The organism is Parapedobacter pyrenivorans (genome assembly GCF_014636865.1).
GTDB lineage: Bacteria > Bacteroidota > Bacteroidia > Sphingobacteriales > Sphingobacteriaceae > Parapedobacter > Parapedobacter pyrenivorans.
The window spans coordinates 184292-414977 of the sequence record NZ_BMER01000002.1 but is presented as its reverse complement, the minus strand read 5'-3'; the positions used below and the strand labels follow the sequence as shown (position 1 = coordinate 414977).

Genomic DNA, 230686 nt, shown 5'->3' with positions numbered 1-230686 from the left:
TCCTCGTATGCCCAATCGAAGGTGCCGTGTATGATGCGGTCGTTACCGTCGTTGGTGAGCGGCGAAATAGCTCCCGAACTGAGCTCCTCGACGTAGAGGTTATGACCACTGACGTAAGCGGCCTTTTTGCCATCCGGTGATAGTTTGGCATACATAAGCGATGATTCGGGTAGATTCTTACCCAGTTGCCTGAGCGACTTGTCCCGCCTGTCGAATACCCAATAATCGCCCCGTGTATCGTAGCGCCATACCCGTTGCGTATTGGTATTGATGAGGATTTTATTGCCATCACCGGCCATCGTAAAACGCCGGATTGCCAGAGGTGCACTGCCTGCCATAGGTGATAAGTCAGCCTTTGAAGCCAAAACGGTCCGTTGCTGGGGGTCGGCTATCGCTTCCTGGACAATTTCGCCCCCCACTACCTTCACGATGGAATTGCCGTCTTCGGACCACTGTACCTGCTGCCCGAATTGGGCATTGGAAACACCAAAAGCGGTAAGTAACACGGCCAGCAGCATGGCGTATCGTCCTAATTGGACACGAAACGTAAGTCTGTTCATATTCAATGGTTTCAATTAAAATGCTTCCGATCTGATGTGTTCGATCTCCGCCACGGTTTTCGCTAAGGGCTGGCCTAAGATGCGATGACCGGTATCGGTAATCACGATATCGTCTTCTATGCGGATGCCTCCAAAGCCTTTGAACGCTTCGATGCGTTCATAATTGATGAAGCGGGCGAGTTTTTTTTCGGCTTTCCAGCGGTCTATCAACTCCGGGATAAAATATAAGCCCGGCTCTACCGTCAGTACGTAACCAGCTTGCAGTTCTTTGCCCAACCGTAATGATTTAAGCCCAAAAGTGACTGTATCCTTCGGAAGTGTGTCGGTATAGCCTACATATTGCTCGCCGAGGTCTTCCATATCATGTACGTCTAGCCCCATCATGTGGCCCGTGCCGCATTGGAAAAATAAGGTGTGCGCACCAGCAGCTACGGCTTCTTCGGGGTCGCCTTGCATAAGCCCCAATTGGTTGAGGCCTTCCACCAGCATGCGGCACGATAGGAAGTGGATGTCGAGGTAACGGGTGCCGGGTTTGAGTGCCTGTGTGGCGGTTTGAAGGGCATGGAGCACCACTTCGTATGCTTCTCCTTGTAAGGAGGTAAACGTTTTGCCAGCAGGGAAGGTACGCGTAAGATCACTGGCATAGCCCATAGCCGTTTCGGCGCCCGAATCGTTGAGCACCAAATGCCCTTCCTGCAATACATTGCCGTGGTGGTGGTTATGCAGTACCTCGCCCCGGACGGTCAGTATGGTTGGGTAGGCGAGGGTGCTTCCTGCCAGTTGTGCCACGTGGTGTACCTCGGTGGCTACTCGTTGTTCGGTCTTTCCCGGCATTGCCAGGCGCATGGCGGCCAGGTGCATATCCACACTGATGTTTACAGCTCGTTCGATTTCCACGAGCTCTTCAGCAGATTTGATGGACCGTTGTGCAACCACGGCCTTAATCAGCTCCACAGAAGCCGATGAGGCGAGTTGCGCGACGGGTATGCCGGTCAGCTGGGACAGTCTTATCGCATTGGCTGGTCGGTAGGGGGGGAGAAAATGGACAGGGCGCTGCCGTTGCAGCGCTTCCTGCATCATTGCGGGTAATGCATTTGCGGGTAAAGTCTCTGTGACGCCTACTTTGCCGGCTTTTTCCGCTAGGGTTTCGAGGCGTCCCATCCAGATGATATCATCCATGGTCAATTCATCGCCAAAGATGACGGTACGGTCGGCGTCGACATCGATGACGGCTGCTAGCTGTGGGGCGTTGATGCCGAAGTAATAAAGGAATGTGCTGTCCTGCCGGAAAGGGTAGGTGTTGTCCCTGAAATTAATGGGTGCTTCGCCGTTGCCCAATAGTAGGACAACCCCTTTCGATACCTGCTTTTTTAGCGATTCTCTTCGTTTAAGATAGGTTTGTGTGCTAAACATCATGGCATAAAGGTAATAAAAAGATCTAACCGTATCTTGTTAAGCTATTTCCAAAAATTGACACGAAATGACTTTTTGCCTGGTTTTTCTCGCTTTTCTTTAATCAAAGCGCATCACATATACATTGGTTTCTTTGCGTAAAAAGCCGACATTGGGGTATAGCTGGTTTGCTGCAATCCGTGCCGGATTGGACGTCAAGGAGAGCAGCTTTACCTGCTGTAGCCGGGCAAATGCAATGGCATGTTGGGTAAGCTGCTTGCCTACACCCCGACCGCGATAAGCTTCATCAACAACCACATCTTCAATCCAGGCCTTTTTGCCGGTGGGTGACCGATAGATCCCGACGGTGATCATACCGGCATAACGGCCTTGCTCGTCTATCGCGACAAATAGGTGGCTATTTCGCGATGCGATCAATGCTGCCAGATCAGATTCGGTGATCAGATGCCCTGTGCTGGTGAGCAAACTTAGGAACCGATTAATGGCATCTGTCAACCCCGTTGTATTTGCTGTAACTTCTTCAATGCGCATGGTCATTCGCTTACTTACCTGTCAATGACTTTTTTTTCTTTGCTTGAAATATTCTGCAATCGCGTCCACCGAAAAACTATTCAGACAGCTTTCGGCTGTAACGCCGCCTTTTCGTGCCACATTGACCCCATACTGCATGTCGTGGAAGCCACTGTTGCGGTGCGCATCCGGATTGATGGACAGCAAGACACCTTTTTCCACCGCGTAGCGGTGCCAGCGCCAATCGAGATCCAGCCGAAGCGGATTGGCGTTGATTTCGATAACTACACCGTGGGCCGCACAGGCATCGATGATGCGCTGGTAGTCTATGGAATAACCCGACCGGCTAAGGAGCAGGCGTCCCGTGGGGTGGCCCAAAATGGTCGTATAGGGATTTTCAATAGCTTTGACCAATCGTGTGGTCGCCTTTTCGGCATCCATCTTGAGGTTGGAATGGATGGACGCTACAACTAAATCAAAGCCGGCGAGGATTTCGTCGGGGTAATCCAGCGAACCGTCGCCAAGGATATCCGATTCAATCCCCTTGAAGATACGGAAGGGTGCGAGCCGCGCGTTCAACGCGTCGATTTCAGCCCATTGTTGATGTACGCGCTCGATCGTGAGCCCTTTGGCATAGACCGCTGCTTTTGAATGATCGCATATGCCCAGGTATTCCATGCGCAGCTCATCCCGGCAATACTGGGCCATTTCTTCCAGTGTATTTACGCCATCGCTGTAGGTGCTGTGGTTATGCAGGGTGCCGCGGAGGTCAGCATAGCTGATAAGCTTGGGCAGTGAATCCCGGCTCGCCAGGGTAATCTCGTTGGTGCCTTCGCGCAGTTCGGGTTCGATATACTGTAACCCAAGCGACCCGTAAATAGCTGCTTCAGAGTCGAAGTCGGGCAAACGGTGTGCTGCCAGTAACTCATCCAATTGTCGGAGATGATTGTCCGAGCCGGTGGTGACCAGCAACTGATGGGAGAATGAATTGGGGTCGACCGGAAAAAAGCGGAATGTAAGTCCGGCGTCGTTTTTCGCCAACAGTGGCAAGGCGTCGCTCAACGTTTCGATGGCGAGGGTGCCAATTCGGGCGACAGCCGCCGTCAATTCGCTTATGGATGCCTCGGCAATGAGATCCACCGATTCCAAGACCTCACATTTCCGGCGGAAATCGCCTGTATAAGCTATCTTACGGCCACTGGGTAACCATTCTCGCAGTGATACCATTACGTCCTCAGCAAGCTTTTCCGCATTGGCATATAAAAACCATCCTTTATTCGCAATCGAAAACTCGATGGCTCGTTTGATTTCTTCCTGCGTCTTCAATCCGAACCCTTTGGCTTCGATCAAACGATTTTCATTGCATGCATAATACAGTTCACCAGTCGATTCGATACCCAGGGAACGCCAGATGACGGCTATTTTTTTCGGGCCGAGGCCTTTGATGGAAAGCATTTCCAGGATGCCTTCAGGCGTGGCGGCCAAGAGTGTATCCAATTCAGGAAACGAACCGGTGGCTAATAACGAGGCTACTTTCTGGGCGGTACTTTGGCCAATTCCCGGTACTTCGCTAAGCTCACCAATAGCCTGCGAAGTAATGACGAATGGCAATTTATCCAACTTGAAGGCAGTTGCCGCGATGGCCTTGGTGCGGAATGGGTTTTCCCCATGCAGCTCCATCAGTTGTGCGTACAGCTTGATGGTTTTCGCAATAGTCTTGTTATCCATTGCTGCAAATTACGCATTTCTCAACGCGATTATCAAGGTTCAATTGATCTTCATGTCATCAAGCTCTTCGATTCTGTTTGGGCGTCGGTACTTGTGGATAATCAACCGTATGCCGGCGTTGAATGTAAGGTAGCTGATGGTCCAATTAATAAAGGTGACGACCCTGTTACGGAAACCCACCAATGACATGAGGTGAACAAACATCCACACCCACCAAGCGAAAAAGCCCTGAAAGCGTATTTTTCCAATATCTACCACCGCTTTGTTGCGGCCGATGGTAGCCATCGAGCCTTTGTCGAAATACTTGAATTGCTCGGTAGGCTGGCCATTGATGATCCGGATGATGTTCTTCGCCAGGAGACGCCCCTGTTGCTGGGCTACGGGAGCTACTCCCGGATGGCCGCGGGGTAGGTCGTCGGTAACCATAGCGGCGACATCGCCGATGGCGAAGATATCTTTGGTGCCGACTACGCGGCATTCCTCATCGATTCGTATCCGATTTCCCCTTTCAATGGTCCCTTTACTGATGCCCTCGGGAAATTGGCCCGCGACGCCTGCTGACCAAAGTACGGTTTTGGTTTTGATACGTTTGCCATCGGCGAAAGTGATTTCTTCGCCATCATATCCCGTTACCTGTACATTTAGCATTACTTTTACGCCCAGTTCATTGAGGTATAGTTCCGCCTTTTCTGAAGCCTGTGGGGATAGGTTGGCCAATATTTTGGGTAGCCCCTCAACAAGGTAGACGTTCATGTCTTCCTTTTTGAGCTCGGGATAGTCCTTCGCCAGGATGTGGTTGCGGATTTCCGCAATAGCACCCGAAAGCTCAACTCCCGTAGGGCCACCGCCCACCACAACGAAATTAAGGTAAGGTGCCCGTTCAGCAGGGTCGGTTTTCAACAACGATTCCTCGATGTTTTGGAGTAGGTAGCTACGGATGCCGACGGCTTCTTTTACGTTTTTCATGGGCATCGCATAGTATTCCATGTCTTTGTTGCCAAAGAAGTTGGTAGTCGCGCCGGTGGCAATGACGAGGTAGTCGTATGGAATGGTGCCGATATCGGTATCAAGCACCTTGTTGGCTTCGTCGATACGTTGTACGTCAGCGATGCGGAAGGTGAAGTTTTCCTGCTTTCTGAACATTTTTCGGAATGGAAAGGCGATAGATGGGGCATCCAGCGTACCGGTTGCGACCTGATAAAGCAGGGGCTGGAACGTGTGGTGGTTATTGCGGTCGAGCAATACGACTTCCACTTCCTTGTTTTTGAGCCCCTTGGCTATTTCTATTCCACCGAAGCCACCGCCTATGATCACCACTCTTGGGTATCTATTATCAGTATATTGCGTTTTCATGGTATATAACGTATTTAATCCTATTTAAAGGCCAGTCCTTATGAAGAACGGATGGCGCTGTCAATTGTTTCCAAACACCCGTATTTTCAACCCATCCAATGACGGATTTAGGCGGATTTGGCAAGCCAGTCTGCTTTGATCATTGGCATCCGGCAAGGTGTCGAGCATGTCCAACTCGGCGTCGGAAAGCGGCTCGAGGGCGTCCATGCCTTCCAGCACCTGGATGTGGCAGGTAGCACATAGCGCCATACCTCCGCAGGTAGCCAGGATATCGTATTCAGACGCCTTGAGCACCTCCATTAAACTGAGGTTGATGCCATCGGGGATTTCCAGCTGGTTGATTTCACCATGCTGGTTTTCGATTGTGATGTGAATTGTTTCGGTCATCGTATGTCCTTTTTAGAATGCGTTTACCCCATTTACGGTCGTATATTTAAAACTAAGTTTCTCCGCTGGGTGAACGTGCCTGAATGCACTTTGGGCCATCAATGCAGCCTCATGAAAGCCACAGAGAATGAGCTTGAGCTTGCCGGGATACGTATTGATGTCGCCGATGGCATAAATCCGTTCCACCCCCGTTGAATAATCGGTCGTGTCAACGGTAATAGCGGATTTATCCACGTTGAGTCCCCACGCTGCTATCGGTCCTAGTTTTGGGCTCAGCCCAAATAATGGAATCAGTGCGTCGGTTTCCAAAACGGTTTCTGTTTTCTCCTTGCCGAGGATGCTTACGTGGCTTAATACGCCGTTTCCATGTACGCTACTCAGGTTGCTTTGCAGTAACAGCCTGATTTTTCCGCGTTCGGCGAGGCTGAATACCTTCTCCGCAGAGTCGGGTGCACCGCGGAAACTATCGCTGCGGTGTACCAGGGTAACTTCACGGGCAATGTCGCTGAGGAATACAGTCCAGTCGAGCGCTGAATCGCCGCCACCGGCAATGACCACGCGCCTGTCGCGGTAATGCTCCGGGTTTTTAACCATGTAGGAGACACCCCTTCCCTCGAAATCGGTAAGGCCAGGAATTTCCGGTTTACGTGGCTCAAACGAGCCAAGGCCACCGGCGATGACGACAACTTGTGCATGCACCACGGTGCCCTCGTTGCTTACGAGGCAGTAGGAGCCGTCGGCTTGCCGTTCCATGGTTTCCACGCGCTCACCCAACGTAAACGAGGGATGGAATGGTTTGATTTGCTCCATGAGGTTATCTACGAGCTCCTGCGCATTGATGGCCGGGTATCCGGGGATGTCGTAGATTGGCTTATGGGGGTAAATTTCGGATAATTGTCCGCCTACCTGCGGTAGGGCATCGATGAGGTGGCAGCGCATCTTTAGTAAACCGGCTTCAAATACGGCAAATAGCCCAACAGGGCCCGCCCCTATAATACAGATGTCTGTTGTATGTTGTACGTTCATGGTTTTATGATTTACCGCCTATATCCAAATTATCATATATCGTATTCAGAATCCGTTTCAAGTGCTCGAAATCGGCTTCATCCAGATTTTGCCACGCATGCATGCGAATTTCATTGATATTAACCGTCAGGGTATCGATTTTTCGTTCGCCTTCCGGTGTGAGGTGCACAACAAAACTGCGCCTATCCGTGGGGTTTGCCCTGCGTTCCACCAGGTTTTTGCCAACCAGTAAATCCACGATGCGTGTGAGCGTGGGCTGGTCCTTTCCGCAATACTCAGCTAATTCTTTTTGAGAGAGGTCTGCATGTTGCCTGAGGCTTTTTAGTATTGACCATTGGTCTACCGTAATGCCGAAATCCCCGCAATTAAACTGGTATTGCGCGTATTGTTTTATCCGACGTGCCGTGCGTTCCAAGAGGAACGAATAAGCATTGTATTGCTCCGTTAGCATAATAATAATTAGTGTGACAAATATATGGGTAATAGTTGATATTGGCAAACTAATGTGCTATGACTAGGTGCCTACCTTATTATTCTACAGCCCGTCCAGCTTTCTCTTCTGTATATTGGATATACGCCGCTGCGGTGATGTCACCGTTCACATTGAGTGTGGTGCGCGACATGTCTAAGATGCGATCTACCCCATAAATAAGCGCGATAGCTTCACCCGGTACGCCGATGGAAATGAGGATGGTCACAATGACAGGCAACGATCCACCGGGTACGCCGGCGGTACCGACTCCGGCTAGGATACAGAGCAGCACCACGGTGATCTGGGATCCGACAGTCAATTCCACATTAAATACCTGAGCGAGGAATAGTACGGTAATGCCTTCGAAAAGTGCAGTTCCATTTTGATTGCCCGTGCTACCGATGGTCAGGACAAAATGAGCGATGGGCTTGGGGATTTTAAGTTTTTCGATACTTACGCGTATTGCCGTAGGTAGGGTGGCATTACTTGAGCTTGTGGAGAACGCAGTCAGCGTCACCTCGCCCATGTCTTTCATGAACTGGACAGGGTTACGTTTTGCGAAGTATTTCAGGATAATCGAGTACACCACAAATTGGTGTATTGCCAGCGCGCCCAATACAACAAGTACGTACCAAAGCAGGGATATCAGGAAGTCTGCCCCGACATTCAGTACCATATTGAACAGCAAAGCAGCAACGCCGTAAGGTGCCAATGCCATGGCATAACCGATTACTTTGATGACCACTTCGTAGAGGCCTTCGAGAAAACTTTTCAACGTGGCGGTTTTCTCCTCACCGACGGCAGCCATCGCGATTCCGAAAATCAGGGCAAAGAACATGACGGAAAGCAAGCCTCCGCCCGTATGACTTGAATTGAATGCGTTGGCCATTTCATCAAATGGATTGCGCGGAATGATCTGGGCCAACACATCGCCGACCGTACGTTCGTCGGCTTCGATGGATTGCGCTTGGGCTTCTGCTTTTGCTGCTTCTGCCCCGAATTCATTAACGAGGTATTCCCGGGTTTCTTCGGATATCGCTTTTCCGGGATTGAATACATTGACCATGGTGATGCCGATCAATACGGCTATGAAACTCACGATGACCGTGTAAATCAAGAGTTTGCCACCCATTCTGCCCAACTTTTTCACATCGCCGATTTCGGCGATGCCCAGGATCAACGCCGAAAGGATAAGCGGGATGACCATCATGAAAATAAGGTTCATGAATATTTTGCCGACCGGTTCGACCCATTTGACGATGGCAGTGAGCGTTTCCTCTGATAGTCCGAGGTTCTTGATGATTAATCCGGCTACGATGCCGAATACCATTCCTATGAAAATCTTCGTGTGTAACTTCATCTCGGTTAAATTCACTTTTTAGGTAGTGCCGCAGTTCCGATGCAGGGGTACTATATCGGACGACAGCGGTACAAAATTAATATTATAATTGGAAACCGGCACGTTGTGCAGAATTAAATAGACAGGCACCGTCATAAAAAAGAAAGAGGCTGCTGTCTTTGCCAGCAACCTCTTTTGATATCTCATTTTATATATCAAACCCGCTTATGCTTTTACGGGGTTGAGTGTGGTCTTGTTTTTCGTATCCGTTGCTAGGGATTCCGCGGGCTTTTTCTTCTCCAGATCCGTAATCATTGGTGCAGCAAGGAAGATCGAAGAATAAGTCGCTACTACAATTCCAATCAAGATCGCAAATGAAAATCCACGGATGACTTCGCCGCCAAAAACGAAGAGTACGGCTAGCACAAATATCACCGTCAGTGAAGTAATAACCGTCCGGCTAAGTGTCCGATTGATGGCTAAATTTATGGTTTCGCCCGTCGCTACGTTTTTATATTTCGACATTCCCAAATACTCTCGCAATCGATCAAATACGACCACGGTATCATTGATGGAATAACCGACAACCGTCAATACTGCCGCTACGAAATGCTGATCAATGTCTAGTGAAAATGGAACAATGCCATCAAGTAAGGAAAATATAACAAATATCACCAGCGCATCGTGTGCAGTCGTGATTGCGGCGGCGACGCTAAATTGCCATTTACGGAAACGTAATAAGATATATAATGCGATAACGATAACGGATGCAAGGCCAGCATAGATTGCCCTTGTCTTCATGTCATTGGCAATGGTAGGCCCGACCTTTTGCGAACTGACAATTTCGTGTTCAATGCCGCTGATCTTCGATAGCCCGGTATTGAGTTTATCCAACACAGCCTTATCAGCATCGTCGCTGGTTTCTTCGATTTGATAGGCAGTCGTCACCCGTATTTGGCTGTCACCACCAAATGTTTTGACTTCGGTATTCATGCCGAAGGTCTCATTAAGGTTCCCGCGGACTTCTTCCAGATCTATCGGCCTATCAAATTGTACAGTATACGTTCTACCGCCTTTGAAATCCACGCCCAGCGTAAAGCCTTTGGTGAAAATTGAAATCATACCAATCAACAATACAACCGTCGAAATGATGTAGAACCGCTTGCGATGTTGAACAAAACCATAGTTAGCATTCTGCAAGGTGTTTTCACTCCAGCGATGGGATACGGTAATCGGCCAGCTTTTGGTTAACATCCATTCGAATATCACCCGTGATATAAAAATAGAAGTAAACAGCGAAGTGATGATACCAATCATCAATGTGGTTGCAAAGCCGAGTATGGGACCGCTTCCAAAGAAGAATAAGATCATACCGGTTAGAAACGTGGTAATCTGGGAGTCGAGAATGGATGACATGGCATGTTTGTAGCCATCCGATATCGCTTGTCTGATGGACTTGCCTAATCGCAACTCCTCGCGTATACGCTCATAAATCAATACGTTGGCGTCTACGGCGGTACCCATGGTCAATACGATACCCGCAATACCCGGAAGCGTCAATACCGCATTGAGTGAGGCCAAGACGCCCATGATGAAGAATACGTTGAATAGTACGGCGATATTGGCGACCCATCCGGCCCGGTTATAGTAAACGATCATGAAGATCAACACGATAACCAAACCGAGGACCGACGAATTGATGCCGGCATCAATGGCTGCCTGCCCTAATGACGGGCCAACTACGGCTTCTTCAACGATTTTTGCGGTAGTCGGTAATCGACCGGCCTTCAATACGTTGGCCAAATCTTTGGTGTCTTCAATGGTGAAATTACCGGTAATCTGCGATACGCCATTGGGAATCTCGCCTTGTACAGTAGGGGCCGAATAGACGACACCATCCAACACGATGGCAATGGCCCGTTTATTGTTCGGGTCGGCTGAAGCCGAGGCTGTTATCCTCCGCCATTCCCGTGCACCTTCACTATTCATGTACATGGTGACCATTGGGCTGTTGGACTGGGGGTCGAAGTCGTCCTTAGCATCGGTAATCACGTTGCCTGCTAATATTGGACCTGCATCCACGCCACTTGGTTTGACGGCATAAAGCTCCAGTTGTTCGGGGGTACGTGGACTCGGTTTGACACCCCACAGCAGCTTAACGTTTGCAGGAATGATCTGCTTCACGACCTGATTCTCGAGGTAACGGTTTACCTTTGCGGTGTCGCGGAGCTGGGCGTAGCCTACGATCGGTCCCGGAGCCAGCATGGGTTGATTGTTGGGGCCTAAGCCGGTAGCCGGACGCAGCAAGTTAAACAATGGATTTTGTTGCGCAAGTTGATTGTCGGATGAGTCGGTATCCAACGAATCCTGACCTGCTCCGAGTGTGGCCAACAAGCCCGTCTCTGTACTATCGGCAACGGCGCTGCCTGCGCTGTTTTTCGTGTCTTTTTCGGTCTCGTTTAGGGTTGATGCCAACGCAGTGTTGACGTTTTCCAGCATGGGATAGATTTCCATGTTGTCATACGTCTCCCAGAATTCTAGCTTAGCAGAGCCTTGTAGCAGCTTGCGTACGCGGTCTTCATCGTTTACACCGGGCAATTCGATGAGGATTCGGTTGGTTCCCTGCTGCAATTGGATGTTGGGCGAAGTAACCCCGAATTTATCGATACGGGTGCGGAGCACCTTAAACGAATTGTCGATCGCACTGCTTGCCTCGCGTTGGAGGAAGCTTTCCACTTGAGCATCGGTACTGTTTGGTTTTACGTGGGCGGTATTGTCTTTTGTGGCGAAGAAACTGGCCAGCGATGCATTGGGGCTAAGCTTTTTGAACTCTTCTACAAACAGGCTTACATATCCACTTTGGCTACTCTTGCTCCGAACGTTGGCATTTTCTAAAGCCCGGTTGAAGTTTTCATCCTTGGGGTTATTCGCTAAGTTGCGTACCAGCTCCTGCAACGATACTTCCATCGTTACGTTCATGCCACCCTTCAAATCCAATCCCAACGCGATTTCATTTCCTTTAGCTTCACGATAGGTATACTGAGCGATGCCCAGGTTGTACACCACTTCTCCGGCCATGGAATCCAAATACGCCTTCTCTTTCGTCATATCGCCTTTGGCATAAGCCGCGGCATCCCGTTCCACCTTGCGGGTCACGAATGTGAACGATAGGGAATAGAGGCACGCGATGGCGACCACTACTACCAAAAATTTAATCAACCCTTTACCTTGCATGTTCTTACCTTAGCTTAGTATTAATCTATTCTATTTCTTACAAAATTTAGTTAAGACGGCAAAGGTATAAATTTTTTGTATAAATCAACTTGTCGTATGCCTGATTTTTGTCGTCAGGATGACGATGAACACACCCATGGAAGCGATTAAGGCATAGGCAGTACGGAGTCCCGTAAACTCGGCAATGAGACCGATGGCCGGCGGCCCGATCAGAAAACCGCAGAAGCCGATGGTGGTGACCGCAGCAAGTGCGGCACCCGGCGAAAGCCGGCCAGACCGCCCGGCGAGACTATATACCAGGGGGATAATGGCCGATGAACCGATGCCCACCAGCAAAAAGGCCACGATGACCATCCCGAAATGCGGGTAAATAACCGAAAGCAGGAGACCAATTGAACTGAGTACGCCGCTGAATATCAATGTCGTTTTGGCGCCAAACCGCCGTACCGTCCAGTCCGACAGGAATCGGCCAGCGGCCATGCTGAACAGAAAGGCACTCAAGCCATAGCCGACGAGGTGTTTCTCCACCTGTACCACCTCTTCCATGTAAATGCCGCACCAATCGTACAATGCTCCTTCGCCGATCATCGCACAAAAGGCGATGGCGCCTAAGATGGCTAATGGCTTGTCGGGTATCGCGAAGAGGGACTCTTTTTTCTGTTGCTGTGGCTGATCATTGGAAATCAGGTAAGTGGCAATACCGAAAATGCCTAACAACGCTGCCGATGAGATGATCATGAAATGGTGGATTGGCACGATAAAACTATTGATCATCAACGCACCAATGCCTGCACCTACGAATCCGGCGATGCTCCACATCCCGTGGAATGCGCCCATGATTGGCTTTTCGTAGTGTTTGCCCAAGGCGACCGCCTGGGTATTTACGGAAATGTTGAGTAGGTTGCCCGCCGCACCAAAAAGTACGAGATTCGCGATCAAGCCGTAGCTGTGATCCCAATAGCCGATGCCCACCAGCAGCAATGCATATAATGCTGCGGTGATGACGACAATGCGTTTGCTCCCCACCCGGCCGATTACCCATCCAGCAAGGGGTAAAGAGATAAGTGTGCCGATCGGTAATGCAAACAATACCATGCCCAATTGGCCTTCCGATAGTTGTAAGGTGTTTTTGATGTCGGGGATCCGGGAAGCCCAAGAGGCAAAGCACAACCCATAGCTGAAAAAAGCCGCGCCAATGGCAATGCGGTGTAAAGAAGGGGCTGAACTGAGCATTGGCCGATCCATCGTGTCCGTATTCGAAATCGGTGCAAAGATACACCCGGCCCATCATTTTGGCAAACTATTTGCTAAAACAAGGTAAGATGATGGAACCTGCACGGATGCAGGGTTCTTTGTCATTAAACAATAAATTGTATCTAATGAAAAAAGTACTATTACCTTTATTGGCTGCTTCAATCTTGGCATTGGGCACACAAGAATCCGATGCACAGAGCCGTTACCGGACGGCTTTGGGCTTGGGAATTGATTTGGGTGATGGCCCAACGTTGGTTGGACCGCAAATTAAGCATTTCTTTGATGGCACCAATGCCGGAAACGCTCAAGTACTGTTTGGCGATGACGTCACCGTATTGGGTGTGGATTATTCGTACAACCAGCCCATCAGCGGAGCGAACGGTCTGAGTTGGTATGTAGGCATAGGTCCGCAATTGGCCTTTATAGACCGTGGCCGCTGGTGGTTCGGTGACGACGATTGGGATGGGAACGAAACGTTTGTTGCGCTCCGCCCTGCGGTAGGTCTGGAGTTCAAGATTCCGTCGGCACCTTTTGCCTTTCATTTCGATTGGAAACCGTGGTGGAACTTGAGCAATAATAGCCATTTTGAACCCGCACGTTTCACGTTAGGATTCAAGTTTACATTAAAATAAGGCTGTTTAAATCGGGGAATTTACCCCAACACCGAACCATAAACTGGTATCATGAAAAGAAAAACACTTATCTTGGTGGTTGCAATGATTGTGGCTACGCAATTGTATGCACAAAAAAAGGTTTCACCGGGCATACGGGCCGGGGTCAATGTGGCAACATTAAGCAATATCAACGCTGATTTCAAAACGGATTTCTATGCAGGGGGTATCCTAAGCCTCAATCTCGGGCAACGGTATACCTTGCAACCGGAGTTAATATATACACGGCAGGGGGCAAACAATGTCGTCTTTGTGGATGACGAAACCGGAGCAGCCAATGGGCAGGAGAACGTGACCATCCAATACCTTTCTTTGGGTGTAATCAACAAGTTCTATTTTGTGGAAGGATTTCATGGGCTGGTCGGCCCCTCGATTGATATGAAAATAGGCAAGAATTTTCCGCGCATCGATTTCGATGACGATGACTATGGTGGCGTTGACTTGGGGATTGCGCTTGGACTTGGTTACACGTTACCCATAGGGCTGACGTTTGAGGGCCGCTTTAAGACGGGCATGCTGGATGCATTCAACAATGACTATTTCCTTGGTCTCTTCGACGACCCGGATAAAATTTCCCTCAACAGGGTGTTTCAGATCGGACTGAGCTATTCCTTTTAGCGCTCTGCCGCAAAATCTCTTTCCTGGCTCCGCTGCATGGGCGACACCACGTCTATGTAGCGGGGCTTTCTTTTTTTCTTGTATAAGATGTAAAAAATCAGTAAATTTGCCCGGCAAATAGTAACCCCATTATATATTTGCCATGCAGTTAGACCCCGAAAAATTCGTAGCTGAAGGACTCACCTACGACGATGTGCTTTTAATTCCTGCTTATTCCGAAGTGTTGCCCCGCGAGGTGGACACCACCACTTACCTGACCCGAAATACGCGCTTGAATATTCCGCTGGTGTCGGCAGCAATGGACACCGTGACGGGTGCCGATTTGGCTATTGCCATTGCCCAGGCTGGCGGATTGGGGATGTTGCATAAGAACATGAGTGTCGCCGATCAGGCAGCGGAAGTACGGAAGGTAAAGCGGTCGGAGAGTGGCATGATACAGGACCCGGTGACGCTTGGCAAAGGCGCAACGGTAGGGGACGCGTTTCAGATCATGAAGGAACACAGAATTGGTGGTATCCCCATTATTGATGAGGATAATAAATTGGTGGGGATCGTGACCAACCGCGACCTGCGTTTCCAAAAAGATATGAATCGCCCCATTACGGAGATGATGACCAAAGAGGGGTTGGTGGTGGCGCCAGTAGGTACAGACCTGTTGAAAGCGGAAGCCATCCTGCAAAATCACAAGATCGAAAAGTTACCTGTCGTGGATGATGACCATATCTTAGTGGGGCTCATTACATTTAAGGACATACAAAAATATCGGCATTTCCCGAATGCGGCCAAGGATAGCCATGGCAGGCTGCTTGTAGGGGCAGCCGTCGGCGTAACGGCGGATACCATGGAGCGGGTAACGGCTTTGGTGGGCGCAGGCGTGGACGTAGTTACGATTGATACCGCGCACGGACATTCCAAGGGTGTTCTCGATAAACTGCGAGAGGTGAAGGCTGCGTTTCCTGATCTCCAGGTTATCGTTGGCAACATTGCCACCGCGGAGGCGGCCATCGCATTGGCGGATGCAGGAGCTGATGCCGTGAAGGTCGGCATTGGTCCTGGGTCTATCTGTACCACACGCATCATCGCCGGAGTAGGGGTGCCCCAACTTTATGCGGTTTACGAAGTGGCAAAAGCGCTTCGGGGTACAGGTGTACCGGTTATTGCTGATGGTGGAATCAAACAGACCGGCGATATCGCCAAGGCCATTGCTGCTGGGGCGGATACGGTCATGGCCGGGTCGCTCTTTGCCGGTGTGGAGGAAGCCCCCGGTGAGACGATTATTTACGAAGGCCGTAAATTCAAGTCATACCGCGGGATGGGTTCCGTAGAGGCGATGGAACAGGGGTCGAAAGATCGTTATTTCCAGGATGTAGAGGATGATATCAAGAAGCTGGTGCCCGAAGGCATTGTAGGCCGTGTTGCTTACAAAGGTACACTAGCAGAAGTGGTGTATCAATATGTAGGCGGCCTAAGGGCAAGTATGGGCTACTGCGGTGCGCCGACCATCAAGGCCTTACAGGGCGCTCGTTTTGTAAAAATCACTGGAGCGGGATTGCGGGAAAGCCATCCTCATAACATTACCATCACCAAGGAAGCACCCAACTACCATAGCCGGCCATAAACGCACACTAGGAAAGATTGTCCATCACGTGGTGGGCAATCGCCATACCGGCTTCAATCGCTGAGGGTTGGATGATCAATGCCGGGCGGAACCGGACAGATCGGTTACCGCAGCCAAGGAAAAATGCGCCTCGCTCCATGCTCTTTTTCAAGAAAGCATCGCGCAATTGCTGATCGGGAAAGTCAAAAGCACAAAATAGCCCCTTACCACGTACATTGGACAGGGTATGGTGGGTATCTGCGATGGCGTGTAAGCCTTGCTGGAGGTGGCCGCCCATGGCTTCTACGTGTGCTAATAGACCATCCTCTTCGATGATTTCCAATATTTTGGTGGCGCGTACCATGTCCACCAGGCTGCCACCCCATGTGGAGTTGATGCGGGAGGGGACACGGAAGACATTGGTTTCGATTTCATTCAAGCGCTGGCCTGCCAGTATGCCGCACACCTGCATCTTTTTACCAAAGGCTACGATGTCGGGCCGGGCTCGTTCGCCGAAATGCTCGTGACACCAGAATTTCCCGGTAAGACCAACTCCGGTTTGTACCTCATCGTAAATCAGCAACGCCTCATTTTCATCCGCCAGTATACGCAGCTGTTCCATAAATTCAACGCGGAAGTGATTGTCGCCGCCCTCGGCTTGAATAGGCTCAATGATGATGGCACAGATGTCGTCGTTATTATCCGCAAATGCCTGCTTGAGTTGTTCGATCGCCTGTTGTTCGCGTTTGATGGTGTCGTCGACGTTAGCGCTCGTCAATGGGAATACCTGCATCGGACTGCTTACACGGGGCCAGTCGAACCTGGCAAACCACTTCGTTTTGTTGGGCTGGGTATTGGTGAGGCTGAGCGTGTAACCTGAGCGGCCATGAAATGCCCGCTCGAAATGCAAGACCTTGGTGCCTTTTTCGTCGTTATAGCCTTTTTGGAAGTTTTTCTGCACTTTCCAGTCCATCGCCGCTTTAAGCGCATTCTCGACGGCTAGCGCACCACCTGAAACGAAGAACGCGTGCGGAAGGTAAGCAGGCATAGCCACGCGGGCAAATGTTTCGACAAATTGCGCGTACTCCACCGTATAGACGTCAGAGTTGGACGGGTTGGTCAGTGCCGCGCGGAGGAGACTTTGGGTGAATGCCGGGTCACCCGTCATCTTGGGGTGATTGTATCCAAGGGGGACGGACGCAAAACAGGTGAAGAAATCAAGGAGCTCGCGGTCGTGCTTGGAATCGTAGATGGTGACCCCATGACTGCGCTCCATATCAAAGGTGATGTCATAACCATCAGCAAGGATGTACTTGGCCAATGTTTGGTGGACTTCCCGCGGTGTAACGGCTAAATGATACATAATTATACGGGTTGGTTATGTCCAAATATATGTTTTTGGCGTTTAGGAAGCAAACTTTTCTGCGGGTGTCTGCTTGTTTTTGCGGCTTTTCGAGGTTTAAATCGTTTAAACCCCGAAATCGTTGAGCTTGCCGAGAATGCCCATTAAACCACCCGTGTGAACGACCAATATCCGGTCTTTTGGTTTGAAATAGTCGTGCTTAGCCAAATCGAAGACGCCGTAAAGTAGTTTTCCGGTGTATACCGGCTCGATGAGGATGCCGGTTTCTGCACAGAAGTGTTTAATGAATGTGTTGAGCGCGGGCGTGGTTTTGGCATAACCACCGAAGTGGTATTCGGTATGAAGGGTAATATTGGCGGGCTCTTTGCCCGTATATAATTTAGCAATGGCCTCGCGGATGAAGTCGCCGCCTGCCAATACTGGAATGCCATGCAGGTGCGTATGGAGTCCGGCTTCCATGCAACCCCGGTATAGCCCCGCCAGTGTTGTACCGGTGCCACAGGCGCAGAAGATGTGATCGTAGGCAGTTGCCAATTCGTCGATGATTTCAGAACAACCTATTGTGCCTTCCGTAGAATAGCCCCCTTCATCGACGAAGTACGCCTGTTCATCTCCCTGTGCATAGTGTTCGAATAGTGCAGGTTTATTCCGGTAGGATGTGCGGTCCACGAACTGTAATTCCATACCAAATAGCTTGCATAAGGAGAGGTTAGGATTCGATACGGATTCGCCCCTTACGAACCCCGTTGTTTTAAACCCGAATTTAGCGCCTGCGCAAGCTGTGGCAAGCAGGTGGTTGGACCACGCTCCCCCAAAGGTAACGAGGTGCATTTTGCCTGCGGCGCGGGCCGATTGCAGGATGTACTTGAGTTTGCGCCATTTGTTGCCCGAGATGAAGGGGTGAATCTGGTCGTCGCGTTTGATGTGGAGCGTCAGTCCTTTGTCATTGAACAACTGAAAATCTAGCGATTCAACAGGGCTATGGAAATCGAATGAAGACACGTTGTTTTTCTGCAAACTTAGACAAAAAGGGTGATTAAGGGGTTGTTTTTTTAGCTAAGTTTGCGCCATGGCAGATGAGTTGGAATTGCTGGAATCAGACGAGCAGGATTTATACGAGCATCTACGTATTGTCGTGGATAAGGGGCAAGCGTTGCTTCGAATCGATAAGTTCTTGATGAACAGGGTAGAAAACGCATCCCGCAACCGTATCCAAAATGCTGTAGCCGCCGGGACGGTACTGGTGAATGGGCAGCTGATAAAGGCGAGCTATAAGGTGAAGCCTTTGGATACGATCTCGGTGGTGCTGCCCCATCCGCCCCGTGATACCGAAATTTATCCGGAGAATATCCCGTTGGACATCCCGTATGAAGATGATGTGCTACTTGTTGTGAATAAGCCGGCAGGTATGGTGGTGCACCCAGGCTACAATAACTATACGGCCACCTTGGTGAATGCATTGGCGTACCACTTCGCCAATTTGCCTCAACTGCCGGGCAATGACGGCCGGCCGGGACTGGTGCATCGGATAGATAAGGATACTAGCGGTCTGTTGGTGGTCGGTAAAAGCGAATGGGCACTAACCTACTTGGCTAAGCAGTTTTTTGACCACAGCATATTGCGCAAGTATATAGCATTGGTTTGGGGCGACATTGCCGAAGCGGAGGGCACTGTTACCGGATATATCGGCCGTAGTGTGAAGGACCGCAGGGTGATGGCCGTCTACGACGATCCGGAGAAGGGGAAATGGTCGGTGACACACTACCGGGTATTGGAACGGTTGGGTTACGTAACCTTGGTCGAATGCCAATTGGAGACCGGTCGTACCCACCAGATCCGCGCCCACATGCAGTCGATCGGCCATCCGTTATTCAGCGACTCGGTATACGGCGGAGACCGTATCTTAAAGGGTACGGTATTCAGCAAATACAAGCAGTTTGTCGAAAATTGCTTCGCGTTGCTGCCAAGGCAGGCCCTTCATGCCCAAAACCTCGGGTTTGTGCATCCGACGACGAAGAAAAAAATGGAGTTCAGTACACCATTACCGGATGATTTCCGTTTATGTTTAGAAAAATGGCGGGGGTATACGTCCGAAAAATGACAGGGGATATGCTGGACGGAGTGACGGAAGAAAAATAGAAGGATTAATGTGTTGGAAATCCTGAGTGGTTCCAATTTAAAAGATGGAGTGAATGCCGGTACATTTTATTGATTTTAATAGTGATTTTATACCTGAACAGGAAACCGTACTGACCGTAGATAATAGGGGGTTTCGGTATGGCGATGGGCTGTTTGAGACGATGAGGTGGATGGATGGGGACATCCGGTTTTTGCCGCATCACGTGGCGCGGCTCCAGGAAGGGATGCGGATGTTACAATTGGAAAATGCAGCTGCCTTCGACGAGCAATTTATCCGCTCCCGTGCCACGGCACTGATCAGCAGGAATGGGTTGGAAAACCAGCACGTACGCATACGGCTACAGGTCTACCGGAAGGGCGGCGGGTTATACAGTCCGCAACAGAACAAAGCGGGCTACGTGATGAGTGTATCCAAGCTTGATCCCGATGAGGTGAAGCACCGGAAAATCGGGTTGATCGTGGATGTGTATACGGAATTCCGGAAGCCCTACAGCGAGCTGTCAAAATTGAAGTCGGGAAATGCGCTGGTCTATGTAATGGCCGGATTATACCGTACAAAAAGGGGATTGGATGATGTATTGATCTTGAACCAGGAGGGGTTCCTTTGCGAATCGCTTACGTCGAATGTGTTTGTTTGGTACGGAAAAAAGCTCTATACGCCAGCTATCAGCGAGGGGTGTATAGATGGGGTGATGCGCAAAATGGCGATTGAAGTGGCCTTGGATAACGGGCTCGAGGTCATCGAGGCACAGATCAGTCCGGATATCCTAAACGAAGCGGACGAAATATTCCATACGAATGCGATCCATGGCGTGCAATGGGTGATGGGCTATAAGCAAAAGCGTTATTTTAATCGGATATCGCGTATGCTGCAGGAGAAGCTGGCATTGGTTAATTGTTGATTTCCGTATAGCCCACTAACTCATCCCATGTTGTGCCCTGGCGTCGGTTATACACCAGGATTTGATAGGTGTTGTTCGTTTCGAAATGATTGCCGCTGGAAAACGAAACGTCTACCGTGTTTGATGGATCAACATGGACATACTCATAATCATATAATCCCTGTTTCAAGAGGATGGTGCATTGCCACCTTTTCTGGGCGGCATCGTAAGCCATTTGGCTGGCTTTTCCGCGGACGTAATCATTAAAACGGCCGACTACATACACCGATCCATCTGTTTTGGCATCGCTTTGCAGGGAAAACGTGACCCATACATAGTCTGATTCGGTGTCGGCATCGGCCTTATCCTGATTGCGAACAAAGAAGTTTCCGTTTTCGTCAAATACCGAGGCGTAAGACGCATCCTTATAATTCTTGTCTGGAATCAGATCTACCCATGCCGCACTGTCCAAACGGATGTTGGCTACCCGTTCCGACGCCAAGCGCAGACTACGCAAGTCGATGTACCGAAACTCGTTGCCGCCACCGAAATCGAGGGTTTTGTTGTCGTTATAAGTCAGTTCGTTGTCGTTTACGAACAGTGGCGTAGTGAGCCATTGCTGGATGTCGGGCCGCTGGTTTTGCATCACCAGCACACTGACATCCTGGTAGGGGTTGCTGACGGTGAGTCCGCCGGTGTTGACTTTGAGGTTCAACTTTTGGTTGCTGCCTCGCTTTGCAACATCAACTGAAGGCACGAGTTGCGGCGAGACCATCATCAGCGGAGCAAGCACGTAGAAGCGTCTACTGATTACCAAGCGGTTTTTATCTGCATCCTCGTAGACTTTTAATAAGTAATTTCCAGCGAGCTTGGGCCGTACATTGTTGGTGGGAAAGGTCACTTTATAATGGGTGTAGGGTTGCAAGGTGTTTACCGATGTACGGTAATCCATCATGCGGTCTTCGTTAAACCCTTCGGCATATTCCAGGGGCGAGAGCCTGCTCGGTTCCCAATGAGCATCGCAATGTTCAATATTAAAGTAAAAGTTGCGTACATCGCCCCGCAGATCGTCGAATGCGAGCAAGAGCTGGTCATCGCTATGCAGCTCGATGACAGGTAACGCATTTTCCAGGTCGACCGGGTAAAACTGGACTGTCTTGATGACAGGTAGGTAATTCAGGTTATCGTACACCAATTCCTGTTGCGGGCTGCGTTCCCGAACAACTCGTTTCCGTTTCTGCTTCTGCGCCATCAGGCCAAGCCCGAAGTGAACGAATAATACGAGTATGATGGTTTTCTTGATCATACTTACGCTTCCAGGGTCATGATTTCCTCCGCCAAGTTTTCCCACTGATTCTGCAATACCTGAAGTTCTTTTTTCAGTGTCTCGTAGTGACGAGACGCCTCGTCCAGTTTAGTCTTGTCCGCATAGGTGCTTTCCAAGGCCATCAGTAATTCTGCGTCTTTCATCGCCTGTTCTACTGTCGCGATACGTTGTTCGATGCCTTCTAGCTCCTTGTTGAGTTTTTTTGTCTGGCGCTCTTTGTCGTCCGTCTTTTTCGGGGCGGCCTGCTTTGGTTCTTGCTTGGCAGATTTTGTTTCCTTGGCCTTGGCCGGAGCCGTCACGACTCGCTTGGCTTGCCACTCTTCGTATTCTTGATAGGTGCCAGGATACTGTTTGATTTTCTGGTCTTCGATATACCAAATCTTATTGGCCACATTATCCAGCAAGTAGCGGTCGTGGGAAACGACAATGAAAGTGCCCTCAAACTGCGTAAGCGCTTGGATGAGGATATTGACCGACTGGATATCGAGGTGGTTGGTGGGCTCATCCAATACCAGAAAATTGGCATCGGCGGTGAGGGCTTTTGCCAAAGCTACCCGCGATTTCTCGCCACCCGACAGTACCCGTATTTTTTTGAAGGCGTCGTCGCCGGTGAAGAGGAAGCACCCCAGGATGGAACGCAATTCCGTTTCCGTGTGCTTGGGTGCAAAAAGCTGTAACTCGCGTATGATTTCGTTGTCTAGATGCAATGCCTCCAATTGGTGTTGGGCAAAGAAGGTCTGCGTTACGTTATGACCGGTCTCGCATTCGCCTGTGAATCCGCTATCGGCTTGGGCAACAATGCGCAATAAGGTTGATTTGCCTTTTCCATTGGCACCGATGAGCGCTATTTTGTCACCTTTTTCGATGATGGCATCCGTGCTATCCAGGATAGGGATACCGGGGTACGATTTGCTTACATTTTCCAGGCGAACCACATGGCGGCCCGACTGCTTGCTGAACTTGAAGCGGAAGTTAACCGAGGGGTTGTAGTCATCCACGTCGTCCACCTTCTCCATACGCTCCAGGGCCTTTATCCGCGATTGGACCATCTTGGCCTTGCTCGCTTTCGCACGGAAGCGCTCGATGAGTCGCTCTTCCTGTTTGATCTTCGCTTGCTGGTTTTTAAATTGATTGCCCTGTATTTCCTCGCGCAGGGTCTTTTCCTCTAAGTAAAAACTGTAGTTTCCTGCATATTGTACCAATTTACCGCGCTTGGACTCGACAATGCTGGTAACCACACGATCGAGGAAATACCGGTCGTGCGATACGATGATAATGGCCCCTTCGAACGCTTGCAAATAGCTTTCCAACCATTTGATGGAAGGCAGGTCAAGATGGTTGGTGGGCTCATCGAGCAGCAGGATGTCGGGTGCCTGTAGGAGTATACGGGCTAACATCACGCGCATCCGCCACCCGCCTGAAAACTCGGATAACTGTCGTTTTTGGTCATTGTCACTAAAGCCTAATCCTGCAAGGATTTCATGCGCTCGATATTCAATGCTGTATCCATCCAACGCCTCGAATTCTGTCTGTTTATCGCTTAGTTTCTGGATGATATCGTCTGAATAATCCGTTTCCAGCTTCTTTAGTAGCTGTTCGATTTCGGTATGCAGTTGGTTTTGGCGCTCAAACGCCTCCATAGCCACATGCAAAATACTCTTATTGGACTGATAGGAAAGCAGATCCTGGTTCAGGTAACCGATTTTGAGGTCCTTTGCCATCGAAATGGTACCGGATGTCGGTGAATAATCACCAACGATCAGTTTCAATAGCGTCGTTTTTCCGGTTCCATTGGCCCCGATCAACCCAGTTTTATCGCCCGGCTTAATATGCCAATTAGCTTCGTCGTACAGTGCACGCGATCCTATCTCAAATGTCAGGTTATTTATTGCAATCATTCCGGATGCAAAGGTAGTAAAATAGTACTTAGTACTTAGTAGGTAGCACTTCAAATCTAACAACTCAAATCTATAGTCAAAAAAGCTACCTTTGTGCCATGTATAAATTGGTAAAGCCTTTACTGTTTTCCCTCGATCCGGAGACCGCCCACGGTATCGTATCAGGCGGATTGAAATCATGTTGTAAACTATGGGGTGGCAAACGGCTACTTAGATCCGTGTATGGTTATGACCACACCAATCTCGAACGCGAAGTGTTCGGATTGAAATTCAGGAATCCGGTAGGATTGGCCGCCGGCTTCGATAAAAATGCTGACTATGTGGAAGAAATGGCCGCTTTGGGGTTTGGTTTCATCGAAATTGGCACCGTGACACCACGGCCGCAGCCGGGGAATGATCGACCGCGTCTGTTCCGGTTGGTGGATGACCACGCATTGATCAATCGGATGGGATTCAATAATCAAGGTGTCGATGTCGCGGCGACACGGCTGCGCCAACTGAAAGACCGCCACCAGTTTCTCATCGGGGGGAATATCGGAAAGAATAAATCAACGCCCAACGAAGATGCGGTAAGCGATTACATCAAGTGTTTCGATGCGTTGTTTGATGTCGTGGATTATTTTGTGGTTAATGTGAGCTCCCCAAACACACCGGGGCTACGTGCGCTACAGGAAAGAGAGCCGTTAACACATATCCTGAACACCTTGCAGCAGCGTAATAGGAAGGGGGGGATTTCCAGACCCATTCTCTTGAAAATCGCTCCCGATCTGACGGACAGTCAATTGGACGATATTATTGCGATTGTCAGTGACACCAACATTGCTGGGGTAATCGCGACCAATACGACGATAAGCCGGGAGGGGCTGCAGAGTAACCAGCGATGCGCTTCGGAGGCTGGCGGGCTAAGTGGAAAGCCGCTGGCCAAACGTGCTACCGAAGTGATCCGGTATCTGACAACGAAATCGAATCGAGCATTTCCAATTATCGGCGTGGGAGGGATTCATTCCCCAGAGGATGCCCTAGAAAAGCTCGATGCCGGGGCTGCACTGGTGCAGCTGTATACCGGCTTTATTTACGAAGGACCAGGCTTGGTGAAGCGCATTTGCAAAAAAATAGCCCACCGTTGATTTCCAATCGGTGGGCTACGTGTATATTCAAGCTAAGCGAGCCTATTGCAGTGCATCTATGCGGGCCTGCAATTCTTTTATTTTAGCGTCGTCTTCCTTAATTTCATAATATTTCTTAAGGTTACTTAGAGCCAAAAAGGAACTTCCATCCGCTTCTACCGCTTTTTCCAGATACGGCAATGCGGAATCGAATATGCCATAGGCTTTCTGAATTTCCTTATCGTATTCCGCCTGGGGCAGGTTTGCATTGTTCGTCTTATTAAACAGGTCTATCCCTTTATTCAAAATCAGCCCCCCGAGATTAATGTTGGCATCCAGGTAATTCGGGTCAATCTCCAGTGCTTTTTTATAGGCTGCTTCGGCTTTCTCCAAATCGCCGGTTTCGCTGTATGCGATTCCCAGATAATAGTGCAGGTTCTTGTTGTCGGGTTCTTTCGCCACTTGCTCGGTAATGGTCGTGATGATCTTGTCTTCGTTACCAGCCATGAGATTCAATTCGATGTTTTGGGTGGCCAGCTCACCGTCTTCCGGGTATTTGTTTGCTCCCAACTCGGCATACTTGATGGCATTGGTCGTGTCGCCTTGCATCAGATAAAGACGCGATACGTCCAATATGATTTGCTTGTTATTGGAGAAGCTATCGATGGGCACGAGCTCCACATATTTAGCCAACGCTTTATCGTAATGCTGCGAGTTTACAGCCGCCAGACCCGAATAATACAATAGCGTCGTATCCCCAGGAAGGTAAGTCAGTCCCTTGTCAAAAGCGCTGTAAGCCGTCTCGAAATCTTGGCTATCCCACGCTTTTACACCTTTGTTCAGTTCGTGCTGTGCTAAAATAGAATTGAGAATGCTTAGGTTTTGTTCGTTTTCCTTTTCTTTATCGAGGCTTATCGCCTTTTCCCGAGCTTCGATCGCTTTTTGGATGTAACCTTCCGAAGCCTCTGTGGAATCGACCAGCGCCAGATCGGCATTTACCAATGCATAGTACGTCCAGGTCTCAGCCAGCTCCATCGTTTTCTCGTGTTCGATGGCTTTTTCCAGCGCTTCCTTTGCGGTATTCAAATCGCTGATACCTAAGGTTGCATTCCCTATGGATTTTACCTCATTGAATTTATCGTAACTGGCTTTTGCCTTCCTCAGGTTACTGGTTTGAGAAATTGCGGCTGATGAGGTAAGAACCAGCACACCTAATAAAATGGATTTCACTTTCATCATCTTAGTTTATTGTGAGTTGATTTAATATGTTATTTACTCGTTCCAATTGGATAACGTCGCCAGATTGACTATACAGTACCGCGAGGGATTTCAATGTGTTTACCTCGGAGGGTTGGATCTGATTTGCTTTCAACAAATATTCTTGCGCTTTGTTTTGCCTTTCTTCGTCGGCTGGGTTGGCTATGTATGCCTTTAAATGCAAGAGGCCAAGCTCTAAATTGCCTTCGAAGTTGTTTGCATCGAGACTGATCACTTTTTCATAGAATCGCTTCGCCGCGCTATCGTTGCCTTCCATCTCATTGGCATAGCCAGCAATGTAGTTCAAGCCTACATTCTCAGGTTCATGGCCAATCGCCTCATCCGCCAGCGGTACAATGGCCGAATAGGTTTCATTGGCCATGTAGGTATTGATTAACGTAAACAGGATTTCCTTGCTTTCGGGGAACTGCTCCCTTCCGGCTAGTAACGTGTTAAGCATTTCCCTATTATCTCCCTTTTTCCGGTAAAGTTCGGCGAGCTCGAGGATATAAATGGGGGAGGAGGTCTCTTGTTGGCGGGTAAAAGCCTGATAGCGCTTAATGGCCTCTTCGTCGCTGCCGATTTTCGTGCTTAACACCGCGAGGTTGTGTTTGACGTCGATGGCAGAGCCGCTGATAGAATCCACCTTATGGTATTGATGAAATGCTTCTTCATAATTCGCTTTGGCGACCGCCCTGTTGGCCTTGATTAAGTAAGCATTTGCCAACGACCGCTTGATGTAATCGATCTGAGGCTGATCTTCGTAGTTCACCGGCCTGTTGGTCAATCGCTTAAGTGCGGACAATGCGATACTGGTAGGATCCATGGCATAGGCTTGCGTACGATTAGAGTCGACCACCGCTAGGGTACTATAAACGAGACCTCGTAGGAGAATGTTCCTGAAGTTCGTCGAGTCCCTTTTCGTTTTGAACGCCTCATCGGCAAACTTCCGTGCAGCCTCCAGGTGTTTGAAATCCTTCGATTTCGTGTATAGCGCAAAATTATTGTTACCCTCCTTGAGATTGGATTGGGCAAGTACGGGCGACGTGCCTATTACTAGCATTACCGCCATTAAAATTGCCGCTTTCAGGCTATTCTTCCGACTGGGTCGATTCATTCGTTGCATCGTTGCTTTCATCGGTATTCTCACTGCTTTCTTGGTTTTCTTCAATGACCTCGTCTTCTTCATGCTCCACCTTGGCTATCGATGCGATTTCATCGTCGCCTTTCAGGTTAATCAGCCGCACTCCCTGGGTAGCTCTTCCCATTACCCGCAATTCACTCGTAGCAATCCGGATCACGATACCGGATTTATTGATGATCATCAGGTCGTCATTATCGGTTACGTCCTTAATGGCCACTAATTTACCGGTCTTATCCGTGACATTGATGGTTTTGACTCCCTTGCCACCGCGGTTGGTTACCCGGTAATCCTCAATATCCGTTCGCTTTCCATAGCCTTTTTCGGAGACGACCAGCACTGTGGTTTCGTAATTATTAACACTAATCATGCCAACTACCTCGTCATCGGGGCCGGCCAGTGTAACCCCGCGGACACCCGTGGCGGTACGTCCCATTGGGCGTACCGTAGATTCATTGAATCGGATAGCCCTTCCTGACCTTAACGCCATAACGATTTCGCTGTTTCCATCGGTAAGGCATGCTTCCAGCAGTTGATCGCCGTCATTGATGTTGATGGCATTGATGCCGTTGGCCCGTGGGCGGGAATAAGCCTCCAATGACGTCTTTTTGATGGTGCCCCGTTTTGTACACATGATGATGAAATTATTCTCAAGGTATTCCTGGTCCTTGAGGTTCTTCACCTTGATATACGCCTTGATTTTCTCTTCCTTGGGGATATTGATGATATTTTGTATCGCCCGGCCCCGCGAGGTACGGCTGCCTTCAGGGATTTCAAATGCCCGAAGCCAGAAACAGCGCCCCGCTTCAGTGAAGAATAACATGTAATTATGGGCCGACGCCGTAATGATATGTTCGGTGAAGTCTTCCTCACGGGTATTGCTGCCCAATGCACCTTTTCCGCCGCGGCCCTGTCGCCGGTATTCACTTAGGGGGGTGCGTTTTACATAGCTTTCGTGTGAAATCGTAATGACAATTTCTTCGTCCTCGATGAAATCTTCCATTCGCATATCTTCTGCAGAATGCACGATGGATGAGCGGCGTTCATCGCCATATTTTTCCTTTACTTCCAACAATTCATCTTTGATGATTTTCATCCGGAGGCTTTCATCTGCGAGTACAGATTTCAAATAGTCGATGGTTTTCATCAGTTCGGCATATTCCTCTTTGATTTTGTCGCGTTCGAGTCCGGTGAGGCGACGCAAGGTCATATCAAGGATAGCCCGGGCTTGGATATCGGAAAGTCCGAATTTTTCCATCAATCCCACGCGTGCGTCATCCGGTGTCTGAGACGCCCGGATAAGTCGGATCACTTCATCAAGATGGTCGAGTGCTATGAGTAATCCTTCCAGGATATGCGCTCTTTTCTCGGCTTCCGCCAGTTCGAATTTGGTGCGGCGTATGACCACTTCGTGGCGGTGTTCCACGAAATGGTAAATCATGTCCTTGAGGTTGAGCATCATGGGCCGACCATGAACCAAGGCAATATTGTTTACGCTGAATGAGGTCTGTAGCGCTGTATACTTATACAGATTATTGAGTATGATCGATGCGTTGCCGTCCCGTTTAATATCATACACAATGCGCATTCCGTGCCGATCGGACTCGTCGCGTATTTCGGAAATTCCTTCCAGTTTTTTATCGTTGACCAAATCGGCTGTCCGTTTGATCATTTCTGATTTATTGACTTGGTAGGGGATTTCAGTGACGATAATTTGCTCCCGGCCACTCTTTGTGGTTTCGATTTCAGCTTTTGCGCGCATAACGATACGGCCACGGCCGGTATGGAAGGCTTCCTGAACGCCCGCATAACCATAGATAATGGCGCCTGTAGGGAAGTCGGGTGCTTTGATATGCTGCATCAACTCGGTAATTTCGATATCGCGGTTGTCGATGTAAGCAACGATGCCATCCACCACTTCCGATAGGTTATGGGGCGCCATATTGGTAGCCATACCGACAGCGATACCCGACGAGCCGTTGACAAGCAAGTTGGGGATACGGGTGGGAAGCACTGTGGGCTCTTCGAGCGAGTCGTCGAAGTTCAGTTGGTAGTCAATCGTGTCTTTATTGATGTCCGATAGCAGTTCCTCGGCAATTTTTTTCAACCGTGCCTCCGTATACCGCATGGCTGCTGGAGGGTCCCCGTCAACAGAGCCGTAGTTTCCCTGTCCGTCCACCAGGGGGTATCGCAAACTCCATTCCTGCGCCATACGCACCATGGTGTCGTATACCGATGAATCGCCATGGGGGTGGTATTTCCCCAACACATCGCCCACGATACGTGCCGATTTCTTGTAGGGTTTTCCGCTGGTTACACCCAAATCAAGCATGCCGTACAAAACACGGCGATGAACGGGTTTCAACCCATCCCGTACATCTGGTAATGCGCGGGATACGATGACAGACATTGAGTAGTCAATGTATGCCGATTTCATTTGGTCTTCGATGTTGATGGGAATGATCCGGTCGTTCGCCGGAACGAGGTTGTTGCCGTTTTCTGTTTCTTCAGCCATTATACGTTTTCAGTTCTTAATCAAAAAAGCACAACAAGAATATTGCAGAGCAGCTTATTGCGCATGCGAAATTACGAAATTTTTAAGTCATTCTATAATGTTTTTTGGGCGTCGGTAATTGATGATCAGCGGCCGGTGATCACCAATCACCGACCTGTCGGATTTTGAAATCTCTTGAGAATACCTACCTTTGTAGCCCACTTATTTCGTCTTTTTTGCAATCCGATAATTTATTTAGCCGATCATGAATATACGTACGATTACCGATTCATCAAGCCCGATTTACCAATGGACCTATGATAAACTTATTGAATGGGGAGTGTCTGCTGAGCAGGCGAACCTGATTAATCTATTTGTACTTTTGGGCCTATTGCTGATTTTGCTAGGACTTGTTGATTTTATCGTCCGTAAGGTGCTGGTCAATATCCTAACTTCCGTTGCCAGCAAATCTACCATTAAGTTTGATGATTACCTGGTGAGCAATAAAGCGTTGGTTCATTTTGCTCGCCTCATTCCGCTAATTATTTCCATCTATTTCATTCCAATTGTTTTTTCAGGATTTCCAACGTGGATCGCTCCGGTACGGAAGTTTGTCGACATCCTATTGGTCTTTGGATGGATTATGCTAATCCGTGCGCTTTTCAGGTCGGTGCGCGATCACCTTCGCACGAAACGCGGATTTCAAGACAAGCCGTTGGATAGCTACTTGCAAGTAATCAACATTTTCATGTTTTTTATCGCGGGTGTTATCGTCTTTTCGATGGTCACGGGTAAATCGCCCTGGGCATTCTTGGGAGCGCTTGGCGCTGCGTCTGCAATCCTGCTCTTAGTGTTCAAAGATACGATCATGGGGTTCGTAGCGAGTATACAGGTGTCTACCAACGACATGGTACGTGTGGGTGATTGGATTGAGATGCCCAAATATGGCGCCGATGGCGATGTCATCGAGATCAATCTCAACACCGTTAAGATTCAGAATTGGGACAAGACAATCACTACGGTGCCAACTTATCTCCTCATCAGCGATTCCTTCAAAAATTGGAGGGGTATGCAAAACGCTGGGGGGCGCAGAATAAAGCGGTCAATCAACATCAAGATTTCATCCGCCCGATACCTGACCTCGGAGGAAATCGAGCAATTGAAGAAAATCCAATTGCTTGCTCCTTATATTGTTGAACGGCAGGCAGAAATCGATAAGTACAATATGGAGACGCAAGCCGACCGGTCGATGCCGGTAAATGGGCGCAATATGACGAATCTAGGATTGTTCCGGCAATATATTAACCGGTATACCCAACACCATCCCAAAATAAGAAAGGATATGACTATGCTTGTGCGGCAGTTGCAGCCTACGGAGCATGGATTGCCAATCGAGCTGTACATGTTTACATCGGATACCCGATGGGCTGTATATGAAGATATCATGTCGGACATCTTTGATCACCTCCTTTCGGCGATTAAGTACTTTAAATTGGAAGTATTCGAAGCTCCTGCATCTGATGATATCCGCAGTTTGGGCCTATCTTCCGGGAATTCAAAAGGAGGTGTTGGCTTACAGGTGCGGCAAAGCGAGGGTTAGCATGGCGATTATTGGCGGTCGCGCGCGTCGCTTATGACCCGCATCGCTTCATCCATGATCGATTTGGCGGCATCGCGCATCTTGGTGTTTCCGTTGAAGTCGGCGTCGAGCGTGACTTCCTTGCTTTTTTCCTTGTAGTTATACCGGAGGTAGAAACGAGCTGCTTGACGTTTTTCGGTGGTGTCATCCGAGGTCATGTCATCAGGGAGGTTCCAGAAGCCCAGCTGGGTCGCCTTACCATGGAGGTATTGGAAATCGTCCTTGCGGAGCCGGATGGTATCCACCACAAGTGAATCCTGCATGTTCAAAAATTGATAACGCCCTGTTTTGGAATCGAATTGATTGACCAAGCTATCGCCCTCACCGTATTTAAGTACAATCGATTCGAAGTCCGCAAATCGGAAGGGTGCGTTTTTGAACATTTGGCTGTAATAGTAAAAGCAATACAACAGAAAAGGTACGATGATACAGATGGCAAGGAAAATCCGCTTGGTGCGTTCGTTCATGATTTCAATTCGAATACGGCGGCAAAAGTACAGAAAAAACCCGAAATAATCTCCTCAGGATTCCTGCCACGGTCCCAACTGCCCCGATCTACGCACTTTTACTGCGGGCCAAAGCGTGTCCTGACGGCTTGTAAACTGCTCTTAATCCAGGTAAAAAAGCTGAGGGTTTATCCTTATCCGATCAAACCCGCTCGTTTCAACAGCGCCTCCGGTTCGGGTTTGCGGCCCCTGAATTGGATATAAAGTTCCATGGGGTCCACGGTGCCGCCGCTGGCCAGCAATATCTTGAATTTCGCCGCTGTATCCGGATTGAATATGCCGGTTTCCTTGAAATAGGAAAATGCGTCCGCATCCAGCACTTCGGCCCATTTGTAGGAATAGTATCCCGCCGAGTATCCGCCAGCGAAAATATGCGAAAACGATGGCGTTTGTGCGGTTCCCTGCACATCGGGATAAAGCTGGGTTTCGTGAACGATGTCTTTCTCGAAGCGCTCGATTGCCGTGCCTGCATCCAATTTGCCGGTGTGATAGGCCATGTCCAGCAGGCCGAAGCTCAGTTGGCGCATGGTTTGATAACCTTCCATAAAGTTGGAAGCCGCCACGATTTTATCGATTTCCGTTTCCGGCAGGGCTTCGCCCGTTTGGTAGTGCCGTGCGAAGGCGCGTAAAAATTCCTTTTCGTAGCAGTAGTTTTCCATGAACTGCGATGGAAGTTCCACGAAATCCCAATAGACGTTGGTACCGGACAGGCTTTCGTAGATGGTCTCGGCAAGCATACCATGCAATGCATGGCCAAACTCGTGGAAGAGCGTGGTCACCTCATTGAAGGTGAGCAGGGAAGGAATATCCCCTGCCGGTCTGGAAAAGTTGCATACGATGGAGATATGCGGCCGTACTTGCCCGCTATCTTCCGTCCACTGACCACGATAGGAGGTCATCCAAGCGCCGGCGCGCTTTCCTTCGCGGGGATGCCAGTCCGTATACAGCAATGCCTTATGCCGACCGTTTTCCAACACCTCATACACGGCTACCTCGTCGTGGTATTTGGGGATATCCTTACGTAGTTCAAAAACCAGTCCGTATAGGCGGCTTGCGGCATCAAATGCGGCCTCTAGCACCTGTGGCAAGGGGAAATAGGGCTTCAGGGCTTCTTCAGATAGGTCAAACGTCGCTTCGCGCAGTTTTTCGGCATAGTATGCATGGTCGTAAGGCATCACTTCGCTGACGCCGTCTTTTGCAGCCAATGCTTTCAACTGCACTATTTCCTGTTGCGCATGTGGCTTGGCTTTGACAAGCAGATTCTTCAAGAAATCCAATACGATGGTGGGAGAGGAGGCCATCCGTTCCTGCAAAACAAAGTCAGCATGTGTGCCATATCCTAGCAATTTTGCACGGCTGTGGCGTAATTCAACGATATCCCGCACGATACCTTCGTTGTTATATTCATTATCTTTCAGTGCGCGTGTGGCCGAGGCCAGATAAAGCTCCTTGCGCAGTTCGCGGTTTGCGGCATACTTCATGAAGGGAACGAAGCTGGGAAAATGGAGGGTGAACACCCATCCTTCCAGGTAGCGCTGTTGAGCTGCAGTCTTTGCCGCCGCAAGGATTGATTCGGGAAGACCTGCCAGCTGCTCTTCCGTTTTGATATGCAGTTGGTAGGCATTGGTTTCCTGCAATACGTTCTGGGAAAACTTCATCGTAAGCGTAGCCAATTGCTTGTCGATTTCACGTAGTTTATCTTTGTTTTCTACGGACAACAGCGCCCCATTCCGGGCAAAGCCTTTGTAGGTTTTGTCTAACAGCCGAGTTTCCTCTGGGCTCAGTGAGGCCGTGTCCACTTCATCATGGACCTGTTTGACGCGTTGGAATAGCCTTTCATTGAGCATGATGTCATTGCTGTATTCCGCCAGTATGGGAGATAGCTCCTGGGCAAGTTGCTGGATTTCATCGGTAGTCTCTGCTGCATCAAGGTTGAAGAATGTTGCCGATGCGATACTGAGCTGTCTTCCAGCACGGTCCATTGCGGCAATGGTGTTGACGAAATCCGCGGGATCCGGATTGTCGGCGATGGTGTCAATCTCCTGCTTTGCCGCTGCTATTAATTGCAGGATGGCGGGTTTGAAATGCTCGGTTTTTATCAGTTCGAAAGGTACACAATCGAATGGGGTGGTAAATGGCTTTAAGAAGGGGTTGTCCATGGATCTGAAATAGTTAGGCCGTCAATCGAACGGACGGCGGTTAAAAACGGACCAAATTTACTAAAAATACACTGGATCTTACCGTTATCCACAACATTCAAAGCAGTATGCAGCGACCGGTCGAATTTGAAGACGAACGTCATTATAGTAGCAAATTATTTACCTCTCCTGACTGCACCTCTTACTGCCTGGGCATCTAACGGATCATCAGGCCAGGCATGTTTGGGATACCTCCGTTTGAGCTCGTTGCGGACCTCGAAGTAGGTGGTTTGCCAGAAGCTGCGAAGGTCTTTGGTAACCTGTACTGGCTTGAACCCCGGCGAAAGTAGGTGCAATACTACCGGTATTTGGTTATCATTTATCCGCGGGGTATCCAGCAGACCGAAAACTTCCTGTAAACGGACGGCTAATGTTGGCAACTCGCCAAGGGGAGAGTAGCGAAGTTTGATGCTAGACCCACTCGGTACGGGTAGGGTAGCGGGTGCCAGGCGACTTAACGTAAGTTGTTGTTCGTAGGGCAGGCTGTGCGTGAGCATATGCAATATATCGAGTTTCTTTAGCTCGTCAACTTTGCGGATGCCTTGTAGGTAGGGGGCTAACCACTGCTCGGGCTGCTGTAGAAGAGTGGATGTCGATACGTCGGGCCAGTGTTCGTCGGGCCGCCATTGGCGGAGGCTAAGCACGCGGTTTTGCCACTGTTCTACCGCTTCGGTGAAGTGGAGCAGTTGCAGCCCTTCCGAACGTATCGCACCACAGAGCACGTTGATGACGACGGTTTCGTCAGGTGCGGGGAGGGGAGACGATTCCAGGATGATGCTGCCAATCCGGCGGTCGCGGGTGGCTACTACAGCCCCTTTTTGAGCATTCCATATTATGCGTTGTGTTTCCTGGATAAAGGAAGAGAGGTCGGCAGGGTCAACCGCCGCAGCGAGGAACACCTTGCCTAGTCCGTTTCGTGCATCCAGCAGCGCAATGGCCAGCCAGGATTCGTTGGCGAGTTCATCATCGAGTGGTACCGCGGCGCGTTTTCCATTGGCCAGTTGGTAGCTTCCCCTACCATCGTCTTTGGCTTTACCAAGTCGCTCCGGATAAGCGTACGCCAATAAGCGACCGGCGGAATAGGCGGGTAACATGCCGTTGTCTTCGGCTGTGCCAAGCAATTTGCGATACGATCGTGCAATCTTCTCGATGTTGTCCAATCGCTTGCCAGATCTGCCATATTTTCGGTGGTTGCGCAGCATTTCGATGCGGAGGGTGATGTCTGTGCCTGCCTCACGGCCCAGCGGATCGCGTTCTTCTAATAAAGCGGCAACGTCTGCAGCCAGGCCGGATATGCCTAAACTCTTGCTAGCAAGAAGCATGTGAGCGATACGGGGATGACAGGGCAAGGCGTGGATCGCTCTACCATGCGGTGTAATTTTCTGCTGTATCAATGCGCCGAGGTCATGCAGTACATTACTGGCTTGGGCAATTGCAGTGGTCGGAGGTGGTGTGAGCCAATCCAATTGCGATGGATCCGCTATTCCCCACTTGGCCGCATCCAACACGAGCGGAGTAAGATCGGATTCCAGGATTTCGGGTGTCCGATAGGCAGCCATGCGGTGTTCCGTGGCTGTTGTCCACATCCGGTAGCAGGTGCCCGGTCCAAGCCGGCCCGCGCGGCCGGTACGCTGGTCGGCCGCATCTCCCGAGATGCGCACTGTTTTGAGGCGCGACAGGCCAGAGGGTGGGTCGAATAGCATGGTGCGAGTATAGCCGCTGTCGACCACGATGGCGATGCCTTCAATGGTAAGACTCGTTTCGGCAATGGAAGTGGCCAGCACAATTTTACGCCGCCCGTGGCTGTCGGGCTGGATGGCCGCATGCTGTTCAGCGAGCGATAATTGTCCGTAGAGGGGGTGTATGGCCGCACCCGTCGGATTCGTACGAAGCAGCTGTACACAAGCCCGTATCTCCGCCTCTCCAGGTAGGAACGCAAGGATATCCCCTTGTTTTTCCCGGGAAGCCCGAATAATGGTGCGGGCGCATTGTCCGGGTAGATCCCGGAGGTGGGGCTCTTCGGTATGGACAATATCGACAGGATACATTCTCCCTTGACTGGCTATAACCGGTGCGTCGAGAAGTGCGGCAAGTGGTGTGGCATCCAAGGTAGCCGACATAACCAGCAGCCGTAGATCCGGGCGCAGTACCTGCTGGCTTTCGCGGCAAAGCACAAGGGAAAGGTCGGTGTGGAGCCGCCGCTCGTGGAACTCATCAAAGATGACGATACCGACATCCTCCTATGCGTTGTCTTGATGGAGCATTCGGGTAAGGATGCCCTCGGTGACCACTTCAATGCGCGTCTGGGAAGACGTTTGGTTTTCGAAGCGGACGCGGTAACCCACGGTCTCACCGGCCTTTTGCCCCAACAGTGACGCCATGCGATGTGCAATGGTGCTGGCAGCCAGCCTGCGTGGTTCAAGCATGATGATTTTTCTACTACCCAACCACGGTTCGTCCAATAAGGCAAGCGGAACGATCGTGCTTTTTCCGGCCCCTGGCGGAGAACTGACAATAGCGTTGGTATGGGCGGCAAGCTGCTTCCTCAATTCAGGTATGACCTCCATGATTGGAAGGTCGATATGCGAAAAATCGACAGGTATAGCCATCAGCGGCAAAGATAAAAAACGTCGTCGAGCTCCCGGTGATTACGTTGGACTTAAGATTGAGGCGGCTGGATGATTTGGATAAAATATAGTCGGTATTGGTTAAAAAACAGGTGTGAAGTGGTTTCGGAGTCATCTATGTGTAATAAAAGACAGGGGTAATGATAAAATAGAGTCAGTATTGGTTAAGCGATAGGTGTGATGCTGTCGAAAAAAATCCGAGCTTAGTCAAAGTAAAAAGCGCTAACCATTTAGTTCAATGATTCCGATTGCCAAGTGGTGTTAGACCTGTGATTTCTTGCAGATTCAAGTTTCACGGTGCGTAAATGTGTTCACCAATTATAACAATTTTTATGAAAAAAACTATGAACAAAATCATCTTGGCTTGCCTGCTCTTCGGTCTCGCTGTTCATTCCAATGCCGCAAGTGGGGCATTACAGGAAAAGCTAGTGCGCGGGGTAATCTCGGCGGCAGGTACGAATGAACCACTGGTCGGCGCCAGTGTTCATGTAAAAGGGAGCACCGTTGGCACGGTTACCAACGATGCTGGGCAATACGAACTGCGAGTTGCTTCTGAAGAAGCCGTATTGGTATTTTCTTACACGGGAAAAAAGCAGGAAGAACGTCCTGTCCGTGGTCAAACCGTGATCAATGTAATGATGGGGGATGATGAGAACATGCTTTCCGAGGTTTACATTGGGTATATGACCCAACGGAAAGCGGACTTGACGGGTTCTATCGCGATAGCGAGCGCGAGTGATATTGCCAAGAATCCTTCGGCAAATGCAATGAAATCCCTCCAGGGGAAGCTCGCCGGCGTGCACATCACCACAAATGGCGGCAATCCGGCGGAAGGGGTGAATATCCAGATCAGGGGACTCTCGTCGCTTTCGGGCGGCGTCAGGCCGTTGATTGTATTGGATGGTATGCCCACGGAAAACCTGAATCTCCGTGATATCAACGCGGGAGATATCGAGTCCATTCAGGTGTTGAAGGATGCTGCATCGGCGAGTATCTACGGTGCCCGAGCTTCCGGCGGTGTGATTTTGGTACAGACCAAGAAGGGGAAGGTAGGCCAAACCAAAGTGGAATACAATGGCAGTGTGGCATTCAGCAATGTGATTAATAAGCCCACGTTGATGAATGCCGAGCAATATGGAATTGCTGCGTTCCGGGCATATGCGTATGATGAAGAAGTGTACGGCATGCCCATGTCGTTGCCCAGTACCTATGATTTTACGTGGCATCGGGATGCGAATGGACGGCCCGTTTTGGAATCGGTGAAGCCAGCCGAATGGCTTAATGCGGAGCAAACCGCGAGAGGCTCTGACACGGACTGGTTGGGTGAGATCCTCCGGCCGGCAGTGATGACCAACCATCAACTGACGGTTTCTAGCGGAACGGAAAAGTCACGGAGTTTGTTTTCTTTGGGTTATTACGATAATCAAGGAACACAGATCCACACCTTTTTCAGGCAATACTCCATCCGTGCGAACAATGAATACAGCCTCCTCAACAACCGGTTAAAAATCGGGGAGAACCTAGCTGTATCTTATTTGCAGTACCGCGATGCAAACGAACTGCGTTGGGCATTGATTAACCCGCCGGCCGGCCCGGTTTATGACATCAACGGTGGATGGGCTGGGGCGCCCGGTTTCGATGATTTTACCAATCCGGTGCGTGTCTTGACCGACAACAAAGATAACATCGCTAACTATGTGAAGGTGATCGGAAATGTCTTTGCTGATTTAAGTATCTGGAATGGGATTTCGGCGCGGACGCAATTCGGTGTGGATTACGGAAATGCGTATAGCCGCAATCTGGAGAAGGAGTGGGCGGAAACTGGAGGCAGGAACAGTGATGGCGAAAATTATGTCCGAAGCGACCAATCCCATCCGTTGAGCTATGTATGGACCAATACCCTGTCCTATAATATGAGTACCGACAAACATAGCCTGGATGCGGTGGCAGGGGTCGAATATACACGGTTTGTCCAAGAAGGGTTTTGGGCAAGGCGGGAAGGCGTCTACTTGGAAGACCGCGATTTTGCGCATATCGGTGTCACTACGGGGACCAAGTATTCGCTTGGGAGTTCAGCAGACGAGTATGTATATTTTTCCCTGTTTGGCAAAGCGAACTACGTGTATGACCAAAAGTATCTGTTCTCTGCCACATTACGCCGCGACGGTTCGTCGCTCTTCGGCGCGAACAACCGATACGCGATATTCCCGGCCTTTTCGGCCGGATGGCGTATCAGTAATGAGGCGTTTATGGAAGGCCACGATTTTATATCAGACCTGAAACTGCGCGCCGGCTGGGGTGAGAATGGAAGTGTGCAAGGGTTGCCACGGGGATACACCTCTACGCCATTTGCAACGGATTATTTCGGAACCTCGTATCCGATTGAGGGAAATGAAACCGGCCCGTTGCTTTCGGGTTACCGGCGAACCTGGTTGGGGAATCCAGATCTGAAATGGGAAACCACCACTCAAACTGACGTCGCCGTGGATTTTGGTTTTCTGAACAATCGGATAACGGGATCGCTGGGCTATTATTTCAAGAAGACGCGTGATATCCTCGTTCAAACGCCTTACATCGCGGCAATGGGCGAGGGTGGCGAACCTTGGATTAACGGTGCAGATATGAACAACCGTGGGATCGAATTCGAGATCGGCTACCGCAATGACCCTCAGCATGCTTTCCAATACGCCATTTCGGCGAATGTGGGCACTTACAAGACCAAGATCGTTAGCCTTCCCGAAAACGTCATCAACAAATATCCGGGTGATGGCGTAAATGATCTCGTATTGGGCAGAACGCCTGGTATCCTTTATGGTCTGGTGGCAGATGGCATCTTCAAAACCCAGGAAGAGGTAGATGCCCATGCTGAACAACCGGGAAAAGCGGTAGGACGCATCCGTTATAAGGACTTGGACGGAAATGGTGTGGTACAAGAGCTGCACGATCGGACATACATCGGAATCACCGACCCGGATTTCTTTGGTGGCGTTACGTTTGACCTTAATTACCGAAATTTTGATTTGAATGTGTTTTTCCAGGGTGTTTTTGGAAATATGGTGAACAATGACTGGAAACGGGAGTCTGATCTGTGGAATATTACCGTGCCGGCGCACAAAAACCACGAAACCCGGATTTTGGGCGGCTGGTCGTTTGATAATCCGAATTCTGATATTCCTGCGATTTCCAATTCGACTCAGAATGCTGAAAACCGCTTTTCGAGCTATTATGTGGAGAACGGTTCTTACCTGAAACTGCGGAATATCGAGCTGGGTTATACCCTGCCGTCGGCAGCGTCGAGTAAGCTGATGATGCAGCATTTGAGGCTATATGCCTCTGCACGAAATGTGTTAACGCTCAAAAAGAGCTGGGGCGATGACCGATTTACCAGCATCGACCCCGAAATGCCCGGCTATGGTTATCTGACGCCTTTCTTTCTAACCTTTGGACTTAACGTTACCTTCTAAGTTTTTGATCATGAAAAAGTTTAAATTCATCATATTTTCCTCAGCGATTGCGCTTACCGCTGCGAGCTGTGCCGACTCGTTGAATGTGGCACCCAAACAGGTATTGGACGAATCACTGCTTTCAAAACCCAGCGATATGGAGGGCTTCGTTACTGCAGCTTATGCTAGGATGACGGATATCCCATCGTGGGATTCCCCGTTCGCCCCGTGGTGGAGCGGCTCACTGCGCTCCGACGACTCGTACAAAGGAGGAGGGGGTACCTGGGACGGAGACGGCTGGCACAACATGGAGATTTTTGTGCAGCTGAATCCAAATGGATGGCCTTTGGATTATCCGTGGTACGTATCCTATCAGGTTATTCAACGGTGCAATACCGCCATACAGCGGCTGCAAACCGTTACAGATGCAGATTTTCCAAATAAAAACTCGCGGCTTGGTGAGGTGACATTTATACGGGCCTTCACGCACTTCAGGCTTAAGCAATTCTTTAAGTATATTCCGTACATCGATGAGCACGTGATTGGTACATCGGCCGAATTTGAAGCTGTTCCCAATAGGGACCTGGCACAGCCCAATGACCAGTACCTGTGGGAGCGGATTTTGGCCGATTTCAAGCAGGCGGAAGAATTGCTGCCGCCGGTACAAGCGGAAAAAGGAAGAATAGACAAAAATGCCGCGACCGCGATGGTGGCCAGGACGTTGATGTTTATGGCGTATGAGCAGGACGACCGGAATACCGTGGTGAACGTTAATAAGGAGCGGCTTACCGAAGCATTGAATTATTTGAATAAGTTGACCGATCAGGAAGGTTCAAAAGTCGGCCTGCAAGCCGATTTCGCTGAAAATTTCGACATCGCATTTGATAATAACACCAAAGAATCGATTTGGGAAATCCAGTATTCGATTGATGACGGCAGCTCTACCGGTGGTAAAATAAACCGAAGTGAGGGCTTGAACCATCCGTTTAATTGGGGTGGGTACCAGTGCTGCGGTTTCCACCAAATTAGCTACAACATGGCCAATGCGTTCAAAACCGGCCCCGACGGCTTGCCGATGTTCGATACGTACAATGTAGGTAGTTATGCGGATGGTGATGAAGTGTTTTTCGGAGAGAACACGTTCGACCCACGTTTCAGTCACACGGTAGCCGCTCCCGGACAGCCATGGAAATATAATCCCAACATGTTGTTTGAAAACGCAGGGATCCGCAACCCCGCCGACTACGGTTACCTGAAATCCATCAAGGAATTGGTGCCTCCTGATTGCGATTGCTTGCTGTATGATGGGTGGCAGTTCAACTCGATGAACAAGCGCATGATCAGGTATGATGAGGTTGTGCTATGGAAGGCCGAGGTGTTGATCCAACTGGACCGGTGGGACGAATCCCTGCCGTTGATCAACAAGATCCGCGAACGGGCTGCCAATAGCACAGACCGCTTAGTGAAAAGCGATGGATCGCCGGTATTGGATTATCACGTCGAAACCTACCAGCCGGGCGTCAATTGTACGTGGAGCAAAGAATTTGCATGGGAAGCGCTGCAATGGGAAAACCGCCTGGAAATGGCAGGCGAAGGACGCAGGTTCTTCGACTTACAGCGTTGGGGTATTTTGGAAGAAACAATGAACAGCTACTTTGCCGTCGAAAAAACAAGATTCCCTTGGATGGGGGTAGCACGCTTTACCGCTGGGCGCGATGAGTATTTCCCGATACCGCAACCGCAGATTAACTGGGCAAAGGGTAATTATACACAAAATGTGGGATATTAATAGACGATTGGTTATGAAGATTTCATTAGTTCATGTATTGGTTGTGGTATTGACCATGGCACTATTTACAGGTTGTTATGATCGGGGTATTGTGGATGAGAAGGATTTTGATTACTCCCTGCCTAAAGTGGAAAATCTTGCTTATACCGAACAAGGTAACCTCGTGAAGTTAACGTGGGGGATCCCTGCTGATATATCCCCGGCTTTTAGGCGGCCATTGGAGGTGAGCATCCAAAAAGTAGAGAATGGTATTTATAGGGAAATCATTATCGTGGGTGTTGAAGGCACATCCCGTGATATCGAAATTGACCCCAGTAAGACGTATAGATTTGTGGTAAAGCTAGCGGGGTATCTGACGGATGAAGCGAGGGAAACCGGAAAGCCGGATCGGGTTTATTCTGAGGGGCAGGTTATTGAGATTGAGTGATAAGCTGAAAGATGATACGCAGACGAGTCATACACGCTAGCATATATACCGCCCTTGCCGGGTACCTGTGGCTGGTGGCTGCCTGCAGTAAGGACGGTGGCAACGAGGTTTATGTTCCGACAGATGAGATTACATCGTCGGACATAAACCTTGTCCCTGATCAGGATACCAAGGCCGTGTCTGCGGTGCTGACATTCGATAACCTGGATGCGATCGCTTACCTAACGGTCAAAAAAAGCGGTGCTGACAACTACTCGCGCAATATAGACCGGCATGAGCTTTCATCGTCTTACGCGCTGACGTACACGATTCAACCTTCCGATCCCGATGCCTTCAAGTTAGTGCTAACGGCACACTACCATGATGGAAACGTATCCAATCCACTTTTCCTGGATGTCGACAACCGTTGGGGTTTTTTCGTCCGCAATGTTAGCCGTATCGCTCGGCTAACCGGAAGGCCGATAGCAGGAGAAGCTTTTCCAAGCCCAAACAATACGGCCACGTCTTGGAACGTAGGCGGAACCGATCTGGGAGTGGTCTGGGAAATGGAACCCGGAAACTATGGTATTTTCTTTGGCGACACGTTTGGGCAGGATTTTGTGCCGAGCACCGCTAATCCAGGCCCCAATGGCGGAAGCTGGCGAAGCAATGTCCTGGCATTTTCGGTAGATCTTAATCTGGATGATGGACTTTCTCTGAGTGATATGGCAACCGATAACAGTGGTAATGCCCGTGAAATTATCTATGGTGGCAAGGACGGCTCCGGCAATGGGGATTGGACCTCAATTCCGACGGCTGCTATTCGTGCTAACGGGGTGGATTATGTGCATTATTTTAATATCAAAAACTGGACAGGGTGGGTTACGAATTACTCAGGAATGTATAAGTCCGTTGATAATGGCCAGATCTGGACGAAATGTGAAGGTGTCGAATTCTCGGCGAACAGCAATTTCGGGCAGGTTGGTTATTTCAAACGGGATGGCTACGTGTATATGATCGGCACTCAAACGGGACGGGATAGTCCCGCTCATTTGGCCCGTTTCCGAGAATCCGATATCGAAAACCAGGCTAATTATGAATACTGGAGTAACACTGCCAATCAGTGGTTAAAAGGAGATGAAAGCAAGGCCACCGTCGTGATAAGCGATAAAGTGGGTGAATTGTCTTTTATCTATAATGATAAGCACCGGAAATGGGTAATTGCTTATTTCAATGCCGACCGGTATAACATCACCATGCGTACGGCAGAGAAGATCACGGGTCCGTGGAGCGAGCCTTATGAATTGGCTACCGGGGCGGAGTATGCCCAGCTGTACGGTTCTTACTTCCATCCATTATCCGTGGAGGGCGATGACCTTTACTTCCTGATGTCGATGTGGATGCCGTACAACGTCTTCTTAATGAAGGCCGAATTGGCAGATATGGGTGCATTTTAGCTAGATATGTACCGTAAACAAAAACCTCGGCATCCGATGACGCCGAGGTTTTTTGCTGTGGGAAATACAGGGCTCGAACCTGTGACCCCTACCTTGTCGAGGTAGTGCTCTAAACCAACTGAGCTAATTTCCCGAACTACGCCGCAAAAATAGTTTTTTTTGCTGACGATGCAAATCATTTTTATCGAAACCCTTGGCGGGTAGTTCAACTATTTGTTTAAATTTGCACATTAACCATCATTTTATACATTGACTTTCCCATCATCCCATATTGCCAAAGAAGATCATTTGGCCGCTTTTATCAAGCGTTTCGAACAAGCGCTCCGTGATGCTTTCTATGAACACGCTGATATCAATCAACTTAGCCTCCAGCGGGGACTGCCTGCATCGGTTTGGACGCGTATTATGGATGTGGTGCCGCTTTCGGTAGCCATACCACGGGAATACGGCGGTCGGGGATGCATCGTAAAAGAATGCTTGGCACTACTCTCTGCTGCATCTTATGAATCACTTCCGCTGTCGCTCACGTTTGGTATCAATATCGCATTGTTTCTTGAGCCCGTTGCTAAATACGCAAATGAAGAAGTAAAAGGTCCGATATTCAACCGCTTTTTGACAGATCAGTGTATGGGCGGCCTGATGATTACCGAGCCAGATTATGGCAGCGATGCCCTCAACATGCGTACCTCATACCAACAGGAGGGAGCAGGCTATCACATCGCCGGCACTAAGCACTGGCAAGGCCTAACCGGGCAAGCTGATTTTTGGTTAGTGGCGGCACGCAGTCAACTTCCCAATGGCGAACTGGCTAGGGACATTGATTTTTTCATCAGCGACAACGCCCTGCCTACCCAGCAAATCAAGGTAGAGCGATTGTATAACAACCTCGGTCTTTACATGATCCCGTATGGGCTTAACACCATTGATATCCACGTGCCGGCACAGCAACGGCTGGAGCCGGAAAGTACGGGGATAAAAATGATGCTGGACATCCTGCATCGGAGCCGGATGCAGTTTCCGGGTATGGGTATGGGTTTCATCAAGCGCATGCTGGATGAAGCGGTTAACCATTGCAGCCAGCGCATGGTGGGAAGCAGCAACCTGCTTGCCCTGGATTCCGTGCAATTCCAGCTATCGCGTATACAATCGGCATATACCATCTGTTCGGCTATGTGTTTTCGCAGCAGCCAGATCAGCGGCATACAACATAATCTTGCCGTTGAGGGTTTGGAGGCCAATGCCATGAAAGCCCTGGTTACCGATTTGATGCAGGAATCCGCACAACTGTGTTTGCAGGTTTCGGGTGCTAACGGTTATAAAATCAGCCACATCGCAGGCAGGGGTATCGTTGATAGCAGGCCATTCCAGATTTTTGAGGGGTCGAATGAAATGCTGTATACCCAGATCGCAGAGATGGTGTTGAAAAAGATGAAAAAAGGCAAGGAGACAAATCTGCTTGCCTATCTTGCGACATTCGACCTCACTCAACATGCTGCGGGGCATTTCAAAAAGCCGCTTGACTTCACCCCGGGTGACGTGCTTACCCAGCGGAAGCTCGTTGATTTAGGGAAGATAATAAGCCGTGTTATTGCCGGAAGCTATGTATTGGCCATTGCGGACCGCGGTTTCCGGGATGATCTGGTGACTGGTTGCATCGAAAATATCCGCATGGACATCGCACACCTGGTATCCAACCTCTATTTAGATAGCCGTTCGCAGGTTATCGACGATTATGTTTCCGGCAGCGATTGGCTTTCCTTTACGTAATTAGGTTAACACGGCCACGGCCGTGCCCTTTATACCGCTGTACGGAAACGTTGTTGGGGGCGTCTGCGTTTTTTATTCTTATTCGGCTTATTGGTCGCAACTGCTTGCGTGGGCTTATGCTCGTAATCGGCGATGTTGGCCGGTGCAAAAGGATGGTTTTCCACCAGCGGTAATTGCTGTTTGATTAACTTGCTTATTTGCCAGAGGTACTCGCGTTCCTCGATGTCGCAGAAGGACAGGGCGGTACCGCTTTCGCCAGCCCTTCCGGTACGGCCGATACGGTGTACGTATGTCTCCGGTTCGTTGGGTAAATCGTAATTAATCACCAATTGCAATCGGTCGATGTCGATTCCCCGGGCAGCAATGTCGGTAGCCACCAGTACGGCTATCGTACCAGCTTTGAATGCCTTCAATGCCTTTTGTCGCGCTTGTTGAGATTTGTTGCCATGGATGGCCTCGGCAGTGATGTTTACTTTTCTCAATTTGCGGACGATTTTATCCGCCCCGTGCTTGGTTCTTGAAAACACCAGTACGTTACCGTTTCCGTCTTGGCGTACAAGGTGGCATAACAGGTCTATCTTATCGGCCTTGGCTACGGGGTAAACCGCTTGCTTAATCGTATCTATCGTAGAAGAAACTGGTGTCACGGCGATGTGCCTTGGGTTTTTAAGAATGGCATTTGCCAAACTTTCTATTTCCTTGGGCATGGTGGCCGAGAAAAGCAGCGTCTGCCGCTCTGCCGGGATGTTGCTTATGATACGCTGGATATCTTTGATGAACCCCATATCGAGCATTCGGTCAGCCTCATCCAATACGAGGAAATTGACCGCTTTCAACGATAGTGCACGCTGATTCAGCAAGTCCAGCAACCTGCCGGGTGTCGCAACGACTATTTCCGGCCGCTTACGCAATTCCGCAATTTGGTTAACCACCGATACGCCACCGAATACCACGGTTTGCTTGATGTGCGTCCGACTGACGTATACGGCAATGTTCTCACCGATCTGTATGGCAAGCTCGCGTGTGGGTGCCAAAATGAGTGCCTTTGGCCCCTGATATGCACCTTCATTTTTTGATGCCAGTAAACGCTCGATGATGGGAAGCGAAAAAGCCGCCGTTTTTCCGGTGCCAGTTTGTGCACACGCCAATACATCGTGGTGCGCTAATATCGTGGGGATTGCCTGTTCTTGTATGGGGGTAGGTGTATGATAACCTGCTGATTCCAATGCCTGTATGATCGGTTTGGAAAGATTTAATGATGTAAATAGCAAAATATAAAAGTTAAAAATGTTGAATAAATAGCAACATCTATATCCAGTCTAATACGGATATTTTGAGCGGACGCCGGCAAAGATAATCATAATTATTGGTAATATGGCTTGTATAAGCGTAGCCCATCGTCATTTGGCTAGCTGTGCGAGTATTTTTTTAAGATTAACCCCGCGGCCCAGCACAGGCTTGAAGATATCGCCCTCAGACCGCATCCGGTCCAATGCGTTGGCTATCGTAAAATCAGCTGTTTTCAGTCCTTTTTTTACCTCCTCCCAATAAAGTGGCATGGAGACGGTAGCACCCGGCTTCGGGCGCACCGAGTAGGGGGCCGCGAGGGTAGCCGACGGCCTGTTCTGCAGGAAGTCGATATACACCTTTCCTTTCCGTTGGCTGGTCATGCGCGCTACGCTGGTAAAGTCGAATAGGGCGTCCACCTGTACCGCTATCCACTTGGCGAACAGTTGGGATTGGTCATAGGTATAATTGGCGCCGAGCGGCAGGTACACATGTAAGCCGGTCGATCCGGATGTCTTGCAGTACGAAGGTATATGCATGTCTTCCAATACGTCATGGATGGCCTGCGCCACTTCGATAACCTGCTCGAATGTGTTTCCCTTATCCGGGTCGAGGTCCAATAGGCACCAAGTGGGATTATCCGGCTTTTTTACGGTGCTGCTCCACGGGTTCATTTCGATGGCGGCCAGATTTGCCATGTATAGCAATGCCGCTTCGTTGTTGCATAGCATAAAGTGCTTGCGCTTCCGTTCTCCTTCCGCCTTATAAGGGTGCTTTTCCACCCAAGCGGGCACTTTTCCAGTCATATCCTTTTGGTAGAAACTTTTGCCCTTGATGCCGTTGGGAAAGCGGTTGAGCGACTGTGGTCGGTCTTTGAGGTAGGGAAGGATGTATTTAGCCGCCTGCCAATAATAATTAAGCAAATCTCCCTTGGTATACTTTTCTTCCGGCCAGAGCACCTTTTTCAGATTCGTGAATTTCAGTTCGTTACCGTTTATTTTCCTTACCTGTGTGTTTTCGGAGGGGTTAACCAAGGTGCGTCTTCCGCTTTTGGCGGGCGCTTTGACGATGCCCTCGTTAGCAGTTTCCGATTGGTCGACTACCGCCTCGATGGGCAATTCCTTTTCCTTTACCACGGTCTTTGCATCCTTATCCTCACGAAGCGCGATGAACGCAGGGTGCCGGAAAACGCCTTCTTCGGTCACCTCGGTGTAGTGGATTTCGCACACCAATTCCGGCCTCAGCCATGTAGCTGCTGCATGTGGGGGAGTGGGCCTGAACCTGGAGGGCTTGTTGTAATCAGGTGTTTCCGCGAATGGACTGGTTTTCCTGACCAACGGCTTGAACAATCGCAGCATCTCGCGTTGTTCCTGGTCTCGAAATCCCGTGCCTACCTTGCCTGCATACTGGAATTTGCTGCCCTCGAAGACGCCGAGTAGCAAGGAGCTGAAAGGTTTTGAGGTGCCTGCATTTCGCGTGTAACCACCGATTACCACTTCCTGGCGCTTCTGTGATTTGATCTTTAGCCAGTCGGTCGACCGATCTCCTGGATGATACGGGCTATCCGAACGCTTGGCAATAATGCCCTCTAACCCCAATTTGCCTGCTGCTGCGAAAAAATCGGTACCCTTGGTGGTAATAGTATAGCCGCTTTTAATCACGCCGCCATCTTGCGGAACTAGGGTTTGGAGTACTGCTTTTCGTTCGGATAGGGAGGAGGTCATCAGGTTCTTTCCTTCATACCATAGCAAATCGAAGACATAATACAACAGTTGCCCGTCTTCCTCGCTGCGCCAGTTCTGCAACTTGTTGAAATTCGAAATCCCGTTATCCGTGACAGCAACGATCTCGCCATCCACCACGGCCTTGATGCCCCACTGCTTTATGGCATCAAAAACCGGATAGAACTTGTCAGCAAATGATTTGTCATTACGGGATTTCAGGGCGGTGGATTTTCCATTCATGAATGCCACGGCGCGGTATCCATCCCACTTTACTTCGTATTCCCAATCCGGATCGTCGAACGGTTCGCTCACGAGCGTCGCCAGCATGGGTGATACGGTTTTAGGGAACGGAACCTTTTTAGCTTTTTTCAGGATGGCATCGACATCCATTTTTGGCTCCGGTACGGTATGGGCTTCGGGATCAATCTGCTTTTTAACCTTCGTTTTCACGGCTTTTTTCCCAGGAGATTCATTTATCATCGTTTGATTTGCCGTTTTCGCCACTTGTTCAATCGTCTTTTGCGAGACTACGGATTTATCCTTCAGCGTGATATCCTCGTTTGCGGCATATCGGTCTTTATGCTTGATGAGCAACCAGGCATTATCTTCTTCACTCTTCATTTTGACCAGTGCAAATTCACCCTTTAGTTTTTTGCCCTTCAGCCTGAATTTCAACGACCCCGCCCGCCATTGTTTCATCAGGTCTTTTTCCATCGCCTTTTTACCGCCTTCGGTATCAAGCGGTTCATACGTGCCCTCGTCCCATACGATTACCGTTCCGGCGCCATAATTCCCTTTCGGTATATTGCCCTCAAAATCCTTGTAATCATAAGGATGATCCTCCACTTCCATCGCCAGCCGCTTGTCTTCGGGATTCAGCGACGGGCCCTTCGGCACCGCCCAGCTTTTCAGGGCACCGCGCATTTCCAGCCGGAAGTCGTAATGGAGTCTAGAGGCTTTATGTTTCTGGACGACGAACCTGAGCGTTTCGTTGGACGGCTTGCCGCCCACTGGCTCAGGGGTTGAGCGGAAACTCCGCTTTTTTTTATAAGATGTAAGGCCCATTTCTTTTCCCTTTGCTTAAGTAGTACAACAATGCCCGTCTTAAAATGTTGTACTCGGGTTCAGCGTTTGAAATCGACTGGTCACCGCAACTGCATATCCACATAATGGTGGATGGCTCGTTGCAGGAAGTTACCGAATGTCTCTGCCGGTACGCCATCTACTTGTGTGTACCTGGGATCGTTGGCATACAAGTCACCGAGGCCCCGGTAGGCTTCTGCTGCATCGTCTGCCTTGCCCCAAAACCGGAGGATGTAGTGATAATGTTGTGCAATCGCTGCTTGCACATCGGAACCAGCGGGATCCAGGTGGCTCATCATGGCCAGTTGCTCGACATTGGCTTTGAAACCGTCTTGCAACGCTTTGAAATCTGCCTTGCTTAATCTCATCAGTTCACGTTCCGCATGTGCCACCTGTTCTGGCCAGTTTTCCTTGGCTTCCATGCGCCAGGCCGCTGCCTGTTCTTTGGGCAGCCCTTCGTATAATTCTTCGGGATTCATCATCGTTTTATTTTTTAAGTGAAGCATTGTTTTATCTAGCGTAGCTACCAGTGTATCCAAGCGTTTCCGCCGTGATAGCAACATCTGTTTTTGACTCTCCAGCGCGCCAACCAGGTCAAAATTGTGGCTGTCCAATAGGTTGCCGATCGCTTTCAACTCGAAATCAAGTTCTCGGTAGAATAGGATCTGCTGTAGGCGCAGTAACTCACGTTCGCCGTACACTCGATACCGGGCGTCGGTTCGGATGGACGGCTTGAGCAATCCGATTTGATCGTAGTGGTGGAGTGTGCGAACACTTACACCTGCCATCTTTGCTAACTTTTTTACGGTATACTCCTTCATTGTTCGCTGTTTTATTTGTTACTGCAAGCAAAGGTAGGGTATGACGTCGCGTTAGCGTCAAGAAAAATTTTCAATTTTTTTGTAATGCGTTGTTAGTCAAATTGTTGTATTTGTAAACAACGCGACGGTATTAATTTTTGGTTGAGTAAGGAATAAAAAGGGCCGAAAGTACTTGGGCATACCACCGGGCAAGGTAGTCGTTTGGATGGTTGATGTTATTTCCAGTCATATCCTGGTAGGATTTGTGGGTAAGCAACCAACGGTGCCAGTAGGTCATATCCGCGATAGCGACGCCCTTGGTCTCCAGTGCGAGTAGCGGCTGCCGATATTCGTATTGGAGCTGGTCCTGGATGGCGTTTGGATTGGCGAGGATAGGCGTGATGACGATGAATTCACAATGGGGCTGCAGGTTCCTTACACGATGTACGATTTGCTTAATCCGGTTGGTAAAGGTGTCCGCCGGTACGCGGAACGTGCCGTCGTTCATGCCGAAGCCAATCACGACCAGATCGGGCTGTTGTTCGATAACCCGATTAATTTCCTGTAATCCCCAATCGGCCGTTTTACCACCAACGGCCAGGTTGGCAAAGGAGACGGGACTATCAAATTGCCGCCGAAGCTGGTAGACAAAGAGTTGCGCCCAATTCGGCATAAACGGTGGGACATGCATGAAGCCGCTGCTATTAGCGCCGGTTTCGATGCTGTTACCCCAAAACACGACCTGCAGCGGTTGCTTGCGTGCTAGCTTTTCGGTGGTTTGGGGCAATTTATCACTAGGATGCAACTGCTTGGGATAACTGCCTTGGGTTCTATCTGGGATATAGGTCACGGCAATCTGCCGTGACCGTATTAATTCCTGTTCGCTGAAAAGCACAAACGTACCAGGCAATTTACCGGGCTGCGAAATGCCCTTCTTTTCTTGCGCATACACTAACTCTTCTTTTCGAAAATAGGGCATGCGGGATGAGTCGGTACGGATTATCCGTTGCCCCGATCTTATCCAGTCTCTGCCTTCTTTATACTGCCTGTCTAAATAAACATCCCGTACCGACAGGATGGCCTTTGCCGGAAACAACAGATTTCCGGTGGGCAGTGCATTTCCCTCCTGGATGAACACGATGGTTTCGTCATGGATGGTATCGGCCACAAGAAAGGGCACCATATAGTCGTCCAGGCTGATGTATGCAGGCCAATGGCGGTCTAGGGTATCTGCTGGCTGCGCTTGGCCGATATGGCAAGCCATGCCGATCAGTGCGAGTGAAAGGAGGGAGGTAGTGCCGTTCATGCTATCGTTATTATTCGGTGATGGCCAGCAGATCGAAATCCTTGAATTCAAAACCGGCATCAAAAGTGCCCGGTACTTCCCACCCGAGATTCATGCCCGAAATCTGGAAGTCGTCGAAAAATGAGCCGGTCAGGTAACCCCTTTTTTTGGCCAGTTCCAGTGCCTCGGTAATCTTCGGATAGATGTCTTTTTCGACCTCGATCCAATTTCCGCCGTGGAATGTGCCGGTCATGTAGTCAGCGGTTGCTAAGCTGTAGATAAACTTGCCGGTGGCATCACCTTTTCCAACGTCCTGTGCTGCATATAGCGGAATCTGTTCATAGCGGTAGTCATAGAACGGTATCCCAAACCAGAGGTAGTCCCCGTAGTAAGCGGAATTTGGATTGAGGTCTTGTATGGTAATAAAAAGTTGGAATTGCGCGGTGTGCAGGCCGGGATTGAACGCGCTTTCGGGCATTTTCATTTCGGCTTTGGTGAGCCTGCCGTTAAACTTGAGGAGCAGACCCTTTAAATCCTTAAGGTAAAGTTTTTCGGGGAAGGCCTGTTCGACCAAAAGATGGGGCCAAGCCTGGTTCTGCTGCCGCGGTGCCTTGTACTCGGTGGAGGTGATCACGTCCATCGACAGGTGCATCCCGTCGGACTGGCGACCAAAGGTAATGGCTTTTCCGTCATTTCGATACACGACACAATCGCCTTCGGTTGTCTTGTCATCGTCGGAAAGCTCAAACTTGCTTCCCCACTCGGCAAGCTCCCAAACGGCTGGTTGGGCACTGTCGCCGAATGGACGTATCGTGCCTGCCGAAGGGCCCTGTGCCCGTTTGAGTGTTAAGCCGCGCTCGAATAGACGATCTCCGATTAAGGATGCCGTATCCTGACTAGGTAGCGGTGCATGTGTTTGTTGTGCGGGAGTTTCGGTTGCGCAGTTCCAGCTGAATAAGGCCAGTAGCAATGTATATCGGTTTGAAACCATTGTCTTCATCATGTTGTTAAAGTTAAAGGACTTCTACAGAAAGATTATCAAAAGAAATGTCTACGGGGTTTGCTAACCCGAAGTAGTAAAATCCGGGCGATCCACCTAAATAGGGTTCAGGGTCTTCGACGGTGCGTTCCACTAATATCCCGCCGGTTGCCGCATCCGAGACTTTAACCGTGATCCGGCCGGGTTGCGATGACGTAACTTCGGCTTGATAGTTTGTGTTGGCGGCAAATCCGTCGAACGTTTCATTGATCATGATGTTGACCCAATGGCCCAATCCATTATTACCGGTCTTTAGGAGTTGCAGCATGTTATTCGTGGTCCGCAATAGGTAAAACCGTTTGTTGTCGCTCTGGGCATTAAAGATAATACCTCCAAAAGATTCTGGCGAGGATTTCATCGTGGCACTCAATTTAAAGTAATTGCCATCGCCCACATTCATCACTAAGTCCGGATCGCGGTAGAGCATGTAGGACTCCGCTCCGCCAGCTTGACTGAATAATGCACCGCCTTTTAATTCGAACGTCCCATTGACAATCTGCCAGTTATTACCAATGGGGTTGGGCGTGGTTTCGCTGCCTACGGGGGGTACGTCCGTCCTATCGAACTCGTCAGTAAAGGTTTTAACCCGCACCAGTGAGAGATTTCGCTTATTGGATATCTTTCCATGACTGCGCACGGATACACCGACGACATTGCCGGGTAGTTCCGGTACGATTACTTGGATGAGGGTATCGGATACGGCGACCACGTCAACGACTTGTTGGTTGAATTTGACTTCATTCTCGTTGGCATTTTCTGAAAAATTGATACCGATGATGGAGAGGCGATCCCCGGCGGCGGCATTGGTGGGTTGCAGTTCAATAATCCGTGGTATAGGCGCGGTATTGACAGGCAATTTTTCTTCTTCGCTGCACGCGTGCAGCATCGCGACCAATATGGCAATGCCGATGGTCCAGCGAATGCCGCAGTTTGCTATCATGCTGTGCTTCATGTCTTTTGTATGTTTCATTAGAAAATAATTACGCTTAATTAGTCCCAACCCGGATTTTGTTCCCAAAGGGGCATCAGTGTTAGCTCACCCAACGGAATGGGGAAAATCAAGTGATTGTCGGTCCAGGATTTACGGCGACCAGTTACGATGCGCCGGCCGGTGAAGCTGTCGCCTGCTTTGGTCCACTCCATGCCTGTTGTCAGTTTATCGGTCATGTTCAGGATTTTCCAACGTCTCACATCCCAGAAACGGTGTTCTTCAAAAGCGAGTTCGACCCGGCGCTCACGGTGTATGCGTTCGCGCATTTCGGCTTTCCCGAGCCCCTCAGGCAGTTGAGGCATGTCTACGCGGTCGCGAATAGCGTTGATTGCCTGGTAGACTTCGGGTGTTGGGCCATAGGCTTCATTGGCCGCTTCGGCGTAATTGAGATAGAGCTCACCGAGGCGGTATTTTTTAAACCTAGCGGTTCCGGTATTGGGATCCAATTGTTTCGGGTCCCTGAATTTGCGGAGATAGTAGCCGTTGCCGGTGCGTTGCATAATGCTGGATATCCCGTCTGCGCCACCCAGGTAGGATTGGATGTGGTAGGGCTGGCCGTTGATTTCTCCATAGTAGGCATTGTTATACCATACCGTGGCATAAAACCGTGGATCCCGATCGGTATATGGATTTGCCTCGTCATAACCCGAAGTGGTATTGATAATCGGATAGAGATGGTCCTCATCATAGTAGCCTGTTATTGCGGGCTCGCCATTGGCCATATCGTAAGCATCCACCAGTTCCTGGGAAGGACTGTTGCCGGCTTTGTCCCCGCCCAATGTCGGAATCGCGTGCATACGGAACATCAGGTGGCTGAATTCATGAGCACGGTAGGGTTTGATCTCGAAGATGGTTTCCTTGTCGGAGGGGTTGACACTAATATCGGTGCGGCCGTAGAAATACGATTCATAGTCCGGATGCAATACGTAGTTGTTTGCTTGCAGTGCTTCCAGCGATTGTTTCGCGGCTTCGGCGGCTTCGACCCAGCGGTTTTGGTCATCGCCTGCATTCCACAAGGGACTGGCTGCAAACAGCAAAGCCTGTGAACGGATGGAATGAGCGACGGCTTTGGTAAAACGGCCCCGCTCCGGCTCTGTGGTAATGCGATAGGGAAAGTATTGCTCGGCAATGGCCTCATCACAGTTTTGTTTGATAAATGCCACACATTCCTGAAATGTTTGGCGGGGCAGCGACTCAAACTGGAAATCAGCAGTGAAGGGTTTGTCGACAACCGGCATCCCTCCATACATCTTGATCAACTCCCAGTACAGGAACGCTCGGAGTACTTTCGCTTCGGCAACCAGCCGGGCCTTTACCTGCGGGTTGGCATACGGCGTGGTGTTGATGTAGGCCAGAAAGATATTGGTTTGGCGTATTCCTGCCCAGTTTTTGCGGTAGTAGTTGCCGTTGGTTTCGGAGTCTGTTGAGCCGGTGGAAAACTGGATATCGAGCGGATTCCAATTCGGCCGTAACTCGCCATTATACCACCGCGATGGCGGGCGACCCATATCTTGGGGAAAGTCATTGTCATGGGCTTCGTCGGAGAAGCCAGCCAACAGTGTAAAGTAATTATATGCCGTGCCGTAAGGATTTACATTGTCGTAGATGGTGTTTAAGTATTCGGATGCCATCAACTCGTCCGCAAATACCTGTTCGAGGGTCAGGCGTCCGTCTGGCATGATGTCCAATGGATTCTTTTGGCAGCTTGTTACCAAAAGTATGGCAAATAAACACCGATAGAATAGCTTGTTATTGCTCATGTCTGAATGATTAATAGCGTTAAAAGGTGACGGTTACTCCGCCGTTAAAAACCTGGTATACGGGGTAGCTCAAAGAATCATTGACCTCGGGGTCAAAATCTTTGGTCCGCATCCGGTCCCAGGTAAATAGGTTCAATCCGTTCGTGTATATACGTACCTCTTTGGCGCCGATCCGTTGGATTAATTTGAGGGGGAGGCGATACCCGATCTCGGCATTTTTCAGCCGGATGAAACTGCGGTCTTCAATGAAAAATGAGTTGAAGTCGCGTTCGCTTAGCGATCCACCGGTGGAAAGCCTGGGATACCTGATGTCTTCCCCTGACGCCGCACGCTCCGGTGTCCACGCGTGTAGATGACGCTCCCGGTAGTCGTATAAACTCATGGTGCCCAATCCTGACAGGGGTTGGGAAACATTGAGAATGCCCTGCAATAGAAATGACACGTCAAAATCACGGTAGGTTATGCTAAAGGCACCGCCAAAGGTATATTCCGGGATAGCGGAATAGCCCATCGGGATCATGTCCCGTTCGTCGATCATTCCATCGCTATTGGTGTCGGTGTATTTAAAGTCGCCCGGTCGAGCGGTGTAACCGACATAGTTTAAGCCTTCGGCCGCGATCTCCTCGTAACTTGAGTAATAACCGTCGCGGAGGGGGTAGCCGAAAACCTGGCCGATACGGTACCCGGTTTGCCTGAATCGGTATGCATAGTCATCAGGATATTGCAATTCGTCTGAGAATACAACGTTATTGCGTGCAAAATTATAGTTGAGCTTCGAAATGATTGACCAGTCGTCATTTAGGCGCTTATTATAGTTCAGCTCGATTTCATAGCCTTTGTTCTCAACTTTTCCCATATTGACGGGGCTCATCCGGTTTGCCTCGATTCCGTAAACGATGGGGACTGTTTGCCTGTTTATCAGGATATTATCCCGATTTTCATTAAACAGATCTACCGTGAGGGTGATGTCGTTTAATAAACCCAGCTCAATCCCGAGATTTGTTTTATTTGCTATTTCCCACTGGATGAGAGGGTTGCCGATATAGTTTTCGCCGATTTTGCCGCCCCGGCCCAACGAGGAGCTGTAACCTCCGCCTGTTTGCCGTTGAATATCATCCAGGTAAAGAAACCGCCTTCCTCCCAACCTGTCACTGCCAACGCGGCCATAGGACGCCCTTACCTTCAGCAAAGTGATCAAATCCTGGCTTGCCATGAAGTCTTCGTTTGAGATCACCCATCCCCCGGAGATGGTCGGAAAAAAGCCGTAGCGCCGGCCTTTGGCAAATTGCTCCGACCCATTGTATCCTGCATTGAACTCGGCGAAGTATTTGTTGTCGTATCCATACATGGCACGCAGTGAAATACCACGAAGGTTAAAGGGTAGCCGGTCATTGGGCATCACACGGGTTTCTTGCTGGGCGAGCAGCATCCCGGTAACGGAATGGCGCTCATCGAACACCCGGTGATAGTTTGTCGTGAACTGGAAGTTGAAAAAGGATTGAAAGTTAGACCCGCTTCCGATGCTTAACGGCGTGTTTTCGATTTCCAGAAACATCCTGCGGTATTCGATGCTATCCATCCCCAAGTGGTTTGAGGTATTCGGATCGATCAACTGTATCCAGCGTTGGTAGTCTTTTGAGGCGGTAAGGTTGTATACGGTTCGCGTATCAAATGATACCATGAACTTGGCAGCTAACCCCTCGGTCAAAAACTTCAAATCTTGATTTAACCCCCAGGAGGCCGTGATGTTATTTCTTGTTTCCCGGCGGTAGCCTGATCTGTTAATCAACGCCCACGGAGACACGTTATAGTTGCCGGGGCCGATCAGCACTTCACCGTCTGGTGTCAGCGGCCCGGGCAATACGACGGGAAAGAAACTGTACGTACGCCTGAATATCTCGTCGGTATTCGCATTGGGCGAATTGACCTGTTCGAAGTACCCTGCGGCATTGAGAAAGGTGCTTAATGATCCGCTTTTGTTTAGTTTGGCGTCGATGTTTGAGCGGAAGTTATAGCGTTTAAGGAAACCCGCAGGGTCGTATTCGGTAACATCCGGACTGATTTTCCATTGACCGCCTTGGTCTAGGTAGCCTACATTGACGAAATACTGCACATAGTCTCCGCCACCACTGATATTGAGGTTGTAGCGCTGTTGGCCCACATAGTCATTAAAAAGGAGTGCTTGCCAGTCGGTGTTTGGATAGGCCTCTGGATAGTCTTGAAACTTGAACCGGTCTAATGCGTATTCCGAATACGGCGGCTGGTTGACCGGGTCCATGGGATCGATACCGGGATTGTCGTTGGCCCATGCTTGGTTGCGTAGGCGGGCCCAATCGTAAGAGTCGATGATGGATGGGGTACGGGTGAATCCTTGAGCACCGTGTTCATAAATGAATCCAATGGCTGGCTGGCCGCTCTTGCCACGTTTGGTGGTGACCAGGATGACACCGTTTGCCCCCCGTACGCCGAAAAGGGCTGTAGAAGAAGCATCCTTTAAAATAGAAACACTTTCCACCTCATTCGGGTCGATGTAGGTCATTTCGCGTTCGACACCATCAACAAGTATAATTGGTGCCGTTGCATTGAGCGTACCCATACCCCGAAGGAAGAGCGCTGTGTGGTCCCGGCCCGGCTCGCCGCTCCGCTGTAGCGCCGTAAGCCCCGGAAGACGCCCGGCAAGTGTGACCGCGAGATTGGCTGCAGGACTTTGCCTGATTTCCTTGGTTTGGATCGAGGCGATAGCTCCTGTAACGGTAAGCTTCTTTTGGGTGCCATATGCGATGACGACTACCTCATCCAGATCTGATGATTGCGATTGAAGGACAATGTTTACCGTGGTCCGGCCGACTGCGATGGTGTGCTCCGTAGCGAGGAATCCCACATTATTAAATGTTAACACCTCGCCGGGCTCGGCTTGTATGCTGAATAGCCCTTTTGCATCGGTGGCGGTTCCTCTGGAGGTGCCTTTTACGAAGACGGATACCCCATCCAATGGCGTACCCAGCGAGTCCGTAACCTGGCCCGATACCTCCTGTTGCTGTTGCCATGTAGGGGTGGCTATCTGCTTTTTCGGGACGATGGTCACTATTTTTCCCTTGATTTGATAGTCGAACGGTTGGCCGGCAAGCAAAAGCGGTAAGACCTCTTCGAGCGATTTATCGCTAACGGTGAGGCTAACCGGCTTGGCCCGGTCTATATATTCGGCTTTGAGCAGGAAATTGTAACCGGTCTGTGCTTGTATGGTTAGCAATACTGATGCTAGCGAGGTTTCTTTTACGGATAGGTCGATGCGTTGCGCATAAGTGTAAGCTGAAACTTGGAAAACGCCAATCAAAAGTAGCAGAGTCGTTAATTTCATAATCAGAATGCGGCGTATGATGGGTGTCGTTAAGCCTCCGGAGACTAACAAACGAAACGTTTGATGCCCAGTGGCATACATCTTTTTATACATGTAATTGGTTGCTTGGATACATCCCCAACGAGCTAGCCGACGGTAGGAAAAATTGCTTTCCTTGCTGCTATTCGCTAAGTTTGTATGTCAGGTTTACAAATTAGTTCCTTTAATCGATGATGCTGGTTTTGCCTGACGATTGTGCCGGATCCTGACTGCAATCGGGATTCGGTTTTTTTGTCAAGCTTCAGTGGTTATGGTTTCATCATGATTTTCCTCCCTTCTCTTTTAAATGTCAGTCCCGTGTTTAGCGTCAGTACGTCCAATAATTCGGATAGCATTACTTCACGCGATAGTGATCCCCAAAAAGGTATGTCTCCAATGGTAGACGATCCGACAAACTCTACATCGTACCAACGTTCTATATGACGCAATACGATAGCTAGTTTTACCCGGTCAAACGTGAATTTGCCTGTACGCCAATTGGTATAATATTCCACATCCACAGGCTTGATGTCGAACTTATTGTTTTTAAATACCGCCTGCTGCCCCGGATATAACCGTTGGGGCCCATCTGCTCCTTGTTTCGTTACCTCGACTGCTCCTTCCACCAATGTGGTTGCTATTTCCCCTTCATCTAAGTAAGCGTTGATGTTAAATGTGGTTCCCAATACCGTAACCCGCTGGCCATGGCTGACAACGATAAACGGCTGTTTGTGATTCTTGTGTACTTCGAAGTAGGCCTCGCCGTCGAGCACCACTTCACGTGAGTCACCTGTAAACGCCAGGGGGTATCGCAATGTAGACGCCGCATTCAACCATACTATTGTCCCGTCGGGAAGCGTGATGGTGTAATTTCCGCCATTTGGTGTTGAGAGCACCGCATATTGCCGGGTTTTCGACGATGTTTCGATAACAGTGCCGTCATTATATTGGACTTGTCCGTCCTCGATTTGTATCCCAGTTTTCGTGCTATCCAGCTCCAAAGGAGTACCACTACCAACCGTAAGAATAGCTCGGTTGTATCCGGGTGGAATGTCGGATAGCTGCGTAAATTCTTCCGATGGCGGGTGGGTGTTTTCCTTTCGCAGGAAAAGCGCTATCCCGGTGGCTAGGACGATCAGGAGGGCGGCTGCGATCGCTATGCGCTTCCATATCCGATAGTTTTGAGCACGCGGTGAGCTTTCCATATCATGGACTATTCCTTGCGACTTGATCTGACAAAGTACCTTGTCATCCAGGGTGGTAAATAGCTCAGTGAGTGCCGCCGACTCGTAACGATCCTCTTTGCAAAGCTCACGATATATAAGCGCGTCGAGCTGTTCGCGGTTTTCTGGACTCCCGAAATAGCGGAAGAGCTCCTTCAGCTCTTGCTGGGTAATCTCATTACGCATGTATTTCAGAAACAACTGTTTCATTTCCATAATCGGTATTCCGGGTGTTCTTCTCTGGTAATACGTCGTTGGCAGAAAAACCACCTGCTCCGACGTGCAGAATAAATGCAGCTGGTTGATTTTCAGTTGGAAAAATGAATGCCGGACTAGCCGACTGCCGATAAAAAGATAAGGATTAGGGAAAGGGCGTGTTGGGTTAACTGTTGCTTAAGAAATACGTTTGCTTTATAGATATGGTCATTGATCGTGCTTAAGCTGATGTTTAATAAGCGGCTAACCTCTTCGTAGCTTTTCGACTCTAATTTGCAGAGCACAAAGACCTCTCTTCGCTTTGGGGGCAGTAGGGCAATGGCAGCCTCTAGTAATCGACGCTCTTCATCGGCGACGATACGCTCTTCGATGTTGGACTCGCTGAGGCGAAGGGCGCCATAAATGCGGTCGAAAAGTAGCCTATCTTTTGATGCCTTTCTGAACGTGTCATAGGCCAAGTTTTGTGCGATGCGGAATAAATAGGCTTGTATGGATAATTCAGGGTCTATTTTTTCTCGATTTTCCCATAGCCGGATAAATAGATCTTGGAGAATGTCGTCTACCAGATCGACAGATTTCAGTAACTTCAGCATCGATGAGGCCAGTCGGACTTTATACCGGTGATAAATAGTTTCGAACGCTTCATAGCTACCATCGCGCAACTGCACCAATAACGCTTTTTCTCCGTCCTTATCTTCGTCCATAGCCAAGAGCATGCACCAAATTATGGCAATAATGTGTAAGAAGCTGAATTTATAATTGATTTACAACAAGAACAAAGGTAGGGAAAAAGGAAATAGAAAACCATCCTGCCCTCTCCTGCATTAAAAATTGAATGGCCCCAGTAACGGGCCTGAAGTGTTAGGCCGTGATTAGCGACCAGGGTTGTCTTCGTAGGTTGGCCCGTAAAGGCCGGGCACTTTATTGCCGGTTGCACGTAAGTAAACGATCATTTCGCCACGGTGATGATAAACGTGGTTAAAGAGAAAACTCCGGGCAACGACACCTCTGGGCAGCGGGCCAAGCACGATACGATCGCCGACTTTCATCGTCCAGTGATGCTGCAGACTTTCTTCAGTTGCCGCTTGCAGTGCGGACCTGGCCATTTCGACATTTTTCTCAAAGAGGTTAAGCGTAGCTTTGATATCTCCCGGTGCTCCCCGCTCAAGCGTATCGGCTGCCAGATCGTACACGTCTTCGGTGAGCGTTCCTACATACCAGTAATATATCGTGGCAATGTGCTGTGCAAGCTCGCCCATCGTCCACGAAATCTCGGCAGGTTTATAGTCAATATCTTTTTCTGGAACAGCCTGTAGTAACTTTCTGGTACTGTCTACTTCGTGTTCAAACTCGGCGATTAAAGATTTCAATATCATAACGCGTGATTTATATACAAAAATAAGTAAATCTGAGACTTCCTATCGATCAATGGTGCGCTTTTTCTTTCTCCAGTACCTGAATAGCCAAACAAGCAATATCGCTAGGAGAATGAGCGGCCAAATGTGTACCAGCCCAACGAGCATCCACATAAAATTGTCCCACCCGGTGGTAATGCCCTGCTTGAATTTCGTGGCAAATTCGACCTGGGGTTTCGTCGACACATAATAGGAAATGGTAAGGGTTGCATATTCAGACTGGTTGCTGAGGTAACGCATACGCCCTTCTGCTGCTTCGATATCAGCGCGTAATTCACCGATCTGTTTTTCGATGTCCAGGATCTCACTGATTTGGTTTGCCTTTTTCAGCAATTCCAAATAACGGCTCTCGAGTTCTTTTTTTGTCCGAACCCTAGCTTGTACATCCACAAATTCCTCGGTGACATCCTGTATCCCGATATCTTTGCTGTCAAACTTACCAACGCCAGCCGTAGCATCGGCCAGGAGTACATCAAAGTGATTGGCCGGCATCCGTACAATCAATGTGTAATTTTGACTGCTTGGTGAAGTATAGGCTTGCTCGCTCGCGATATAGGCGTTATGTTTCTTAACAGCGGCATCGATCTGTTTCTTAGTCTCGGACAGGCTAGATGTTTCGAAAGTAACGCTTCCTGTTTTTACCAACTTCCGTTCCGTATCGCCTACGGTTGCGGGGGCTTCTGCCGTGATCGCTTGCATCGATTCATCCGCTGCCAGTTGGTTTTTTTCGCTGGAGCCACAAGAGGAAAGAAACACAACAAGCAAAAGCAATAGATAAAAACCGGGGAATAAAGGTTTACAAAGACGGGTCATCATCGCTGTGGTTTTTTGAGTTTAATTGGTGAACAGGTACACTTGAAACGTCATTCATGCCGTTTATACACTTGGGGTAGAAAGGTAACCCAAGCGCCCATTCTTCCACTACTTCACGGGCTCCCTCAAAATAGTCCTTAATTTTTCTGGAGCGGTCTTCCTGAAGTCGGACAAATAGATTTCATGGTGCAGGCCGTTTCGTTCCAGCTTTTTGGTTTCCATAAATTCAGCTAACTTAATCAACGACTCCGGCTCCTTCGAAAAGGGGCCTATGTGCAGTATTTGTACGGATTTTCCTGGCGCTATCCGGTAAAGTTCGATATCCGTAACAAGGTCTGACTTCTTTTTAGCACGTATAGATTCAATTCCTTTCCGTACGTCCTCTCCGGTGATATATTCTGGCATGCGGATCAATTGGCGATACTCCCATTGACTCCTTGGAACATCCAGCGGTGTTTCGGACATGGAAGATCTGCCGAAGTGATGCTCGTCATACCACCATAGGCATTCCAGTTTCGGAACGGTGAAATCTCTGCCAGACTTTTTGCACTCAAATTTTATGGCATAGGCGGTGGCATAGAGCGCTTGCAACTTTTCGGAAAACGGCAGTCCGGATGGGTCACCCTTGCCGGTCAGGGCCAGAAATTGTGCCGGTTCGATATCCACCAGTTCGGGGGTTGTTTTGGCGGTGTAATACGTTTTGTACCGTTTCGTCAGGTCTAATTTTTCCATATCTGTTTTCTTTAATGATTTTACAGGCAAATTAAATTCGCCCGAGCGACAGCCCTATGGCAGTCGGGCAATTTGCACTGCGTAAAAAGTGATGCGCTTTTTGTGCAAAGCTGAAAATTGTCCGAAAGCCCCCGCTAACTTGGCAAACTTGGCCATGTAATGCAGAAAGTAAGTCGTTACCTTTGCTAAAGCCCACTTATTTTAATAAGGCAAACAAGATGATATACACGGTACCATGCATATGATCGCTACAGCTTACCATCAGAAGGTTTATCTGTACAGACGAGTTGTACAGGCCAAACTGTTCATTGATAGCAACTACTCAGAAAAAATTGATCTGGATGGCATTGCTGGGGAGGCTTACTTTTCGAAATTTCATTTTATACGCCTTTTTAAATCAATCTACGGCAAAACGCCTCACCACTATTTGAAACACCTCCGGATAGCACAAGCTAAAGTGTTGTTAGCACAAAACCTTTCCATTACGGAAACCTGCTTTGCCGTCGGCTTCGAAAGCCTTTCCTCTTTCAGTACCCTGTTTACTACAATCGTCGGACAATCACCATCAGCTTATTCAAAACGGCACCAGCAAACGAAGCAGCGAATAAGCAAGAACCCACACGCTTATGTGCCCGGCTGTTATGCCTATCAGCATGGTTGGTTTGAAAATAGCAATTTTGAAGAAGTGGGAGATTGATTCAATGTGGAACTTTGCACCATGTATTAATTTAAAAAGAGCAAAATGATTACAAAAATGACTGTTACTAACATACACGTTATAGACCAAGATAGCGCGTATGATTTTTATGTGAACAAATTGGGATTCAGGGTTGTGGACGATATCCCCATGGGACCGGGCACCCGGTGGCTTACCGTTTCGCCACCCGATCAACCGGACCTGCAGCTGGTATTATTTCCAGTTACGGTAAGCAAGATGTTTCCTCAAAAAATCGTCGATACGTTGACCGATCTAATCAAACAAGGCGTGTTCGGATGCGGTGTCTTGACCTGCCATGACGTTTTTGCTACCTATGAAGAGCTAAAAGCAAAAGGTGTTGAATTCATCAAAGCCCCGGCGAAAGAATTTTATGGAACAGAAGCCCTCTTTAAAGACGACTCTGGAAACTATTTTTCACTACAGCCCATAAGCAATTTTGACGATGAAAACGGTATTTGACAAACTGATCCAAGACGAATTAACGAACAGAATCGAATTGCTCAACGAAAGTCATAAGCCCATTTGGGGAAAAATGAATGTTTTCCAGATGGCTAGGCACTGCACGAACTGGGGCGAATGGGTGCAGGGAACCGGCAAGTATACGGATCATATTTACAAACAGGATTTCTTCGGAAAGCTTTTTGGTAAAGCGGCATTAAAGAGTAATACGAAAAACGATAAACCCATGGCAAAGCACATGCCCGCGGGCATCCATGTCATAAAGGAAGCGGAGCTTGGCGATCTGGCTGCCGAGAAGGCACGGTGGGTAGGATTAATTGCCGGATACACCCATTTTTCGAACGATCGATTTATCCATGATTTCTTTGGCAAAATGTCTAAAGAGCAAATAGGTATATTTTCCTATAAACATTTCGACCATCATTTGAGGCAATTCGGGATATCGTGATGGGGCTTTGATGTATTATACGTCGCCGATTATGGCCGGGATTGTGTAGCTTTGCCTAATTGGTAGCAAATCACATGCACATGAAGCAATTTATACACGATGGCAGCGATAGGAAGGTATAATATCTTTCGGGTAGCGGGAAAAAACAGTGACGGCTTAAGCCTGTCTGATGGAGACAGTGAAGTCTTGTTGCCATTCGCTGATGTGCCCCCGCAGACCGAAATCAACGACACGATTACTGCTTTTGTTTTTTTGAACAAAGCGGGGCAGTTGTTGGCGACCACCAAGCAGGCATTTGCGGAGGTCGGTGATTTTGCCTATTTAGCGGTTGTGGATGCCGGAGAAGACGGCGCATTTTTGGATCTTGGCATCAGCAAAGACGTATATGTGCCAATCAAAGAGCAGCGGATACCGATGCGCCGGGGCCAAAGGCATGTCATCTACCTTTATTTGGATAGGCAGAATCAGCGCATGCTGGCATCGTCGCGGTTGCATAAATATATTGAAGAAGACGATTTCGATTTTGAAGTAGGGGATGAAGTACAACTACTTATCAGTGAAAAGACTGACCTCGGCTTCAATGCGATTATCAATAATCGCTATATTGGACTTTTGTATCATAATGAATTATTTGCCGATGTCGCCATTGGTGATATCCGTAAAGGATGGATAAAAAATATCCGTATTGAGGGGAAGATAGATCTCAGCCTGCGCCCTCAGGGTTTCGGGCATGTGCTCGATACCAAAGAAGCGATCCTGCGCGCCCTGAAAGACGAAGGGGGAACGATCGGCTTGGGCGATAAAAGTACGCCCGAAGAAATCCAGATCCGTTTCCAGATCAGCAAGAGCGCGTTTAAGAAAGCAATAGGCGGATTGTATAAAGAGCGACTCATCACGCTTAGTGATTACGAAATCAACCTCTTGGCCGCCTCGGATGCGACGAACTAGTAGGGATTTTCTTTGTCATGTTCCACCCAAATGAGTTTTGACGTGTCATAACCTACCGCTTTTGCTTTTTCGAGGTAGGCCTGCTTGACGTCGGAAGGTATTGTAGTGGTTCTTGATAGTATCCAAAGGTACTTCAGGCTTTCGCCAGCAACTAAAGCATACTGGTAGTCTTTATCGATGGCGATGACATTATAGCCAGAATAGAAGGGGCCGAAAAAGGAAACTTTTAATGCAGCTGTCTGCTTGTCGTTTCTGAATTTTGCTTTTCCTGTTGCAGATTTCCACTCGTTTTTTTTGTAGTCGAAGCCACTGTTCACGACCCGGACCGTTCCATTATCATTGAGGCTGTACTTGGCCGTCACGTTATTCAGGTTTTTTTCAAACCGATAGTCAAAACGGGCGATTTCATACCACTTGCCGAGGTATCGATTGAGCTCGAAATGGTCAATGGGCTTGGCATTGCGGGGAATGCTTCCGCAAGTGGAAAACAGGGCTACACCCAGCAGTCCCGCTCCTAATAACCAATATGTTCTTTCGTGGATTTTCATTTTTTGCCTTTTGAAATAATACGTTATAAAATTGCTTGTATGTTTGGTAACAGTTATAACCGGCGATAGTTTTCGTACGTTAATCCGATTAGTTCTTGGTGCATCAATTAAAATAACAGTATATTCGTTTTTGTTTCTTCAGCTAAAAAAATAGACCAATAATGACAACGTATAATCCAAACCGTAGACAATTCATCCAAGGCGCAGGTGCTGTTTTGGTATTAACGACATTACAGGCTAAGGGTGTAACGCTTACCGGAGCAACCGGCGCCCTACGGGTTGGCCTAATCGGAGCAGGTTGGTACGGGAAGAGCGATCTTTTTAGACTCATCCAGGTCCGCGACGTCGATGTCGTCGCCGTGTGCGATGTAGATCGGAATCATCTGGAAGAAGCCGGAAAGCTGATCAGTGAGCGACAGGCTTCCCGGAAGGTCCCGGCGTTGTATGGGGATTACCGGAAGATGCTGGCCGATCACCGGTTGGATCTCGTGCTTATCGGTACGCCGGATCACTGGCATGCACGCCAGGCCATTGATGCCATGACGTCTGGCGCGCATGTTTATTTGCAGAAGCCCGTCAGCGTTGATGTGCTAGAGGGGGAAGCCATACTTAGTACCGCACGCCAATACAACCGGAAAGTACAGGTTGGTACACAAAGACGAAGCACCCCCCATCTGATTGATGCGAAGGAGCATGTGATCGATAAGGGCTTGCTCGGTAAAATATCGCACGTGGAGCTGTGCTGCTACTATCATATGCGGAAGAATGGAAATCCTCCACTGGAGCCTGTTCCCCATTTCCTTGATTATGAAATGTGGACCGGCCCTGCTCCTTTGCGTCCATATGATGGTTTGCCGCATGGTAGCTGGTGGCGTACCTTTATGGAATATGGGAATGGCATTACGGGCGACATGTGTATTCATATGTTTGATACCGTGCGTTGGTTGCTGCAACTCGGATGGCCGAAGCAAATCAGCGCAACGGGGGGCATCTACGTCCAAAAAGAAGGGAAGTCAAACATTGCCGACACGCAGACTGCAATCTTTGAATACGATGAACTGAATTGTATATGGCAGCATCGTACATGGGGAAACCCTACAGACCCGGAGTATCCATGGGCATTTATTATTTATGGCGACAAAGGAACGCTAAAAGGAAGTACCATGAAATATGAGTTTATTCCAACGGGTAGGGGTGATCGTATGGTGAAAGATGTCGTTTATGAGAAGGAAGAATATCCAGCAGATCTGAATGAGCCTCGAATCGAGCTGAATGCGGCACCGGCGACCCGGCGCCATATGCTGGATCTCCTATCGGCTATTGAACATGATCATTTGCCTGTAGCCGATATCGAAGAGGGACACATATCGACAGCCAGTTGTATCTTGGCCAATCTATCCATGCAATTGAATCGGCCACTTCGGTATGATCCGCAGAAACGGGTATGCATAGATGATCCCGAAGCAACAGCGTTATTGAGGAGGCCCTATCGGAAACCCTGGCAACATCCTTTTAAGAGTTAGTTTTTATATTGTTTTTGCAGACTTGGATGTCAACGATAAGAATAGCACCCCATGGCCGAAATAAAAACCAAACAGAACGATACGGACGTTCACGAGTTTATCAACGTATTCGCAGATAGCGAACAAAAAAAGAAAGATAGCTTCGAAATCCTGAAGTTGATGCAGGAGGTTACGGGTTATACACCCAAAATGTGGGGACCTTCAATCATTGGATTCGGAAGCTATCATTACAAATCCGAACGAAGCCGCCAGGAAGGCGACTGGCCGCTTGTGGGGTTCTCACCACGGAAGGCAGCGATTTCACTTTACGTTTACGCTGGTTGTCCGGAGCAGGATGATTTGCTGAAAGAACTGGGAAAATTCAAAATGGGTAAGGCCTGTATCTATGTCAAGAAATTTGCTGACATCAATGCGGAAACGCTTAAAAAGTTAATGGTGTCAACCATTGATTTCCTTCAATCGAAATACAAGTAAAGCGACAACACATCCTGTAAAATACCTATTTATTGGTATTGCCATTCGGGTTGGAAACAGGTAACTTTAATGTGCTAAGCATGTTAAATCCAGTTAGGACAGCTCGTTGAAAATTAACCATTAAATACGGACCTAAAATGCCCTATTACTCCAACCTTCGGTACGATTTTAAAGATCGAAACCATCGAAAATACGTTGCTCAGAAGATCATTGCTTTGAAGAATCAATTGGAGCGAGACATTCCTCAAAAAAAGAGCGAAGATGCGTTAACCATTGCTACTTGGAATATCCGCGATTTTGGCAAGTCCAATCGGCGCGGTTATGGCCAACGTACGAAAGACAGTTTGTATTACATTGCCGAAATCATTTCTTCTTTTGATCTCGTAGCCGTGCAGGAGGTAAATGAGCTCGATGAGTGGGAAAAAGTCATGGATATCCTTGGTGCTTCATGGGATTATATTGCTACTGATGTGACCCATATCGGCCTGGGTGGCAATGGGGAACGCCTCACATTCGTTTTCGATCGACGCAAGGTGCAGTTTAAAAATATTGCCGGTGAAATCGTGTTGCCGAAGGAGATGCTGATCAGTGACTCCGAAATTACGGAAACCGACGATCCCCTCGCCCATGGTAAACAATTCAGGAGAACACCATTTGTGGTATCTTTCCAGTCCGGCTGGTTTAAGTTCGATATCTGCACCGTTCATATCTATTATGGTGAGGGGCGATCCGGATTGGCACAACGGATTTCCGAAATCAAGACGGTAGCAGACTACCTTAGCAAGCGGGCGGATAAGGTGTTGACCAAAGACAAGAAAGCAACGATATTATTAGGTGATTTTAATATTATCAGGCCTGATCATAAAACAATGCTTGCCTTGGAAGAAAATGGTTTCACGATTCCCAAAAGTATTAAGTCAAAAAAAGCCAACGTTCTTGAAACCATGCATTACGACCAGATTGCATTCAAATGCGAACAGGAAATCATTGACTTCGTGGACAGCAAGGCAAATTCGGGGGTGATTAAGGTTTTCGATTCTGTATTTCAGTTGTTGGATGAAGATTTCCGCTTTTACAAGGATGAACTGTTGAAATCATCCAATGCCAAGCAGAACGATGAATCCGACGAATCATTGCAGACGTACTATAAAGATTGGCGCACCTATCAGATGTCCGACCACAATGTGCTATGGGCAAGGATCAACAATAACAACAGTATCCAATACCTCAATCGGATTCATCTCGGCTGATCAAGCTTTCTTTCCAAATACCGGCAGGCGGTAACGTATACCACAAATGAGGAGAAGCCAAAGTTAATGATGTGATGGTGTTAATCTAGATTCGGCTTTGGCATCCTTTTCAATAGCAGTGCACTTACCAGAGCAACCAGCAATCCGACGGGCAATATCTCTGAATAAGTGATCAGGATGACGAACAATGGATTTTTGTACATCTCCTTGAAGTCCGCTAACTGAGCGGTCTTGGCTTGCAGGTCCTCCGGCGCGCAGGTTGTGAGGACATATTCAGTATAAACGTCGATGAAGTCTGGCACAAACAGGTAGTAATAGAAGAGCCAGACCACGACATATAGGGTAGACCCCACCAGTGCGATCAGGCTTCCCATTTTAAGGGCGTTGCCGAATGAAATATAACCACCTAGCTGTTTGTTTTTGTAATTCCGTACCCCGAAGAAAATAAGCGAGAATAGGATGATCATTGCGGCGTAGCCAACAACATCATTTCCCTTAAAGTCCGTGTTGCTGTACATCATATTGACCATGATGATCATATTAGCACATAGGATGACCCCAATGATTAATCCGAATAATAATACGTTCCTTTTCATTTCTTTTTAATTGATTTCCAGGGCAAATATAGGATTGGAGTTGCGATGAGGGGTCGTACTTTGGGACGAAATGTACACCAAGACCGTAAAATCATACTTTGGTACGAGTGATGCTATGGGATGATTTTCAATTCTTTGGCTTTTCCGATGGCTTGGGTTCTGCTTTTTACGTCGAGCTTCTGAAAAAGGTTCGAAACGTGAGTCTTAACCGTGCTCAGGGAAACAAACAATTCGCTGGCCATATCCGCATTGCTATGTCCTCCCGCCAAGAGCTGGAGTACCTCGTACTCACGTCTGCTGATGCCCAGTCTTTTAATGGCGTTTTCATTGATCGAGAATGTTTTAGAATCAGATATCGAGACTTCCCGCTCTACGATGATCGTCTTCGGCTTGATTAGTTGATTAGCCACCCAGGCACCCAAGGTCAGGAAAAGAATGGCTAGGATGCCAATGTAGATATCGATGGCATTGTCGATGATCAGGAAATTCCATTGCAACCATTTCAGGAAAAAGACCAGTGTGGCTAATACGATTCCATATAAAAGGACACGTTGGAAGCGCTTGCTTAATTTTAGGGATTTCATTCTTCGATTTTCATCATGTTATTCTCACCCCATTTATCCATCAAAACCAAGATGTCCTTGAGCGAATGGCCAAGCTCGGTCAGTTCGTACTCAACTTTTGGCGGAACCTGTTGGTGAACGATCCGATTTACAAGTCCGTCGAGCTCCAGTTCTTTTAATTTTGAAATCATCATTCGCTCGGATATTCCAACCAATCTTTTCTTTAATTCGCTGTATCGTAGTTTTTTATCGTTAAGCAGAAAGGAAAGAATACTTATTTTCCACCTTCCGCCGATAACGGAAAGTGTAAACGCGATACCACAGTTTTCTGTCCAGTAAACCTCGTTGATGCTATTGGTCGAATTCGCTTTTCTTTCCATACTTACTTTTTTGTCAGTATCATACAATTTTGTAGGTTCTATTATAGCTGCAAGTTAATAAAGATATTTGTGCAGAAGAAAAAGAATAAAAAAAATGGAAATTATCAAACCGCTTGTTCATTGGATCAGCTATGCGTATTACCTTTATGTATTCGGGTATGCTTCGTTATTTAAAGTTTTTCAGAAAACCTCGATGATGCAGAGTATGCAGTCGCTGGGCTTCAATAAAACCTGGACTATTCTTATCGGCATCGGCGAATTAATAGGGGTGATACTGATTGTAGTTGGGGTTTTTAAACCACCGTTAAAAACGGTGGGAATATTATTGTTGTTTCCGTTTGCCATTGGGGCATTTGCGGCCCATATGGCCCACCGGGAATACCTTCATTTCTACGATTCACTGATCATGTGCGTCCTGTCGGTTATTTTGCTGGCAACCGATAAGGGCTTCAGGATCGCTTTTTGATATCGCCTAATTTTATTTATTCAATCCAGAATGTGGCACCGTCGACCGCCGGCAGAATATTTTCGCCTTTCGGCTTTATGATAATCACCGCTTCTCCATTATCCATGTTATGGATCTGCCCGTCGTTTGGTATAACGGCGAGGTTCCAGTAAAAGAATGTTGGTCCGATTTTTTTCGCTACCAGCAAGTGTTTTCCGTCGGGAGAGAAATCCGCATGGATTTCTCCGCCGCTGCTCTCCGTTACCTGCCTCAAATTGCTCCCGTCTATGTCCATCACGTAAATGTGGTTGCTGACCATCATGGCGAGCTGTGTACCTTGCCTATTTACCCTTAGGTTGCCCCATTGCGTGTATGGCATATCCTTTACCAACGAGAGGCTAGTATACGGAGGGTCGGATTTGGCGATATACCGGCCGTCCAACGTAAATAAAATGCTGTTGCCGGGAAGCCACAACACTTCATCACTGATTCCAAATGCTACGGCTTCCGATCCCACGTTCACCCCTTCCAAATGGGTCAGTACATTGCCGTCCATATCCGTGATGACGATGCCATTGTCAAACGTTGGGTGGTACATCACTTTCGTGTTATCAGGTGAGAGGAGCGCATTGACGTCGGTATCCCTACCGTATGGCGAGGCATAGTCGAATTCGTCGACGATGGCGCCGTCAGCATTGCGTGCCAACGTAATTTTAGCGACATCAAACACGCCGGCTTCCCGTTCACTGGTCAGTCTAAATTGCTCATCCCAGCTCATGTCCCAATTGTTGAAGCCGTACGTGTTGAATGTGAAATAGATGCTTTGTTGGTTTGTTTGCAAATCCAGCTGATATACATTCCCGGTAAAGGAATAAATGAGTTTCCCGGTTAGACCATTCACACCGTCGTCGCTATCCGGGCCACCATTATCGTTTTTAGCGCATGACAAAAATCCAAAAGCTGCAACAAAAGTAAATGCAATAGTTTTTATTTTCGTGTTCATAATACCTCCAGTTACACGAAAACAAAGGTAGCGGGCAGATTAGTTGCAGTCAATCCCCGAAAACAAGGAAATGAAAGCTAAAAGACGGTGGTGCCGGATCCGAGCATGCTTGTCTTGTTTTATATGGGCTTCGCATTATTTTTTTCGGTACTCGTCGATAATGGCCTGGCGACTTTCTTCTCCCATGCTTTCTGAATCAGAATCGTGATATTCCTGTTTAATATCACCCATGTAACCGGTATATCTTTTGATGTTCGCTATCCGTTGTTTCAGGTTTTGATCAATCGTATTTAAGTATTTTAACACTTCTGCAGCACTTTGTTGGTCATAGTCGCATCCCAATTGATTCATACAAGGCTTGCTAAACCATATCGAACTGGTATACTGCAGCAGGTGAGCTTGCTGATTCTGCTGGCAAAATTTCGCAAAGCACGCCACGCAGGGAACCTTCGTTCCCATTACATCTAGGATTTCCAACTCTTTAATTGCTTTATCCAATAAATTTGATTCGGCGTGTATTTCTGCAAGATTATCCGGAACGGTAATTGTCGCATCTTCCAATCGCCCAACGTCAGGATATTGGGTTCTGAGGCAATTTCTTAACGTGTATAGACGCACCAGTAATCTGGTCTTATACCTATTCCCGATGGCTGATTTCAGCATTTTACTTATTTCCTCATTGCTCTTATTGCTATTTATTGATTCTTCCAGTTTGCCGCCTATCGAACTGTCCGCCTTTAGCACCCTTTTCATTTGTTCGATAGCCCGCGCAACGGTCGTAGCTCGGTACTTTGACTTATGGTAATCCAGTAATTTTCGCTTTTTGTTTGGTGGAGCACCTAGCTCATCTCTCAGCATTTCCTGGGCCTGCTGGGTGTTTCCTCCAAAATGAATATGAAGTGATCCATCCTTTTTTCCTACGATCTGTTGCAGCTCCGGTCCAAACTGTTTTTTCCTTTTCTTCCTTTTTTCCGATCTAATTTTTTTTCCTTATCGTCTTCCTCCCTTTCATCATCTGCAATCGATCCTTCATCTATTACAGCGTTCCTTACAAAATTGGCGAAAAAGTTAAGTGGCTTCTGGGTATCGGTCATCGAGACTTCTGTTGTGGTTTCCATATCTCCAAAATCAGCAATGTTGTTGATGCCAACATTGAACCCATCCTTCCCTTCATCCTTCATTTTTCGTGCCTTAAAAATAATATTGGATCCATCTGTTTTTTGGTGTTGTTCAACGCCCTGGTCAACCTCAGCCATCCACCCCGTCATTTCTCCAACATTTGTCGATGAGGGCTCACTCCGTTTTCTTTTTTTACTTTCCCTTTTCGGTATTTTAGTGATTTTCTTAGTTTCTTTATCGTACGTGTAGTGTTCGTCGGAGTCCATGTAGCCATGTAGCTCCGTACCTCTTCCGTAGCATAGTCGCCAAGTTTAATGGCTTTAATATACACTTGTGAATTTTCTGTTTTACCTCTATGAAGTACCCGTTGAACAACATTTTCTATGTTTTGAACTTCCCCATCAAGTTTAGTCGCATCCCCTTTCAATTGTGCGGTAGGCTTTACTCGTCCCTGCTTCTGTTGTACCACGTGCCAGGCTTCGTGCGGAAGGTATTTTTCTTGCCCGGGTGCGATATGGATAGCTGTGCCTTGGGCAAATGCGTGCGCATGCAATTGGGTGGGCTTGTCCGAATTGTAATGCACGCTCACGTCATCCATGGCGTGACCCGATAGGTTTTCGATACCTGCTTTCAAGTCATTGGGCAATCCGGTATGGTTTGGAGTGCCTTGATCGGCCATCGTTTGCATTTGCGCTATTCCCTTAGCCTTCGGGCCACTGCCTGCCATTTGCTGTAGGTGCTTGTGGGTAGCCGTTTCTAACCTATGATCGGTAAACTGATATAATTGTGATCTGGCTTTTCCAGTGTTGCTGAAATTTTGCCTGATCAAGGCCTGTTCCTTTTGTTTTTCGGTCTGTATTTTCATGGGCGTTTGGGTAGTTGTTTCTTCGGTAGCCACGCATCTCAAAGATACACAATAGATGCTCTCCCCACAATCGAATTTATAATTTTGATATGCTATGATATCTCGTAAAATTAATTGGTATGGGCACGAGGACTTTGTCAACCATTTGCTTGCAGCGTTAAACTACTATGCTTAATTTTCGGAAATATGAGGTGTATGTTTAAAGTCCTCTATATTTACAGATAACGATGAAAAATCTTGTATTAATAACTGTTTTGGTCCTTACTTCCGGTATTATTACTGCCCAGTCGCTTAAGCCCGATTGGGTGATAGAGACCGGGCACGCCGCTTGGCGGGAACGCGATTCACAAGGCGAATTGGTCTACAATGATAAACTATGGATATTTGGTGGATGGTTTAATTCAGACGAAGCTCCGCCGCGTGACGTGTGGAGCTCTGCAGACGGGAGGGACTGGGAGCTGGTGGAGAGCTCGGCCCCCTGGATACACAGCGACCTTCCGATGTCGATTACGTTTAAGGATAAGATGTGGATAATGGGAGGGTGGTATAATGGTCGGTTGCCCGGCCATTCAGCCAGTAATAGGGTATGGTCTTCTACCGATGGCGCCAACTGGAAGCAAGAGACCGCCTCGGCGGGGTGGTCGCCCCGGCTTGCCGCGGCGATTGTGGAGTTTAAGGGGAAAATATGGATACTCGGCGGTATTGAAAATTACTATTTCGGGGATTCGACCAGCTTAAAGAATGACGTATGGTGTTCCGCAGACGGCGTACACTGGCAAGAGGCCACCGGCAATGCCGGATGGAAACCGCGAGCGTATCATCAGGCTGCCGTACTGAACGACAGAATCTACATTTTCGGTGGCGGAAACTACGTGCCGGAGCATTTTACCTATAATGATGTATGGTCTTCAGCCGATGGGGTTCATTGGGTGCAGGAGATTGTCGAAGCTCCCTGGCACGGACGCATTTGGTTCTCGTCGGTCGTATACCGTGGCCATATGTGGCTGATGGGCGGCTGGTCGGGAGACCCGTATACAAATTGGTCGGACGTTTGGTATAGCCGTGACGGAAAAACATGGACGGAGCTGAAAACCGAACATGTCTGGCGGGAACGGCACGAACATTCAGCCTATGTGTTCGAAGATAAAATATGGGTGGCCGGGGGGATGGTTCCTCCGTTGGTAAATGACGTCTGGTCGTTATATCTACCCGAAACATGGGAAACGCTAAATAATGTTCACAGGCGCTAATGCAAATTCAATGTTTTACGGTCATGTTTCCTACTGTCGATTAAGATAAATTCAGTACCTTTAGCCATTCATAATGCACGGGGTGCCCAAAAGGCTGAGATAATACCCGATACCTGATTTGGATAATGCCAACGTAGGGATGCAAGCTGGTTCAATTTCTCCGTGCGGTATGAACATAAAAAGTCATGCAATGGAAAAAGAAAAATCAGCAACCCATGTGATCGCAAAAGCGCAGTCTGGCTTATTGCATCAAGGACTAAAAAACTGGCAAGGTAGGAAAGAATGGTTTTTTAACCGCGAAAACACCGATACCTATGAGCTTTACTACGAAGGCCCTTATAAACGTGCCGAGAAGTGGCAGAAAAAAGTCTTGGAACAACTCGTATCCCAGGATAAGCGCGTCAACACACTGCTCGAATTTGGCTGTGGAACAACGCGTTTCACCCGCTGGTGGGCAGAAATAGGCATTGAGGCCACCGGAGGCGATATTTCGCCATTCATGCTATCGCAGGCAATGCACCGCTTCGGGGGGGATCTAGTCATGGCCGATTCCCACCATATGCCGTTCAAGGACCATAGTTTTGATGCATTGGCATTTGTCACCACCTTTGAGTATTACAAAGACCCGGTAAAAGTCATCAGAGAGGCCGCACGTGTCGGTAAATACGGCATTGTGATGGGGATGATGAATAAGATCACCCCCAAATTCATCCGCCGGCGAACCCAGCAGTTTTTTGGTAAAAATCCATTTTACGAAACAGCCCGTTTTTATACGCCGAAAACACTGATTGCCGTTATCGATGAGGCATTAAAGGGACGAAAATATACCGTCGAATGGACAACCACCGGTTTGCCGAAGTGGTTTCCTGTACAGCAATGGAATTTACCGGTGGGCGATTTTTTCGGTTTGTATGTTCAATTTAAGGATGTGGATTAAATGGACGGACAGCTTGGAAAAATCGCCCATACTTTTTTTGACCAGCTCGTCAAAACTCGGTTGGGAGCATCTCGTCAGGATGTCATAGCCGGTCCGCAATTTGGCGTCGACGTTTCATTAATCGATCTGTCCGAAGGCAATGCGCTGGTGTTAGCCAGCGATCCATTGTCTTTGATCCCCTCGCTGGGACTGGAAGAATCCGCTTGGCTGTCGGTACATTTGCTGGCAAACGATATAGCCACCACAGGTTTTGCACCCCAGTTCGGGCAATTCGTTTTGAATTTGCCTGCGGGCTTTTCTAAAGCAGATTTTGACGTGTATTGGGATTACATCCATCGCTTTTCCCAGGAAATCGGACTGGCCATAACTGGTGGCCATACCGGATTCGTTGAGGGGCAGAACTCCACGATTGCGGGCGGCGCCACGTTTGCCACCATTGCACCAAAAGAAAAGATCAAGCTTTCCAAAAACGCTCAGTTGGGTGATTCCATTTTAGTAACCAAGTCGGCAGCAGTTTCGGCTGTAGCGATCTTGGCGCGGAGTTTCCCTGTAACTGTTAAAAATAAGGCCGGCAACGAAATTTTTCATGCGGCAGCTGGATCTTTCGATCAGCTATCATCTTTAAAGGACGCTTTGCTGGCAGTCGGTTCCCAACAAGCTGCAGCCGATGTCTCAGCCATGCATGACGTGACCGAAGGAGGGATTCTTGGCGCAATCTACGAATTGGTTGTTGCCTCCGGCCTAGGCGCCAAAATTTACAATGAAAAGCTTCCCATCCATGACGTGCAGCAACAGGTTAGTCAGCTATTCGATTTAGACCCCAGGTATATCGTAGGGGCAGGCTCGATGATCATTTCGGTACCTCAAGCAAAGGCTATGTCCGTTATACAGCGGTTAGCAAGCGGAAATATACCTTGTGTCGAGGTAGGCCGCATAGGCAAGAAAGACGAAGGGATTAAATTGATTGAGGGTGGTACAGAAAAGGAGCTGATTTATCACGCGGAAGACCCCTATTGGGCCGCATTTTTTAACGCATTAAAATCCGGTTGGAAATGACAGCACAACGATTAGGATCGGGTCTTTACCTAGTTGTAGACCCATCCATGCCCGAGAAAATTTTACTGGATAAGTTAGGTCGCGTTTTGCATGAAAAGATCGTGGCCATTCAGATTTGGGATCATTTCCCTGAGGAACAGCATGCAACGGAGCTGATCGAAGCGATAAGTGAACGGGTAAAACCCGCTCATATCCCCGTATTTATCAATAACCGATGGGAATATTTGATTGATTCTTCACTGAGTGGCGTCCATTTTGACGAAATTCCGTCAGACTTCGAGTATATCAAAACTTCGATAGACAAGCCATTTTTAACCGGGCTGACCTGTACGAATGACCTATCGCAGATCCGTTGGGCTGCAGAAAAGAACATCGATTACCTATCCTTTTGTTCCATGTTTCCCTCTGCTACGGCAAACAGTTGTGAACTGGTGGATTTCGAGACTGTTCGATTGGGGCGGGCGATTTTTAAGAATCCCATTTTCCTTGCAGGGGGTATAACGCCGGAACATATCGAAGAGCTCAAGGGATTACCATATGATGGCATTGCTGTCATCTCCGGTGTGATGAGCGCGGCTGATCCCGCAGCGGCCATTCAAACATATTACGAAAAGCTATCGTCAAAATTATGAGAATAGAAACCATTGAAAAACTTTGTTGCCCGTTTGATAAAGCGGAATTAAGTCTCACTGTTATTCACCAAGATGACTCCGGAAATGTGACCGAAGGATTTTTGATATGCAGTGAATGTAAGCGGCTATATCCGATCATAACGGGAATTCCGATCATGAATCCCGATGAATACCGCGAATTTAAGTTTGAGCAACCTGTTTTAGACAAATGGCAATCGCACTTATCCGGTAAAACCATTGAAAACTTCAGGGTCGTAGACCCAGAAGATGGCAATGAATTACTACAGTAGGTGTTCAAGTCCGTTACTCATCTATAGCGAGTTGTTCCGCAAGCCCGATGAGCAACCCTTCCGGGCCCCGGATATAACATAGTCGATACGAAGTCTCATACTGAACCAGTTCTCCAACGAGCTGCGCACCGAATTTGCTGAGCCGGCCAAGTGTCTCTTCGATATTCTCCACGGTGAACATGACACGGAGGTAGCCGAGCGCATTTACCGGGGCATTGCGATGATCGGCAACAACGGGCGGGTCGAGAAAACGTGAGATCTCCAACCGGCTATGGCCATCGGGGGTTACCATCATGGCGATTTCGACGCGCTGGTTGCCCAGTCCGGTTACACGGCCCGCCCATTCCCCTTCTACCATGCCTCGCCCCTCGAGCTTCATGCCAAGTTCGGTAAAAAAGGAAATGGCCTCATCGAGGGATTCTACCACGATGCCCATATTATCCATTCGCAGTAATTTACTTTTTGTCATCGTCTGCTCTCCTTACCTTTAAGTTTATCCTATGTTTGAATGCTTATTTTCCTTGTGGCATGTTTGACGATCCATCGTGTATGTGGATTATCCGAAGTCGACCAATCCGTTAGGAGTGCAACTGCCGGGTCTCGATTCACTTTCAGCCAGTCCGTGAGGTGATTGGCCACCGATTTTTTCACGAATTTCACCTCGTCTTCTTTCAGCAATTCCAGGATGCTGAAAACCGGATCGGGATGCTGAATAAACGTATCCAGCTTGGGCGCCCACGGTAGCTTTGGCCGCAGGCCCTCGCTGGCCAATCTCCGCAGGTGAAAATCAGTTGACTGGGCCCATTCCCTGATCATAGCGAGCGATGCGTCCGGATATTTCCGGATATAAGGACGTATCGAATACTCGCCCGTATTGCGTTTTGTGATTTCGGCGATGGCATCCATGGATGCTTGGAAATCATCTATGCCATATTTCTCTACAAATTTCCCAATGGGCAATACCCAATAGTAATGGGTAAACATACCCGTTTCATTCGGATTGGGAGGTCCCAATATACGCAGCAATACGTTTACCGCTTCGATATACAGTTCGGGTAAATAATCGCGGAGTTTGTCTGCGATTACCTCCACGCGCTGCGTATAGCTTTTCCCATTCACTGAAATTTCAACATCCGCTATAAACGCGTCCGATGAAAACTCAGGAAATACCGGCTTAATTTTATCGGCTAGCAATGCGGCCAATTCTTCCCCGAATTTATCGGTGATACTATATGTCGTTCCCATAGCTGTTTAACACCTTTTCACACCGATAATCATACCGGTTGCCCAATGCTGCTTGACAATCCATAAGTCATCGCGGCTTTCCAACTGCTCGATGAATGCGAAGGCTTTCTCTGGATGCCCTTCCGGCCAGTTAGGCTGAGGTAGCATGTCGTCCACGATATACAGGCCACCGGGATGGAGCATCGCCAGCACCTCGTCCAATAGCAGGTATTTACCATGCCATGTATCCGCAAAGATGAAATCAAACGCTTGCCCTTCATTTTCGTGCACCCAATCCGCACCGTCAGACCGCACCAACGATAGTCGTTGATCATGGCCCAAGTATTTTCCGGCGATGGCCAATAACGCGTCATCGTGATCAAACGACACCAATGTGGATGCGTTATCCATACCGTCGAGTATCCATGCCGTGGAAAGCCCGCTGCCCGTACCCAGCTCCAGGAATCTTCCGGCAGGTTTGCTGGCTGCCAGCGTGCGCAGCAACGCACATGTCTGTATATCTGAAGGCATGGTAAATCCAAGCCGCTGCGTTTCTTCAACGATGGCCCCATATGCCTTTGGCAGGGGTTGATTTATTGCGTCATTCATGATACGTCAAACTTACACAAATTGTAGCTACTTTCACTTGTCCAGCCTTATTGCTAACTTAAGACAAACCATTTTACCTAATCAGAAATTATGGGAAACCGTAACACTCAAAACGCCTATTTTCCATCATTATAACCAGAAATGCTGGAAATCAATCGGAAATACCGGAAAGCTATCGGAAACATCGGAATTAACTAATGATTAAGTGTTTATGTGCTTTATGTTTGCATCAGAAATCAGTTCAAGCATGGATTCATAAACGAAGTAAATGTACGAAACGGATTTCAAAAACGAGAAAAAGTCGCGGCAGTCATTAGCCGGTTTGGGAAGCAGTTACTGGCTGCTGCGACAAACGCTCACACTTCCCAAAATTCAGAGGGCCCTCTGAAAACAATTGTAGCAACCTCCGCACGTGGCGTGCGGGGACCTACGGGATATTTACACTTAGCATTTTAATCATGTTACCGATATTTCTGGCTATGCTATTGGGCTTGCTATGCCCATCAGGCAACACTTCGAACAATGGACATCCCCCCGTCCAAATCACCAGCGGGGATCCTCCTCCTAGCGATCCCGGGGGAGATACTGGTCAAAATCCACCCCCTAAACCCCCTTCACCATAGTAGGAAGTATAAGGCAGCGTTGAGCTGCCTTATTTTTTTGATTTAATCAAAAGTTGTTTTCCCGTTTTAATTTTTACTAATTTCGAGTAAAATTATATCCTTTTGAAAACCTTAAGCTTATACATACCAATCATTATTATTGTTGGCTGCGCAAAAGAAAAAGAGCAAGAAGCTAAGCCTCTCAATCATAGCTACCGTGATCAGGCTTATGCCTACCTGTCTGAAAATAAAGCAGACAGCGCGTTCTTTTACTTCAATCTGGCAGCAGACCAATATCAGGATCAGGATTCGAAAGATAGTTTAAACGCCGCCAATTGCTTGATTCAGATGGCCATCATCTTGTCCAATCAGGGGGATTATTTTGGCAGCCAGGAGACCTCACTTCAAGCCACTGCTTTTTTAAATGAAAGCAATCCGGCACACCACTATTACCTGAGTAGCAATTTCAATAACCTTGGCATTTCAGCGCATAGGCTGAAAGATTATCAGCATGCATTACAATTCTACGAATCCGCCATTCGATTTTCAACAGATTCGGCGAGTACTCAAATGTACCTTAATAACAAAGCTAAGACCCTTCAACAAAAAAAGGACTATGCAACGGCATTGGAAATATACAAAAGGATCGTCGATGAAAGCGCCGAAAGCCCACGTGGATACGCCCGTGCACTTACCAACTACGCGATTACCAAATGGGCTCATGAACCTCGTTACGATGCCCGTCCAGACCTTTGGCGTGCCTTACATATCCGTCAGCGCGAAGACGATCTATGGGGCCAAAACTCCAGTTACACACATCTTGCGGATTACTATACCAATAAGCAGCCCGATTCTGCACTTTTTTACGCGCACAGAAGATATGCCGCAGCAAAAAAGCTGAAGAGTGGCGACGATTTAGTTCATGCCTTACAAAAGCTCATTCAACTGGAAAGATCCGACTCCGTTAAACGCTACTTCGAGGCCTACAAACAACTTAATGACAGCATACAGCTCGCCCGCAGTGCCGCCAAAAACCAGTTTGCACTTATTCGGTATGAGGTCGAAAAGAACAAGGCCGACAATTTGAGATTGCAGCATGAAAATGCCGAGAAAGCGTATCAGATCAATAGACAGCGGATCTTAACCACAGCGATTTCCTTATTGGGCCTCATCTTTTCCCTGGGCGGCATTTACTGGTATAAAAAACGGAAGCAGCGAATGGAACTCGAGGCACAGCACCGGCTTAAGGCATACCAGCTCAGCACTTCCAAAAAAATACATGATGTGGTAGCCAATGGAATATACCGGGTGATGGTCGAGCTCGAAAACCAACATACGATCGATAGGGAAGGGGTGTTAGATCGGTTGGAAGACATGTACGAAAAATCCCGCGATATCTCCTACGAGACCATAGACTTACCAATCGTGCAATACGACTTTCACGAGCGGGTAACCCAATTGCTCACCTCTTTCGCTACGGATTCCACGAAAGTAATCATCGCTGGCAACGATCCCGGCGTATGGGAGGGCGTACCACCAAAAGTAAAGCAAGAGTTAGCACATATCCTTCAGGAGCTCATGGTCAACATGCGCAAACACAGCCAAGCCAGTAACGTCGCCGTGCGCTTTGAGCGGTATGCCGACCAATTGCTGGTCCACTATACCGATAATGGTGTCGGCCTACCAGAAGGCATGGCGTATGGCAATGGACTTACAAATACGGGAAACCGTATAGAAAGCCTCCAAGGCGTTATTACCTTTGGCACAGCGGTTGAAAAGGGAATGAAAATCCAAATCTCCTTTCCCGTTTTTTAAATTCTTAGCGGATGTTCAAAAAAGTATTGATTGCCGAGGATCACGAGATCGCCAACATCTCAGTGCAAAAGACACTGGAAGAACTTGGCATTACAGAAAATAAATATGTCTATTACTGCGATCACGCATTATCCTGGATACGAAATGCCCTTCGGAGCGGAGCGCCCTATGAGTTGCTTATCACCGATTTATATTTCGAAGATGACCATAATGAACAACAGCTCTCCGGCGGTGTCGAGCTTATTAAAGCTGTTCGGGAGTTGCAACCCGGTCTCAAAGTGATTGTTTTCTCCGCTGAGAATAGACCAGCCATCATCGATGATCTTTTTAAAACCCTGGCCATCGATGGCTACGTACGCAAAGCCAGGCGCGATGCACAGCATCTCAAGGAAGCGTTGCAGGCGGTTTGTGGCCATAAAACCTACCTTTCTCCCGGTTTGAAACAAACCGGCAAAGGACATAATTCTCATGAGTTCAGTAGCTTTGACGTTACCATTATTTCCCTCTTGTCGCAGGGTATCCTTCAAAAAGATATCCCTTATTATTTACAACAAAAAGGCATTAAGCCGTCAGGGCTCAGCAGTGTCGAAAAGCGCCTCAATCTCATGAAAGAAGTGCTGGGCTTTTCCAAGAATGAGCAACTTATCGCTTATTGCAAAGATATCGGTGTTATTTAGGTTGTTTATCCTATTACGGTTTCCCGTAAGGAAAATAGCGCATAGGTAGCTACTTTTGAGCTGCTGAAACCAATATGAATTATACAAAGCAAAAATATTATGTAAGCGTCGGGATAAACGGCGACTACGAAGTGCACCACGAGCATTGTACAGTTATTCCAGCGCTCGACACTTGTAAGCTGCTGGGTGAGTACTACTCCTGTATCGTGGCAGTGGCAGAGGCCATAAAAATCTATCCAATAGCAAATGGCTGTAAAACATGCTCCCCAAAATGTCATATCGGATAGTGAGGTATGCCGCCGATAATCTATATTTGTGGCTATATCAAAAAAATCCAGATTAATGAGTAAAAGCGAAGTAACACGCCGTGAAATGCTGCATACATCAGGTATAGCGCTTGCGGCTAGCGGACTCATGGCAATGGCACCCATTTTTTCAAAAGGGCAACAGCCAGCTGTTGTTTCGGAAAAAAGAAACCATCCATTCCGGCTGAGCCTCAATACTTCTACTATACGGGGGTATCAACTTCCGGTCGAAGAGCAGGTAGATCTCTGCGCAGCCGCGGGCTTTGATGGGATAGAACTGTGGGTAAGCGATGTAGAGGCATATATAAAGCGGGGAGGAACCGCAGAAGCGTTAGGCCATCGGATCAAACAGCATGGTTTGGTGCTCGAAAATATGATTTCTTTTTCAACGTGGATAGCAGACGACCCTGCTCGAAGAGCAGAAGGAATACAAAAGATGCGTCAGGATATGGAGTTGACCGCTCATTTGGGTGGGGGCCATATAGCGGCCCCGGTTCAGGGGGTGTCAGTCATCGAGAAACACCAATTACCCACATACAGTGAGCGTTATCGCGCCATCCTCGAAGAAGGTGTCCAAATTGGTGTTATTCCTGTTTTGGAATTGTGGGGAGGAGGGGCGCTAAATCAGCTTTCCGATACTATAGCCATCACTACAGGTGCAGCCCATCGCAAGGCATCGATGCTGCTCGATTTTTACCATCTTTACAGAGGCGGTAATTCTTTCGATTCGCTTTGGCAAATCAATGGAGGAATCCTACCGGTGTTCCATATCAATGATTATCCCACATCTATCCCGCGTGAAGAGCTGAAAGACGCAGATCGGGTATTTCCCGGTGATGGCTCTTGTCCATTTGACAAGGTACTGCCGATTTTATATGAAACAGGGTTCCATGGGGCATTTTCCATCGAACTTTTTAACGAAATCTATTGGAATTCCATGGATGTAACAACACTCTTGAAGAAAAGTTGCCAAAAAACTGCCGCTACCTTAACCAACCTATATGATGCTCACGCTTAAGTAAAAATAAAGCGATTACACCACTAAAACCAACGATTGCCAATACGGTTAAACCTGCGATATCGTTGTCCCACTTTTGGTCTGCCCAGTTTTTTAAATTTGGTGCGACAAAGCCGCCCAAATTACCTATAGATCCGATCAAGGCCGTGCCCACTGCAGCTGCACGACCCGATAAATACTGAGTAGGTAAATTCCAAAACAAAGGCTGTACGATAATAAAACCGACAACCGCGAGTGAAATCATGAGCATAAACTGAAAGATGTGTGTCGTTTGTGTTGAAAGACCAATGCCTACAACAGCGCATGACAGCATTAAAATCGCCATGCTATTCCAGTTGGCTTTTTTATCAGCGATTCGGGTAATGACGGGTAATAAAATCACGGTACAGATCCAAGGTATAGCACTGTAATATCCGACCGTTAAGCCGACATGTATATTTAGTAAGTCAGCCAATTTACTTGGTAAGTAAAACAAAACACCATAGACACTCATTTGAATGGTGAAATAAATAAACACGAAACGCCAAACGCGCCAATCGGTAAATACACGTTGATTGTTTGAATTTTCTGTTTGATTTTGTATCGACCGGTCTTTTGCCAAAGCCTGATTTAATAATTGTTTCTCAGGCTGTGTTAACCACTTAGCCTGATCGGGTTTACTGACTAAAACAAAAAACGCGATGATTCCAACCAACACGGTCAGGACCCCCTGTACAATAAACATCCATTGCCAATTCGTAAAACCGAATGAATAACTGGAATCCAGTAACCAACCCGAAAATGGGCCGCCAAGCATCAATGCGATAGGCACACCGAGGTAATACCAACCATAGGCCTGTCCTCGATATGTTTTAGGAAACCAATAAGTTAAGAAAAGAATAACCCCAGGCGAAAAACCAGCTTCTGCCGCACCCAGTAAAAACCGCAAGATATAAAAGCTCATCGGATCGTGCACAAAAATCATGGCAACGGAGACCAAGCCCCACGTCACCATAATACGGCTTAGCCATATACGTGCGCCAACTTTATGCAAAAGCAAATTGCTTGGAACTTCAAACAAGGCGTATCCAATAAAAAATATACCTGCACCAAGCGCATATGCAGAAGCACTGATTCCGGCGTCGACCTCAAGATAATGCTTCACAAAACCAACGTTAGAACGGTCTAGCATTGACAAGGCGAACATCAACACAATTAACGGCAATAAGCGAAACTGTACTTTTCGAATCACATTTGCTAGTTGCGAATGTGCTAAGGGCATCTTTTCCTTCATCGATTGGTAGCTTCTGCAGGTATTAAGACATTTCCCATCCTGGCCTAACCGGCTCCCGGAGGTATTGATCTGCTTCAGGCATTCCCTTCACCTGCATGTTCTCGCTATCCCACTCAATCTTTTTTCCGCCCAATCGGAGCGAAAGCACACCCAAAAGCGTGATTTCGGTGAGGCGTGCCCCGTATTCAAAGTTTGAACTCGCGGCCGGTCCGCCCTTTATTGCGTCAATCCAGTCTCGATAATGCCCATTTGAACGAGGAATGCTGGGCTTGGGCGGGTTATATTTTTCGCGGCGCTTTTCTGGGTAGATCTGAGGATTTGAGCCTCCTGCTCCCGTTACGATAATGCCCTTTTTTCCGATAAAAAGGGATCCGCGGTTAGGTAACTCCACATCATCGGGTAGCAGCTCAGGCCGGGCAGGTTGTAAACCGCCGGAATACCAAACCTGCTTAAATTCAGGCTGATTGCCTTTTTTTGCGAAATGGTAATAACCGATCTCTCCGTAGGGCGCGATATCCGCGTTGCTAAATCCGGCAGGAAGTACTTCAACGCTTTCTGGCGCATGAAGGTTGAATGCCCAAGTAGCGGCATCCAGATCGTGGCAGCCAAAGTCGCCCAGTGCACCGCATCCGAGTGCCCAAAAATCCCTCCATGCCACGGGGGTATACTCCTTATGGCAAGGCATATACGGTGTGGGACCCAGCCACAAATCCCATCCCATCTCCCGTTCATCCAGCGTCGGTCCGGCGGGCAGTCCTTTTAAACCCGGATTCCATCGCGAAGCGGGCACCCACGTATGCGCTTCCTTCACTTTCCCAATTGCACCGTCACGCAGGTACTCCACGGTTTGCCGTATCCCATCGCCACTATGCAAAACGTTTCCCATTTGTGTGGCCAAGCCGGATTCCGATGCAATCTCCCTTACTTTCCGGGCCTCCCAGATGTTATGTGTCAGTGGCTTTTCACAATACACGTGTTTGCCTGCTCGCAATGCTTTTATCGACACATAAGCATGCGTATTGTCGGGGGTGGAGCACATGATGGCGTCGAGCGAAGATTCTTTCTCAAGCATTTCCCTAAAATCGGTGTATTCACTGATTTTAAAGTCAGTATTCCCCGACCTATAATGACTTTCGATCATTTCCTTTACCGGTTCACGACCCGCTATCGACTTATAATAGAAATCTTTTAAATCCCAGTATTTTACAGGGTCCGCAATCGCGGTAATTTGTACATCTTTTAATTTCAAAAGCGCCTCGGCGTTTTGCCGGCCTTTGCCGCCCGCCCCAACGATGCCTACCGTTATTTTATCGCTAGGTGCTATAAAACCTTTTCCGCCCAATACATGCCGAGGAACAATCATAAATCCAGCAGCCGCGATTGCCATTCCTTTTACGAATTCTTTGCGTGAATATTCTTTTTGCTTCATGTCTTTGTTTATAGCTGGTAAAGCGTTATGTATTTTTCAAACTTACGTAAAAGTCAAGAGTTAGCTGCATTTTCGGGAGCGTTAATTTAAAAGTCCAAATCATAAAAGGCCCGATCCATCGGAAACGGGCCTTTTTGTCTATCGTTAATTGCAATAATCTTTAATAAACCTATACGGCAGAAAATTCCGACGCATATGTTATGATTCCGCTCACATGTTCAAGGGCTCCGGCCTGTAATTCCAGTCCCATCAAACAGCTTGCTGGAACATCAAATTGCGTCTTGATACCCCATCTTTCCGTGGGCATGAAACCAAATTTCGGATAATAATGTTCATGGCCGAGAACAATTACTGAACCATAATTCAGCTCAGTTGCCAATGAGAGGCTTGTGCGCATGAGCAAACTGCCGACTCCCGATTTTTGAACATCGGGCCGTACGGAAAGCGGTGCTAGTGCAATGCTCTCGAAGCGTTCTTGTCTTTGGTGAATCTCGATTTTTGTATAAACGATATGGCCGATTATTTCCCCATCCGATTCAGCGACAAGTGCAAGTTCCGGAATAAATCGGTCACTCTTACGCAGGGAATTAACAAGGTTAGCCTCGTCAATACGATCGAAAGCCAGCTCGTGGACCGAAAAAATGTAGGGGAAATCGACGGGTTTTTCCTGACGGATCAGGATATTATTTGTAGTCATGATGTCTAAATTATAGCATTAAAAAATAGTGCTGACCGGTAAAACAAGGTGTAGCACAAAACTGTGGAAAGCGATAACCTCCACATTATTTACCCAGTTGCTATAATTAGACAATATCCATGAAATGCAAAGGTACAAAGAAAAACGCTTCCGTCCTAACGGACTTGGCCATCGCCGGTAACCAACCATTTTTCGGTAACGAGCTTCTCCAGCGCAAACGGCCCCCTTGCGTGGAGCTTTTGGGTGGAAATTCCGATTTCAGCCCCGAGGCCAAACTCGCCGCCGTCCGTAAAGCGGGTAGATGCATTGGCATATACTGCGGCGGCATCCACAGTATGCATAAACGCATTGATATGTGCCGCATTGGTCGAGACAATGCACTCAGAATGCTTGGAGGAGTACGCAGCGATATGGTCCAGCGCTTCGTCCAGCCCCCCAACGACTTTGATCGAACATTTCAGGTCCAGGAACTCCCTGCCAAAGTCATCCGCCGTTGCATGCTTCAGGTGGGCATATCCCACGCCCTCGAGCCATTGGAAGGCTTGCTGATCGGCGTAGACCTCTACCTGATGTGCTGCAAAATAAGGAGCCAGTTTGGTGAGTAACGGGCCAGCAACCTGTCGGTCTACCAATACCGTATCCAACGCATTGCAGACCGACGGACGCGATATCTTGGCGTTGGCAACGATGCGGGCGGCTTTATCGAGGTCGGCGGTTTCATCCACATACGTGTGGCATACGCCAGCACCGGTCTCGATAACCGGCACTTTAGCATGCTCCCTAACGTAATCAATCAGTGCCTGCGACCCGCGCGGAATCAGGATATCCACATCATCCTTGGCAGTGAGGAGTTCGCCCATCAGCTCGCGGGCCGTAGGGAGCAGTTGCACAATATCCGGATTGATACCCGCTGCTTCGATAGCCTTTCGGATCAATGATACGAGGTAGCTGTTGGTAAACCAGGCGTCCGAACCGCCGCGCAGCATGCAAACATTGCCCGACTGGATACATAGGGCGGCCACGTCGACCGTTACGTTGGGCCGCGACTCATATATGACGCCCACCACGCCGAGCGCTACCGACCGTTTCTCGATTTGTAGGCCGTTTTCGAGGGTTTTCTGAAGCAATACCTTACCGGTAGGGTCTTCTAGGTTGGCTACGTCGATTACGCTGCTGGCCAGCGCCTGGATGCGTTCGCCGGTAAGCTTCAGCCGATCATATTTGGCATCCTGCGGATCCATGCGATCCAGGTCCTTTTTATTTTCGTCGATAATGGTGTCCTCATGAGCCACCAATAGTGCGGAAATAGCTTGTAGAAGCTGCTTTTTCTGGGGCAGCGTCAGCATGCCCATCGCTTTCTTTGCCTGGCGTGCCTGTGCCAATTGTTGTGTTATACTATTCATCGGTTGCTGTTATAAAAGGACGATGTCGTCCGCATGCGCGATTTCGATATTCTTTTTGCTGCCGGTGTTTTCAATCGTTGAAGATTCGATCTTGGATTTGGCTACGGCATGTACGAGGCCTTGTTCATCTACGATCTGGAACACCTCGCCGGTCATGAAGCCGCCGATCACTTCCGTTACCCCAACGGCGAGCAGGCTCCGGCGTTTTTTCAACGCCTCCAAAGCCCCCTTGTCTACCATCACCTTGCCGGAGATGAGGCTGCCGGTGGCCATCCACTTGTGGCGGGACGAGACTTTCTTGGGCTGCGCGGGGCAGCGAGTGCCGGTTGTGCCTACCATGGCTTTCAAGATGGCATCTTCGGTTCGCATGCTGAAGATGACCGCTTCGATGCCCATCTGGTTGGCCAGCCTTGCGAAATTGAGCTTGGAAGTCATGCCACCGAGGCCTACCGCAGATTTTTCCTTCCTGGCCAGTGAGAGGACCTGTTTGTCGATCACCGGGATTTCGCGGATCACCTTTCCAGCTGCATCCAGGACACCGGGCACCGATGTGCTGAACAGGATCTTTTCGGCACCGAACCCAACGGCGATGAGTGTAGCGAGCTCATCGTTGTCGGAAAACTTCAGCTCCTTATTGCTCACCACATCGTTTTCATTCGCAATGGGGATGATATGGTTACGCCACAGGGTCTCGTAGGTGTTCTTCAATTGGAGAAACTGGTCGCGGTTGGCAAAATGCTGCCGTTCACAGAGACTCTGCGCCAGGGCTATTTTATACGGCCTGAAATATGTGGCATAGATACCGATCAAGAGGGGGTTGCCTATTGCTGCGGCTGCTTTGCGCTCCGGCAGTGTACCCTTGTACCGCGGGATATAGGCTTTTCCCGCCGCCACGGCACCGGATGATACGAGTACGATGTTGTAATGTTCCTGCAATTTGGCCGTTTGCCGCGCTATTTCTACGATAATCTGTTCGTCGACCGCTCCGTCTGCCGCAGTAATCGATGCAGAGCCAAATTTGATGACGATGATGGGTTTCTTCATGAGCTATGGAAAACGTCTGCTAATTTCGCAAATTTTGGCGTAATCCGAAGGCTGTATCTAATATAAGACCACAACGAAACTGCTAATGTCTTTTCGCAGGCCGTACCGGGTGGGAGTGGCGTAGGCTTTGTAGATTGTTAAGGCAACAACTTTGATGTCTTCCAACCTGATTAGTGCGGTTCTCGTTTTGTGAACTTTTGTCCTTACCTTTGTATAGTATCGGATGCGTAGATCCTGTCGATTTAGCAGGTCTTACAAACGCTAGGTTACGTAGAACGGTCGTTTTAAGAATCTCAGCATGATGAATTTTCCAAAAGAAATTCGGCGCGTCACGATTAATTTATCTTTAACAAAAAAAAAGTAAACATATGAACACAAAGGTGATCATTGGCGTTGTCTTTCTTTTGGTTCTGTCTTTGGCATTTATGGCAAGCAGAATGATTAAAGGCACACCAAACAACGGGCAATCAAAAAAGGAAAATAAATTAGACAAACAAATAGATAATAAGCATATGGTAAACAGTAAAAAAGTATATATCGCCGGCGGGTGTTTCTGGGGGATGGAAGATTTGTTCAGAAAGCGAAAAGGAGTTTTAGACACCGAGGTAGGCTACATTGGTGGCCAAAATGAAAATCCTACCTATGATAACCATCCCGGACATGCCGAAGGGATCGAGATTACGTACGATACGACGGAAACCAATTTCAAGGAAATTCTGGATTATTTTTTCCGCATCCATAACCCCACTACGGTTGATCAACAGGGTAACGACATCGGATCGAGCTACCGATCGGCGATTTTCTACCAAAACGAAGAAGAAAAGCAAACAGCTGAAGAGGTCATAGCCATCGTAAACCAATCGAACCGGTGGGACGGAAAAGTAGTAACTACATTGGAGCCATACACCAAGTTTTGGCCCGCAGAGGAGTACCATCAGGATTACTTGGTTAAAAATCCCAATGGCTATACCTGTCACTTTGAGCGGTTCGGAACATTTTTAGATAAGAAATAGAAAGAAAGCCGCTCAGGCAGTTAGTTCCTGCTTCAGAAACCTGATGGTCAATGGATACCTGTAGGGCTGATCGCCTGTCACCCTTACGGTGTTCACGATGATGACTACCTGGCTGAATATGCCTAACACGATTAAAATCGGATACACGGAAAACAGCGCACAAGGGAGCAGGTAAAGCGACATGCTCAGCTGAAAATTAATAATATCAATCGCGTGTCCGCGGATATGTTTAACCTGGTCGCGCTTCCATATCCAAAGTATGATCGGCGGTATGATCAGCAGTAGCAGGCCGCTTAAATGCAGCAGTGGCAGCCATGTACCACGTTCTTTTTCATCGGTTGCCTTTACTTCCATTTCGCTATCGGCGAAAACTTCAAAATCCACCTCCAATGCGATAGCAATGGATTGAAGGGTATACGCACGAGGGTCTACCTCTCCATTTTCAATGCGTTGTATTGTTCGAACACTGATGTCGGTTTTCGCTGCTAAGGTCTCTTGTGTGATGCCCTTTTTTAACCTCAGTTCCTTTATTAATTGCCCGGTTCGCATACCTATTGTTTTTTGTCAAAAGTACCGAAGATAAGTCAGTCAATCCAACTACAATTACCCGACATTTACCCGACACGATGATGAAATAGGCTGTGAGTTGCTACACCACCTCGATCTCCGGATTCAATTTTATCAGACTGGCAATAAACGCCGCTTTATCTTTTGGTGAGATAATGACGCTATCAAATTTGTTATAAAAGATTTCCAGCCGGTCTAGCGAAGGGGCGGGAGAGCTGATTGGGTTTCTGGTTGCCTTGACTTTCCTGATGGAGCTGATTGCTACCCGCTTCCTGTATAACATGCCCGAGCGGATAATGAGTTGGTCACTGTTAATGATATAATACGTCGATAAAAACAACTGTATACAAAATATCGTAGTGATAAGCATCAACAAGGCAAAGCCCCATTCGGTAACCGCCGCTGCGGAACTTGATTCATTAATAGCCATGAAAACCAGCGGCAGCGTACTGCCAAGCATGATCGCTGCCGTCGGGATAAAGAGTATCAGATCTATTTTTGCTTTATGCTTTTGCATGCGCAACCAAGATACGAAATATTGGTGGTCAAATTTCGCACAATATTCATTGGGAACCATATGGGGTTAAGGCGTCTGTTCAACAATACTGATTGCATATCCACCGCCGGGTGCCGCCTTTTGCTCCAGTGCCGAATCACTGGTCACTTCGATTTTCCGGATGATATAGGCCTGTGGATTCGTCTTGTAATGTGCGTCCACTGCATCGGCATAGACGGTCGCCGTATACGTTTTGCCCGGATCAAGAAAACTAAAATCGATACGCGAAATATGGCCGTCTTCACCGCTGACGTTGCCCACAAACCAGTTGCCACTGTCTTTCCCTTTACGGGCGATGGTCACGTACTGTCCGGGCTCGGCTTCCAGGTATTTACTGTCATCCCAATCGAGCGCTACCTCCTTGATAAATTGAAAGGCATCCCTAAAGCGTTCATAATGTTCGGGGAGATCGGCTGCCATCTGTAGCGGGCTGTACATGGTGACGTAAAGCGCCAATTGGTTGGCCAGCGTGGCGTTCACATGTGACGTGTTATTGGGATTCAACTTGCTGATATCCATCTCGAAGATTCCGGGCGTAAAATCCATCGGCCCGCCAATCAGCCGCGTGAAAGGCAGCACGGTGACGTGGTTGGCTTTGCTGCCGCCAAATGCTTGGTATTCCGTACCGCGTGCGGACTCGGTAGCGATCAGGTTAGGCCAGGTTCGGGATAGTCCCGTAGGCCGTACCGCTTCGTGGGCATTGACCATAATCCGGTACTCAGCGGCTTTTTCCACCGCATACAAGTAATGGTTATTGATCCATTGGCTGTAATGGTATTCGCCACGGGGAATGATGTCACCCACGTAACCGCTTTTTACCGCGTCGTACCCGTGTTCCTTCATGAAGCGATAGGCCGTGTCCAAGTGGCGTTCATAATTTCTAACCGAAGCGGATGTTTCATGGTGCATAATCATTTTTACACCTTTACGTTCGGCATAATCGCGTATACCCGTCAGGTCAAAATCCGGATAAGGCGTTACGAAATCAAAGACATAATCCTTCGCGTTACCAAACCAGTCTTCCCAACCGACGTTCCATCCTTCCACGAGTACGCCATCAAACCCATGTTCCGCGGCAAAGTCGATGTAGCGCTTCACGTTGTCCGTGGTCGCCCCATGCCGCCCATGCGGTTTCACCCTACCATAGTCGGTTATGCCCAGGTGCACGCTGGGTAGCTCGTAGGTATACGACCATTCGCTTTTCCCCGTGATCATCTCCCACCATACGCCCACATATTTAGTCGGCTTAATCCAGGAAGGATCGGCTATTTTCGAGGGTTCGTTGAGGTTCAACGTGATGTTTGAAGCCAGGATGTCGCGCGCATCGTCGCTGACCATGATCGTGCGCCAAGGAGAAGTTGCAGGGGTCTGTAAATTGCCCTTGGTACCATTGGCATCGGGGGTCAACCACGACTGAAAGACGAATGCCGTGTCATCCAGGTTCAAGTGCATGCAAGCATAATTGATCAGTGCCGCCTCGTGGATGTTGATGTACAGTCCGTCGTCGGTTTTCAGCATCAGTGCAGTTTGCACGCCGGTGGGCGAAAATGGCGTTTGCGAAGCGTTTGGGGTAATGGCCTGCTGCATGAGCCCCCTGATTTCGGAGAGTCGCGATTCGGTGTAGTCATATTCCTGGGTATCGTAATCCCCGGGGATCCAAAAGGCGGTATGGTCTCCCGCCATGGCGAACTCCGTTTTTTCCTCGTTGATCACGAGATACGTGAGGTTCCGTTGTTCGGGAAACTCATACCGGAATCCCAGCCCATCGTCAAACAGCCGGAAGCGGATTACCAGCCGACGCGCAGTATGGTTCTGTTCCAGCGTCAGGGCCAGTTCGTTGTAATGGCTGCGGATGTCCTTGGTTTCACCCCAAACAGGCTGCCACGTTTCGTCGAATGCCGACCGTTGCAGATCAACTACCTTAAATTGGTCATACAGGGAATGGACCTCCTGTCGGTTGTTTTGCTCACCCTCCGCGCTGAATTCCACTTTTTGCGTATTCCCGGTCAATTCCAGCCCGAGTTTACTCGGCTTGATGACTTCCCTACCCTTGAATTCCAATCGGTAAGTAGGTTCACCGTTATCCGTCAGTGCAAAATGAGCTTTGAGCTGGCCGGAAGGAGAGACCAGCGCTTGTCCGTCAGCCGAATGCGCAACGACCAAGAAGATAACGATATGCAGTATGTTCTTCATCATCATGTTACTATTGAAGGTGTATTTTTAACGCGTTTCGCTGGTCTTTGGTCTTCACGATACATGTTTGTTGCGCTTCATCCCACAACCAGCCAGCTACCGGACTGGTCGTCGCTACCAGCTCTTGGGCCGTCATTCCGGTTAGCTCGTTCACAGGCTTTCCATCGATTATCACTTGGGTGGGGCGCCGTTCCAGGTGATAATGCAAGAACAGTCCACGTCCGCTAGGGGGCGTATATCCCCGGTCGCTGCATGCGAGCTCGGTTTCCCAGCCCGTCGCGGTTGTCGTACAGGTAAACGTGGTCTTCGCATACACATCCTTCAGGTAGTCCAAACTCTCGCCATCGTCTTCATACAACGTAAAGGTCGCCTGCTCGTCTTCGTAGTTTGGGAAAATATGGATCAGCAGCGGATATGCCGGGTCTTCGTGGATATATTGCATCACGGGCATCATGGGCACAATGCTACCCTTCCGCACAAAAATAGGGATGGTATTCAGCGGTGCCCGGTATGCGAGCTGCTGTCCGCCAAGGTACACCGTCTTTTTGTCGTTGAAATCGATCCATTCGCCGTCGGGGAGGTACACCCGTTTAACCCGCTCGCCTTTTTTGAGTACCGGTGCGACCAGCAGTTCTTCGCCAAACAAGAATTGGTCTTCCACTTGGACGGCTTGTTCATCCTGCGGATATTCCATAAACAGGCCGCGTAGTATCGGTAGCCCCGTATCGTGCGCCGTTCTCCCGTAGGTATAGAGGTAGGGGAAGAGCTGATATTTGAGCTCGATGGCAGCCTTGGCATTCTTTTCGGCTACCTCTCCAAAGCGCCACGGTTCCACGGCATTGTCCCCCTCGTGATGGGAGCGGCTCAGCGGGTTGAAAATCCCAAACTGCATCCACCGCGTAAACAGCTCGGCCATCGCCGGATAATCGGTGATATCGCCGCAATAGCCGGTAATGTCCGTCGTCCAGAAAGGTATCCCGCCCAATCCGGCGGAGATGCCCACCTGCACCTGATTGGCAAACTGTCCCCATCCCTCCAGTACATCGGCCCCATTGCCACTATCCCCGGACCAGCCAAAGGTATAGCGCTGCAATCCCGCATACGCCGCGCGGGTCATTTGGAAAATACGCTTATTCGGGTTCCGTTTTTCAAACTCTTCCTTAACCACTTTGTCCCAGATATGGCCATACACGTTATGGATCTCATCGTGCATACCCGCATGGTGCTGCATAAAGAGGCGATCCGTATCCTCCTCGTTGCTCCAAGCAGGTTCGCCCATGTCCGTCCAAAATCCGTGCGCACCATCATCCAGGGGTTTTTGCTGCAACGCACCCCACCAGTTGGCCACCTCCGGAATGGAGAAATCCACGACGCCGCAATTACCACCCCAGGGCCACGGCATGTCGTATGCCTTTCCGGTTCGGCTATCCTTCACGAAAAAGCCACGTTCATTGGCGTCCTTCCATTGCTTTTCGTTCGCTTGCGACACCACTGGGTCTTGCGAAAGGATTACCTTGAAACCATCCGCCCTGAGTTGCCGCAGCATGCCTTTCGGGTCGGTGTAATTCCCTTGCCGCCACTCAAAATCCTGTAGCCATTGCGTCCATCCGATATCCTGGTAGATGATATCGATCGGGATCCGGCGCTTTCGGAATTCAGCGGCCACTTCAAGGGCCTGGTCCTCCTTGGTATACAGCCCACGGCTTTGTGCAAAGCCAAAAGCCCATTTGGGAGGCATGATCGGCTTGCCCGTCAGCCCGATATATTGTTGTTGGATAGCCTTGTAATCTTTGCCGTAGATGAAGTAATAGATAAATGCACCATCCGGGGCTTCGAACGAATAGTATTCGTCCGATTCCGTGCCGAACTTGAATTCCGTTTTATACGTGTTGTCCAGAAAGATGCCGTAGTTATAGCTGCTCATAAAGAAAGGGATGCTCTTATACAGCGGGTCTTCCTGCGTGCTGTAGCAGGGCTTATCGCTATTCCACATTTTGTAGGCCCGCCCACGCCGGTTGAGAGGGCCCGACTTCTCACCGAGTCCATAGAATTGCTCGTCACCGCGCAATACCTTATGGGCAACCACTTGTGTGCCGTTTGCCACATGGCCCCGGTCTTTGTAATCGCTGAAGATCAGCCGTTGCCATTTGTCATAGATTAGCAGCTGCATGGGGTTTTTATTCAACCGCACCCGCAACTGCGCGGTGTAAATCTCAAAACTGGCGGGTTCGTCGTTGACGTGGATTTCGCCTACCTCTTCCAACACCTCATGGACGACAGCAAAGGAGGGGTTGCGTCGCTGCAACTTGCCAGTAGGATCAAACCAGACCCGAACTACCGTGCTACTGCTAAATTGCAATTGCAACCGGGCACCCGATTCACAGATAAATGTTACCGTATCGCCGGCAACAGCATAATCCAAGCAGTTTTCGGTGGCTTTCTTTTCTTGCGCGAATGCCATGCATGCAGCCAGCAGCAGCAACCACAGTACAGGTAATTTTCTCAGTGTATGTTTCATCATCATTCGTAGTCTATCACGATCATGCTCCAATAGTTGAGGGTGGGCAGCACGACCGTCAAATCATTTCCATGTTGTTGTGTTGAAAGTATTCGGGGAGCGCCTGCCCCCTTATCCGGTGAGGCCGTCCAGACCCGTCGGACGGGCCCGTTCACCGGTATCTTTACGCTTACATCCGTTAGTTTGAGGGGCTCACGCTGCGTTCCGTCGGTATCGTTCCACGCCATGGTGGAAGCGTTACTGAAGTTCACCAAATGGACCACATCCCGGTTTCCAAACCGCCGCCCATACGCAGCGATCTGGCCCTGGATCGCTGACGCGTTTGAAACCGACACCCCCGGGCTTGCGGCGGAAACATGTGGATCAACGATGTCGCCACCGTCGCGCAGCAGGTTTTGGTAAGCCACCATGAAATCATAGTAGCCGATCAGTTTGTCTTTGGTGGTGCCTTTCAGCTGCAGGTTATTGTTAGGGAAGTACTCGTTCGCTAAGTAATGCTCGCCGATTTCCAGGTGAGCGCCTCCGTTGGCAAAGATGACCGCATTGGCTAACAGCACACCGGGCTCATTTACGAAGCCGGTCCTTTTGGAAAGGCCATAGTTTACGTAGGCTGCCAGTACAGTGTTTTTTTGATGCGCGCTATACCGGCTGTTATCGTGGAGTATACCAACGAGATCATCGAACGTATGGTAGGGGTCCCACACTTCCGTATATAGCACGTCAACACCGCTTTTAGCGATGTGATCTTCCTGCCCGTATTGCGTCACGGCGTTCATTACGTGGTATTTGTCCGGAAATGCCTGGACCATGGCCTCGATAAACGATGCGTAAGTCTCATCCAATTGCACCACTTGGCCACGATAATCGTACACCGTACCGCGGTTGCCCAATTGATCAATATGGAAGCCGTCGAAACCAAATACCCCGTATACGTCTTTGTGCCGTTGAATGAGGTAATCTTGCCATGCTGTGCGGCCCGGGTTAGTGAGGTAAATGCTGCTGCGGAACGGTGCCCCCAATACATGAGCATCCTTTTCCTGCCTATCGGGATCCTTATACAGGTACCATTCCTCAGACACCCCATCGGATGCCGCGTTGGATAGGGCACCGAATAGTAGGTTGTAAAACAGGGTTTTCATTCCGTGCCTGTGCATTGCCTCGATGTATCCCGCCACGGTAGCCCGGTAATTTGTCCGGCCGATTAGGTCGGGCCAGCTATCTGCTGGGTTTTCCGGTGTCCCGGCCAGTGGTTTGTGGTGATCGTGCAGCCAGTCGTAAAACTGTACCGCGTTAATGTGGAACCGGCTCAGCTGCGCTACCTGCCGTTCCATGGCTTCCGCCGAGCTATTGCCGTAGTCGGAAACGAAACCATAGCGGGGGAATTTCGTCCAGTCCGTCGATATGTCCACAGCTACACTATAAATCGGCGATTTTTCCATATCGTCCGTCCGGTATAGATAAACCAGGTAGCCCTTAAAATCTTCGGTGGGAGGCGACCAGCTCCATTCGGCGCCCGTTAGGGATTCCTCCCCAATGACGTCACCCAGGTGGGTATAGCGGATGGTAACTCCCCCTTGGATCGGCTTGTCCAAGCTAAACCGTACCGGTTGGCCAGGGCGGTAAACCGCCCGGTCCGTACGCAGGGCAGGCTCAAAGTGCGTCTCGCCGTAGGAAATAGGACCCGGACTTCCGGTTTGTTTATCATCGCAGCCCATCCATAGGAGGGCACCGCAAACCAGCAGTGCCCAGGTTTTTTTCCTCATGCTTTTCCTTTTCGTCTATTGCCGTGCAATCACGACTGTTTCTTTCAATTGGTCTAACGTAATGGTGTACGTCCCCGGGGTAACGACCTTCCATTTGTAATCAGGTCCGGATCCTGGATTATTGAATAGCATCTGCTCTACTGCTCCACTCGGTTCCATGCCGTTTTGCGCGGCCAGGAACCAAGCCCCATTCCAGTCCGTTTGCTTATCGCAGCTAAACTTCAATTCCCCCGCCTTGAGTGTTCCCGTCCATGTAAATTCATAGGTGCCGCTCTTCACCATTGGCGTGGCATTTCCGACATCCCAGCCATTGGGTGTTGCGTCACCCACGAGATACATTACCTCAAAGGGCGTGAAGGGTGCGATGTCTATCAGGTTTTCACGGATGTCCAGCTTGATTTTGTACACCCCGTCATCAATGCGCCATTTAAAATCGTCGCTGTTCATGCTTTCCGACCAGCTGACGACCGGCAGCTCAGTACCCACCCCCTGATTGTTGGTCTCCGGCCGCAGGAACACCACGCTCGGATCAAAATCCGGAACGGTGGCGATCTTGAACTCGTCCGATCCGCCCCCAGACGCTAATACGCCATTGTAATGGAATATAAACGGATTTCCGGCATTGCGGGTCATGGGCTGGAACGACCAACCCGTAAATCCGCCGACGAACCAGAGCTCACTGTAGGCCGGCCCTTCCATTTCCTTGATTTCGATTGTCATGCTGATCAGGTTTACTTTTACCTGGTATCCCCCCGGTTCGGTAATGACAAACGGCACATCATACGGGTCGTCAAACGACTCTCGGTAGTACAGCTTCGCGTCGTCATCCCCGCGATTATACGATGGCGCAAATTGGCCCAGCGTCGTGATGAATTTGAATTCACCGGGCGTCAAGGATCCCTGCCATACAAATACCCCGGCCGCTCCCTGCTCGGCCGTCATCTCGCTGGCCTCGCCTGCATTCCAGCCATTCGGTGTCGCGTTGCCGATCAGGTATAAGGCCGGTGTGAGTGGTTTATAGGTCGTCACCTTCACGGACACCGCCTCAGACACCTTGGGGGCTATACCTTCGGATTGGACGTGGGCAGTCACCCGCGCTTCCAATTCCACATCGGCGTTCGGTTCGGCACCCATCTCGTCAATCAATAACGCGTTGAATGCCCCGTTGCGGTAGCTCACTGAGGTGTTGCCCTTATCGAGCTCAACGGTTATGGCATCTACGAACCCACTGCCCTTTTTCGCCAGCTCGAAGACATAGTGAATCGCCGCGTTTGTTCCGAGGTTGGAGCCCGGCGTCCAGGTGAATACCACGGCATCGCTTTCGGGTGTGGCAACATCCAATTGGACATCCAATTTGCTGGCGCTCAATACCAGCGGCCCGTCGGGATAACGTACGTTTTCAAAACCATCCTCGCATGCGCCAATTAGCAGCGTTAGCAGGAGGCATAGGCCGATGAACGGGTTAAATTTTTTTATCTTCATCTTCATTTAGATTAATAACCTGGATTTTGTGTCAAACTGGGGTTCGCATCGATCTCCACTTGCGGAATCGGCAACAACAGGTGCTTCCGTGATGCATTGGCCTTGCCGATACCATGGAGGAAATCCAGCGCATACTGTCCATCTTCCCAGCGAATCAGGTCAAACCAGCGATGCCCTTCAAACGCCAATTCGATGCGGCGTTCGTGCCTTATTTTCTCGCGCATGGCACCCTGTGAAAGCCCTTCAAGCTCCTGCCGGTTGTCAAGACCTGCCCGTTTGCGCACGGTATAAAGCGGCTCCACGGCAAGCTCCGTGTTTCCCAGTTCGTTGAGCGCCTCGGCCTTCATCAGGAGCACGTCGGCATAGCGGAGTACGACAATGTTAGCCGCATTGGTGTTGTAATCCGGCGATACAGATAAGGGTACCAGGAATTTCCGGACGTTATACCCGGTGGATGACATCTCCGCTTTATACGCGTTGCCGTCAAAGTCGGGCCCACCTTGATAGAGCACGGTTTTGTCTTTGCGTAGGTCGCCCGCTTCATAGGCGCTTACGAACTCCTCGGTCGGCTGGTTCCAACCGTATCCGCCGCCTACCCAACCGGAATTTCGCGGGCCCATGTACGTGCTCAGCCAGTTGGCTTGGTTTTCATCGTCCCAGAAGCCGGCTTTCGTCAGTCCGTAATACTGCACTTCAAACAGCGATTCGGGTGTATTCTTATGGCGCGGCTCCCCGCCAAAGCTGTCGCTGTAATCTGGATTGAGCATGTAGCCCAATTCGGTTACCAGCTCACACATGTCGATGCTCTGTTCATATTGGCCGAGGGTCAGGTACACCTTGGCCAGCATACCTGCTGCGGCACCGCGGCTTGCACGCCCCTTATCGGCGTCACCATATTCTTCACGTCGCGGCAGTAGTTCAATGGCTTCGACCAGGTCTGGAATAATCACTTCGTTGTAGATGATGTCCTTGCTTACGCGTTCTTGGTTGAGGTCGTCACCCGGCTTGGCAGGCACCAAGCTTTTCGGTACGTCACCAAATAGCTGCACAAGGATAAAATAATAGTGCGCCCGCAGGAATTTCGCCTCACCGATCAGCCTGTTTTTCAGGTTGTCGTCGATCTCCATACCCGGCACATTTTCGAGTACCGTGTTGCAGTACAGGATACCCGGGTTGGGACCACGCCATAAGTCTACGGCAGCAAAGTTATCGGGTCCGGTCGAGAAGTTGGCCAGCTGGATCGTTTCAATGCCATCGTCCCCACCGCCGGCGCCCACCACGCTGTTGCCAGCCATGATGTCCAATGTCCAGATGCGCATGTTGTACAATTTGGGTCGTTGCAAGGGTTGGTAAGCTGCATTGACCATCGCAATGGCCGAGGCCGCATCCCGTACCGACTCCGCACTAGGATCTTCAAACGGTTCCTTGTCCAGAAAATCCGAACACGAGCCGAATAGAAGCGGAAAGATTAATAACGCGGTATAATATAACTTATTCATCGTGGTATTGCTTATAGTTAGAACCTTAGGTCTATTCCCAAACTCAAGTTTCTGGTAATCGGATAGTTGCTGTTATCAACACCCCCAATAACCTCCGGGTCGAAACCCGTGTATTTTGTCCAAGTCAGCAGGTTTTGCCCCGATAGATACAGGCGCAAGCTTCCCAGTCCGGCACGGCTGGCAACCGATTCGGGCAGCGTATAACCAATGGTTGCGCTTTTCAGCCGGAGGTAAGACCCATCTTCGATAAACCGGTCGGAGTTGCGGGTATTTTTGTTGGGGTCACTGTATATGGCCCGGGGCATCTCATTGCTCGTACCCTCGCCGGTCCAGCGGTCCAATACCCGTGTAGTCTGGTTGCGGATGGTGTACATCCCTTCCAGGGTTACCCGGTTCGCATGGTAGATCTGGTTGCCAGCCACTCCCTGCAAAAATATTTCCAAATCAATGTTCTTGTACGCGAGCCGATTGCCCATGGCAAATGTCCAGGCGGGGGTCGGGTTGCCAAGGTAGGCACGGTCGTAATCGTTCACCACGCCATCCTTGTTGAGGTCCTTGAACTTGATGTCGCCCGGAGCCGTGCTGTTAGCCAAATCCGCCCCTTGATACTGGTAGGCATAGCTATTCACCTCATCCCAGTTTTGGAAGAGTCCGTTGGTCTGCCAGCCATAGAATGACGATACCGGCTGCCCGGCGGTGTGCGATTGATACCCGAAATAGATGGGCACATCGCCATGCAAGCTCACGATTTTATTCTTGTTGTAAGAGATGTTGAAATCCGTGTTCCACACCAGTTCGCCGCTCAGGTTCCGGCTGTTCACTGCCAGTTCCCAGCCCCGGTTGTCTACCTCTCCGGCATTGATCATGGGCGTATAAACATCCGAGTAGCCGGTGGTAATGGGTACCACCATGCTCACCAGCATATCAGACGTTTTCTTGATGTAAGCATCGAAGGTAACGTTGATGCGGTTGGAAAGGAGGGTAGCATCCACGCCGACGTTGGTTTGCTGTACGGTCTCCCAGCGGATGTTGGGGTTGGGCATCACCAATGGGTAAAGGGTCGATACCGGTACGCCGTTAAATACATACTGCGCGGTGCGCAGCCGTGCGGCGGCGGCATAGTGGTCCAGCACGGCTTGGTTTCCGGTTATACCGAAGCCAGCGCGTAGTTTCAGGTCATTCCATAGCTCGCCCCGGTTGAAGAAGTCCTCTTCCGATATTCGCCACGCTGCCGAAAACGAAGGGAACGTGCCCCAGCGGTTTGCCTGGGCGATGCGAGATGTACCGTCGCGGCGTACGGTCGCCGTCAGCAGGTATTTGTTGGCATAGCTGTAGTTAATCCGGGCAAAGAACGAAAGCAACGACCATTCATTGCGGCTACCGCCCACGGTAGGGTCCAACAGCCCATTGTTCAGCTGGTTGTTGTTGTCAGACAGAAACTCCTTGATGCTACCCGTCATGTAATTGTAGGCATTGTCCTGTGCGCTGGAACCCACCATCGCGTTCAGGTGGTGTGCGCCATCGAAGGTTTTCGTAAAGGTCAATGTGTTGTCCCATAGGTAGGTCACGCTTTTATTGGCGCTCTCACTGCGGTAGGAGTTAGGCACCGGAATCGGCTTCCAGTCATACTTCGGCGAGAAGCTAACGTTGTCCCATGCTTTGTAGTCCAAGCCAAGGGTGGTTTTGAAGGTAACGTATTTCAGCAATGTTGCCTCACCGTATACATTGCCCAAGAGGTTATATCCCTTGGTGGTATTTTGTTCCAGCAGCGCGGTGCCGATGGGGTTGCGCAGGTCGCCATAGAAAATAGGCTCCGCACCCGGGCCCGAGAAGGAACCATCCTCGTTATAAATGGGCTGCGAGGGCAGTGATGCCAGGGTGTTCAGCACATGGAAGTTGCCGTTGTCCTTCATGTCATGGCTCAGGGTAAGGTTATTACCCAGCTTCAGCCATGGAGTTTGCTTGGTTTCGTTGTTGAATTGCATGGCGTAGCGCTTATACGCCGTATTGCGGATAATGCCCGCTTGGTCGAGTACACTACCCGACACGTAGTATGTGCTCTTTTCGCTTCCTCCCGAGTAAGCTAACGCGTAATTAGCCAGCCGGTCATTGCGCAGCAAAGTGTTGATCCAATCCGTTCCGGCACCCAAGGCAGTCGGGTCGGCAAAATCGGGCCGTTGGCGTTGGCTATTGTTCGCCATCATCTCGTTATGGAGGGATGCAAACTGCGTCGCATTCAGCATCTCGGGTAGGCTCGTGGCCCGTTGCGTCGCAAAATTGGCGGTCGCGGTGATGCTTCCCTGCCCACGTTGTCCCTTCTTGGTGGTAATCAGTACCACACCATTCGCGCCGCGCGACCCGTAGATCGCCGTGGCGGAAGCATCTTTCAGGATGTCGATGGCTTCCACATCTTGCGGGTTGAGAGCATTCAGCGGCAAATCCGTCGGCACCCCATCGATGACGAGCAGCGGAGCGCTGTTGTTGATCGATCCGAGGCCCCGAATCTGGATGGAAACGTCGCTGCCCGGCGACCCCGAGTTAACCACCTGCACACCGGACGCCCGGCCCTGCAGGGCTTCCCCGATATTGGCCACGGGACGGTCCTTGATGGCCTCAGCACTCACCGACGCCAGCGACCCCGTGAGATCGCGCTTGCGGACGGTACCATAGCCGACCACCACTACCTCATCCAAGGCGTTATCGGCCCTGTTCAGCACAATCTGATATTCAGAATCCGCGCCGACGGTGAAGTTCTGGTCCTCATACCCAACGTAACTAGCCGTCAACACGTCGCCAGGCGCTGCCCGCATCACAAAGTACCCGTCTTCATCAGTCTTCGTCCCCAGTCCAGTTCCTTTCAATGTGACCGATGCCCCACCAACCGCCTGCATATCGGCGTCCCTGATGTATCCTGTAATTTCCTTCTGCTGGCCATATCCATACAGCGCGACTGCCATCAGCAGTATGGTGACCACGGGATACAACAAAACTAACGTCCTGTTTTTCTTCATAAATATAGCTTTTACTTAGGTTATATAATCTAAAACCAGCCGCTCCGGGCGCCATGCCAGCGTCAATTTGCGACCATCCAAATGTATATACGTAATCGGTCGAAACAAAGGGTGTTTGTTTGGAATATAGAATTTTTAATCATCATAATGCTGATTTACAGTGTATTGTATGATTAAAAATATAGACGTCTTCGCTATCCGATTTTGTTGATCCGGCCAATCTTCATCACCAGATCATCGAATTCATCCCTTGGCACGGCCGCCTTATTGCGGATTTTGGTACGGTAGGTGTAGATCGTGTTGGTCGAATAATGAAGAAAATTGGCGATCTTGGAACTATCGGTAATGCCCAGTCTAATCAGCGCAAAAATCCGGAGTTCGGTACTCAGCACTTCGTTAGGCTTCACGACCAATTGCTCGCCCTCCTGGAGCAGTGAGTTAAAATCCTCTACGAAATTAGGGTAGAGCTGTAGGAAGATATGGTCAAAGGTCGTATACAGCTCCTTGATTTCTCGGTCTATCATTGTTCTGGACTTGAGGGTTTTCGTCAATTCGCCCATCCGCTGGGTCATCACCATCTTTTTGATCGAAAGTTGGAACCCTTCCAATTTGTTGATATATACCGAGCAAAGGTCTAGGAATTGGCCGATGTAGGTTTCCTTGATCTGGTTAGCCTCGGTCAGCCGCACGTTGACGTTCGAAATTTCGGCGTTCGTCAACGCGAGGTCGTCGTTCGATTTCTGGAGGGCGGCATTCAAGCGCTGCAACTCCTTGTTCATTTCCGAAAGCTGTTGCCGTACCCGAGCTATGCGTCGCATCTGAAGGTAAACGTAGATTACCGCCAAAATCAAAAAGAGCGATAAGATACAGACGATCGTCAAGAATGTGGTGAGGACGGATTTGCGCTTCGCTTCGGTCTCTTGGTACGTCGAGTCAATGATTGGAAATATCTTCGAAACCTCGTAGGTACGCAGGCGGGCATTGCCAAACATGGCATCGTCCATCGACGACGTGATGCATTTATAAGCCGCTTCCACCTGCTTCAAGCTATATAACAACGACGCCAGGGCCTGCATGGCGGCATTCTCCTTGATTGCGTTCTTGATGTCGCAGATAGCGGATATGGTATAGTATTTTTTCTGCATCTCGATATTTCCTTCCTGCTGGTAAACGCTGGCTAATGCATAGGCCAGTACTGCCCGCTCGTGGTCTTCGTCCTTAGAGCCGTCGAGCATGGAGATCAACAACTTTTTGGCTTCGCCGTAATCCTGTTGGTCATGCAGCTTTTCGGCGTACACGATCTTGTAATGGTTGCCCAAGGGATCTAATTGGGCAAGCAACGAGTCGCGGTATGCGTTGCTTTTTTCAAGGTACAGCTGGCGGTTGGGGTTGTTGAAGGCATAAAATTTGTAAAATTGCTTCCACGTATCATAAAATTTTATCAACAGATCATTCGGTAATCCCCGGCTGTCAATTTCGTTGAGCAGATGGTAGGAATCGATGTACATGCCACCGGTTAGGTAGAGCGACGCCAATGTCAGCTTGCTTTCCTTTACCCAGGTAGTATTGTTTTGGCGTATTCCCAGCGCCAGATTTTGGTTCGCATAATAGATGGCTGAGTCAGATTTATAAGTCGCATACGCTTGATGGAGGCGCTTGTGCGCAGCATACAAGAGCGAGTCCGGCCCACTCACGGCAGTCAAGGCAGTTTCAAGCTCATTGATGTGACGCTCCTTCATTGCCATATACTTGGCCTTGTGGTCGATGAGGTTCAATAGGTACTCCAGCGAATCGTTACTCACATTTCGATTTGCTTGGAGCAGGGGCAGCGTGAAAATCAGCAGAACAAAAAAGAAGGTTCTATACATCATGAATTCATATCATAGTTAATTGCCAGCTCATTGTCGTTGGCGTAATACATTCTCATGTTGCCAATTTGAACGGAATTTACTCGGACGGTTGTTAATTTAGGAGCATACACCTTTGCCATACTCCAAATGTACGCAATAATCCGCTGCCCTGAGCGTCCGCGGTCATTTGGGATTCGAAGCTCTTATCAAATGAGTCAAACGACATCGACAATTGTAACTACACAATATACTGGTTTTCCTGTATTGCGCCGATAGGCGGGCAGGCCGATCTTTGTCTTATGATTTACAACATCCGATCCCTAGCCAAATTCGTCTGTATACTGTTCCTGATGCTGTCATGCAGCAAGGACGAGGCTCCGGGGCCAGACGGCGACAACGGCACACCGTTGCCAGCAGATCTGGAAGGCTTGCTGCTGTATGATTGGGTAGACGAGGGCGTGCTGGCCGTTGACGTGAAGACTGGCCGAAAAAGCGTGTTCATCACCGATGATGTGCGGGCCAATGGCTTTGACGTAAGCCGCGATGGCAAACTACGCCTGACCTCTGGCGATATTCAGGGAAACTACGACGCTTCCCGCTATACACTCAGCAACACCGCCGATGGCAGCATTGTCAGCCAGTTTACCTTTTACCCGCCCAATGGGGGTACAAAATACAATCATGGTAAATTATCACCTGATAATACCTTAATCATGATTCCACCTACGTTTGAAGAGGGAATTATCGTGCTAGACACCGAGGGCAAACCGGTGGTGCATATCGAAGCCATCAACAACGCACCATTTGACCATAACGATGTCGCTGAATGGTTACCGGGCAATGCCTTACTGTTTACCCACGGCGACTACATCCTCAAAGCTTCGCCCCCTTATACCCAGGCGACCCTCGTCAAGGAAATGAATTATGAAAGCTGGGGCGCCATCAGCCCTAGTCAAGACGGGCAGCGGGTGGCGGTGCGTATCGACAAGCATATTTATTTAATGGATATCGATGGTAGTAACCTCACACAGGTCACCGAAAGCAACTTTCAGGAAAATATGGCTGTATTTTCGCCCAACGGCAAATACTTACTGGTGGGTACCCACTATCGGCGTACGGGTGTTTTCGGTGCCATTTGGGAATTGAAGATCATTCCCGCCGATGGCAAGGCGTACAATGTGGATCCCATCACACCCAATACGGCAGGGGTCATACCGGTCATTCCCATTGGTGAAGATAGGATTGAAACGGGCGATGGCATCATGCTCTGGCGGTGATTGCACCAGAAAACATGCTGACTATTCGTTTACCTGATTGTATAGCCTTACAATTTCATTGACGACTAAATCCGGTTCGTCGTAGAAAACATAGTGATCGGCATTTTCGGCTAAGACGTATTTTCGATTCTTCTTATCCATGGCGAATCTTCTTAGCCCATCTAAAAACAACTGCCGGTCATTCCCTTCAAACGGTGTTTTTCCAGACGCTATAATGGTCAGGGGTGTTTGGATGGATTTTGAGATTTCACGCATTACCTCACTGGTACGCTCATAATTTAAAACAAGGTGGTAGAAACCAATGCTTTCCTTTTTAATCGATACCAAGCTATCTATAAAGAGTTGTTTAGTCTGCGTTGCCCGTTGCGCGGTCATGAAATCAGGGCTCACGATGTCGATAAAAACAGCTCCCTTTACCTTATCCGGGGCATTGGAAATAAATTTCATGGCATAATTTCCTCCCAATGAATGGGCAACCAGAAAGTAATTTCCGTCAAACTGTAATTGTCTGAGGCCCAGTTGCAAATTGTTTGCTTCACTGGTAATGTCGATCTGGTTAGTGTCTATTTCACTTGTGCCAAATCCCGCCCTATCGTAGGTGACGAGTGGCGCATCGATATGTTGCCGGAGCCGCTCACATACATCGTTCCAAACGGAGCCATCATTTCCGGCACCTGATTCAAAAACAATCGGCATGCCCATACCCGAAGTCACACGAAAGTGGAGGTGATGGTTTCCTACGTTGATAAGGGTGTCTGTCGATTGGCTTAGGGCACCTGTACCGAAGAAGGCAACCAGTGATACCGTAAGCATAGCAATAACTTTCATGCTGTTGATTTATTTATTGCATTGAATCTTCATGTGACCGGTTTTCAAATATACTGTTAAATTCCGCTATTCCGATTTTTATGCCCCGTTTCGGAAAATGTCATCCGCCACGACCCGTCGTTAGGTCGAATTCGTCGTAAGCGTTTAGGAATTAACTCAAAGAATCTTATTTTTATGGCGGAAACCATCTATAAGCATTTGTCTACTTTAGTTTAACTACGTACATGACCAAATCACCCGTAAGCCATGCAGACTATTGGCCGCTCTTTCACCGTGTTGCTTTCCGATTTGCCGCTATATTTCTGTTCTTGTATGGGACTAGACTCTGTTGAAATTAGGCTTCGGCAACGCGACTTGGAATCGTTTCGTTTGATAGGCACTCGATTTCGCTGGATACAAGAATACCCGTAGGTGATTACAACGAAATCCTATAAGGGAACGGCTTGTCGGAATGGCCGCCTCTAATTCGAGTATGGTAAGAGTTGCTATAAATAGAACGACGTGTTCGTATACTTTATTTTGCAACCGAAATTATTGTCCAAAACGTTCTTATCTTCAGAACGATGCCCCTAGATTTGTGTTTCACCAAAGAAAAACACATGGAATTCAATCCGAACAATCCCGTTGTGAAACGCTGCCTTGAAGGCATGGACATGGCCGAAAGCGGAAACCCCGAAGAGGCAAGCCGGCTGTTCCTTCAGGCTTGGCACGAAGCCACGGACGATCTTGAAAAATTTATTGCCGCATACTATGTAGCCCGACATCAAGAAAGCAATGCCGATAGGCTACAATGGTATGAAACCGCTTTGCAGTTTGCGTTGGCGATAAACGACGGTTCCGTACACAGTGCTTTTGCTTCGCTATACGCTCATATTGCCAAATGCTATGAAGCCTTGGGCAATCCTGCCCAGGCAAAGAAGTACAACGAACTGGGAGATGCTGTTGCCAGCAAACCGGCAGACAGCGGCCCTTTCTATCATGGAACGCGAGCCGACTTGAAAGCGGGTGATTTGCTTACCGCGGGGCGTCCATCCAATTACCATCCCGGCGTGATCATGAATCATATTTACTTCACCGCCATGGTTAATGGGGCAGGGTTTGCCGCTGCGTTAGCAAATGGTAACGGGCACGAGCGTGTTTACATCGTCGAACCGACGGGGACCTTTGAAAACGACCCGAACGTTACGGACAAAAAGTTCCCCGGCAACCCGACGCGTTCTTACCGGACCAAAGCCCCTATGAAAATCGTTGGCGAAGTAACGGAATGGGTGCGGCAAACGCCAGCGGCCATACAGCAATTCCGGGAAAAATTGGCCAAAAATAAGGGGGAGATCATTAATTGACAGGTGCTATATTTTTAAGTATAATACTTTCTTTTTAACCACAAACTTGCCCTCACCAACAATATCAGTATTGGCACTTCTACAAGTGGGCCGATAACGCCCACAAATGCCTGTGGCGAATGGATGCCGAATACCGCGATCGATACGGCTATCGCCAGTTCGAAATTATTCCCTGTGGCTGTAAATGCAATGGAAGCATTTTTGTCATAGGGAACCTTCAACGATTTGTTGATAAAGAAGCTCACGAAAAACATCAGTACGAAATAAATGATCATCGGTACAGCTACCTTTACGACATCCATTGGCAACTCCAATATCTTGTCGCCCTTCAGGCTGAACATCAATACGATGGTAAACAACAAGGCGTACAAGGTAATGGGCGATATTTTTGGCGCAAATTTTCTATTATACCATTCCATACCTTTTAACTTTACCAGTGCATAACGGCTTGCAAAGCCCGCTAAGAACGGAATACCCAAGTAGATCAGCACGCTTTCGGTTACGTCTTTCATGGATACGTTTACGTTGAAATTGGCTAAGCCCAATTTGTTGGGCAGTACGTTGATGAACAGCCAAACAAAGAAACTGTAGCTTATTATCTGAAAGATACTGTTCAATGCTACCAATAATGCCGTATATTCCCTGTTTCCTTTTGCCAGGTCACTCCATACGATGACCATCGCGATACATCTTGCCAAGCCAATCAGTATCAGGCCGGTCATGTAATCGGGTTCGTTCCGTAAAAATAGTACAGCTAAACCGAACATCAATACCGTACCGATAACCCAGTTCAACAATAACGATATACCGATTACCTTGATGTCTTTAAATGCCTTGGGTAATAGGGAATAATCCACCTTAGCCAATGGGGGGTACATCATCAATATGAGCCCGATTGCCAGGGGGATATTGGTCGTGCCTACGGATAATGCATCTGTCGCATTGGAAATGTTCGGAAAGAAATATCCCAGCCCTATACCCGTCGCCATCGCAAGGAATATCCATAAGGTCAGGTAACGGTCAAGGAATTTTAGTTTCGGCTGCATCGGCTATCGTTTAACCCTAGAAAAAACATGGAACATCTCCTGCGCTATCTGCAGACTGCTTTCGGCATATACCTGTACCTGTTCGGGCGTACCATCTGAAATCTTGGGGTCTTCAAATGTGATGGGTATTCGCTTTTCCGCACCGGCAATGAACGGGCATCCGCCGTCTGCCTGCGAACAGGTCATAATGGCGGCAAATGCCGATACAGGATTGAAAGGGCTATCGTATTTTTTGGAGAACCCGATGATGGGCAACGCATCATCGCTGTATTTGATGGCATATACCGGATTAGCGGTTTCCGCAATCCTGAAAATGTTAAAGCCTTGATCGGTCAATGTTTCCGCTATTTTCGGGAATAGTGCCGTTTCTTCCGTACCACCCGAATAGCAATGTACGTTCGGAATGGTGAAGTAGGCACTCGCCACCTGCGCCCACACCTGTGCCAAGTGGCTTCTACGTGAATTATGGGTACAGATGAAATGGAGGTTTATATCCGCTCCGATGTTCGCTTTTTGCTGTACAAAGTCTACCAGCGGTTGCAGTACGGTTTTGCGTTCTTCGTTTACGGTCTGAACGTCAATAATCCCCTGTATGGTTTCAGCTAAATTTTTATACATTCCGGTTGGTCTTTAGTGTTTAGCAACATCCCGAATCCGCAGTACAGCAATTGCTGTTCAACTCCGATAACTTTACTTTCTGTTTCTCCGAAGGGATACCGCAGGCATCGCCTGCCAAGCAGGCTGTCTGTTTGTTCTTCAGGATGAAATGCCTGCCATCAAAATCCAAGTCAAATTTGCCAATCGTTTCGTTTTGGTATTCTACCTCTATTTCGGCATCCGCCATGCCTAATTTCTCTTCCGAAAGCTTAATGATGTTCAATAGCTTGGTCGGCTTCAGTCTATGCGCGTAGTCATTGGCATCCCACAGTTGGAAGTTCACCACTTTCTCTGTACGGACAACACCACCGCAATCAATAAAATGTTTGGTGATCTGTCCGATTTCCGTCACGTGGAAGTGTTCGGGAACAAATGTTCCGTCCGCTAGCTTAAATTCAACATTGTCTAGTGTTGGCAGGATTTCTTTGATTGTTGATAGTTTCATAAGTGTAAATTTTTATTAAACGACGTATTGTAATATTACGATGATAAGGGTAAAAAAAATATTATGAGCAGCAACCGGTTACCTTTACCTCTTGGTTGAAGAATGCATTAAATGCCGCTTGGATTTGTTTCCACAGTTTCTCATCAATGCAATAGCAAACGGATTTGCCCTCAATCGTTCCCTGGATGATACCGATGTTCTTCAGCTCTTTTAAGTGCTGGGAAATGGTGGCCTGCGCCAATCCCAGTTCATCAACCAAATCATTGCAGATACAGGCTTTCTGATTGATGATATACTGAAGAATGGCAACCCTTGCCGGATGCCCTAAGGCCCTAAACAAACCAGCCAGTTTGTTCTGTTCGTCCGTAAATATTTCTGATTTCGTAAGCCCCATGGTTTTCTATAACATCGCAATATTACGATATAATAATTGATTCTCAAAGATTTTTTGCCTGTTTTTTTCGTTAACGCCGATCTGTGCGAGCGTTGCAGATGTACTGTGTTAAAGAATGTTAATGTGTAACTGATAGTTCTTAAGTCAGTTACGGGTGGCGTATATTTGAGTTTGTTACATCTCCAAACGCGATTATAAATGCTAAAGCAAAATTTCAAAGCCGCATGGCGGAGTATCTTCAGATACAAAACCTACCATTTTATCAATATCGGAGGTCTCGCCATCTCGATGTCCGTGGTCATGCTGATTATGTTTTGGATACAATCTGAGCTAACTTTTGACGCGTACCACAAAGATGCAGCACAGCTCTATTTGCTTAGCGAGTTCGACGAATCGGAAGGCGAATTGGCGGAGTCCAGTCCGTACGCGGCCTACCAAACCCTCAAGGCCGAGGTACCCGAAATAGCGCTCGCTGCAGCAGCCAGTCGGGGTTATTTTCCCATTATAGCTGTCGGTTCTGAACGCTTTTATGAGCACAACGCACTGTATGTCGATTCAAATTGGACCCAGCTGCTTGACTATACACTGCAGGAGGGAACGTTTGATATCTTTAAGCAGCATACCAATCAGATCGCTATCAGCCGTACCAAGGCCCGCCAATACTTCGGCAACAGATCCGCGCTGGGGCAATCCATCCGTATCGATTCCACGGCGGTAACTGTAGGAGCCGTCTTTGCAGATATCCCGTCCAATTCTTCGTTTCGGCAAGATGTTTTGATCCCGCAGCACATCCTTTTTAGCAGTAGTTATTTCCATCAAGACGGCAGTTGGTCGGATAGATCCTCATGGGTGGTACTCAAATTAGCACCTGGAACCAACCCTGCTTCGGCAGCAAAAAAAATAACGGCTATTTACCGGGCGAATCACGCCTACTACGAAGGCAAGTTGGCACACCAGGAGCTGGTGCCGATTACTGATTTGCATCTTCATAAGGGCTTTAGCTACTCCGATCTGCCCAAAGGCAATACGAATACCATCCGTGTGTTTGCATTGTTGGGCGCACTGTTACTTCTCACCGCCTGTGTCAACTTTGTAAATTTATCCGTCTCCCGCGCAAGTTTACGTACCAAAGAAGTGGGAATCCGCAAAGTGGCCGGCGCAAGTAAACGCCAGTTATTCTTCCTGACCATGACCGAGAACATGGTAGCCATTGCGATATCCATGGTGCTGACCATCACCATGGTGATCCTATTCCTTCCCGTTTTCAATGCTCAGTTTGAAACGCACCTTTCTTTCTCATTATTCGATATACAAACAGTGGTCGCGATGCTTCTGGTATTTCTGGTCGTGTTGGTATTGACCAGCGTTTATCCTGCTCTTTTGATCAGCAACATCAGTCCCCTTCAACTGTTTCGGGGGCGCGGCGCCTTGCGCATCGGCAACGTAACATTGAGAAACAGCCTATTGGTCGGTCAGTTGGTGCTCGCCATCGGTATGATCATCAGCGTACTGGTCATTCAAACACAGTTTCGCTATGTTCAGCAACAGGCATCGGGATACCGGATGGATCAGGTGTTCCGGTTTGTCGCAGCCATGCCTGATAACATGTTGTACGGCGGTCAGTTTGAACAGGTAGAAGCATTTCGTCAAAACCTGCAAACCCTCAAATCCGAATTACTTTCCAGCAGCGCCATCAAAGGTGTTACAAAGGTCAATGGCGTTTCCCTTATTGATAATCCGGCCCCTATGGGCCTTGGCTACACGTGGGGCGGCTATCCACCCGTGGACCAGCCCCAACAAGCCGTTCAGCTTTCTATCGACCATGATTACCTTTCGTTGGCCAACCTCCATATTCAGGAGGGGCGGTGGTTTGACCGTGCGAATCCGTCCGATAAAAGGAACATTGTCATCAATGAGACAGCCGTAAAAACATTCGGCTTAAAAGAACCGGTAGTGGGAACGACCTTCGATCAGCAAGGTTTCCGTCAGGGCACTGTTATCGGCGTGGCAAAAGACTTCCATCATGCCAGTCTGCATGTCCCTATACAGCCTGTGATTCTTGAGCTCGACCAGCATGGGATGGGCCTTGTATTTCTTGTGGAGGCGCAGGCCGGCCGCGTCAAAGATGCACTCAACGCAGTTGGGGAGGTGTGGAAGCAATATTATCCCGGCAAACCCTTCGAATACCAATTTGTTGATGAAGAGTTTGATAATTTATATAAAGAAGACCGAAAAGTATTTGTCGTTTTGCTCACCTTCACTTCACTCAGTCTTTTGCTTTCATCGCTCGGGATCTTGAGTATGGCGTTGTTTTCCGCTCAACTGCGCGGAAGTGAAATCGGTATCAGGAAGGTGCTGGGCGCCACGGTGGCAAATATTGTCGCCTTGTTGAGTCTGAATTTTGTGAAGCTAGCACTTGTTGCTTTCGTAATCGCGAGCCCCATCGCTTTATGGGCTGTAAAACGATGGCTGGAAAATTTCGCCTATCGCGTCACCATCCCGTGGTGGGCGTTTGTGATTGCCGGTCTTGCAGGCATTGTTCTGGTACTCCTCTCGGCAAGTTGGCAGGCAATACGAGCAGCGACAGCCAATCCGGTCAAGTCGTTGCGGGATGAGTAATCATTTAGGATGGTGCAAGGCGGTTAAACTGTCGTTTTCTATTTGAAAGCATTGGATAGCTGAACAAGTACATGATCAACTATCCATCGCCAAGTACTTACTATCTTGTCGTATAGCCACCGTTTGCAAAGATGGTTTGTCCGGTAATCCACCACCCGTCGGTCACTAAGAATTCTACCAGCGGTGCGATGTCTTTAATATCGGTCAATCCGCCCAAATCCGAAGCCTGTTTATGATACGCAACGGCATCATCATTTTCCTGGCCGTAGAAAAAAGGTGTATCCATTGGTCCCGGAGCTACTGCGGTTACGGAAATTCCGCGTGGGCCAAACTCTTTAGAGGCCGCTCTGGTAAAATGCTCTACAGGAGCTTTGGCTCCTGCGTAGGTAGAATAATACCCTGTAAAAGCAGCCAGCAACGAGGTCACGATGGTATTGACCTTACCATTATCGTTCAGCTTTTTGCCGGCTTCCTGTATAAAGAAATAAGCCACTTTGGAGTTGATGTCGCTCATGCTGTCGTATTCCTCTTCGGTGGTTGCTACGAAAGGTTTCTTCAATACTTTTCCTACGGTATTGATGGCTATATCAATACCTCCGAATTTCTCGATAGCAGCGTCAAAAAGTTTGGAGATGTTCTCCACCTTGGTCAGGTCGCCCTGGAAGAGTGTTGCTTCCGCTCCAATTGCGTGTACATCTGCCAGTGTTTTTTCGGCATCTGCTTTGGTACTATCGCTGTTGTAGTGAATTACAAGTTTCGCACCATTAGCCGCAAAATTACGGCTCAATAATCCTCCTAAGTTCTTTGCACCGCCTGCAATTAATACTACTTTTCCTTTTAAATCATTCCTTGCCATTGCGTTATGTTTTAATGTTTTACAATTAATACGACAAAGTTGTGAAGGAAAAGTAATTCCATCGTGGTGAACTTTTCGGAAGTTTTTATGCTATTTGTTTTTTCTGAATTGTCCTGCTGTCTGACCAACGAATTTTTTAAAGAATTTAGAGAAATTAGATGGATCGTAAGTCAGTATCCTTGCAATTTCGGAGACGGACTTGTCTGTTTCGGAAAGCATGATCTTTGCCTGCTCAATTATTTTGAGGTCGTAATAGTGGCAGGGATGGTTTCCGGTCTGTTTCTTTATGGTGTCTGTAAGGTGTTGGTGCGAGAGGCATAATTCTCCGGCAATCTGGTTGATTTCCATAAAATCACTTACCCTTCCCGTTATCACATCGGCAATGTGCTTGTCTAAAAGCCGAAAATAATCCCGGGTTATTTCCTCACTTCTATCTGATATGTCTGACGCTTTAAACTCCATTTCTCAATTACTCACCTTACAAAGGTAGCGATTTTGAAAAGCCAAGTATGGTGAACTTTTCGGTAAAAGAGGGCGCATCAGCCGTCCATCAGATGCCGAAGATAGATTTCAGGATTAAAATGAAACGCATGCAACCTCGAGTATCAGGATTCAATTTTTGGGGGGAAATAAAAAAAAGTTTGTATACTTAGAACTTCTATGTATGTTTGTGGCGTTATGAAAGAAGTTGGAAAAGACCTAATAGCCAGTTCTCTTGCGCCGATGGTATTAATGATCCTGAAAAGGCAGGAGAGTTATGGATATGAACTCATTCAACATCTCAAGGAAAAATCCGGCGGACACCTCGATGTAGCAGAGGGTACGTTGTATCCCGTGCTCAAAAAAATGGAAGCCAAGAAGTGGATCGAAGCCGAATGGAAGAAAGCCGACAATGGAAGAGAGCGTAAATATTATAAGATTACAGGCAAAGGAATGAAAGAGTTGGATTCCCAAATAGGCCAATGGACCTTCGTTTATGATTTAATGCAACAATTATGGCAACCTCATTTAACATTGAACAAGCAGTAGAGAAGCACGTCGCAACAATTGCGTCAGCAGGCAGTTTGCTTCCTGATGATGCGAAAGAGCTCGCTAGCCATCTCATCGACTCCGTTATGATGCTCGCTAAACAGGGGCTTACCGAAGAGGAAGCCTTTATGGTTGCCACGAAACGTTTGGGTACCCAGCAGCAATTGGTGAGGGAATACGAGAAAGTAAATCCTTCAGTGAAGGTTAATCGGATTTGGGTTCATTTTATTTTTGGGTTTGTCGCATTGACAGGCTTATGGTGGTTAGGCAAGGCTATTTTAACTTTTGTCTATGGCAGTGCCCTGAGAAGCGGCGATGTAACCCAATTTTCGCTCTCCTTAGTTGCTGCCATACATTTGACGCTTTGTTTTGCGATTGGTTTACTGGTATACCACAAGCGCGCCATCGCTGCCTATCTGCAACGGAAACTCCAACGGCGGCCACTGTTAATGCTGGTTAACGCGGCCCTGCTCATGGTGGTGGCATCATCGGTACAGAACGCTGTACAACTCAACACCAAAAAAGACGTCATTTTCATTGCGCTCTATGAGTTTATAAATCCTTACGTAGAATTTACGTTTTACCTGCTGCTATTCATGCTGTTTATCGGCTTGGTCAGTATGTTTTTCACCGTAAAGAACCCCGAAAATGCTACGTTGAAGCGTGTTTTCAGTCGACCCTCCATCTGGTTTCTATTGGTAGCTGGGTTTGCCACCGAGCTTTTAGCGGCTAGCACCCGTGTTCTTCCACCGCATAATGCAGCGCTGATTGCCGGGTTATATTTCGGAGCAGTTTATTTCGTTGGAGCTTTTGCAATCAGTTATTACAATCGGACAGGTACCATAAAGTACCTTTTCTGGTACGGTATTCTTGGATTAGCTATTGAAATTAGTGTTGGTATTCAAGCCGATTTGTCCAGGCTAAATGACGGATATTCCATCATGACGCCTTATTTTGTTATTGGACTGTTGGTCGGCTTGGCTGGCGGTTATCTAGGCGGGCGCTTTTTTAACTATCGTTTATCCGGCAGGGACCTCCTGAATACCGCGTGAAGTTAATTGGAGACATTTCAACCCATAGCGCATTCCCTTTAAGGCAAGATTAGCTCGTTGGCTGCTTGGGTGAGAAGTCAAATTCGATAAAATTAGGGCCATAAAAGAACATATCAAGGCTGTCAAGGATTTTCGGGATTCGGTTTAAGACCTCCTGTTCAACACGCTGATGGTTAGTTTTTTTACTGTTTCCATCTCTTCCGGTTTGCTCGCTGCAATGAACCGTCTCCGGTTCAGACTTGCGATGACGGTTTCTTTTCGTTTCCGCAACTCAGGGCTAGTCACGCTTTTGTCACAAACAGCGTTTTTGCTTCTGAACTTTTAAACAAAGTAATTTCGGACGTTTAAACAAAGTCATCCATTGATGGCCTATCTACCTTTGTTTCGTTGATAAAAATTAAAATTAAAGAGATGAAACAGCACAATTATCAAGGAGCATTACAACAGCCGATCGGTTCGGGCTTCGACGCAAAATCAACTTCGAGAGAAGTAATTAAGGGCATTGACCTGATGGGAAAAATCGCGATCGTAACAGGCGGTAATACTGGCATCGGGTTGGAGACGGTAAAGACACTGGCAAGTGCAGGAGCCACCGTCATCGTTCCTGCAAGGGACATGGAGAAAGCGGGGAAAAACCTGCAGGGCATTGCACATGTAGAAATAGAACCGATGGACTTAATGGATCCGGCTTCTATTGATACATTCGCCCAAAAGTTCCTGGCTTCAGGAAGACCGCTTCATTTATTGATCAACAATGCAGGAATTATGTGGGTACCACTACGCAGAGACAGCCGTGGTATCGAATCGCAACTGGCGGTAAACCATCTGGCGCAGTTCCAGCTCACGGCGAGGCTATGGTCGGCACTTAAAAATGCCAACGGTGCAAGGGTGATCAACGTGTCTTCTCACGGCCATCATTTCGCGCCTTTCAATTTTTACGACCCGAATTTCGAACATCGGGACTATGAAACCCTGCAAGGCTACGGGCAATCCAAAACCGCTGTCAACCTCTTTACAGTTGAATTGGACAATCGGGCCAGAGCATGTGGCGTGAGCGCCTACTCGGTACATCCGGGTTCTATCGGAGAAACGGAACTGGGCAGGGAAGCGCCACTGGAATTATTTATAAAAATGGGCTTCTGTGATGAACAAGGCAATATGCTTCCCGAAGTAGCCGCCTCGCTTAAAACCATTCCGCAGGGTGCTTCAACTACGGTCTGGTGCGCTACAAGTCCGCAACTGGAAGGTATTGGCGGGGTGTATTGCGAAGACACCGACGTTGCCGTATTAGCTTCGGATTCCGAAATGTCAAATGGTGTAAAAAGCTATTCTCTGGACGAAGCAGATGCAAAACGCCTATGGAGTTTAAGTGAAGAATTAACAGGCATCAAGTTTCAAATTCTATAACAAGTAAAACCTACAACACCGGCCCGGTCGTGACCCGATAAATTGAAGAAACCAATTTTCTAAATTTGTAATATTGTTATTCAATAGCATGGAACACACATCAAAATACCTTGTCCCCGAGATAAAACTATCCTGCTATGAGGATAAGTTTTCCAGAACGGAGATCATGTTTGACCAGCACATGCTCATCTGGTTCATTTCGGGCGAAACCAAGATCGTGCAGTCAGAAGCAACGCATACATTCAAGACAGGCGATATTTTTCTGATTCCGAGAAATAAGCCGGCGACGGTCATCAATTATCCAACGGAAGGGTTGCCCCATAAAACGGTTGTGATGCTCCTGACCGAAAAAATCCTTCGCAATTTTTACAATGGGCTGGAAGTTAATGCAGAAGCTGCTCCCGTGTCGAAGATCCACCACTTCAAAAACCACCCGTTGCTTGAAAGCTGCCTGGCTTCGCTCGTGCCATACTTCGATATGAAAGAACCGTTCCCCGAAAACCTGGCGTTGCTGAAAATCACGGAAGCGATCAGCATTCTGCGGACCATCGATGCGCAGATTGATGGTGTCCTGGCAAATTTTGATGACCCGCATAAAGTGAACCTGATAAGTTTCATGGAAAAGAACTTTATGTTCAACATGCCGTTGGAGAAGTTCAGCTATCTCACGGGCAGGAGCTTAACCACGTTCAAACGTGATTTTGCAAAAGCGTTTAACACCACACCGCAGCGGTGGCTTACTCAAAAGCGGCTGGAACTGGCACATTACCAGCTTACTGAACGAAAGAACAAGCCCGTCGAGGTGTGCTACGAAGTAGGATTTGAAAATCTGTCGCATTTTTCGTTTGCCTTTAAAAAGCAATTCGGCTACGCACCAACGGAATTGGTTATGCAAAGAGCAGGTCGTTAATATTTTTTGAGCAAGATAATCCCCTCAAAAAAGATGATTACAAAATAAAGTGAAATAAAAATTCGTCACTATGTCCTAACTTTGGTTTAACCAAAGTCAATATGAAAGCGTCGTACCAAAAAAACACCGTTAAGTCCAAGCCATTACAATCCTCCACGCAGCAGCGCGGGCGAGCGACTCATCAATCCGCCTGCTTTGCCGATAATCGCCCGCAAGCACTCAACCAGGCCGCTATCCAACAAATGGCCGATACCAGCCCACGTGGAGATGAAATCACACAATTGCAGGTTAAGGCCAAGGGGGAGCGCCCAAACCGTACCGGACTGCCTGACAGCCTCAAAGCAGGTATCGAAAACCTATCCGGTTACTCCCTGGATAATGTGAAGGTGCACTATAACTCCAATAAGCCAGCACAATTGCAAGCACATGCCTATGCGCAGGGTACGGACATCCACCTCGCGCCCGGGCAGGAAAAGCACCTTCCACATGAGGCCTGGCATGTGGTCCAGCAAAAGCAGGGGAGGGTAAGGCCCACTTTGCAGATGAAGGGAGGGGTAAGTGTAAATGACGATAGCAGTTTAGAGAAGGAGGCCGATACGATGGGGCAATTGGCAGGGCAATCTGTACCGCTAAGGCTGCCCGCAAGAAATATTTTGCAAGCCCGCTTCCATTCAAGCCACGTCTTTCAGCTGGTACCGGTATCTCTGGGTGATGTTGGGAAATATTATTCAATCGTACGGGATGATAACGGAGCTAATGACACCGGGCGATTAGCGAGCATAGACGGGGGCGGATGGTATACGTTCGATGACGTATCTGGCGACAACGGCGTCCGCGTCCGCGGGCAAAGCAATATTATACAGGAAGTGTCCAGTCCGTCAACCCCGATGTTTTCTGTTGGTGGTATCAGTTTTCAAAATCCCATCAATTTTGGCTTCACATCTACTTCGGCATTAAACGCTACCAAGCCATTGGCCCACGGCACATGGGGGCAGCTTACCGGACAAAAAGCTAACAGTGGGGTAAGCATAGGCGATTACGGTTCTTATGGAGGTATCCAGTACCTCGAACAGACCGGCGATGGACTTACCGGAGACCATCAGCCATCGGGGGCAGCCATCAAAGAAGCGATACGTTTGGAATTGCATCGCTCGTTAAATCAGGTGCTCACCCGCGGGATGGCGAGGATTGCTTATCAAAAGGCGATAACCGTTGTCGTTACCGAAGTCTGGCATAGAGCTTCATCCCGCACATATGGCGGACGGAATACGCCAAATCAGATTTCAGATGACGCAAAGGATCTGATGCAGGCTGCGATATGGGATTGGGAGAAAACCGTTCCACATTTACAAAGTGAAGGGTTTTCAAATCAAGAAATTTCGGACATCTGGGACGGTCTAAATGAGTTGCGCGAAGAATTTTTCAAAACAGGTGACCCGCAATTTCCAAAATAGCTGTTATCACAATGCAAAAAAGGTACAGCAAATATTCCGTGGTTAAGTACTATAAATGCACTGGATAAAATCGAATAGTTTAATAACAACGCAGTCATTTTAGCCATCCTTTGGGTGGCTTTTTATTCTATCTTCGCGCCATGTTTAGCCGCGTCCTTGTTTTATTTCTTTTTTTAACCAGTACATGCACAACAACCCAATACCTTTCCGGCGAGGTTGTCCGTGTTGCTGATGGCGATACGTTTACGATGTTGGTGGAGGGGCAGCAGCAACGCATCCGGCTGCACGGAATCGACTGTCCGGAAAAGGGGCAGCCATATAGTCGTGTTGCAACACAATTTACCAAAGATATGCTTGCGTTGGGCAAGGTAAAGGTTCAGCAGCTAGATACCGATCGCTACGGGAGGGTTATTGGTATCGTCCTGATCAATGGTACCATCAACCTTAATGAACGCCTTTTGGAGGCGGGTCTAGCCTGGCATTACAAAACCTACGACCCCAGCCCAGAGTGGGCGAGAATGGAAACCATAGCAAAAACATCCAAGCGTGGACTTTGGGTAGAAAAAGATGCGGTAGCCCCGTGGGAATGGCGCAAACGCAAACGAGCTGAGCGTAGTAAATAAGGCGTTCGATCGAAACGTTGGATGCAATCTGTAACGCATTGAATTGCAAGCCGGCTGATATATCTTGCCCTGGCAATATATTGTTGCTTTTGCCTGTGCCATTGTGGATAAGGATCACTTTTTTAGCCAGTGATCGTAATACGTCAATGCAGACCGCCGATGTTTCAAAAACGTAGCCGGCATATTTTCAAAAGGTTCCAAGACAAAAGTAACCGGCTTATCAGCTGGCCAAACCCAATAATTCCCTTGCAAAACAGCATCTGGAGAGCGAAAGTTCCAGTCCGTAAAATTGATCAGCGAAAACTCAGACATGGATAGCGTATCAAGGTTGATTCCGGTTTCACCTAATGTTTTTGGATCGGTGTAATGACCGGTTATTCTAGCATCCAACTGTTGATCATTTTTGCTGAACAGGATATGGTCTACCACTAAACCAATTGCCCCGTTATTTTTAACCTTGTTGTCAAACGCGAGGATACCGTGCAATTCGTCGACTACCGCAAGGCTATCCTCGGGCAGCATAACGATCGAAAAAAGGTCTTCTTGCCTAACGTCAAACGTTTTGTCTACCGGGTTAATAGTCACCGTTACTTTTCGGCTTAATATCCGGCTATCTTCCATTCCAATCATGGAAGCAATTGCAAAAAACAAAATAGTTATTGGATCCATAATCTAATCGTTTTACCAACCAATCATTCGCTGCGGTATACCAACATCTTTTTCCCAACAACAACGAGAATCACCCAAATGGTCACTATCCAAATCAATGTTTATTACTCATCCTAAAGTCGGTATTAATTTAAGGGCCTAGTCCTTTAGGTCTTATAAAAGTAAGTGATTAACCATCAATTTGCAAACACTCATAGCGGAATGAACCGCTAAAATTTTAATAAAACTATATCTTTGCCAGGTAAACCAATTGAAAGCATCAGTACAGAATACAACCACGATGAGGAGGAGTGAAATGAAGAAGCTATCTTAGCGATTGCTTGTCATTATGCTTAATATCACTTTATGATAATGTCGTCAAGAAAAAGTCAATTCGTCTATTGGATGCTAGGCATTCATTTCTTTGCCGTAATCCAAGGTTGCCTTCCATCGGATGAGTCGACAATCAGTGCTAAAAATTTGAACCATTTAAAAGATAAATATAGCGTCGAAACCTTGAATTACTTTTACGAAACGGTTTTTCACGAGGATGGCAACGGTAAAAGAAATATCATTACAAAATGGAATTCTAACCCTGCGATTGCAATTTTAGGCCATGCGACTGAAGTTGAGATCGGATATGTCGAAAGAGCGATTTCGGAAATAAGTGAGTTGAATCTTCCCATCAAGTGTTCGCTTGCCAAAACTAGTGATTCCGCATCAATTAAGCTGTTTTTTGGGGCTTTAAAAGAAGTTCACGCCTTTTTAAAGTTAGACAGCGTTTCCATAAGCGATAATGATTCCGATGAACATTTCGGAATGGGGAGATCAACTGCTTATGATGGCATTATAGAGCACGCTAACGTCGGCATTTATTGCACGGAAAAGGACCTTACCCACTCAACAAGGTACAAGGTCGTGCTAGAGGAAATCTTACAATCGCTTGGTATCGTAGGCGACAGTTATAACTATCCGAGCAGTCTTTTCTTTCAGAATTACAATCCGGCTAAATCGTTAACACCATTAGACGTTAACGTACTGTCATTGCTCTATGAACCTGTAATTCATGCAAACTACACGAGAGAGTCATTTGAAAAGGACTTTGCTGATGAGCTCTACGCAGTTAATACACACCAGAAGATTAAAAATTTACTGGAAAAATACCCGCAAACGTCGTATGAGGATGTTGAAAAATGTTTTTTCGAAGGAGTCTTCCTAAAGCACCCTAAAGAAACAAACCTGTACATGTATGGACCGATAAAAAAGGAAGACTCACTCACCATAGCGCATGCTATTTCGGCCCTCAATAAGCTATCACCCAATATAAACCTCAAGCTAGCTGAGCCACCCGCTATTGAACCCAGTCACGGAATTATTTTAGACTTCCGTCAATCGGACCACCAAAAGGAATCGATAAAAGGCAGTAACGAAATAATCGCTGGAAGAACGTGTATGTTTCCCAAGCTTATTAAGAATAAAGTACTGCTCGCCTTCAACACCAGTGAAAGCGCTCAAGCATTAAGGCAGCGGAGCATAACTGATGCGATCTATTTCAGCTTAATCCAGATGCCACAAGAGCCGTCCCGCACTAACGAGTTGTTTAGAGTTAAGGGGAGTGGAATAGCATTTACCCCGCGATACGCAAACTTGTTGAAGCTGGTCTATTCCAACGAATTTATAGATGGTCTGAAATTAATCGATTTCAAGGAAATTAAATTGAACATGGGCAAATGAACGTTTTAATAGTTTATCAAATTCGGCGCACAAGCTCGGCTTCACCATGTTCATCCGAAAGGTTAAGGAATTCAAGCGGACACAAATAATACATCAACCCTGCACTGGCAAGGCAAGGCGTTAAATTCATCCCTTAAATAATGAAGTTCATCAGAAAAGTAGGAGGCGTTCAACTAAAATCTTATCCGGAAGCTTTAATTTTGAAAGATGATCCAAATGAAAAAAAAGGACATAAAGCGAATACTTATATTTTTTGTTTCTACACTGATCTATGCGTTATGCCAGATGCTTTTCAGCATTATCCTCATGAAGGAGGATCTATGGCATAATTTCCATATCCAGTTATCGGCCCATTATGTCGTGATTTTTAGCATGTGCATAGCCGATTATGGATTGCTGCGTCTCTTGAACAATTATTTACCCTATTCCAAGAATATATTTTATCGCGTTGTGGCAGACATCGCTGGGATCACCTTAATATGCCTCGCACTCTTATGGCTATTCAATTACTTGATATACGAGATTTTATTGATCCCCGAAGCTGGGCTACCACCGTTTGCGGTAAAGTTCGCGTTTGCCATGGCGGCAAATATCCCCATATTATTGGTGTTTGAACTGATCTATTACTTCCAGTCCGAGCAGAAAGCCATAGCCGACTCCGAAATAGCCAAACGTAAGGTGCTTTTATTCCAGCACGAAACACTACGCTCGCAGATAAATCCGCATTTCCTGTTCAATTCGCTCAATGTACTCTCTTCCCTGATATACATCAGTCCGGATAATGCCAACCGGTTTACAAAGGCCCTCTCCAAGACCTATCGCTATGTGCTTTCCCTCACGCGGCAACCACTCGTATCCGTTGGAGAAGAACTCGATGCCCTGGATTCGTATATCTTCCTGATGAGGATGAGGTTCGAAAACTCGTTCACCTTTAACGTAGACAGGAAGGCAGACCGTAAGAACAGCATGATCATTCCCCTTACCCTGCAACTACTTATAGAGAATGCATTCAAGCACAACGTTGCAACCGAAGAGTCGCTACTGCACATACAAATAACCATAGACAACGAATACATCAAGGTTGAGAACAATCTACAGCCATCCAACGATGCCGAGAAAGGCGGCATCGGACTGGAATACATTGCCGAGCAATATAAAATGCATGCCCAAGCGGTGCTGATTGAGCATTCCGAAAAACAGTTTACCGTAAAAATCCCTTATATCCAGCCATGAGATACCTGATAGTAGAAGATGAGCGGTTCGCCTACGAAGAACTTAAGCGCATGATGACCAACTTGCGCCCCGGTTATCTGCTCGAAAGCTATACCAAAACGGTCATCGATACCATCGCGTTTCTGAAGGGGTTTTCCGTAGACCTGATACTGATGGATATCCGTCTGGCAGACGGTAACTGCTTCGAAATATTCAATCACGTAGATGTTACCACGCCCGTCATATTCACTACCGCCTACGATGAGCATGCCGTCAAGGCGTTCAAAATGAATAGCATTGATTACCTGCTGAAGCCATTCGACGAGCGCGAACTGGAGGTAGCATTGACTAAATTTGAGCATATTTTCCACAACAACCATCATCCTGGCACCAACCCCAAGCACCTGGAGCAGCTATTATCACGCAAAACCAAAAACCGCTTCCTGATATCCAAGGGAGAAAACTACCATTACATAGAGACCACGGATATCGCCCATTTTTATAGTGAAGATGGGGTCGTCTTCCTGCATACGTTCAGCGATAGGCGGTTTATCATCAATTACACCTTGGATCAATTGGATCAACAGCTCGATAACCGGCTTTTTTTCCGCGTTTCACGAAATTGCATCGGGAATGTAAAAGCCATTGAAAATGTGGCCAGGTACTTCAACAGCCGCCTGAAACTCTCCTTTCTGCCCGCATGTCCCCACGAGGTTCTGGTAAGCCGTGTGCGCGTTCCGGACTTCCTGAAATGGATGGACGGGATCGTCGACTAGCCCCGCACAGAAAATCCATTCGTTCGATACTCAATTCCATCCCCTAAATCCTGAAGCCTATCGGTTCCGGCTTCCGGCATCTCGCCCTTCACTGTTCCTTTGTTCCAGAATAAAGCAAAAAACACAAATTTTAGCACAAAGATCACAAGCCACCAGCAAATCATGAAGTCAACAACATTATTCTTAATCACACTTGTTACGCTAGGCTATCTGGAAGGAAAAGCACAGCAACTGTCTTTCCGAACCGAGTACCTTGGCAATTCGGGCTACTACTACCTGCCTCCCGGCGAGAAGCCAAGGGAGAAAATAGGGGATGCAAAAGGCTCCGCGATGGTGTACCAAGCCGGGTTCAGTATGCCGTTATACCTGAAATTAAATGAGAACAATCGCCCGACTGCCTGGGGTATTGGTTTTGGCGGAGCATACGTATCGCTAAAAAGCCAAAATTTCTCGCAACACATGGTCTCGGAGATCATGAACCTGCAATTGGGCGTTTATCATCTCCGACCCCTGAACGAGAGGTGGTCGTTGCGGGCAAGTGCCGGGATGGGGATATTTACTCCATCTGCCAATTTTTCCAAAATCAGCTTCAAGAATGTACTCGGCAGCGGCGGACTGGTTTTTATCCGGCACCTCAACCCCAGTCTCGACATTGGCGGCGGTGTGGCCATAAACAGCTCCCTGGGTTATCCGATGGTATTCCCGGCGGTATATGTCAATTGGAGACACAAGGGGAAATTTGACGTGAACATAGAGCTGGTCGAAGGTTTGGATGTAGCAGCAGGTTATTCCTTTAATGAAAGGTTGAGACTCTCGTATGCCCTTGAAATGAACGGACAGGTTGCCCTGCTCGAAAAGGACGGCAAGGCTATCATATTCTCCCACCAGTATATCGTTACGGGGTTCCGTCCCGAAGTGAAACTTAGTAACAGGTTGTCTCTAATCGGGATGGCAGGCCTAAACCTGTACCGACCGGCAGCCTACAGCGACCGGACCTTGAAGGGGGTATTTGCGGGTGACAACGATTACCATTTTTCCGTGTCCCCATACGCATCGATCGGCCTAAAGATGAAGTTTAAGTAATGAAACTCAAACGAGCCTTACAAACCGTTGCCTATCGGGGCATCTATTCGGTGACCTTTGTTGTGGGATTGCTGCCCATGTGGTTCCTCTATGCAATGGCTTCTATTGCCTTTTTTATGACCTATTACATTGTCGGGTATCGGAAGGCGGTAGCGCTCCAAAATGTGGCGCGTTCCTTCCCCGATAGACGGTATGGAGAGATCCAGGCCATTGTAAAAAAGTTCTACGCTTGCTTTGCAGCCTATTTTGCCGAAATCTTAAAAGGGGTCTCCGCTCCGGCAGCAGTGCTAGGCAAAAAAATAATCGTTGAGAACACAGCGCTGATAGACCGGTATATAAAATCGGGGCGTAATGTGATTGCCTGTTTGGGACATTGCGGTAATTGGGAATTATTGAACGTTATGCCATGCAAGATTCCACACGCAGTCTATGCCGTTTACAAACCGCTCAGGTCGCCGGTAATGGACAGGCTTACCGTCAAGATCCGGTCGCGTTTCGGCATGAAGTTGATAGCCGATAGCGCCGTTGTACGCCATATGCACGCCAAAGACGCGCATCCAGCCGTCTATCTTTTTCTTGGAGACCAATGCCCGCGCATAAGGGAAGAAAACTACAGGTTTACTTTGTTAAACCAGGAGACATATTTTTTTTCGGGGATGGAAAAACTGGCCCGGAAGACCCGGTCCGCGGTTGTTTATCTGCATATCACGCAGGTATCAAAAGGGTATTACCGTGTGGCCTGCTTGCCGCTGAGTTCCGAGGCGGAAACCACTCCCGAAGGTGAGGTAACGAAAAAATACATCGACCTATTATCCGAAAACATAAGGGAAGAACCGTACGGTTGGTTATGGACGCATCAACGATGGAAAAGATAGCAAGCCGTCAGGCTTTACGTGGCCACGTCATTACCGATTTTTCAACAAAACATTCAAGCCAAGGATATGTTATCCTATTATCAAAAAAAATAAGGAGAAACACAATGGATAATTTAAAATTGAAGGGAACCTGGAACGAGTTAAAGGGAAAAGTGAAACAGAAGTGGGGGGACTTGACTGATGATGATTTAACGTACGTCGAGGGAAAGGAAGATGAACTAATCGGTAAATTACAAAAGAAGACCGGACAGACAAGAGAAGAAATCGTAAGTTATTTGAACAGCCTTTAATCATTGCTAGTGCAGAAAGGGCTATTCAATAAAATGTTCAAAAAGATCTCCGAAACGCTAAGCGATCGGGGATTTTTTGATTGGTTAAGCCCGCCATATTTTAATGCATTCACCTATTGGTGAATAAACGAATAGGTGTATGTGGATTGTATGGGCCTTATTGGCTGCGGTGTCTGCTGCTTTGGTTATCGTGTTAACCAAAGCTGGGCTAAAAAATGTCGACTCAAGTTTAGCATTCGCTATTCAGGCAGTATTAATACTTTTGATTACATGGTCAGTCGTGCTGTACCAGGGAAATCTCAATGCAATTAAATCCATTGAAAAAAACACTTGGATATTCCTGCTCAGTGCAGGAATTTGTACTTCACTTTCTACGTTGTTTTCATATAAAGCTTTATCCTTGGGGCCTGCATCGTACGTTGTTACGCTAGAACGCTCATCGTTGGTTATAGCCATACTTCTTGCTGTTTTATTTCTTAAAGAGAAAGTTACCTGGCAACTTATCGTCGGCGCGGCGATTATGATTGCTGGTGCCGCACTGATTACATTTTCCGATAATGCCAAATAATTACAAATGCACAGGTAAAGGCCTGGCTGTCATCGCCATCATCTGAGATCCAAATAGTATACTGAATAGATTTTACAGCCAATCAACGCTATGGAATTGAATGAAGGTTGATGTTGGTGGGAAAACTATTTGGGTAAAGACGTAATCTTCCGAAGGCTTTTATTGGCCTGAGCCAGTTTTCTTGGAGCAAGCACTTTGCCCTTAAGCTTGTTAAGCTGCTCATCAATGATAATGGTCACCTTTTTCCCAAAAACCACATCCTCAATTTTAACCGCCTTTTTCATAACATACAAAATTACGTTATTTTTCTTTTAATAAGAAAGCCATTAGCTGGACAAACTCAGGCCACTTCAATCTCCATATTCATTTTTGTCAGATCCGCAATAAACCCTGGTTTATCCTTTGGTGAAATAAAAACGCTACCAAATTTATGCGTGATATTCTAATATTCGGGACACCCTTCATAGCCGATTATAAACGGATATAAACGGTTAAAATCGGTTGCCTTTTTGCTAAATAAATTATCATCAAATATATTTGCCTCACAAGTCAATACTAATCAGATTCCGGTTGCCTGGACTGTTCTGATCAAAGCGATCGTTATGCTTTTCGAGTATAGCATGCCATTGCGCTCATGCCGAAATCAAATGACTCCAGCAGATGGTGTCAGCTTACCACATCTATTGTTCCAAAAACGTAGCGGCATTGATAACAGGAATATCTTTATACGGATGGAGCACGAGTAAATCTTGATCTCCGGTAATGATGGCACTCGCCTTGGCGCTCAATGCGATTTCTAGAAATTTATTATCCTTCGGATCTCGGCAATCCGTTACTGTATGCCGTGGGTTAATATATACCGCCAGAGAATCAAAACCTTCAATAATCTCTAGCCGGACAGCGAGTGGGAGATACCGATCGAATTTAGGGCGAACAAATACACCTTTAAACTCATCGGCCGTTGCTTTAGACAAGACTATATGCCCCATTCTTCGGGCGCGGTTTAGCGCCTGCCTAGCGACGGAATTGGGCAATAAAAATGAACTGATTAGCGTGTTGGTGTCAAATACGAATAGCTTAATCCTCTTCACTCAGTAACTGGTTTAGTTTGGTTTCGGTTAACCCATTTTTTTTCGCTGTTCTCCCAGCTTTATCCAATAGCTTATCAAATTCAGCTTCCTTCAATTCTCGGAGCATATCAGCTATTTTACGCTCATATTCTGCCTTGAGCGCAGGAGCACTGTTTCTCCAAACTCGGGCCAACGCACTATCAACCTCTAATACGATGCGATCCATAATAATGTTCCTTTCTGTCAAATGCATTTATACAAATTTACAAAATGTTTTGATAAACCTGAATTCTCACTAAATTTCGAAGCTGAGACTCCTCGAAAAACGACTCGGCTGGATAATGAAATGTAATCCAACGTGAGCTGGTAAGAACCCCTTCCATCGCTGTGGTTATTCATATTGCTTATGAGGTTTGATTTTCCATAACCCTCGCTAAAAATTACTATATTGTAGCGCCAATACGAATCGCTATGCATGCCAAACCTGTTATCTACGATTTTCCCATTCATTTGCGCAAGGATGAGTCAGTCAGCTCCCGGTATCTCTCATGGTTTCGCGAGGACATCCGAAGGCTAGACGATACCCGTTTTTTGGCTTGGCTAACTGCCGATATCGTTAAGCAAGATGGCCATATACATTGGCCTGATAATCTAGATCAGATTATTGGGTTTATGTTGTTGCCGCTCGTGATATTGGGCATTTTGGCTATTTCGTATGTGTATAGCCGGAAACCTGTACCGAGTGGAAGGACGCACTATCAAACAACTGATCCGTACCAACTGGCCGTTAGTGGGAACCGTTAGCAAGAGCAAAGGCGGATTCCGAGAGCAGTAAAAAACGTGGATGCTTAATCCAATAGCTTCCAAGATATTTTAAGTTGTTGAGCAGGTCAACAACTAACAATAAATATACCCTAATTTGATTGAAACCTATTTCGACGGCGTGGCACTTTCATAGCACAGGCCGTTCAGCTTGGCAGATTATTACTTCGGATTTCGTTATTTGGTGCATACCAACCCGATGAAAACGCAGACGAGATTATCGAGGAGATACGTGGTTCAACGTGTTTTCAAGGAATATTGAGTCCAAGCGGGCGCGGAAATGTCCGATTTTTACAATACTAAAAGCTGGCATGTTTCGATATTCGTACCTGCCAACACACGCTCAGTTTTTAAAAACATGAAGCTGTGTTTTGGTTTTTTACTCAGAAATTAATAAAAACATCACTATTCAAATCACAGATAGGCATGCATGATAATAAATATGGTAATCTCAAATCAAAAAATATGTTAGACATTTTATTTAAAAGAATCCATTTATTGGGGTTCTCCATCCTTTTTATGTTAGTTGGATGCAATAACGAGGATTTAGTGACTAAAAATCATATCGACGGAACATTCAAGTGCTTCGAAGGCGAATTAGACGGTGAAATATTTGAACTCCCAATTGACGGTTTCAGTCTTGAGATTAAAATAGAGTCAGTTAACGATCAAGAAGCAATGGTAGAAGTAATACCTTATGGAGATGGCAACCCAATTGATTTTCCATCCCAACGTTGTAATCTCAAAACTGATGCAGACGGCTATCTCAATTTGATCTCCAAGAAAGATGGATCGATGTATGTGATTTTTTACGACAGGGAGACTATTGATTGTTATCCAGGCAATGGCACTCGGTTATCAGGTTCGCGAAATGGCAAAAAACCTAAGTGGTGGGATTGATGATACAGCAAATGCTAAGTAAATACAGCAATTGGTTGATGATAACAACAAGCCTTCATCACGTTTATGGAGCGTATATCTACAACACACCCGAACGCTTGCACGTACTGGCCGTTAGCATTCCGGTAATCATAATCACTTATTTTTTTGATAGGTACTTTCGAAAGAAAACAGTGCCTTATAAAAAAGTTCCAACCCTACTTTATGCTATTGTGATATTTGTTCCATCACTATTATTAATAGGTCTTCTAGAAGGTATCTATAATCATGTATTGAAGAACATATTGTTTTTTAGCAATGTGCCGGAAGATACTATCAAGAAGACTTTTTACAGTTTTTACGAACCCGAACTTGTTGAAATGCCCAACGATGCCATTTTTGAACTTACCGGAATTTTTCAGGGAATACTAGCCATAGCATTGGCGATACAATTTGTTCGGTTTGTTTCTAAACAGCTGCATCCGGGCAAGGATTGATCAGCCGATTTTAAGGATTGTTGAAAATTTTAGTTATTTAATTCGCCCGATCGAATCAACGGATATCCGGGCGGCATACATTGTGCCGCCGAAGGATGAAGTCATTTCGTTGATCTTAGTTAGCTCTCCATATCCCACGTTGCTACTGTGCAAGCCGTTTTTCGTTGATTGCATAGCCCTGTAGAAGATATTCCTTGAGTCGTTGCGTGGCCCAAATGCGGAACTGGGTACCCCGTTTTGAATTTACTCTATATCCTACAGAGATGATGGCATTCAAATTATAGAATTTCACGTTTCTACGTATTTGACGTTTGCCTTCCGTTTGAACTACCGAGGATTTCTCGGTAGTTGATTTTTCTTCTAATTCCTTTTCCTTACATTTTTCAACCCAGCAATTACATGGCATGAACGCTATTCTACTACAAAGCTCATCATCACAAGGCATAGTCCTTCCCCTCGTCGTTTTGGCATTTTCGATACTCCTGTTTTTTGCGATACGGGGTGTATTTCTTTGGTATTGGAAAGTGGATATCATTCTAAAAAACCAAGAAGAAACCAATCGCTTATTAAGGGGCATTGCTCGCCATTTGGAATCGAGGAGTGATTCAACGACTCGGCTGGATAATGAAACGTAATTCAACGTGAGCTGGTAAGAACCCCTTCGGTCGCTGGGGTTGTTCATATTGCTTCGCGTCGTTTTACTATGGATTTCTAGAACTCATTTAGTTCCACAGGATGTTTTCAAATACCATTTTCATTCCGTTGCATTGATCTGCGTTGGTGAAAAACACATAACCAAACTGCTTTTTGGGATCGATCATGAAAGACGAAGTATAACCCAAGTTATTTCCCCCGTGCCAAAAATTGGTTGATTCTCCGATTTTAATTTCAGCCAAACCAAGTGTCCACGCATTAATTCCGAAAATACTCCTAAGCGGATTGTCTGCTGATAATTCGATTACCGGTTTGAACATATCGCTGTAGGATTCCCGTTGGTTCATCAGCGCGATCAAAAACTTTGAAAAGTTCGCAGCGTTAGCGTATAGACCACCGGCGGGGTCGAACATGGATCGGTCACGTTCATCTTCCACTGGCTTACCGTCCTGATAAGCGGTTGCCAGTTTACTGGCAACTTTCGCGGTAAGTACAAAATGAAAATCTTTCAATTTGAGCGGCCGGGCTATTTCGTGTTGAAAGTTTTCATCGAGTTGCCAGAGTGTTATGTTATTCAGGTTGGCCACAACTTTCGCCAAGTACATGTAAGCTTCTCCCGAATAGGCGAATTCTTGTCCCGGATTGAAGGCCAACTCCATTGTTGGTGATTCTCGCCAGTTTGGTAAGCCGGTCGTATGGCTTAGCACCATCTGGGCGGTTATTTCCTTATAGCGTTCATCTACAATATCAGGTTCGGGCAGATATTTGTAGAGCGGCCTGGTCAAATCAATTTTCCCTTCTTTAGCCAATGTTAATACGTAGTAACTAAATACCGGCTTTGACATGGAAGCGGCTTCAAAAAATGTGGTGGCCGTTACTTTTTTCTTCTTGGCGATATCCGCAAAACCGAACCCCTTGCAATAAACAACCTTTCCTTCATTAAGGATTGCTACAGACATTCCGGGTACGTCTAATGAGTCCATAGCCTGTCTTATGGTTTGCTCTAATTTTGGTATACTAATTGGCTGGTCATAATAATTGGAAACTTGACCCAAAGCAATAGTGGTAGATAATAACATAAACGCCAGCGCCATTAGCGTTTTGTTAGCATGATTGAGTCGATATTCTAACATTTTTTAGGACTTCATATGATTATCTCCCTACCGTTCTTAACCTTGTCCAATCTTAACTGTTAAATTAAGTTACTGTTTTTTAAAATAACCTCTCAGAGCATGATCAGGTTCTTTTAGCCGCCAACTTTGTTGGCAACTTGCACATTTGTAAACATAATCGCCATCATCTTTGTCTCTAATTCCATCATGTCTAAATTTTACAAAACTCATGCTACCAGTTCCCAGTTTCTTCGTTAGTTCTAAGTCAAAATTCAGCCATTCGTTGCAAGATAGAAATGACCGATGTTCAGAAAGAAAGCAATCTTCACACATTTTAATAGGTTCGTTAATTACCTCATCTCCATTTCTACGTATCGCTGGATAATTGTGGCAAAGCCTTTTTCCAGCCAATAATCTGACGAGACCATACCGCTTGACATGCCGCCTTTACTGTACCTTTCTACGAAGATATTGTTGCCGCGTTAGGAGGTTCGCCAGTTAATTCTTTGAAGAATTTGTGTAACAGTCGATCTAATTCTAACGCAGATACCGGAACATTCATCTTTTGAAATTTCGATTTAAGGTCCTCCCATAAGAATGGATCACCGCGTAGGCCCCATCCTGAAGGATTGGTGTCAAAGTATTTTGAAGCGTTTTTCTGTTTCATAATGCGGAACTGGTTATGCTGGTCAATTATTTATGACCAAGATACGAAGACAGATCAATCTATTCAAATCGTCATTAATTATGTTGGCCGTTATAAGTCCACTATCTTGCCAGCAATCTCTCTGCAATGCTCCATATTTCCCGACAAGCACATGATTTCAGTTTCAATCTTGAAAAGTGCGGCGGCAATGGTTTCTTTATTCGCTCCACTTATTTTTAGGTTGAATATTTGGGGGAGATAACTATAATATTCATCTCTTGCTCCTTCGTACACATTCACGCCGATCGGATCCCATTCATACCAAAGGATTTCATCAATTTGTTGGTAAAGAATCTTTTGCTCCGGGGTCATTTGCTTTATCGTCGTCTCGGATTCAAATTTGAAAAAGAAAGATCAAAAAAACTCATTGCCTTACATCTGGTAATTACATGCGCCAAATGATGGCTGCAATGCCAGGCATACATGCCAATAGTTTCATCCAAGGTAAACTCTTGCCCGTGTTCGGGGTGGATATATTTCCGTTTAAGCGATTTTTCGTCAAGGTTTTTCAAAACACCTCGGAGTGGTAAAATCGGGAAAGACGGTTTTATTTTTATTACCATTGATCTGCAAAATTAAGAAAGCCGGTCAAATCACCTCAATCTCCGGATTACACAGCGCTTCACTGTTTTCAACATACAACGTCTTGACAGCCCCCAATCCCCGTGCTCAGTCTATCCCAAAATCCGCAAGTACAGGAAGGTGGTCACTTAGTGCAAACCCTTTCGGATCATCATTATTCATCCGGAAATTTCCCTCGTACAGGGATCGGCATTCTTTTATCCTGCTAGCGAGGGTTTCCGTGCAATAGATGTAATCTATCCTTTTGACAGGTTTGACCGCATTCGTGGTATAGCCATCGCCCTGGCCACCGATCTTAAATGCATCTACCAGTCTACCACTGTTTAAGCGTTCATACTCTGGGGTATCCGGTGCGTGGTTCAAATCGCCTTGGAGAAGGATGTAATCAGCATCGCCAGCCGAATCGTGTTCTATCGCGGCCAGCATCGCTGCGATTTCTTCCAATCGGATCCGGGTATCGTTTTCTTCTTTGGCGAAAGGCCATAGGTGCGCGGAATGGACAATGATGGATTTCCCGTCCGGCAGGCGGAGTTCCGCTTTCCCCCAATGCCTGGTAAACAGTTCCTCCATATCTCCGTCCTTGGTTGCAAACGGCCTGGTTTCGGAGCTCCGGATTTCAAAATGGGTAAGGATAGCCCCGGGGAATTTTCCTTTTCCGTTTTTTCCGCCGGGGAAAAAGGCATAATTCATACCAAGCATTTTTGCCATTTCGGCTACGGTTTCTTCACCGGGCGACTCCGAAAAATTGATAATATCAGGTTGGTATAAAGCCAACTCCTGCATGATCCTGGCAGGGAATTGCCCCAAGTCTCTCGCCGCCTTAACCAAGGTGCTCTCGTCACCGGGCGGCAAATCACGACCATTAATGCCTTTGTAACCGATGCAGCCATTGAACACGTTGTATGAGATCGACCGGATGGTTTGCGAGTTTTTGGCGGAAGTTCGTTCGGGAACCGGATTCTGCCGGAGCCGGCCAGCATGTGCTGTTTTCCCAAAAGGCAGTAAACTTAAACCAAGGAGTGATAAGGCAGATTGCTTTAAAAATAGCTTTCTTGTTGTCTGGGACTGGTGCTGGTGTTTTTTGGTTCTGTACATGACGTGTTCGTACTTATTTTGATGAATGGGGAACGATAAACTGAACGCTCAAGATATTGATTCGATTGCCTCTAACCAAATCTGTATCTAGTTGAGGGGATCGATTAATGATTTTTACGGTTACCGGTTGTGAAGCGGGTATCTGGGGGCGGAAAGACGCCGTCGCAAGGTTATGCCGCTCTGTATGCTTGGTTCCCAAGCTTTCCCAGGAATTTCCTCCATCTTTAGATACCTGGATTTCCAATGCGAAGTCAGGTCCCACTTCGGACGTGGCCGGCATGGATACAAACTCGACATCGACTTGATCCAGCCCAGGTAAAGTAAAGGCGGTTTCGATAAAACCGGGGCCTAACAGATCAGGTGTTCCCCGGTTGTTGACACCGATCAATCGTGGCGCCATAGGCCGATAGTCGGTTGGTTCTTTATGGTACACGAGCGCACCATCAAACAGCCACATCCCGCTCGGTGCAATCACATTTCCGGCAGGGTATAATCCCTTAATAACGGCGCGCTTGAAATCCTCTCGGATGGTATCCCGCCTAGCTGGCGTGGTGCTACACATAGGAGGCAGGACAAGCTCTGCCATTACAGGCGCGTGATCTGATGGGTAAACTCCAGCGTAGCTGTCCGTAATCACTTTGCGCTTCGCGATGTGAATGTTGCTGCAATTTGCGACAAAGAGATGATCTATCCGGTTCGTACCGGATAATCCGCTGCCATAATTCGTAAAGGTACCCTGAAAGGGGTTGATTAGCTCTTCAGCATACAGGTGAGTGTCTTGGAAAAACCCCTCCGCAATCAATGCTTGATAGGTAGAGGTCGTCTGATTGAAGTTGAAATCCCCGCCAAGGATAGCAGGATAACCAGAGGCCACCTGTTTGATCCGATCCGAAATAAGTTGCAGCGTAGGTAAATAGGCCTCCGTATCGAAATCTAGGTGGGTGCTGAAATAATAGAAGATACGTTGGGTGGATTTATCCTTGAATTTGCCCCACTGACAAATGCGGTATTGGGTGTTATTCCAGCCTTTACTGAGTACGTCTGGCGTTTCCGAAAGCCAGAACATACCCGAGTCCAACAACGCAAGTCGTTCCTCTTTGTAGAGGATGCCGACGGTCAATTGTTGGTCGGCCGAGGTACTTCCCATCACACTATGCCCTACATAAGCGTATTGGGGCAACAGGTTCGCCAAGTCGTTGAGTTGCGACCGGTAGGGTTCCTGTACGCCTACAATGTCAAAGGTGTAGTCACTAAACAATTGTTTTACAGTGTGTTTGCGCTGTTCCCATGGAATGGAAGTGCTATTTGTGTTATTGTATTCGATGTTAAAGGTAGCCGTGCGCAGTACCCTATTCGCCCGTAGGTAATCGATGTCTTCGATGATTGAGGGCAGTTTTTCGCAGCCCGAAAAGATCGTCATGAGCCCAGTCATGACGATCGTTAACATATGCATTGTTTTCATCAACTGCCGGCACGATCCCATCCAGGATTCTGTTCTAGATTCGTATTCAGTTGTAGCTCCTGCGTGGGGATGGGATAATAGTAGTCTTTGTCTTCATCCCATTGCTTAATGATGTCGGGCAGGTTTACAATACGCCCGCCACTGGTGCCGTTTTCCAATACGAGCTCCCCCAAGCGTTGGTATTGGCGCCCCGGTATGGCCGTTGGTGCTTGCCCCTGATAGATGACAAGGTCGATGCTGCCATTATGGTCGAGGTCGTATTCACCCACTCCCGGGAAATACATGCCGTAGAATGGCTTTTCCAGTCGGGCGCCTTCTTTCCAGCGCAACAGGTCTCGGTAGCGATGTCCTTCCTTGACCAGTTCGATACGACGTTCGCGGCGTATTTCCAGCAGCACGCCGGTATTAGCATCCGCTTGTATTTGTGCATACTCACCTAACAGATATGGATCTGGATTGGCGTTGGCAGCTGCAACGTCCAGATTGGGCATGGCTACACGGTCGCGCAGCAGTTTGATGCTTTGGTCGATGTCCGTCTGGGTAATCGTGCCCAGTTCCGCTTTGGCTTCTGCAAAATTGAGCAGTACCTCCGCATACCGGAAGATGGGCATGTCATTGGTAGATTGTCCCGAATCGAAGGCCGGTGCCAGTACGTATTTCACGTATTGGTAGCCGGTTACACTGGTGGCAAAATCCGGAACCGAAACCTCGTTGCGGCCTATGCGTTTGTATCCGGGTGTACGGATCGTCTGCGCCATACGCGGATCCCTGTTTTGGGTCTCTTCGAAAAACTGCATCGTTTCGTAGCCGGGAATAGCGGTGAACCGGCTTCCGTCTTTCATCAGGTAACTGTTGACGACCGATTTCTGCATGCCTGGGCGACCGTATGACGCGGACAGAATATAAAAGTTGGCCGAGTGGACGAAGGGCACGGAAGCATCGTATCGCCGCGCGAGGATCACCTCACTCGTAATGGCGTCTTCGGCAATAAACAATTCCTGGTAGGCCGTGCTGGGATCGCCGGCATAGATGCTGTAGGTTCCCGAGTGGATTAACGCCTCGGAAGCCTCCACGCATTCCTGCAAGATTTCCTCCCAGTTGCCCAAGCCGTGATATTTGCGAAAGGTGCCTTCAAACAGGCATATACGTGATTTGAGCGCCAAGGCGGTCCATTTCGTAATCAACTGTCCACTTTTGGCCTCCTGGCAGTTGGCAATTGCAAAGTCGATGTCACTGAGCATGTTGGCAAAAACCAGTTCACGCGGATCACGCGCTTTTGTAAGGCCTTCGTCGTCGATATCGAGTACGGAATCGTACCAGGGCACGTCGCCAAAGCGAACCAGCTTATCGAAGTAAAAATAGGCGCGGAAGAAGCGGGCGATGCCATCATACTGTAGCCGGGCTGCTTCGTCTGTACACTTATGCGAGTTTTCCAGGTAGAAATTTATGCGTCTTAACTCCGCCCAGTCCCAGCCTCCACCACTAGATGGCGTTTCGCGGGTACCCTGTATTTCGGCAGCCAATGTGTTGCGGGCTTCGTCATCCGCCTGATTGGGGTTGTTGTAGTGGATGGCCAAAGCATCCGGTAATCGATTGTAGAACGCATTGGTGTAGTTCTGTAATTCCGATGCAGAGCGGAAATAGTTTTCCGGGGCTAGCTCGGCAATTGGGTAACGTTCGAGGTAGTCGTTGTTGCACGAAACCGAGGCCGTTGCCAATAGTCCGAGAATATAGATACGTATGGTTTTCATGTCGTTTTTTCTGATGCTCGTTTAAAAGGAAATCTGTGCGCCGAATGAAAAGACCCGCCCAAAGGGGTAACTTCGTCCGGTATTATCGGTCATCACCTGTTCCGGATCGATGTAGTCTGATTTCAGCTTGGTCCACGTGTGCAAGTTTTCGCCTGTCGCAAAGAATCGGACTTGAGTCAACTTCACGCGATTGATCCAGTTCGTAGGCAAGCTATAGCCGACAGTAACGTTGCGTAATTTGCAATATGCCAAATCTTGCAGGTACATATCATTGGCAACAGACAGTTCGGAGTTTTGGGCTGTATAGCCGCGCAAGAATGGAAAATAAGCATTCGGGTTTTCAGGCGACCAGATTTTATCCGGGAAGTCGGACGGGATGAAAGAGTCATACGGACGGGCATATACCGACCAGAACGCCTGGCTTTCGAGGTTCGGGTACCAGTTTTGGCGACCGATACCCTGAAAAAATACAGATATATCAATACCATTCCAACTACCACCCAAAGTAAGCCCAAAGGAATAGCGGGGCTGGCTGTTTCCGATAATTCGCCGGTCGCCCGGATCGTCGAGCGTGTTCAGTCCTTGGTTGATGATGCCGTCACCGTTGAGGTCGAGGATCTTGATGTCGCCCGCCTGAAGCATACGAAGCTCGGCCGTCGGCGCCTGCACCCGTCGTCTATTGATCTGGTCCTGGTTTACTTCAGCGGCCCAGGCCTGAGCCTCTTCGGTTGTCTTAAAGAAGCCCGCGTACTGGTACCCCCAGATGTCGCCCAGTTGCTGGCCCTCGTAGAAGGTATTCAGCAGTTTGGCGGGATTGCTGAACCGGGTAATTTTAGACGTGTAATCGGAGAGGATACCCCGTACCGTATACGAAAACGGTTTGCTTGCCACCTGGAATTCGTCCTGCCAGCTTACCATCAGGTCGAATCCTTTGGTACGCAGGTCCGCAGCATTTTCCCGGGGTTCCGCTGCGCCAAAAACCTCCGGCAAGGTGCGGCCTGTGCTGAGCATTTTCCTCGTGTCACGTGTGTAGTAATCAGCTTCCACCGAAAACCGGTTTTTGAATAGATTCACATCCAAACCAATATTACTGGTAGTAATGCTTTCCCAAGTAAGTGTCGGCGCTACGGGCGAAGGCGGGTTAGTCACATTCAGGCGCTGTCCATTTACCAGGTAATTGATCTGATCGGTACCCATTGATGAGATGTAGCCATAGGTAGCTACTTCCTGATTGCCAAGTGTGCCGTAGGAATAACGGATTTTTAAGTTGTTTACTGTGTTTTTCAATGGCTCAAAAAAGGCCTCCTCACTCACGCGCCATCCGGCGGAGAACGACGGGAAGAAGCCAAACCGGCTTCGCTGGGGAAAACGAGACGTTCCGTCATACCGGCCACTGGCCTCAAGAAGGTACTTGCCCGCAAAATTGTAATTGAGGCGGTAAAATCCGCCGCGCACAGCCCACTCGTCGGCACCTGCACTGAACTGCCGTTCGCCGATCACGAGGTCGAGGTCGTTCAAGGACTCGGAAAGCAGCTCTTGGCCTACACCGCCCACACGTTTGTAAGTGCGGTCTTCCTGATTGAAACCAGCCATCGCAGTAAGGTTATGCTGGCCGAACTGCGTTTGGTATGTGCCAAAAACGTTGATGAGGTGCCAATGATACTTGCTCATCGTTTCGGTCAGTCGGTCCTGGTTAAGTGCACCCAGGTTGGACAGCTCCATTACCCCCGGATATTTGGAGTAATATTGGCGGGTTTGCCGGTAGGAGTAATCCGACCGGTACTCGCGATAGGTATAGTTACCTGTAACAGTAAGGCCTTTGGCGATCTTGAATACCGCCTCGGTAAGGTTGGTCAATTCGGTGCCCTTATTATACCCCCGCATGGTGCCACTTTCGAGCCCGTTGTGCAGGCCATAGCCAATGGGATAGCTGTTAATGCCTGAATAACCCGTGAGCGTACCATCTGGATTGCGCGGTACATACATGGCGTGATAATGGTAGGTCGGGCTGTTGCTTACATTATTATCTACATCGTTGAAGTTGGTCGAAAAGCCGTTCCAGTCGTAGGAAGATTTAAAGAAATGTGTGTTGTTGCTCACGGTGAGCCAGTCTTTGATATCGGTAGCAACTTTCGCCCGCAGGTTTTGCCGACGGAAATAATCCGGTTGGATATTGAAAACACCCTGTTCTTTAGACATCGCCCCAGATAGCGAATAGCTGGTCTTTCCACTTCTGCCCGAAAGGGTCAGGTTGTGGTCCTGCTTTGGCCTGTTGTCATCAAACAGGTAGTTGAACCAGTCAAAATTGGCATAATATCGGTAGATATCCCGGCCGCTGGCATCCTGTTTAACCATTACCCACGGCCTATCCGGATTTTCGGTTTTGTCGTTTACACGGGCTAGGAGTTCTTCGTAATCTTCGTCGGTATAACGCGTGGTTCGGTAACCCAACGCGTTGTACATCGCATCATCATTGATCTTGGCATTCCAGTACCCCGACGTGATGAAATCCGTATTGGTAGCATGCTGGGTAAAGCCAATGTTGGTGGAGTAAGTAATGTTGTTGCTTCCATCCTTGCCGCCGGTTTTGGTGGTGACCAGTATGACGCCGAATGCCCCGCGAGCGCCATAAACAGCAGCAGCAGAAGCATCCTTCAGCACCGTAACGGATTCTACGTCGTTTACGTTGATGCGGTCGAGGGTACCCAGTACCCCGTCAATCAAAATCAGCGGCCCACCACCATTGATAGACGTGTTGCCCCGTACATTCACGCTGCCGCTCGTGCCGGGCTGGCCAGAACCAAACACCACATTCAGGTTGGGTACGCTGCCTTGGAGCGCTTGCGTGAGCTGGGTAACGGGGCGCTCCTCAAATTCCTCGCCCGCAATGGTGCTGACAGCGCCAGTGAGATTGACTTTTTTCTGCTGCCCATATCCTACCACAACCACTTCATCGATATCGCTGATAGCGGGCTTTAAACGCACCGTTAAGGTGTTGGATGAACCAAGCGCCACCTCTTGACGTTGGTAGCCGACAATGGTAAACGTAAGCTGCGTATCGTCGCCACTAAGCCGGATCCGGAAATTCCCCTGCGCATCGCTGAAGCCGAGGGTTTGGCCATCGGCGTTTTGTATCGTCACGCCTTCCAACGGTTCGTCTGTGTCCGCATGCACGGTGCCGGTTACGGTTCGCTGTTGGGATTCGGAAACGGCGGTCACCACTGCAGGTACCGGCGTCGGTTCGTATCGGATAAAGATGTTGTTGGCTACGATCTTAAACGAGTAGGGGTGCCCCTTCAGCGAAGCGGAAACGGCCTCTTCGACGGTCGCGTCCGTAACCATAACATCAACACGAAGCGCGGCTAGCTCTGGATTATTGTGGATTACAGCGTAGCCTGTTTGTTTCTTGATCAACTGGAATACGGAAGCAAGCTTGGTATCATGGGCACGTAGTGTAACGCGCTGTGCCATGCTAGCCACTGAGGTTTGTAAAAACATCAAAGTGAGAACTGCAACAAATAACGAAAATCGCATGATGATTGTTGTTGTGCACCAAAAGCAACCGGATAACCGCAAGGACAATGCGGGCGTTGCATACCAATTAAATTTCATTACTTTTGTAATGTTTGAGTGAATACTGTTTTTAATGTCGCTAATTACTAATGGGTTGACTCAACGTCTAATGCGTCTTCTGATTGCCGTCAGAAGGCGCGTTTTCCCTCCCTGTTGTATGGTCAAAAAATGGTCGTCATGCAGGTCCTCCTTGTTTTAATTGTTCGTTATCGTGATCCGTGCCTTGCCGTTTACGGCTGAGACATCATACTTAAAATTAAAGAACGAAAGCAGCTCAAGTGGTGTATCAGCAGTGGTATTGCGATTGACCTCTCCGTAAAGCTTGCCCCTCGGGGGGGTACCGTCAAAAACAACTTCCACGTCATACCATCGAGCAAGTTGCCGCATTACTTCATCAATCGTACTACCCTCAAATTGGAACAAGCCGTTGATCCAGGCGATGGCACTACCTGCGTCAACTTGCCTCACGGCGGGATGCCCCGAGCCATCTACAAAAGATTCTTGCCCGGGGGCGAGTCGGATTGGACGGGAAGCCTGATCGGTGCTGACATCCACACTGCCTTCCACCAAGGTCGTTTTTGTACCAGGCTCATCGTGGTAACTATTGATGTTGAATTTTGTTCCGAGAACCGTTACCGTTTGCTTGTCTGTGATCACGCGGAAAGGTTTCCGGCTATCAGACATGACTTCGAAATACGCTTCGCCGGATAGTGTTACCGAGCGCTCCCGCTCAAAAAGGTTTACCGCGTAGGTCAGCGAAGACGCTGAATTAAGCCAAACGCGGCTGCCATCAGGTAACGTAAGCCGATACTGGCCACCATTGGGTGTGGTCATGGTATGGAGTTCGGCTCTGGTGGATTGCTTTATAGATTCCCGAGAAGATTCATAAACCAAACTTCCCTCCTCATTCTTGATCAATTGACCGCCTGATTCTCTTCCGAAGACTCCGATGGCCAGCTCATCGAGTGAAATGACGCGCCCATCAGACAGCGTTAGCGTCGCTTTGTCTGAGCCGGGCATGATCTGCCTAGCTTCAAGGGAGGCAGTTTCGACCGCCGGGCTGCCGGCAGAAAAAGGTTCGGATAACGTTACCGCAACGCTGATTGCTACTGCAAGTACTGCGGCCGCCGATACGTAATGGAACCAACGGAGTGGGCGCCTGGGCGGTTGGGGGCCGGCATGCGCACGTATCGCATTCAGGTCTTCGCTTATCTCTTCGCGGAGTGCACCACCGATAGGTTGATGATCGATGGCTTCGTACCACTGGTCGATGATCTTCCGCTCAGCATCGGTGCATTCCCCCGCTAGGTAGCGTTTCAGCAGTTGATGTATTTTCTCGTCTTCCGTCATGATACCTTTACGCTGGTGCGTACGGGTATATAGTCAGTTCAACTGCGGATTGGGAGTAGGGTAAACCCCATTTTTTTTAACAAAGTTTGCAGATCGTTGTAAATAAGGCGATTATTGTAATCCGATTTTTGGTTTTAGGATCTTCAGGGCGTTGGCGACCTGTTTTTTGACGGTGGTTTCGGACAGGTTGAGGTTTTCAGCAATTTCCTTGTGGGTGAGCTGCTCGTGGCGGCTCATCCGGAAGATTACCTGCATTTTCTCCGGAAGGTCGGACACGGCAGTTTCGATGACTTCGGATAAGTTGCGCTCACGCACCAAATGGTCGGTAGCCGGCACTCCGGCATGGAGACGTTTGGACAAATCCTGAAGAGCCGTTCCGCAGACCTTCTGATGCGCCATATAATTAATGACCCGGTACTTTGCAGCAGCAAACAAATAGGCAGAAACGCAAGTGTCTGTCGGTAGCGTTTGGCGTTTTTGCCAAAGTGAGGCGAATATTTCTTGGGCAATATCCTTCGCTTCTTCCCGGCAACCGATTTTTTTCCGGAGCAATAGATAGATTGACTCCGCATATCGCCGGTATATTTCGGAAAAAGCGTTGCTGTCGCCGTTGCAAAGATCGACAACCAGCTCGGCGTCGGTTATTGTACAGTCAGAAGACATTATAATATACTTGTTTGAATATCTGTTCCGCAGTCAAAAAATTCAATTGGCACTGTCCAAAGATACCGAAACCAAGTCAATTTTTCATTACCCTAATGTTAACTGTTTGTTGGTTAGGAGCGTGCCGCTTACGGCTGCTCCAATGCGGTTTACCTTTTCGCGACTAGTTTCCCAGCCGCTCCAATACAGCGAAATAAAACTTCGTCACGCTGTCTTAACTTTGGTTCAACCAAAGTGATTATGAAAGCGCTATACAAAGAAAACACCGTTAAGGCCGCACCGTTGCAATCATCCCCCAGGAAACAACGCGGGCGAGCAGATCAGCAATCCGACAGCTTTGCGGATAATCGATTGCAAGCTCACGTGCAGGTGCGTGCCCAGCAGATGGCCGATACCAGCGCACACGGAAACGAAATCACCCAATTGAAAACCTTGGCTGATGGCAAACGTCCGAACCGTACGGGACTACCCGATAACCTCAAAGCAGGCATCGAGAACCTATCGGGCTACTCCATGGACGATGTGAAGGTACATTTCAACTCCGATAAACCAACAGTGCTGCAAGCCCTCGCCTACGCACAGGGTACAGACATCCATATCGCACCTGGGCAGGAACAGCACCTGCCGCACGAAGCGTGGCACGTGGTGCAGCAGAAGCAGGGGAGGGTACAGCCCACCTTGCAAATGAAGGGCGGGGCAAGTATAAATAATGACGAAAAGTTGGAGACCGAAGCAGATACAATGGGTGCAAAAGCGACCATGCATTCACTTGAAATAGACGAAATCAGCAACCCCAACGATTCAAAGCACAAAGCACCTATACAACTACAAAGCGCTAGTCAGTCCGTCACGCACGCTTCAGTAATTCAATACGGTGGATCAAAATGGACACCACATAGCGATCGTCAACTCATAGAAAAAATTGGTGAATCAAGTGGTATTGCTTTGTATTATACAAAAGACGCCGAATCATTTTACGTGGAGGGGTGGCGTGAAGTTGATAAAAAGAAATGGGTATATGCCGGTGCGGTTCAACTGGAGCCGAAAGGTGAATTCCTGGCCATGCATACCCGGTCAGAAGATGGCATGGAGGGTGGGCTAGGGGCGGCAATGATGAAGATGGCTATTGACGTCGTTGTAAAACACCATACTGGTTTTAAATTTGTTCAATTGACGCCTGCACCGGGAGCAGCTTCAAAAAAGGTAATCGAACTGTTGAGTCAGAAGGTCGGAGATCCAGACACGCATGCGGAGGCGGAAGACATGCGTGCGATAAGGATTAAGGATCAAAAAAACGCCAAGTCAGGCCAGCATTCAGGGGATAGGGATAAACGCCTTCAGACTTGGGATCCGTTTATATTACCAGAACATCTAAAGCATCTAGAATCAATCGTAGGTAGTGACCAAACAGATGGTATACAAATTACCGGACCTGCCGGAGCCTTGGTTGGATTTGATGAGTCCATACTCGCCCCGCCTGCAGATCACGTAGCGGCCATTAGCGCAAATTTGGAAGGCGCTTCAGGCTATGGAATTAAAATTCCCATGGATAAACTCCTTAAAATAGGAGGTCAAATGTAATGGCAGACCACTTCTTATTGATTGCAGCTAAAATCGAACATACACTGTTCGGAATCGGACAGTCCCTCATTTCTGAAATTGGAGTTTCAGCTTAATTGAGCACTTTTTTTTACGGTTTGATTACCGGATTATCTTCGGTTAAGGCAAGTTTAAAACGCGTGAATGCGTTCATGTGGCTATCGGCACAATGATGAACTACCTGCCTGATGGTCCAGCCACCTTCCCGGTATGGGGTATCGAGTTGCTCGTCAGCCAATAAAGCCACTTCAAAGCTTAGCAGTTCGGCGAAGGAGCCGATGGTTTCTATCCAGTTTTCGATTACCGGTGTTGTTATAACGGGCGGCTTGTCAAATTGCCCAATCGGATACCTTAAAAAATAATGTTCTTCCATATTTAGTCAGTTGAGCCTTGGAGTGGTAAAATCGCCGGTCAAATCACCTCAATCTCCGGATTCAATTTTATCAGATCCCCAATAAACTTTGATTTGTTCTTCGGTGAAATAACAACGCTATCAAACTCTATTACGCATCAGTTGTCCATTAGATGTCTAAGATAAATTTCCGGATTGTTCAGAAACGATTTAGTGAGATAGAAATGCTCTGTATCCTCATAGTGAGTTTCCCGTATACCCTCCTCGTCAAATTGATATATGGACGCACCAGGGTAGCAGATGAGGATAGGTGAGTGGGTGGCTATAATGAATTGAGCCCTACCGTCTTGGTCAAGCGCGTGCATTATCGACATAAAAGACAGTATCCTTGCCGGAGATAGTGCTGCCTCGGGTTCGTCGAGGAGATAGATGCCAGCCTCAAATTGATTATTAAATAAGGAGAGAAACGATTCTCCGTGAGACTGTTCGTGCAGCGACCTGCCACCGTATGCCTTAAGAATCCGGTTGTCGTCCTCGGCCAGTTCATCGATATAAGAAGCGAAATTGAAAAAGCTCTCCGCCCGCATAAAAAAACCACTGTTAATCCGGCGCGGCGTCCAGGACAATTTCAGGTAGGGCGCAAGTGCCGATTCATAGCCCTCAAAGCGGTAGCCGCTATTTGGATTGTGATTTCGGTTACCTCCTCTGAGATTGAAGCCGCATTGCTCGGCAATACCCTCCAGCAATGTGGACTTTCCAGAACCATTCTCCCCGACGAAAAATGTTACGTTCTTTTTTAGGTTGAGATGTAAACCATTGTTCAAACTTGGAATACTTGCTAGATAAGTGGCATTATTTAAGGGCGGCAATGATATTTGAGATAAAAAAGGCATGATCGCTGTCTTCCTGATAAGAGTAAAATCACAACCAAGATAGCAATGCTTTTTTAGATAAGAAAATCGCAGTAATTTCCTGGTCTACATTTTTTTCAGCGACGGCCGGATCACCTTGGCGCGGGTAAGTTTAAGAGGAACTACACTCACTGACAAGGCGCTTTGGGATAAGTGCGAACGTGCAGTCCGAGCGGCCCTGTTTAACGAAATTGAGTGGGCGCCGCGTGAGCAGCGGGGATTGATTCTGTTCAGATTTAGGTTGAAGTGATCCTATAACTTTTAACTTTTTCTGTTAGCATCTCCAAAAGAGCTCGGGTCATCGGCCGACAGCTATGAGAGTTTGTTGATGATATATTCAATAAACCAGTTGGGAACTTGGTTTTGTTCGACTAAAGTGGTCAGTTGACCCTCTGTTGTTTCCGCAATTACAGCATTGTTTCGCCGGAATTATCAAAGAGATAAGTCTTTTCTACTAAATGCATGGCTGGCAACAGATTATCCAATGTGCGTGTGTATTGTACATCACCTCAATCTCCTGGTTGCCACCTAATTCCCTTATCCAACATCTTTCAGCAGTCAAGACGCCATCACGCGTTTTATACGAACAACCTTGTGATTTTGTCAGAATTTATCCGCCGAGAATTCTCTTCATCGGGTATTTCTCAAGGCTAAAAACAGTACCTATTCAACAAGAGATAAAACAGATAATTGCGATTACGTTTTTCCTTGCTTATTTTACCTGATCAGTCATAACTTTATAGGTAGGATCTTCCAGTATGTTTACGTCAATGAGATCGCCGGCATTTCCCAAAAGGCGGCGGCAATCTTCGCTGAGGTGCCGCAGGTGCAATTTTTTACCCGCCTTATGATAGCGCTCGGTCAGTTTATTCAACGCCTCGATGCCCGACATGTCTGCCACGCGGCTCTCACGAAAATCGATAATCACTTCCTGGGGATCATTGAGCACATCAAACTTTTCGTTGAACGCCGTGACCGAGCCGAAGAACAACGGGCCGTAAATCTCATAGTGTTTAATGCCCTGCTCATCGACGTACTTGCGCGCGCGAATGCGCTTGGCGCTTTCCCAGGCAAACACTAAAGCCGCGATCACTACGCCAATGAGCACCGCCAGTGCCAGGTTGTGCAGGAAGATGGTGATTGCCGCCACCAGTATACCCACAAAAATATCGTGCCGGGGCATTTTTCCGATCATGCGGATGCTAATCCACTCAAACGTGCCAACGGCGACCATGATCATCACACCGGTAAGGGCGGCCATTGGCACTTTCTCGATAAGCGGCGCGCCGAACATAATAAAAACCAGCAGCATCACAGCAGCCACGATGCCCGAAAGCCGGGCCCTGGCGCCTGCAGAAATGTTGATGAGGCTCTGGCCGATCATGGCGCAGCCGCCCATACCATAAAATAGGCCGCTGAGGATATTAGCGCTTCCCTGGGCTACGCATTCCTTGTTGCCGCGGCCGCGCGTTTCGGTAATTTCATCGATCAGGTTGAGCGTAAGCAGGCTCTCGATAAGCCCCACTCCGGCCATGATGGCCGCATAGGGAAAGATGACCTGTAGGGTTTCCAGCGTAAAGGGTACGCCTGGCAGGTGAAACGGGGGGAAGCCGCCCTTAATGGAAGCAATATCGCCCACGGTTTTCGTCTCGAGGCCGAAGCTGACCACTAAAATAAACACCACGACAATGGCTACCAGCGAAGCCGGCACTGCCTTGGTAAACCGCGGAAGGAAAATCATAATGGAAATAGTCAGTGCTACCAGCGCGAGCATCAGAAACAGCGGTTGGCCGGTCATCCATTCCAGTTCACCGTTTACCGAATGCTTGAATTGATCCAGCTGGGACATGAAGATAATGACCGCCAAGCCGTTGACAAATCCAAACATCACCGGGTGGGGGACCAGACGGATCAGTTTGCCGAGACGAAGCAGCCCGACGACAATCTGTATCACTCCCGCTAGGATCACCGTTGCGAACACGTATTCGATGCCATGGGTTTTGGCCAGGGCTACGATGACGACCGCAATTGCGCCGGTAGCTCCGGAGATCATACCCGGTCTTCCGCCGAGTATCGCAGTAACCAAACCTACCACAAAGGCAGCATATAATCCAACAAGGGGCGGCAGGCCAGCTATCATGGAAAAGGCGACAGCCTCAGGAATAAGTGCCAGCGCCACAGTCAGGCCAGCAAGGATTTCGATTTTGTAGTCGACCTTTTGCTTAAAGTCGAATAGACGTAAATAAGGATGCATAATGAAATAAGTAAATGGAAATTAATTAAACGAAAAGCGGCTACCGAAGCCCTTGTTGCTTACAAAATGGAAAGATGGAGTATTCGGTTCCCTGGAAATAGGGACCGTCTTGCCTCGCTGAGAAGAGGTAATTAAGGCGGTGTAACCGGACTATGTTGAATACGAAGTTTCATTTCTGCGGCAAAATTAGAAAAAAAACCGGCGAGACCAAGGGATTTTTTTAAGCCTTAGTAAACCCGTATAGGTTAGCAATTACTCGGTTAGCTATGAAGTATTTGTGTATAGGCAGCATTCCGTTGATCGACATTCACTTGTGAGATGGCAAGCTCAAGGCCATTAGTTTTAGGTTTTTGGATAATAGTCGTATCTTTCACAAATAAGATTAAAGCTGCGTCTTGGTAATCTAATATGTGCTTAACGAGTAACGGAAAAAGCGAGTATACTTTTTTTAAAAATGCGAGATATCACCACCCTCTGGCAGGGAAAATATTACAACTCCCTCGAACATTGCATAATCCAGCTCGATGAAGAAGGTGTGAAAATTGACTCGGCGATAGTGGGGCATCTGGATAATCAGATTTACAGCATCGTCTACTTTATCGATACAAACCAAAGCTGGGAAGTACAGCATTTCAGCATTAACGCAAAAATCAATAGTTCTCCATTCCAAGTCGAAGGACGGAAAGCCAACGGGCATTGGAGTATTAATGGATCAGTCGTCAACGATTTCTCTACCTGCACCGATATTGATATTTCTTTAACCCCGTTGTCTAATTCGTTTCCGATTAACCGGTTAAAATTAGAAGATGGCCAGCAAGCGCATATCGATGTTATCTATATCGACGTACTGGAACAAAACATAGCAGCCCGCTCTCAGAAATATTCACGGCTGAGTGCAGAAAGATATAAATACGAGAACGTGCCAAACGATTTTGAAGCAGTAATAACCATTGATAAATCAGGCCTAGTAATTAGTTATCCCGAACTATTTGAAAGAATAGCATTTCTTCAATGATAACAGAAACATGAACTGTTACACCACACTTTCTCCCAAAAACGCTAAAATCAATCTTTCAAATTCGTCCTTGCTTTCACTGTTCGTAAGGTGAACAACCGGTAGAATAATTAAATGGGAATTAGGGATGGCAGCGTGTAAATTAAGCATCGATTGAATGGTCATACCCTTTTAGATTTCACGCAATTCTTGGATACCGATTATGAAAAGGCGGTCTTTAAAAATGGCCTACGAGTTCCAAATCTAGCCATGTATTTCCCTTGGTCCTCAATTTTTTCTCTTTCCATATTTATGCTATTTTATCAATTGCGTTATCCTCCCTTGGTAAGATTGCCAATAGTTTCTCTTCGTGGCATCGTCCAAAAACGAAGCAAAGGTCAGTTTTTCTACGAGCTCACCGTTTGATAACATCAATGCCACAATTTTATCGAATATCGGCTTGGTAATCGCAGCGTTATCCGCTAAGACAGAAAATTGATGCTGGATCTTTCCCTGGGCAATATTTTTCGGCAGCAAACCATCGTGCAAAGCAAATTCACGATCCCTGATGTGTATACTGCTGTTAACCAGATCATAGGCGGGACTTAACCGATAATCTCCTAAAGGCGTCTCCAATAGCGAAAAATTCTTAAAATGGGCATCGCCGTTTGAAAATAGATAATTGAACAGGATTAGTTTTAGCAGTTTCGGAGCCTCAACCCGGTAGGCCGGAACAAACTTCTGCATTAACTCAAAAAGCTCCAGATAATTCCCCTGGTACTTATAATCCGTACCTTGGGTTTGAGGTGTCCTCCCTGCCAAAGACGCAAAATCGTCCTGGGCAAGTTTACCCCCATTTTTATCCAGATCAAAACGTCGCGTGATATAGGCCGGCCTTCCATCTCCAAAAAATATCAACGCATTCTCTGCCGTGTCGATACCGTAAACCTGCCGTGCGATCTGCATCGTCAGGTGTTCGTTGGCAGGCATTTGCTCCCTGCGTCTACTTGCGTTTGGAATAGGCTTCAGAATATACGTGCCTTGTTCGCCTTCATGGATAAGCCTTAACTTATTCTTATCCAACGATAGTGAAAACTTCTCCTGGACACCAGAAATAGACATCACCTGTCTGTTCAGGTCAAACGCTTCGGCCAAATCTGGGTCAGAGGCCGGTGAACCGAATGGCAGGATAGGACTGACTTTCTTCCCATCGAAGACTTTAACAAGGCACGGACGGCTATACGTAGTGTGGTTGGGAGCCAGTGTTCCCGGACAATGTGTGATAACAGGCAACGTCATATTTCGTCAGTTTTTTGGACGCGCACAGCTCCGATCGCATCATGTTTGGCCGTTACCATCAACAGGCCGAAATAATCATCGTCATCTATCTGATTGAGTTTACAGATGACCTGCTTGTTCGAACCTTCCGGTAACATGTTATAGAAAAACGGAAAAAGAAAGTCAGACTCATAAGGTTCCCTTCGTTTTGGAAGGGTTAGGCTGATCGGAGGTCGTTCGGCATTCTCAACCCAAAAGTCATGATACTGGAACATAAACGTGCCATCATCATGCTGCGTTAGTAGCCCAGCCTCTCTTTCCTTGAATAATATCTTTGCCCTTCTCATTGATCTGTGCGTAAGTCCTTGATTGTCAACGTTACTTCCATGCCCAGGGCATCCGCAATGTGCTGAACAGTGGACAATGTCGGATTGCCCTTGCCACTTTCAAATTGCTTTAATGTTCTTAAACCAACACCTGAAAGTTCAGCCAGCGCTTCCTGGGTGACCTGAAGTGATTCCCGACGGTCTTTTACCAGTTGTATGATTTTCTTTAAGTGCATTATACGGCTCTTTTTACACAAAAATAGGTAATAGAATTAAATGTATCAATAGAAAGTGCATTTTGATGCACTTTTAAGGGGTAATACTTGCCAATAGTCTTAATCAGTCACCAATAGTGCGGTTTAATGCATGTTAGGTAGGTACAAACATACCGCCATGATCGTTAAGATCTTTAAGAATCTGCCGCCTTCAAGGCCGTCATGTACAATACCGGAAAGGTAGAGAAAGACCGGGGAGAGCCGAACAGATCAAGGAACTGCGGCTGACCGAGTCGCTGTCGGTGATCAACGAGCTGGGGAAATGGATCTTTGAAGAGATAAAACCAATGAGTTTATTAAAGGTGTCGAATTGTGGTTTTATTGGATCTGATAAGTTAGGGTTGGTTTCAATGATTGTGTAGAGGCCCCTCATAGTCTGTTTGAGGTTGCTTAAATGCAGTATAAAATCGTCATTTTCTTTAAACATTGCCACCAAATTAGCTTCTGCATTTTTGTCCAGTAATCTTATTCTTGCCTTTCGCATGCTTTTTTATTTTATTTTCGTCTACTTGATCAATTAATCGGGGAAATCCTTCACCAATTCATCCCACCCTTCTGGTGACAGGTCGTGATGAATATATCCAGTACTTAGTTCGCGGCGGATCCATCGGATTCCGCCTTTGTTGAAGTAGCTTTCTTCTTTGGTGATGTCGGCAACTATGCCGTTTCGATCAATGGTCTGATCCTGTCGAAGCAGCATGCCGGGGATAAACGGTCGGCCGGAAATGGCGATAATGTTTCCTTCTTCGTGTTTCATAATTCATTTATTTAAGTAATCGTCAGCTCTTATTGTTAAACCGCTGAATTTTAGTCCTTTTGGTATGATGTGTTAACCATTACCATGCTTCAAATGTTCTACACTATTTGCATATCCCATACTCTACTCAAAATTCCCTATCTTTAACCCACAAACCTGCAATGCATATGAGCGACTGGCAAGACCTTATCAATAAGCTACGGCAATTCAACGAAGAGCGCGATTGGGCGCAATTCCACAACGCCAAGGATCTGGCATTGGCGCTCAGCATCGAAGCCGCAGAGCTTAATGAATTGTTCCTTTGGAAGAAAGCCGAAGATGCCGACTCGCAAAAGGTCAAGGAAGAGCTGGCCGATGTATTTGCCTTTGCCCTGCAACTGGCCGACAAATACAACCTTGACGTCAATCAGATAGTAAGCGATAAGATCGCCAGAAACGCCGAGAAATACCCTATAAACAAAGCCAAGGGGAGCGCAAAAAAATATGATGAGTTATAATGCAGGCTGAACGGGAATTTGATATCCAGCAATTTTCATTTGGTTCACGGCCAACCGATGATTTGTATGATTATTGGTTCGCTTCCGAGTTTTGGCCGGTTGTTTATATGCTGGATAGCCAAGCAGGTAAGACCCCATCCGCTTACGTGGGCGAAACCACTGATATCGTTAGTAGGTTCAATAATCACATACGTCATCCAGGCAAGCAACATTTTACAGATGCTTACCTTATTTCCAGTGATAAATTCAATAAATCCGCCACGCTCGACCTTGAAGCAAATCTGATCAAGTACCTATCGGGGGATGGAAAATATCAGCTGCTCAACGCCAACCTCGGATTGGCAAACCATACGTATTACGAAAAAGAAAAGGTTTATCGACCCATTTTCCGTTCAGTTTGGGACGAGCTGCGTAAGCGCGGCATTGCACAGCATTCGATAGAACACATCAACAATTCGGACCTATTCAAGTATTCGCCCTATAAAAGTTTGTCAACCGATCAGGTGAAGGGATTGAAGCTCATCATGCAGTCACTGCTTCATGAAAAGCATCGCAATATCGTGATTGAAGGTACCGCCGGTACCGGAAAATCCATACTTGCTGTTTTCCTTTTTAAGTTGTTGAACACGCCGATAGCAGATTTCCGGTTTGCCGATTTCGGTCCGGAAGAGCAGGAAGTTTATAACCTGGTTGTACAATTACAGGTGCGTTTTCCGCAGCCAAAAATGGCATTGGTTATTCCCATGGAATCATTTCGGGAAACCGTCAAGAAAATATTCAAACATGTCAAGGGGCTTAAGGCCAGTATGGTTATCGGCCCCAGCGAGCTTTCCAAGAAACGTTACGATATTGTAGTGGTCGATGAGGCACATCGGTTGAAACAGCGAGTAGGACTTTCTCAATACGGTTCGTTTGATCAAGCCAGCCACCGGCTTGGATTCGATAAGCACATCCACACCGAAATGGATTGGGTATTGAAGCAATCAGAAAAAGCTATTTTCTTTTACGATGAATTTCAATCCATCAAACCCTCGGATATCCCTTCGGATACTTTCGACCGATTGAAACAACGGCCAGATACCCGTTTAGAATACCTGAATTCGCAGATGCGCGTTCGGGGCGGGGCAAAGTATGTAAGTTTTTTGACGCGGCTGCTCCATGGAGAGCTCCCTGCCAATGAAGGAAAAATCACCCTGCAGGATTATGATTTCAAGCTATTCACCGACCTGCCGAAACTCGTAGCCCACATCAAGAAAAAAGACCGCGGGCACCGGCTTGCCCGTATGGTCGCCGGTTTTGCATGGCCCTGGCTGTCTAAGAATAATCCGGATATTGATGACATCCAAATCGGTTCGCACTGGCTAAAATGGAACAGCGTTAACGTCGATTGGATCAATTCGCCCAATTCGCTCAATGAGGTGGGCTGTATCCATACCACGCAGGGGTACGACCTCAATTATACGGGCGTCATCTTCGGCCCTGAGATCGGTTATGATAAAGCGAGGAGCGAAATCATTGTCCGTAAAGAGAATTACCACGACCGCAACGGTAAGGTAACTGTTAAAAGTTCCGATCAGCTCAAGCGTTTTATCCTCCACATCTACCAAACGCTGATGCTGCGCGGCATTCACGGAACGTACCTTTATGTCTGTGATGCGGACCTGCGCGATTATTTTGCGCGGTTCATTCCGATAGCAGGTGAAGATGATCCCGCTGCGGAGGGAAAAGCTGAGGTGGGTAGCGATGTCCCGCTTGTCCTCTTTGAAAACAGTGTCCCACTGTACGACCTATCCGCTGCTGCCGGTGATTTCAGTGAGCAGCAGCAGGTGAGCGATGGTGAAAAGGAATTTATCCGAGTTCCCGAAGGGACTCGAATCTCCGAGGATCATTTTGCCTGTCGTGTGGTAGGGGAGTCCATGAACAAGGTTATTCCCAACGGTTCGGTTTGTTTGTTCAAGAAATACCAGGGCGGTAGCCGCAATGGACTTATCGTTTTGGCCCAGCATACCACTCGGCAAGACGCCGATTTTGGGTCACAGTACACCGTTAAAGAATACCACAGCGCCAAATACCAGGATGAGGAGGGATGGCACCATCAGGCCATCACGCTCAATCCACAATCGCATGATCCCAATTATCAACCGTTGCGGTTAGCAGACGATGAGTTAAGCAGTTTCTCGGTAATCGGTATATTTGAGCAGGTTTTAACGATGCAATAATCTAACCTAACTTATGATGGAATTAGTAAACCAACAGGAGTATCAAGCATTAGTCAATCAAATATCCAATACCTACGAGGTGGGGAGGCAACGCGCTGCCCAAGCCGTAAATACGCATTTAGTAAATACCTATTGGGAAATCGGACAATACATTGTTGAGTTTGAGCAGAGAGGAGCGTTGCGCGCAGCATATGGAAAGAGGCTATTAGAGCAATTAGCCACTGATTTGACGATACGGTACGGTAAGGGATTCAGTAGGTCTAACCTAAATCATATGAGATCATTATATATTACTTATCCAATTTGTGAGACGCTGTCTCACAAATTGGGCTGGTCGCATTATGTAGAACTCTTGAAGACTGACGATCCATTAGAGAGGTCTTTTTATGAAAAGCAAGCTATCAATGAAAGATGGAATGTGCGCGAGCTCAAACGCCAAAAGAAATCCTCCTTATTCCTCCGGTTAGCCGCATCCAAGGATAAGGATGGCATTCTCCAGCTGGCTAAGCAAGGGCAGCAGGTAGCCAAACCTGATGATATCATCCGGGATCCTTATGTGCTGGATTTCCTGAAAATACCCGAGCCGCATCACTATACCGAATCCGAATTGGAAAGCCGGATTATCGAGCACCTGCAACATTTCCTATTGGAGCTAGGTAAAGGATTTGCGTTTATTGGTCGGCAATATCGGATTACTTTGGGCAATCGGCATCACTACGTCGATTTGGTATTTTATCATCGCATACTGAAATGTTTTGTATTGATCGATTTGAAGCGTGAAGAAGCCGGATATGAAGATGTCGGTCAGATGAACATGTACCTTGGTTATTTCGAAAATGAAGAAAATACCGAAGGGGATAATCCGCCGATTGGTATCGTGTTGGCTAAAGAAAAGGATGAATTGCTCATTCAATATGCCATGCATAACGTCTCTTCGCAGTTGTTCGTTAGTAAATACCAATTGTACCTGCCGAATAAAGAAGAGCTTCGCGCAGTTATTGAGGAAACGTTGGATGAGTGAAAATAACCGGCCCCATTATCAAAACAGTTATTGCCAATCCTTTTAAGGAGCGGTTGCATGCTATGCATACTGCATAGTTTAATCTGGATGCGCTGCGATCGAGTTTAGTAGGGAGCGTCTTTATTCCAACCTATGTCTATACGGTTTCCCGTAATGCAGTATTGATCTCTTTTTGCATATTTGACTGTCTAAGTCGGATGATTTGATAAACAGTTCTGTATCAGTCAATACGTGTACCGAAATAATACATAAATTATCCACAGGACTCTTTTTTAGTTTATGTATGTTGTATATAATGTGCTCATTTTCAGTACATAATAATAGGGTTGGATAGTGTGACTTATCCACAATGTGTATAATTCAACATTCTGTGGATAATAATTCTTACTGTCCTGAAATTAAACGATATATATTTGTTTAACTCAGCGCCTCATGCAAGTGCTGGATTAAAAAATCGTTCTTTGAGCCGGTCTATGTGCCAGCGGATAACGAGAAGATAGGATCGGCATTTAATTATAAGTCAAAATCAGCCGGCCTCCCTATACGACACGTTCAGCAATATGCAAGAGCTACACCGATAAGATGGTGTGTTCAGAACTTGCCGATTTGTGATGCGGAATTATTGAGTTGAACGGTTTATTTTTGATTGTGGTGCGCGAGGCACCGCAAGGGAGTGAAGTTTTTTAGAAGGAACCGAGAGGGTGAGAGTTCTCGGCCCCTTCGTAAAAAATTTATCACTCGCACCTTGAAAGGCGGAATGAAGATTCATTGTATAATTTGAACGGCGAAGTTATCCAAATTGGTATGCAATCCAAATAATAATTTCGTCACATCTTCCTTACCTCCTTTCTCTGGTGTCATGGGCTATCAAAGCCATTCAGCCATGCCAATAGCTGTGTGAAATTTTAATGGGACTGTTTTGCCTTGTCGCATTTATGTGAGAATATTTGATCCGTTCACTGAATCGGGTAGGTTTTTACATGGTGTGCCAGTGCCTGCCGTCTCTCGGATTGCTAACTATAACAAGGAGGATTCATATGGCCACTAATGGAAAGTCCGGCGACAATCGTCGGCACGGAGCAGTAAGAGACCGCTCCCAGACACACAATCCCAAAACAGATCAGTGGGTTAAACGCGACGCCGGCACCGGCAGATTTATGGATGTTAAACAAGACGGTACTCCTTTCAAGGGAGTGAGAAAGGAGGAAAAATAATGGAGTCTGAACACTTTCTTAAACAAAAGGTATTTAAACTTGATGATCTGGAAGATGGCGATGGGTTTGTTTATTCAGATGATTTACTAGGCCTCTTAAAAAATGCCGAGGTAAGGAGCTATATGTCAAATAAATATGATCTTTCTAAGAATATTAAGATAAAGATTGCAAAAATCGACGCGCTTTATAAGCTCATTAAACAGTATTCCACTCATTTTTCGCTGATGAGATTAACAACAAGATTTGATAAGGTTCACTCTTATTTTGCAATTAATAGTGATGGAGTGCGTGATGTTTATTTCGATATAGGTGAAGGTTTTACAAAATCAGATGGTCTCATTTATAAAGACATTAAGGCTAAGGCTATTTATGATGCAGTCAATATGTTTTATGAAGGACGAAAGTTGACGCAATATGTTAATTTTCTAAAAAAGAGGACTCGAGGCGATTCTTTGCTTGCAGCAGTAAATGAATCTTGGAATTCACTTTATAGTAAGTCAAATTCAAAGAACGTACCTGAAAAGGTCTTCCGAATTCTCGATGATGGAAAAGATAAGTTTCTTAAAAGCATTAACACCGATCGTTATAATGAATATGGCATAACGGAAACTTTTGTGTTAACCATGCTTGAGCTTAATAAAATTTTAGGAACTGACTTGGCCTTCGATTTTAAGATTAGCTCATTGGCCCTTAGCGAATCGAAGATAGAGATTATTTTGACAAGGGATAGTCCTAAGAAAATTGAAGGTGTTGGGACGATTCATCCTTCAATATCAATTCGAAATGAAGACCAAGGAAATACCTCTATTGGTTATTACAGCACACTCGAATTTAAGTTGACCAAGCTTATTGATGGTAAACTTTACCTCTTTCCAAATAAGCGAATAGAGGATATCAAGGTCGAAAGAACCATGTCGCACGTTGTTGGCGTTGAATACTTTGTGGACAGTTGCGAAGGTATACGGGATTTTTTTCAAGAATACGATAATTTTAAAGGCGATTATTACCTTTTTAAACAATCTGTAGATCTTGACGAACTACGGGCGAAAATCGAAGAAAAGCTTATTAGCAGGAATAGTCCTTTCAAAGAGGTTCGCAGTCTTCAGGAGTTATTTACAAGGAAAAACGCCGGTCATATTGCTAATTTGGCGTCGTTACTACGCCTGTGTGGTAAAGCGGAGCTGTTAGATATGGATTTCGACCTTAAATTCAAGCTTAGATATTTAATTTCTAACGTATTGCTTTATGGCAGGAATGATTTGTAATTGAGACAGGGTACGTACTAAAGTAAAGGAAAGCTGGTAAACTGGTATTCAGCTTTCTTTAGCTTTTCCTACCTTTGCTTCATGACCGCTGTAGCCACGACCCCTAAAGTCGATGTCCGTTCATTGGCGCAATTGATGTCCAATACTGGGTTCAGACACTTGATGACCGAATCAAAAAGGCCTGGCTATGTCAAGAGAATGAAAGGTATTTGGGGTGGGAACAGATGGAAGCAGGCCGGCCGGAAACCATAGATCAATTACTTGCAACGGCTTACCAAGGTTTGCTCCGAGAATACCGCCACGAATACCTTTACAAATCGGCCCTGTTAAATCAGTATATCCTTCGGAAATATTCACTTGACGATACAATTCTGCTCAATGAGTTTCGTATTGGTAAATCCGTAGCCGACGCCGTGCTGGTAAATGGGACGAACAAGGTATTCGAAATCAAGACTGAATTGGACAATCCCGATAAGCTTGTTACCCAGCTTGCCGATTATTACAAAGCCTTTTCGCAGGTTTATCTTTTCGTACACGAAAGGCTGGAAGCAAAATATCGCACAGTCGTAAACGAAAAAGTCGGTCTAATCCTGTTTACGGACAATGGCGGAGTGTTGGAAAGTCGTAAGGCAATCCGGGAAACCAATTTCCTTGACGCCGGTACGATGATGAAATCCTTGCGTAAGGCCGAATATTTAGAACTTGTAAAACGTTTGACGGGGTTTTTGCCAGACGTGACTCCGGTGCACCTTTTCAAAACTTGCTTGGCCATCTTGACCGATTTTCCCGTAGAGGAAGTCCTGCGGCATTACTATTCTATCATCAAAAGTCGTATTTGCGAGGGAACCAATCGTGTAATTAGCGAATATGACCTTCCCGACTACTTGAATTTCCCCTTTTATATTCTTGGTTTAAATGAAAATCATTATCTTAGCCTGCAGAAGATATTGAAAACTAACATTTAAACCTTCGGCCTATGTATTTTCCTTACCTACGGGACAAGCAACGAAGTCGTAGCCTATGCGAACTGTTGGTATGCTTAATGGAGGAAAAGTGATTCTTTTTGAACCCCTAAAACGAAATCTATAGAAACTTATTTGCATAACAAAACCCGACAAAGATGGCCCAATTAACACTGCTTTCTACTTATGTCATTAAATTGAAAGAAAAGAGGAAGTCTGATTACTTGTTTCTATCCAGATACAATGAATCAAAAGAAGATTTTCTGGATTTATTTAGAAGCTTTTTACAATATCGGAAAAACAACCATTATTCTAAACTCGATAAACAAGGGATAAAGAAAACACTGTTATTTAAAGAAACTTTTTCTCGTGATGTAGACAATAGAACCCTTCAAGGTTTTCTCCATAGTGGCCTGTCTGGACAACGGGGACAAGTAGTGGATGATAGTACGGGTGACGATTTATATGTAATGGAGAAAAATCATGCAAAAATCCTTCCTACTTATTTTTTTATGCATGTTCCTGAAAATAGAAGGTTTGGATATCTAATCTTGCAGCGAAAGAGTAATTATGGTATCAAAGAACTTTTGGTTGATTCATTTAATGATTTTTTGATAAAGTTGGGTGCCCCCTTGCTTTTTGAGGCTAATAATTTTTTGGTGTCTTCTGTCTTTGAAAAAATGCTCAGTGTTGGTCGGGTTTTCGAAATGTCATTTATAAAAAACCATATTCCAGATGATATCGAAGATATGTATGATAAGGACTCGTTAAATAAAAAAATACCGGGGAAGATTAAAACCATTGTTACAACCAAAAATGGTTTTCCGGTTAAAGGACTCCTAAAAAGGTTATATTTTGCGGAGCATAAACATGGGATGGTGGAAATCCCGCAATTAAACGATAGATTTGATGAAGTGGATTTTGAAATGGAATATAACGGTTCTAAGAAAACTTTCCATATGAAAAACGTAGGTAAAACGACCCCCGATTTTAATGTAACAGATCAGATCGAGTTTATTGATGATATGCCAACTTATGCGAGTTTGGAAAGTCAATGCCATATATTGTTAAAAGATATGAGGGACTATCATGAAAGTAAAATAAGATGAGATGTTCTCAAAAATTAACATATCTAAGATTGTCGTCGATCATATCAGGACATTTCAAAATGTCAGGACAGGACGTTATTCCTTTAGTGACTTTTTTTTATTTTTTGGTTTTCCGATAGCTGCCGGGATTTATTTTGGGGTCTTTGAAAGATTATGTGTTGGCGAAAGTTATATTAATTTTTTAATTGCTTCAATATCTATCATAGCGGGTTTTCTTTTTAATCTTTTGGCCATTATTTTTGGTATAATGGATAAAGTTAGAACCAATGTCGAAAATGACCCCGTTAAGCAGAAATTGGCTGCGGAAATTCATTCAAATATTGCATTTAATATTCTCTTGGCCATATTTTCTGTTGTTTCTCTCTTGTTTGCCAATAGTGAGAATTTCTATGTAGCACTGGTTGCAAACACCGTCTCAATCTCTCTATGCATTTTGTTTTTTCTCACCATATTGATGGTGCTTAAGAGAATTTATATTATTATGTCGAAAGAAGGGATTGCATAACATCGGGGCTTACAATACTACTATTTATTTAATTTCGACCGCCCCACCTGTACAGATGCTTTCAAAACCATTATTCTTTTTATTACGCGAATGTTTAAAGTCAGATTAAGAAGCAATTTGCCCAAATGCACTATAGTTTTCTAACCAATCATAATTTAAACTTAGAGATTTGATGAATAGCAGCCTTTAGTACCTGAGAGCAAATCTTAGCAGTGTGAATATCCGGACTGAAATTTGAATGTAATTGCTGGAACGGATGGATATAATTTCGAAAGCCTCTTAGACTATGGCTAAATTTTTTCACATCTTCTTTTAGAACTCCAATTTCGCTTGCGGCATCAATAAAGTTGTTGAGTGTCCATTCATGAAAGGGCTTTGTTTTTCCTTCCTTATCTTTAGGAGACGATTCTGAAGTATTAAACTCTTTTGGATACTTAATTGCAACTCCTAATAATATCCCTTCAAGCGTACTGCCGCTTAGGAAGATGACAGATAGTGGACTGCTTGAAGCCAAACAATTTTCTATCTCGGTCACTCTTTCCTTAAGGACGTTAGTCATTGGGCCTTCAAGGTTTAATTTTTCAAGATTGATATCGCTGAACTCCTTTTTTAGAAAGGTTTCTTCCTTCAAATCTTCTTTGGCGTTTTGAGATACAACTTCATTAAAGTAGTCATCGGTTGTTTTTTTAAAGGTAATTTCTTTGCCATTTCTTATGATAAGCCAATTATCAAATGATAGGTAGTCATTAAAACCTTTTATATGATTGTCAAGCTCCTGAAATCTTCCAATAAAATTCACCGGAGAAAACAATTTTCTTATGCATTTGTCGAGTTCGGGAGTTCCATTTAATTTATTAAGCCGTTCCTGTGTATAAACCCATCTTGATGGAAACCCCTGTCCGTACGTGTCATTGAATCCTAGGTCTCTGAAAAATTCAACTAACTTTGGACCTGACCTATATTCAGTTGCCTCGTTGATTAATTCCCTTAACTTTTCTAATGTTCCCTGCTGGATTATCATGCCAAATTTTTCTTTTTAAAAGGTTCACATTTTTCGACTAAGTCATTCCGCTACTAAATCTAAACGCGTCGCCTTGCTTTTTAGCTATATCTGAGAGAGCCAAACGCATTATAGCCATTAGCTCGTCGTCGTCTGTTTCTCCTTTATTATACATATCATTCAGAACCGGATCTCTTTTAATTTCGTCTAAGATTGCTTTATCAGTTTCAATCCTCTTTCTGACATCTTTAATATTCTCCTCAAAAACACGTTTTGAATCTTTGTAGAAAAAACCGCCACCATTTTTTTCAAGTTCCAAATAGGCCTCGATTAAATTTCCGCCATTTGATATAAGCTCTTCGAATAAATGATGAAAGCTACCCAAGACCTCATCTTCTGTAACAGCTTTGGTCGCTGAAATGTATCCGCAGTAAGCTGACTTCTCATATGGGTCGACACCTTTATAAAGATACCTGCCAAAACAAGACGCTAATGTCAGATATAAATTGTTATTAGTCGATATATTTATTGGTCTCAAAAGATTTACCAGGCGTTCCCATGTTAAGATGTCTTCGTCGGCAATGATCAGACCTTCAAGGTCTGTACTCCCATGCGCTTCAATGTGGACTAGTATGCCCCCGGATGTAAGATGTGCATTTGCGGAAATATAGTTCAACAACTCTTCAAAACTCAACTTGTTTTCTGCACGGAAGAAGAAATGGCGGATATTCTTTTTATAAAACAAAATAGAACGCACTATTATGTCGTCGTATAAGGTCTTACCTGTTTTGTTGTCATGCGTAAATAGAGATTCTATAACATAGATATGACTTATATAACTCATGCTTCTAATTTATGTTACAAATATTGGTTCTAGTCTTTTATGTCATTGGACTACTGATATCCGCTAATAGGATATCGTTATAGAATCTGTGTCGGTTGAATCGATAGTAATTAATCCCTTTTCGGCCAAATCTTGAAATAGATTTTTGTATTGTTTGATTGCTTTATTATTTTCTTCTATTGCTTTATTATGTCTGTCAACGAGTGAAATATATTTATTAGCAGTTTCCTGATAGCTTTTAGCTAATTTGTTATAATCATCTTGGTAGTCCTTGATGACAGATTCGTAATCGGTAGTAATTACATACCAAGAGTCATTTTTTCTGTACACCTTAGTTTTGTAATGAGGATAAAGATGACTGGCTGAATCCGCCGCAGTCGGTGGATCACTTACAATACGATATGTCGAATCGGTTGGATATATCTTTTTCAATTTTACCCCATAGTGGTCTTGAGTATATTCATAAAAATCTTTGTATAGACGCAGGGAATCTTTCATTCTATTATGATAGATTAAAAAATCTCCTGTGCTTACTTCTTTTCCATCAACAGTATAAGATTCGCCAGACAAGAACTCGTTTAAGGTTTGTACCAAGTCGTTTTCCCCCTTTTTAAGCCTCGTGTCTATCTCTGCATAGCTGCTTAGTATTTGATTTTGATCGTCTATCTGGTTTTGTAGTTTGTTGATAACCGATACGAAGTATGATGTCAAACCAATGATAATCAAAGATGACAGCAGTAGCGTTAAGGTCAAGAGATTATTTTTCATTGCTTACTGTCTCCTTTCTAATTTCAACTTGGATATTTTCTATCTGTTCAAGTCTTTTGTCAATGTACTGGCTTATGACTTCATTTATCTCCTTGTTTTTTTCATTGGTTATGGCATTTATTTTCATTTCCATTTCGATTGATGCCACTTTATAGCCAAGATGATACCCGCCTGTAAATATTGCACCAATAATGCTAAGACCGCCCAGTATTTTTCCGTAATGATTGCTGATAAACTTTAGGAATTCTAAAGATTTATCCGGATCCGCTTGTGATATGTTCTGCTTTGCCATTTATCAGCTAAGGCTAATTATAAATATTGTCCACGCTCTTTGAGACGACTGCTATCATATTCGACGTGGATTTAGATGGCGTTACTTCATTATTCCCCGGGAACTGAATATTGCAAATGGACGTGCAGGAGTAAAAGTATTCTAAAGCATTATTGTGTTTCACGATACAGAGAATTGGTCACATTGGTTAATTGCTTGTGGCTAAGATACAAAACGAGATTAAAGATTTCAAATTCGATTAATGGAATAGCAAAATAGATAAGTCTCGCTATTTCCTCACTTGCCTATTTTCCTCCTCAACCCCACCTCATAATACCCCTGCAACTTTTTATGAAACTCCTCCGCGCGCTCCAGCGCGCGGCGCAAGGTTTCCAACGACTCGGCGATACCAAGCTCCGGCGACCGGGCTACGAAGCGTTCCAAATTATAGGCGGTAACCAGCACCGTCCACTCGGTTTTAAATTCCTCCGGCGTATACCACTTATCGTCAAGCCGGTCATAAATCCACTGCTGTTTATTCCACGCGTCAAGCATCAGCTGCTTTACAGCCTTGGGTATCGATTCTGTTTTCTTTCCAATATGCCGAATCATGAAAGCAAATATAATACTAAAAATATTAGCCTATCAAATTAAGAGAGAAAGTTTTTTCGTTGAGGCAATTCCGAAACCCAAACGACTTTTGTCAACTAATTGCTTGCATGGTTAAATTACAATGCCGATATTCGAAATAGGTTTAGGTTTTAAGTCCTCCAATCCCCTTGGAGGCAGCATTTCTTTCATAGGGAATGGTTTGACCCCGGCCCTTTTTACATAAAAGAGCCGGGGTTACTTTTTGATGTTCTTTAATGGCTTAACGGGATAAATCGATTACTAAAATACCTCGGTGTTGCGTTCCGGGGCCGTCCATGTGGTAAAATGGGCTATTCATAATGCCGTAAATCTTAAGCGTGGCGAATGGTTGGGTTTCTATTTAGTATTACGATGCTTCAACAACAATCCCCGCCATTGGCGGGGACTGAGTAGCAGTTTTCGGATCCGCAGACGTAATGTCTGTCGTGTAGGACGCAAAGTTAACATTTATTTCGGGTCATCAAATCAACCCCAGAGCTCTTTTCGCTTTGCGGATTTTACATGCGCCAAATGATGGCTGCAATGCCAGGCATACATGCCTATAGTTTCTTCCAATGTAAACTCTTGCCCATGCTCAGGGTGGGTATATTTCCGTTTAAGCGCTTCCTGGTCGAGGTTTTTTAATAAACTATACCACCGATGATGAAGGCCTTTCAAGATAAATAGTGACGATGCCACCGGCAGCGATGTGCTATCATTCAATTCAGCCCACAACGCTTCATTATACGGTTTGATTATCGGATTATCTTCGGTTAGGGCAAGTTTAAAACGAACGAATGCGTTCATGTGGCTATCGGCACAATGATGAACGACCTGCCTGATGGTCCAGCCTCCTTCCCGGTACGGGGTATCAAGTTGCTCGTCAGCCAATAAAGCCACTTCAAGGCTTAGCAGTTCGGGGAAGGAACCGATGGTTTCTATCCAGTTTTCGATTACAGGTTTTGTTATAACGGGAGGCTTGTCAAATTGCCCGATCGGATACCTTAAGTAATGTTCTTCCATTTGTTTAGTTAGTTTGATAACTGGCGCCGAATGGTGTATGGCCCGTCACAAATCTCCGTTATTTTACCATTAATTCAAAAAGAGAAGGCGATAGGAGGAAAAGTTTCCAGAGAGAGGCTCTTAGCGTGGAAACACAGTTACAATTACCTATCTTCGAGCCGAATGTGTAATCGGAAACGATCAAAGCAATCCTGCGCCGGCAAGGCAATCACATCGATAACCAATAATGGCTGATTTCATTTTAGAAAACTGGTATATCACGGCGGATCGGTAACTTATGTCGAATCGTCGCTTATATTTCCGATGGAGCGATGCTTATACGGGCTTGTGAAACCCACATAATTGGACGGTTAAAACCTAAGCCTTTTATTGCTAAATATCTGCTTACTGAATGGTAAAATATGAATGATTTAACTTCTTTTCAGGTTGGGGTGCGTCATGGGGTTTAATGATAATTTCTGAATAAAACTGTAAATGCTTCTCAAAAGTTCATTTCAAAAAAAGCAGGAACTACATCCTTTTGTAAGTCTTTCCACTAAGTAGATTTGTTATACGTTTCAAAGCAGTGATACCTAAATGTCTTCCTATTTGTTTTGCATCGTACCCTTTATCTGCCATCTGTCTTATCTTTATGACCTCATTGAATGAAAAGGTATTTTCTCTATTTCCAATAACCTTCGCATAATATTTATCATCTTGCCAAAGCTTTTCTATCATGGGATTTTTAATTCCATGACGTGATTGATTAGCAAAATATAGAAACGAAGATTGACCAAGGGCAATAGAATTTTCACCCGCTAAATCGGAAATTTTATTTTGACAGGAATATGCCCCTCGCCCCGCAAATCCTCCTGGTATCATATTTAGCGATCTATTTTTAGCCATATATTTTTCTACGATCCATTCTTCCCAACCCATAGCTGCTTCGTAACTATGATTTAAAGCAATCAATTCGGAATTTAACAGGACATTGGTATCGCCGAGATATTCACGCCAAAGTTTATGGAATGTTTTGTTGCTGTTCCCTTTAATGTCCCGAAAATGCTCCGTCATACGTGTTAGCCACCCTCGCTTTGTAATCCCACAATAGAACACCTCATTTTCTTCTTTGGGTTGCCCGTTGTCGTCAAGGAAAGATATCCCGTGACCATAGCAGTGATAGCCAAGCATTGGGTCTCCAAAGCCAACCATCAGACTTTGTAACGGAAGGTGTATTGCCCACGTTGTTTTGTCGACATCCTTAATAAGAATATGTAATACAACGCGTCTCTCTTTGTAATCCCTCGCAAATTGGGGATGAACTCGGTAATCACGAAGATCAATAGTTAATTTTTTACTGAGGCTATTCAACTCCAAAACCATATCGGCATCGACCTTTGCGAATTCACTGACATCCCGATTTCTTTTTTTGGAAATGTTATGAAACAATAATTCGCCAGGTAAGGGATCTCCGTTATCATCAAGATGGTTTAGGTACTGGTCAAGCAAATTAATTACGCGCTTTAATCCAAGAGGAAATCGTCGGCCCAAAAGCTTTTTTACATTTTCTTCGCTGATGTACTTAATATATCCCATAGAAGATTGAATTAATTACTCGAAAGCAAGCTATAGAGACTGCAGGTCTGTGAGCAATTCATTACAATCGGCATACCTTGTCTCTAATGGGTTAAGACACTTTTTAATTACATTTATTGTTTTTTCAGATATTCCTAACGCCATTAATGTAGACATAAAATCGCTTCCCGCTGGCGGCTGTCCGGTTAGTAAGGTATACCAAATTGCGCCTAAAGAATAAATGTCGGATCTTTTATCGATAAGTTTTGGATTCGCGACAAGTTCGGGAGCATTATAATATCCACTTATAGTTTGCACACCTGTTTTGGTAAGTCTTGAATGCAGTTCATTTTCAATGAATATCCCTAGGCCAAAATCTATTACACGAAATTGATTGGGCTTCGCAGCCATGATTTTACTTGGCTTTAAATCCCTATGAATAATCCCGCAGGTATGTGCATATCCGATGGCACTAACTATATGCTTCATAGCGACGATACTCTTCTCCTCGGTTTGTGCCCCAAACTCTGTGATGACTTTGTTTAAGTTTTTACCATCAAAATATTCCATTCTGATGAACGGACGTTTACCGATTAGGCCAGCATCATATATCCTAATAATATTCGGATGGTTGAGTTTAAATAAAATTCTTGATTCTTGAAAAAAACGTTCTAACTCTTTCTGATCAGTAGCGCCTTCATAGAAAGCAGGTGCGAATATCTTAACGGCGAAGGGCATTTTCAGCAAACGATGCTCATATTCGTAAACTACGCCAAATCCTCCTGTACCTATAATTCTTTTCTCTTCGTAGTTTCTGTTAAATTCCAATGCACCCTCCCCAGATTCGTATTCAATCGCATCAAGCATTGGATTGAGTTCATCTGCAAGGATTTGCCTACGCCCATCATATGTGGAAGATACACTTTTTGCCCATTGCCAAAAATCTCTAATCGTTCTGCAGGTTTTCAAAAATTTAGGAATTAGCTTTTCTAATCTTGGGTTTGCCAAAATTATTTTCCTTGTCCTTTGGTATTCCTCTTCATCATAGTCACCTCCGGTTGCGCGAGAAACCAGTCCGTTTTTGAAAGTTTCTAGTAGTATCAGCAAGTCATCATCAGATAAAACTTTAGGTAAGGTATTGTTATTCATTTTTTTTAACTCAATTTCTGTGCAAAGATACCTTACTGTTAACAAATTAACCAATTTGTAATCCAGCCCTCAGACCTGTATGAGCATAGCGGTGTTGGTTATGTACAAAAAACTACCTCTACAAGTTTGAAATCATGATCTCAGGCCTTGATAGGAGATTTTTTAAATTATCTTAGGTGTTTTTCAAATTATTATTCTTACTTTCGAGAAAGGAATCAAGCGCCCCAGTTGTGAGTGGCTGAAACGCGAGGTTAAAATCAATAATTGACAAGTCAAACAGCAAATTTTGTTAAACTGCTGGCATGGTTGTCCTTAAACACTCACGACGACTAAAAAGCCCAGCAAATAACACTTATTGCTATGAAGCTTGACATTACAAAAGCATGCGCAGATTCTTTGCGCACCTTCACCCAAAACAATTATGGTATCCAATTGAAATCGTCCCATGCACATGAACTTGTGGCGGCTTATTTTGGCTATGCTTCACGTGCCGCGCTACTTGCTGACAAAAAATGTCCCTTGAGTAATCTACAGGATGCGGAAATCATCATCATGAACACTCCAACACTTTTCGTCGAGCAACGCCTTAAAACCTTGGAGAATCTGCCTTCAGGACTTCCTTCCGTCGATATTCTGGCTGAAGGCGTTTATTCGCCTATTTTGATCGATGACCAATTGTCAGGGAAAATATGGGCAGGCATCCATGAGGTGGCAATTGCATATGCTGAGAATCGGGCATTTGATAATATGAGAATGATGGGAATGGATCAAAAGGAACTGGACTGGCTTACTGAGGTTGATATAAAGCCAATGGAAACTCATGTACTGATCGCCGTGACATTTGATTATCCAGCAAAGGCAAAGAAGCCTATGAGATATGCCTCAGTAAAAATAACGCTTCCTTGTATTGCAGGAAATATAGGTTATGACAAACCCGAAGTCATGCCAACTTTTTATAACGGTCATATGAGAGACCCGGATTTCCGGTTAAGACACGGAATCGATGAACTATGGCAATGATTTAAATCCCACTATCTTCTTGAGCCAAAAATTTTGGCTTTAAGGAGATAGATATCCGTTTTTATTCTATCGAGTGTTTCGTCGTTCATTGGTTGATCTCAGATTCATTTGTACAACTCTTGTATAGTTCACGCCAGAGCATTTTTTTACATTTCTTTCTGGTTATATACACACAAAATTGTCCGTTTCTGTTCTATCTTACAAAAAAGCACCAATCGTACGTGACTGGTGCGTTTATTGTAGCCCCGACGGAAATATGAGCTCTATTATCAGCTTAATTTGACCGCTTTGAAAAGCACCTTAAACAACTCACCTGTTTCCTTATCTGCGGCCATCTCTATAAGAGCGAGTTCGTAGGTTTCTATACGGTCAATACCAAGTTTTGTTAATCGGGATAGCCGGTCGCGCTTGATTCCGGTTCGATGAGCCAAGATGTCAAGGTTGTAATCTTCCAGGGAAAAAATCAAATTTCCAGTGGGCGAGGTGTCGGACTTAATGTTTTTCGAAGTCGGTTTATCAGTGTTTTTTAGCTTAAGATCTAGATAAACTTCCTTCAAATAGACTTCAATCGGGTCTCCGACAAAAAGTGCTATTTTGAAGGATTCGATGGCAGGGATGGATTTCGTAATGCCGTTACGCATTTTACGAACTGTTTCAACATGTATACCTGTCGCCTTTGCGATATCGGTGCTGTCTTCCTTTTGGCCTTTTAGTTTCTTAGCTAAATAAGGTCCGAGGTTATTATCAGGAGCTTCTACTTTCAAGGTATTAATTGCTTTCGAAAGCCTAAATGTACACTTTGAAGATAGAGGGGGCAATTTCCGATGCTTTACAGTCGTTTGTTGAAAAATATTTTGAAATAAACGACTATTTGCGTAGGTTTGTTGTGTGAATGTATAGGTAATTTAGAAATTGACAAAATGACGAAATAAAGAAGTTAATTTTGTAGCATCATTTAGAAGTTAATGATGCTCACTTAACGAGCCTCACGACCACGCACGAACGTAGGAAATTCAAAAGGGGAGTTAGAGGGTAAGTGAGCACTGGTGATACCCCCATGAGCAATCATGGGGTACCAGGCCGCTTGCGATTTAGCTCCCGGGTGCAACCCTTCGGGGAAGTAGCAATACCAATAGGCAACTATTGTGAGCACCGATCCTACGCGGTCCTTCGTGTGGTTACAATCAAAGGCGGTCTGGCTCCTTCGGGAGTTTGATTCCTTTGCGAGGTTTTGATATCGATTTTCAAAACCAATGAAACCAACAAAAAAAATCATTGAACCTAAGTTCTGCCATCCTTTCCATAATAGGAGAGCTGACAGTTTTGTGTCCAAACCGTGGGGAATTTCTACGAGTAACCTCTTTAAAAGCATCGCGAAAAACCCGGTTTGACGGGATTAAAGAAACCTGAATTAGTTCATTCTTCTTACACCTAAAATCAAATAATATAATGAAGCAAAATTTACGCTTAGGGGATAGCTATACCCTTTTGATAGCCAACCAACGAAATCTTGGTACGACCAAATTGCCAAGCCAAACTGGAGGGAATTCCGGAATGGAAGGGCAACAGCCACACAGCTTGCTGCCTGCAAAAAGAAATGAAGAATCATGTGTTTGTACCCATGCGATGGCCCGAGCCCGTAGCGGGCTGGGCCTCGCTTTGGGGTTGATGGTGGCATTTTTTCTAACGACTATGTGTTTGTATGCCCGCGCGCAGCCGGAGCGAAGCGAAATCCCGATTGCTGTCGAGAAGTCCCTTACCGTATCCGGCACGGTGACCTCCGCTGCTGATGGCCGGGCGATAGTGGGCGCTACCGTTACTAACGGACGCACACGCATCCATGCGATCACGGATAGGCTAGGGGAGTACCGCATCTCCGCGCAGGCCGGTGACATCTTGGTCTTTTCCTTTGTGGGCTATAAGGAACGCAAAGAGGCGATAAACGGTCGAGCGTCCGTCGACGTGTCGATGGAAACTGCGGATAATACATTGGATGAAACCGTGGTCATCGCTTATGGTACCACCAGCAGACGGCTCAATACGGGGAGTGTGGGCCGTGTCACTTCCCAGACGATTGCAAAACAGCCTGTCGGCAATCCGTTGCTCGCCTTGGCGGGCCGTATACCCGGGCTGGAAATCAACCAGACTAACGGCTTGCCCGGCAGCACCGTAAACGTCCGTATCCGTGGCCGCAACTCCATCCAGCAGGGCAACGAGCCGATGTACATCATAGATGGTGTGCCGTGGTTGAGCAGCAGCCTCACCCAATCCCAGACGCGTGGGGCAGCGGGCGATATTAGCCCCTTCAACAGCATCAATCCGGCAGATATCGAAAGTATCGAGGTGCTCAAGGATGCTGATGCCACGGCTATTTATGGCAGCCGCGGGGCCAACGGCGTAATCCTCATTACCACGAAGCGTGGTAAAGCCGGAAGGACGAGCGTGGACGTGAATCTATACACCGGCATGGGTAGGGTAACGCGCACGATGGAGCTGATGAACACCCAGCAGTACCTCGAAATGCGACGCGAAGCTTTCCGCAATGACGGCGTGGAGCCGACACCGGCGAATGCACCGGATCTGCTGTTGTGGGATACCACGCGCTACGTGGATTGGAAGAAGCTGATGATCGGCAACACGGCCAAGCTGGGCGATGTGCAGGTGGCGCTATCCGGTGGGAGTGAGGGTACGCAATTCCGTCTTGCAGGTTCGTACCGGCGCGAAACTACCGTATTCCCCGGTGATGACCTGGCAGACCGACGTGGCGCTGCCCAGCTTAACATCAACCATCGGTCTGCCGATGATCGGCTGCAAGCCAATGTGAGCGTGGGGTACAGCGGCGGGAAGAACAACCTAATCACCAGTGATTTGACAGGGCAAATATATACCCCTCCTGTACAACCAGCTTACGACGCATCCGGTAAATTGATGTGGAGCGATAACGGTTCTTCATTCGTCAATCCCTTGCGTTATCTCGATCAGAAAAACACCAGTCTGACACAAAACTTGATTTCCAATCTAAATGTTCAATATGACATTGGATTTGGTCTGCAATTGAAAGCCAACACAGGCTATACGGTTTCGAGGATATCGGCCGAACGGATTACACCCAACGCCTACTACGGCCCTTCTGCCGCAAACCGGAACTGGGGAGCATCAGCTTTCAGCGATGCGAACGCCAAGTCCTGGATTATTGAACCGCAATTGTCCTATGCTATAGCGTTATCGGATGCCGATCGCATCCAAGCCCTTGTCGGTGCAACCTTAAGGGAATCCATTAATGACCTATCGGCTGTGCAGGCCAGTGATTATTCCAATGAAGCGCTGTTGGGTACGATCAACGGTGCGGCATCGCTGGTGAATAGCGCCAGCCACGATCTTTACCGGTACCAGTCGTTTTTTGGCCGGATCAACTACAACCGCGCTGACAAGTACTTGCTCAATTTCACTGCACGGCGCGATGGTTCCTCCCGCTTCGGTACGGGCCGGCAATATGCAAACTTTGGCGCGGTTGGTGCAGCGTGGATATTTACTAAGGAAAGTTGGTTTGAAAATACCGATGGGCTTTTAAGCTTCGGCAAGGTGCGGGGGAGCTACGGGATTACCGGCAACGACAACATCGGCAACTACCAGTACCTCGATACCTATGGCACCACCAATCCGTACCAGGGAATCGCAGGGCTGTACCCCAATCGGCTGTTCAATGCGGACTATGCGTGGGAGACGAATCGCAAACTGGAGGCGGCGCTCGATCTGGGTTTCGTAAACGACCGCCTCCTTGCTTCGGTAGCTTGGTTTCGCAACCGCAGTGGCAACCAACTGCTACAGGATGCCCTGCCCACGCAGGTTGGTTTTTCAAACATCACACGCAACCTGCCTGCGTTGGTGCAGAATACGGGGTGGGAGTTTGAGTTGCACACGGTACCCATCCAGCGTCCGGATTTTTCGTGGTCTTCGGAGTTCAATTTGACCCTATCGCGGAATAAGTTGTTGGAATACCCCGGTTTGGCAGAATCCAATAACGCATCGCGATATGAGGTCGGCAAACCGCTTGACATTGTGCGCCTGTGGTTGTATACGGGTGTCGATCCGGCGACGGGTTTGCATACGGTTGACATGGAGACTGGTCAGACGGTGTTTTACGATATCACGCCGAGATATTACGGCGGTTGGAACCATACGCTTACCTATCGGGGATTTGAGGCCAGCATATTCGTTCAGTTCGTGAAGCAGAAAAAGGTGAATGGGCTGGCAACACTGATCAACGCGCCCGGACACCGTTACAATGTACCCGCGTTGGTGGTGGATAGGTGGCAGCAGCCCGGTGACATATCGAGTACACAGCGCTATGCAACGGGTGGAGATGCGGCGATGGCTTTCTTGCGATACCGGGCTTCTACAGACGCGTATACCGATGCGTCATTCATCCGGCTCAAAAACGTGTCGCTGGCTTATCAGCTGACCGGCCTTGCGGTGGGCAACTGGCATTTGAACCGATGCCGGATATATGCGCAGGGACAAAACCTGCTCACGCTTACCCGTTATGTGGGCAATGACCCCGAGACCGGAAACGCAAACATATTGCCGCCCCTGCGTATGGTTACGATGGGAATCCAAATTACCTTATAATCAACTTACGAGATATGAAATCAATAAAACATTTCTATATGTTGGCATTGGCGCTCATGTTATTGCCCAGTGCCTGTAGCTTCCTTGAAATACCCGCACCGAAAGACCAATTGGTACGCGGTAATGTCTACACTTCCGACCAGAGTGCAACGGCGGTGATATCGGGGATATACTACGGGGTCATCGAGGCCAGTGGGCAGTTGGGCAACTTGGGTATCGCTACGGAGCTTTCTTCAGACCAATTGGTGTATGCCGGCGGTGATAACGGTTATCGGCAGTTCTTCGAAAACAGCCTCGACGAGTCGAACGGAATGATACAGAACCTATGGACGGCCTTCTACCGTAGCATTTATCGATGTAATGCAGCGCTGGAGGGATTGGCTGATGCCACCAGCATAGCTGCTGACCTCCACGATCAATTGCGGGGCGAGGTATTGGCTATTCGTGCCTTCTGTTATTTCTACCTCACTAATCTTTGGGGGGATGTACCACTGGTTGATGGTGCCGACCATCGCGTAAACCAACGGATCGGGCGTACGCCTAGCGCGAGCGTTCAAGCCGCTATCCTTGCCGACCTGAGGGAGGCGGAAGCGTTGCTTTCCGATGCCTATCCGTCTGCAGACCGGGCGCGCATCAATAGGCGTGTGGTACAGGCGCTGCTGGCGCGTGTTTATTGGCTTGCTGGTGATTGGCAGCAGGCGGCCGATGCTGCGACAAATGTGATTAACGACCCGGCGTATGTGTTGGAGGATCCCGAAGCGGCCTTTTCCATGGGAAGCCGGGGTACGATCTGGCAATTGATTCCATTCAACTTGCCCGCTCAGGCACCGACGTATATCCCCGGTCAGCCGGAACTGATTCCCACGTACTACGTCGCACCCCAATTGCTGGACGATGATGAGCCGGGAGATCAGCGCACGGTGGTGTGGCTCGGAACCAATGAAGTGGATGGCGTTTCCTACCCTTATCCTTACAAATATAAGGTTGCCTCCGGTAACAGCCCGGCCACGGAAGCATTGGTGGTATTTCGCGTGGCCGAGCAATACCTAATCCGCGCTGAGGCTCGTGCGATGCTGGATGATGAAGCGGGAGCGCTTGCCGATGTGAATGCCGTGCGGCATCGGGCAGGCTTGGGTGAATTTGATGGGCGCGGTGAAGCGTTGTTGGCGGCCATCGCTCGCGAAAGGCGCATCGAGCTATTTGCGGAGTGGGGGCTTCGTTGGTTGGACTTGAAACGGTCGGGAACAGCGGCAGAAGTCTTGTCTCCGTTGAAGCCCGGCTGGAAACCCGCGGATTTGTTGTGGCCGTTGCCTTTGGCGGAGCGGCAGCGAAATCCAAATTTGGAACCGCAGAATGACGGGTATTGATAATGTGTTTAAAGAATCAGTTAATAAAAAGCAACATGGCTAAAATTGCAATAGTGACTGTGCTAACGTTCGTCTCCCTATCGGGCGTGATGGGCCAGCACGCTCAGGTTGATCGGACATATACCCTGGGCGACACCGTGCCGGATTTGCCGCTGGGTACTTACCTGATGAATTTTCCGGATAGGCAGGCGTCGCTACACGACTTGCGTGGTAAGTACGTGATGCTTGATTTTTGGGAAACTTACTGCCAACCTTGCATCAACGCATTGCCGAAATTGCAATCCCTGCAAGATAAGTATGCGGACCAATTGCAGATCATTGCCGTAACGAAAGATATCGAGCAAAACGTGCGGGCACTGCTCGGGCGGTCTGAAATCACGAAGCACCAAAACATCCGTATCCCCTTCGCCATTGGGGATACGGTGTTGCAAAAGGCTTTTCCCCACGCGTACATCCCGCATGTGGTCATCGTCAACCCAGCGGGCAGGGTTGAAGGAATAACCCACGGTGCAGCAATCACCGAGGAGCGTATTGCGGCGATGCTTAGTGGCGATAAAATCGAGTGGGAGCTGAAGGAAGACGGCATTGCCTCTTTTCAGCAAACAGACGAACAATTAGCAAATGGAGCCGAGGAGACCGTCGACTCCAGTCTGCTATGGTCCTCATACCTCAAAAGGGGTGGGAGTGCGTTGAGCCGGATCAAAAGACATGATGATGGAAGCATTCGTAGCCTGCATATGGAATGTACGCCGCTTCACTTATTTGTAAGGGTATTTAATCTCTTCAACGTAACGAATACCTTGCTCGGCAATGCGAACCACCAACGCATCATCGTCGATATTGCGGATACATTGACCTATCGCTTATATGCCGATGAAAACAATTACAGTTACGGCCCTATAAAGTTTCCTTACCTGGATTATCCAAGCCATGCCGCCTATTGGAAAGAAAATGCGTATACCTACCATGCGGAGTTTGGCCCGGGTGTACCCGATGATCAAGTACGGGAGCGCATACTCACCGACCTGAATAAGGCGCTGCCCATAAAAGGGGAGATTGTAAAAAGGGAACGGCTGTGCTATGTGTTGAGGGTGCGGGAGAACGCACGGATGCTATTGGATGCGAACGTAAATGAGCTTGAACCGCTAAGCCAAGGGCTGCCATTCGACGGCTACCATATCCAGATAAACGGGAAACCGATCGGCGAATTGCTGAAGGTGCTGGCCATGTTTATAAGCGCACCACCGATTGAGGACGGCACTAACATAGATTTCAATGTCAGTATGCAACTGGATTTTACGGATTCGCCGAAAAGAGACCCAAAGAGTGGTTATTTGATAAACAATGAATTGGATATGGATGTACTGCGTACGGAATTGGCTAAGTACGGTTTATACCTCGAACCGGAGATCAGGTTGGTGGATATGCTGCTTATCCATGACTGATTGCTATTGGAGTGCTGGTATCGTGAACGACGCGATTTGGTCGTTGAAGTAGAGGGCGATCAGTCGGTCCTTTACGATAGCCATGCTTTTGATCAGCTTGCCATCCAATGCAGGAAGATAGAAACTACCGCGGTACCCGCCTGTTTGTACATCAAATATATCGACGGGGATATGCTTGATATACTCCTTGTAGGGTTCGTTATCGGCGCGGAGATTCGAACAGAGATACAGTAGCCCACGATGTAAGCAGGCTGCGGAATTGGTCATTATACGTGGTGCGGTTGGGTCAAGCCGAAGCTTGGGCGCAACGGTATCCAGTAAACTAAACGAATGCACCTCGTTCAATGCAGTGTCGGCTACAAGGATCCGGTTGTTGTAATAATGTTCGTAAACGAGCAGCCCGGTTTGATCGTCGTGCATCAGGCGGCCGTCGCTGCTCAGCCCCATATCGGAGGAGGGCAAAGAAACGCCTTGCTCCCAACGAGTCTCACCGTGGTGGCTGATACGGGAAAACCGGAATGCTTTTTCAGTGGGGGAATACTGGCGCAGCACGAAGCGGGTAGCAGACAGCGATATGCCAGTAGTAAATACCGCATCTGCGGTATAAGTTGCTTCCGGTAGCGCCCTTGCCAAGTTGTATACATAGATGCCCGGAGCATTAAAGGCAAAAACATAGTAGTAAGGGGAATCGATCAGCGCGGTATGCCCGGCCGGAACTTTTTCGGTGGCCAGCCAATCTCCCAATCGTTGGATGTTGACTACTTTTGCTTGGCGGGTTTGCATGTCGACTGCTACAAGCGTTGCGGGATCATCCGTGGTAAGGTATAACTTGCCGCCAAACTGACCTGCAATGGCCACGGATTTGGAAGGCACGTCAAAAGGCTCTGTGATGCTGACAGATTGTGGCAAAAATGATCGGACAAAACCATTGTCTTCAAAGTTAGGCAGGTTGGCCTTAATGAAAATGAAGACATTAAGGAGAATGCCCACTAGCACTGCAAAAGCAATCTTCAGGAAAGTCGCCATGGTATTGGATAGGTGGATGAACGAAACACAGGAACTCCGGGTTGCCAACGCCCGGAGTTGCTGTGTGTTCGTGTTGCTGATTAGAATTTGCTGGAATTGCCTTCCCAAAGAATCACATTTGAAGGGTCTTCCGGATCGATTGCTACAGCACAAAGTGTTGCGCCCGGGGGACAAACCGTAGATTCCAATTCAGCTTTCGTGTTTTCCCGCTGATTTTCCGGAATATCCGGACCCTGGGGATAGTCGGCTGTCCTGAAAAGGGTTTCTGCCGGGGCGACATGGTCGCGAAGGTCTTTCTTCACTTCAACGCCCGATTGATTGGAACCGAAGAACATATACACGCCTGCGGCAAGTACCAATGTTCCTATCTTGCTTATTGTTTTTATTTTATTTACCGTTGTCATAACGTAAATGTTTAAAATGAATGATTGAATAATGTGTTTTCGCTTTTAGCGAAAGAGCAATCCTGCTCGCTGACGTTTACATCCGACCAGCTAAGGCGGGTGGTTCCAAATGGGTGATTGATTCGTTTTCATGGCTTATTGTTTTTGTGGGTTTGTCGTTGTCGTTCTTTCGAGGCCGTAGCGGCCATCGCCAATGCCAGGAATAGGAGATTAAATACCAGATGCTGTTCCCAAGTGAGGCTTTCAAGCGCTGCCGAGCAAAGGCATGGCGTATAATAGCTGTAGTTGAGCAACAGGTAGATGTAGCCGGTAAAGAGGCTCATCAAGAAAACCGATGCATAGAGCCCCCATAATTGTAGGGTACCGCCGAAAATCAACAAGAAAACCACGATTCCCTCCACAATGGGCGTGCCCCATGCCACCCAGCCCTGGTAGGCCATCAAAAACGGCGACTTGCCCAGCTCGGCGTAAAAGCGTTCAAACTGCCGGGCTTTATCGATGGCGGTGAGGCCAAAAAGAAGCATCAGTAAAATAGAAATAGCTTCGATGGCAAAGGTGCGGCTATCCGGTTTTTGTTTCCAGCGGGACCGAAATAGAAAGCCTTTTGCTACTAAACTATCGGATTTCGTTGTTGCCATAACCCGAAGGTAGGCAGCAAAACCAGCCAACCGTTAGCAATGAGTTGCCAGTTTTTTTGGCAACTTGTTGGCAACGTTAGGTACTTAATCGTCATTATATTTGCCAACCCAACTTCTTTTTTGTAAATTAGCTTATCATTTATAAACCAAAAGCATCTTACCTCATGATTAAAATAGCTAGACCTAGCAATTATTGGGTGTTCAAAGCACATAACGGATTGACCTATCCTAAATTCCCGTTACGTTTATTAACCTGTTGCTCGTTATTCATGGTATCGTCCGCTGTTGTCTGGCTGGTGTATCCACCCATGAAAATTACGGCTACTCAATTCGTCGGATTCGGGACCGTGGTACTTGTGGGCCTCATCGTGGCGGCCGAGTTTGTATTTCGAAACTTCATGCAGCGCACGTATTGGAAAAGGCCGTGGCAAGATTTGATTCAACATGAGCTGCTTATCCCGGCAGGAATCGCGGCGCTTATTTTCTATAACCTGATTATCGGCCCGATTAATTTTTTTGATCCTACGCCTGTCGAGCCCTCCTGGCCCATGCTTGCTGCAAAGCGATGGGTGTGGGCATTCTTCCCTGCGTTGGGGTTATTTTACGGCTTGTTATGGCTGCTTGAGTACAGCATTGCCCCCGAAAGGCCAGATTCTGGACCCAAGCGCGGTGGTGCTTGGCAAACTGCGGTGCAAAACCACGTGATACAAATCAACTATGCATTTCACTCCGAGATTATATGCCAGCAGAGTCTAAATTTGGGGTACGATAAGACATGGCGGGAGGAGTTAAGGGCCTATCTAGAAACTCCGCCCAAAGCGTTTAGGAAATACCGCTATTATCTCGGAAATGTGGCAGCCATCCCTATTTATCCGTATTATTCACTGCAAGCGATGGTGTTGGTTCTCAATTTTTCCCTTACTGAAGATAAGCTGATTTTAACCAACGCTGAGAATGAAGACGGAAGTGGGAAGGCCAGCCTAGTTTTTAGAAATCGCCATGAAAGCTTTTCCATACCAGTATGCTTTGCTGACATGGATGAAGTGGTGAAAGTAATGGCAAATGTATTGACGCCGGATTACGAACTGCGCCTGTGCCGCTTGGCTTCGCGGCACAGGCTACTAAAAAGTTTGATATGCCTGCAGCCCGAAGAATGGGCCGAGCTTACGAATACATATGGTAAGCGGAAAATGCGTAAATATTTCTCACCGATAACTAATCGATTCAGTTCATTGGGCTTTTTAGACATTCCTTGGAAGACACGCTCCTTCAATGTACTTGCGAAATATGAAGACCCGTTGTAGGTCGTGCTAAAACCTAGCCTTATTACGTCATTTCTTTAATTGTTTTCGAATACCAATACCGGCTCATGTGGTTGTGCATCGCGCACACGCTGGCCGTGGTGCGGTGGGGCAGGGTGGGGTGCTTTTCCAAAAATGCCCGGATGCGGGCATCGGCTGGCAAGGTATTGCGCAGGTTGTAATCCAGCAGGTGCTGGGTGTTGCGGACCCTGAGCAGTTGTAGCTTGGCTTTTACTTCGCTGTGCCGCTCTGCTAATGCGCGGAGGCTCGTGTAAGATATACTCAGCACGGTAGAGGGCTCCAACGCCCGGATGTAGTCCGTACGGGCTTCGCCTCGGCAGTAACTTTCCGGCGCGAAGATGGGATCGCGCCGGTAGTACACATGGCGGCCCCAAAGCTTGCCGGTAAACCCGCATCGGTAGTAACTGTCTGCCAAGCCCTGCAATACCAACATAAACTGGCCGTCTTCGGCTACTCCAGGATCTTCAAGCAATTGGTATCTGGTGGTATGATAAATCCGTGCTCGGGGGAATAGCTCGTTGGCTACCTGCGCTCGGCGTTCTTCTGGTATGTCGAAAAACGGCAGCAACGTGTCGTGGATGGCGGTGTAGTGTTCGGGCATGTTGATCGGTTTCATAATAGGATGCGGCTTCCGCTTCAGTGGGATTGGCCAGTGGTTTAATGCGGTGTAAAGATCGCTATTACGTCCAAAAGATGCCAAATTATCGTTCCAATAGGGTATTCAAAAGTGTGAACAGCGCATCACAGCGTGTGAAGCACTGGTTTTGGTGCCTTTCTGCTGTTTCGGATGCCCAGAGCTACTATCGAACCGTTTTGTTGCTTTTCGGTTGTAAAAGCCATTTTTTCGCCAACGTGATCACCAAATCTTCGATGGCCAAATAAGAAGTCGGACGAAGCCCGTAGCCGGAAAACGGGCAGATGGTTTTACTTTTTAATTTAAGGAGCGTTATGGAAACTGCCGTAAACGAATTGCTCGAAGCACTGTGTGCTAGCCTCCAGCAACCGCTGGATATCGGGGAGCTATGTAAATATACAGAGCTCCCCGACAAAGAGGATAAGTGCGAAATCGACTGGCTCTAATCCAGGAGGCAACGTTGTTGGGCCGCGGCCTCGTGCTGCGGCCCCAACGGTTGCCTAAAGGACTACCACAACGCCCTGAAGAAACAACTGATCTGACATGATGAATAACAGACCTATCACAAAGGCTGAGCCGCTGCAGCGAATACCGGAATGGGCTGCCGACTCATTGGCGTGGCGCTCATTTGCATTTTACAGTGCCAATATGCGCTACCTGATGCCCAATGTTCCTGTCGCATTCCATGCGGCTAGTTTTGAAGAAACACAGCTTCTTCGCGCAGAAAACGCCGACAGCCTGCTCGCTGCCCGTCGTCTTGGTGAAATGCCAGCGCCGTTAAGTTGGCGCGGTGGCGTGCCTTTTCCTGCGATAGTGGCTACATTCCACACAGGGCCTTATCCGTTGGTGTGCGGATGGCTGATGCAGCACCGGATCCCGTTTGCGTTATTGCTTTCAGCCGATGTGCTGCAACGGCAGGAACTTCGGTACCGCCAACTGTACCGTCAAATTACGGGCGTTGCGCCGGATGAAAAATCGTTTGTTTGCATTGACGCATCCGACCCGCGAAGCCTCTTTCGCATGCGGACCGTGTTTAACCAAGGTATGGTACTGGTCGCTTACCTTGATGGAAATACAGGCGTACCGCTGCCGCGTGGTACAGCACCCCGATTGGTGCTTGATTTCATGGGCAGACCTATGGCAGCCAAAGTTGGAGTGGCGTTTATAGCGCACCTCACCGGTGTCCCGGTGTATCCGCTGGCGTGTTACCGTGCGGGCAACGGCGTGCGGTGGCTGGAAGGAGCAAAGGTGGAGGCAGCGAAAGGCGAGGTGCGCGAGGCATACGTAAAACGGTGTATGGCCACCTCCTATGGAGTATTGGAAGCACTGTTGTTGGCACGTGCCCCGCAATGGGAAGGGTGGCTATATGTACATCACGATTTGCTACTGGATCCTCCCTCCCAGACCAAATTGCCGACCGGGTTGCAGCCAGAAGCCATCAACGAATTTATGCCCTTTCAGATACGTGAACATTACTTCGTCTTGCACACGCCCACGTTCGCCACGTATCGTATACCAAGGCGTTTGCATGATGAACTCAAGCGTCATGCAGACATTTTCTTCTGTATTTAATATCTTTGGCCAGACATAACCTTCATCATTAGCGCCTACATAAGACAAATCGGGTCGTTTTTGCCGGTCCGCTCCAGTCGATGATGGGGCATACGTTGATGAATTAACCGATTATTCATCGCCTTGAGAAACAATAGATCTATATGAAAAATGTCGGAAAAAACATACGTAATACAGTTGCAGTGCATGCGGTTGTATGGCTGGCCTACTCGGTAGCCATGGTGCTCCATAATACGACAAAATACAACGACACGGGTGTGGCTAAGATACTGGTGATTATGCCGTTGTGTATGATTGTCGTTTATTTTACCCGTTGGATATGCTGGTGGATTTCCCGAGCTGGAAACTGGCATAAGGCAGCTGTTTGGCTGGTGTTGTTTTATGTCGTGGGGCTGATTGCAGGCTATGGCTATATCGAATGGTTAGAAAACCGTGCAGGTGTAGCGATCCATGTAGACGGAGCAGTATATTCCCACTCGCGCTTTGTGCGCAATGTGCTCCCGTTTTACCTGCGTTACACCAGTTACGGAGTCGGCATTTTCCTGTTTGAGAAAGTGCTAAGGTTGGCGCTCACCAATAAGAATATGTTAAAAGAAGCAGCTAGGCTACAAAGCGCCTTAATGGCGGCTACATCCCAACCAAAAGGAGGACGTATAGCGCTCCATTTCCTGGGCAACGCGTTGCAACGCTGCTACCGGATATTGCAGGGGGTGCCGAACCATGCAGTGGAGATGGTGCGGCGTGTAGATGGCTTGGTCAATTACGCCTTGGATGAGTATGCGGTGCAAAAGCCTCGGCTGGTAAGGGTAGAAAGGGAAATGCAACGCCTGCGCGAAATGATGGCACTGGATGGCGTGGGAGAACCGGGCAGGCCACAAGTAGTACTCCATGCAGAAGAGAATATGAAGGGGCTTAAGGTACCGCCGTTCACGTTCATTTCGGGCTATGAGAATATCTTGAAACACGGTGTTACGGATGACGAAATGGAGCCAGCTACCATGCGGTTGCACGTCTCCTCTAGTGGTTATCGATTTGAAACCTGTAACAGGGTAGCAGCCAAACCAACGCACCAGCAAACGAAGGGTGGCTATGGTTTATATGCGGTGAGGCAACGGCTGGAACTGACGCTGGACGGCCGGTTTACACTGGACCACAGCGAACAAGACGGTCAATACCGGTTGGAACTGACCGTGTATATTTAAATTAATATTAGCAATCATGAATACAAACCTACATGTCGTCATTGTAGATGATGACCGCGCTATAGTCGAATTACTGGAATCGTATGTACGGATGTACACGGGGTTGCTTATCGGTTATTCCGGCACCGATCCAAATAAAGCATATTTGTATGTAAAACGTGCGCGGGTGGATGTCTTGTTTATCGATATGGAAATGCCCGGCCTCAAAGGATTGGATTTCTTAGCGTTGGTTCGCGAACGTATCCGTGGCGAAGTGCCGGGTATGCCGCCAATTCACGTAGTGGTGTGTAGCGCGCACCGCGATTATGCACTGGATGGCTATGAACATCGTATAACCGATTTCCTGCTCAAGCCATTTTCATTCCCCCGGTTTGTAGAAAGCATGGATGGGATAAAGCGAAGCCTGATGGTAACCCCGTCGCGGGCGGTGCTTACGGGTGGAGATGAAATGTTTTTGGTGAAGCAAGAGGGAGGTAGCGTCTTAAAACGGGTTGACTATGCCGAAATTATTTACCTGGAGGCGATGGGTAACGAATGTAAACTTTGGCTTGGAGAAAATGATCACTTGATTGTGGGAAAAACGCTGAAACGCGCACTCGGCCAATTGCCGCGTGAGCATTTCGTGCGGGTGCATCGCTCTTTTGCGGTGGCTTATGACTACATCAAGGAGGTGCGGGGAGATGAGTTAAAAATGAATTATTTTGAAGCATGTTTGCCGCTTGGTGAAAAGGACAACTACCCGCAGTTTTGGGCGTGGGTGAAAGAGACCAAGTGGTAAACGGCAACCAACGAACGCGAACCTAAGAAACTAACCTATGAAACATGGATCAACTCCGAACGCAGGCGGAAAGGTTTGCGTTTGCGGCCGCATTATCGGTATACTGTATCCCGAATTGAAACAAATCCGCGCTGACCAACAGGAAATCCTGAATTACATCCTCGAGAAACAGCAAGCCGAAATTGAATATTGCTCCGCCGAGCAGGCGATGGACCGCATAGGCATCAGCCAAAGCACGCTGCTGCGCTGCCAACGCCGCGGCGAGATCACGGTAGCCAAGTTTATAGAGCGCAAGAAGTACTTCCGCGACCGCGACGTGGAGCGCCTGCGGCGGGAGTACCGCGGGCGGGAGTGAGGAATGGCATCGGCAATTATTTTTTTACCTTCTGCGGTTTGACGGCTATCATTTTCAATTGGGATTTTGGACTGACGAGCTGACCTGCAAGGATATCTGCCTCGGTGAATTTTGCCAAGGCGATATCACCGGGCCCACGGTTGTGGTCGTAGGTGATATAGATGGTACCATCAGGTGCTTGAAACCCGTCGGGATAAGTGAGCTTTTCGCGATCATCGATGACCAGGCCGCCTTTCCAGGTTTGGCCGTCATCTTCGGAAAGCCAGGCACTGAAATAATGGCGGCCTTCATGCGAATGCAACTCCTTGCCGTTTTTAATGAGCAGGATGCGACCGGACGCTAGTCGCCGGATGAAAAACCGCGAACTGGGATGTTGGATGTTTGACGCGGTAAAATCAGGCTCGGACCAGGTAAAACCCTTATCAGATGAGTAGGATTCCATAATTCCCTTTTTGGTTCGTGCAGTCAACCACAATTGCCCGTCGTTTTTCTCGATGATCATCGCTTCAAGCCAGTCGGGGTTCGGGAATGTCCGGATGCCACGCAGTTCCCAGTTTTCTCCCTGATCGGTGGAGACCAGCACATTGACCCCGCGATAGGGATCCAGTTCCGGAAAATCGCCATTGAACGGGCCGAAACCATCGTTTTGCAACAGATAGGACGGCAACACCCATTCACCGGTAGCGAGTACCGTTGGCTTATTTAACATCGCACCGTGCGAAATGCGTTTGGGTTCAGACCAGACTGGATTTTCGTCGTCCGGATTTTCGCTGGTAATCGCCCAGAGGCCGCCCCGGCCGTCGAAATGGTTCATGGTCTGATCGAAAAACAACCAGAGCTTTCCTGATGGATCGGTCCAGAAATTTCCGATGATCACGGTACGCGGAATAGGGATGGATGAGGAACGGCCGTCAATGACCAGACGGGGTTGCGACCAGGTTTGGCCATCGTCATCACTGGTAGCCGCCAACAGGTAGGAGCTGGGGCAATCACACTCGCCGATCCAAGCGAGCCAGATACGCCCGTTGGCCGTGCGCTCCATGGTCAGCGACATGACGTAATCCTGCGTGTCGTAGTCGTATTCGGGCGATGGTGACGTATTGATCTTGGGCGGTATCAGTGCTAAATCCGCGGCCTGGCGCATCACCTGGTTTTCGTAACGCTTAATCTCCTCAGGGCTCATCTGCTGAAAACGGGCTTCCCGTTCGCGCGTGGCCTTATCGGGTAGCTCTTTCGTGTTTTGCGCCAGGACAGGCAGCGCAAAAAGTGTGGCAATTAAAGCGATGTGCAGTCTTTTCATGATTAGTTTGTGTGTTTTTATGGGTTAAAAAAAGCTACCGGCCTGCATCGCGCATCAGCCGTTCATATCCCTGCCGCAACAGCGCAATATCGGAGTCTACGGCGATACACGAATACCCCAACGATTGCATCACGGGTAGCTGCGCGTGATCCCGTAGCAGGATTCCCGCTTGTTTACCATGCTTGGTCGCGGCGGCGGCCACCTGCTGGAGCGCATCCTCGAAGGTGGGTTTATTGGGCTTCGCCTCCGCGGCTAATGCCAGCTTCAGATCTGCGGGGCCCACGAAAAGGACATCTACTCCATCCACCGCCGCTATCGCGTCGATGTGGTTAATGCCGGACAAATCTTCAATCTGGGCGAAGAATAATGGATTTACCGTGGCGAGGTCGCCAGGTGGGGTTGTGCCGTAACCATAAGACCGCACGGATGAGGAATAGCCGCGGTGGCCGGTCGGTGGATACCGCATCGCCTGAACACAACGGATCGCTTCATCGGCGGTACGGACATGGGGCATCATGATGCCGTCTGCACCCCAATCCAGGGCCCTGCCTATGGCCGAAGGCGAGAATTCCGGTATCCGGACGATAATCGACGCCGTCCGGTGGGAGATCCCCCGGAGGATTTCCGGTAGGCTGGCTTCCGACGTGTTGCCATGTTCGAAATCGAGGAGTAGCCAATCAAGCGGGTATTGGGTGGCCAGCTCGGCCACCACGGGCGACCCGGTGCTTACCCACGTTCCGAGGGAAAAGGGGCTTTGTCGTATGCTTGTCTCTTTCATAAGCTCAAAATGCTTTTCTTGGTGTGTAGGCCCTCACACGCACTGTTGATACGCGATAGGGTGATTTGTTTCAAATCATTGGTATGGCCATTGTTCATAAAGAAATTACCCGGCATATCAAAGTAGTTGCCGCGTACGCGGATGACGGCTTTGAAGATCATGTTGCGCAGCAGGTGTAGCCAGAGTCTTTCTTCGAAATGGTCCGGTAGCGGCCGCACTTGCGCATACCCGTTGATGGCTGAGGTGACCACTTCGCCCGATTGGAAACAGGCCAGCAGGGAAAGGTCATCCACGGGGTCGCCGCTGATGGAATCGTTCCAGTCGATAAACGCGCGGATGTGCGTTCCGTCGCCAAGGATGTTCCAAAACGCTAAATCTTTGTGCACCAGGCATCCTTTGCCGATGTGGAGGAGCGAATCATGTGCTGCTACCAGTTCCAGGATTTGCCGCTGCTTGGTCTGGGTGAGGAAAGATGCGCGAACGAGGTAATCCAGGTGGCTCTCCAGGTTCAATCCAAAATAGTCGCTGTACTTATCGTGAAAGCCCTCGAGACTGCCATTACTCATAAAGGTCTCTACGTTGAACAAGCCGAAATTGGCTGGCGTGATGGCCTGCCACCGCGCGATATAACCACCGATTTCAAAGGCGGTGCGCATCACATCAAGCCTATCCGACCCACTGTAGTGGCTCAGGTCGCGACCGCCGATGAGCTCCATCACCTGGATGGCGAACGGAACCGAAGTTCGTGATACATCGGTATGATAGATCACTGGACAGGGGATGTCCAAATCCCTCACCATTTTCATCACGCCCGATTCCACGGTCATGTAATTATCGCCTTCGGGGCCGTCCTCTAGCCGGACGAAGTAGTCGCTATCGGCATAATGCGCCACAAACGTGATGTGGTTGCCCTGGCCATGGGCCGGCTCGACATTGACGAGCCCTCTCTGGAAAAAGCGATTGAGGTAATCACTAACCTGAATGACGATTTCGGCCAGCGGCGATCCAGCCGTAGTTCTTGTATTCTCGGATGTAAAAGCACGGTCCGATTTCCAATAATAGATATTCCTGCGTCCTGCCATTAATTCTTTGGAGTTTTGCGGTGCCACCATGACGCGAGTATAGATCCGGAGATATTCATTAGCGGCCCGAAGATGGCGGCTGCGAGCCCGAGCGTTGCGATACGGCCCATCTCCTTGGAGAGCCCGGAAGCAAGGCCGCCATTTTGCATGCCTACTTCAATGGCAATGGTTCGGCAATCGCGCTCTCCGAGCCCGAATAGGCGTCCTGCCCAGTAGCCTAGGGTGTATCCGAACATATTATGGATGAGGATCAGCAGCACGAGCAGTGGGCCTACCGTAAGAAGGTTGTCGCGGCCTGCAGCCGCGATAACAACAATGGAGAATGCAATTCCGAACATGGATACGTAGGGCATAGCGACATCAAGCCATGGCGTTTTGCCATGAAACAACCCGTTGAACAGCAAGCCGATGCCGATGGGCAAAATGACCATCTTCAGAATGTCCCACATCATTTTCCACGTGTCGATTTCGATGAATTCGCCAGCAAGGGTCTTCATGAGTAACGGAGTAAAAAGTGGCCCCAACATGGTGGCTATAGACGTAATGGTGACAGACAAAGCCACATTTGCCTTGGCCAAGTAGGCGATCACGTTTGATGCCATGCCGCTGGGTACGCATCCGATGAGGATAATACCAGCAGAAATCTCATTGGGCAATCCGCTTAGCATCGCAATGGTATACCCGAGAAGGGGCATGATGGTAAACTGACAGCCAATCCCGATCATCACAGGGGCAGGCATTTTAAGCAAACCCGTAAAGTCTCTCAAGCTCATGGTAGTGCCCATGCCGAACATGATGAGCTGAATGGATGGGGTAATCAATGTAGATACGTCAAAATCGCCCCAACGGGTGAAATACTGGGGATAGCTGACGGCTGCTGCAAAACAGGCCAGAATCACCATCGTATAGCTGAAACCTTTGAGTTTCGGATAGCGCTGGAAGATAATCGCGAGGGCGATGAAGGTTAGAATGATCAAGGGAGGCGCAAGCATGTTGTAACTGAATAATATTGCAAGCAATACGCCTATAGGGGCTACCACTGCTAAGGTGCTTAAAAGTCTAAAGAACATAAATAAAGTGAAAGCTACTGAATGATTTTACTTGGCGGATTCGGATGGTGGAGGTAATTTGTCTAGTCCCAACGGTTTACTGATTAATAGTTTGGCTGCCGATCCATCGCCCTGAAAGACACTTGCTAAAACGTCTTCCTCGGTAAATCGTGCCATGAGGATTTCGCCGTCCCAATCCCGGTTCCGGTCATAGGAAATGTAAATGGTTCCATCCTCATGTTGAAATCCGTCTGGGTAGGAAATGCCCCTGCGCTCATCCAACATCAATCCTCCCTTCCAGGATCGTCCGTCATCCTCCGAAAGATAAGCACTTAGTTTTGAACGGAATTTCGTGCGTTCATCGATTTCCCCATGTCGGATCAATAGCAGACGGCCCGATTTTAAGCGTCGAATAAAATGCCGTGAAGTAACATGATTCATATATTTGGTCGGTTCAGACCAATTTTTGCCTTGGTCCGTTGAAACACTTTGCCATATCCCGTCCTCGGTGCGAGCGGTCATCCAGAGCGACCCATCGTTACGTTCTATAATATGGTGCTCATCAAAGGATGGCTTGGGATAGCGAATGCCACCTCTTCTCGTCCATGTTTTTCCACTATCGGTAGAGGCAAATACATTAGCCATTCGAAGTGAATCGAGTTCTGGATACTTATCTTTAAAATCTTTATCAATTTTATTTGCATCCCAAAGAGAAATGTTCAATAACCAGGTACCATCTTTCATAATCATAGGCTTATTGAGCGAGCATCCATGCCATATCCGAATGGGAGCGCTCCATGATGGTTTTTCACTGTCGGGGTTTTCGCAGATAGTATACCAAGTGCCATTCCGGCCATCGAAATGTGTCAGGGATTGATCGAAAAACAACCATAGTCGGCCGCTAGGATCCAGCCAAAGGTTGCCCACTATGGTTCGTCTCTTATAAGGCAAAGATGGCGAATGGGTGTCTATTACCAACTTCGGATCACTCCAGGATTTACCTTTATTATCGCTATAATTCAATACAAAAAAAGCATCTGCATTGTCGCCGCCTCCGACCCAACAAGCCCATATTCTACCCTGTGGAGTTTGCTCAATACCAATTGTCATGCCGTAATCAAGATTTTCATAACTGTATGCTGGCAGTGGGTCGGTGTTTAGTTCGGGCAGTTCCATTGCCCAGTCTATGGGCTGCTGTGCACTGACTCCGAGACTAATTAGTGAGAAACTGATTAGCAACAGGTGTTTTTTAAATGGATACTTCATAATAGTATGCTTAGAATTTGATAAATTAAGTTAGTAGCCCGGATTTTGTTCGAGTTTTGCTGATATATTTGCATCAATTGCCGATTGAGGGATGGGCCAAAGCTCATGATAATCTTGAATTGTATTTACTGTGCTCGGACGTATGTTGTATTTCTTTGTCCGTTCAACCAATTTTCCCATGCGCATCAGTGTTCTACGTCTTGGCTCTTCAACAATTAGTTCCCTGGCACGTTCATCAAGAATAAAATCCAAAGAAATTATACTTTCGTCAATTAGCGTAGCACCCGCGCGCTCCCGTATTTTATTAATATCCTGGGTTGCGCTAAAACTGTCACCATTTCTTAAGTACGCTTCTGCTCTCAATAAATAGGTTGCTGCCAGCCGGAAAACCATAAAATCAGATACGGTTTGACCAGCTCTACCACCGTTGGATGCCCAATCGTATACAAGTTGACCTTCAATTTTGCGAATAGTTGGATAGCAGTTCTGCATCGTATCTTCCAGCGAAAACCTTTGTTCAACGGGCTTTCCAAAATAAGATGAAGCCGGGTTATTATAATAGTGAACACGTCTGATATTATTTGTGGAATTCCTAATATCCGAATTCCAGTCTTCTTTCCAGAGGTCATAAAGGAAATAATTCGTTGGCCTTACCCATCCCACACCTCTGCCAATCGAGTCGACAACATCCATTCCGTTTTGCCCATTAGGGTCTTTTAGCATCACCAAAAAAGGACCCCACCCGCGAAGATTGTGATTTCCTCGATTTCCAGATCCATACCCACCTGGTGTTTGATCTTCAAATTGCCAGACGTAAATTGATTCCAAATTGCCGGAACTTCTGCTTTGGTTTCCGGTCCTGAATAAATCAGAATAAACATCTCCTGGCTCGTTTGTGTGTCGCCCAAACCGCTCGGTCATTAATTGGTAGTGGCCGGAGTTGATTACGTTTGATGCTGCTGCTATTGAAGCCTCGAAGTCGCCTAGACTAATTTCAACCTCAGTAAGTAAATGGTCAGCAGCGGCTTTTACGATGCGCCCTTCTTTGTTTCCGTCAACCAATTCCGGTAGCCATTGACTTGCAAATTCTAAATCTGTTTTAGCAAACTGGTAGATGGTATTCCGATCTGCTCTGATAAAATCAGTTTTTGGGGCATTGTATACAGTATCCACCAACGGTACCCCGCCATAGAGATTAGCTAAGAGATTATAAGCATATGCCCGAAAGAATCGAGCCTCCGCAACTATTTGGTTCCTTTCTTTTTCGTCGTTCCAAATTGATGCATTCTCTGCACTTTGGGCATGTGCGATAATCGTATTTGCTCGCATGATCATTTCTTGGTACGCCCAGTTCCAATATGTTGCAAAACGACTGTTATTGGGGGTAAGGTAAGTTTGATAGTTTCGGAAATTAACTGCAGGCTCCTGTCCGGTGGTTGCAACGTCGGTACCAATATTCATGTCGAAAAATAAATCTAAATCGACCTTAGTTAACTCATCTCGCGCTGCTTGATGCAACGCAGTAATCGCCATATCGAAGCCGGATTTCGAACTCAATGCTTGGGTAACACTAACCGCTGATAGTGGCTCTTCTTCTAGGCTCATCTGCTTACACGATAGGAAGCAGCAAACGTTCATCATTATAAAAGTGGTTGAAAACAGTAAATTTTTCATGTTTCTTTATTTGCTATAAAACAATATTACATCCTAACGAGATAGTTCTAGGCATGGGAAAACCGATTGCTTCTCCGGATTCTGGGTCCGAACCGGGCCATTTTGTGAACGTTTTTAAATTTTTGGCACTAGCGGAAAGTGTAAGCCCCTTTAAATGAATCCGAGACAATAGATTTTCAGGTAAGCTATAAGCTAAACTGATGTCCTGTATTCTAATAAAATCCCGGTTGAAATAGAAGCTCGACTGAAGCGGGTTGTTATAGCCAAGTGATGGTGCTGTATTTGATTTGTTCTCCGCTGTCCACCAACCATTATCAAACTGATTTAATTGCCGTGCAGGGTAATTTCCACCGAAGTTGGAATTGGGATCCGCTTTCCTGAATTCGCCGACCCACTCCAGCATGGAATTGAGAAAAATAGAAAATGTAAAGTTCTTATAGCTGATGTTGTTGCCCAATCCTAGTCGATATTTTGGCTGACCGACTCCGACAACCATGCGATCGTTGCTGGCATCCAATTTGTTATCATCGTTTAAATCCTGGAATCGCCTATCACCAGGTTTATAGTTGGCGGGAATATTATCATCGGTTTGGTAGATTCCGTCGGATACGAAATCATAAAATACATCAATCGGGTGGCCGATGAACCATCTGTTTCCTAGGTCGTCGTCCTCTTTACCATCGTTATCGGTATCTGAACCATATAAGCTGATGATCTTGTTGGAATTTTTTGAGAATGTGATGTTTGTCGACCACGAAAATGCGTCCGTACGAATGTTTTCAGTGTTCAATGACAATTCCACGCCTTGGTTCTGTATTTCTCCAAGGTTTGTCCATATTGAATTGAAACCGCTCATTGTTGGAAGGCTTCGCTGAACTAATAGATCATGGGTGTTCATTTTGTACCATTCAATGGTCCCGGAAAGTCGCTGGCTGAACAATTCAAAATCTAATGCCGCATTCAACGTATAAGTAGTTTCCCATTTGAGCTCGGAATTGCCCATCGAGGACGGAAAAATTCCAACAAAACTCGGACTTGCGTCTCCAAATACGTATCGTGACGTTGAGGTGAGACTGAGTGATTGATAGCGACTGATTGCCTGATTGCCTACCGATCCGTATGACATTCGGTATTTAATGAAATCAACAAAATCGTGGTCGGCGAGGAAATTTTCATCGGATACAACCCATGCTGCTGAGAAAGAAGGAAAGATGGCGTACTTATGGCTTTCTGAAAAGACCGAACTTCCATCGCGGCGCATCGTGAATGTAGCGAAGTAACGATCCTTAAATCCATAATTGAGGCGGAACATGGATGACACACCATCTTCCTGGGACGCACTGGAAGTGTTTGTCAACAGTGACCCGAGTTCAAGACTGTTCCAGCCCAGTGCATCCATAGACAGTTGGTTTGCGTTCGCTCTCGTGTCTTCCACACCCCGATGGTTCCTTCCATACATGAGTGTGGCGTCAAGGCTATGGCGCTCGCCTATTTTACGGGTATACGTCAGGATATTCTCGTACACCCAATCAAAGTCTTGACGAAAAAATTTATTGGCCGTCGTAGTGTTTTGTGAAATGTGTTTATCCTGGCGAAAGAAGTTATAGTTGTGGTCCCATCTGTAATTAGGCGAATAGTTCAACCGGTATTCGAGGCCTTTGATAAAAGGAACAGCTATTCGAAAGTAAAAATTAGAAAATAAATTGTTATAAATTTCTTCATTACGGGTCAGCAACGCGGACCGCATCGGGTTACCGGAATTACTTTCTCCTTCAACAGTATTTAAAGTGGGTTCGCCGTCTTCATAATAATAAGTACCATAAGGACTTGCCACCGCTGCTTGACCTATGGAAGCATTAACTCCTGAAAGATCCCGCCTTAGGTAGCTAGCGTTGATACCGGTCTGCAACCATTTCGTTAGCTGTGTCTCTATGTTGACTCGAACAGAATGTCGTTTGTGAAAATCGCCATAGATGAGTCCATGATCGTCTGCAATGGACGCCGAGGTGTAATAGTTACTATTGGATGTTCTTCCTGATATACTGACATCGTAATTGGCGAGCTTACCTTGTTGGGATATCGCATCCCAGGGATCGGTTGTTTTTCCTGCATCATAATTTAGCTGCTCCGATGGCGCTAAATACTCGCGAATTTTGCTTGGATCCGCATCCAGGCCAAGAATTTTCCTCATTTGGAGTGTTTTTTCAAGATAACGCTCCGGACTGAGTAGGCGTACTCGTTTGGACCATTCTGACAGACCGTAGTTTGCATTCAGGGTGATTGAGGGCTTGTCTGAGGTGCCTTTTTTCGTAGTGACCAGGATTACCCCATTAGCCGCGCGCGAACCGTAAATGGCAGCGGCACTCGCATCCTTTAAAATTTCCATCGATTGAATATCGCTGGGACTTAGGTAATTGATGCTGCCGTTAAACTGAATTCCGTCGACAATAATGAGCGGGTTATTACCTCCACTAAGCGACCGTTGCCCCCGAATCAAAATAGATCCCCCTTGCCCCGGTCTGCCATTGTCGATAAACTGGACTCCAGCTACACGGCCACGGAGTGCCTGTGACACATTGGTATTCGGCAGGTTTTCCGTTTGTTTCATATCGACCTTAGCGACCGCTCCGGTTACATTACGCCGGGTTTGTGTACCGTAGCCCACCACAACCACCTCATCCAGTGATGACGTGCTGGGCGTGAGGCTAACATCAACGGTGGTGCGGCCCGCAACGGGTACCGCTTGGGTTTCATAGCCGATGCTGTTGAAAACAAGGGTATCCTGAGGGTCGGCGATGATGGAGTAGGTGCCCGAAAAGCTGGTGGCAACCTGGCTACCGGCTACCTTTGCCGTTACCGAAACACCGGCCACCAGACCCTCCGGGCCGGTCACTGTGCCTGCGACCGTGCGGGATGGCTGTTGCGAGACAACAACCGAGGGAATGACGGTAGCCAAATAGAAGAACAATAGCTTTTTTTTCATAACTGTTAGTAATTGGTTATATACTTAAATTGCTTAACAATTGGTTAACACGGTTGCAAATATCTTCCGAAAGGGGCATACTCTTGTTCACCCGATTAGCAACTGTGTATACGGATTTATCATCTTGGTAGATGCCTTATGAAATGAATCTGTTAATTTTATATTATAATTTGTTGTAAAACAATGTGTTGTAGTTTTATAGGTTTAGGGGCTTAAAAACTTGGCGTTTGTATATGTATACACTTTTCCATATCATTGTGTCAATCCGATTTTTCATTAAGTTATGAAACCGCACTTTCACCTCGTACCGCGCAATGCGGAATTCCCTTACTTATGCAGGCAGCATACGCTACCGAATTTGGGTACGGTTTGGCATTATCATCCAGAGATTGAGCTGCATTATATCATCCGCGGTGAAGGGATGCGCTTTGTCGGCGACAACATTAGTAGCTTTGATGCAGGGGAGTTATTGCTGCTTGGGGAGAACTTGCCGCATATGTGGCGATGTAGCCCGAAGTATTTCTTGGGCAATCCGAATATCACCGCCGAGGCGATCGTGGTACAATTCCTTCCTGATTTTATGGGCAAGGATTTTATGATGAAACGGGAAGTGACGGCCGTTCACTCGTTGTTTGAGCGTGCGAAGCACGGGTATGTGGTTTATGGGGATACCAAGCAGAAGCTGGTAGCGCTGATGCAAAAGTCGGTATCGGCAGAAGGGTTAGATCGGTTGGTGTTGATCATGAACATGATACACATCCTGGCTAACAGTAGCGAATTGACCCAAATCGCAACGGGATGGACTACCCGCCACGTAAACCATGAGGAATCTGCGCGCATCAATGAGGTGTATCATTACATACTGGCGAGGTATCGGGAAGACATTTCACTTCAGGAAATCGCATCGGTCGCGCACCTGAGCGTGACTTCCTTCTGTCGGTATTTCAAGATGATGACCAAAAAGACCTTCAAGGACTTCCTGATCGAGGTGCGGATAAGCCACGCCAAACGGATGCTGATTGAAAGCCGGCAGCATACCACCGAAGCCATCTGTTTCGAATGTGGTTTCAGTAATCGTTCAAACTTTTTCCGCCATTTTAAGCGTTTTGTTGGGTGTACACCGGTAGCGTATAAACGGCGATACACGTTTAATGCTTAAAGCGCCTGTCGCTATCCTTAACGCATATCGTAACCCTTTTTTTGGCTTTCTTTCATCGTTCGGCCGTAATGCAAGACCTGCACATGCTGGATGCGGCGAATGGCTGGAAATAGGCGGGTCGTTGTAGTTTGCAGGCACGGCCTCGGGGAAATATTTGATTTTTACAGCACAATGTCTTATCATTGGGCGTTTTAATCCAATCGCGCATATGTCAGTTGAAGAAGAAGGAGATCATAATAACAATTCGAAATACCACGTTCCGAATTTGGAACGTGCCCTCTATATGATCGAGCTGCTTTCCAGCTCGCCCGCCGGGATGGGAATCACGGAGATCAGCAACCAGCTCGGTATTTCGAAAAACAGCACCTTCCGCATCGCCATGACGCTTCTTCATTACGGGTATTTGACGAGGGATGAAAACTCAAAGGCTTTTAATCTTTCCGGCAAACTCCTGTCCGTGGGCTACGCGGCGGTAACCGAGCAAAACCTACTGGAGAAATCGTTGGATGTATTGCGCGACCTGCGGAATACGACAAAGGAAACCGTGCTGATCGGGATTATTTTGGCGGACGAAGGGGTGGTGCTGGAGCAGGTGCCCGGTCTGCACTCCTTTAAATTCTGGATCGACGTGGGTACCCGGTTTCCACTCCATACCGCGGTTCCCAGCAAGGCGATTTTAGCGTTCCTGCCGGAAAAAGTACAACAGCCGATCTGTTCGCGTATCGAATTCAAAAAATATACAAACAAAACCATCACCAAGCTGGACGTTTTCTTGGATGAATTAAAAAGGGTAAAGGAAACGGGGTACGCCATCGATGGTGGCGAAGAGGTGGAAGGGATGCACTGTATCGGAGCGCCGATTTTTAACGGCAATTCATACCCCGTCGCTGCAATCTGGATTACTGGCCCATCGGACCGCCTTCCGGTTACACAATTCGAACATGTGGGGAAAGTAGTCAAAGAACAGGCGCTACGCATCTCCCAACGGTTGGGGTACTTCGCTAAATAACAGTTACTTCACTATTCGTTTCTAAATAAGATTTTTCGCTGGCAGCACACAAACGTGCTTCCCCGGCGACTGCTTTTTTTAAATTTTTTTGTTTGATATATAAAATTAGTTTCTACATTTGAAACCATAAGCTAAATTATAAACGAAATTATGGGACAAAAGAAATTCATGAAGGCCATGCTGATGATGGTGATGCTGCCTTTGGCGGTATGCTTTAGTCAAGTGTGCCATGCTGTCGAAAGGATGCAGCAAACGGTACAAGGTACCGTACGTGATGCACAGACTTCCGGCACGCTCGCGGGTGTGAGCGTCAATGTCAAAGGAACAGGCCAATCGGTAACAACCGATGCGGGCGGTAAGTTTAGCATAACGGTTCCAGACCAGGCTGCGGTGCTCATATTTACCAACGTAGGGTACATCAGCCAGGAGGTTGCAGCGGAGGGCGGAAGGCTTGACATATCGCTCGTTCCGTCAGAAACGGAATTGGACGAGGTAGTTGTGGTGGGCTACGGCACCCAACGAAAAGCCGACCTTACCGGGTCGGTATCGATTGTGGGCGCCAAAGAAATTACACAGCGGCCGGTCGATCGGGTAGAACAGGGGTTGCAGGGAAGGATACCGGGGGTACAGGTAACGTCAACCACGGGAGCGCCGGCCGGTGGCATGCGTATCCGAATCCGCGGGAGTAACTCCATTCAATATGGAAATAGCCCATTATATGTAATTGACGGTTTTCCGATGGGCGGATCGAGTGAATTCATGAACCCGAATGACGTCGAGTCCATCACCGTGCTTAAGGATGCCTCCGCAACGGCGATATATGGCGCGCGGGGTGCAAACGGGGTGGTATTGATCACGACTAAAAAAGGCATTCAGGGTACTACCCAAATTACCTACGATGCGTATTACGGCAGCCAAAGCGTAACGAAAAAGCTTGACTTGCTAAAGGCGAAGGACTATGCAACGTTGGCGCGGACGTTTTGGAGCAGGTTCCGGAACGGTAGTTTGGTCAGCCGGGCCTATTCGGAAGAAGAAATTGCGCAGATGGGCGATGGCACGGATTGGCAGGACGCGATTTTTCAAACCGCGCCGATGCACAGCCACAACTTAGCGGTACGGGGTGGAAATGAAAAAACGCGGTTTGCACTATCCGGAAATTACTTCGATCAGGATGGTATTGTCATTTTCTCCAAATTTCAAAAAGGGAATGTGGCCCTGAACTTAGATCATTCCATCTCGGAAAAGTTGAAGATTGGCGCAAATGTGTCCTTTGGGTATAACAAGGATCGCCCCATCCAGCACAGTACATCCGGTCATGGCAATTCTGGTGTGATCTATGCGGCGCTGCAGGCGGATCCGGTGCAGCCGGTGAAGTACGAAGACGGTACGTATAGCTCGCAAGACCGGTTGTGGACAACCCAAGGCATCTACGCCAATCCGGCCATCCAGAATCCGGTAGAAATGGCTGAAAAAGCGGAAGCGCTGAATACGCGGATGCGGTTGCTGGGCAATTTTTATGCGCAATATGAACTGGCCGAGGGGCTTGTTGCCAAAACGACGTTTGGCACCTACCTCACCAATGGGCGGAGCAGAAGCTACCTGCCGTCGTACTTTGTCAATTCACGGACTACCGGGGGCAGCGGCGGCGTTTCCTCTTCCGAACTGTTTAACTGGGTAAACGAGAATACGCTGACCTACAAAAAATCAATTGACGACCGGCATAACCTGGAGGTATTGGGTGGATTTACCATGCAACGTGAATCGGAGGAATCGCTCTCGGCTACTTCGTATGACTTTTTTACCGATGTGCTCGGTTTTTACAACCTGGGCCTCGGCGAGGATCCACAGTATCCGGCTACCGGATATTCCCGGTGGTCGATGGTTTCCTTTCTTGGCCGGGTGAATTATGATTTGGATAGCCGATACCTCCTCACGGTTTCGGCAAGGTACGATGGATCCAGCCGGTTCGGAAAGAATAACCGCTTCGGTTTCTTCCCTTCGGCGGCGGTTGCCTGGAATATCAAAAACGAGGAGTTTTTGGAATCCGTTGCCTGGCTTAGCGAGCTGAAATTACGTTCCAGCATCGGGGTAACCGGCAATCAGTCGATCCCGCTTTATCGCAACTTACAAACATACGGACTGGGGAGCCCGTATTCGTTCGGCGGTCAATTCGTCACATCCATTGTGCCGGAAGCGCTTGTGAACGAGGACATGAAATGGGAAAGTACCCGGCAGATTGACGTGGGGCTTGACATCGGGTTCTGGAATAACCGCCTGAGCTTGGTAGCCGACTATTACCACAAAAAGACAAGTGATCTGCTCTTTAGCGTAGAAATACCCCGGCAGGGTGGGTTTACGTCCATGTTGCAGAATATCGGCAGCGTGCAGAATAAAGGCATCGAGCTCGGTATAACGGGTGTGATCAGTGAGGGCGATTTCCGGTGGGATGCATCCGCTAACATTTCCTTCAACCGGAATAAAGTGTTGCAATTGGCCGATGCGGATCGCTTTTTCGGCTCTTCCATCAGCTCGTATATGATTCAGCGGAATGGCGGCGCGGGAACCGTTGTGATGGTGGATCAACCCATTGGTATGTTTTGGGGAAATATCTTTGACGGGCTCTGGCAAACCCAGGCTGAATTTGATGCGGGTCATATGGCTGGAAATGGCAATTCAGGCCCCGGATTCGAAAACTTTAGGGACATCGATGGAAATGGTAAGTTCGAAGAAGGGCTGGACGAAACCATTATCGGCAACCCGCATCCCGACTATGTATTTGGATTCAACACCAATTTGGCGTATAAAGGGTTTGATCTCAGTGTATTCCTCAACGGGGTACAGGGCAACGATGTGCTCAACCTCAACTTGATCGACCTGACCACCCAGGTGAATGGCATGAACGGATTGGCGATTTACAACGGAGCGTGGGATGGCCCGGGTACCAGCAACCGCATTGCAAAGATTGATCGCCCCGATGGACGGCAGGGCACGTTTCCGAACCGGGTAGGTACGAATTACCTGGAAGATGGATCGTTCGTGCGGTTAAGCAACGCGACCCTCGGGTATACCCTTCCGCTGGCGAATAGTAAGCTGCGTACGGCAAGGGTGTATGTTGCGGGCGAAAACCTCTATACCTGGACAAATTATACCGGGTATGATCCGGAAGTCAACTCGCTCGGCGACAACAATACGGTATTTGGGGTAGATATGAATGCATACCCGCGGGCGCGGATGTTCCGCGTGGGTATACAGGTTGGGTTTTAACTAATTTTAATCGATAAGCGCAATGAAAACTTCGATTTATAGCAGTTTGATCATCATGGGGCTGCTAACCATGGGATGTGAAAAGTTCCTGGATGAACAGCCTCGATCCGCCATTGGAAGCGATGGTTTTTTTCAAACACAGGCCGATGCCCTTGCGGGTGTGAATGCCGTTTATTCGGCATTGAGCGGCTATTATAATGGGAATGCATGGTATTTTGGCGACGTATCCACGGAAGTGGCCAACAGGGGAGAGCTGACAGGCGGCCTGGATGTAATGGACTATACGGCCGCCGATCCGGTATTCCGCGATTTCTGGACGATCATGTACCGCGGGATCAACTACGCGAACAACGTCGTTAAGTGGGTACCCACGATGGAGATTAATGAACAACTCCGCGATCGGTATGTAGGGGAAGCCAAGTTTCTGCGTGCATTGTTTTATTTCGAGCTCGCCCGCGGATTTGGTGACGTGCCGTTGATGACGGAGCCGACGGAAAACACCGCAAACAACGACATTCCACGTGCGGATTTGGCAGACGTCTATGCGTTGATCATCAGCGATCTACAGGCGGCAGCCGCTGCGTTGCCGCCATCTTACAGCGGTTCTGACGTGGGCCGTGCAACGAGCGGGGCGGCAAATGGCCTGTTGGCGAAGGTCTACCTTACTCAGGGCGATTGGCAGCGGGCCCGCGAAACGGCGAAAGCAATTATTGACGGTGAAACGTATGCTTTGTTTGCCAATTTTGCAGACGTATTTAAGCTGGCCAATGAAAACGGTAAGGAACACCTGTTTTCCGTGCAGTACACTTCTGGAAATTCACGGGGGGGTGGGAGTTCGCTGACGTCTTCGTTTGCGTCCCGCAACCCGAACATCTTGCTGAACGGTGCCATCGCAGGTACAGCCGTCGCCACCGAGCGGGCGTTCTATGATGCCGTGCCGGATCATTACCGGAAACGGATTTCCATGGTGGCTGAATTCCCAAGCGCATACTATCCGGAAATTACGGTTTCGGGTACTGCACAGGCCGGGCCTGTACCGATGAAGTATTGGGATCCCACCTTCGGCATTAACGTGGGCGGAGATGCCAATTGGATTGTCTTGAGGTATGCCGATGTGCTGTTGCTGTTTGCGGAGGCCGAAAACGAATTATCCGGCCCTACCGATGCGGCTTACGAGGCTATCAATGCCGTCCGTAAGCGCGCAAGGGATGAAAACGCGAATGGGATGGACGAAGCGGAGGAATTGGCAGAACTGCCCAATCTCGAAGGGCTATCAAAAGAAGATTTCCGGGCGGCGGTGTGGGCCGAGCGCCGGATGGAACTTTGTTTTGAAGGGCATCACCGGTGGGATTTGCTGCGTACCGGGCGCTTCGTGGATGTGATGAGGGAAAGTGGCCGGAACGCGGAGGCGAAACATGAATTATTCCCGATTCCGCTGTTGGAGCGGCAGGCCAATCCGGCGTTGACCCAAAACGATGATTATTAAACGGTAATCGATGATGGGATTGACAACAGGTCAAAAAACAATAGCGGTGGGTTGCGGCTGGTGGGGGTTTCGCGAACGTGCGTTTGTGACCCACCTGGATAGTTGCGCAGCCAATGGATTCCGTACGTTGGAGATCGGTATCGGCGATGAGTTTGCGGCAACCTTCCCCATGAACACCGATCAGCAACAGGCGGCCGAAGCCATAGCCGCGGCAACGGCGGCAGGCATCAAGCTTTCCTTTGCAACCGCCGAGAACGATTTTTCACTTGCCGACCCGCAGGCGCACCGGCGGATGGTGGCGCATGTGCTGGCCGTGATCGACATCGCCCGCCTGTTCGGCGTATCGCATCTCCGCCTGTTTGCCGGGTTTACACCGGCAAAGGAAGTGACTGCCCGGCTGTATGAACAGGTTGTCGATGCATTTAAGGTCGTGAATGAACGGTGCATGGAACAGGGGATTGCGATCAGTATCGAAACGCATGGAAAGATCACCTGGAAGGGCGGGGTGGCCCTCCATGAAAATACCGTCAGTACGGATCCGCATTACCTAGAGCGACTGGTGCGGGATCTTCCAGCTAATATCGGTTTTAACTACGATCCCGGAAACATAAAAGCTGTTTGGCCCGGAGAACCGGATTGCTGGGTGTCCATCATCAACGAGCGTATCAACTACTGCCACCTGAAAGACTGGGTAGCGTGCGACGGTGGATGGGTGGCCGGAGCGATAGGCGACGGCACGCTTGACTACGGCTCGCTGCTGCCCAAGATTGCATTTGACGGGATTTACCTGATCGAATACGAACCGCTTAGCGATCTGGAAGATGGGATCAGGCGGAGTTTGACGCATTTGGAACAACTTGGCTATCGAATTAAACTGAAATAATGCATCAAAATAGCGAACAGGTAAACCGCATTGCCTTGGTAACGGGTGCTTCGAAAGGGCTGGGCGCTGCCATTGCTGCACGACTGGCTGATACCGGGCTGGCGGTGGCGGTAAATTACCATCGCGACCGAAGTGGTGCCGAGGCCGTCGTTGAGCACATCATGGCGGCGGGAGGAAGGGCGGAGGCATTTCAGGCGGATGTGACCGATGCGTACGGGGTGAATGCATTAGTTGAGGCCGTCAGCCTGCGCATGGGTGCCCCAACGGTTTTGGTAAACAACGCGACCGGTCCGCAGCCGTTTATTCCAATCGAACGCCAGCAGTGGGACGATTACCAGGCCCAGCTTGATTTTTTCCTGAAGGCTCCGTTCCTGCTGCTGCAACGGGTGTTGCCGCAGATGAAAAGTGCGGGTTTTGGGCGGGTTATTAATATCGGAAGTGAGGTGGTGGAACTTGGAAACGCTGAATTCAGCCACTATGTGGCTGCGAAGGCGGCGATGTTGGGCGTCACCCGGTCTTGGGCGACTGAATTGGGGGTTCATGGGATTACCGTGAATCTGGTGGCCCCCGGCTGGATACCGGTGAAACGGCACGAAGGGACACCCCAATCGGAATTGGAGGCTTATTGTGCCGGTTTGCCACTGAACCGCATGGGTAAGCCGATTGAGGTAGGGGATGCCGTCGCATTTTTGGCGAGCGACCGCAGCGGATTTATTACCGGACAACGGATTGCGGTAAATGGGGGTAAGACACTCAGTTAGTGATTTTTTTAAACGATAATTACATATTAGATAACAATTAGAATGAGCGAACTAACGAATAAGGTAGCATTGGTTACAGGGGCATCCTCGGGATTTGGTGTAGGTATAGCAAAAGCGTTGGCTGCCAGTGGGTGTAGGGTGTGGATAACAGCCAGGAATATTCAAAAACTGGAAGAAACGGCGGCTGAAATCGGGGCCACTCCCTTGCAGGCGGATGCAACCAATCCGGCCGACTGGGATCGGGTGATCGATCACATCGTGGCGGATGCCGGACAGTTGGATATTTTGGTGAATAATGCCGGTGGTGCATTGAAAATAGCGCCGATTACCGAATTTAGCGATGAAGCAATGGCGGAGGTAATTAACGTAAACCTGATTTCGGCCATGATGGGTAGCAGACGTGCGGCTGCGGTGATGAAAGCGCAACAATCGGGTACCATCATTAACATATCTTCCATCTGCGCACAACAGGCGTGGACCGGCTGGGGGATCTATGCGGCGGCAAAGGCGGGGCTCGACCAGTTTACCCGCTCGTTATATGTGGAAATGCGACCTTTTAATGTGCGCGCCACCGCACTGATCCCCTCATGGGGTGCCACCGATTTCAATCGGAATGCGCAATTGGAACATCCCCTGCCGGAAGTTGCCGCACGGATGATCAGTCCGGAGCAAATCGGGAAGTTGGTGGTACAAATCTGTTCGCTGGATGCAAATTTGGTCGTTCCCGAACTCACGGTCTTACCGCTTATCCAACAAATTGAACCGTATTAAATAGGCATGATGAAGACATCTCAAAAGGAGCATCTTAACGTAGACCTGGTGATCATCGGCGCGGGAAGCGGCGGGGTTGCCGCGGCAATCGCTGCGGGCCGGTTGGGCATAACGGTGTTGTTGGTAGAGAAACAACACGGATTGGGTGGCAACGCTTCGCTGGGTGGCGTAAACGTGTGGGAAATGGGCGTTGGCGGTACGGGGATACCCTTTGAGATCTATAAGCGATTAAAAACAAAAGCGGATGGTGTGGGAATCTATCGATTCAATATCCATCGGAAATGGCAGCTGAAGCGGGGGGAGCAGCCGTTGCATCCGGGAGCGGAGCTGACCATAGACCCCAGCTTGCGGTACATAGACACCTTGCTTCGGCACGGCTCGGAAACGGGTATTGACAACGAGGCGTTTGTACGCGCAAACTGGCATGGCGTGCCGTTTGACCCCGATGCGTATCAGGAAGTATTGGGTGAGTTGCTGGCAGAACCGGGGTGCATATCGGTTAGGCTGGGTACCACGTTTAAGCGGGTCATCGATGATGGTAACGGTCGGCTGCGCGCGGTTGAGCTGGACGATGGAACGTTGGTTCACGCCCGATATTTTATCGATGCGACGGATAATGCATACCTCTGTGCAGCCGCGGGAGCGCAATTATGCGTGGGGCAGGAAAGCCGCGACGTGTATGGCGAACCGGATGCCCCGCTGCAGCCCACGCAGCGGTTAAACGGCGTGTCGCTGATCTACCGGATAGGGGACGCCGGAAACGGAGAGCTGCCGGTGTCGGCTGCTGAATTGGATGCGGTACCGGACCAATGTTGGTGGGCTGCTGATTTTCCGTTGGCCAGTATTGTGCAATACCCCAACGGTGACTTGAATGTGAATATGCTCCCCACGATGGAGGGCGTGGAATTTGCCGGTTTTGAACGTTACGAAACGGCGTATGCCGAATGCCGGAGGCGGGTGCTCGCGCACTTCCGTTACCTCACGGAAACCTATCCGCCATACCGGAACTCTGTAATTAAATGGATAGCCCCCCGGTTGGGCGTGCGTGAGGGGCGCCGCATCATCGCCACATACCAGCTTACCCAGCACGACCTGCTAAAGGGGCTTACCGGTCAGGACCACCCGGATAGCATAGCGATTGCCGATCATCCGATGGACACCCATGGCTCGACGACCGGGCGCGCGGGCTGTGTGGAGTTGGACCAACCGTATGGGGTTCCTTTCCGGTCACTGATTCCTAATGGCTTCCGGAACCTGTTGATTGCATCGCGGGCGGCGGGATTCAGCTCACTGGCGGCTTCGAGTTGCCGGCTTACCCGGACCATGATGCAACTGGGCCAGGCCGCCGGAACGGCTGCTGGGTTGGCGAGCGAGCAGGATAGCGATTTCTCCGAACTTGACCCGGCCAAACTGCGGGAGAGCCTGAAACAGCAGCATGTTCAGCTCACGTACCCGATGGATGACCACTTAAAAAATTACCTGACCCATGAATAACCTCGATATCACCATCGTTGTGTTTTACCTGGTCGCACTGCTGGCGGTAGGGCTCTACGTCAGTTTTACACACAAGCAGAAAAAGAGCAGCGACCTGTTTTTGGCGGGCAAGTCATTGACATGGAAAACCGTGGGGCTTTCCATCTTCGGTACCAACGTGAGTCCGCTTAACATCATCAGTACCTGTGGGCTGGCTTACACGTACGGAATGGTGGCCTGTAATTTCCAATGGTTGGCCTGGATTTACATCCTGTTGCTTAGCTTGGTGTTTTTGCCGTATTACTTACGGCACAACATTCAGACGATGCCGCAATTCATGCTGAGGCGGTATGATGAATCCTGCAGGAAAGCCCTCTCCTGGATCGTGTTCCTGCAGATTTCCATTGGAGCAGGGTCGGTCCTCTATGCCGGGTCCATGCTCGTCAGCCAACTGATTGGTTTTCCCATTTGGCAATGTGTAATACTGATGACGGCATTTGCGATGAGTTTTACCGTTACCGGTGGACTCAAAGCCGTGGCAATCACGGATTCGTTCCAATCGGTGGTCATGGTTTTCGTGTGTGTGTTCATTGGCTACGTTGCCCTGGCCGATGTATCGGACTGGAGTCTCTTCACCCAAAAACTGGATGCGGATTATTGGAAATTGCTGCGTCCATCGGACGACCCGAATTACCCGTGGCAAGCCATTGTTTTCGGTTACCCCATCATGTCCATTTGGTACTGGTGTGCCAATCAGAACATTGTACAGACCACACTGGGCAGCAAAAACCTCGAAGAGGGTAATAAGGGGATATTGTTCCTCGGCTATTTGAAATTACTGATTCCGGTGCTGTTTATTTTGCCGGGTATTCTGGCGAAAGTGCTGTTGCAGGATCTCGAAAACCCGGATGATGCCTTATTGCGCTTAATTTATCAATACCTGCCGCATGGCCTTGTGGGGCTGGCGATCGGGGTGTTGATTGCCGCGTTGGTTGGATCACTTACGGCCATGTATAATTCAGGGAGCACCATTTTCGCATTGGACATCTTGCCTAATTTCACCAGGTCCGATGCACCTCCTACACTGGCGCAGGGCCGCATGGTGATGGCTACACTGGCTGTGCTGGCCATGTTGATAGCCATCGGACTGGACCGGGTGGAAGGCTTTAACCTGTTTGAGAAGGTCAATGCCATATTCTCCTTTTTGTGCCCCTCGTTGGTGGCGGTATTTATCTGGGGCATCTTCTGGAAAAAGATTTCTTCAAAGGCGGCATTGTATACGCTCATTGCCGGGAATATTCCCTGCATCCTGATCAGCATCCTTTACTTGTCGCAATACCCAAGCCGGGAATTCTATCCGAATTTTTTCCTGATTTCCTTTTACCTGTTCGCCGCACTCAGTGTGTTGTTGATTGTGCTCTCCTACCGGTATCCCGATACGGACGGGAAGCCGCGGCCCATATTTGAAAAGACGCAATGGAGCGAAAATCCGTTTTCACGATCGCTGAAGTGGGGTTGGGGAATCTTAGCGGTGATCATGATCGCGCTGTATAGCTATTTTAACTAATTAAACCGATTGAGATGATGAATCAATTCAAGCAAATTTTGGTACACGCGCGCATCGCATTGCTGGCAGCGGGTGTGTTAATGAGTTACGCGGTAAAGGGCCAAACGGTGATCTGCGTTGCCCCGGAGGGGAGTGATGCAGCAGGTGGCTCTGCGCAACATCCCGTTGCAACGCTCGAAGCCGCCATCCGAGTTCTGGAGAAGCATCCGGTCGCAGATTCCGCCACCCTGCAACTGGCTGGCGGAACGTATCGGCTAACAGCACCGATCATGCTGGACGGCACATCGCCCATCGCAAAATGGAAGCACGTGGCACTCAAAGCAGCCTATGGGCAGCAAGTTATTATTTCCGGCAATCGGTTGATGGAAGGGAAGTGGCAGGCCGCGGGGGATAACCTCTGGAAATGCGCTGTGGAAGGTGTTTTCAATCAACTATTCGTAAATGGCAAACGGGCAACCCGATCGCGGTATCCCAATGCAGGTGAATGGTTGGAGCCGGATTCGATTAATTTCGGGAAGCATGAACTGTACTTCCAAGGCAAGCTACCCGCCGCCTTCGAAAAGATCAAAGGGGCTGAACTGCATGCCACAGGCATGTGGCATTGGAACCGCCAGTACATCGAACGTTTCGATGGTAAAAAACAACGCGTCGTGACGGTCACCTATCCCGGTACCGAAGCGAGCTACACCAAGATCGGTAAACGGGATCGTGTACATTTCGAAAATGCAATGGCGTTTTTAGATACCGAAGGCGAATGGTACCTGGACCGCGAAAGGCGGTTGCTGTATTATTTTTCCAAAGAAAAGCCGGACGATCAGGTCTTCGAATATCCAGCGTTAACCCAGCTGTTTCGCCTGTCGGGGTCGGCCAACCAGCGGATCAGTGATTTTTCAATCGACGGGATTACGTTTGAGGGCACCGAATGGGACATGACGGCCGTCGAACGGAAAGGATTGCAGGCTGGTTTCTGGGGTACAGGGCGGACGGATTCCGTGTATGCTCCCCCGGCTGCGCTTTCGCTGGCATGGGTTGCGAATAGCCGGATCACCGATTGCACCTTCCGCAACCTGGGTGAGGGCGCCATTTCGCTTGGCGACGGGTGTGCTTTTAATGCTATTGAGGATAATCGATTTGAAGACGTTGGCAGTAATGTGATCCAAATCGGATACCGCCGTGCATACCTGGGCAAGGGGCATCCGTTGCACCTGGACTTTGAAGATGCAGCCCTCGTATCGCACCACAACCTCATCCGGAACAATGTGCTGGATAATTTCGGTACGACGGATCGCGGGGCCGTCGGCATATGGATCGGTTATGCACACAATAATCGGATAGATCATAATCGGATTACCAATTTTCCCTATGCGGGAATCAACGTGGGATGGTATTGGGGAACGGATACCACATTGGTCGCGACCCATTGCCACCACAATACCATTGCTTGGAACGATATCTCCAAAGGGATGCGTTACCTCTCAGATGGTGCGGGGATTTATTTGGTAGGCAACCAGCCGGGTACCGTCATCCACGATAATTTTGTGCACCAGATCGGCGGTGGATTCACCATCACGTCAGGTATCTATGTGGATGAAGGCGGGGCGAATATGACCGTCACCGGCAACTATTTCGATGCCTTGGATAACCCGAACGAAGCCCACGCCATTAAACTGCATAAAAATGCCATCCCGACCATGACCATTTATAACAATGGCGGAGAATACCGGGTGCAGCCCATTCATACCAATCCGGCTTATAAATACGGTAAATATGCCGAGGTAAGGTTGGTGAGGCCGCCGTTCCCGCGGCTTTATGGCGTCCAGAAAAAATAGGTGGATGGATATGACAAGGTCACGATCGGAAACCATTGCCCGTTTTCAAAGCCAGCCCGAAATACCGGTATTGATCCTTGGCGCGGGAATCAATGGAGCGGGGTTGCTGCGCGAGCTTGCGCTCCAGGGCATCGATGCGCTTTTGGTAGATAAGTCGGATATCGCTGCGGGCGCCAGTTCGGCACCTTCGCGAATGATCCATGGGGGGCTGCGCTACCTCGAAAACCGAGAGACACGCTTGGTACGGGAAAGTCTGAAAGAGCGAAATCTGCTGCTACGGAACGCGCCGCACTATGTGAAGCCGTTGGCCACGACAATACCCATTTTTCATCGGACATCGGGCATTTTTAATGCCATGAAGGTTTTTTTGGGCTTAAAAGGGAAGTCGGTAAACCGGGGGGCGCTGTTGGTCAAAATCGGATTAACGGCGTACGATTGGTATACGCGTCGCCACCGGATGATGCCGAAACATCGGCTGTGGTCCAAAGCCGAGTCGCTGCGGCATCGGCCAGCGCTTAACCCGGCTGTCGTGGCCACCGCAACGTATTACGATGCCTGGATATCGTATCCGGAACGCCTCTGCGTAGAGTTGGTCAATGACGCGTTGGAGATAAACCCGCAGTGCGCCTTTCTGAATTACTGCAGTCTTGCGCAGCTGACACCAAACGGTGGGGTTGTGCTGCAAGACCATCTTACGGGCGAAGCCTTTGAGGTGAAACCGGAAGTGGTGGTCAATGCAACGGGTGCGTGGATTGACCAAACCAACTTGGCAATGGAAGGCAAAACGTCGTTCGTCGGCGGTACGAAGGGCTCGCACCTGGTTATCAACAACCGGGAGCTTTATGAGGCCACACAGGGCCAGATGCTCTTTTATGAAAATGCGGAGGGACGGATTTGCATTCTTTTCCCGATACATGGCAACGTGTTGGTGGGATCTACCGATGTGCGTATAGACCACCCTGATAAGGTGGTCTGCGAACAGTGGGAGGTGGAATATATGCTGGAGTCTGTTAAACAGGTATTCCCTTCCATCGATATTAAGCCTTCGGAAATCGTATTCCGGTTTACCGGCGTGCGTCCACTGCCGCATTCGGGCGCCACAGTAACGGCGCAGATATCCCGCGATCATACCATCCAGACGTTACCACCCGCCGGTAAACGTCGGTTTCCGGTTTATTCACTGGTTGGGGGCAAATGGACGACCTTCCGTGCTTTTTCAGCTATTGCCGCTTCACAGATCGCGGCTTACTTAAACGTACCCGTGATTGCCGACAGCGAGCAAACGCCGATCGGCGGTGGTAAGGGTTTTCCAACGACCGATTTGGCTAAGGATGCATGGTTGGCGAAGATGAAGCGGTTACATCCTGCGCTTGCCGATCAACGCCTGGAAGAGCTTCTAGCACGCTACGGTACCACGGCCGAAGCAGTCTGTGATTTTTGCGGTGCGGACGAAGACAGGCCGCTGCGCGCTCTGCCCGACTATACGTGCCGTGAAATCGAGTTCCTGATTCGATTCGAATACGTGGTACACTTGGATGACCTCATCCTTCGCCGCACGGTGATGGCCTTTACTGGCGCCGTAAGCCGCCCGCTGTTGGAAGAACTGGCCACAATTTTTGCAAGCGTAAAGGGGATGCCAGGCATCGAGGCGCAAGAAATAACACGAACAATAACCATTTTACAGCAAAAACATCAAGTTAATAGTAACTAATTATGTATCAATCAACAAAGGTCCGATTAAATCGGATGTTTAACGAATCCGGCAAATGCTTGGATGTGGCCGTAGATCACGGTGTTTTCAATGAGTATGATTTTTTAGACGGACTGGAAAATATGGAATCGGTTGTCCGGAGTTTGGTCAACGCCGGTCCAGACGCCGTACAGACCAACTATGGGCAGAGCGATATCCTGCAACGCACACCCGGTAAATCAAAACCGGCATTGGTAATGCGGGCCGACTACGGAAATCCGTATAATGCCCAGACCCACAAGGTGATGTTTAGCGAGCTGCAGAACGAAGAGGAACCGATATTGGAGGCTTTACGCATGGATGCATCCTGCATCGTGGTCAATTTGCTGTTGGTGCCGGGCGAGCCCGCGCTTCACCGGGCAAGCCTGCGGAACATCGGCCGGCTCCGCGGGGTATGTGATCGCTATGGAATGCCGATGATGATCGAACCCCTGGTGATGAAGGGAAACGACAGCCGCGGCGGATACCAAGTGGATGGCAATAAAAAGCTGGTGGTTCCTTTGGTGAGGCAGGCACGGGAGCTGGGCGCGGATGTTATCAAGGCCGATCCGACCGACCATGTGGAAGATTATCACGAAGTGGTGGAAGCCGCCCGGTGCCCGGTGTTGGTGCGCGGCGGCGGCAAAGCGGATTTAAAGGATCTGTTTACAAAAAGTTACGGGTATTTACAACAAGGGGCCATGGGGCTGGTATACGGCAGGAATATTTACCAACATCCCAACCCGTCACAAATCGTGAAGGCATTTATGCAGATGATCCATAACGGGGCTACTCCGGAAGCGGCCTGGCAAATCTATTCGACCGATGGAAAAGGCAACTGATTTTATCGGCCGTTTTAATCATGTGCCATTGCTGATCGGCAATCAGTGGACAGGCAGCGGGGGTAACGACACCACACCGGTGTATAATCCATCCAAGGGACAGGTCATCGCGCATACGCCCTCCGGCATTGCAGAGGATGTGGACCGGGCCGTGAAAGCGGCCAAGGACGCGTTCCCATCGTGGGCAGCTGTTCCCGCTCCCAAGCGGGCCGATACCCTGTTTCACTACCGGGAGCTGCTTGCCCAGCATATGGAACACATTGCTTGGCTGATCACCCTGGAGAATGGAAAGACGATGGAGGAAGCACGGGGCGATATCCGGCGTGGATTTGAAGTGGTTGAGTTTGCTTGCGGCATTGCACACCTGACCAAAGGAGAGAACCTGGGTCAGCTTGCGGCCGAAATTGACGGATTGACGATGCGCGAGCCGTTGGGCGTGTGCGTAGGAATCAGCCCGTTTAATTTTCCGGCTATGGTGGCCATGTGGATGTTTCCGCTGGCGATTGCCTGTGGAAATACGTTTGTATTGAAACCAAGCGAGAAGGTACCGTTAACAGCCTTGTACCTAGCTGATTTATTGGTGAAAGCGGGTCTTCCTGCCGGCGTATTCAATGTCGTACACGGAGGGCGTGAGGTGGTGGAAGCATTATGCGTACATCCGGATGTCGCTGCCATCAGTTTCGTGGGCTCGTCTGAAATTGCCTTGCGGGTATATCAATTGGGTACCAGCCGCGGTAAGCGTGTACAGGCGGGTGGGGGTGCTAAAAATGTCCACATCGTGATGCCTGATGCCGATTTTGATTCGGCGGTCCGGGCAGTGGTTGGGGCAGCATTTGGATGTAGCGGTCAGCGGTGCATGGCTGGTTCGACGCTGATGATTCCGAACGGAACCGACGCTGCATTTCTGCAGCAATTGAAGGAGGCTGTTGATCAGCTACTCGTTGGCGATACAACTGGCCAACTGGACGTGCAAATGGGGCCGGTCATCGACGGGCAGGCAAGAGATCGGATATCCGACACGATTCAACATGCCGTTTCGCAGGGAGCCAAAGCGATGAGCGATGGACGCACCCATCAAGACACCGATGGTTTTTTCTTACTGCCTACGTTGTTGGATGAAGTAAGCCCGGATATGGAGGTGTTCCATCGGGAGGTCTTCGGTCCGGTATTGTCGATCGTACACACGAGTACGCTGGATGAATCCATTCGTTTAGCAAACAAATTGCCTTTTGGGAACGGCGCAACAATCTATACCAGCAACGGCGGAGCAGCACGGAAATTTGCGCGGGAAATGAAATGCGGGATGATCGGCGTGAACGTGGGTGTTCCGGCGCCGATGGCTATTTTCCCGTTTTCGGGCTGGAACCAGTCGTTTTACGGCGATCTACATCTTCAGGGAACCGAAGGAATACTGTTCTATACCCGCCAGAAGGTATTGCTTTCCCGATGGGATACGAACTACGAACGGATAAATGGATGGTAATGGAACAACCGATCGTAACGGCGTATGACTTTAACGCCCCCCGGCAAATCATTGTCGGCGGCGGGACATTCGGGAAGCTTCCCGAGCTGGTCATCGGGTTGAAGGGTACCTGTGTGTTGATCGTAACCGACGGATACCTTTTGGAGCAGGGGCTGGTCCGCGAGGCGATCAGCAGCCTTTCGGAAGCCGGCATCAAGAGTGTCGTTTTCCATCGCATTTCTCCCGACCCTACAATGGGCAGTGTGTTGGAAGGGCTGGCGCTGTTGCGGCAGCATTCCTGTGATGCGATCGTCGCATTGGGCGGGGGCAGCCCCATCGACGCGGCAAAGGCCATTTCGGTATTGGCAACCAACGATGGGCCATTGACCCGCTATGCCGGGTATCACCAGATTCCGAACGCCGGCATGCCACTGATCGCCGTGCCCACCACCGCCGGTACAGGGAGCGAGGCAACACGGGTGGCCGTAATCACCGATGAACTCCGGCAGGTTAAGATGATGCTCTTTGACAATGCCCTTTTGCCGGATATCGCGGTGGTAGACTACCGGTTATCGATGACGATGCCGCCCCAACTTACGGCGTATGTCGGTGTAGATACACTCACGCATGGATTGGAAGCCTATGTGTCAAAAAGACGGAATCCCTTTTCGGACCCGATTGCGCTATCTTGTATCGGACTTGTAGGCCAGCACCTACTTAGGGCCTATACATGTCCTACTGATGAGGCTGCACGTGAAGGCATGGCCATCGCAGCATGCCAGGGCGGATTGGCTTTCTCCAACAGCAGTGTCTGCCTCGTTCATGGCATGAGCCGTCCATTGGGTGCCGTGTATCATTTGGCCCACGGCCTGTCCAATGCAATCTTGCTGCCCACGGTCACCCGGTTTTCAGTAGCGGGTTGCGAGGCGCGCTACGCGACCGCGGCACGGACCATGGGCCTCATCGCGTCGGAATTGACCGATGTGGAGGCGGCCGATGCCTTGGTTTACGCGTTGGAAGCGATGAACCGGCAGCTAAACGTTCCGCGATTACGCGATTGCGTCGGCGTATCACGGGCCACGTTCGAGCAGTCGGTTAGTAAAATGGCGGCTGATGCCCTGGCATCCGGAAGTCCGCAAAACAATCCGGTAGTACCGACAACGACGGAAATTGAGCAATTGTATTTGAGCTGCTGGTAACCTAAAAAGTAAATGCATGGAATCGTATTTATTGGGGATAGATTGCGGTAACACCGTATGTAAGGCGACCCTCTTTTCCCTGACAGGGCGATCCGTTGGCACCGCTTCCGGCCGTGTGAAAGCCAGGCTGCCCAAACCGGGCTATTACGAATACGATCTCAATGAATTATGGATGGGTGTGTCTGGTGTGATCCGTGCAGCCATTCAAGCTGCGGGCGTTGCTTCATCCGCCATTTTGGCTGTGGGTGTTTGCGGCCATGGAAATGGTCTTTATGGCTTGGATGGCGATGGCAAACCGCTGGTGGGCATCCAGTCGCTGGACTTCAGGGCGGAGGGGATTTGCCAACGGTGGAATGACGACGGGGTGTCCGCAGCTGCGTTTTTATTTTCAAGGCAATATTGCTGGCCGGGCCAGACGAATTCGCTGTTAGCTTGGTTGCGCCGATATGATTTGCCGACCTATATGTGCCTCAGAACGGTGTTTTTCTGCAAAGATTACCTGAACTATTGTTTAACGGGAGTGGTTTCGACAGATTATTCAGACCTTTCGGTTACGAATCTAATGGCCATTGAAGATCGCAAGCTGAACACAGAATTGTTCGACCTGTTTGGACTATCCGGCATAGAAACGGCACTTCCTGAACCCCGGCAAAGCAAGACGGTGATCGGCAGGACTACCGCAGCGGCATCGCGCCAAACGGGATTACCCGAGGGAATACCCGTGGTTGCCGGAATGATTGATCTGGTTGCCAACATGGTAGGCTGCGGCTCAATCCAACCCGGTTCGGCAACGGTCATCTCCGGATCGTGGAGCGTTAACTGCTTGCTGTCTGACGCGCAAATTCAAGCCGAAGAATTGGCCATGGTTTCCCTGTTTGCAGACCCTACGTTGCAAATCGCCATGGAAGCCAGTCCGACTGCAATGACAAACCTGGAATGGTTTGTCAATCAATTTATGAACAGAGCGAAAAAGAAATGCAATCGCAAAGGCACATCCGTTTTTGCTTATTGCGATCAAAGACTGGCGGATCGGGGGCGAGTGGACTCGGACGTGTTGTTCCTGCCCTTTTTGCACGGTAATAACCTAAACGGGATTATCCGTTCGGGGTTTTACAACCTTTCCGGTTCGCATACGAAAGACGATATGTTACAGGCGGTGTATGAAGGGATTGCATTCAGCCACTTGGCTCATGTGCAACGGCTTCGTTCGACCGGTAAGGGAGTTCACAGTGCACGGTTTACCGGAGGTGGTGCGCGTAGCCCCGTTTTCTCCCAATTGCTTTCGAGCGTTTTGCAGACGCGGTTGGAGTGTGTACACGTTGCGGAAACGGGCTGTTTGGGGGCGGCAATAGCCGCTGCCGTCGGAATTGAATTGTACCCTGATTATCATGCGGCTTGCGGGCAGATGGTTGCTGCCGGCGAAGCGTATATTCCTGATGAGGCGATGGTGGTTTATTACCGGTCGAAATTCCATGCGTATACGGCTTTTGTCGAATCAATGATCAAATAAAGAGCTTGGATATGATGGTTCAGGGGCCGTCGTCGCTATCAGCCAGGCGGTCGTGGCCAAGGTACCAAGGGAGGCTTTTGCCTATGGGTTCTTAAAGGTAAATTGATGATTGAAAAAGTTACCGCGTTGCCTGCGGTAGCAACAAATTCGGTTTGCCCAGCGAGTCTACCGAGAGCTCAATGACGATATTGCCTTTTCTATCCATGATAAAAAGACCGGCAGTGCCGTTTTCATTCTGCAACGAAATACGATGTGCACCTTCGCCAAGCTTTTTGCCCTTGTCGTTGATTTGGATAGCCGCACGATGTGCACCGGTGCCGCTATCTTCCTGCACAAGCATGCCAATCGCGTCGGCGTTGGAGTAGTCAAATACGAACGCATTCAAAGAAGCGGAATCTCGTTTTGAAAATGCCATGCCACCCACCTCATTGCCATCTTCATTGAAGAAAACCATCCCGCTGGGCGATACGGCGCGCTTATGGGTTTTGCCATCGATGATGGGATCCGGGAAATGGTCGGCATTGGAAATGCTCAACAAAGGGCTGTTGTTTTTATCAACGATATCCAGTCGCTCCGTTGCCGTGGTCTTGTCAGGATAGACGTAAGTATATGCCAGAAAAGCAGTTAGCAGGACATTCCAGCCTAATAAAATATAAAGTAGTGGGTTGCTTTTTACCTTCATGTTTGAAACGATTGTGTGCAGTGTTTACCGAATAGTACAAGCCGCCAAAGGTAGTGAAAAGGTGGCCACTTTCTCCTGCCTTTCTTTTGAACTTCTCCCGCCATTCTCCTGCCGTAATGTAAGCTCCGGCTATGCGGTGGCCGTGCGGTGGCTATCAATTTCATAGCCACGGGTTAGCTGAGCCTTAGCTGGCGCATAGCAGATGGCGGGAAATAGGCAGGAGAAAGTAGGGAGTTAAGAGGATCATTCAGCAGAACCGGATTCGGATCGGTGTCGTTTTTGCCACCTCTTGGGGGCTCGGCTTGTATGGAAAAAGCCAATGACGTTAGTGCTATTTTTATTATCTTTGATTTGTATTAGTCAAAGACTATGGGACATGTTCAACTTGTTGAGAAAATAAAAAAAATACCTCCGGCCTATCAGCAGGAGGTAGAAGATTTTATTGATTTTATATTAAGTAAAAGGCAGTCAGTGGTCGCTAAAAGAGTTTCTCCGAGGAAGGCGGGACTGCTAAAGGGGAAGCTTAAGATGGCCGAGGATTTTGATGACCCGTTAATAATGTAATCATCTTACCTATTCAATTGTCGAATTTATCCCAATTTGAAAACCTTGAGCTCATTCATAGAGATCCGTTCGATCGGTTGATTGCCGCTACCGCAATCGACGGAGAAATGGAAATCATTTCTACTGATGCAAACATAGCCAAATACCCGTTAAGGGTGATTTGGTAGTTTTAGCCCATTGCAGATACGGCCTAGGATGGGGTCGCAGTTAGAAAAGCCCAGCGAAACTGTAACGCTCCCTGCAGTCACGGCACTAGGTTTCTTCTAGGCTTTCTAAGCTGCTTTGGAGGTGGAAGGGAAATTTCCACTCTCCCAATCAGTTTACGTCCGTTGCAGACACGGCCTAGGAGACGCCAGCGAAGCGCCGTGGATCCAGTCGTGGAGCAACAGACTAAAACTACATCCCCTTCACATCCCCGTCAATTTCCCGATAACACCCCGTCACATCCCCGTCAACCGTATTCAAGTGCTATTTTTTTGATTTGCAGTGCCCTATGTTTGCCTCCATGAAGCAACGCATACCGGTATTGTGGCATTGCAAATGGAGTAAACCGTGAGCACGTAAGCAACTGATCAGGCAGACGGGTGAACGATAAAAAATTAGTAAAAATTTAAAAGAAAGGATTTAGAAAAATGGGAGTAATCAGAAGAGGAGCCAACGGAGGCTTCAAAGGAAAAGCAGGTAGTGTGATCGGCAGCAGCTGGAAGAGCATCGACTACATCAAAGGGCTGTATAAGAAACGCACCAAGCCGGCTACGGAAGAACAGCTGATGCAGCAAGCCAAATTCACGCTGTTGATGCGCTTCCTCCTGCCGCTGAAGGTGTTTATCCGGGTTGGGTACGGCCAGCGCAAAACGGATACGCATACGCCGATGAACGTGGCGTTTCAGAGCAACCTCAGCCGCGCAATCACCGGCGACTATCCAGATTACATGCTGGATTACAGCCAGGTCCGTATTGCGGAAGGGTACAGCGGTGGCGGCGGCGAATCCGCCAGTGCAGCAGCGGGTGTACTGACGGTGACGTGGAATACCGTGGAGAACGGCATTTATGCGCAACAGCCGGACGACCGGATGTACATCGTGCTGTACCATCCGGGTATCGACCAGTTCCTCACCGCGCCCACGCCGCCCCAGCGTGCTGATGGAACGGTAGAAATTGTATTGCCTAATCATTTCCAGACGGACGAAGGCCATGTATGGCTCTTTACCGCCGACCGGAAAGGCCGCAACGTGTCGCGGAGTGTATACCTCGGGGAGGTAGCGTTGGTGTAACGTCGTAAACAGAGGAGCGATCCCGCCTACCGTGGTGGGCGGATTGCTCCTTTTAGTTGATGAACAGGTAAACGAGAAAATCATGAACGTAATATCCAATAGCAAAGGCAAGAAAAGCAACGAGGTAGACGGCCGACTGGCCATCCAACAGCGCTTTAAGGTGGCTAGCGAATTTTTGACGCCGGTACGCAAACTGATCCACCGGGGATTTGCCACCCGCATGAAAGGTAAAACACCGTTCGGCCGGGCGATGTCGTATGTGCTGCTCCGTGCGGTAGCCGGAAATTATCCCGACCAGTACGTCGATCCTGCAATGGTACGGCTCAGTGAAGGGGTGTTGCGCAACCCCATCCGCACCGCAGTGACACGCCAGGGGCGTACGATCACCGTTGAGGCAGTCTCGCTGGGAGGCAACCCCGTAGGGGTGAATGAAGCCTGGGACGATCAACTCATCCTCTGCGCATATCATCCCGAACTACGCGTGGCTGGCATCAATGACGAGAAACGACTGCGCGAGGATGGCAGTGTAACGCTTGAATTGCCGCCACTGCTGCAAGATAGGCCGGTGCATCTCTACCTGATGGCGCACGACCGCCACGAACGGAAATGGTCGAATAGCTGCTACCTGGGAGCGTTTTAATGGGGTGCTGGTGATGAGTGAGATAAAACTGATTCGCGTGGCTACGGGGAAGAACAGTACCCTCGGCCACTTGTATATCCGCGGTCTGTTTGGTTGCTACATCCTGGAAGATAAGGTTCGGGACTGCAAGGTTCCGGCGCGGACGGCCATCCCGGCGGGCGAATATACACTGGGTTTGAATACCACGGCGGGTATGAATGCGCGCTATGGCAATCGCCATACATCTATGCACCAAGGTATGGTGGAAGTGCGTGATATCCCAAACTTCAGCTTGGTATTCTTCCACATTGGTAACTACCACACCGATACAGCGGGTTGCCTGCTTACTGGGTCGTACTGGCAGCTGATCGATGGCGACTACCGTGTGCTGCACTCGGCCGCGGCATACAAACAGGTGTATCCGTTGCTGGTGGAGCAAGTAAGGGAAGGATACGATAGGTTGGTAGTTTTCGACTGCTGCTCGCCATCTGGATCTCCGTCGCTGCGCTAGGATCTCCTAGGCTGGCTCTGCAGCAGTCGAAAACAAGTTTTGGGAGGGAAGCGGCTGCTCGCCATCTGGATCTCCGTCGCTGCGCTAGGATCTCCTAGGCTGGCTCTGCAGCAGTCTTATTTCCCCAACCAAAGCAATTTAGCAAACCCAAAAGAAACCTAGCGGCGTGACCGAAGGGAGCGTTGCAGTTTCGTTGGGATTGCTAATTGCACCACGTACAAATTTTATCACATTACAAAAAACAAAAAAATGAAGAAAGACAAAAAAGCCGTTGAGCTTCCCGTAACGGAGAAGCCGACTGTATACGAACAAATCAAAGAAACGCTGGCCGTGGCCAGTCATTTTATCCTAGCCGCGCCATTGAAGCTGCCGCCCAAAGTGGTGATGGTTGCTCGCTATTTGGCACTAGCCCTGGGCGTGCTGGAAGCCGTGGAGAATGGTGCAAAGAAAGGAGGGGAGGATGCGGATTGATCACCGGTTGGGGATCGGTACGGGGGGCGGAACGTTGCTGAGCATCGTTGGCCAACTGGGGTTGCACGATGTGCTGAAAACGGCTGTGCTGGCTGCCTTCGGCGCGGTGGTGAGTTTCGCTGTAAGCTACTTATTGCAACGCCTGGGGCGGCGGCGCCAGCGATAAACTGCAACACGGATAAGTGTGTCCTTGTTGTGAAAATTCACGAGGTACTCCTTTGTTACGGCTGTACGGTTACGGCCGTAACATGGTTTAAATGATCTGCCCAATTTAAGTATCCCGGTTCACACGTGTAATCGTTACCCGCGAATTATTCAAGGAGCAGCTGCCCGGCGAGCAACCTTCAATTAAAACATCGGCAGGCTGCTTGAGTGTACGAAGAAAAAAGCTAATGAAAACTTCTTTTTTTACGTTGGGCATATTACTTTTGCCGTACCGGAAAAACATATGCTTCGGATTGAAGACAGAAACTAACATAAGTAACCATCTACCAGGTCTCTTTGCTTAACGCAATTATTGACGTTTACAACCTTACCGCGTAGATACTAAAACAACATCATGAAAAAAATTTTACTCTTTTTGGCGGCCAGCAGCTGCCTGTATGCGAATGCCCAGGTAGGTATCGGTATCGCTAATCCGCAAACGGGGTTTCATGTGGCCGACAGCGCTGTGGCATTTACCAAGGTTGACGACGTAGAATCCTCCACCAAAGCGCCGATCAGCGGCGAGGGTCGACGCATGATGTGGTATCCCGAAAAGGCGGCGTTCCGGACTGGATATGTGGGTAGTTTCGGCAGTACGTATTGGGATGCCGCCAACGTGGGCAACTACTCGTTTGCCGCGGGAAACAACACCCGCGCTTCGGGTGAAAATTCCGTTGCCCTGGGACTGACTACAACGGCATCAGGCAATGAGTCCGTAGCATTTGGAAATAATGGTACGGCCAGTGGCGACCGCGCCTTTGCATTTAATGGTACGGCTTCGGGCGTCGGGGCGGTAGCAATCGGATCGGGCGCGCAGGCGACGAACGATGACGCACTGGCGATGGGCCCGTCCTCGATAGCTGGCGGGTTGGCATCAATTGTGCTAGGCCCATCCATTGCCAATGGAAACTTTGGCGTAGCCATTGGCCTGCAGAATAGTGCCAGCGGGCAGTTCTCCACAGCTATTGGAAAAAATGCGCGCACGGCGAATCGCCAGGGATCCATGGTGCTGAGCTGTGGTGGCGCCGGATTTTCATCGGATAGTTCGTTTGCGACAGCAAATAATCAAATGACCATGCGGTTCGTCGGTGGATTCAAGCTCTTTACGACTTATCAAAAAATTGCATCCCCGATGGGTGTGGAACTTGCCGCTGGCGGCGGATCCTGGACTAGCGTGAGCGACCGCAATAAAAAGGAAAATTTTCAGGAAATCGATGTTGAATCGGTTTTGCAGAAAGTGGCGATGATTCCCGTTACACGGTGGAACTACAAAAGTCAGTCGGCCGAGCAGCAACACATCGGCCCGGTTGCCCAGGATTTCCATGCGGCGTTTCAGTTGGATGGTGTTAAGAACGACACGACCATCAACACGGTCGATATCGATGGTATCAACATGGCAGCCATTCAGGCACTGGAAAAAAGGACGGCTACACTCAAAGCGGAAAACGACCAGTTGAAAGCGCAATTGGCGACCGTGCTGGAGCGGATGACCGCACTGGAACAGCGAGTTGCAGAAGCGGCGAAAAATACGCAGATACCTGCCGAATAACCTAAACATACAAACATACGCATGAAACGTAGTTATCCCTTGGCGTGGCTCAACGTTAAGCTATTCGTCGCGTTGGGCTGGTGCATACTCGGGAGTATGCCGGCGAAAGCGCAATTTACGGTAATCAACAGCGAAGTGGTCATCAAACCGAACACGCTTTTTTCCGTACAGGGCCTCACATTTAACCCTGAGGCTGAAGTGACATTTACGGATAATGTGTTGCAGCGGAGTAACGATCCGGTAGACTATGCCAGCATCCCCTCGGTAAATCAGGTGTATACATTTGATGTACCAATTACTTATACAGGCACACTGCGCTTCCCGTATGCGGATGCCATGCTGAACGGCGAACCTGCCGCAAACTTAAAGCTGATTTATGCGCCCGAGGAAGATGGGCCATTTACCCTGATTCCTCAAACAGTGGTGAATGAAAGTGAGCGATTTGTAGAACACGATTTTGAAACGTCGACGACTATACAGCAGTTGAGTGCCTTGGCGAGCGATATCACGCTGCCTGCCATCACTTCGGCCACCTACAACGCGGCAGCCGGCACACTGGTGGTGACCGGTACGGAATTCGTGGCCTTCAGTGGGAGCAACAATGATATCGATGTCTCCAAGCTGACGGTAACGGGGGAGGGTGGTGCGACGTATGCATTGACCAGCGACCACGTTGAAATCACTGACGTGACGTCGTTTACGGTCGTATTGAACAGTACGGATCGTGAGGCCGTAACGCAACTGTTTAATAAAAATGGAACAAGCTCCACAGGGGGTACCACATATAACCTCGCGGCCGCCGAAGGCTGGTTGGCTGGGGCGGATCCGTCAACGAACGTGGCAGACCTAAACGGCAACGGGATTTCCGTGGGTAACGTAGCGGTACCCGCTATCATTGCCGCCAACTACGATGCGAGTATGGGAACACTGGTGGTAACCGGTACTGGATTTTTGTCGCTGGCAGGCGCCAACAACGATATCGTGGCCAGCAAGTTTACATTTACTGGCGAAGGCGGAGCTACGTATACGCTAACGGATACGCCAAATGAAGAAATCAGCAACGGTACGTCGTTTACGCTGGTGCTGAGCGCTACAGATATAGCCGGCGTGCTTGAACTGCTGAGTAAAAACGGTACGTCAGCGGATGACGGTACGACCTACAACTTAGCCGCGGCGGAAGACTGGGCTGCAGGCGCCGATGCGGCGGTGGTAACGGCTGATCTTACGGGGAATGGCATCACCGCAAGTAATGTGACGTTAGCAGCCACAGTAACGACCTCCGCAGCGTCTTCCATCGCTGCAACGAGTGCCACACTGGGCGGTAATGTAAGCGATGATGGCGGAACCACAGTGACCGAGCGTGGCATTGTTTGGAATTTAACCGGTGAGCCGACAGTGATTGATCGGAGAGTGCCGGCTGCTGCTGGCGGTACCGGCATCTTCAGCAATGCCGTTGGACTGCCGGCAGGTAGGCCGATTTTCGTAAGGGCATATGCCATCAACAGCCGCGGAACCACGTACGGCAATGAAATCGAATTCACGACACCGACAATGGCGCTTCCCGGCAACGCGTTATCGTTTAACGGGAATCAATCCGTACAGCTCAGCTCAGCAGCCACGTTGGCTACAGATTTTGGCGGTACCTCCTCGTTTACGATCGAAGCTTGGATAAAGCCGGACAACTTTACAGACAATCCGACCATATTCGGTCATAAGCCTGCGGGTACACCGAGTACGGGTTATGCCCTGTTTTTACTGGGTGATGGACGGGTGTACCTGGAGGGGACCGGCACCGGAAAAGGAACAGCGGCCAAGGTAGAAGCAGGGAAATGGAATCACATCGCCATGACTTTCGCATATAGCGGTAGCGGCAATGCCGGCGAAGCTACTTTTTACATCAATGGTGAAGAGGCCGGTGGCGGTGGCGCGGTTAGTATCGCGTCGAACAATGCCTCAACAACCCGAATCGGTGCGTTTAGCACGTTGAACCAACCGTTCCGGGGCGATATCGACGAGCTGAAGATTTGGAGTGCTATTCGGACGAAGGAGCAGATCGTTGCCGGCATGACCAGCGCGCCAGCGCCAGTATCTCCCGGCCTGGTGCTTTATTATAAGTTCGACCAGGGAATACCGGAAGGTGACAATGTGGGGTTGACCAGGAGCTATGATGCCTCAGCAAATGGTTTTGATGGGCAACTGAATCTCTTTGAGCTGACGGGCACGGAAGCCAATTGGGTAGCGAGCTATGCGATGTTAATACCCGTTGCGGCGGCAGCTTCCGAGGTCGGAACCAATCGATTTACAGCCAACTGGTCAGCACCGGCCAATGACGCTGTCGATAGTTACTTGCTGGATGTAGCAACAGACGACCAGTTTACCGCATTTGTGGAGGGATACGAGGGCAAAGATATGGATGCCAGCCTTTCAGAGACGGTGACTGGTTTGATACCTGGACTTACCTACTACTACCGCGTGCGGGCAATCAGCGACGGGCTGATCGGTGTGGCTTCTGCCACAATCGCCGTCAATACGTTGCCGATCTCAGCAGATGATGACAATATTTTGTACGTGGATAAACAGGTTTCGGGCGGGAACAATACGGGCGACAGTTGGGAAAACGCCATTCCCGAACTGGCCGACGCGCTGAAATGGGCGGAGGAAAATAGTATGAATTGGACGGCGACAGATCCGCTTCAGATTTGGGTAGCCAAAGGAACGTATAAACCGCTTTATGAAGTGGTGGCTAGCGGCGATGTGCGCGACAAGGGCTTTAAGCTAATCAATAACGTGCAACTTTATGGTGGGTTTGACCCGGACAATGCCATAGTGGGAATCGACGATGACCGGTTATTACCAAACCCGGCTTCGGGAGTTGATAAAGGCACAGTGCTGTCGGGCGACTTGGATAATAACGACCATACCGATGGCACCATTGTTGGCAGCAACGCGTATCATGTAGTACTAGCCCTTGGTGTTTCCGGCGGGGAACACTTGGATGAAAATACGGTGCTTGATGGTTTTACCATTACGGGCGGCAAAGCGGACGATGATTCCGAGCTTGATTTCGTTGACGAGGGCTACGCTATAGATCGCAATCAGGGCGGTGGAATGGTTTTCGGTTATGCTTATCCAACGGTGCGGAACGTAACGCTCAGGCACAACCAGGCCGACTACGGCGGCGGGGCAGCGGTGCAATGGGCGGATGGCCCGCCGTTGGTGTTGACTTCCGTGTCCTTGATGGACAATGAGGCAACAATTTTCGGTGGTGGAATCTATGCATTGGCGGGAGTCGTTCACTTGAGGAATGCACTTGTTGCAGGCAATCATGTAGGAGCTGTCGTAGGCGGATCCGGAATCCACATGGGAACGTGGGGCGATTTACACCTCACCAATGTGACATTGGCGGATAATACGGGTGGTGCCGTTGGAGTTTCGCGGGCAGGGGGTGGCTCAATCATACTGCGTAATAGCGTCATATGGAACAATGTTATTGACCAAGTTGACGAAGCATTGAGCGGATATAACCGGATTGGCGCGGGAGAAGCGATGTTTGTAAACGTAGCTACCAACGATTATGGCCTAGTAGCCGGCAGTACTGCGGTAAACGCCGGTGATCCAGCTACGGAACTGTCGGTATTCCCCGGAGGACCGGATGCGGCGGAGGATTTGGCACGTACAGCACGCGTACAGGGAAGTCGCATCGACATTGGCGCGTTTGAATCCGCCTATGAAGATGTAAATGAAGTGGATCAAGACGCACCGATTGCAATAACGGCCGCTTTTGGAACGGCGCTGGACCAAGTGACGATCCCGACAGCCTTTACTGTGGAGGTGACGCTGACTGACGGAAGCGTAGAACAGGTAGAGGTCGACTCCGATACCGATAATTGGGTGCTGGTCGACCCCGCTGGCGGCGGCTACGACGGCAACGTGGCGGGCACATATGAGTTTGAAGTGCCGCTGATTATGCCGGGAGCCACGGACAACCCTTGGTTTACCAACACGCAGGAATTAAAAGCGTCTGTAGCCCTCACGGTGGATAAAGACATGCCATCTTGGTCTGTGGCGTTGGGCGGGGAAACCGCAATAAACGGCAGCACGCTGAATCGGACCTACGGGGATGCCGAGCAACTTACCTTTGAGTTGGGCGATTGGGATGGGAATGCGCTGGATATTACGTTTGATATTACCGAAGGTGAAGAATTGGTGGATATCAGCGGGTTCCCGATGTTACAGGGTATTGGCGTAGGCACCGTGGAAGTGGAAGTGACATTGCCCGAAACCGACAATTATGAAAGCGATATGGCTACGTTTACCGTGATGATCGCCAAGAAAGCGATCGCCATCGTACCGGTAGCCGATCAGGCGAAAGTGTATGGTGCAGCCGATCCAACGGAGTATGGTTATGCGCTGGCGGCGGGAAGCGAACTGGTAGACGGGGACGGCTTTGCGGACATTATATCAAGTGCTTCCCGCGAGGCAGGCGAGGACGTCGGTACCTACGATATTAACATTACTTTTGAAGGCACCAAGGCAGACAACTACGATATCACGTTTGATACCAACAACAATGCCTTTGCGATTACGTCGAAGACACTGACCGTAACAGTGGATGCAGGCCAAAGTAAGGTGTACGGTTCGGCCGATCCGGAACTGACCTATTCGGCCACCGGCTTTGCACTGAGCGATGACGAGTCGATCTTGACGGGCACGTTGGAACGCGCCCCGGGCGAGGATGTAAATGCCTACGCAATCACGCAAGGCGATTTGAATGCGGGGGATAACTACACGATAGCGTATACTGCTGCGGACTTTGTGATTACCCCGGCGACGCTGGCAATCATTGCCGATGCGAGGCAGGGCAAGATGTACGGTTCGGCCAATCCTGCGCTGACCTTTGAGGCCACGGGCTTTGAACTAAGCGATGATGAATCGATCCTGACGGGCGCATTGGAGCGTGCCCTGGGTGAAGACGTGGGTTCGTATGCGATCACGCAGGGCACGATGGATGCAGGGGATAACTACACGATAGCCTACACGGGAGCAGACTTTGCTGTTACTCCGGCTACGCTGGCAATCATTGCCGATGCCGGGCAGGGCAAGATTTACGGCTCGGGCGATCCGGCGCTGACCTTTGAGGCCACGGGTTTTGCACTAAGCGATGACGAATCGATCCTGACGGGCGCATTGGAGCGTGCCCTGGGTGAAGACGTGGGTTCGTATGCGATTACGCAGGGCACGGTGGATGCAGGGGGTAACTATACGATAGCCTACACGGGAGCAGACTTTGCTGTTACTCCGGCTACGCTGGCAATCATTGCCGATGCCGGGCAGGGCAAGATTTACGGCTCGGGCGATCCGGCGCTGACCTTTGAGGCCACGGGCTTTGAACTAAGCGATGATGAATCGATCCTGACGGGCGCATTGGAGCGTGCCCCGGGTGAAGACGTGGGTTCGTATGCGATTACGCAGAGCACGGTGGATGCAGGGGCTAACTATACGATAGCCTACACGGGAGCAGACTTTGCTGTTACTCCGGCTACGCTGGCAATCATTGCCGATGCCGGGCAGGGCAAGATTTACGGCTCGGGCGATCCAGTGTTAACTTTTGAGGCCACGGGTTTTGCACTAAGCGATGATGAATCGATCCTGACGGGCGCATTGGAGCGTGCCCCGGGTGAAGACGTGGGTTCGTATGCGATTACGCAGGGCACATTGGATGCGGTGGATAATTATACAATAGTCTATACGGGAGCGGACTTTGCAATTACCCCGGCTACGTTGACGATCACGTCAAACCCCGAGCAAGGCAAGGTGTATGGTTCGGCT

General features: G+C 48.3%; 203 protein-coding genes, 1 tRNA gene and 1 riboswitch (1 of these 205 only partly in view). Of the genes, 94 read left to right on the top strand and 110 right to left on the bottom strand.

The features are described 5' to 3' along the window. From IEV98_RS13605 to IEV98_RS13555, 11 genes are all read right to left on the bottom strand, one after another. Window positions 1-560 carry the beginning of a S9 family peptidase gene (locus tag IEV98_RS13605; RefSeq protein WP_371870669.1) on the bottom strand. 1636 nt of this gene lie to the left of the window's left edge, so 560 of the gene's 2196 nt are visible here — the first part of the coding sequence; the start codon lies at window positions 558-560; the stop codon falls past the left edge of the window. A 15-nt stretch (window positions 561-575) separates the two neighbouring features. Then, complete coding sequence (locus IEV98_RS13600; protein WP_229738755.1) at window positions 576-1976, bottom strand: aminopeptidase P family protein; 1401 nt, start codon at window positions 1974-1976, stop codon at window positions 576-578. Between the two features lie 96 nt (window positions 1977-2072). Further along, window positions 2073-2504: a GNAT family N-acetyltransferase gene (locus tag IEV98_RS13595; RefSeq protein WP_188506543.1), complete on the bottom strand. Its 432-nt coding sequence runs from the start codon at window positions 2502-2504 to the stop codon at window positions 2073-2075. A 21-nt stretch (window positions 2505-2525) separates the two neighbouring features. Continuing rightward, the gene (locus IEV98_RS13590; protein ID WP_188506542.1) at window positions 2526-4211 is read right to left on the bottom strand and encodes a DNA polymerase/3'-5' exonuclease PolX; all 1686 of its coding nucleotides are present in this window, start codon (window positions 4209-4211) and stop codon (window positions 2526-2528) included. 39 nt (window positions 4212-4250) lie between these two features. Further along, the gene (locus IEV98_RS13585; protein WP_188506541.1) at window positions 4251-5564 is read right to left on the bottom strand and encodes an NAD(P)/FAD-dependent oxidoreductase; all 1314 of its coding nucleotides are present in this window, start codon (window positions 5562-5564) and stop codon (window positions 4251-4253) included. Between the two features lie 60 nt (window positions 5565-5624). Then, the gene (locus IEV98_RS13580; RefSeq protein WP_188506540.1) at window positions 5625-5951 is read right to left on the bottom strand and encodes a 2Fe-2S iron-sulfur cluster-binding protein; all 327 of its coding nucleotides are present in this window, start codon (window positions 5949-5951) and stop codon (window positions 5625-5627) included. A 12-nt stretch (window positions 5952-5963) separates the two neighbouring features. Beyond that, complete coding sequence (locus IEV98_RS13575) at window positions 5964-6977, bottom strand: NAD(P)/FAD-dependent oxidoreductase (RefSeq protein ID WP_188506539.1); 1014 nt, start codon at window positions 6975-6977, stop codon at window positions 5964-5966. A 4-nt stretch (window positions 6978-6981) separates the two neighbouring features. Continuing rightward, complete coding sequence (locus IEV98_RS13570) at window positions 6982-7428, bottom strand: MarR family winged helix-turn-helix transcriptional regulator (protein WP_188506538.1); 447 nt, start codon at window positions 7426-7428, stop codon at window positions 6982-6984. A 79-nt stretch (window positions 7429-7507) separates the two neighbouring features. Then, window positions 7508-8809, bottom strand: coding sequence for a dicarboxylate/amino acid:cation symporter (locus tag IEV98_RS13565; protein WP_188506537.1), 1302 nt, complete (start codon window positions 8807-8809; stop codon window positions 7508-7510). 204 nt (window positions 8810-9013) lie between these two features. Continuing rightward, on the bottom strand, window positions 9014-12022 hold the full coding sequence (gene secDF / locus IEV98_RS13560; RefSeq protein ID WP_188506536.1) for a protein translocase subunit SecDF: 3009 nt from the start codon (window positions 12020-12022) through the stop codon (window positions 9014-9016). Window positions 12023-12106: 84 nt separating this feature from the next. Next, window positions 12107-13267, bottom strand: a complete 1161-nt coding sequence (locus IEV98_RS13555; RefSeq protein ID WP_188506535.1) for an MFS transporter — start codon at window positions 13265-13267, stop codon at window positions 12107-12109. A 134-nt stretch (window positions 13268-13401) separates the two neighbouring features. Between IEV98_RS13555 and IEV98_RS13550 the strand changes: the two genes are divergently transcribed. From IEV98_RS13550 to guaB, 3 genes are all read left to right on the top strand, one after another. Beyond that, complete coding sequence (locus IEV98_RS13550) at window positions 13402-13908, top strand: hypothetical protein (protein WP_188506534.1); 507 nt, start codon at window positions 13402-13404, stop codon at window positions 13906-13908. Window positions 13909-13959: 51 nt separating this feature from the next. After that, window positions 13960-14565: a porin family protein gene (locus IEV98_RS13545; RefSeq protein ID WP_188506533.1), complete on the top strand. Its 606-nt coding sequence runs from the start codon at window positions 13960-13962 to the stop codon at window positions 14563-14565. Window positions 14566-14707: 142 nt separating this feature from the next. Beyond that, complete coding sequence (gene guaB, locus IEV98_RS13540) at window positions 14708-16183, top strand: IMP dehydrogenase (RefSeq protein WP_188506532.1); 1476 nt, start codon at window positions 14708-14710, stop codon at window positions 16181-16183. 7 nt (window positions 16184-16190) lie between these two features. Here guaB and lat read toward each other — a convergent pair whose 3' ends face one another. Next, window positions 16191-17525, bottom strand: coding sequence for an L-lysine 6-transaminase (gene lat, locus IEV98_RS13535; protein ID WP_188506531.1), 1335 nt, complete (start codon window positions 17523-17525; stop codon window positions 16191-16193). 105 nt (window positions 17526-17630) lie between these two features. Next, entirely contained in the window at window positions 17631-18542 is a 912-nt protein-coding gene (locus IEV98_RS13530; RefSeq protein ID WP_229738754.1) for a 1-aminocyclopropane-1-carboxylate deaminase/D-cysteine desulfhydrase, read from the bottom strand. A 52-nt stretch (window positions 18543-18594) separates the two neighbouring features. On the opposite strand from IEV98_RS13530, the gene IEV98_RS13525 reads away from it, so the two are divergent. Together IEV98_RS13525 and IEV98_RS13520 are read left to right on the top strand one after the other, a co-directional pair. Next, on the top strand, window positions 18595-19626 hold the full coding sequence (locus tag IEV98_RS13525; protein ID WP_188506530.1) for an RluA family pseudouridine synthase: 1032 nt from the start codon (window positions 18595-18597) through the stop codon (window positions 19624-19626). Between the two features lie 91 nt (window positions 19627-19717). Beyond that, window positions 19718-20566, top strand: coding sequence for an aminotransferase class IV (locus IEV98_RS13520; RefSeq protein WP_188506529.1), 849 nt, complete (start codon window positions 19718-19720; stop codon window positions 20564-20566). On the opposite strand, the gene IEV98_RS13515 is transcribed toward IEV98_RS13520, so the two are convergent. Further along, the gene (locus tag IEV98_RS13515) at window positions 20556-21851 is read right to left on the bottom strand and encodes a type IX secretion system plug protein (protein ID WP_229738753.1); all 1296 of its coding nucleotides are present in this window, start codon (window positions 21849-21851) and stop codon (window positions 20556-20558) included. The two genes, IEV98_RS13520 and IEV98_RS13515, sit on opposite strands and share 11 nt — an antisense overlap. A gap of 2 nt (window positions 21852-21853) precedes the next feature. Next, on the bottom strand, window positions 21854-23770 hold the full coding sequence (locus tag IEV98_RS13510; RefSeq protein ID WP_188506528.1) for an ABC-F family ATP-binding cassette domain-containing protein: 1917 nt from the start codon (window positions 23768-23770) through the stop codon (window positions 21854-21856). Between the two features lie 98 nt (window positions 23771-23868). Here IEV98_RS13510 and IEV98_RS13505 point away from each other — a divergent pair, with 98 nt between their 5' ends. Continuing rightward, window positions 23869-24897, top strand: coding sequence for a quinone-dependent dihydroorotate dehydrogenase (locus IEV98_RS13505; protein ID WP_188506527.1), 1029 nt, complete (start codon window positions 23869-23871; stop codon window positions 24895-24897). A 42-nt stretch (window positions 24898-24939) separates the two neighbouring features. Here the strand turns inward: IEV98_RS13505 and IEV98_RS13500 are convergent, their stop codons facing one another. From IEV98_RS13500 to gyrA, 3 genes are read right to left on the bottom strand one after another with little or no spacing between them, the layout of a single operon-like run. Further along, window positions 24940-26115 (bottom strand): tetratricopeptide repeat protein, encoded by a 1176-nt coding sequence (locus tag IEV98_RS13500; RefSeq protein ID WP_229738752.1) that lies wholly within the window; start codon window positions 26113-26115, stop codon window positions 24940-24942. A gap of 1 nt (window position 26116) precedes the next feature. Next, window positions 26117-27322, bottom strand: coding sequence for a tetratricopeptide repeat protein (locus tag IEV98_RS13495; RefSeq protein ID WP_188506526.1), 1206 nt, complete (start codon window positions 27320-27322; stop codon window positions 26117-26119). Beyond that, complete coding sequence (gyrA, locus tag IEV98_RS13490) at window positions 27225-29789, bottom strand: DNA gyrase subunit A (protein ID WP_188506525.1); 2565 nt, start codon at window positions 29787-29789, stop codon at window positions 27225-27227. Before gyrA ends, IEV98_RS13495 begins: the two co-directional genes overlap by 98 nt. 244 nt (window positions 29790-30033) lie before the next feature. Here gyrA and IEV98_RS13485 point away from each other — a divergent pair, with 244 nt between their 5' ends. Further along, on the top strand, window positions 30034-31368 hold the full coding sequence (locus IEV98_RS13485) for a mechanosensitive ion channel family protein (RefSeq protein WP_188506524.1): 1335 nt from the start codon (window positions 30034-30036) through the stop codon (window positions 31366-31368). Between the two features lie 8 nt (window positions 31369-31376). Here the strand turns inward: IEV98_RS13485 and IEV98_RS13480 are convergent, their stop codons facing one another. The 4 genes from IEV98_RS13480 to IEV98_RS24510 all read right to left on the bottom strand — a co-directional run bounded on the left by IEV98_RS13480 (window position 31377) and on the right by IEV98_RS24510 (window position 36720). Further along, window positions 31377-31874: a hypothetical protein gene (locus tag IEV98_RS13480; protein ID WP_229738751.1), complete on the bottom strand. Its 498-nt coding sequence runs from the start codon at window positions 31872-31874 to the stop codon at window positions 31377-31379. 173 nt (window positions 31875-32047) lie between these two features. Next, window positions 32048-34072, bottom strand: coding sequence for a M3 family metallopeptidase (locus IEV98_RS13475; protein WP_188506523.1), 2025 nt, complete (start codon window positions 34070-34072; stop codon window positions 32048-32050). A 155-nt stretch (window positions 34073-34227) separates the two neighbouring features. After that, window positions 34228-36339, bottom strand: a complete 2112-nt coding sequence (gene hrpB / locus IEV98_RS13470; RefSeq protein ID WP_307726859.1) for an ATP-dependent helicase HrpB — start codon at window positions 36337-36339, stop codon at window positions 34228-34230. A gap of 12 nt (window positions 36340-36351) precedes the next feature. Then, window positions 36352-36720: a hypothetical protein gene (locus tag IEV98_RS24510; RefSeq protein ID WP_229738749.1), complete on the bottom strand. Its 369-nt coding sequence runs from the start codon at window positions 36718-36720 to the stop codon at window positions 36352-36354. Window positions 36721-37082: 362 nt separating this feature from the next. Between IEV98_RS24510 and IEV98_RS13465 the strand changes: the two genes are divergently transcribed. The 4 genes from IEV98_RS13465 to IEV98_RS13450 are packed head-to-tail and all read left to right on the top strand — an operon-like array spanning window position 37083 to window position 43833. Beyond that, entirely contained in the window at window positions 37083-40202 is a 3120-nt protein-coding gene (locus IEV98_RS13465; RefSeq protein ID WP_229738748.1) for a SusC/RagA family TonB-linked outer membrane protein, read from the top strand. 10 nt (window positions 40203-40212) lie between these two features. Then, complete coding sequence (locus IEV98_RS13460) at window positions 40213-41970, top strand: RagB/SusD family nutrient uptake outer membrane protein (protein ID WP_188506521.1); 1758 nt, start codon at window positions 40213-40215, stop codon at window positions 41968-41970. Between the two features lie 13 nt (window positions 41971-41983). Then, window positions 41984-42397, top strand: a complete 414-nt coding sequence (locus IEV98_RS13455; RefSeq protein ID WP_229738747.1) for a DUF4945 domain-containing protein — start codon at window positions 41984-41986, stop codon at window positions 42395-42397. A gap of 11 nt (window positions 42398-42408) precedes the next feature. Continuing rightward, window positions 42409-43833: a glycoside hydrolase family 183 protein gene (locus IEV98_RS13450; protein WP_188506519.1), complete on the top strand. Its 1425-nt coding sequence runs from the start codon at window positions 42409-42411 to the stop codon at window positions 43831-43833. Between the two features lie 58 nt (window positions 43834-43891). On the opposite strand, the gene IEV98_RS13445 is transcribed toward IEV98_RS13450, so the two are convergent. After that, a tRNA-Val gene (locus tag IEV98_RS13445) sits at window positions 43892-43966 on the bottom strand. Window positions 43967-44082: 116 nt separating this feature from the next. Between IEV98_RS13445 and IEV98_RS13440 the strand changes: the two genes are divergently transcribed. Next, window positions 44083-45600 (top strand): acyl-CoA dehydrogenase family protein, encoded by a 1518-nt coding sequence (locus tag IEV98_RS13440; RefSeq protein ID WP_229738746.1) that lies wholly within the window; start codon window positions 44083-44085, stop codon window positions 45598-45600. A 29-nt stretch (window positions 45601-45629) separates the two neighbouring features. Here the strand turns inward: IEV98_RS13440 and IEV98_RS13435 are convergent, their stop codons facing one another. From IEV98_RS13435 to IEV98_RS13375, 13 genes are all read right to left on the bottom strand, one after another. Beyond that, on the bottom strand, window positions 45630-46871 hold the full coding sequence (locus tag IEV98_RS13435; protein ID WP_188506518.1) for a DEAD/DEAH box helicase: 1242 nt from the start codon (window positions 46869-46871) through the stop codon (window positions 45630-45632). A gap of 129 nt (window positions 46872-47000) precedes the next feature. Beyond that, entirely contained in the window at window positions 47001-49676 is a 2676-nt protein-coding gene (gene ligD / locus IEV98_RS13430) for a DNA ligase D (RefSeq protein ID WP_188506517.1), read from the bottom strand. An 80-nt stretch (window positions 49677-49756) separates the two neighbouring features. Continuing rightward, window positions 49757-50515, bottom strand: a complete 759-nt coding sequence (locus IEV98_RS13425; protein WP_188506516.1) for a MerR family transcriptional regulator — start codon at window positions 50513-50515, stop codon at window positions 49757-49759. Between the two features lie 130 nt (window positions 50516-50645). After that, window positions 50646-51800, bottom strand: a complete 1155-nt coding sequence (locus IEV98_RS13420; RefSeq protein WP_188506515.1) for an SGNH/GDSL hydrolase family protein — start codon at window positions 51798-51800, stop codon at window positions 50646-50648. A 10-nt stretch (window positions 51801-51810) separates the two neighbouring features. Next, window positions 51811-52782, bottom strand: a complete 972-nt coding sequence (locus IEV98_RS13415) for a hypothetical protein (protein ID WP_188506514.1) — start codon at window positions 52780-52782, stop codon at window positions 51811-51813. A 10-nt stretch (window positions 52783-52792) separates the two neighbouring features. Beyond that, on the bottom strand, window positions 52793-53788 hold the full coding sequence (locus tag IEV98_RS13410; protein WP_188506513.1) for an IPT/TIG domain-containing protein: 996 nt from the start codon (window positions 53786-53788) through the stop codon (window positions 52793-52795). Between the two features lie 20 nt (window positions 53789-53808). Next, window positions 53809-55569: a RagB/SusD family nutrient uptake outer membrane protein gene (locus tag IEV98_RS13405; protein WP_188506512.1), complete on the bottom strand. Its 1761-nt coding sequence runs from the start codon at window positions 55567-55569 to the stop codon at window positions 53809-53811. Window positions 55570-55588: 19 nt separating this feature from the next. Then, window positions 55589-58927: a TonB-dependent receptor gene (locus IEV98_RS13400; protein ID WP_229738745.1), complete on the bottom strand. Its 3339-nt coding sequence runs from the start codon at window positions 58925-58927 to the stop codon at window positions 55589-55591. A 287-nt stretch (window positions 58928-59214) separates the two neighbouring features. Further along, window positions 59215-60378: a FecR family protein gene (locus tag IEV98_RS13395; RefSeq protein ID WP_188506511.1), complete on the bottom strand. Its 1164-nt coding sequence runs from the start codon at window positions 60376-60378 to the stop codon at window positions 59215-59217. A 122-nt stretch (window positions 60379-60500) separates the two neighbouring features. Then, window positions 60501-61088: an RNA polymerase sigma factor gene (locus tag IEV98_RS13390; protein ID WP_229738744.1), complete on the bottom strand. Its 588-nt coding sequence runs from the start codon at window positions 61086-61088 to the stop codon at window positions 60501-60503. A 168-nt stretch (window positions 61089-61256) separates the two neighbouring features. After that, window positions 61257-61760, bottom strand: a complete 504-nt coding sequence (locus tag IEV98_RS13385; protein ID WP_188506509.1) for a DinB family protein — start codon at window positions 61758-61760, stop codon at window positions 61257-61259. A 42-nt stretch (window positions 61761-61802) separates the two neighbouring features. Further along, entirely contained in the window at window positions 61803-62615 is an 813-nt protein-coding gene (locus IEV98_RS13380) for a DUF4349 domain-containing protein (protein WP_188506508.1), read from the bottom strand. 105 nt (window positions 62616-62720) lie between these two features. Then, window positions 62721-63344 (bottom strand): GyrI-like domain-containing protein, encoded by a 624-nt coding sequence (locus IEV98_RS13375; protein ID WP_188506507.1) that lies wholly within the window; start codon window positions 63342-63344, stop codon window positions 62721-62723. A gap of 235 nt (window positions 63345-63579) precedes the next feature. Here IEV98_RS13375 and IEV98_RS13370 point away from each other — a divergent pair, with 235 nt between their 5' ends. From IEV98_RS13370 to IEV98_RS13355, 4 genes are all read left to right on the top strand, one after another. Continuing rightward, window positions 63580-64041 (top strand): helix-turn-helix domain-containing protein, encoded by a 462-nt coding sequence (locus tag IEV98_RS13370; RefSeq protein WP_229738743.1) that lies wholly within the window; start codon window positions 63580-63582, stop codon window positions 64039-64041. A 57-nt stretch (window positions 64042-64098) separates the two neighbouring features. Next, complete coding sequence (locus IEV98_RS13365; RefSeq protein ID WP_229738742.1) at window positions 64099-64521, top strand: VOC family protein; 423 nt, start codon at window positions 64099-64101, stop codon at window positions 64519-64521. Beyond that, window positions 64505-64969 (top strand): DUF1569 domain-containing protein, encoded by a 465-nt coding sequence (locus tag IEV98_RS13360; protein WP_188506505.1) that lies wholly within the window; start codon window positions 64505-64507, stop codon window positions 64967-64969. The genes IEV98_RS13365 and IEV98_RS13360 overlap by 17 nt, the downstream gene beginning before the upstream one ends. Before the next feature lie 99 nt (window positions 64970-65068). After that, entirely contained in the window at window positions 65069-65917 is an 849-nt protein-coding gene (locus IEV98_RS13355; RefSeq protein WP_188506504.1) for a CvfB family protein, read from the top strand. Here the strand turns inward: IEV98_RS13355 and IEV98_RS13350 are convergent. After that, window positions 65914-66465, bottom strand: a complete 552-nt coding sequence (locus IEV98_RS13350; protein ID WP_188506503.1) for a lipocalin family protein — start codon at window positions 66463-66465, stop codon at window positions 65914-65916. The genes IEV98_RS13355 and IEV98_RS13350 overlap by 4 nt on opposite strands. 161 nt (window positions 66466-66626) lie before the next feature. On the opposite strand from IEV98_RS13350, the gene IEV98_RS13345 reads away from it, so the two are divergent. From IEV98_RS13345 to IEV98_RS13335, 3 genes are all read left to right on the top strand, one after another. Then, window positions 66627-67988 (top strand): Gfo/Idh/MocA family protein, encoded by a 1362-nt coding sequence (locus IEV98_RS13345; protein WP_188506502.1) that lies wholly within the window; start codon window positions 66627-66629, stop codon window positions 67986-67988. A 51-nt stretch (window positions 67989-68039) separates the two neighbouring features. Next, entirely contained in the window at window positions 68040-68462 is a 423-nt protein-coding gene (locus IEV98_RS13340) for a DUF1801 domain-containing protein (RefSeq protein WP_188506501.1), read from the top strand. A gap of 137 nt (window positions 68463-68599) precedes the next feature. Beyond that, window positions 68600-69712: an endonuclease/exonuclease/phosphatase family protein gene (locus tag IEV98_RS13335; RefSeq protein ID WP_188506500.1), complete on the top strand. Its 1113-nt coding sequence runs from the start codon at window positions 68600-68602 to the stop codon at window positions 69710-69712. A gap of 80 nt (window positions 69713-69792) precedes the next feature. Here the strand turns inward: IEV98_RS13335 and IEV98_RS13330 are convergent, their stop codons facing one another. From IEV98_RS13330 to IEV98_RS13320, 3 genes are all read right to left on the bottom strand, one after another. Beyond that, window positions 69793-70308, bottom strand: coding sequence for a DUF4199 domain-containing protein (locus tag IEV98_RS13330; protein WP_188506499.1), 516 nt, complete (start codon window positions 70306-70308; stop codon window positions 69793-69795). Window positions 70309-70421: 113 nt separating this feature from the next. Continuing rightward, window positions 70422-70892 (bottom strand): response regulator transcription factor, encoded by a 471-nt coding sequence (locus IEV98_RS13325; protein ID WP_188506498.1) that lies wholly within the window; start codon window positions 70890-70892, stop codon window positions 70422-70424. Then, complete coding sequence (locus IEV98_RS13320) at window positions 70889-71251, bottom strand: winged helix-turn-helix transcriptional regulator (RefSeq protein WP_188506497.1); 363 nt, start codon at window positions 71249-71251, stop codon at window positions 70889-70891. The genes IEV98_RS13325 and IEV98_RS13320 overlap by 4 nt, the downstream gene beginning before the upstream one ends. A 94-nt stretch (window positions 71252-71345) precedes the next feature. On the opposite strand from IEV98_RS13320, the gene IEV98_RS13315 reads away from it, so the two are divergent. Then, window positions 71346-71717, top strand: coding sequence for a DoxX family protein (locus tag IEV98_RS13315; RefSeq protein WP_188506496.1), 372 nt, complete (start codon window positions 71346-71348; stop codon window positions 71715-71717). Window positions 71718-71733: 16 nt separating this feature from the next. On the opposite strand, the gene IEV98_RS13310 is transcribed toward IEV98_RS13315, so the two are convergent. From IEV98_RS13310 to IEV98_RS13295, 4 genes are all read right to left on the bottom strand, one after another. Next, window positions 71734-72699, bottom strand: coding sequence for a TolB family protein (locus IEV98_RS13310; protein WP_188506495.1), 966 nt, complete (start codon window positions 72697-72699; stop codon window positions 71734-71736). Between the two features lie 135 nt (window positions 72700-72834). Then, a complete protein-coding gene (locus tag IEV98_RS13305; RefSeq protein ID WP_188506494.1) occupies window positions 72835-73260 on the bottom strand; it encodes a hypothetical protein in 426 nt (141 codons plus the stop codon). 356 nt (window positions 73261-73616) lie between these two features. Further along, the gene (locus IEV98_RS13300; protein ID WP_188506493.1) at window positions 73617-73955 is read right to left on the bottom strand and encodes a hypothetical protein; all 339 of its coding nucleotides are present in this window, start codon (window positions 73953-73955) and stop codon (window positions 73617-73619) included. Window positions 73956-73963: 8 nt separating this feature from the next. Then, window positions 73964-74683 (bottom strand): eCIS core domain-containing protein, encoded by a 720-nt coding sequence (locus IEV98_RS13295; RefSeq protein ID WP_188506492.1) that lies wholly within the window; start codon window positions 74681-74683, stop codon window positions 73964-73966. A 227-nt stretch (window positions 74684-74910) separates the two neighbouring features. Here IEV98_RS13295 and IEV98_RS13290 point away from each other — a divergent pair, with 227 nt between their 5' ends. From IEV98_RS13290 to IEV98_RS13270, 5 genes are all read left to right on the top strand, one after another. Continuing rightward, a complete protein-coding gene (locus IEV98_RS13290; RefSeq protein ID WP_188506491.1) occupies window positions 74911-75933 on the top strand; it encodes a Kelch repeat-containing protein in 1023 nt (340 codons plus the stop codon). Window positions 75934-76001: 68 nt separating this feature from the next. Continuing rightward, window positions 76002-76090: riboswitch (TPP riboswitch) on the top strand. Window positions 76091-76123: 33 nt separating this feature from the next. Beyond that, a complete protein-coding gene (locus IEV98_RS13285) occupies window positions 76124-76870 on the top strand; it encodes a class I SAM-dependent methyltransferase (protein WP_188506490.1) in 747 nt (248 codons plus the stop codon). Then, window positions 76871-77926 (top strand): AIR synthase-related protein, encoded by a 1056-nt coding sequence (locus IEV98_RS13280; RefSeq protein WP_188506489.1) that lies wholly within the window; start codon window positions 76871-76873, stop codon window positions 77924-77926. Then, on the top strand, window positions 77923-78558 hold the full coding sequence (locus IEV98_RS13275) for a thiamine phosphate synthase (RefSeq protein ID WP_188506488.1): 636 nt from the start codon (window positions 77923-77925) through the stop codon (window positions 78556-78558). Before IEV98_RS13280 ends, IEV98_RS13275 begins: the two co-directional genes overlap by 4 nt. After that, on the top strand, window positions 78555-78848 hold the full coding sequence (locus tag IEV98_RS13270) for a Trm112 family protein (protein ID WP_188506487.1): 294 nt from the start codon (window positions 78555-78557) through the stop codon (window positions 78846-78848). The genes IEV98_RS13275 and IEV98_RS13270 overlap by 4 nt, the downstream gene beginning before the upstream one ends. 13 nt (window positions 78849-78861) lie before the next feature. On the opposite strand, the gene IEV98_RS13265 is transcribed toward IEV98_RS13270, so the two are convergent. The 3 genes from IEV98_RS13265 to IEV98_RS13255 are packed head-to-tail and all read right to left on the bottom strand — an operon-like array spanning window position 78862 to window position 80681. Continuing rightward, a complete protein-coding gene (locus tag IEV98_RS13265) occupies window positions 78862-79317 on the bottom strand; it encodes a VOC family protein (protein ID WP_188506486.1) in 456 nt (151 codons plus the stop codon). A 29-nt stretch (window positions 79318-79346) separates the two neighbouring features. Then, window positions 79347-80093: a DNA alkylation repair protein gene (locus IEV98_RS13260; protein ID WP_188506485.1), complete on the bottom strand. Its 747-nt coding sequence runs from the start codon at window positions 80091-80093 to the stop codon at window positions 79347-79349. Between the two features lie 6 nt (window positions 80094-80099). After that, on the bottom strand, window positions 80100-80681 hold the full coding sequence (locus IEV98_RS13255; RefSeq protein ID WP_188506484.1) for an O-methyltransferase: 582 nt from the start codon (window positions 80679-80681) through the stop codon (window positions 80100-80102). Between the two features lie 725 nt (window positions 80682-81406). Here IEV98_RS13255 and IEV98_RS13250 point away from each other — a divergent pair. The 3 genes from IEV98_RS13250 (at window position 81407) to IEV98_RS13240 (ending at window position 85098) form a co-directional block, all read left to right on the top strand. Next, entirely contained in the window at window positions 81407-83098 is a 1692-nt protein-coding gene (locus tag IEV98_RS13250) for a tetratricopeptide repeat-containing sensor histidine kinase (protein WP_188506483.1), read from the top strand. Between the two features lie 11 nt (window positions 83099-83109). Beyond that, entirely contained in the window at window positions 83110-83775 is a 666-nt protein-coding gene (locus IEV98_RS13245) for a response regulator (RefSeq protein WP_188506482.1), read from the top strand. 342 nt (window positions 83776-84117) lie between these two features. Continuing rightward, entirely contained in the window at window positions 84118-85098 is a 981-nt protein-coding gene (locus IEV98_RS13240) for a sugar phosphate isomerase/epimerase family protein (RefSeq protein WP_188506481.1), read from the top strand. Here the strand turns inward: IEV98_RS13240 and IEV98_RS13235 are convergent. The 5 genes from IEV98_RS13235 to proB form a co-directional block, all read right to left on the bottom strand. Further along, entirely contained in the window at window positions 85064-86371 is a 1308-nt protein-coding gene (locus IEV98_RS13235; protein ID WP_229738741.1) for an MFS transporter, read from the bottom strand. The two genes, IEV98_RS13240 and IEV98_RS13235, sit on opposite strands and share 35 nt — an antisense overlap. 22 nt (window positions 86372-86393) lie before the next feature. Then, window positions 86394-87800 (bottom strand): Gfo/Idh/MocA family protein, encoded by a 1407-nt coding sequence (locus tag IEV98_RS13230; RefSeq protein ID WP_188506480.1) that lies wholly within the window; start codon window positions 87798-87800, stop codon window positions 86394-86396. 169 nt (window positions 87801-87969) lie between these two features. Next, window positions 87970-88497, bottom strand: a complete 528-nt coding sequence (locus tag IEV98_RS13225) for a GNAT family N-acetyltransferase (protein ID WP_188506479.1) — start codon at window positions 88495-88497, stop codon at window positions 87970-87972. A 155-nt stretch (window positions 88498-88652) separates the two neighbouring features. Continuing rightward, window positions 88653-89900 carry a glutamate-5-semialdehyde dehydrogenase gene (locus IEV98_RS13220; RefSeq protein WP_188506478.1) on the bottom strand — a complete coding sequence of 416 codons (1248 nt, stop codon included), beginning with the start codon at window positions 89898-89900 and terminating at the stop codon, window positions 88653-88655. 9 nt (window positions 89901-89909) lie between these two features. Beyond that, on the bottom strand, window positions 89910-90944 hold the full coding sequence (proB, locus tag IEV98_RS13215) for a glutamate 5-kinase (protein WP_188506477.1): 1035 nt from the start codon (window positions 90942-90944) through the stop codon (window positions 89910-89912). A gap of 368 nt (window positions 90945-91312) precedes the next feature. Here proB and msrA point away from each other — a divergent pair, with 368 nt between their 5' ends. Next, window positions 91313-91957 carry a peptide-methionine (S)-S-oxide reductase MsrA gene (msrA, locus tag IEV98_RS13210; protein WP_229738740.1) on the top strand — a complete coding sequence of 215 codons (645 nt, stop codon included), beginning with the start codon at window positions 91313-91315 and terminating at the stop codon, window positions 91955-91957. 12 nt (window positions 91958-91969) lie between these two features. On the opposite strand, the gene IEV98_RS13205 is transcribed toward msrA, so the two are convergent. The 9 genes from IEV98_RS13205 to susR form a co-directional block, all read right to left on the bottom strand. Then, a complete protein-coding gene (locus tag IEV98_RS13205) occupies window positions 91970-92506 on the bottom strand; it encodes a helix-turn-helix domain-containing protein (RefSeq protein ID WP_188506476.1) in 537 nt (178 codons plus the stop codon). A 100-nt stretch (window positions 92507-92606) separates the two neighbouring features. Beyond that, complete coding sequence (locus IEV98_RS13200) at window positions 92607-93041, bottom strand: PH domain-containing protein (RefSeq protein WP_188506475.1); 435 nt, start codon at window positions 93039-93041, stop codon at window positions 92607-92609. 66 nt (window positions 93042-93107) lie between these two features. After that, complete coding sequence (locus IEV98_RS13195; protein ID WP_229738739.1) at window positions 93108-95279, bottom strand: glycoside hydrolase family 97 protein; 2172 nt, start codon at window positions 95277-95279, stop codon at window positions 93108-93110. Between the two features lie 4 nt (window positions 95280-95283). Then, a complete protein-coding gene (locus tag IEV98_RS13190; protein WP_188506474.1) occupies window positions 95284-97797 on the bottom strand; it encodes a glycoside hydrolase family 31 protein in 2514 nt (837 codons plus the stop codon). Next, complete coding sequence (locus tag IEV98_RS13185) at window positions 97794-99554, bottom strand: endo-dextranase (protein WP_188506473.1); 1761 nt, start codon at window positions 99552-99554, stop codon at window positions 97794-97796. The genes IEV98_RS13190 and IEV98_RS13185 overlap by 4 nt, the downstream gene beginning before the upstream one ends. A gap of 15 nt (window positions 99555-99569) precedes the next feature. Then, window positions 99570-101036 (bottom strand): SusE domain-containing protein, encoded by a 1467-nt coding sequence (locus tag IEV98_RS13180; RefSeq protein WP_188506472.1) that lies wholly within the window; start codon window positions 101034-101036, stop codon window positions 99570-99572. Window positions 101037-101047: 11 nt separating this feature from the next. Continuing rightward, window positions 101048-102535: a RagB/SusD family nutrient uptake outer membrane protein gene (locus IEV98_RS13175; RefSeq protein WP_188506471.1), complete on the bottom strand. Its 1488-nt coding sequence runs from the start codon at window positions 102533-102535 to the stop codon at window positions 101048-101050. A 17-nt stretch (window positions 102536-102552) separates the two neighbouring features. After that, a complete protein-coding gene (locus IEV98_RS13170) occupies window positions 102553-105546 on the bottom strand; it encodes a SusC/RagA family TonB-linked outer membrane protein (RefSeq protein ID WP_188506470.1) in 2994 nt (997 codons plus the stop codon). A 194-nt stretch (window positions 105547-105740) separates the two neighbouring features. Continuing rightward, on the bottom strand, window positions 105741-107417 hold the full coding sequence (gene susR, locus IEV98_RS13165; protein ID WP_229738738.1) for a SusR family glycan utilization regulator: 1677 nt from the start codon (window positions 107415-107417) through the stop codon (window positions 105741-105743). 278 nt (window positions 107418-107695) lie between these two features. Between susR and IEV98_RS13160 the strand changes: the two genes are divergently transcribed. Continuing rightward, a complete protein-coding gene (locus IEV98_RS13160) occupies window positions 107696-108673 on the top strand; it encodes a TolB family protein (RefSeq protein ID WP_188506469.1) in 978 nt (325 codons plus the stop codon). Window positions 108674-108694: 21 nt separating this feature from the next. On the opposite strand, the gene IEV98_RS13155 is transcribed toward IEV98_RS13160, so the two are convergent. Then, window positions 108695-109501: an alpha/beta fold hydrolase gene (locus IEV98_RS13155; protein WP_188506468.1), complete on the bottom strand. Its 807-nt coding sequence runs from the start codon at window positions 109499-109501 to the stop codon at window positions 108695-108697. Window positions 109502-110430: 929 nt separating this feature from the next. Between IEV98_RS13155 and arr the strand changes: the two genes are divergently transcribed. Further along, on the top strand, window positions 110431-110844 hold the full coding sequence (gene arr, locus IEV98_RS24735; protein ID WP_371870672.1) for an NAD(+)--rifampin ADP-ribosyltransferase: 414 nt from the start codon (window positions 110431-110433) through the stop codon (window positions 110842-110844). A 14-nt stretch (window positions 110845-110858) separates the two neighbouring features. Here the strand turns inward: arr and arsB are convergent, their stop codons facing one another. The 4 genes from arsB to IEV98_RS13130 all read right to left on the bottom strand — a co-directional run bounded on the left by arsB (window position 110859) and on the right by IEV98_RS13130 (window position 113386). Beyond that, window positions 110859-111890: an ACR3 family arsenite efflux transporter gene (gene arsB / locus IEV98_RS13145; protein WP_188506466.1), complete on the bottom strand. Its 1032-nt coding sequence runs from the start codon at window positions 111888-111890 to the stop codon at window positions 110859-110861. Window positions 111891-111893: 3 nt separating this feature from the next. Next, the gene (locus tag IEV98_RS13140) at window positions 111894-112508 is read right to left on the bottom strand and encodes an arsenate-mycothiol transferase ArsC (protein WP_188506465.1); all 615 of its coding nucleotides are present in this window, start codon (window positions 112506-112508) and stop codon (window positions 111894-111896) included. A 19-nt stretch (window positions 112509-112527) separates the two neighbouring features. Beyond that, a complete protein-coding gene (locus IEV98_RS13135) occupies window positions 112528-112992 on the bottom strand; it encodes a DUF6428 family protein (RefSeq protein WP_188506464.1) in 465 nt (154 codons plus the stop codon). Window positions 112993-113053: 61 nt separating this feature from the next. Further along, the gene (locus IEV98_RS13130; RefSeq protein WP_188506463.1) at window positions 113054-113386 is read right to left on the bottom strand and encodes an ArsR/SmtB family transcription factor; all 333 of its coding nucleotides are present in this window, start codon (window positions 113384-113386) and stop codon (window positions 113054-113056) included. A gap of 198 nt (window positions 113387-113584) precedes the next feature. On the opposite strand from IEV98_RS13130, the gene IEV98_RS13125 reads away from it, so the two are divergent. Further along, window positions 113585-116005, top strand: a complete 2421-nt coding sequence (locus IEV98_RS13125; protein ID WP_188506462.1) for an ABC transporter permease — start codon at window positions 113585-113587, stop codon at window positions 116003-116005. A gap of 100 nt (window positions 116006-116105) precedes the next feature. Here IEV98_RS13125 and IEV98_RS13120 read toward each other — a convergent pair whose 3' ends face one another. Next, window positions 116106-116861, bottom strand: coding sequence for an SDR family oxidoreductase (locus IEV98_RS13120; RefSeq protein ID WP_188506461.1), 756 nt, complete (start codon window positions 116859-116861; stop codon window positions 116106-116108). A gap of 90 nt (window positions 116862-116951) precedes the next feature. Then, window positions 116952-117323: a helix-turn-helix domain-containing protein gene (locus IEV98_RS13115; protein WP_188506460.1), complete on the bottom strand. Its 372-nt coding sequence runs from the start codon at window positions 117321-117323 to the stop codon at window positions 116952-116954. A 216-nt stretch (window positions 117324-117539) separates the two neighbouring features. Between IEV98_RS13115 and IEV98_RS13110 the strand changes: the two genes are divergently transcribed. The 7 genes from IEV98_RS13110 (at window position 117540) to IEV98_RS24730 (ending at window position 123512) form a co-directional block, all read left to right on the top strand. Then, window positions 117540-117890, top strand: a complete 351-nt coding sequence (locus IEV98_RS13110; protein WP_188506459.1) for a PadR family transcriptional regulator — start codon at window positions 117540-117542, stop codon at window positions 117888-117890. Further along, entirely contained in the window at window positions 117857-118942 is a 1086-nt protein-coding gene (locus IEV98_RS13105) for a hypothetical protein (RefSeq protein WP_188506458.1), read from the top strand. Before IEV98_RS13110 ends, IEV98_RS13105 begins: the two co-directional genes overlap by 34 nt. Before the next feature lie 411 nt (window positions 118943-119353). Next, entirely contained in the window at window positions 119354-120349 is a 996-nt protein-coding gene (locus IEV98_RS13100) for an SDR family NAD(P)-dependent oxidoreductase (protein ID WP_188506457.1), read from the top strand. Between the two features lie 88 nt (window positions 120350-120437). Next, window positions 120438-121259, top strand: a complete 822-nt coding sequence (locus IEV98_RS13095) for an AraC family transcriptional regulator (protein WP_188506456.1) — start codon at window positions 120438-120440, stop codon at window positions 121257-121259. Between the two features lie 101 nt (window positions 121260-121360). After that, window positions 121361-122713, top strand: a complete 1353-nt coding sequence (locus IEV98_RS13090; RefSeq protein WP_188506455.1) for an eCIS core domain-containing protein — start codon at window positions 121361-121363, stop codon at window positions 122711-122713. Window positions 122714-122853: 140 nt separating this feature from the next. Further along, window positions 122854-123336 carry a thermonuclease family protein gene (locus tag IEV98_RS13085; protein WP_188506454.1) on the top strand — a complete coding sequence of 161 codons (483 nt, stop codon included), beginning with the start codon at window positions 122854-122856 and terminating at the stop codon, window positions 123334-123336. Then, window positions 123333-123512 carry a helix-turn-helix domain-containing protein gene (locus IEV98_RS24730; RefSeq protein ID WP_371870671.1) on the top strand — a complete coding sequence of 60 codons (180 nt, stop codon included), beginning with the start codon at window positions 123333-123335 and terminating at the stop codon, window positions 123510-123512. The genes IEV98_RS13085 and IEV98_RS24730 overlap by 4 nt, the downstream gene beginning before the upstream one ends. On the opposite strand, the gene IEV98_RS13075 is transcribed toward IEV98_RS24730, so the two are convergent. Further along, the gene (locus IEV98_RS13075; protein WP_188506452.1) at window positions 123451-124005 is read right to left on the bottom strand and encodes a hypothetical protein; all 555 of its coding nucleotides are present in this window, start codon (window positions 124003-124005) and stop codon (window positions 123451-123453) included. The genes IEV98_RS24730 and IEV98_RS13075 overlap by 62 nt on opposite strands. Before the next feature lie 384 nt (window positions 124006-124389). On the opposite strand from IEV98_RS13075, the gene IEV98_RS13070 reads away from it, so the two are divergent. The 8 genes from IEV98_RS13070 to IEV98_RS13040 all read left to right on the top strand — a co-directional run bounded on the left by IEV98_RS13070 (window position 124390) and on the right by IEV98_RS13040 (window position 130522). Continuing rightward, window positions 124390-125718, top strand: coding sequence for a DUF2927 domain-containing protein (locus IEV98_RS13070; RefSeq protein ID WP_229738736.1), 1329 nt, complete (start codon window positions 124390-124392; stop codon window positions 125716-125718). Window positions 125719-125858: 140 nt separating this feature from the next. Next, the gene (locus tag IEV98_RS24505) at window positions 125859-126047 is read left to right on the top strand and encodes a hypothetical protein (RefSeq protein WP_229738735.1); all 189 of its coding nucleotides are present in this window, start codon (window positions 125859-125861) and stop codon (window positions 126045-126047) included. After that, window positions 126025-126951, top strand: a complete 927-nt coding sequence (locus IEV98_RS13065; RefSeq protein WP_229738734.1) for a sensor histidine kinase — start codon at window positions 126025-126027, stop codon at window positions 126949-126951. Before IEV98_RS24505 ends, IEV98_RS13065 begins: the two co-directional genes overlap by 23 nt. After that, window positions 126948-127706: a LytR/AlgR family response regulator transcription factor gene (locus IEV98_RS13060; protein ID WP_188506449.1), complete on the top strand. Its 759-nt coding sequence runs from the start codon at window positions 126948-126950 to the stop codon at window positions 127704-127706. The genes IEV98_RS13065 and IEV98_RS13060 overlap by 4 nt, the downstream gene beginning before the upstream one ends. A 162-nt stretch (window positions 127707-127868) precedes the next feature. Then, window positions 127869-128789: a DUF6268 family outer membrane beta-barrel protein gene (locus IEV98_RS13055; protein ID WP_188506448.1), complete on the top strand. Its 921-nt coding sequence runs from the start codon at window positions 127869-127871 to the stop codon at window positions 128787-128789. Next, window positions 128789-129664 (top strand): lysophospholipid acyltransferase family protein, encoded by an 876-nt coding sequence (locus IEV98_RS13050; protein WP_188506447.1) that lies wholly within the window; start codon window positions 128789-128791, stop codon window positions 129662-129664. The genes IEV98_RS13055 and IEV98_RS13050 overlap by 1 nt, the downstream gene beginning before the upstream one ends. Window positions 129665-129768: 104 nt before the next feature. Further along, a complete protein-coding gene (locus IEV98_RS13045; RefSeq protein ID WP_188506750.1) occupies window positions 129769-129954 on the top strand; it encodes a CsbD family protein in 186 nt (61 codons plus the stop codon). A gap of 139 nt (window positions 129955-130093) precedes the next feature. Beyond that, entirely contained in the window at window positions 130094-130522 is a 429-nt protein-coding gene (locus IEV98_RS13040) for an EamA family transporter (protein WP_188506446.1), read from the top strand. A gap of 125 nt (window positions 130523-130647) precedes the next feature. Here IEV98_RS13040 and IEV98_RS13035 read toward each other — a convergent pair whose 3' ends face one another. The 3 genes from IEV98_RS13035 to IEV98_RS13025 form a co-directional block, all read right to left on the bottom strand. Then, window positions 130648-130806, bottom strand: coding sequence for a hypothetical protein (locus IEV98_RS13035; RefSeq protein ID WP_188506445.1), 159 nt, complete (start codon window positions 130804-130806; stop codon window positions 130648-130650). A 396-nt stretch (window positions 130807-131202) separates the two neighbouring features. Next, window positions 131203-131613: a putative toxin-antitoxin system toxin component, PIN family gene (locus tag IEV98_RS13030; RefSeq protein WP_188506444.1), complete on the bottom strand. Its 411-nt coding sequence runs from the start codon at window positions 131611-131613 to the stop codon at window positions 131203-131205. Then, window positions 131600-131818 carry a hypothetical protein gene (locus IEV98_RS13025; RefSeq protein WP_188506443.1) on the bottom strand — a complete coding sequence of 73 codons (219 nt, stop codon included), beginning with the start codon at window positions 131816-131818 and terminating at the stop codon, window positions 131600-131602. The genes IEV98_RS13030 and IEV98_RS13025 overlap by 14 nt, the downstream gene beginning before the upstream one ends. A gap of 245 nt (window positions 131819-132063) precedes the next feature. On the opposite strand from IEV98_RS13025, the gene IEV98_RS13020 reads away from it, so the two are divergent. The 3 genes from IEV98_RS13020 to IEV98_RS13010 all read left to right on the top strand — a co-directional run bounded on the left by IEV98_RS13020 (window position 132064) and on the right by IEV98_RS13010 (window position 133790). Next, window positions 132064-132396, top strand: a complete 333-nt coding sequence (locus IEV98_RS13020; RefSeq protein ID WP_188506442.1) for a hypothetical protein — start codon at window positions 132064-132066, stop codon at window positions 132394-132396. Between the two features lie 444 nt (window positions 132397-132840). Continuing rightward, window positions 132841-133314: a hypothetical protein gene (locus IEV98_RS13015; RefSeq protein ID WP_188506441.1), complete on the top strand. Its 474-nt coding sequence runs from the start codon at window positions 132841-132843 to the stop codon at window positions 133312-133314. A gap of 38 nt (window positions 133315-133352) precedes the next feature. Further along, entirely contained in the window at window positions 133353-133790 is a 438-nt protein-coding gene (locus tag IEV98_RS13010; protein WP_188506440.1) for a hypothetical protein, read from the top strand. 142 nt (window positions 133791-133932) lie between these two features. Here IEV98_RS13010 and rhuM read toward each other — a convergent pair whose 3' ends face one another. Then, window positions 133933-134196 carry a RhuM family protein gene (rhuM, locus tag IEV98_RS13005; RefSeq protein ID WP_229738778.1) on the bottom strand — a complete coding sequence of 88 codons (264 nt, stop codon included), beginning with the start codon at window positions 134194-134196 and terminating at the stop codon, window positions 133933-133935. Between rhuM and IEV98_RS24500 the strand changes: the two genes are divergently transcribed. Further along, entirely contained in the window at window positions 134195-134425 is a 231-nt protein-coding gene (locus tag IEV98_RS24500) for a hypothetical protein (protein WP_229738780.1), read from the top strand. The two genes, rhuM and IEV98_RS24500, sit on opposite strands and share 2 nt — an antisense overlap. Window positions 134426-134512: 87 nt before the next feature. Here the strand turns inward: IEV98_RS24500 and IEV98_RS13000 are convergent, their stop codons facing one another. From IEV98_RS13000 to IEV98_RS12960, 9 genes are all read right to left on the bottom strand, one after another. Next, window positions 134513-135577 (bottom strand): serine hydrolase domain-containing protein, encoded by a 1065-nt coding sequence (locus tag IEV98_RS13000; RefSeq protein ID WP_188506439.1) that lies wholly within the window; start codon window positions 135575-135577, stop codon window positions 134513-134515. A 736-nt stretch (window positions 135578-136313) separates the two neighbouring features. Next, entirely contained in the window at window positions 136314-136574 is a 261-nt protein-coding gene (locus tag IEV98_RS12995) for a hypothetical protein (protein WP_188506438.1), read from the bottom strand. A 5-nt stretch (window positions 136575-136579) separates the two neighbouring features. Continuing rightward, on the bottom strand, window positions 136580-136825 hold the full coding sequence (locus tag IEV98_RS24725) for a DinB family protein (protein ID WP_188506437.1): 246 nt from the start codon (window positions 136823-136825) through the stop codon (window positions 136580-136582). A 106-nt stretch (window positions 136826-136931) separates the two neighbouring features. After that, entirely contained in the window at window positions 136932-137939 is a 1008-nt protein-coding gene (locus tag IEV98_RS12985; protein ID WP_188506436.1) for an endonuclease/exonuclease/phosphatase family protein, read from the bottom strand. A 13-nt stretch (window positions 137940-137952) separates the two neighbouring features. Then, on the bottom strand, window positions 137953-139386 hold the full coding sequence (locus IEV98_RS12980; RefSeq protein ID WP_188506435.1) for an endonuclease/exonuclease/phosphatase family protein: 1434 nt from the start codon (window positions 139384-139386) through the stop codon (window positions 137953-137955). Window positions 139387-139400: 14 nt separating this feature from the next. Continuing rightward, on the bottom strand, window positions 139401-141152 hold the full coding sequence (locus tag IEV98_RS12975) for a RagB/SusD family nutrient uptake outer membrane protein (RefSeq protein WP_188506434.1): 1752 nt from the start codon (window positions 141150-141152) through the stop codon (window positions 139401-139403). 21 nt (window positions 141153-141173) lie between these two features. Continuing rightward, a complete protein-coding gene (locus tag IEV98_RS12970) occupies window positions 141174-144623 on the bottom strand; it encodes a SusC/RagA family TonB-linked outer membrane protein (protein ID WP_188506433.1) in 3450 nt (1149 codons plus the stop codon). A 297-nt stretch (window positions 144624-144920) separates the two neighbouring features. After that, on the bottom strand, window positions 144921-146075 hold the full coding sequence (locus tag IEV98_RS12965; protein WP_188506432.1) for a FecR family protein: 1155 nt from the start codon (window positions 146073-146075) through the stop codon (window positions 144921-144923). 111 nt (window positions 146076-146186) lie between these two features. Beyond that, on the bottom strand, window positions 146187-146738 hold the full coding sequence (locus tag IEV98_RS12960; RefSeq protein ID WP_188506431.1) for an RNA polymerase sigma factor: 552 nt from the start codon (window positions 146736-146738) through the stop codon (window positions 146187-146189). A gap of 240 nt (window positions 146739-146978) precedes the next feature. On the opposite strand from IEV98_RS12960, the gene IEV98_RS12955 reads away from it, so the two are divergent. Further along, window positions 146979-148319: an eCIS core domain-containing protein gene (locus IEV98_RS12955; RefSeq protein WP_188506430.1), complete on the top strand. Its 1341-nt coding sequence runs from the start codon at window positions 146979-146981 to the stop codon at window positions 148317-148319. 109 nt (window positions 148320-148428) lie between these two features. Here IEV98_RS12955 and IEV98_RS24645 read toward each other — a convergent pair whose 3' ends face one another. The 3 genes from IEV98_RS24645 to IEV98_RS12940 all read right to left on the bottom strand — a co-directional run bounded on the left by IEV98_RS24645 (window position 148429) and on the right by IEV98_RS12940 (window position 151854). Beyond that, entirely contained in the window at window positions 148429-148710 is a 282-nt protein-coding gene (locus IEV98_RS24645; protein ID WP_307726856.1) for a DinB family protein, read from the bottom strand. A gap of 137 nt (window positions 148711-148847) precedes the next feature. Beyond that, window positions 148848-149513 carry an AAA family ATPase gene (locus IEV98_RS12945; RefSeq protein WP_229738733.1) on the bottom strand — a complete coding sequence of 222 codons (666 nt, stop codon included), beginning with the start codon at window positions 149511-149513 and terminating at the stop codon, window positions 148848-148850. Window positions 149514-150312: 799 nt separating this feature from the next. Further along, complete coding sequence (locus IEV98_RS12940; protein ID WP_188506428.1) at window positions 150313-151854, bottom strand: SulP family inorganic anion transporter; 1542 nt, start codon at window positions 151852-151854, stop codon at window positions 150313-150315. Between the two features lie 454 nt (window positions 151855-152308). On the opposite strand from IEV98_RS12940, the gene IEV98_RS12935 reads away from it, so the two are divergent. Further along, entirely contained in the window at window positions 152309-152869 is a 561-nt protein-coding gene (locus IEV98_RS12935; RefSeq protein ID WP_188506427.1) for a putative glycolipid-binding domain-containing protein, read from the top strand. Window positions 152870-153163: 294 nt separating this feature from the next. Here the strand turns inward: IEV98_RS12935 and IEV98_RS12930 are convergent, their stop codons facing one another. The 4 genes from IEV98_RS12930 to IEV98_RS12915 form a co-directional block, all read right to left on the bottom strand. Beyond that, window positions 153164-154147, bottom strand: a complete 984-nt coding sequence (locus IEV98_RS12930; RefSeq protein WP_188506426.1) for a type II toxin-antitoxin system HipA family toxin — start codon at window positions 154145-154147, stop codon at window positions 153164-153166. After that, window positions 154144-154473 (bottom strand): HipA N-terminal domain-containing protein, encoded by a 330-nt coding sequence (locus IEV98_RS12925; protein WP_188506425.1) that lies wholly within the window; start codon window positions 154471-154473, stop codon window positions 154144-154146. Before IEV98_RS12925 ends, IEV98_RS12930 begins: the two co-directional genes overlap by 4 nt. Continuing rightward, on the bottom strand, window positions 154470-154688 hold the full coding sequence (locus IEV98_RS12920; RefSeq protein WP_188506424.1) for a helix-turn-helix domain-containing protein: 219 nt from the start codon (window positions 154686-154688) through the stop codon (window positions 154470-154472). The genes IEV98_RS12925 and IEV98_RS12920 overlap by 4 nt, the downstream gene beginning before the upstream one ends. 556 nt (window positions 154689-155244) lie before the next feature. Then, window positions 155245-155484, bottom strand: a complete 240-nt coding sequence (locus tag IEV98_RS12915; RefSeq protein WP_188506423.1) for a hypothetical protein — start codon at window positions 155482-155484, stop codon at window positions 155245-155247. Between the two features lie 167 nt (window positions 155485-155651). Here IEV98_RS12915 and IEV98_RS12910 point away from each other — a divergent pair, with 167 nt between their 5' ends. The 8 genes from IEV98_RS12910 to IEV98_RS12880 all read left to right on the top strand — a co-directional run bounded on the left by IEV98_RS12910 (window position 155652) and on the right by IEV98_RS12880 (window position 164276). Next, window positions 155652-155981: a nucleotide pyrophosphohydrolase gene (locus IEV98_RS12910; RefSeq protein ID WP_188506422.1), complete on the top strand. Its 330-nt coding sequence runs from the start codon at window positions 155652-155654 to the stop codon at window positions 155979-155981. Next, window positions 155981-158200, top strand: coding sequence for a DNA/RNA helicase domain-containing protein (locus tag IEV98_RS12905; protein WP_188506421.1), 2220 nt, complete (start codon window positions 155981-155983; stop codon window positions 158198-158200). Before IEV98_RS12910 ends, IEV98_RS12905 begins: the two co-directional genes overlap by 1 nt. 13 nt (window positions 158201-158213) lie before the next feature. After that, a complete protein-coding gene (locus IEV98_RS12900; RefSeq protein WP_229738732.1) occupies window positions 158214-159221 on the top strand; it encodes a PDDEXK nuclease domain-containing protein in 1008 nt (335 codons plus the stop codon). 1037 nt (window positions 159222-160258) lie between these two features. Beyond that, window positions 160259-160435 carry a hypothetical protein gene (locus tag IEV98_RS24490; RefSeq protein WP_229738731.1) on the top strand — a complete coding sequence of 59 codons (177 nt, stop codon included), beginning with the start codon at window positions 160259-160261 and terminating at the stop codon, window positions 160433-160435. Then, on the top strand, window positions 160435-161700 hold the full coding sequence (locus tag IEV98_RS12895; RefSeq protein ID WP_188506420.1) for a hypothetical protein: 1266 nt from the start codon (window positions 160435-160437) through the stop codon (window positions 161698-161700). The genes IEV98_RS24490 and IEV98_RS12895 overlap by 1 nt, the downstream gene beginning before the upstream one ends. A 224-nt stretch (window positions 161701-161924) precedes the next feature. Further along, window positions 161925-162665: a sce7726 family protein gene (locus IEV98_RS12890; protein WP_188506419.1), complete on the top strand. Its 741-nt coding sequence runs from the start codon at window positions 161925-161927 to the stop codon at window positions 162663-162665. A gap of 155 nt (window positions 162666-162820) precedes the next feature. Further along, window positions 162821-163771 (top strand): hypothetical protein, encoded by a 951-nt coding sequence (locus IEV98_RS12885; RefSeq protein WP_188506418.1) that lies wholly within the window; start codon window positions 162821-162823, stop codon window positions 163769-163771. Window position 163772: 1 nt separating this feature from the next. Then, window positions 163773-164276 carry a hypothetical protein gene (locus tag IEV98_RS12880; protein ID WP_188506417.1) on the top strand — a complete coding sequence of 168 codons (504 nt, stop codon included), beginning with the start codon at window positions 163773-163775 and terminating at the stop codon, window positions 164274-164276. Between the two features lie 148 nt (window positions 164277-164424). Here the strand turns inward: IEV98_RS12880 and IEV98_RS12875 are convergent, their stop codons facing one another. From IEV98_RS12875 to IEV98_RS12840, 8 genes are all read right to left on the bottom strand, one after another. After that, complete coding sequence (locus tag IEV98_RS12875) at window positions 164425-165297, bottom strand: hypothetical protein (RefSeq protein WP_188506416.1); 873 nt, start codon at window positions 165295-165297, stop codon at window positions 164425-164427. Window positions 165298-165334: 37 nt separating this feature from the next. Continuing rightward, complete coding sequence (locus IEV98_RS12870; protein WP_188506415.1) at window positions 165335-166120, bottom strand: hypothetical protein; 786 nt, start codon at window positions 166118-166120, stop codon at window positions 165335-165337. Window positions 166121-166183: 63 nt separating this feature from the next. After that, window positions 166184-166888, bottom strand: a complete 705-nt coding sequence (locus IEV98_RS12865; protein WP_188506414.1) for a hypothetical protein — start codon at window positions 166886-166888, stop codon at window positions 166184-166186. Continuing rightward, window positions 166878-167180, bottom strand: coding sequence for a hypothetical protein (locus IEV98_RS12860; protein ID WP_188506413.1), 303 nt, complete (start codon window positions 167178-167180; stop codon window positions 166878-166880). Before IEV98_RS12860 ends, IEV98_RS12865 begins: the two co-directional genes overlap by 11 nt. 276 nt (window positions 167181-167456) lie before the next feature. After that, window positions 167457-167771 (bottom strand): hypothetical protein, encoded by a 315-nt coding sequence (locus IEV98_RS12855; RefSeq protein WP_188506412.1) that lies wholly within the window; start codon window positions 167769-167771, stop codon window positions 167457-167459. Between the two features lie 504 nt (window positions 167772-168275). Continuing rightward, window positions 168276-168812 carry a YfiT family bacillithiol transferase gene (locus tag IEV98_RS12850; RefSeq protein WP_188506411.1) on the bottom strand — a complete coding sequence of 179 codons (537 nt, stop codon included), beginning with the start codon at window positions 168810-168812 and terminating at the stop codon, window positions 168276-168278. Window positions 168813-169322: 510 nt separating this feature from the next. After that, window positions 169323-170387: a hypothetical protein gene (locus tag IEV98_RS12845; protein ID WP_188506410.1), complete on the bottom strand. Its 1065-nt coding sequence runs from the start codon at window positions 170385-170387 to the stop codon at window positions 169323-169325. A gap of 30 nt (window positions 170388-170417) precedes the next feature. Then, a complete protein-coding gene (locus tag IEV98_RS12840; protein ID WP_188506409.1) occupies window positions 170418-171515 on the bottom strand; it encodes a serine/threonine-protein kinase in 1098 nt (365 codons plus the stop codon). Window positions 171516-171875: 360 nt separating this feature from the next. Between IEV98_RS12840 and IEV98_RS12835 the strand changes: the two genes are divergently transcribed. Further along, window positions 171876-172535, top strand: a complete 660-nt coding sequence (locus IEV98_RS12835; protein ID WP_188506408.1) for a hypothetical protein — start codon at window positions 171876-171878, stop codon at window positions 172533-172535. Between the two features lie 269 nt (window positions 172536-172804). On the opposite strand, the gene IEV98_RS12830 is transcribed toward IEV98_RS12835, so the two are convergent. After that, window positions 172805-173299 carry a hypothetical protein gene (locus tag IEV98_RS12830; RefSeq protein ID WP_188506407.1) on the bottom strand — a complete coding sequence of 165 codons (495 nt, stop codon included), beginning with the start codon at window positions 173297-173299 and terminating at the stop codon, window positions 172805-172807. Window positions 173300-173984: 685 nt separating this feature from the next. Between IEV98_RS12830 and IEV98_RS12825 the strand changes: the two genes are divergently transcribed. Genes IEV98_RS12825 through IEV98_RS12815 form a run of 3 tightly spaced genes read left to right on the top strand, consistent with a single transcriptional unit; the run spans window position 173985 to window position 179976 of the window. Continuing rightward, on the top strand, window positions 173985-177164 hold the full coding sequence (locus IEV98_RS12825) for a SusC/RagA family TonB-linked outer membrane protein (protein WP_188506406.1): 3180 nt from the start codon (window positions 173985-173987) through the stop codon (window positions 177162-177164). Between the two features lie 14 nt (window positions 177165-177178). Continuing rightward, a complete protein-coding gene (locus tag IEV98_RS12820; RefSeq protein ID WP_188506405.1) occupies window positions 177179-178531 on the top strand; it encodes a RagB/SusD family nutrient uptake outer membrane protein in 1353 nt (450 codons plus the stop codon). 35 nt (window positions 178532-178566) lie between these two features. Then, window positions 178567-179976 (top strand): TlpA family protein disulfide reductase, encoded by a 1410-nt coding sequence (locus IEV98_RS12815; protein WP_188506404.1) that lies wholly within the window; start codon window positions 178567-178569, stop codon window positions 179974-179976. Between the two features lie 3 nt (window positions 179977-179979). Here IEV98_RS12815 and IEV98_RS12810 read toward each other — a convergent pair whose 3' ends face one another. The 3 genes from IEV98_RS12810 to IEV98_RS12800 form a co-directional block, all read right to left on the bottom strand. Then, a complete protein-coding gene (locus IEV98_RS12810) occupies window positions 179980-181110 on the bottom strand; it encodes a hypothetical protein (RefSeq protein ID WP_188506403.1) in 1131 nt (376 codons plus the stop codon). Then, the gene (locus IEV98_RS12805; protein ID WP_188506402.1) at window positions 181083-181406 is read right to left on the bottom strand and encodes a hypothetical protein; all 324 of its coding nucleotides are present in this window, start codon (window positions 181404-181406) and stop codon (window positions 181083-181085) included. Before IEV98_RS12805 ends, IEV98_RS12810 begins: the two co-directional genes overlap by 28 nt. Window positions 181407-181534: 128 nt before the next feature. After that, window positions 181535-182044, bottom strand: a complete 510-nt coding sequence (locus IEV98_RS12800) for a MauE/DoxX family redox-associated membrane protein (RefSeq protein WP_188506401.1) — start codon at window positions 182042-182044, stop codon at window positions 181535-181537. A gap of 164 nt (window positions 182045-182208) precedes the next feature. Here IEV98_RS12800 and IEV98_RS12795 point away from each other — a divergent pair, with 164 nt between their 5' ends. After that, window positions 182209-183348 carry a hypothetical protein gene (locus tag IEV98_RS12795; RefSeq protein WP_188506400.1) on the top strand — a complete coding sequence of 380 codons (1140 nt, stop codon included), beginning with the start codon at window positions 182209-182211 and terminating at the stop codon, window positions 183346-183348. Window positions 183349-183370: 22 nt separating this feature from the next. Here IEV98_RS12795 and IEV98_RS12790 read toward each other — a convergent pair whose 3' ends face one another. Further along, on the bottom strand, window positions 183371-183982 hold the full coding sequence (locus tag IEV98_RS12790) for a cyclic nucleotide-binding domain-containing protein (protein ID WP_188506399.1): 612 nt from the start codon (window positions 183980-183982) through the stop codon (window positions 183371-183373). A gap of 332 nt (window positions 183983-184314) precedes the next feature. On the opposite strand from IEV98_RS12790, the gene IEV98_RS24600 reads away from it, so the two are divergent. The 5 genes from IEV98_RS24600 to IEV98_RS12770 all read left to right on the top strand — a co-directional run bounded on the left by IEV98_RS24600 (window position 184315) and on the right by IEV98_RS12770 (window position 187907). Further along, on the top strand, window positions 184315-184446 hold the full coding sequence (locus tag IEV98_RS24600) for a hypothetical protein (RefSeq protein WP_262892484.1): 132 nt from the start codon (window positions 184315-184317) through the stop codon (window positions 184444-184446). A 97-nt stretch (window positions 184447-184543) separates the two neighbouring features. Further along, a complete protein-coding gene (locus IEV98_RS12785) occupies window positions 184544-185572 on the top strand; it encodes a lysophospholipid acyltransferase family protein (RefSeq protein WP_188506398.1) in 1029 nt (342 codons plus the stop codon). A gap of 143 nt (window positions 185573-185715) precedes the next feature. Next, on the top strand, window positions 185716-186774 hold the full coding sequence (locus IEV98_RS12780; RefSeq protein ID WP_188506397.1) for a sensor histidine kinase: 1059 nt from the start codon (window positions 185716-185718) through the stop codon (window positions 186772-186774). Between the two features lie 16 nt (window positions 186775-186790). Continuing rightward, window positions 186791-187552: a LytR/AlgR family response regulator transcription factor gene (locus IEV98_RS12775; RefSeq protein WP_188506396.1), complete on the top strand. Its 762-nt coding sequence runs from the start codon at window positions 186791-186793 to the stop codon at window positions 187550-187552. Between the two features lie 37 nt (window positions 187553-187589). After that, on the top strand, window positions 187590-187907 hold the full coding sequence (locus tag IEV98_RS12770) for a hypothetical protein (RefSeq protein ID WP_188506395.1): 318 nt from the start codon (window positions 187590-187592) through the stop codon (window positions 187905-187907). Between the two features lie 16 nt (window positions 187908-187923). Here the strand turns inward: IEV98_RS12770 and IEV98_RS12765 are convergent, their stop codons facing one another. The 7 genes from IEV98_RS12765 to IEV98_RS12735 all read right to left on the bottom strand — a co-directional run bounded on the left by IEV98_RS12765 (window position 187924) and on the right by IEV98_RS12735 (window position 198039). After that, window positions 187924-189207 carry a sialidase family protein gene (locus IEV98_RS12765; RefSeq protein WP_188506394.1) on the bottom strand — a complete coding sequence of 428 codons (1284 nt, stop codon included), beginning with the start codon at window positions 189205-189207 and terminating at the stop codon, window positions 187924-187926. Between the two features lie 34 nt (window positions 189208-189241). Further along, a complete protein-coding gene (locus IEV98_RS12760; RefSeq protein ID WP_188506393.1) occupies window positions 189242-189985 on the bottom strand; it encodes an HpcH/HpaI aldolase family protein in 744 nt (247 codons plus the stop codon). Further along, complete coding sequence (locus IEV98_RS12755) at window positions 189982-191067, bottom strand: phosphotransferase family protein (RefSeq protein ID WP_188506392.1); 1086 nt, start codon at window positions 191065-191067, stop codon at window positions 189982-189984. The genes IEV98_RS12760 and IEV98_RS12755 overlap by 4 nt, the downstream gene beginning before the upstream one ends. Continuing rightward, window positions 191067-192137, bottom strand: a complete 1071-nt coding sequence (locus tag IEV98_RS12750; RefSeq protein WP_188506391.1) for a bile acid:sodium symporter family protein — start codon at window positions 192135-192137, stop codon at window positions 191067-191069. Before IEV98_RS12750 ends, IEV98_RS12755 begins: the two co-directional genes overlap by 1 nt. Before the next feature lie 27 nt (window positions 192138-192164). Continuing rightward, complete coding sequence (locus IEV98_RS12745; protein WP_188506390.1) at window positions 192165-193382, bottom strand: sialidase family protein; 1218 nt, start codon at window positions 193380-193382, stop codon at window positions 192165-192167. 30 nt (window positions 193383-193412) lie between these two features. After that, window positions 193413-194987, bottom strand: a complete 1575-nt coding sequence (locus IEV98_RS12740; protein ID WP_229738730.1) for a RagB/SusD family nutrient uptake outer membrane protein — start codon at window positions 194985-194987, stop codon at window positions 193413-193415. An 82-nt stretch (window positions 194988-195069) separates the two neighbouring features. Then, window positions 195070-198039 carry a SusC/RagA family TonB-linked outer membrane protein gene (locus tag IEV98_RS12735; RefSeq protein ID WP_188506388.1) on the bottom strand — a complete coding sequence of 990 codons (2970 nt, stop codon included), beginning with the start codon at window positions 198037-198039 and terminating at the stop codon, window positions 195070-195072. Window positions 198040-198322: 283 nt separating this feature from the next. On the opposite strand from IEV98_RS12735, the gene IEV98_RS12730 reads away from it, so the two are divergent. The 15 genes from IEV98_RS12730 (at window position 198323) to IEV98_RS12660 (ending at window position 218983) form a co-directional block, all read left to right on the top strand. After that, a complete protein-coding gene (locus IEV98_RS12730) occupies window positions 198323-199198 on the top strand; it encodes a helix-turn-helix domain-containing protein (RefSeq protein WP_188506387.1) in 876 nt (291 codons plus the stop codon). A 208-nt stretch (window positions 199199-199406) separates the two neighbouring features. Beyond that, window positions 199407-200207: an IclR family transcriptional regulator gene (locus tag IEV98_RS12725; protein ID WP_188506386.1), complete on the top strand. Its 801-nt coding sequence runs from the start codon at window positions 199407-199409 to the stop codon at window positions 200205-200207. Window positions 200208-200357: 150 nt separating this feature from the next. Next, window positions 200358-203471, top strand: coding sequence for a SusC/RagA family TonB-linked outer membrane protein (locus IEV98_RS12720; protein WP_188506385.1), 3114 nt, complete (start codon window positions 200358-200360; stop codon window positions 203469-203471). 22 nt (window positions 203472-203493) lie between these two features. Beyond that, the gene (locus IEV98_RS12715; protein WP_188506384.1) at window positions 203494-204957 is read left to right on the top strand and encodes a RagB/SusD family nutrient uptake outer membrane protein; all 1464 of its coding nucleotides are present in this window, start codon (window positions 203494-203496) and stop codon (window positions 204955-204957) included. Between the two features lie 10 nt (window positions 204958-204967). Next, window positions 204968-205840 carry a sugar phosphate isomerase/epimerase family protein gene (locus IEV98_RS12710; RefSeq protein ID WP_188506383.1) on the top strand — a complete coding sequence of 291 codons (873 nt, stop codon included), beginning with the start codon at window positions 204968-204970 and terminating at the stop codon, window positions 205838-205840. After that, window positions 205840-206601, top strand: a complete 762-nt coding sequence (locus IEV98_RS12705; protein ID WP_188506382.1) for an SDR family oxidoreductase — start codon at window positions 205840-205842, stop codon at window positions 206599-206601. The genes IEV98_RS12710 and IEV98_RS12705 overlap by 1 nt, the downstream gene beginning before the upstream one ends. A gap of 42 nt (window positions 206602-206643) precedes the next feature. Beyond that, the gene (locus tag IEV98_RS12700) at window positions 206644-207372 is read left to right on the top strand and encodes an SDR family oxidoreductase (protein WP_188506381.1); all 729 of its coding nucleotides are present in this window, start codon (window positions 206644-206646) and stop codon (window positions 207370-207372) included. A 6-nt stretch (window positions 207373-207378) separates the two neighbouring features. Next, window positions 207379-208866 (top strand): FAD-dependent oxidoreductase, encoded by a 1488-nt coding sequence (locus IEV98_RS12695; protein WP_188506380.1) that lies wholly within the window; start codon window positions 207379-207381, stop codon window positions 208864-208866. Further along, entirely contained in the window at window positions 208859-210412 is a 1554-nt protein-coding gene (locus IEV98_RS12690) for an SLC5 family protein (RefSeq protein ID WP_188506379.1), read from the top strand. The genes IEV98_RS12695 and IEV98_RS12690 overlap by 8 nt, the downstream gene beginning before the upstream one ends. A gap of 14 nt (window positions 210413-210426) precedes the next feature. Beyond that, a complete protein-coding gene (locus tag IEV98_RS12685; protein WP_188506378.1) occupies window positions 210427-212241 on the top strand; it encodes a right-handed parallel beta-helix repeat-containing protein in 1815 nt (604 codons plus the stop codon). A gap of 10 nt (window positions 212242-212251) precedes the next feature. Continuing rightward, window positions 212252-213952 (top strand): glycerol-3-phosphate dehydrogenase/oxidase, encoded by a 1701-nt coding sequence (locus tag IEV98_RS12680; protein ID WP_188506377.1) that lies wholly within the window; start codon window positions 212252-212254, stop codon window positions 213950-213952. Window positions 213953-213987: 35 nt separating this feature from the next. After that, window positions 213988-214812 carry a class I fructose-bisphosphate aldolase gene (locus IEV98_RS12675; protein WP_229738729.1) on the top strand — a complete coding sequence of 275 codons (825 nt, stop codon included), beginning with the start codon at window positions 213988-213990 and terminating at the stop codon, window positions 214810-214812. Continuing rightward, window positions 214796-216295, top strand: a complete 1500-nt coding sequence (locus IEV98_RS12670) for a CoA-acylating methylmalonate-semialdehyde dehydrogenase (protein WP_188506375.1) — start codon at window positions 214796-214798, stop codon at window positions 216293-216295. Before IEV98_RS12675 ends, IEV98_RS12670 begins: the two co-directional genes overlap by 17 nt. Continuing rightward, window positions 216295-217473, top strand: a complete 1179-nt coding sequence (locus tag IEV98_RS12665; RefSeq protein ID WP_188506374.1) for an iron-containing alcohol dehydrogenase — start codon at window positions 216295-216297, stop codon at window positions 217471-217473. The genes IEV98_RS12670 and IEV98_RS12665 overlap by 1 nt, the downstream gene beginning before the upstream one ends. 16 nt (window positions 217474-217489) lie before the next feature. Beyond that, entirely contained in the window at window positions 217490-218983 is a 1494-nt protein-coding gene (locus IEV98_RS12660; protein ID WP_188506373.1) for an FGGY-family carbohydrate kinase, read from the top strand. 118 nt (window positions 218984-219101) lie between these two features. Here the strand turns inward: IEV98_RS12660 and IEV98_RS12655 are convergent, their stop codons facing one another. Beyond that, window positions 219102-219665: a hypothetical protein gene (locus IEV98_RS12655; protein WP_188506372.1), complete on the bottom strand. Its 564-nt coding sequence runs from the start codon at window positions 219663-219665 to the stop codon at window positions 219102-219104. Window positions 219666-220034: 369 nt separating this feature from the next. Between IEV98_RS12655 and vapB the strand changes: the two genes are divergently transcribed. From vapB to IEV98_RS12615, 8 genes are all read left to right on the top strand, one after another. After that, complete coding sequence (gene vapB / locus IEV98_RS12650; RefSeq protein WP_188506371.1) at window positions 220035-220229, top strand: type II toxin-antitoxin system VapB family antitoxin; 195 nt, start codon at window positions 220035-220037, stop codon at window positions 220227-220229. A 632-nt stretch (window positions 220230-220861) separates the two neighbouring features. After that, window positions 220862-221503 carry a DUF6266 family protein gene (locus IEV98_RS12645; protein WP_188506370.1) on the top strand — a complete coding sequence of 214 codons (642 nt, stop codon included), beginning with the start codon at window positions 220862-220864 and terminating at the stop codon, window positions 221501-221503. Window positions 221504-221585: 82 nt separating this feature from the next. Continuing rightward, complete coding sequence (locus tag IEV98_RS12640) at window positions 221586-222143, top strand: DUF6266 family protein (protein WP_188506369.1); 558 nt, start codon at window positions 221586-221588, stop codon at window positions 222141-222143. A 13-nt stretch (window positions 222144-222156) separates the two neighbouring features. Continuing rightward, on the top strand, window positions 222157-222633 hold the full coding sequence (locus IEV98_RS12635; protein WP_188506368.1) for a DUF5675 family protein: 477 nt from the start codon (window positions 222157-222159) through the stop codon (window positions 222631-222633). A gap of 249 nt (window positions 222634-222882) precedes the next feature. Continuing rightward, entirely contained in the window at window positions 222883-223104 is a 222-nt protein-coding gene (locus IEV98_RS12630; RefSeq protein ID WP_188506367.1) for a hypothetical protein, read from the top strand. Next, entirely contained in the window at window positions 223094-223270 is a 177-nt protein-coding gene (locus IEV98_RS12625; protein ID WP_188506366.1) for a hypothetical protein, read from the top strand. Before IEV98_RS12630 ends, IEV98_RS12625 begins: the two co-directional genes overlap by 11 nt. A gap of 393 nt (window positions 223271-223663) precedes the next feature. Then, window positions 223664-224857 carry a tail fiber domain-containing protein gene (locus tag IEV98_RS12620; RefSeq protein ID WP_188506365.1) on the top strand — a complete coding sequence of 398 codons (1194 nt, stop codon included), beginning with the start codon at window positions 223664-223666 and terminating at the stop codon, window positions 224855-224857. A 21-nt stretch (window positions 224858-224878) separates the two neighbouring features. Further along, on the top strand, window positions 224879-230686 hold a 5808-nt coding region (locus tag IEV98_RS12615; protein ID WP_194444871.1), incomplete at its 3' end, for an MBG domain-containing protein.

What these genes read in the sequence shown, in the direction of transcription:
- IEV98_RS13600 (WP_229738755.1), bottom strand. Translation starts at nt 1,976, where the DNA reads ATGATGTTTAGCACACAAACCTATCTTAAACGAAGAGAATCGCTAAAA.
- IEV98_RS13595 (WP_188506543.1), bottom strand. Translation starts at nt 2,504, where the DNA reads ATGCGCATTGAAGAAGTTACAGCAAATACAACGGGGTTGACAGATGCC.
- IEV98_RS13590 (WP_188506542.1), bottom strand. Translation starts at nt 4,211, where the DNA reads ATGGATAACAAGACTATTGCGAAAACCATCAAGCTGTACGCACAACTG.
- IEV98_RS13585 (WP_188506541.1), bottom strand. Translation starts at nt 5,564, where the DNA reads ATGAAAACGCAATATACTGATAATAGATACCCAAGAGTGGTGATCATA.
- IEV98_RS13580 (WP_188506540.1), bottom strand. Translation starts at nt 5,951, where the DNA reads ATGACCGAAACAATTCACATCACAATCGAAAACCAGCATGGTGAAATC.
- IEV98_RS13575 (WP_188506539.1), bottom strand. Translation starts at nt 6,977, where the DNA reads ATGAACGTACAACATACAACAGACATCTGTATTATAGGGGCGGGCCCT.
- IEV98_RS13570 (WP_188506538.1), bottom strand. Translation starts at nt 7,428, where the DNA reads ATGCTAACGGAGCAATACAATGCTTATTCGTTCCTCTTGGAACGCACG.
- IEV98_RS13565 (WP_188506537.1), bottom strand. Translation starts at nt 8,809, where the DNA reads ATGAAGTTACACACGAAGATTTTCATAGGAATGGTATTCGGCATCGTA.
- secDF (WP_188506536.1), bottom strand. Translation starts at nt 12,022, where the DNA reads ATGCAAGGTAAAGGGTTGATTAAATTTTTGGTAGTAGTGGTCGCCATC.
- IEV98_RS13555 (WP_188506535.1), bottom strand. Translation starts at nt 13,267, where the DNA reads ATGGATCGGCCAATGCTCAGTTCAGCCCCTTCTTTACACCGCATTGCC.
- IEV98_RS13550 (WP_188506534.1), top strand. Translation starts at nt 13,402, where the DNA reads ATGAAAAAAGTACTATTACCTTTATTGGCTGCTTCAATCTTGGCATTG.
- IEV98_RS13545 (WP_188506533.1), top strand. Translation starts at nt 13,960, where the DNA reads ATGAAAAGAAAAACACTTATCTTGGTGGTTGCAATGATTGTGGCTACG.
- guaB (WP_188506532.1), top strand. Translation starts at nt 14,708, where the DNA reads ATGCAGTTAGACCCCGAAAAATTCGTAGCTGAAGGACTCACCTACGAC.
- lat (WP_188506531.1), bottom strand. Translation starts at nt 17,525, where the DNA reads ATGTATCATTTAGCCGTTACACCGCGGGAAGTCCACCAAACATTGGCC.
- IEV98_RS13525 (WP_188506530.1), top strand. Translation starts at nt 18,595, where the DNA reads ATGGCAGATGAGTTGGAATTGCTGGAATCAGACGAGCAGGATTTATAC.
- IEV98_RS13520 (WP_188506529.1), top strand. Translation starts at nt 19,718, where the DNA reads ATGCCGGTACATTTTATTGATTTTAATAGTGATTTTATACCTGAACAG.
- IEV98_RS13515 (WP_229738753.1), bottom strand. Translation starts at nt 21,851, where the DNA reads ATGATCAAGAAAACCATCATACTCGTATTATTCGTTCACTTCGGGCTT.
- IEV98_RS13510 (WP_188506528.1), bottom strand. Translation starts at nt 23,770, where the DNA reads ATGATTGCAATAAATAACCTGACATTTGAGATAGGATCGCGTGCACTG.
- IEV98_RS13505 (WP_188506527.1), top strand. Translation starts at nt 23,869, where the DNA reads ATGTATAAATTGGTAAAGCCTTTACTGTTTTCCCTCGATCCGGAGACC.
- IEV98_RS13500 (WP_229738752.1), bottom strand. Translation starts at nt 26,115, where the DNA reads ATGATGAAAGTGAAATCCATTTTATTAGGTGTGCTGGTTCTTACCTCA.
- IEV98_RS13495 (WP_188506526.1), bottom strand. Translation starts at nt 27,322, where the DNA reads ATGAAGAAGACGAGGTCATTGAAGAAAACCAAGAAAGCAGTGAGAATA.
- gyrA (WP_188506525.1), bottom strand. Translation starts at nt 29,789, where the DNA reads ATGGCTGAAGAAACAGAAAACGGCAACAACCTCGTTCCGGCGAACGAC.
- IEV98_RS13485 (WP_188506524.1), top strand. Translation starts at nt 30,034, where the DNA reads ATGAATATACGTACGATTACCGATTCATCAAGCCCGATTTACCAATGG.
- IEV98_RS13480 (WP_229738751.1), bottom strand. Translation starts at nt 31,874, where the DNA reads ATGAACGAACGCACCAAGCGGATTTTCCTTGCCATCTGTATCATCGTA.
- IEV98_RS13475 (WP_188506523.1), bottom strand. Translation starts at nt 34,072, where the DNA reads ATGGACAACCCCTTCTTAAAGCCATTTACCACCCCATTCGATTGTGTA.
- IEV98_RS24510 (WP_229738749.1), bottom strand. Translation starts at nt 36,720, where the DNA reads ATGGCTATACCTGTCGATTTTTCGCATATCGACCTTCCAATCATGGAG.
- IEV98_RS13465 (WP_229738748.1), top strand. Translation starts at nt 37,083, where the DNA reads ATGAACAAAATCATCTTGGCTTGCCTGCTCTTCGGTCTCGCTGTTCAT.
- IEV98_RS13460 (WP_188506521.1), top strand. Translation starts at nt 40,213, where the DNA reads ATGAAAAAGTTTAAATTCATCATATTTTCCTCAGCGATTGCGCTTACC.
- IEV98_RS13455 (WP_229738747.1), top strand. Translation starts at nt 41,984, where the DNA reads ATGAAGATTTCATTAGTTCATGTATTGGTTGTGGTATTGACCATGGCA.
- IEV98_RS13450 (WP_188506519.1), top strand. Translation starts at nt 42,409, where the DNA reads ATGATACGCAGACGAGTCATACACGCTAGCATATATACCGCCCTTGCC.
- ligD (WP_188506517.1), bottom strand. Translation starts at nt 49,676, where the DNA reads ATGGGCCTTACATCTTATAAAAAAAAGCGGAGTTTCCGCTCAACCCCT.
- IEV98_RS13425 (WP_188506516.1), bottom strand. Translation starts at nt 50,515, where the DNA reads ATGAAGGAGTATACCGTAAAAAAGTTAGCAAAGATGGCAGGTGTAAGT.
- IEV98_RS13420 (WP_188506515.1), bottom strand. Translation starts at nt 51,800, where the DNA reads ATGAACGGCACTACCTCCCTCCTTTCACTCGCACTGATCGGCATGGCT.
- IEV98_RS13415 (WP_188506514.1), bottom strand. Translation starts at nt 52,782, where the DNA reads ATGATGAAGACAATGGTTTCAAACCGATATACATTGCTACTGGCCTTA.
- IEV98_RS13410 (WP_188506513.1), bottom strand. Translation starts at nt 53,788, where the DNA reads ATGAAACATACAAAAGACATGAAGCACAGCATGATAGCAAACTGCGGC.
- IEV98_RS13405 (WP_188506512.1), bottom strand. Translation starts at nt 55,569, where the DNA reads ATGAGCAATAACAAGCTATTCTATCGGTGTTTATTTGCCATACTTTTG.
- IEV98_RS13400 (WP_229738745.1), bottom strand. Translation starts at nt 58,927, where the DNA reads ATGAAATTAACGACTCTGCTACTTTTGATTGGCGTTTTCCAAGTTTCA.
- IEV98_RS13395 (WP_188506511.1), bottom strand. Translation starts at nt 60,378, where the DNA reads ATGAAACAGTTGTTTCTGAAATACATGCGTAATGAGATTACCCAGCAA.
- IEV98_RS13390 (WP_229738744.1), bottom strand. Translation starts at nt 61,088, where the DNA reads ATGGACGAAGATAAGGACGGAGAAAAAGCGTTATTGGTGCAGTTGCGC.
- IEV98_RS13385 (WP_188506509.1), bottom strand. Translation starts at nt 61,760, where the DNA reads ATGATATTGAAATCTTTAATCGCCGAGTTTGAACACGAAGTAGACAGT.
- IEV98_RS13380 (WP_188506508.1), bottom strand. Translation starts at nt 62,615, where the DNA reads ATGATGACCCGTCTTTGTAAACCTTTATTCCCCGGTTTTTATCTATTG.
- IEV98_RS13375 (WP_188506507.1), bottom strand. Translation starts at nt 63,344, where the DNA reads ATGGAAAAATTAGACCTGACGAAACGGTACAAAACGTATTACACCGCC.
- IEV98_RS13370 (WP_229738743.1), top strand. Translation starts at nt 63,580, where the DNA reads ATGCATATGATCGCTACAGCTTACCATCAGAAGGTTTATCTGTACAGA.
- IEV98_RS13365 (WP_229738742.1), top strand. Translation starts at nt 64,099, where the DNA reads ATGACTGTTACTAACATACACGTTATAGACCAAGATAGCGCGTATGAT.
- IEV98_RS13360 (WP_188506505.1), top strand. Translation starts at nt 64,505, where the DNA reads ATGAAAACGGTATTTGACAAACTGATCCAAGACGAATTAACGAACAGA.
- IEV98_RS13355 (WP_188506504.1), top strand. Translation starts at nt 65,069, where the DNA reads ATGGCAGCGATAGGAAGGTATAATATCTTTCGGGTAGCGGGAAAAAAC.
- IEV98_RS13350 (WP_188506503.1), bottom strand. Translation starts at nt 66,465, where the DNA reads ATGAAAATCCACGAAAGAACATATTGGTTATTAGGAGCGGGACTGCTG.
- IEV98_RS13345 (WP_188506502.1), top strand. Translation starts at nt 66,627, where the DNA reads ATGACAACGTATAATCCAAACCGTAGACAATTCATCCAAGGCGCAGGT.
- IEV98_RS13340 (WP_188506501.1), top strand. Translation starts at nt 68,040, where the DNA reads ATGGCCGAAATAAAAACCAAACAGAACGATACGGACGTTCACGAGTTT.
- IEV98_RS13335 (WP_188506500.1), top strand. Translation starts at nt 68,600, where the DNA reads ATGCCCTATTACTCCAACCTTCGGTACGATTTTAAAGATCGAAACCAT.
- IEV98_RS13330 (WP_188506499.1), bottom strand. Translation starts at nt 70,308, where the DNA reads ATGAAAAGGAACGTATTATTATTCGGATTAATCATTGGGGTCATCCTA.
- IEV98_RS13325 (WP_188506498.1), bottom strand. Translation starts at nt 70,892, where the DNA reads ATGAAATCCCTAAAATTAAGCAAGCGCTTCCAACGTGTCCTTTTATAT.
- IEV98_RS13320 (WP_188506497.1), bottom strand. Translation starts at nt 71,251, where the DNA reads ATGGAAAGAAAAGCGAATTCGACCAATAGCATCAACGAGGTTTACTGG.
- IEV98_RS13315 (WP_188506496.1), top strand. Translation starts at nt 71,346, where the DNA reads ATGGAAATTATCAAACCGCTTGTTCATTGGATCAGCTATGCGTATTAC.
- IEV98_RS13310 (WP_188506495.1), bottom strand. Translation starts at nt 72,699, where the DNA reads ATGAACACGAAAATAAAAACTATTGCATTTACTTTTGTTGCAGCTTTT.
- IEV98_RS13300 (WP_188506493.1), bottom strand. Translation starts at nt 73,955, where the DNA reads ATGGCTGAGGTTGACCAGGGCGTTGAACAACACCAAAAAACAGATGGA.
- IEV98_RS13295 (WP_188506492.1), bottom strand. Translation starts at nt 74,683, where the DNA reads ATGAAAATACAGACCGAAAAACAAAAGGAACAGGCCTTGATCAGGCAA.
- IEV98_RS13290 (WP_188506491.1), top strand. Translation starts at nt 74,911, where the DNA reads ATGAAAAATCTTGTATTAATAACTGTTTTGGTCCTTACTTCCGGTATT.
- IEV98_RS13285 (WP_188506490.1), top strand. Translation starts at nt 76,124, where the DNA reads ATGGAAAAAGAAAAATCAGCAACCCATGTGATCGCAAAAGCGCAGTCT.
- IEV98_RS13280 (WP_188506489.1), top strand. Translation starts at nt 76,871, where the DNA reads ATGGACGGACAGCTTGGAAAAATCGCCCATACTTTTTTTGACCAGCTC.
- IEV98_RS13275 (WP_188506488.1), top strand. Translation starts at nt 77,923, where the DNA reads ATGACAGCACAACGATTAGGATCGGGTCTTTACCTAGTTGTAGACCCA.
- IEV98_RS13270 (WP_188506487.1), top strand. Translation starts at nt 78,555, where the DNA reads ATGAGAATAGAAACCATTGAAAAACTTTGTTGCCCGTTTGATAAAGCG.
- IEV98_RS13265 (WP_188506486.1), bottom strand. Translation starts at nt 79,317, where the DNA reads ATGACAAAAAGTAAATTACTGCGAATGGATAATATGGGCATCGTGGTA.
- IEV98_RS13260 (WP_188506485.1), bottom strand. Translation starts at nt 80,093, where the DNA reads ATGGGAACGACATATAGTATCACCGATAAATTCGGGGAAGAATTGGCC.
- IEV98_RS13255 (WP_188506484.1), bottom strand. Translation starts at nt 80,681, where the DNA reads ATGAATGACGCAATAAATCAACCCCTGCCAAAGGCATATGGGGCCATC.
- IEV98_RS13245 (WP_188506482.1), top strand. Translation starts at nt 83,110, where the DNA reads ATGTTCAAAAAAGTATTGATTGCCGAGGATCACGAGATCGCCAACATC.
- IEV98_RS13240 (WP_188506481.1), top strand. Translation starts at nt 84,118, where the DNA reads ATGAGTAAAAGCGAAGTAACACGCCGTGAAATGCTGCATACATCAGGT.
- IEV98_RS13235 (WP_229738741.1), bottom strand. Translation starts at nt 86,371, where the DNA reads ATGAAGGAAAAGATGCCCTTAGCACATTCGCAACTAGCAAATGTGATT.
- IEV98_RS13230 (WP_188506480.1), bottom strand. Translation starts at nt 87,800, where the DNA reads ATGAAGCAAAAAGAATATTCACGCAAAGAATTCGTAAAAGGAATGGCA.
- IEV98_RS13225 (WP_188506479.1), bottom strand. Translation starts at nt 88,497, where the DNA reads ATGACTACAAATAATATCCTGATCCGTCAGGAAAAACCCGTCGATTTC.
- IEV98_RS13220 (WP_188506478.1), bottom strand. Translation starts at nt 89,900, where the DNA reads ATGAATAGTATAACACAACAATTGGCACAGGCACGCCAGGCAAAGAAA.
- proB (WP_188506477.1), bottom strand. Translation starts at nt 90,944, where the DNA reads ATGAAGAAACCCATCATCGTCATCAAATTTGGCTCTGCATCGATTACT.
- msrA (WP_229738740.1), top strand. Translation starts at nt 91,313, where the DNA reads ATGAACACAAAGGTGATCATTGGCGTTGTCTTTCTTTTGGTTCTGTCT.
- IEV98_RS13205 (WP_188506476.1), bottom strand. Translation starts at nt 92,506, where the DNA reads ATGCGAACCGGGCAATTAATAAAGGAACTGAGGTTAAAAAAGGGCATC.
- IEV98_RS13200 (WP_188506475.1), bottom strand. Translation starts at nt 93,041, where the DNA reads ATGCAAAAGCATAAAGCAAAAATAGATCTGATACTCTTTATCCCGACG.
- IEV98_RS13195 (WP_229738739.1), bottom strand. Translation starts at nt 95,279, where the DNA reads ATGATGATGAAGAACATACTGCATATCGTTATCTTCTTGGTCGTTGCG.
- IEV98_RS13190 (WP_188506474.1), bottom strand. Translation starts at nt 97,797, where the DNA reads ATGATGATGAAACATACACTGAGAAAATTACCTGTACTGTGGTTGCTG.
- IEV98_RS13185 (WP_188506473.1), bottom strand. Translation starts at nt 99,554, where the DNA reads ATGAGGAAAAAAACCTGGGCACTGCTGGTTTGCGGTGCCCTCCTATGG.
- IEV98_RS13180 (WP_188506472.1), bottom strand. Translation starts at nt 101,036, where the DNA reads ATGAAGATAAAAAAATTTAACCCGTTCATCGGCCTATGCCTCCTGCTA.
- IEV98_RS13175 (WP_188506471.1), bottom strand. Translation starts at nt 102,535, where the DNA reads ATGAATAAGTTATATTATACCGCGTTATTAATCTTTCCGCTTCTATTC.
- IEV98_RS13170 (WP_188506470.1), bottom strand. Translation starts at nt 105,546, where the DNA reads ATGAAGAAAAACAGGACGTTAGTTTTGTTGTATCCCGTGGTCACCATA.
- susR (WP_229738738.1), bottom strand. Translation starts at nt 107,417, where the DNA reads ATGATGTATAGAACCTTCTTTTTTGTTCTGCTGATTTTCACGCTGCCC.
- IEV98_RS13160 (WP_188506469.1), top strand. Translation starts at nt 107,696, where the DNA reads ATGATTTACAACATCCGATCCCTAGCCAAATTCGTCTGTATACTGTTC.
- IEV98_RS13155 (WP_188506468.1), bottom strand. Translation starts at nt 109,501, where the DNA reads ATGAAAGTTATTGCTATGCTTACGGTATCACTGGTTGCCTTCTTCGGT.
- arsB (WP_188506466.1), bottom strand. Translation starts at nt 111,890, where the DNA reads ATGCAGCCGAAACTAAAATTCCTTGACCGTTACCTGACCTTATGGATA.
- IEV98_RS13140 (WP_188506465.1), bottom strand. Translation starts at nt 112,508, where the DNA reads ATGTATAAAAATTTAGCTGAAACCATACAGGGGATTATTGACGTTCAG.
- IEV98_RS13135 (WP_188506464.1), bottom strand. Translation starts at nt 112,992, where the DNA reads ATGAAACTATCAACAATCAAAGAAATCCTGCCAACACTAGACAATGTT.
- IEV98_RS13130 (WP_188506463.1), bottom strand. Translation starts at nt 113,386, where the DNA reads ATGGGGCTTACGAAATCAGAAATATTTACGGACGAACAGAACAAACTG.
- IEV98_RS13125 (WP_188506462.1), top strand. Translation starts at nt 113,585, where the DNA reads ATGCTAAAGCAAAATTTCAAAGCCGCATGGCGGAGTATCTTCAGATAC.
- IEV98_RS13120 (WP_188506461.1), bottom strand. Translation starts at nt 116,861, where the DNA reads ATGGCAAGGAATGATTTAAAAGGAAAAGTAGTATTAATTGCAGGCGGT.
- IEV98_RS13115 (WP_188506460.1), bottom strand. Translation starts at nt 117,323, where the DNA reads ATGGAGTTTAAAGCGTCAGACATATCAGATAGAAGTGAGGAAATAACC.
- IEV98_RS13110 (WP_188506459.1), top strand. Translation starts at nt 117,540, where the DNA reads ATGAAAGAAGTTGGAAAAGACCTAATAGCCAGTTCTCTTGCGCCGATG.
- IEV98_RS13105 (WP_188506458.1), top strand. Translation starts at nt 117,857, where the DNA reads ATGGCAACCTCATTTAACATTGAACAAGCAGTAGAGAAGCACGTCGCA.
- IEV98_RS13100 (WP_188506457.1), top strand. Translation starts at nt 119,354, where the DNA reads ATGAAACAGCACAATTATCAAGGAGCATTACAACAGCCGATCGGTTCG.
- IEV98_RS13095 (WP_188506456.1), top strand. Translation starts at nt 120,438, where the DNA reads ATGGAACACACATCAAAATACCTTGTCCCCGAGATAAAACTATCCTGC.
- IEV98_RS13090 (WP_188506455.1), top strand. Translation starts at nt 121,361, where the DNA reads ATGAAAGCGTCGTACCAAAAAAACACCGTTAAGTCCAAGCCATTACAA.
- IEV98_RS13085 (WP_188506454.1), top strand. Translation starts at nt 122,854, where the DNA reads ATGTTTAGCCGCGTCCTTGTTTTATTTCTTTTTTTAACCAGTACATGC.
- IEV98_RS13075 (WP_188506452.1), bottom strand. Translation starts at nt 124,005, where the DNA reads ATGGATCCAATAACTATTTTGTTTTTTGCAATTGCTTCCATGATTGGA.
- IEV98_RS13070 (WP_229738736.1), top strand. Translation starts at nt 124,390, where the DNA reads ATGCTAGGCATTCATTTCTTTGCCGTAATCCAAGGTTGCCTTCCATCG.
- IEV98_RS24505 (WP_229738735.1), top strand. Translation starts at nt 125,859, where the DNA reads ATGAAGTTCATCAGAAAAGTAGGAGGCGTTCAACTAAAATCTTATCCG.
- IEV98_RS13065 (WP_229738734.1), top strand. Translation starts at nt 126,025, where the DNA reads ATGAAGGAGGATCTATGGCATAATTTCCATATCCAGTTATCGGCCCAT.
- IEV98_RS13060 (WP_188506449.1), top strand. Translation starts at nt 126,948, where the DNA reads ATGAGATACCTGATAGTAGAAGATGAGCGGTTCGCCTACGAAGAACTT.
- IEV98_RS13055 (WP_188506448.1), top strand. Translation starts at nt 127,869, where the DNA reads ATGAAGTCAACAACATTATTCTTAATCACACTTGTTACGCTAGGCTAT.
- IEV98_RS13050 (WP_188506447.1), top strand. Translation starts at nt 128,789, where the DNA reads ATGAAACTCAAACGAGCCTTACAAACCGTTGCCTATCGGGGCATCTAT.
- IEV98_RS13045 (WP_188506750.1), top strand. Translation starts at nt 129,769, where the DNA reads ATGGATAATTTAAAATTGAAGGGAACCTGGAACGAGTTAAAGGGAAAA.
- IEV98_RS13040 (WP_188506446.1), top strand. Translation starts at nt 130,094, where the DNA reads ATGTGGATTGTATGGGCCTTATTGGCTGCGGTGTCTGCTGCTTTGGTT.
- IEV98_RS13035 (WP_188506445.1), bottom strand. Translation starts at nt 130,806, where the DNA reads ATGAAAAAGGCGGTTAAAATTGAGGATGTGGTTTTTGGGAAAAAGGTG.
- IEV98_RS13025 (WP_188506443.1), bottom strand. Translation starts at nt 131,818, where the DNA reads ATGGATCGCATCGTATTAGAGGTTGATAGTGCGTTGGCCCGAGTTTGG.
- IEV98_RS13020 (WP_188506442.1), top strand. Translation starts at nt 132,064, where the DNA reads ATGCATGCCAAACCTGTTATCTACGATTTTCCCATTCATTTGCGCAAG.
- IEV98_RS13015 (WP_188506441.1), top strand. Translation starts at nt 132,841, where the DNA reads ATGCATGATAATAAATATGGTAATCTCAAATCAAAAAATATGTTAGAC.
- IEV98_RS13010 (WP_188506440.1), top strand. Translation starts at nt 133,353, where the DNA reads ATGATAACAACAAGCCTTCATCACGTTTATGGAGCGTATATCTACAAC.
- IEV98_RS24500 (WP_229738780.1), top strand. Translation starts at nt 134,195, where the DNA reads ATGAACGCTATTCTACTACAAAGCTCATCATCACAAGGCATAGTCCTT.
- rhuM (WP_229738778.1), bottom strand. Translation starts at nt 134,196, where the DNA reads ATGCCATGTAATTGCTGGGTTGAAAAATGTAAGGAAAAGGAATTAGAA.
- IEV98_RS13000 (WP_188506439.1), bottom strand. Translation starts at nt 135,577, where the DNA reads ATGTTAGAATATCGACTCAATCATGCTAACAAAACGCTAATGGCGCTG.
- IEV98_RS12995 (WP_188506438.1), bottom strand. Translation starts at nt 136,574, where the DNA reads ATGACCCCGGAGCAAAAGATTCTTTACCAACAAATTGATGAAATCCTT.
- IEV98_RS24725 (WP_188506437.1), bottom strand. Translation starts at nt 136,825, where the DNA reads ATGGTAATAAAAATAAAACCGTCTTTCCCGATTTTACCACTCCGAGGT.
- IEV98_RS12985 (WP_188506436.1), bottom strand. Translation starts at nt 137,939, where the DNA reads ATGTACAGAACCAAAAAACACCAGCACCAGTCCCAGACAACAAGAAAG.
- IEV98_RS12980 (WP_188506435.1), bottom strand. Translation starts at nt 139,386, where the DNA reads ATGTTAACGATCGTCATGACTGGGCTCATGACGATCTTTTCGGGCTGC.
- IEV98_RS12975 (WP_188506434.1), bottom strand. Translation starts at nt 141,152, where the DNA reads ATGAAAACCATACGTATCTATATTCTCGGACTATTGGCAACGGCCTCG.
- IEV98_RS12970 (WP_188506433.1), bottom strand. Translation starts at nt 144,623, where the DNA reads ATGGCACAGCGCGTTACACTACGTGCCCATGATACCAAGCTTGCTTCC.
- IEV98_RS12965 (WP_188506432.1), bottom strand. Translation starts at nt 146,075, where the DNA reads ATGACGGAAGACGAGAAAATACATCAACTGCTGAAACGCTACCTAGCG.
- IEV98_RS12960 (WP_188506431.1), bottom strand. Translation starts at nt 146,738, where the DNA reads ATGTCTTCTGACTGTACAATAACCGACGCCGAGCTGGTTGTCGATCTT.
- IEV98_RS12955 (WP_188506430.1), top strand. Translation starts at nt 146,979, where the DNA reads ATGAAAGCGCTATACAAAGAAAACACCGTTAAGGCCGCACCGTTGCAA.
- IEV98_RS24645 (WP_307726856.1), bottom strand. Translation starts at nt 148,710, where the DNA reads ATGGAAGAACATTATTTTTTAAGGTATCCGATTGGGCAATTTGACAAG.
- IEV98_RS12940 (WP_188506428.1), bottom strand. Translation starts at nt 151,854, where the DNA reads ATGCATCCTTATTTACGTCTATTCGACTTTAAGCAAAAGGTCGACTAC.
- IEV98_RS12935 (WP_188506427.1), top strand. Translation starts at nt 152,309, where the DNA reads ATGCGAGATATCACCACCCTCTGGCAGGGAAAATATTACAACTCCCTC.
- IEV98_RS12930 (WP_188506426.1), bottom strand. Translation starts at nt 154,147, where the DNA reads ATGACGTTGCCTGTTATCACACATTGTCCGGGAACACTGGCTCCCAAC.
- IEV98_RS12925 (WP_188506425.1), bottom strand. Translation starts at nt 154,473, where the DNA reads ATGAGAAGGGCAAAGATATTATTCAAGGAAAGAGAGGCTGGGCTACTA.
- IEV98_RS12920 (WP_188506424.1), bottom strand. Translation starts at nt 154,688, where the DNA reads ATGCACTTAAAGAAAATCATACAACTGGTAAAAGACCGTCGGGAATCA.
- IEV98_RS12915 (WP_188506423.1), bottom strand. Translation starts at nt 155,484, where the DNA reads ATGAAACACGAAGAAGGAAACATTATCGCCATTTCCGGCCGACCGTTT.
- IEV98_RS12910 (WP_188506422.1), top strand. Translation starts at nt 155,652, where the DNA reads ATGAGCGACTGGCAAGACCTTATCAATAAGCTACGGCAATTCAACGAA.
- IEV98_RS12905 (WP_188506421.1), top strand. Translation starts at nt 155,981, where the DNA reads ATGCAGGCTGAACGGGAATTTGATATCCAGCAATTTTCATTTGGTTCA.
- IEV98_RS12900 (WP_229738732.1), top strand. Translation starts at nt 158,214, where the DNA reads ATGATGGAATTAGTAAACCAACAGGAGTATCAAGCATTAGTCAATCAA.
- IEV98_RS24490 (WP_229738731.1), top strand. Translation starts at nt 160,259, where the DNA reads ATGGCCACTAATGGAAAGTCCGGCGACAATCGTCGGCACGGAGCAGTA.
- IEV98_RS12895 (WP_188506420.1), top strand. Translation starts at nt 160,435, where the DNA reads ATGGAGTCTGAACACTTTCTTAAACAAAAGGTATTTAAACTTGATGAT.
- IEV98_RS12890 (WP_188506419.1), top strand. Translation starts at nt 161,925, where the DNA reads ATGGAAGCAGGCCGGCCGGAAACCATAGATCAATTACTTGCAACGGCT.
- IEV98_RS12885 (WP_188506418.1), top strand. Translation starts at nt 162,821, where the DNA reads ATGGCCCAATTAACACTGCTTTCTACTTATGTCATTAAATTGAAAGAA.
- IEV98_RS12880 (WP_188506417.1), top strand. Translation starts at nt 163,773, where the DNA reads ATGTTCTCAAAAATTAACATATCTAAGATTGTCGTCGATCATATCAGG.
- IEV98_RS12875 (WP_188506416.1), bottom strand. Translation starts at nt 165,297, where the DNA reads ATGATAATCCAGCAGGGAACATTAGAAAAGTTAAGGGAATTAATCAAC.
- IEV98_RS12870 (WP_188506415.1), bottom strand. Translation starts at nt 166,120, where the DNA reads ATGAGTTATATAAGTCATATCTATGTTATAGAATCTCTATTTACGCAT.
- IEV98_RS12865 (WP_188506414.1), bottom strand. Translation starts at nt 166,888, where the DNA reads ATGAAAAATAATCTCTTGACCTTAACGCTACTGCTGTCATCTTTGATT.
- IEV98_RS12860 (WP_188506413.1), bottom strand. Translation starts at nt 167,180, where the DNA reads ATGGCAAAGCAGAACATATCACAAGCGGATCCGGATAAATCTTTAGAA.
- IEV98_RS12855 (WP_188506412.1), bottom strand. Translation starts at nt 167,771, where the DNA reads ATGATTCGGCATATTGGAAAGAAAACAGAATCGATACCCAAGGCTGTA.
- IEV98_RS12850 (WP_188506411.1), bottom strand. Translation starts at nt 168,812, where the DNA reads ATGGAAGAACATTACTTAAGGTATCCGATCGGGCAATTTGACAAGCCT.
- IEV98_RS12845 (WP_188506410.1), bottom strand. Translation starts at nt 170,387, where the DNA reads ATGGGATATATTAAGTACATCAGCGAAGAAAATGTAAAAAAGCTTTTG.
- IEV98_RS12840 (WP_188506409.1), bottom strand. Translation starts at nt 171,515, where the DNA reads ATGAATAACAATACCTTACCTAAAGTTTTATCTGATGATGACTTGCTG.
- IEV98_RS12835 (WP_188506408.1), top strand. Translation starts at nt 171,876, where the DNA reads ATGAAGCTTGACATTACAAAAGCATGCGCAGATTCTTTGCGCACCTTC.
- IEV98_RS12825 (WP_188506406.1), top strand. Translation starts at nt 173,985, where the DNA reads ATGAAGCAAAATTTACGCTTAGGGGATAGCTATACCCTTTTGATAGCC.
- IEV98_RS12820 (WP_188506405.1), top strand. Translation starts at nt 177,179, where the DNA reads ATGAAATCAATAAAACATTTCTATATGTTGGCATTGGCGCTCATGTTA.
- IEV98_RS12815 (WP_188506404.1), top strand. Translation starts at nt 178,567, where the DNA reads ATGGCTAAAATTGCAATAGTGACTGTGCTAACGTTCGTCTCCCTATCG.
- IEV98_RS12805 (WP_188506402.1), bottom strand. Translation starts at nt 181,406, where the DNA reads ATGACAACGGTAAATAAAATAAAAACAATAAGCAAGATAGGAACATTG.
- IEV98_RS12800 (WP_188506401.1), bottom strand. Translation starts at nt 182,044, where the DNA reads ATGGCAACAACGAAATCCGATAGTTTAGTAGCAAAAGGCTTTCTATTT.
- IEV98_RS12795 (WP_188506400.1), top strand. Translation starts at nt 182,209, where the DNA reads ATGATTAAAATAGCTAGACCTAGCAATTATTGGGTGTTCAAAGCACAT.
- IEV98_RS12790 (WP_188506399.1), bottom strand. Translation starts at nt 183,982, where the DNA reads ATGAAACCGATCAACATGCCCGAACACTACACCGCCATCCACGACACG.
- IEV98_RS24600 (WP_262892484.1), top strand. Translation starts at nt 184,315, where the DNA reads ATGGAAACTGCCGTAAACGAATTGCTCGAAGCACTGTGTGCTAGCCTC.
- IEV98_RS12785 (WP_188506398.1), top strand. Translation starts at nt 184,544, where the DNA reads ATGATGAATAACAGACCTATCACAAAGGCTGAGCCGCTGCAGCGAATA.
- IEV98_RS12780 (WP_188506397.1), top strand. Translation starts at nt 185,716, where the DNA reads ATGAAAAATGTCGGAAAAAACATACGTAATACAGTTGCAGTGCATGCG.
- IEV98_RS12775 (WP_188506396.1), top strand. Translation starts at nt 186,791, where the DNA reads ATGAATACAAACCTACATGTCGTCATTGTAGATGATGACCGCGCTATA.
- IEV98_RS12770 (WP_188506395.1), top strand. Translation starts at nt 187,590, where the DNA reads ATGAAACATGGATCAACTCCGAACGCAGGCGGAAAGGTTTGCGTTTGC.
- IEV98_RS12765 (WP_188506394.1), bottom strand. Translation starts at nt 189,207, where the DNA reads ATGAAAAGACTGCACATCGCTTTAATTGCCACACTTTTTGCGCTGCCT.
- IEV98_RS12760 (WP_188506393.1), bottom strand. Translation starts at nt 189,985, where the DNA reads ATGAAAGAGACAAGCATACGACAAAGCCCCTTTTCCCTCGGAACGTGG.
- IEV98_RS12755 (WP_188506392.1), bottom strand. Translation starts at nt 191,067, where the DNA reads ATGGCAGGACGCAGGAATATCTATTATTGGAAATCGGACCGTGCTTTT.
- IEV98_RS12750 (WP_188506391.1), bottom strand. Translation starts at nt 192,137, where the DNA reads ATGTTCTTTAGACTTTTAAGCACCTTAGCAGTGGTAGCCCCTATAGGC.
- IEV98_RS12745 (WP_188506390.1), bottom strand. Translation starts at nt 193,382, where the DNA reads ATGAAGTATCCATTTAAAAAACACCTGTTGCTAATCAGTTTCTCACTA.
- IEV98_RS12740 (WP_229738730.1), bottom strand. Translation starts at nt 194,987, where the DNA reads ATGAGCCTAGAAGAAGAGCCACTATCAGCGGTTAGTGTTACCCAAGCA.
- IEV98_RS12735 (WP_188506388.1), bottom strand. Translation starts at nt 198,039, where the DNA reads ATGAAAAAAAAGCTATTGTTCTTCTATTTGGCTACCGTCATTCCCTCG.
- IEV98_RS12730 (WP_188506387.1), top strand. Translation starts at nt 198,323, where the DNA reads ATGAAACCGCACTTTCACCTCGTACCGCGCAATGCGGAATTCCCTTAC.
- IEV98_RS12725 (WP_188506386.1), top strand. Translation starts at nt 199,407, where the DNA reads ATGTCAGTTGAAGAAGAAGGAGATCATAATAACAATTCGAAATACCAC.
- IEV98_RS12720 (WP_188506385.1), top strand. Translation starts at nt 200,358, where the DNA reads ATGGGACAAAAGAAATTCATGAAGGCCATGCTGATGATGGTGATGCTG.
- IEV98_RS12715 (WP_188506384.1), top strand. Translation starts at nt 203,494, where the DNA reads ATGAAAACTTCGATTTATAGCAGTTTGATCATCATGGGGCTGCTAACC.
- IEV98_RS12710 (WP_188506383.1), top strand. Translation starts at nt 204,968, where the DNA reads ATGATGGGATTGACAACAGGTCAAAAAACAATAGCGGTGGGTTGCGGC.
- IEV98_RS12705 (WP_188506382.1), top strand. Translation starts at nt 205,840, where the DNA reads ATGCATCAAAATAGCGAACAGGTAAACCGCATTGCCTTGGTAACGGGT.
- IEV98_RS12700 (WP_188506381.1), top strand. Translation starts at nt 206,644, where the DNA reads ATGAGCGAACTAACGAATAAGGTAGCATTGGTTACAGGGGCATCCTCG.
- IEV98_RS12695 (WP_188506380.1), top strand. Translation starts at nt 207,379, where the DNA reads ATGATGAAGACATCTCAAAAGGAGCATCTTAACGTAGACCTGGTGATC.
- IEV98_RS12690 (WP_188506379.1), top strand. Translation starts at nt 208,859, where the DNA reads ATGAATAACCTCGATATCACCATCGTTGTGTTTTACCTGGTCGCACTG.
- IEV98_RS12685 (WP_188506378.1), top strand. Translation starts at nt 210,427, where the DNA reads ATGATGAATCAATTCAAGCAAATTTTGGTACACGCGCGCATCGCATTG.
- IEV98_RS12680 (WP_188506377.1), top strand. Translation starts at nt 212,252, where the DNA reads ATGACAAGGTCACGATCGGAAACCATTGCCCGTTTTCAAAGCCAGCCC.
- IEV98_RS12675 (WP_229738729.1), top strand. Translation starts at nt 213,988, where the DNA reads ATGTTTAACGAATCCGGCAAATGCTTGGATGTGGCCGTAGATCACGGT.
- IEV98_RS12670 (WP_188506375.1), top strand. Translation starts at nt 214,796, where the DNA reads ATGGAAAAGGCAACTGATTTTATCGGCCGTTTTAATCATGTGCCATTG.
- IEV98_RS12665 (WP_188506374.1), top strand. Translation starts at nt 216,295, where the DNA reads ATGGAACAACCGATCGTAACGGCGTATGACTTTAACGCCCCCCGGCAA.
- IEV98_RS12660 (WP_188506373.1), top strand. Translation starts at nt 217,490, where the DNA reads ATGGAATCGTATTTATTGGGGATAGATTGCGGTAACACCGTATGTAAG.
- IEV98_RS12655 (WP_188506372.1), bottom strand. Translation starts at nt 219,665, where the DNA reads ATGAAGGTAAAAAGCAACCCACTACTTTATATTTTATTAGGCTGGAAT.
- vapB (WP_188506371.1), top strand. Translation starts at nt 220,035, where the DNA reads ATGGGACATGTTCAACTTGTTGAGAAAATAAAAAAAATACCTCCGGCC.
- IEV98_RS12645 (WP_188506370.1), top strand. Translation starts at nt 220,862, where the DNA reads ATGGGAGTAATCAGAAGAGGAGCCAACGGAGGCTTCAAAGGAAAAGCA.
- IEV98_RS12640 (WP_188506369.1), top strand. Translation starts at nt 221,586, where the DNA reads ATGAACGTAATATCCAATAGCAAAGGCAAGAAAAGCAACGAGGTAGAC.
- IEV98_RS12635 (WP_188506368.1), top strand. Translation starts at nt 222,157, where the DNA reads ATGAGTGAGATAAAACTGATTCGCGTGGCTACGGGGAAGAACAGTACC.
- IEV98_RS12630 (WP_188506367.1), top strand. Translation starts at nt 222,883, where the DNA reads ATGAAGAAAGACAAAAAAGCCGTTGAGCTTCCCGTAACGGAGAAGCCG.
- IEV98_RS12625 (WP_188506366.1), top strand. Translation starts at nt 223,094, where the DNA reads ATGCGGATTGATCACCGGTTGGGGATCGGTACGGGGGGCGGAACGTTG.
- IEV98_RS12620 (WP_188506365.1), top strand. Translation starts at nt 223,664, where the DNA reads ATGAAAAAAATTTTACTCTTTTTGGCGGCCAGCAGCTGCCTGTATGCG.